Origin of the sequence: Paenibacillus sp. FSL R5-0908, assembly GCF_038006245.1 — a bacterium.
In the GTDB taxonomy this organism is placed as follows: domain Bacteria; phylum Bacillota; class Bacilli; order Paenibacillales; family Paenibacillaceae; genus Paenibacillus_AQ; species Paenibacillus_AQ odorifer.
Genome location: NZ_JBBOUV010000001.1, coordinates 5,881,305 through 6,111,990, shown reverse-complemented (window position 1 = coordinate 6,111,990; position 230,686 = coordinate 5,881,305). Strand labels below are relative to the sequence as shown.

The window sequence follows — 230,686 nt, the reverse complement described above, 5'->3', positions numbered from 1 at the left end:
GATGGTTTCTTCATAACTAGAAAAGTACACAGGTGTGCCCTTATAATAAATAGGAGCAAGTATCTGGCAGTAGACTGATGATGAGGGGAGAGAAGACATGTTTTTCTTTAAGAAAAATAAAGGCATCACAGAAGAGGCGCTGCAGGCCCTGGTTGAAGGCTTGGAGCAGGCTTATATGGATAAGGATGAAGAAGGTTTGAGCAAAAGATTTCATCCAGATAAGAGGGGAATGTCCTTTTTAAATCACTTTCAATTAATGATGACATTTCAAATCTATAATATAAAATCTGAAATCCTCGAATTTGAATTACTGTCGATGGATGCCACTAAAGCAGTCTTTACATACACTCGGAAGCACATTCATACCTGTGTTAACCCCGCCGATGAACGCGAGGAAAAAAGAAATCAAATTATCAGTTATTACGTTGAGGCTGTGAAGGAGAATGGTTCAATTTGGATTACGAGGTACAGCCCTTATAGCACGATTTTTGTAGATAAGAAGGGTGATTTCCTTAGTGGTGTGGATGCGGTCATTCCTCCTGGAGAAGAGATCAATTCAGGCATTGCGCGATTCATCCCGTATTTTCAGCTTGATAGCTATGTACCTGCAACCTTCCATGTCTACAGTAACAGTCAATTTATCGGATATTATCCGCTGGGAGAATATCATCGGTACGAACCTTCGCATACGTTCACGATTAATTATTTTGATAAGATAGAGGCAACTTCTGTAGAGAAGCATACAGCGGATTATATCTCCCAAGAGACCTTGTTGACCGCTCAAGTACTGCATCAGACTGATAATAGCTCTATAGTGGAGACGCAGTTGATGAACAATAATGTATTAGAGCATGAACTTGTTACCAGCCTGCTTACGAAGGATGGGTTCTATATGATTAGATTTCTGTATGACAAAGGAGAGCCGATCCCGCCAGAGGAGCGAGAAAAGTGGAAGCGTGAGATGGTCACTTTAATAGAAAAAGAGCACAGCAGTTAACACAGAAACTTGCCGTTACAGACAACACGCGAACCGTATCCTAAGTAACGATAAGTTTTTTTGGTAATAATGAGAGAAAAGGAGAGATGAAAATGTCCTATATCGTTGATTTTAAAAATGTGTCTACGGTTGGGTTAGAATCTTCACCTGTAGTAGATGCGCTTGCTGGTCTGCGTGCTAATGAGGCCCGTTACTTTATGAACAAATACAAACATGAATTTACGGTTGTACAAGCCAGCGAAAGTCAGGAGACCCTTGATTATGTGAACCGAATTTTAAAAGAAGAACGTGATATTGAGTTTGCGGCCAAGCCTTTAGAAACGTCGCGTTTTCAAGTGGAAAATATTAAATTTGCTTATGTCTTTTATGAGGATGGCCTTGCGGTCAACGTTATGTATACGGTGGATGACCCTAAGAAGCGGGCCGTTGGTTTTAAGCTTTCTGAGGGGATGGAGATCCCAAAGGAGCTAGAAGAGAAGTTTAAGTTTGCAAGGCAGAAGTCCAAGCTAGCCGGAACAATTCGGGGTTCGTTTTTTGTAATTAAAAAAGAATACTAAAGTAAGCAAAATTGCAACATAATCAATGAGAGGGCCATCCTGTAAAAGGATGGCCCTAAATCTTGCCAGTATAGATAATTTGCGTAGGTTATCTATGGGAATGGACTCTCATTTAAGAGGCCGATTTATTATATAGAGCAACGAAAACTGGAGTAGCGTGCGCTTCACCATTTTTTTGTATGAGTAGCTAAGAAGGTGGAATGTACGGTATAAATCCCGTAGAAAAGAGCTGAGGTAGCTGGAACGGTGAAATGTACGGGATAAATCCCGCAGATAAGAGCTGAAGTAGCTGAGACGGTGGAATGTACGGTATAAATCCCGTAGAAAAGAGCTGAGGTAGCTGGAACGGTGAAATGTACGGTATAAATCCCGCAGATAAGAGCTGAAGTGGCTGAGACGGTGAAATGTACGGTATAAATCCCGTAGAAAAGAGCTGAGGTGGCTGAGATGCTGGAATGTACGGTATAAATCCCGTAGAAAAGAGCCGAAGTGGCTGGAACGGTGAGATGTACGGTATAAATCCCGCAGAAAAGAGCTGAGGTAGCTATGGCTATATCGACTTTGTTGGAGACTCTCCGGGGGGTCAGATTTGATCCATTCAAATGTGTTCGACAAGTCACCTATCATTTGACAATGATAATGGTTATCGTTTACGATTTTGGTTTGTATAGGGATTTGCAGCTGCAAAGGATTAGCATGCTTTTGGACTTGGGAGGATTAACAGTGGATTGGGAAGAATACATCCAGATATGGGATGCTTCATGGATTCAACCGGTGGATATTCGCCAACATGTGATACGTAGACAGAGTAAACAGCAACATATACTCCCAGCTAGTTGTTTTATATTTGTCGTGCGGGGGCAAGGTGCGATCTGGTTGGATGGTAATCGGCATTCCTTAGAACGATTCTTTATCTTACATGCAGGAAAAGGAAGTAACATCAAATTCGAGGTTGGACATGAGGATGTCACATACTATTACATTTTATATAGAGGTAGTATTTCTACTAAAGCTAGTAAAACAATATTGAAATCCTATCATATAAATAACCCTTTTCATCTGCAATATGCATGTAAACCAAATTCTCCGGTTGTTTTATATCGTCATGCGGAATCGATGTATGAGGAATGGAATCGCAGACCGGCTATGGAACGGTTCCAAGCGAAAATCCATTTCTATCAGTTCGTATATACACTTGTACAGCAGTTACAGCTTCAAGGCGTTGCCCCCAAAGAAATAGATTTAGTGGAACAGATCATTCAATACATTCACAAACATTATTATGAACCTATCTCACTTGAATCTATGGCAGAAGTTTGGAATTATAGCATTCAATATTTATCGAGGCAGTTCAAACGCCGGACAGGGAGAAGTCCCATTGAATATGTAATTCAGACCAGGATGGCTAAAGCGAAGGAGTTACTGATTCAAACCGATGCCACCGTACAGGAGATTGCTGTAAACGTAGGTTATAGTGATGTCTTTTATTTTACCCGTCTGTTTAAGAAGCAGGTTGGGACGACGCCAGTTCAATACAAAAATAAGGTGAAGTCAGGTTTGATCGTTTCAGATAGTCCATGGCAAGAGTTCTTATCCTCCATGGGCAAATATTCTTCTGCTTGTTATATTGATGATGATAATCATTATCAATTAAAACTTGAAGGGGATAAACAGATGTTAAAGGGGATCGAAACGAAAAGAGGATTAATGCTAATGCTTGTGCTTACACTGTTACTTACAGCTTGCGGAAATGGGAACACTAGCCGTAATAGCAATGCGGGAGCAGAACCAACACAAAGTAAACCTTCCAATCAGGCCATTGAAAATACGGGTTTACGGAAAATAACAACGGTCATGGGGGATGTTAATGTTCCAGCCAATCCCCAACGTGTTGTAGTTGACTGGGATTTGGGACCAGTCTTAGCAGTTGGGGTAGTACCGGTTGGAGCATCAAATACCCAACTGGAGTATTCTCAGTTTCTCAAACCTTTCTTAGATGAGACGGTACAAGATATAGGGGCAGAAGGAAGTATTTCTTTTGAGAAAGTATTAGAGCTAGCGCCAGACGTCATCATAACCTGGAATAAAGATGCTTATAGTAACTACTCTAAGATCGCACCGACCGTATTATTTGATACAAGTAAATACGCAACGATTCAAGAAGAGATTACAGCTATGGGAGAAATCCTTGATCGAGAAGAAGAGGCTAAACAGTTTGTGGCAGATTTCGAAAAACGTAAAATAGCTGCCCGCGAAAAAATTAATAATGTAATTGCAAAAGATGCAACTATTTCTATCGTAGATTATATCACCGTAGAGAAATTTTTAATGGTCATTGGTAATCAGGGTGAGAGAGGCGGCAGAGCTACTTACGATATTTTGGGTCTGAATCCCGCTCCAAAAGTTCAAAGTGAAATTATTGATAAGGAAATGAGCCGGGTTGAAGTTTCTTGGGAAACGGTAAATGATTATGTAGGTGACTACGTTATTGTCCTTACCGTAAAGGACAAAGAACCGCCTAAGTTGCCAGCAACATGGAAGATGCTGGATGCGGTCAAAAACAATCGAATTATTGAGATTGATATGGAAAAATATTTTGCAGCAGATTCATACTCCTCCTTGTTACAAGCTGAAGATATTGCCGACAAATTATCGAAGCTGGCTTCATCGAAATAATCTTATTAGATTGAATCTGCCTGAAGTCATTTAAATAAAAAGACGAAGCCTATTATGGCTTCGTCTTTTGTAGTTTTGCATTCCCTTTTACAAATGAACTATTGGACCGAAAGTACATTCTCGAGCTCAGGTATATATTCCTTGACCATATTGTTGTCTTCCCACAGTCCTTTAGTCCCAGCTGGGGCTTGACCTTCGGAAACGACTAAATACGGTTTGATGGTTACGGTACTCGGTATAGTCTTGAAGGGTTCAAAACGAATATTATAAGATTCGCTTAAGGGGTGAGCACCAACGGGCTTCAGTTGAACGCCACGTTCATCCACAATATCAAACTGAAGAGCGATCCCCCCGTTAGCACCCTTATATTTCGAAGGGATAGAAGCGAGCATTTCTTCTACGCTCTGGCCAGGTTTGGTTTTGTACTCAACGGAGACCTGGGTTGTAATTGGGGTGATTTCCACCTTACTGATCTGCAAGTTAATGTTATCGTGATGCTTGGTCTCCTCTGAAGTTAGAGTTGTAAAAGGCGTTGATTTTGTAACGGGCAGAACGAATTCGAACGGGACATCGTAACCCTTTAACGACACATTTACAGTCAAGTCAAACTGATCAGGGAACTGGACCGTCTGTGTTGTTGTGCTCGGCTCATAATAAGTGTTCAAAACCTGAACCATTATGCTGGAAGCAGCCTCACCATCCATGTGTTCGTAACTCCAGAGCAGAGGTTGGCCTTTATAGAGCACCTCAAAATTATCCACCGCCCCTTTATTGGCATCTGAAGGCGGCGAATTGGGCTCCGAAGCCAGACGGTTTCCAGGAGTGGTTATATTCATAAGAATTCGGGTTCCGTCAAATAACAACGTTGGAATATTCATAGTCACATCGCCATGGGTCACGCTTTGGTTTACGTTTGTGATGAAATCCTCGGCTTGTTGAACACCGGGATCTAAGTTTTTTTCGCCCCATAATGAATAGATTTGTCCCAAAACCGGAATTTGCTTGAGTGCATCAGCCATTGCGGGCGATACAAAGCCGGAAGCAAGGACTGTAACTCCAAGGATTGCAGCGGCTGCAGTGGAAACCCACCATTTATTAAAAGTTTTGGATACATCTATCTTTCTCTGAACGGGGGAAATGGAATTATCGGTATCCCTGATGATTTGGTAAGTCTCATTCAGCTTGGAGCGGGCAATATCCGATAACTGAGCGGGAAGTAGGCTTTGGCAGTTCTTTAATTGTTCTTCTAACTTAGTGTTTACCATGTCGCAACTCCATTTCTTGATTGAATTGAGATGAATGCTTTAGCTTTTTGCGGGCGCGATGCAGCCGGGTCTTCACGGCAACCGTAGAAATTTCGAGAATGTCGGAAATTTGACGGATCGGCATGTCCTGTAGGTAATGAAGGTGAATGACAATCCGGAGGTTCTCCTCAAGATGTTGAACGGCATCCCATAATTCGATTTTCTCATAATCCTTGGAAGTGGAAGAGACTTCGGGAAGCTCTCCATAAGGGAGGGCTCTTGCGTTGTTTTTGAGCATTTTATTGCATTCATTAATCAGAATCCGGAAGATCCACGTTTTGAAAAAAGCGGGCTCTCTGAGTGTATGGATGTTCTTAAAGGCTTTAAGCATCGTCTCCTGCAGGGCATCTGCACAATCTTCTTCTTTGTTGACGATGGACCTTGCAGTTCTGTATAAAGGTAACTCTATCTCCTGCATCAACTGCACGAATGCTTCAGAGTCCCCAGCTTTGGCTTTGACGACAATAGGATCTATATGCAAAGATTTACCTGCTTTCTTGACTAGAAGTCTTAGGATGTTCGTAACGTTACTTAAATATTAGATCGGGTAGGTAGCTAGAAGGTTACCACAAACATGATTCTATTCTCCTCATCTCGCAAAGCTAGCAAGGTGAGAAATTGGTTTTTTTCACAAAAAAATCGCCGTTCGAATTCCCTGTCGGGAATCGGACGGCGATTTTCATAAGCTAATTAATCAATCAATCAATCAATCAATCCATCAATCAATGATATAAATGACCCATTTCCCTTGATCGTTGGCCGAATCGCGTATAGCATTTTTACATTTTCAACTGTCTCTTCTGCTATATCCAAGCGTTGTCCGATTACCGTTATATTCACCTGATGTTCGTTGGGTAACATGGAATCAATGCTTTCGATGTCTGTGAATTTGTACTGATATTGTTCGTCATAATAAGGCTCCATAGCCTCTGCTAGTTTTTTGTTTACGAACCCGGATTGATAAATTGTGTGGTCATGCTCAACTAAAGCAGTTAGGTTTTTTTCCAGCACTTCAAGTGCGGGGAGATCATTCTCTGTCAATTGATCTGCATATGATTTCAGATTTATCAACAATTCTGCCTTAAAGCTGGTTTCATTTGGCTGCTTGGGTTCTGTGATTTGCGGCTTCTGCGTATTAATCGCTGGACTTTGGGTTGGCGTATTTGCTCCTGTGCTCGGCTCCTGGTTTGGTTTAACGTCCCCTGCACATGCTGCCAGAAAGATTAAAGACATCAACATGAGCATTCTTGCAATAGTTTTTAACATCTAACCCCACCTTTTTGAGGATATGTTAGTTAGTCGCGAGAAAATATGGAGAAGTTACAAGGGCTGAATGAAGCCCCAAAAAAGCAGATTAAACCGTTAGTTTTTGTGTATCTACAGAGTCACGTCCGCTTACCGCAAGCATGATTGTAGAAATAATGACGAGTATGAAACAGAGCACAAATGAATACCGGTACCCAACAACACTAGCTAATAACCCGCCAACAAGACTGCCAATCAGTCTGCCGATCGTGGATGAATTAGAGTAGAGGGTGGATGCATACCCAGGCATGTTTGGAAGCAGATCCTGAATGTAGCTAATGCCAATGGCTGAAATAACAGCAACAAAAAAGGCAAGCAAAATTTGGGCTGCAAGCATCTGCCACATCGCACCTGAAGTAATAACAACGAGATAATAAGCTCCTCCGAAAATGGCTCCACACATCATCAGGATTCTGTTACTGTATTTCGCACTGAGCAGTCCCAGCATGATCATAAATGGAATTTCCAGCGCAGCACAAATACTGCTGACTAAACCGACATCGCTTGTTGTTCCCCCTAGATTGTTGGTAATAAAGAGGGCAGTATTGATGCTACTCGTCCAGTGGGCTACATACATGAGTATCATAATCAGAAAAGGAAGCAGGACATTACGGTTCTGACCCAACCGGAAACTTTTTACTTTTACTTCTGCAGTACTGCTTTTCACTTCTGTATTTGATTTCAGGAATAGTGAAATAAGTAAGGCAACAAGCAGGAATACCCCGATGGTGCCCGAGAAAATCCCCTTAAATCCAACAGCAGCGATTAGCAGAGTACCGATTAAAGGACCTGTAATAAAGCCGAGAGAGAAAGCAGAACGCAAGGTAGAATTTGCAAACGCAGTATCCGTAAAATCGCTCTTATTCACTGCTTCTCTAGCTATGGCGAACAATTGAGGCATCCCTGGTGCACCGAGTGCGGTGAACACAATCATGTAAATGAATAAGATCGTAAAATCCCCAATGAGCAAGTATCCGCTATAAGCAAGGGCATTACAGAGCGTGGAGACAAGGTAAATGTTTCTTCGATTTAAGCCAAGGTCAGAGCGTCTCCCGATTAGTGTACTGATCCATATTCCGGCAATTAACGTGGTGGCCAGAAAAACACCAAACAGCCCGACAGATACTCCAAGCTGTTCCGTAAAATAAATGGATAAAAAGGGTGCGCTGAGTGAAATCCCCATCCCTTGCAGTAACATGCATAAAAAGAGTAAGCCATAAGAGGGAATCGAAAATAGTGCAGTTAGTCGTTTGAACATGTTGTGAAAGTACTCCTCTATATTTGTTTAGATATTTCATAAAAAAAAGCCGTTGAAATTGATTCCAACGGCTTTTTGTATGCTTGTTTTTTTCAAGACCTTATTCAACATCATAATTGATCGGAAAGAATAAGTCTATACTTTCGGCTGGATTTTATTTACTATTGTGAAGCCGGCAAAACCTAATAAATGGAGTGTTGTTAATGGACGTTACTTGTCATCTCGATAAGGCTGACTTACAGGATTATATTAGTAGGGTTTTTGGCAGCAGTTATTTCGTTGCTCGTGTTTCGCGCATGCATGGCGGCGCACAAAAGGTGGTCTACAAGATTGAGTGCAGTAATGGATTTTCCTGCGTTTTGTATGTGTGGGATCTTTCGATGAATTATTTTAAAGAAGAAAAAGCAAATGAAGATATAAATGAACAATCCTATGGAAGTCATTTATTCGAATTAAATAACAGGTACTTAACACAACATGGAATTCAGACCCCTGCTCTTTATGATCTGAATAAGGCAAGAGATCGTTACTCTTTCGATTATGCTCTGGTTGAATATATAGATGGAAGAATGGCAGAAACCTATTTTCATCATCCCGATTCACGTGTTCAAGATAAAGTTTTTCAGCGTGTGGGGGAAATGCTTACTGCTATGCATACCAACGAGAGGCATGTTTTTGGGAAAGCAAATGCTAACGAGAGCAGCATGAGCGAATGTCATTTATTACAAATGGAAAATGCGAAAGTGCAGCTAGCCTATGCCTCCCAACATATTGAGAAGATCAGGTCTAATCAAAGCAAACTGCTCGATAAGTTGTACGAGCTTGAATCAAAAATTCAACCCAGACAGCAATATGGGTTTATTCACGGGGAACTGGGACCTGACCATGTTATGGTTAATGATAAACTGGAGCCCTTTCTGATAGATATTGAAGGGGCAATGTACTATGACATTGAGCATGAACATAGTTTTTTACAGATGAGATTTGGGGATTTCTATCGGTACTTAAAGAACGATGCTCTGGATCATGATAGGCTGTTATTTTATCAATTCCACCATCATGTCTCCTTAACTTCAGGTGGATTAAAGCTGCTGCATAGAGGATTTCCTGACCAACGATTCGCCCAAGGCCTAGCTGATTATCAATCGGAACGCGCGCTGAGGTTTATCGAAGGATGAACTAAACAAGGCGTTTGGATTGATAACCTACTGCCATGTCCTCGAAAGTAACCTATTAGCCTTCTTCACCCTTTAGGGTGGGGGAGGTTTTTTCGTTATACAACTACAAGGCATAATAAAAGACCGCATCCACTGGAATTGCTTCCGGATCTGGCGGTCTGATGTCTTCGTTATGAATCAATCTTTATCTGAAAGGGTTAGTTAATGAAATTTAACGGTCTTGATTCGAGCCTCTTCTTCATAGCTAAGTGGTTTCGGAGATTGCGGAGTGTGCAGATGACGCTCCACGGAGTACTCCATTTTCCGGTAGTCCTCATTACCTGTATTCAATGTTGGATTCCAGTTTTCTGTCACCCAATTTTTAAGTTCCTTAAGTCCTGCTAGCATTTCCTCCAGCCTCCTTTGGCGAAGAAACAAAATAGATTTTGTAGTTCTTTGTTTACGCTTTCATTATAATCCTAAACTCCATTTTTTAAAAGGTGTGTCCGTCTGAAAAACACAGATTATTCAGTGAACATTGTGTGTTATTTAGGTTTTGTGCTTCATCTGGAGAGAAGTGTCTCCCAGTAGGAGACATTTTTAGTGAAGCTGAAAGGATACTCATTAGTACCCCTTTTTTATATTATTTTACATCCGTATATCCAACAAATACTGCCCGGAAGAAATAAATTTAGGGTGGAATATTTGCAGGATTATTTTCTAATGAATATGGAAAAATAAATGATTATTAGCTGTGAGTTATACTGAAAACCATTATTTTGTTAATCATAAATGAGATTGGTGGAAATAAATTTTATTTTTCTAAAAATAGAGAAAATAATTTACAAAACCAAAATATAATGATATTTTGTTTATGTAGAAAAGAAACCGCTCACAACTTAAGGGGGATTAACAATGACACTCACAAAGTTCCACGGAATTATACCTGCCTTTTATGCCTGCTATGACGATCAAGGAAACATTTCGGAATCCCGGACGCATGCTTTATGTGATTACTTATTTGAAAAAGGAGTTCAAGGTGTATATGTGGGAGGCAGCTCAGGAGAATGTATTTACCAGAGTCTCGACGAACGCAAAGCGGTACTAAGCTACGTAGCTAGTAACCTGAAAGGTAAAATGACACTGATTGCCCACGTGGGTGCCCCTTCCACTAGAGATAGTATTGAGTTAGCGAAACATGCTGCAACCTTAGGGTATGATGCATTATCCGCAATCCCGCCTATATATTTCAAATTACCTGATAGTGCAGTCTATAAATATTGGAGCGAGATTATGGAGGCAACCCCTCTTAGCTTCATTATCTACAACATTCCTCAGACTACCGGATATACACTGACTCCTTCCCTATTTGAGAAACTGCTTGCGAACAAAAAGGTGATTGGTGTGAAGAACTCCTCCATGCCGACTATGGATATTGAAAGATTCAAAAGAGTGGGTGGAAAAGATGTAGTGGTATTTAATGGACCAGATGAACAATATGTTGCGGGAAGAATCATGGGAGCGGATGCGGGAATCGGTGGAACCTATGCGGTTATGCCTGAGCTGTTCCTCCAAGCAAATGAATTTGTTAAGGCTGGTAAGTTCGAAGAAGCTGGACAAATCCAAAGCGATATCAACGATATTATCATCGCCCTTTGTTCACTCAAAGGTGCCATGTATGCCGGAATAAAAGAGATTCTAAAATTAAGAGGCGTAAACATTGGCAGCGTAAGAGCACCGCTTGAGGCAGTAGCCGCTGAGGATGCTAGTCCGATCGCAGACATTATGAAATTGATTGATCAAGCTATTGAAAGATATTGCGGTTAGGATAATGAAGAAATCCATCGTATGCTTTGGCGATTCTAATACTTGGGGCTACGACGCAGAGACAGACCGCAGATTTAAGGATGATATTCGTTGGACGGGAATTCTTCATACAGAATTGGGTGACGCCTACCGAATGATCGAAGAAGGGCTTCCCGGCAGAACAAGTGTCAGTGAGGACCCTCTATTTGAAGGACTTTCTGGAATCTCCTATATTTATCCCTGCCTGATGTCACATTCGCCATTAGACTTGGTTGTGATCATGCTTGGGACCAATGATACAAAAGAAAGGTTTGGACTAACTTCTTATAACATCGCACAAGGTATTGTTAGGTTGGCTCTTAAAGCTAAAGGTAGCGGTGCTGGACCCGAGGGGAAGGCTCCAGAGGTTCTAGTAATCGCGCCCCCTCCGATTGGAGCAGAGTATATTCATACCCCTATTGGCAAACCAATGGGTAGCGGATGTAGTGAGAAGTCTACGGAGCTCGCTGAGCATCTTGTAGCTTTGCTAACGGGAACCGGCATCCACTTTGTAGATTCCAGAGAACATGTATCGATGAATGAAATTGATTATATGCATCTTGATCCGCGAGGACATCGCAACATGGCCGATTTAGTGCAATACCATGCCATACGGATTTTAAATTAAAGGTTCACAGAAGATAATGCTCACAAAACTTTTAGGGAGGTTTATAAATGAAGAAAAAACGTTTACTCTCGACAATGGTTGCGCTAATGGTGATTATTTCTTTAATTTCAGGTTGCTCAGGTAACAATGCTGCAAGCTCTAATACATCCGATAATTCTTCTGCATCTGGGAAGGAAAAAGTGGCGATCAGAGTATGGCTGACTCCACAGTGGAAGGGTGTTGTGGATGCCACGGAGGCAGGCGCGGACTATGATAGCTTCCTAAAGCACGCCGCTGAGAAATTCAAAGCACAATATGATAAATACGATGCGGATATTCAAATAGAGGTCATTGCTGGAGATCAGCGCGATCAATTGCTTAACGTTAACTTAAGCGGGGGAACACCACCAGATGTGTTCTTTGAGAGTGTATTCCCGATGGGGGATTACGTTCACCGTGGAGCATTGGTTCCTTTGACCGACATCATTGATGAAGACGCGAAAAGCGATATTGCTCAAAACTACTGGGACGCTGTTACGTTCGGAGAAGATATTTACTTCTATCCATTCCAGCACAACCCAGGCACCTTGGTTTACAACGCGGACATGTTTAAAGCAGCAGGCTTAGAGAAGTTTGTGGGTGAAGAATCCGAAATCAAAACTTGGAACTTGGATGAATATCAACAAATTCTTGAGGGTCTGAAAAACAATCTGCCGAAGGATAAGTATTCCAATGCATATCCAATGGCATTATTCGCTGTAAATAATCAGGGCGATACATGGAACCTTGCCTATATGAGAATGTTCGGCAATAAGTTCTTTGATGATCAAGGCAACATTGTACTGAACGATGAGAACGGAGTTAAAGCTGCAACTTGGCTGAAAAACCTATATGACGGCGGATATACAAATCCAGGCGCAGAATCCGTTTCTTCTAATGATGCCAATGCTATGTTCCAAAATCAGCAATTAGCGATCAGTTTCACTAACCCGATTCTGTTTAATGGTACGAAAGCTAATATGGCGGATGGTACGGCAGCGAAATTCGATATGAGACTTGCTAATATTCCGTCGGAAAGCGGCGATCCTCTATCCTTTACTTATGTAGTAGGCGCTAGTGTATTCAAGTCCAAAGATGCTAAGAAGACTGAAGTAGCTAAGGATTTCGTGAAGTTCTTCTCAAGCGATCCTGAGTTAGTTAAATCCTCTAAGAATGGTATTCCTGTAAGAAGTTCTGTAGCCGAAGCACTTAAAGCGGAGAATCCACTGTTTGCAGCTTACGATGCCAATTCTAAATATTTGTTCAACTTCACAGGCAACGTTCCAGGATACAGCCAATTAAGAGAGGTTTTATATCCAGAGCTACAAGCACTTTACATGGGAGCTAAGACACCGGAACAGTTTGTACAAGATTATCAGGCAAGTGGCAACAAGGTGATTGAGACCAATAAAGCTGGCTCTGTAATTTTCCAATAATCTAAGACCAGATAAACAATACACGATTGACAGCCTTTAGGGTCTGAAGAGACTCTGGGGCTGTTAATTAGAAAGGTAAACGATATGAAACTACGTAGTAATTACCTAAAAGAGAATATTACAGGTTATCTGTTTATTTTACCTCAGATGATAGTATTCTTAGCCTTTCTTGTCTATCCGATCTTAGAAGGGATGCGGCTGAGTCTATACCAGATTAATTATGACAGTGAGAAATTTGTGGGTTTTGCCAATTACACCACATTGTTTAATGATCCGGTATTTTTTAAGGCTACCATCAACACCGTTGTGTTCGTAATATTTATCGTTCTACTTACAGTGGGGTTTGCATTGTTCGTAGCCTCCGCGGTATTTGATAAAAATGCTAAGTACGTTTCCTTTATTAGAGGAAGTTATTATATCCCGGTAATGGTGTCCATGGTGGTTATGAGTATGGTCTGGAGCTTTTTGCTGAATCCGGCTAATGGACTTATCTCTTATCTATATAAAGACATGGGACTAGGGACGATTAATCTGCTGGGAAATCCAAAGACGGTTCTGCCAGTCGTGATATTTGTAACCTTCGCAACTAACGTGGGCCAGGCAATTATTCTGTATATAGCTGCGATGATTGGTGTCTCGAAAGAGCTTTTTGAAGCAGCCGAAATCGACGGTGCTAGCAGATGGCAAGTGATATCCAAGATCCTGATTCCTTCGGTAGGACCTACAACAACATATATTACGATTATCAATATTATTGCCGTATTAAAAATCTTTGTAGTCATTCAGTTACTGACCGGTGGCGGACCGAACAATTCCTCCGTAACACTGATGTACTACCTTTATAATAATGCCTTTAAATATAACCAACTCGGCGTTGCTTCTGCGGTAGGGGTTATCATGTTCGTGATTACATTGATATTGTCTGTGCCACAGCTACGAAGCATGATTAAGGTGAAGTGAGGGGGAATACAACATGTCGAAGATTAAAAACAAGAAAAAGAGAGAGAAGTTTGATGTGATATCGAATGTAATCATTATCCTCTTCGCGCTCCTTAATCTTTTTCCACTATATTGGTTATTCACAAGTTCACTCAAGAACAGCTCGGATGTTGTGAAAATGCCTCCAGACTGGTGGCCCAAATCGATTACATTCTCCAACTATGTGGATGTATTTCAGAACCAGCCAGCTTTAAGATGGACGTTTAATAGTATTTATGTATCTGGTATTTCTACTATTTTGGTTATCGTTGTAGGCTCTATGGCCGCCTATGCGTTCTCAAAGATTAATTTTAAAGGTAAAAATATAATCTTCATTATCTTTATTTCAAGCTTGATGATTCCTAAAGAAATTATGATTGTACCCTTATTCCGGATCACCCAACAATTTGGAATGGTAAATAGTTATAACGGTATGATTTGGCCGAACGTGGCGGGTGCATTTGGAGTGTTCCTATTAAAGGGATTCTTCGATTTAACCCCTAATGCCTTAAGAGAAGCCGGGAGAATAGATGGTGCAAATGAATGGAGAATCTTCACACGCATCATGTTGCCTATTGTCAAACCTGGTATTGGAGCCTTATTTATTCTGAATTTCGTGCAAGTCTGGAATGATTACTTGTGGCAGCTGGTTATAGGCCAAGAGAACAAAATGAAAACATTAATGGTTGGTACTGCGACCTTAATGCAGGATTTGAATCCTAATTTCGCTTATAAAATGGCCGGAGCTACCATCGCTGCAATTCCGATGTTGCTAGTGTTCATGTTATTCCAACGGTTCTTCACCAATGGGATTACAGCAGGAGCAGTTAAAGAATAAATAAAAATGTGGAGTGGGTTACTGATGAATACTGAAAATAATGTACTTAAAAAAATAAAACATAAATTAGTCGTCTCCAGTCAAGCCTTACCAGAAGAACCGCTGCATAGCCCGTTTATTATGGGGAGAATGGCTTATGCTGCTTACTTAGGCGGGGCTTCTGGAATTCGGGCAAACAGCGTAGCGGATATTCAAGAAATCAAAAAGCAAGTGAATCTGCCGATCATTGGGATAATCAAAAAGGTGTATGAAGGCTCTGAAGTCTTTATTACACCCACTCAGAAGGAAGTCGATGAGCTTTACCGCGAAGGAGTAGATATCATTGCTATGGATGCTACAGACCGTATTCGCCCGGACGGATCTACTATTTCTGAACTTTTTCCACTTTTAAAAGAGACCTATAAAGATCAACTGTTTATGGCGGATTGTTCTACATTTGCGGAAGCTGCGAAGGCTGTTGAGCTGGGATTTGATCTGATAGGAACTACCTTAAGCGGTTATACAGAGGCTACTAAAGGCCGCAACTTGCCAGATTTTGAATTGGTTCAACAAATCGTCAACAATTTCTCTGTTCCCGTTATAGCTGAAGGTGGGGTCTCCACTCCTGAAGAATTAAAGATCATGTTTGATTTAGGTGTGTATTCAGCAGTGGTTGGCTCTGCGATCACGAGACCGATGGAGATTACGAAACGGTTTGTGAACGCTATTCAGTAGAACGCCAGAGAGGGTAGATGGGAATGAGGATTGTAGCCGTAGATATTGGCGGTACCAATACCAAGATGTGTATATGCGATAAACAGGGGAATGTACATGACTTCAAGGAGTATGCAACAGAAAGCTACTTGGGGGGACCCCATGTAATCTCGAGAATGCTGGAAAAAATTGCAGAATATGAGCATTTTGATGCCATTGCCATAAGCACCGCGGGCCAAGTTAATGCAGAAGAAGGATTTATTGTCTATGCTAACGAAAATATACCTAGATATACTGGAATGAAAATTAAGGATATTGTCACCCATCATTTTCATAAACCTGTTATGGTAGAGAACGATGTGAATTCAGCAGCATTAGGCGAGGCTTATTTTGGGGCTGCTCAGAGCTTTAACAATTTCTTATGTCTAACCTTTGGCACAGGCATTGGCGGTGCGATCGTCATTAATCGCCAAATCTATAAAGGGGCTAATGGGGTAGCGGCTGAATTTGGCCATATCTTTACTCACCCATTGTCGGCCACATCCGGAGTAGAAGGACTGCCGTATTATGAGAAATACGCTTCAACTACAGCTTTAGTGAAGATGGCTCAGCTCGCAGATCCCGAATGCACGGACGGAAAAGCCTTATTTGATAAAATACAGAGTGGAAATGAGCAGCTTGAACGTATTTTAGATCTATGGATTACTGAAGTGGCTGTTGGTTTAGCTTCTATCACACATATCTTCAATCCATCCGCGATTATTATTGGTGGCGGCGTAATGGAACAAGAAGATTTGGTTCGAAGGGTAGAAGAGCGCACGAAGTCTTTGATTATGGAAAGCTTTGCGGGAGTGAGAATTGTTAAAGCCTCATTAGGGAATAAGGCAGGTCTGCTGGGAGCTTCCTCCTTATTCGTACATTAACTTATTGAAAAGGAGGGGCTTTTTTGCGGACAATCAGTATTTTTTCTTCAATTCATTCTAAATACAATAATTTGACGAATACGGAGAAGAAGGTAGCGGACTATGTACTGGAGAATACGAGAAGCGTTGTCTACATGTCGATTACTGATCTTGCAGATGCATGTGATGTTGGGGAATCAAGTATATTTCGATTTTGCAAATCTTTAAGTTATAAAGGGTATCAAGAGTTCAAGATCGCATTGGCGCATAGCATCACTGTGGAGAATGAGATCCCGCAGCTTACCGATCAAATTCTGATGGATGATACAATTGAAGCTGTTGCTTCTAAAGTACTGACCACGAATGTAAGTGCACTCAACGAGACCTATAATTTAATTGATATACAGAAGATCAGTGAGGCCATTGAGTATTTGATTAATGCAGAACGTGTATTGTTTTTCGGTGTGGGCTCTTCTCTAGTCACAGCTATGGAAGCCAAGATTAAATTTATGCGCATTACGAACAAAACGGAATGTTTAATGGATTCACATCTGCAGATGATGTCGGCAGCGCTGATGTCTAACCGGGATGTCGCTGTTGTGATTTCTTATTCCGGCTCGACCAAGGATAGCATTGAGGTTGCGAGAAAAGCAAAGGAAAGAGGAGCCAAAGTAATATCCATTACTAGGTTTGAAAAGTCACCGTTAACCTCGTACTCCGATCTGACCCTGCTATGTGGTGCTAATGAAGGACCGTTGCAAGGGGGTTCATTATCTGCAAAGATATCGCAGCTCTATCTGCTTGATATTTTATATGTAGAATATTTCAAGAAGACTAGTGAGCAATCCATAATCAATAAAGAAACTACAGCTTCAGCAGTCAGTGAGAAACTGGTTTAGTACATTAAGATGTGAGGGGAATGGGAAGTTATGATCTTAGGTTCTTTGTCATCTTGGGAAGAGCATATCAAGTATGAGAATCCAGTCATTGTTGAGGCTATTGAGGAATTGAAAGTGATCTTACAACATGATCCTGATCTTGGGCGAATCGAAATCCGCGGGAACGAAATGTATGCTTCCATTATGGCTCTTGAGGCAAAATCGCTGGAGGAACAAGTCGCAGAGAAGCATGAGGCTTATATTGATGTGCATTATCTGATCGAAGGTGAAGAAACGATTGGCTGGGCACCCCTGCAAGAAGGGATCGAACCCATTAAGCCTTACGATGCCGAAGGAGAATATGCGCTTTATCCCCCATCAGCAGATGAAATATTGTTATCTTTGAAGCCTGGAATGTTCGCGGTCTTTTTCCCTCATGATGTTCACAGACCGGGTATGGGTCAACCGGGGCAGCAGATTAAAAAAGCTGTCATTAAAATCCACACAAATCTACTAACTCGATAACATTGAGATTGAGGCTGGTAGCGGAACCATTCCGCTGTCAGCTTTTTTTTGCATCGCTTCTATTTACTTATATCTAAATTTATAAATATACAAAATATAAAGATTGGTGGTAAACTTAACATGCCTAAAGCTTTTTTTGTAGAGCTTAAGGATTTTTTTGCATGCACATTTATGAGTGAGCAAAGAATATTACAGAGAATTACACTATAGAAGGAATAATGGAGGCAGGAGAGTTAAATGAAAAATAAAGGTCTAAAGAAAATGTTGTTGTTATCTATGATGGTTGTTGTCATCGCTGCACTTGCAGTGGGTTGTGGTTCGAAAAATAATACAAATACAGAATCGTCAGAGGGAGCTGCTCCAGAGGCTGCAAAAGAAGTTACCTCCTTGTCGCTAGGTTTATTGCCCTCGATTGATGCTATTCCTTTTATCATCGCACATGAACAAGGTTTCGATAAAAACCACGGTGTGGATCTGGATATCCAGACGTTTAAAAGCGCCAAAGATCGGGATGTAGCTTTTCAAGCAGGCAAGCTGGATGGTCTAAGTGCTGACCTGGTTGCGATCTCCATTTACAATGAGGCTGGACTGGATGTGAAGATCACCAGTACAACTTTTGGGGAATTTGATTTGCTGACTGGAAATGAATCGATCCAGGATGTGAAGGATTTGAAGGGGAAAACCGTGATTTTGTCCAAAAATACCTCCACACAATATACAGTAGCAATGATGCTGAAACAAGCAGGTCTGACCGAAGATGATATTACAGTGACAGAGGTTCCACAGATTCCGACCCGTTTAGAATTGCTTAAGAATAATAAGGCGGATGCGGCTATTTTGCCAGAGCCTTTTGTAACGATGGGCAAAACCTCAGGCCTGCGTGTACTGAGCTCAACGATAACTGCGGGAGTAAATCCGTTCGTATTAGCTTTCCCGCAAACTGCAATTGATGCCAAAGCAGAAGCTATCCGCAGTATGTATGCTGCATATGATGAAGCAGTAGCTTATATGAAATCCCATGAACAATCTGAATATATCGATCTTGTAATCAAAGAAGTAGGATATCCAGAAACATTAAAAGATGAGATCAAGGTACCGGATTATGTACCAGCTTATCAAGTGGATGTGAAGGAAGTAGAGGCTGCATTTGCTTGGGCACGGGAAAAAGGTTTGCTCAGCAAAAATATCTCGGCTGAAGATGTGATTTCTGATGTCCAATTCAAGAAATAAAGGACTCGTTATAAAGGATCTGAAAGTAGAATATAAGAGCGGACAATTGGCCTTGGGTCAGGTAGATTTAACTTTGCCGGAGCACGGGATTTACACCATTATCGGACCCTCCGGCAGCGGGAAATCAACTTTATTACGGGCGATTGCGGGCTTGCTGCCTAGCTATCAGGGACAAATTCTTTTTAATGAGAAATCTGTGCATGAGAAAGAAACGTTAATCGGGCTGGTGCCGCAGAACTACGGGCTTCTTCCTTGGAAGACTGTACATGATAATATTCAGATAGCGATGAAGATTACGCATACGGCAAGTGCATCCAAGCAAGAACGGGAGACGCAGATTAAGCAGTGGCTTTCGTCGATGGGGATCTCTGATTTAGCAGAACGTTATCCTTTATCCCTCAGTGGAGGCCAGCAGCAAAGAGTAGCGATTGCCAGAGCTTTTGCCATTTTGCCTACTATTCTGTTGCTGGACGAGCCATTCTCTGCACTCGATGCAATAACAAGGGAAACACTACAGGTTCTCTTTTTAGATAATTGGCTGGCTAACCCTACGACTACGTTATTTGTCACTCATGATGTGGAAGAAGCGATTCTGCTGGGGCAAAAGATTATCGTCATGCCGTCCAACAAAGAAACTACACCTGGAATTATTGATAATCATTTGGTGTTTCATATGAAGCATGAGGATAAGCGGGACAGTGTGGATTTCTTTGAGCAGACTAAGCGGATTAGAAAGGTAATGCAGGAGATATGGTAAACAAACGTCGACTTCATCATCTAGTAAGGCTTCTATTTGTATTTGTCTGTATGAATGTAGTCTGGTATATCGCATTTTTACTTATGAACCATTCGATTTTGCCAAGTCCCTTTGCTGTATATAAGGCGATGTTTCAGTTAGGGGCGCAGGATATTGCTATAAATGTAGGGTATAGCTTGTTCAGAATTTTTGCAGGTGTGGTACTGGCTTTAATTATTGGACTGCTTATAGGTCTTCTAATGGGACGTTCGTTGACCTGGAACAAACTGCTGGACCCTGTGGTTTACTTGACCTATCCGGTTCCCAAAATTGCCCTGCTTCCAGTAGTGATGCTGTTCTTCGGGCTGGGGGAAACGTCCAAAATCCTAATGATCATGCTGATTCTATTGTTTCAGATCATCATTTCGGTAAGGGATGGGGTTAAGGCTATTCCGGACAATACCTATGATGTCTTAACTAGTATAGGTGCCAGCGCTGTGCAGAAATTCTGGCATGTGACACTGCCGGGGGCATTGTCAGTAATTCTGAGTACGATTCGTATTTCGCTAGGGACAGCGATATCCGTACTGTTTTTTACGGAGATTTATGGAACAGAGCACGGTATGGGCTTTTTCATCATGGATGCGTGGTTAAGATTAGATTATCCGGAGATGTATGCGGGAATTATGTTGTTCAGCTTGGTCGGTTTTATTCTCTTCTTGCTTGTTGATTTTCTTGATTACAAGTTTATGAAGTGGCGGAACTAAATTTAGTTGGAGATTAAACTATAGCTTTCCTTTGTCTGAGTTTAGGCAAGGGGGAGCTTTTTTTATATGATTTTTTGGGGGCAACAAAATTAATTTTAGTTTCATTATTATTTGAATGGAAAAATAAAACAGTAAAATAAATGGAGGAAAAAATGAAAATTAAACATACTTAGGGCTGTAAACCCCCGTTTATTTTAGAGAAACATAAAGATGGTGAGATGAAAAGAGGGAATTTGTTTTAAAAAAACTAATAAATCTCTTAATTTCTTGCAAATCTATTGGAAATTATATTCATAAAAGTATAAAAAGGTTTAGTTTAATTTATTTACAACCAGATTTTAGTATGGTATTTTATCAATGGAAACGGATTCATTTAGATTTTGTGGAATGATTTTAAGTTATTGCGAATGGAAGGGACTATTCACTTCATAAAAATGAAAACGCTAATAAAAGGTTGGGGGTAATTATTTTTGAATAAATATGGACGGAAGCTATGGCTTACGGTGCTGATTTTCGTGATTGTGATTGGCGGGCTGACGTATTATTGGGCTTCTAAGGACGAAAATCCAGCAACACTGTCTCAGGAGTCTGCCAAAGAAGCAACGGGTGAAGCGGGAAAGGAAATTCTTCCAACGGCGACAGCAGCTAACACAAGTAGTGGAACCGCATATACGTTGACTGTGGATACGGCCAATCCGGGAGCTAAGATCAGCCCGATGTTGTATGGAGCCTTTTTCGAAGAGATTAATCATGCGGGAGATGGAGGGCTATATGCAGAGCTGATTTCCAATCGTTCCTTTGAGGATAGTTCGGTCACACTGTTCAATTGGTGGATTGATGAAAAAGGAGGGAGTAAAGGGAAGCTTGCTCTGACCAGCACTAAGCTTTTGAACGAGGCTCAGACCCAGGCAATGGCTTTAACAGTATCATCAGCTGCCGAGGGTGGTTCGGTATCTGCTGTGAATAATGGTTACTGGGGGATTGCTTTGACGAAGGATGCCAGTTACAAGTTGTCTTTCTATGCGCGGCCAGAGCCAGGGGACAATATGCCACTGCGTATAACGTTAGAGAGCCCAGATGGCAAAGAGCTATATGCGGAACAGACCGTTGATAAGTTAAAAGAAGGATGGAATCCATATACATACACACTGACTTCTACAGGTACTGTAGCAAACGCACGAATTGTAATCTCTACTGCCAATGTAGGGACTGTTTATCTCGATATGGTGTCTTTGTTTCCTGAGACTTGGAACAACAGGGAGAATGGGCTTCGCATCGATTTGGCTGAAAAGGTAGCTGCGATGAAACCCGCATTTGTTCGTTTTCCGGGGGGATGTTTTGTGGAAGGGAAAACGCCAACGGATGCTTATCAATGGAAGAACACCATTGGTCCGATTGAAACGCGTCCCGGTCATAAGGGATATTGGGATTACCGCTCCTCAGATGGGCTGGGCTTCCACGAATATCTGCAATGGGCCGAAGATCTGAAAGCGGAACCATTATATGTAGCTTATATCGGAATTTCACATAACGGAGATCCTATAGCCAAGCAGAATACCGTTCCAGTCAGTGAAATTCAGCCATGGATACAAGATGCACTGGACGCCATTGAATATGCAAACGGACCGGTTACTAGCAAATGGGGGGCACAAAGAGCCGCCAATGGTCATCCGGAGCCTTTTAATATGAAATATGTAGAGATTGGTAACGAAAACAATTTCCAGATGAGTGAATATATTAAGCGTTATGGCTTGTTTTATAAGGCAATTAAAGAGAAGTATCCAGAGATTCATCTCATTGCCAATGCGGCAGTTGAAGGTGAGCCTATCGAAATGGTTGATGAGCATTACTATGAAACCTCTGAATGGTTCCTCAGCAACTCGAACAGATACGATACTTATGACCGGAGTGGTCCTGAGATTTATGTTGGTGAGTATGCGGTGACCAAGGGTGCCGGAGAAGGCAATCTGAACGCTGCAATCGGCGAGGCCGCTTTTATGATGGGCATGGAACGGAATTCTGATATCGTGAAAATGTCCTCCTATGCTCCATTGTTTGTGAATACGAAGGATCGTACTTGGAACCCGGATGCTATTGTGTTTGATTCATCGACTAGCTACGGAACACCTTCTTATCATGTGCAGCAGATGTTCGGAAGCAATAAGGGGGATGTAGTTCTTCCAACCTCACTTGTGGCTCTAGGTCAAGAAGAAACCTCCGGTAAGCAATCCATTCAAGGTGGAATTGGTTTGGGGACTTGGGCCACCCAGGTAGAGTACAGCGATGTACGAGTAGCGAAAGGTGATGACGTTCTTTTTGAAGATCATTTCAAGAAGGATTCCGGAGCCTGGACTCTAAACAATGGGGACTGGGAACAATCCAAGGGTACTTTTAAGCAGACTTCTAATGATATTGATATTCGTGCAGTTGCCGGTGAGGCTTCATGGAGTGATTATACACTTTCTCTTAAGGCGAAAAAGACTGGCGGAGCAGAAGGCATGCTCATTATGTTCGGCTCTAAAGATGAGGGCAACTTCTATTGGTGGAATCTTGGCGGCTGGGGAAATACGCAGAGCGCGATTGAAAAATCAGTAGGTGGAACAAGAGCAGTCATCGGAAGAACGGTTCCTGTAAGGATTGAGACTGGGAAATTGTACGATATCCGCATTGAATTATCAGGTGCTAATATCCGGCTCTATCTCGACGATGAGCTTATACAAGAGGTGAACGATGAAAGTCCGGCAGGGCCGCTGTTCCAAACTGCGAGTCGTGATCTTGCCACAGGTGAGCTGATCGTTAAAGTCGTTAATGCGGGTGACACTGCTCAGCGCACGGATGTTTCTTTTGCCGGACTTGCCACATCAAGCCTGGGAGGAACAGCTACCGTACTTCAGTCGGACGATTTAAATGCTGAGAATAGCTTTGCTGAACCTGACAAGGTGGCACCTGTAACTCAAAAGATAAGTGTAGACAAAGGTAGTCTGGAGTTTGAATTCCCGAAATATTCCGTGACCGTGTTAAGACTAAAGGAAGGGGGCAAATAGCTGGTCACGGAGGGAGTTCACTCCTTCACTATAAACAGGCATTTATTTGTTCAATTTAAGAGGGAGGTTAGGTTATGATTTCGCAAAGAAAAACGAGCAGTTTAGTCGTATGTATGTTAATGGTTTTTGTGCTTATTCTGTCAGCCTGTAGCAGCGCTGGAAGCTCAACGACGAATAAAAATGCAGCTAACAACGTAAAAACGAACACTGAAAAAACCAATAATGCTAGTGAGCCAACCAATGCAACAGCTACTGAGGGCACGGAAGCAACAGATCCTGCCAACGACCTGCCAAGCAAAGATATTCAAGGTGAGGTTACCGTTTGGGCCTTTAATGAAAAAGTGTTCGAGGAAGTCGGCGCTGCTTTTATGGCTGAATATCCTGGAATTAAGCTGAAGACGGTAGTTATGCCCTTTGGCGACCTGCATGACAAGCTGCAAACGACAATCGCCGCAGGTAGCGGGGCGCCCGACGTAGCAGAAGTAGAGATGTATCAGTTGAATCGCTATATGGCGGGCAATGTGCTGGAGAATCTTTTGGAAGAGCCTTATAACGCTGGAAAATATAAAGATCTGGTTGCTCCTTATAACTGGGAACGTTGGATGACACCAGACAGCTCACAGCTGCTTGGTATGCCTTGGGATATGACACCGGGGGTTTATTACTACCGTGCAGACATTTTTGAAGAGCTTGGATTGCCAAGTGATCCTGCTGAGCTTGGCGAATACATGCAAGATGAAGAGAATCTCTTGAACCTGGCTCAAATTTTGAAAGCTAACGGTAAATATTTCATGGAGTGGAGCGATGGCCCGATCGTATGGGCAGGAGATGAAGTCGGCTACTTCGATAAGGATATGAACTGGACACGTAATACGGACAAAATGGTGAAGGTTCTTGATATTACAAAACGTGGACAACAGCTGGGCTGGGCACCTCATATCGGTTATGGCTCAGACGAAGGTAAACAGCTAGTTCTAAAAGGTGATTTGGTTGGTGTCGTATCGGGTTCATTCGGAGCGCGCGGACTTCAGGAAACATTCCCTGAGCTTGCCGGAAAATGGAAGGTAACCCGTTTGCCAATAGGAATTAACGTGGGAATGGGCGGATCAAGCTTTGTTATCCCTTCGCAAAGCAAAAATAAAGAAGCGGCATGGGCTTACATTCAGTGGAGCATGAGAAGTGAAAATGCTTGGAAAATTTGGACAAAACATTCCATTCAGCCGGGTTACAAGGATATTTCCAGTCTTGATTGGTACGCAAACACTAAAAATGAATATCTGGGTGGGCAAGAGGAATTTAAACTATATGAGCAATTAAGTAACGATATTCCAGTCAAACACCTTACCCCAGTGGATAACAAGGGCTGGGAAATCTTTATAGCAGCGATCGGTGATGCACTGGCTAAGAACACAGATTCCAAGACGGCTATTCAAAAAATTGGTGATGATGTCTTGAAGCAAGCGTCTAAAGAAATTGCTGCCTTTAAAAAGGCAATGGGAATGCAGCCGTAAGGAAATCTAATAACAGGAGGGGCAGCCTGCAATTGCCAGAGCTGCCCTGCTTGTATTCACTTAAGTCCGAGAGGCCCGTAAAGATGGGAGGAGACCGATGCGTGTTACGCATACTGCGAAAATATAAGATTAGTTTGTTGTTACTGGTACTTTTAGGAGTCTCCCTAGTGTGGTGGAATCAATCACGAGGGTTTGATAATTCAGCGATGGATGGCATCCCCGTTTATGCGGATGTTGATGAAAGCTCTATTTTAGAAAGCGATAGTGTGAATTCAAAACTCGAAGCCTCTTACTTAAGCTATTACGAGGAAAAACAGCAGGATGGAGCAAAGGACTCATCGGATTTTACGCTTGCTATTCCTTCGGCGGATTATAAGGCCATTAGTTCTGAAGGTACAGAGGTAATGACGGATCTTGGTGGGAGACCCGGCAAGGTACTAGCGCTTAAAGCAGAGGATAGCTGGGTGGAATATAAATTTACGGTTCCGGCAGATGGGTTATATCAGATGGGGATGGAGTATTATGCCCTTCCTGGTAAACGATCCTCGATCATTCGAAGCGTAAAGATTGATGGGGAGTATTTATTCTCTCAAGTAAAAAAAATGGAATTCCAGCGGATGTGGAAGGAAAGTGCAGAGCCATGGCTGGACAATCAAGGGAATGAATTTAATCCCAAGCGGGAAGAGGTAACAGGCTGGCAATATCGGGAGTTTCGAGATGCCGAGGCCAGAACTGCGGATCCCTTTCGCTTTTATCTGAGCAAAGGGGAGCATACGGTGAAGCTGGAAGCCATCCGGGAACCGGCTGCACTTAGTGAACTGAGAATATTTTCTCCAGAACCGCTCCCGACTTATGCGGAAGTGAAGCAGGAGTATGAGAATAAGGGTTACAAGCCTGTTCAGAATCAAGTGATCAAAATTCAGGCAGAAGAATCCTCCCTTCGTTCAGATCCAACGCTGAAGCGGATCGAGGACCGGGAGCCACTCACCGAACCTTTTAACAAAGATGCTATTGTGCTTAATAGTTTTGGGGGTGTCGGGTGGCGTACGGGTGGACAATGGGCGGAATGGGATTTCGAGATTCCTGAGTCAGGGCTCTACAATATCGCAATTCGTTACGGCCAGTGGTTCCTAAACGGGATACCGGTGGAACGCCGGATTATGATTGATGGCGAGGTACCGTTCCAAGAGCTGAATGCCTTGAAATTCCCTTACAAAGCGGAATGGCAAGTAAACAAGCTAGGGAATGAGGATGGAGAGTACTTCTTTTATCTAGAACAAGGTAAGCATACGTTGCGGATGGAAGTTCAAGTATCGGGCGTTGGCGGAATGATTGAAGCTGTGCTGAACACTACACATAAAATGTCTCTTTTGGGACGTGAAATCACGCAGGTAACGGGAACGAATCCTGATCCAAACGGGGATTGGCAGCTGGAGCAGAACATTCCTAATCTTGTGCCACGGTTACATTTGATGGCGCGGACGTTGGATGATGCTGTGCAGGATATGTATGCTTTTGGCGTTGCTGATGGAAGCTCTGAGCTGAGTACGCTTTATGAAGCACGTGACCGGTTCCTGGAAATGGCGAAGGATACCTCAAGTATTCCAGGTCGTCTTCAGCAATTTACGGATCTGCAGTCATCGCTTGGCTTATGGGTCAACGGATTAATGAAGCAGAGTATTGTAATGGACTATATTGAAGTGAAGTCGGAAGATCAGCCATGGCCTAAAGACGCGGCTCCTTGGTATACCCGTGTAGGGACGATGACGTATGACTTCTTTAGTTCTTTTACAAAGGATTACAGCGGCATAGGGAATACGTACAAAAATGAAAAGGTGCTGGATGTCTGGATCTCTCGTGGACGTGATTGGGCGGAGATCATTAAGCAAATGGTGGATGAGGACTTTACACCAAACACGGGCATCAAGGTGAACGTCAATATTATTCCTACGCTTGCAGCGGATCAGAAGCAGATTCTGTTATTAGCCAATACTGCCGGACTTGCTCCCGATGTGGCACTGGGGGTTGAGGGTGAAGTGCCGATTGACTTTGCGGTGCGGAATTCACTCGTGAATCTGAATGAATTCTCAGATTATCAAGAGGTTGCTGAACGTTTCAGAGCCGGTGCACTGATTCCTTATAAGTATGATAACGGAGACTTCGCATTGCCGGAGAATCAGAACTTCACGATGCTCTTTTACCGGAAAGATATTATGGCACAGCTGGGCATTAGCGAGAAGGATATTCCGAATACGTGGCAAGAGGTTATGGAACTGATTCCTGTGCTGCAACAAAACGGGATGGACTTCTATTATCCACATGCCCCGAACAATCCAAGTCTAGCCATTAATGAGTTTGCGCCGTTCTTATTCCAGTATGGCGGGGATTTCTATAAGAATAATGGGATGTTGTCTGATCTGGATTCACCAGAAGCACTGACAGCTATGAAAATGTGGACGGGACTCTTTACGAACTACAAGCTGCAGAAACAAGCGGATTTCTATAACCGTTTCCGTTCTGGAGAGATGCCAATCGGCGTTGCTGATTATTCCACATACATTCTGTTATCTACTGCCGCACCTGAATTGACAGGCTGGTGGGGCATGAAACCAATGCCGGGTATTGAACAAGCAGATGGACAGATTAACCGTTCTACAGGCGGGCTTGCACAGACAGGAATTATTTTTAAGGATACGGATATGAAAGAAGAATCTTGGGAGTTCCTGAAATGGTGGACCAGTGCGGATGCACAGGAGAACTTCGGCTCAGAGCTTGAGTCTTTGCTGGGTGTTGAAGCTCGTTGGAATACAGCCAATGTTGAAGCACTCAAACGTCTGCCGTGGCAGCAAGATGATATCGACGCCATTATGGAACAGTGGGAGTGGTTTAAAGAGCGCGAAGTGGTGCTTGGAGGATATTACACGACCCGGCATATCGCCAACATCTGGAATGAAATTGTGCTCAACGGTAAATTCCCGCGGGAGGCGATGGAGCAAGGTGTGCGTGAAATCAATAAAGAGCTTAGTAAGAAACGCGAAGAGTTCGGAATTGAAACTTCCCAGACTTCAAACGCCAAAGAGAAAGGAGGTCAGAAATGAGTAGTGAAATAATTACACCGGTACAGAACGAAGCCGTACAGATGCAGCCGACGAAAACTCCCGGGAAATGGACTCAGCTTTGGTTAGATATCAAAAAAAATAAAGTTTCCTATTATTTCTTGGCCCCTTTCCTGATTCTGTTCACTGTTTTTACTATTGTTCCTATTATCATGTCCGTCGTTCTAAGCTTCAGCTATTACAACATTATTGAGACACCGAGATTCATTGGCTTCTCTAACTATAAGCTGTTGTTTGTAGACGATGATATCTTTCTTAAAGCTGTTGGGATTACGCTGAAATTTGCCATTATTACAGGTCCAATAGGTTATATTATGGCCTTCTTGCTGGCCTGGCTGATTAGCCAGATTCCGCAGAAGTTCCGCTTTTTCTATACCCTATGCTACTATGTGCCATCGATTACAAGTGCAGTAGCAATGTCCGTGGTTTGGTTGTATTTGTTCGCCGGCGACCGCAAGGGGTTGCTCAATCACTGGCTCATTCAGCTGGGGATTATCAATGAACCTTATTTATTTCTACAAAATGTAGATTCGATCGTACCGGTGATCATCATAGTTTCCTTATGGATGAGTATGGGGGTAGGTTTCCTTGCTTTTCTGGCCGGACTTCAAAATGTACCGACAGATTTATATGAAGCTGGCTCAATTGATGGGGTCAAGTACCGCTGGCAGGAGCTTTGGTACATTACGATTCCATGCGTCAAACCGCAGCTGTTATTCGGTGCGGTGATGCAGGTGGTCGGTTCGCTTACCGTATTTGACGTCAGTATGCGGCTTGTTGGATTTCCGAGTCCCCTTTATGCAGGCCATACGATTATGGCGCATCTGTTCGACTACGCATTTATCCGCTTTGAGATGGGATATGCGTCAGCGATTGCTGTATTACTGTTCGCTTTGATGCTTGGGCTCAACCGTCTCATCTTCAAAGTGCTGGGGAGGGATTAGGATGCACAAAATAAATTTACGGCGTATTGACTATGGCGGCATCTTTTTATATCTGTTCTTAACGGTGTTTGGCCTAATTATGCTGCTGCCACTTGTCTATATGGCAGTGACTGCTTTAAAACCAACAAGCGAACTATTCCTGTTCCCACCACGGTTTTTCGTAGTGAATCCGACGTTGGTGAACTTTCGTGATTTGCTGTTAATTACCGGAACTTCGGCGGTGCCGTTCTCACGGTTTATTTTCAATAGCGTGGTCGTTACATCGGGGATTGTGGTCGGGGGTGTCTTAATTTCAGCAATGGCGGCTTATCCGCTTGCCAAGCACAATATGCCATTTAAAAGCGCTATCTTTAGTATGATTGTGGCGGCGCTGATGTTTTCACCCTTAGTATTGCAAATACCGCAATATCTGCTGATTAGCCGCAGCGGATTAATGAATTCGTATTTTGCAATGATCTTACCTTATCTGGCTGCACCGATGGGAATGTTTCTTATGACCCAGTTCCTGCGGCAGCTTCCAGACGCTTTATTAGAGGCGGCCCGCATAGACGGGGCTTCCGAATGGAAGGTATTCTGGGTGGTTGTGATGCCAATGCTTAAGCCGGCGATTTCGACTTTTGCTTTATTCAGCTTCATTTCTGCTTGGAATGATCCGTATCCTTCAATGGTCTATACGACTGTTCAGGAAATGAAGACATTGCCGCTTGCCATCCAAACTATCAGTGGAGGAGCTGGAGTCGTTGCTAGGGTAGGTACTTTGGCAGCAGCAAGCTTCTTGATGATTCTCCCGACTATTCTTGTCTTTATATTAACGCAGCGGATGGTGCTTCAGACAATGGCCCATTCGGGGCTGAAGGAATAGGGGGAGTCATGATGATAGGACGTAATATGATAAAAATGCTGCTAACAGGGCTACTGGTGACGCTGACACTGCCAGTGCTGCTGCTTCCAGGGCAGGCGCTAGCTGGTGAAGCCCCATATGAGGGGTATACGTGGAATCAGTCCGGCAATGAGGTCCGCTCGATTAATGGTTATCTCTACGATTCTTCTATCGATCCAACAGGAACAGATATGGGGTCCTTCAAAAATCCGGAATCTCTTTTTATTAGTGATGACGATTCACTCTACGTAGTAGACACGGGCAACAGCCGTATTGTTCATATGGATAAGGACGGTCGTCTGCTAAATCTGATCGGTGATGCGGAGGGCAGCGGCAAGCTGCAGGAGCCGAAGGGTGTATTCGTGAAAGAGGATGGAACGGTATATGTAGCAGATACAAAAAACGCGCGTATTGCTATTTTTGATAAAAATGGCAAGTTCGTAAAAGAGTTTCTAAAACCGGATAGCCCATTACTGGGTGCTAATTTCTCTTATTCTCCTTCTAAATTAGTCGTAGATAAGCGTGATTATATGTATGTGGTGAGCGATGGTAACACACAGGGGTTGCTGCAAATTGACTCGGGCGGTAAGTTCAAGGGGTTTTATGGAGCGAACCATGTAGGCTTCTCCTGGACACGACTCTTAATTAAGCTGGTGGCCACCAAAGAGCAGCAGAACCAGCTGGCGACCGTTAAACCTTCTGAGTTCTCCAACGTGGATCTGGATGAAGAAGGATTTATCTACAGCACAACCCTGGGCGAAGAGTATAACCAGATCAAACGGTTATCTCCGGTAGGCGTAGATACGCTGAACATTGGTAAACGCTGGTACGGTGATTATTACTCTGAGGGTCCATTCAGTATGGCTTCCTTTATGGGGATCAGTATTGATAAGAACGGATTTATAACTGCGCTGGATTTGCAGTCCAGTAAAGTCTTCCAATATGACAAGCTGGGGAATTTGTTATTCAGCTTTGGCGGGATTGGGGATCAGAATGGACTCTTCGTGACTCCTTCCGCCGTAGATCAAACCGCTGATGGCCTGATCTATGTAGTGGATAAAGGACGGGGCAGAATCGATCGCTTCCGGACCACGCCGTTTGCGGATTTGGTTCATCAGGCATCTTTGCTATATGTAGATGGCAGCTATGACGAAGCGCAATCCTTATGGCAAGAGGTGCTGCGATTGAACGCCAATTATGATATGGCTTATCAGGCTATCGGCAAAGCGCTTTATAAAGCAGAGCAATATAAGGAATCTATGAGCTATTTCAAGCTTTCAAATTCCAAAGTTGACTATTCATCCGCTTTCCGCGAATATCGTAAATTGTTTATCCGGGAGCATTTTACTTATTTCTTTGCCGGCGGAATCGGGCTGTTCTTAGTACTGCTCTGGAGTGCGCCGAGATTATACCGGAAATTCCATGCCTGGCTGTATAGAGGAAACAAGGCAGTATTGGACCCGGCAAAGGGGGAGATTGGATGAACACTTTGCGAATGATTCATCAGGTTGTAGTTCATCCTTATCAGTTCTATAACGATATTCAAGGAAAGCAGCGTATCCGCTGGATACAGGGGATTGCGATCGTTCTACTGACCTTTGTGGCACGAATGATCTCGATTCTGATTACAGGGTATGCTTTTCAAACAAGAGAGCCGCATGAAATCTCCATGTTTCATGAGTTTATTTGGCTTATCGTTCCTTGGTTGACCTGGTGTGTCTCGAACTGGGGCGTCAGTACGATTATGGATGGTGAGGGGAAATTTAAAGAGATTTTTGTGGGCAGTGCCTTTGCGCTTGTTCCATACATGCTCTTTATCATCCCAGTCACACTGCTAACGTTGGTTCTTTCGCTGGATGAGGCTTCAACCTACAATCTGCTGCACAAGTTTGTGATTCTTTGGGTGGCTTGGTTGATTTTAATGAAGGTGAAGATCCTGCATGACTTTGAGATTCGCAAGGTTATTTTTATCACCATAATCAGTGTAATAGGCATCGCCATTATCTGGTTTGTAGGCATTTTGCTGTTTGGTATTTCCAATCAATTTGTTTCATTTATTGTCGATCTGCTCAAAGAATTGAGATTGCGCGCGTAAGGAGGGAAAGGTAACACGATGAGAAAAAAAGTTAAAGTGCGGGGCATTCTCTGTATTGTTGTGATGATGCTGTTCGCAGTGATAAATGTTCAACCCCTACACAGTTCCGCCGATCCGTCCACCGCTGCGCAGTCTGTTCAGACTGAAGAAAGCAAAGAGGTTGGGCAAGAGCAAACATCGGTGGTGACTGAACCAGCTGAAGGGCAGGCCACTTCTGTGCAAGAAAAGGAGACCACGGCTCCCGTAGAAGAGCAGGCTCCAGCCGCTGTAGCAGCACCTGTACAGAAGGTTGAGCTGCAGCCGGTCACGCCTGGAACAAAAGCATTGGAGAACGAACGCTATATTTTATATGTAGATGAGAAATCGGGAAATCTTCGCATCACAGACAAAATCACAAACAAGGAGTGGCTTGGATCTCCACAGCTGGAGCGAACAGCCATGCCAAATATTAAGAAATACACGACCGCACCGATTTATGCCAGATACACACAGGGGGCTGATATTACACAGGTCTACCCACTTAAAGATGAAGACTCCACGGTTACCGTAACGATTGAGCAAGATGTCGTCCGTGCGGAGTTTGCTTTTATTAGCCTGAAGCTTTCTTTTGCTCTGGAGTACAGACTGACTGCTAATGGATTTGAGGTTTCCATTCCACAGGAGTACTTGAAGGAAGAGGGGAATGCGAAATTCACGAGTCTGGAGGTTCTGCCATTTTTTCATGCGGCTAGAGAAGATGCAGAGGGGGCAATGATGCTTCCGGATGGTTCAGGGGCATTGCTGGAGTTTCGGAAAGATCATCCCGCTTATTTGAAAGGTTATTCTGAATACATTTACGGCGGGGACGAAACCTTCGTGAAACAAAATCATGAAATTACGGATAACTCTTGGCAAAAGGCGGCACCTCTTAAAAAAGCTATCGCTTTGCCAGTGTTTGGGATCTATCAGGGAGACACCGGATATTTAGCAATTGTTACTAAGGGAGATACCGACGCTAAAATCAACGGTGTTCCATCAGGCATTCGCGCTATTTCGCTTTATAGAGCATCAAGTGAATTCACCCTGCGCAAGGATGATGTTATTTTTGTCGGCAATTCCGGCCAAATTCCTTATTATCAGGGTGAGATGATCAAAACCGATCGTAGCGTACGTTATGTTCTGCTCCAAGGCGAGGAAGCCAACTACGTTGGGATGGCGAAGGAATACCGTAATTACTTAATGGAAGAGAAAAAGGTCAAGGAAGTAGTTCTTGAGAACACGCCATTGTATCTGCAAGTGCTCGGCGGGATTTCGCGTGATGAAGTCATCGGTTCAACTTTTATAGAAGCAGCTACGTTTAAACAAATCAAGGACATGATTGATCAATATCAGGCAGAGGGTGTTACTCAGCTAGAGATTACGATCGAGGGATGGTCCAAAAATGGTTTATACGGAAACCAGCCAGAACAATTCCCTGTTGAGAAGAAGCTGGGAGGCAATAAGGGACTTAAAGAGCTTCAGGAATATGCCGCAGGCAGGGGCGTAAATCTTTATTTGAAAGCTAACTACGTGAAACCTTACCAAGATAGCAACGGCGTGAAGGCAAGTAGAGATGCTGTGCGCGGCATTAATCGTGAAGTCTTGAAGCAGTACGTCTATTATCTCTCTACCCGGTGGAATACGGATGATTATTTCTATTTAATGAAACCTAGTGTTATCGCAAAACGCAGTAATGCTGAGCTGAGCAAGTTTCAGGATCTGGGTGTGAAGGGTGTGCAGTTTGAACACTTTGGAAGCTTGCTATACTCCGATGAGGATAATAAATCCAATACAGACCGCCAGCTTACAGAAGATACTTATGTTAATGCATTGGATAACTTCCGTAAGGGTGAGCTTAACACGGCAGTAGATTATGGTTTTGCCTATACATTAGGACATGTGAACCGGATTGATCAAGTGCCGCTCGACTCCAGTCAATTTGTCTATACAGATCGGGCGATTCCTTTTTATCAACTAGTGTTACACGGCTTAGTGCCTTATACAGCAAGCCCGGTTAATCTGTACGATGATTCCCGTAACCAAACCTTACGGGCGCTGGAATATGGAGCCCTTCCAAGTTATGAATTAACTTATGCTCCGACTAGCGATCTTCAGAGAACCATGGCAGACCGGCTGTTCAGCTCTAGTCTTGAGAACTGGCTGGTACCTTCTGTGCAGAATTATCTCGCATTGAAAGAGGTCTATGACAGCATTAGCAACCAGCAAATGACGAATCATGAGCAGCTGCAAAGTAAAGTCTTTCGGACGACTTATGCAAACGGTGTGAGCATTATAGTCAACTATAATGAGCGGTCTGTTGACGTGTCTGGTCAGACCGTCGAGGCATTCAGCTATGCGGTAACAGGAGGATGATGAAGTGAAAAAATCAAAGCTATCGATGCGAGCGCGTTATTTCGTTGAAGGATATTCCTTCATCGGCCTGTGGCTGGTCGGATTTCTGGTGTTTATGGCTGTTCCGCTGGGCCGTTCCTTGTATTATTCCTTTCAGGATCTCCAAGTGAGCAAAGGCGGCTTACTGGCCACTTTTGTTGGGCTGGAGCATTATCGTGCCGCGTTTACTACAGATGTTAATTTCTTGCCTCTGCTCAAATCGACGATGGTGTCGACGGTGACTCAGGTTCCGTTAATTCTTATCTTTTCGCTCTTTTGTGCGATTCTGCTAAATCGCGGACTCGTAGGAAAAACCTTTTTCCGTGGCGTGTTCTTTTTGCCGGTCATCATTGCTTCAGGGGCGATCCTGGGCAAATTGATGGATCAGGGTGCCGCAAATTTACCGATTTTTTATAATCAGGATTTATATGATAAGCTCCATAACTTTATCCCCGGCGACATTTTGAAGTCGTTGCTGAAATATGCAGAATCTTTAACACTGGTGATGTGGGATTCTGGCGTGCAAATTCTGATTTTTCTAGCGGGGTTACAGACGATTTCTGTTTCACTGTATGAAGCGGCCAAATGTGATGGAGCAACCGCGTGGGAAAGCTTTTGGAAAATCACCTTCCCGATGATTATGCCGATGATGCTCGTAAACACGTTGTTTAGTATCGTCAGCTCATTCACGAAGGCAGATAATCAAATCATGAGTCATATTTTGAATGTCGTCTTTAAGAATAATGATTTTGGATATGGCTCAGCGATGGGCTGGATTTATTTTGTGTTTATTTTCTTGGTTCTGGGTTTGGTCTTCCTGTTATTCAGCAAGTCGCTCGGTGCCACCGAAGGGAGGAAGTAGAAGATGTTGAAGGAATCCGTAAAGCAGGTTCGGACGACGAACATGGAACATCTGACAACTCGTCTAAAAGCAAGCGGCAAGCTGGACAGAGTCGTGAAACGTTCGCTTCAGGTGCTGAATATCGCTTTTTATTACTTGGTTATTCTCAGCTTAACGTTCGTATTCCTATATCCCTTGTTATACATGGTGTCCAAATCCATGATGCAAGTAACAGACGTAGCCGATGCCACAGTGCAATGGCTTCCGAAAAAGATAAGTTTTGGCAACTATTTTCTGGCATGGGATTCGCTAAAATTCTGGGCCGGGTTTGCGAATAGTGCGATTATTTCCTTCGGGAGTGCGGTTCTGCAAATCTTAAGCTGTTCCTTAATCGGGTATGGCTTTGCCAGATACCGTTTTCCAGGCTACGCAGTATGTTTCGTTCTGCTGCTGTTTACTTTTCTAGTTCCACCGCAGACGATTGTTGTGCCGCTTTATTTGTTCTTTAGTGACTTGGGGTGGATTAATACACATTTGCCGTTTGTGGTTCCTTCTATGTTTGGGCACGGGTTGAAGGGGGCATTATTCGTACTGATCTTTATTCAGTTCTACCGCGGAATGCCTAAAGTGTTGGAGGAAGCAGCACGTATCGACGGTGCAGGTGCATTCAGAACGTACTGGAAAATCATGTTTCCAATCGCCAAGCCGGCAATGCTGATCGTATTCTTGTTCTCTGTGGTATGGCACTGGAATGACAGCTTTGAACCGAATACGTATTTAACAACACCGGATTTCTATAATCTGTCGCAGCGATTAGCGATGTTTTATGGTTCCAATAATCAGGCAGCGGAGACGATGTCGCAAATGACTTCGGGTTCTATTGGGATGGCCCCAACTGGACTGAATCAGGTTATGGCGGCGTGTATTCTAACTATTCTGCCAATTCTGATTCTGTATTTGTTCGTACAGCGTCATTTCGTAGAAAGTGTGGAACGCTCCGGTATTGCCGGGGAATAACTTTATCTACTAAAAAACCAGCAAGCTCCCTGTGTGGAGGCTTGCTGGTTTTATTTTTAGGTAAAGGGTCTTCAAATTAGTATATCAATTCGGTTAAGATGGATAAGTATTCGATAAACTGTATTAGAAATACACATCCAAACCAAGGGAGTCAGACGATGAATAAACGCACATCGGGATTTGAGCACAGTACAGCATCCATTGCTGAGAAGAAAGTTACTTGGCTGGAGCTATTTTATGATCTGCTTTTTGTAGCAGCAGTTTCAAAAGCGAGCCATGTCCTACTGCATGTAGAGGCGGGTACAATCCCACTTGAATACTTATCCAAATTCATCTTAATATTTATTCCGATCTGGTGGGCTTGGGTAGGGCAATCGCTTTTTGTAAATCGGTTTGGTCAAGACATCTTTTCACATCGGATATTCTTGATTCTACAATTATTTTTTGTATTAATAATGACGGCGAGCTTGTCGGTTAACTTTGATCAATATTATATGCCATTCTTAATTGGTTATGTTGGTTTGAGAGCTATGACAGCCATTCAATATCTTACGATAAATAAGAATGAAGCGGCTGATAGAAAGGGCACTGCCCGGTATTTGGGAAGCAGATTTTGGATTGGATTAGTGATTTCTTCTTTATCACTTTTCTTTGACTCTTGGATGCGTTATGTAGTTTTGTATGCGGGAATTACTGTAGACATTCTGCTTCCATTAGTAGGCCGGAAATACTTGGTGAAAAGTCCGATCAATACTCATCATTTATTGGAACGCTTCTCGTTGTTTACGCTTATTCTGCTTGGCGAATCAGTGGTCAGTATCCTTGCGGTCTTACAGTCTAGCCACTGGACGTGGCAATCTATTGTATTTGCATTATTAACTTTTCTATTAATCATAGCTATGTGGTGGCAATATTTTGATAATGTTGAAAAGAAAGTGGACAAGACTATAGAGACTGCCGGACAAACCATAATTTACGGGCATTTATTTATTTATGTATCCTTGAGTATGATTGCAGCTTCGATCCAACTGTTATTTTTAGATCAATTAAATTATACATTTATGGTGTGTTTTGTTTTTGGATCGGTCCTGCTCTACTTCTTCTCTACCTCACTGGTCTTCCATAAATATAGACATATACAGCAACGGTTAGGGATATTTCATTTGACGTTATTATTAGGTTTACTTGGTGTTTTTTTCGCAGTAGATTTGTTGTTCCTTATACCTAATTACCTGGTCATTGGTGAAATGATGTTATTTTTTGTGGTATATGCAAAATTAACGACGTAAGCTTGTTGTGCCGAAGCTGAATAATGAAAACAAGAAGGAAGCCGATCCGTGTGATCGGCTTCCTTCTTGTTTTAGATCCCATGAAATATAATCTATCTAGTTACGTTCGAACGGGGAGGCTTATTTCATAACATGTATAAGATTGTATTTTTTGATGTGGACGGTACTCTAGTAAGTGAAATTGATAGAAGCATTCCGCTTAGCACGCTAGAAGCAATTGAGAAGTTGTTAGAGAGAGGAATTAAAGTCGTAGTTGCAACAGGGAGACCGCATAACTTATGTGAAGAGTTCAAGTCTATGGGCATTGATACCTTTATTTCTGCTAACGGTGCGCTTGTCAAATGTAAGGATAACGTTATCTATAAATCAACGCTTTCAACAGAAACCGTGCGGGAACTCTCGGTTTTTGCTGAGTTGAACGGACATGGCATGTCCTATTTCACCGAACTTATAACCATGAACGGAATGGGTTCCGGGGATGAGCGCGTTATGAAGGCATTAAAGGAGACTTTGAGTCTTACACAATATCCCGAAAAAATGAGCGTTCTGCCAGAGGAGGTTTACTGTATATGCCTGTATGCGGACGAAAATGAAGCGCAAAAATTCCAAGATAGATTTCCTGAATTACGGTTCGAACGTTTTCACGGATACGTTATGAATGTGCTTGAAGAAACAAAAGTTTCTAAATCAACGGCGATTAAACAAGTGCTGGATTATCTGAATATTTGCAAGTCAGAAGCTATCGCGTTTGGTGACGGTGGAAATGATATCGACATGTTGGAGTATGTGGGATTGGGCATTGCGATGGGAAACGGTGCGGAACAGTTAAAACAAAAAGCCGATTTTGTTACAAAAAAAGCAAGTGAAGGCGGGATAGCCTACGCATTAAAGAAATTTGGTGTCATTTAAGCTTGCAGCAAACGAGTTGAAGAAAAATTAAGAGCGATCATTTGTACAAATCTAACAGCGACAGCCAAGACTTTATCAGTCTATGGCTGCGGCTGCTTTATGGATTGTGTGGTACCCACACATAGAACTGCATGTGATTTCTGGTTCTTACTCCCCTAGAAGAGCTGGCACAATAAATCGGCCGAAAACATTTGCAGGAGAGCCTTTTTTGTACTTATCCGCGGTGATAACGGCAACCAGCTCGTAAGCAGGAACTACAATGATATGCTGCCCTTTAAAGCCGAGTGCAAAATAATAAGGGATCTCGTTCGGCTGTTGCTCTGAACCTGCATTGAATTGGGATACCCACCAATGCCAGCCATAGAATCCTTTTTGCGGATGATTGGCTTCAACGTAAGGGCGAGTAGATTGCTGAATTGTATCTGAAAAAAGGATCTGCTGATCCTTCCAGCGTCCCTCCTGCAAATAAAGTAAGCCGAATTTCAGCATATCCTCCGGCTTCAGATGAAGTCCGAACCCACCGGTATGTATGCCTTGCGGATCGCTCTCCCAGTGATAGCTTTGAATGCTAAGCGGTTGAAACAGCTGATCTTCGGCAAATTCCGCAACCGCCTGTCCAGAACAATCACGCAGGATTGCGGACAAGAGCTGAGAGGAGCCTGAGTTATAAGTCATCACGGTTCCTGGTGTATGAGCTAATGGCTGTGCAAGCACAAATTTTATCCAGTCTGCGGTTTTAGTCATGGCCGGAAAAGAATTCTGCCCGCCGAACTCTGTCCAGTTAAAGCCACCGGTCATCGTTAATAAGTGTTCGATAGTGATCTCTCTTTTACGTGGGTCATGATCTTCTTTTAATGAAGGGAAAAATAAAGAAATAGGTGTGTCTGGAGGTGGAATAATTTGTTTATCTATGGCTATGCAAACTAAGGCGGAGAGTACGCTTTTGGTGCATGAGTTGATTTTGCCAAGCTCTTCAGAGATTTGTGGATCACGGTAATGCTCCAGTATGGGTTCTCCATGTTGAACGATTAGACAACTGCGAATGTCTAGGTTAGTAATACCGTCAATAAGCGGCTGAAGGTTCCAGTCAGTAATGTCGGTGACCCCCTTTCTAGATGAATTATAGCTGCAACTGTTTACCATTATAGCTCACATCACAAAAATGTCGTAATTTCCTGTCGTTAAATAATTATGGAAAATACAAGAAAAAATCTGTATAATAATATGAATCACGTGTTAGAGGAGGATGAATTCTTTTGAAAAGCAATAGTACTCTTTTTGTTCATCAAACAGCTAAAACGGTATTAATCACTTCCGTTGCACTCGCGTTACTCTTACCCCCTGGCTTAGCCGCAGCCGATTCTATATCTGTTAGCAGCAACACTTCCGTAACGCAGGTTAGTACGCAATCAGCGGCTCCAGCTACGACTACGAACTCTGAGGCTGATCCTGCAAAAGTAAAATTCACGCAGGAGCAAGCCATTGCAAAGTTAAAAGAACTATTCCCATCCCTAAAAGATGCAACTGTAAACAATGTTCAACTGGGATCTAACCAAAGCTACCCAGCTCCAGCAAATCAAATGATCTGGCATATTCAGTGGCAGGTTCAAGAAGGGAATATAGGATATGGTTTTAGCAGTGAGGTAGACGCCATTAATGGTGATATCATCAACACCTATCTCTCTTTCTCCCAGGAGAAGAACGAATCGTATTATCCACCGAAAGTATCGCAGACTCAGGCATTGGAGATCGCCAAGACTTTTGTGGCTAAGGCAGCCTCATCGGTTAAGAGCAGTGAGCTGCAATTAAATGAGAATGTTGGTTATAGTTATTTTTCGGAATCATTATTCGGTCCTGTTCAATATGGATATAACTTCAGTATTCTGAAGAATGGTATTCCTTCTGGTTCGGACAGCATTAACATAGTTGTGGATGGTAACGGAAATGTAACGCAATTCTCTAAGTCTTCTCAAGGGCTTGAGTACCCGTCTGCACAGCCCAAGATTACCTTGGAGCAAGCACAGAAGCAATTTGCGGAACAGTTCGATGTGGGCCTATTTTACATTCCTATTTATAAGAACGGAAAACCTAACAACTGGATTCTAGGCTGGCGTCCAATAGATCAGTCTCTATATCCTATCGATGCATTAACAGGCAAGCGGATAGATTATGAAGGAAAAGAATCCGTATCCACCTCAGTCGTGTATTCAGAAGTAGCGAAGAGTAAGGATGTTTTTCAGGCAAGAAGTTCTAGTACAGAGCTTACTGCAAAAGAAGCAGCACAGCTTGTAGAGAAGGTTGCTTATATCCCAGCTGATCGTAAATTGATCTCGCAAACCTTGAGAAATGACTATCAGGATTCAGATCGAAAAATCTGGCAGCTATACTGGGGCAGTAATGGAAATGATCGTTACATTGGTGCTGGCTTTCCAGAACAATCCTCTGCCGAGATCGATGCAAAGACCGGTGAAGTATTGCAGTACCAGGTTCAAGCTTATGGTGCTATTCAGGATAAGAAAAAGGAAGAGCCGGCACCTGCTGGAGGTAAGAAGCTTAGTGAGGCTGAAGCGAAGGTGAAAGCGCTTAGTATAATTAATAGTCTATATCCTCAGGCGAGCCAGAAGCTAAAGCTGGTAGAATCCGGGGATAATTCGAGTTTGAATTCAGACGGATCAGGATATGGATACCAGTTTATTAGATATCATCAAGGAATTCCTGTGAGTGGCAGCACCATTACGGTAAGCTTGGATCTTTACGGCAGACTGACTTCTTACATGGGGAATCGGATAAGCGGTATCGATGGAATCACATTATCGCCTGATGCAACAATTTCCAAGAAAGAAGCGCTCGAAAGTTATAAACCTAAATATCAGACTAAACTGAAGTATACTCAGGTTGGCGGATACAATACTTATAGTAACTATGTCCCACCGAAGGTGAAGCTGGTATATGATACAACCTTTGATGAATCTAATGGATTGAATCAGGTTTTGGATGCAGCCACTGGAAAATGGGTTGCGGTGTATGATTACCTCGGTCAGCAGGATGCTCAACTATCTGCAACGGATATCAAAGGCCATGCAGCAGAGCGGGAATTATCAGAATTGGTAAACCACCATGTGATTACACCGGATGCCGATGGCAAAGTGAACCCGGATCAAGAAATAACTGTCGGTGATTGGTTAACCTATATTGCTAAAGCTTCTAGTCCGATGTTCAGCAATTATTATAATAATAATGAACGAAAAACTGTGGCAGGCGTGAAGCCAGAGAATTCATATTATGATGCAGTTATTTTTGCAGCTGATCGTAAATGGATCAATAAGGATGAAGGCCTGCAAGTAGAGAGTAAGTTAACCCGGGAACAGCTTGCTGTTCATCTGGCTAATTTCTTGAAATACAATAAACTCACAGCTTATCTTGATAAAGATGTGACTGTAAGTCAGTTTAGTGATAGCTCAGCTATAAACAACAAGGGGGCCGTGGCTCTTGTTGTGAAATTGGGACTCTTAAAGGATGACAACGGCAAGTTTAATCCGCAGCAGAATGTAACAAAAGCGCTGGCGGCTTCGGTGATCATGAAGCTAGTGGAGCTGCAAGGAAAGACCGATCAGATCATAGGTCAATAAGTGTTAAAAAGACAGCCAGGCAGCGATTCTCCGACGATTGGAGAATCGCTGCCTGGTTTTTTAGTTTGCAGCGCGGCGGATTGACTAAAGCATCTCTATTTGGCAGATGCAGTTTTCGGTCTCCACCCAGCATTTTTTTTGTGCGCCGATTCTTGCTGGAATCCGCGAAATAACTGCATTCTATACAGTTATTTCTTATGCAAAAGGTGAATGTGTATCTTTAATTGCATTCTCTGCAACTAAAAACTAGAGAATTCACCTATCGGCGAGAAAAGCAAGAATATAAGTGTACGAAATACACTTATATTCTTTGGCCGAGTGATTTGATGCATTATAAGTGTACTAAATACAATTAAACGCGTAATGCCGTGTAATGCCGCGTAATTCAATGCTGAATTCAACGCTGAATTCAACGCTGAATTTATCCTCAGGGCAATCCTCAACGCAATCCTCAGTCCATACCTCCTACACTATGTACCGCCGGCTCACTATATAGGTAATCTTGATGGCTAAGATTCTTAAGGGTTAGCATAAGGATCAGCCTCTTTTTTGTGTAATTAATTACCAATACATAGACACTTACAAACTCACAGTATTATGATAATCAGAGTGACCCTAAAGCGGAGCTTTGTTAGGCGAACATGAATAGGTAAAGAAAAGATACCGAATGTAAACGGTTCACACTCGCTGTGTTAACGCTTTCTTCTTACAATTAGGATATAGAAAATAAGGGAGGTTTAATAGATGAAAAGAAAGATTAAAGGCTTGCCTTTAATGGCATCGGCCATAGTTTTATCATTAGTTTTCAGTGGTTGCTCCAGCAATAATAGTGGAAACAGTAGTAGTTCCGCAGAGGGAAACACTAGTGCGCAAACGGAAATGGAAGGCGGCCCTTTAACCAAATATGATCCGCCGATCAAACTTCGCTCCACGATGAACGAAACAGGCAAAGAGACGCTGGCGCAGGGCGATACACATTCCAATAACATCTGGACCAGAGGATACGAGGAAGAACTTGGGATTAAAGTGTCCTATGACTGGATTGTGGCTGATGCCAACTATAACGATAAAATGAACGTTACCTTGGCGAGCGGGGATTTACCTGATTTGTTAAAGGTGTCCACGGTGCAATTCGAGCAGCTTTATGAAGCTGGCATGTTGGAGGATTTGACCGGGGTATTTGATAAATATGCTTCGGATCTTGTCAAAGAATATTACGCAGAAGAGGACGGAGCAGGGCTAAAGCCGGTTACGAAAGATGGAAAACTGATGGCGATGGTAAGCTTCCCGGGTTCGCTGGATTCCTCTGATATGATATGGATTCGAAAAGACTGGATGGACAAGCTGAATCTGGCAGAGCCAACATCCATGCAGGATATTATTAAGATTGCAGAAGACTTTACATTTAAAGATCCAGACGAAAATGGCAAACAGGATACTTACGGCATTTCGTTGAACAAGGACTTGCCAATCAATGCGTTTCTACTCGGGTATCATGCTTACCTGGAAACTTGGATCAAAAACGCCGATGGCGAGGTTGTGAATGGTACGATTCAACCGGAGGTAAAGGCTGGACTTGCGGAGCTGCAAAGATTGTATAAAGAAGGAGTCATTGATCCAGAGTTTGGGGTAAAAGACTTTGCCAAAGCGATGGAGGATGTGAATGCTGGTAAATCCGGTATGTTATTTTTGCCGCAATGGGCCCCTTTCCAAGTAAAGGACATGATTAAAAAGGATCAAAATGTTAACTGGGTGCCTTATCCAGTACAATCTATTGATGACCAACCTGCCAAAACCCAAAACCATCTAACAATTGGCGGCGTATTCGCGGTCCGTAAGGGCTACGAACATCCAGAGGCATTGATCAAGCTGCTTAACTTCCAAGCAGAGAAAATGTTTGGGGAGTCCGCTAAAACGGAACGGGCAAAATATTTGAACGGGGACACAGGTCTGGGCTTCCAAAATGCGGTTGTATCCAACCTGCCACCGAACAAAAATGTAAAGGCACAGGATGAAGTGGAAAAAGCCCTTGAATCGGGGGATACCTCAAACATGGGCCTTGAAGCTAAATTATTCTATGATGATATTCAAAGCTACCGCGGTGGAGATCTTGATAAATGGCATATGGAACGGATCTTTGGACCGCTTAGCTCACAATCGGTTATCAAACACTACCGCGACAATGACTTGGTGTTGATGAATGAGTTCATTTATGCCCCAACCAAAACGATGAACAGCAAAGCGGCTACCTTGGATAAACTGCGTGCAGAGACCTTTGTCAAAATCATTTACGGAAGTCTTCCTATCGATGAATTCGACAAATTCGTAGCCAACTGGAAAAAGCTCGGTGGAGATCAAATTACGAAAGAAGTAAATGATATCGTAAAAGCAAACTAGTAAAAACGACGCAGAAGAGGACTGCCCCTAGTCATGATAATGACAAACGGGCAGTTCTTTTTTTGGCTGAGCAGCTATTCGGTTCGATAACCAGGTCAACAAAAGATACTTAAAGTCAATACGCTACACTATTAAGGCAATTTGGGGCTGCTCTATAATTGAGATACAAGGAGGAGAAAGCATATGCACTTTAATACTAAGCAATTTCTACGTAATATTCCGCTCCATTTAATGATTTTACCTGCCTTAATAGTGATCATTATTTTTAGTTATATTCCGATGGCTGGCCTTGTAATTGCCTTCCAGAATTTTTCCCCGATTTCAGGGTTTAAGAATATGAACTGGACAGGGCTCGAAAACTTTCGTTATTTGTTTGAGCTTCCCGGTTTTGGTCAGGTCGTATGGAATACTGTATTTATCTCCGTCATGAAAATTATTGCTGGGCTGACCGTGCCAGTTATAGCGGCTTTATTGCTTAATGAGGTTCGTGTAAACGGCTTCAAACGTTCGATTCAGACGATTATTTATATGCCGCACTTTTTCTCATGGGTTATCTTGGGCGGGATTATCGTAGATGTACTGTCTCCGAGCAGCGGGATTGTCAACATGCTTTTAAAAGCATTAGGCATGCAGCCTATTCAATTTCTAGCCGACAATAGCTGGTTCCCATACGTACTAGTGATCACAGATCAATGGAAGGAGTTTGGATTCGGGACGATCATTTATTTGGCGGCTTTAACCAGCATTGACTCCTCCCTTTATGAAGCTGCTGTAATCGATGGTGCCGGAAGATGGAAGCAGACGTGGCATATTACGCTTCCGGGCATTCGCCCGATTATGATCCTGATGCTTACACTCAGTCTTGGCAACGTCCTGAACGGGGGATTTGACCAAGTGTTCAACCTGTACAATCCGCTAGTGTATGAATCAGGTGATATTTTGGACACGATGATTTACCGAATTGGTCTACAGGATGCTCAGTACTCTGTATCGACCGCATTAGGATTGATAAAATCTGTAGTTTCCTTCGTATTTATCGGGCTGGGTTATTATCTGGCGTATCGTTTTGCTAAATATCGGATTTTTTAGAGAGAAAGGAGTGGACTAAATGCACCATACTTCAACTGCTTATCGTTGGTTTCTCCGCTGCAATTATGTATTTCTGACTTTGCTCGCAGTGTTTTGTCTTTTTCCGATCGTGAACATTCTGGCGATCTCCTTTAGCTCCAGCGCAGCTGTTAACGCGGGTAGCGTAACCTTCTGGCCTGTGGATTTCACACTTTCTTCCTATAAATATATCCTTCAGAACAACCAGTTCATTCATTCCTTCGGAACTAGTCTGCTCCGGGTAGTGCTTGGCGTATCCGTTAACCTGTTGTTTACGATTCTAGTAGCTTATCCGCTGTCTAAAGAGGCAACGTCCTTCCGCTCACGGACCGTGTACGCCTGGATTTTTGTGTTCACGATGCTCTTCAGTGGGGGTCTGATTCCTGGCTATTTAATTGTAAAAGAAATGGGGCTGCTGGATAGCATCTGGGCGCTTGTTATACCGGGCGCGGTGCCGATCTTTAATGTTCTGCTTATGCTCAATTTCTTCAGAGGTTTGCCAAAAGAATTGGAGGAAGCCGCATGGATGGATGGCGCGGGACACTTACGCACGTTATGGAGTGTGTATCTGCCGGTATCTATGCCAAGTATTGCGACCATTACGTTGTTCGCTTTGGTGGGTCACTGGAATGCATGGTTCGATGGTATGATTTATATGAGAAGCCCGGAACATTATCCGCTGGCCACCTATTTACAATCCATACTTCAGCAGGTATCGATCCAGACTGAAAATATTACTTTTGAACAAGCTGCGTTATTAAATCAAATCTCAGACCGTACAACGCAAGCCTCCCAGATCTTCTTGTCTATCATTCCGATCCTGGCGATTTATCCGTTCCTGCAAAGATATTTTGTGCATGGACTAGTCGTGGGTAGTGTAAAGGGGTAAACTGGACTGGACCTAAATATAAGAAGGAGCCTGAACATGGCTCCTTCTTTATTATTATTCGATAGAAGAGGGGGAAAATTCCAATGAAATCATTCTCCATCGGGTGGAACCCCGATTCCATTGTGATCAAGCTGATCGGAGCTTTCCTATTGGTCATGCTTCCACTCTGTGCGCTGAGTATATCTATTACCTACTATAGCTCCAACCAAATGCAAGCTGAAGTGGAGAGGGCGAACGAATCGAAGGTTCATTTTTACTATAGCCATCTTGAATTTGAGCTGCAACGGATAACGGGCTTAGTCACGGAGTACTCTCAGGATGAAACGCTGGCTACCTTCAGTACCCGTATTCCAATTATGAGCCGGTACGAAGTGGATTCTAATCTGAACAATATATACACCAAGCTAAAACAAATCAAAGAAACCAGTCCTTATATTAGTGATGTTGTGTATTATGTACCGGAAATTAATAAGCGGGTTAGCGCTGCGGTGGGGGTTAGGGATGTCACCAACGAGGAATGGCAAAGTCTGCTGGCCACTATGGGCAATCTGAAGGGTGCTTTATCTAAATACGAAGACGAGTTATATTTACTGCGCAGTAATCCCTATAATCTGGATCGCAATCTTTCACCTAATTTTTTGCTGGGAGTGAAGCTTTCCTCACCTGAGCTTGAGTTGCGTTTGAAAGAATTTGCGGTATCAGGGGGGAGCGATATTACCTTAGCCTTCGGCAATAACGATTATGTGATATCAACTTCTGACCAAGAGCCCAGGTTGTTCCCCATAGAAAAACCGCTAAATAGTGAAGAGACTGTAAGTGTGCAGCGGTATCGTTTTGATAATTCTTTTTACTATTCGCTCTACGATCACAGCAATAACTTTAGGCTGACCGCAAATATTCCCAACACGGTGCTCATGAAGCCGATTCATGTCTACTCATTGCTGCTATGGTTGTTGTTCGTTGTCTCGATAGTGATCATTATCTTGTTCTCTTTATGGACGTACAGGATGATTCATCGCCCGATGTCTATTCTTATCAGAGGATTTAAGAAAGCGGAGCAAGGGCAGACGGGGATCTTTATTACTCACTCCCGCAGAGATGAGTTTGGGTATCTGTATTCTCGTTTCAATGAGATGCTTAAGCATCTGAATACGTTAATTGATGAGAACTACGTGCAGCGTATCCGGACAGGGGAAGCGGAGCTTAAACATTTACAATCGCAGATCACCCCTCATTTTCTCTATAACAGCCTATTTAGCATAAAACAGATGGCTGAGGTGGAAAATGTTGAGCTGATCAAGGAGTTCTCCGATTATTTAGGGCAATATTTTCGGTACATGACCCGGGATTCCGCCCAGGAGGTTACTTTGCAGCAAGAGCAGGAGCATGCTTTGGTCTATCTGGCTATACAGCGGATTCGTTTTGGCGCGAGAATTAGAGCTGAAGTGGATGAGATTGCAGCGGATTGCCGGGACATCAAAGTCCCGCGGGTTCTCCTGCAGCCCATCATTGAAAATGTATTCGAGCATGGGCTTAAGCAAAAAAGCAGCAATGGCCTATTAAAAATGAGTTATGAAAAAGTTGAGCATACGCTGACTATTATAATAGAAGATAACGGTGACTCACTTAGTGAGGACAAGTTAAATCTTTTGCAGCGCCAGTTCTCCGAGCAGAATGCCATTCAGGGGGAAATCACGGGTTTATTAAATGTGAATCAGAGATTGAGGATCAAATTTGGTTCCCCTTATGGCTTGCAGGCAGAGAGAAGTTGTTTGGGCGGACTTTGTGTAAGAGTCAATTTACCGCTTAAAGGGGACGTGCAGGATGCAACGAATGATGATAGTTGATGATGAGCCTAATATTTTGGATGGGCTGTACGAATTTTTTGTAAAGGCAGATTTTAAAGATTTGGAGATCATAAAGGTTCATTCAGCGGATCATGCCATAGACTGGCTTAATACCGTAAAAATAGATATTGTGCTTAGTGACATCTGTATGCCAGGTATGGATGGGATGGCGTTGATTCAGGAAATTGTCGACCGCTGGCCGCGTTGTAAAGTAATTCTGCTGACAGGACATAATGAATTCGATTTTGCCCATCAGGCGATCCGAAATCCTTGTGTAGTCGACTATTTATTGAAGACAGAGGGGATGGATAAAATTCGTGCCACTGTGGAGCTGACTTTGGAGAAAATATCTTCAGAAGAGGATTATTTCTATAAAAGCCAGTGGCTTCGCGATAAGCTCCCGCGTGCTCTGCCCCAGTTACAGCAGCAGTTATTACACGATATTCTAAGACGCACCGAACGGATAGACCGGCAGAGCTTACAGGTTGAATTTGACGCCATTCAGCTCCCGTTCAAAGCGGATGGACCCGTCCTGCCTATTATTCTGCGGATGGAGGCTTGGCGGAATTATGAAACGGCTTCAGACCGGAGTTTAATTCGTTATGCGGTAGCCAATATTGCGGAGGAGCTGCTCAGCGACAAGGTTGAAGTTAAGGCTGTGGATCTGGATCCGGGAACGATAGCTTGTTTTGTTCAGCCTAAAAGTGAAAGTGTGCCCTCAATCAGGGAAGAAGAGCTTTGGTTAAAAACGCTCCGCTTCGTCCACGGAACAATGGAATCCGTTCAGCAAGCCTGTGGCAAATGTCTGCAACTATCTGTGTCTATCATCGCCAGTGATCAGGAAGTGCATTGGCATGAGCTGAACTATGCCTTGAACCGTTTACGATTAGCCATTTTTGATAGCCCCGGACTTGGGATGGAAAAGCTGCTGAGGATAAATACCAAGGAAGTGAGCCCAAGTCCAGGTTCTATGCATAACCGAAATGCAACAGCGGAACTGCTGCTCGACTATTTAAAACAACGGCTGCTTGAGGGTGATCTCGATTGGGGCACATCTTTTCGCAAATGGGTGGAGATCTCGGGGGAAGGTGGGCCGGAGGATCCTTTTTTGAGATTAAGATTAATGTCGGGGATCAGTAATACCCTGCTGCAGACTTTACAAGAGTTAGGTTTAACGGAAAAAGCCCATAGCGGTATGAATTTATCACGTATGTTATATTTTAATATCAACACACACTGGTCGGATGTCATCTCTTTTTATCACACGTTTTTTGAATGGATTATCTCGAACAGAAGCGCAACCTATAAACATGATGAATCGAATATCCTGTCCATGATCCACCAATATATTAAATCCCATTTGGCCGATGATTTGTCCTTAACCCGGATTGCGCAGGAAGTCTCACTTAATCCGTCCTATCTGTCACGCTGGTATAAAAGAACGACAGGGAAGGGGATTTCTGATTATATTCTGGAGAAAAAAGTGGAGCTGAGTAAGGAGCTGCTGCTTGGAACTGCTCTAAAAATGCACGAGATCTCCGGCCAGCTCGGGTTTAGTGATCAGCACTATTTTTTTCGATTCTTCAAAAAAACCGTTGGCTGTACGCCGCAGGAATATCGAGAGCAAAAACGAGGATAAATAACAATACCCCGAAAGACGGACACCTGTTCAGAAGGTGCATCTTTCGGGGTATTGTTTGTGGCTGTATTTTAACGATTATTTACCGAGTTGTTTGTCTACTTCTCTAACCGGATTCTCGCCAACATTCTCTTCAACCTTGTGGCTACTCATAAACCAGCCGATTACAGCGATGAGTACGAGCACAACGTAGAAGGTGGCTTTCCACCAGGTACTATGGGCGAAATCTTCGGACAGAACACCAAGTGAAGGGTGCGCCAATGTAATGACTGAGAGCTTAACACCCACCCAACCTACGATAAAGAAGGCTGCAATTTCAAGCCCTGGACGGGAATGCAGCAGCTTAACGAAGAAGGAAGCTGCGAAACGCATAATGACCAGACCGATAAATCCACCGGCAAAGATGACGAGGAATTGTCCGCCATCGAGACCCCCGATTTTTGGAAGACCACTTGCAGGAAGAGCAACCGCGAGTGCAACTGCGGCTAGGATGGAATCGACCGCGAAGGCGATGTCAGCGACTTCTACCTTCAGAACAGTAAACCAAAAGCTGGATTTCTTTTTATTGACCGCACCGTCAGTGCCGCTTTCAGCAGCTTCATCTGTGACGGGCTTCTTAAACAACAGTTTTCGGAAAATATGATTACCCGCGATAAATAATAAATAAATCGCGCCGATGGCTTGTACTTGCCAGATATCGACCAGATAGGAGATGACAAATAGCGAACCGAATCGGAACACGAACGCCCCCGCTAATCCGTAAAACAACGCTTTTTTTCTTTCCTCATCAGGAAGGTGCTTAACCATAATTGCCAATACCAATGCGTTATCTGCGGCGAGTAGTCCCTCTAGTGCTACCAGAACAAGCAATACCCAACCGTACTCTAATAATAATCCCCAATCCATTACTGTTGTCCTCCCTTTTTGAATGCAAATATCTACCAAAAGATATCTACCCTACCATTTTAACCAAATTTATATAAAAAAGACCTTTACCAAACAGATTAGCCTTTGGAATAAAGGTCTAACCTGATTGGTAAAGGTCTCGCTAACAATGTGAATTGCCAATAAAGCCGGAGAATATCCTCATATTCTCGTATTGACGACTTTATTTAACAGCTACTCCCCTTTACGGGATATATTAAATTTTTAAGATTATTCAATGTGTTCTTGCCTAAAGAGATCATATACGAGATGAAAGTCATTGTCAATAAAAGTTGCAGAAATAAATGGATTCTATCTTTTAAGAATCATTAAAATGGCCAGAAACATGACATGATGACGGGAATCAACAGAGATTGAATAAAAATGGAAACGGAAACATGATACATATAGGTCATATAAACTAACATTTAATATGACGAAACTGCAAACATAAGGAAAAACAGGACTTAAAAAGGAAAAACTCAATTGACGAGGTTGGTTGATGAAAATATGATGAAACTAATCAAAGCAATCAAGCAAGATTTGTGTTAACTAAAGTTACATTATCTGTTCTATTAAAGTGAGTTTTACTGCGAAGAAGTACTAGAAGTTCATGCTGCATAAAACTTTTAGGAGGTGGGGAAATGCCGCAGACGTCATCGAGGTTATCCATTGAAGCAGAGGAGGAGCTCAGCCGCCATCCCTGCTACAGCGAGGAAGCTCATCGTTTTTTTGCTAGGATGCACATCCCGGTTGCTCCCGCCTGTAACATCCAATGTAATTACTGCAACCGAAAATTCGATTGTGTGAATGAAAGCAGGCCTGGTGTAGTTAGTGAAGTGCTAACTCCAGAGCAAGCTGAAAGAAAAGTGAAAGGTGTAGCCGCACAGCTGATGCAATTGTCGGTAGTTGGGATTGCAGGTCCGGGTGATCCGCTGGCGAATCCAGAACGAACCTTTGACACGTTCGAACGAGTCAAGCGGCAGGTCCCTGATGTTACTCTTTGCCTGAGTACTAATGGATTGACCCTTTACAGGCATGTAGATGCCATACTAGCGCTAGGTATCCGTCATGTCACGATCACCATCAATGCCATTGATCCCAATGTGGGCCGTGAAATTTATCCATGGGTTGTTGACGAAGGGATCCGGTACGAAGGACAAGAAGCAGCGGAGCTGCTGATCAGCCGCCAGCTTCAAGGTTTGGAGCTGCTGGCACAGCAAGGCGTTCTTGTTAAAGTTAATTCCGTTATGATTCCAGGGGTCAATGATCATCATCTCCCTGAAGTATCGCGAACAGTTAAAGCGCTTGGGGCAACTCTGCATAATGTGACGCCTTTAATTATCGCACCGGGAAGTCAGTATGAACGGGATGGGCGCAAGGCGCCGCGTCCTAAAGAACTGCACAACCTGCAGGAAGTGCTTGGGCGCGAAGGGATGAAGGTCATGCGCCATTGTCGGCAATGCCGTGCTGATGCCATTGGGCTGCTGGGTCAGGATCGTAATCAGGATTTTATATTAGAAAAGATGGATGCAAATCCAGTTATAAATGAGCAAGCTAGAGCGCTTTTTCAACGTGAACTTGATGCCAAAATCCGTCAGCGTGTCAAAGCCAAAGAGCTAAGGCAAAACTCTTTCCAGCAAGGGCAGCACACCACCAAAGTCGCTGTTGCTACGCGTGGTGGGGATAAGGTCAATCAACATTTTGGCCACGTGACAGAGTTCATGGTTTATGAAACAGATGGAGTAAGCGTGAAGCTGCTAGGTGTCCGAAAGATTCAGGCCTATTGCCACGGTAAAGCGGATTGTAATGGGGATAAGAATACCACGCTACAAGAAATTATTTCTATATTACAGGACTGTCAAATATTGCTCTGCTCTGGTATTGGCGATGTCCCTCGCGCCAGCTTAAATAAAGCCGGAGTATTGCCTCTGGTGCGTAAAGGTGAAATACAGGATGCGATTCTCGAAAGTGTGAAGATCAGCTCTTATTTTGAAAATATATCGATTTCGAAGGGATGATGAATGATGAGACAAATAGCTTTTTACGGTAAGGGCGGTATCGGTAAATCCACAACTTCGCAGAACACTTTGGCGCAGCTCGCCACTAAATTTGGTCAAAAAACAATGATCGTAGGCTGTGATCCTAAAGCGGACTCCACACGGCTGATTTTGAACACGAAAGCTCAGAATTCAGTGCTCCAATTGGCAGCAGAAAGAGGAACGGTTGAGGATTTGGAGCTCGAGGATGTAGTTCAGTTGGGATATGGCGACATTCTTAATGTGGAGTGTGGTGGACCTGAACCGGGTGTGGGTTGTGCCGGCCGCGGGATTATTACAGCTATTAATTTTTTGGAGCAGCAAGGGGCTTATGAAGGATTGGATTTTGTATCCTATGACGTACTTGGTGATGTGGTATGTGGTGGATTTGCAATGCCGATCCGTGAGAATAAAGCACAGGAAATTTATATCGTATGCTCCGGGGAAATGATGGCTATGTATGCGGCCAATAATATTGCGCGCGGAATTCTAAAGTATGCCAACAGCGGTGGCGTAAGATTGGGCGGTCTGATCTGCAACAGTCGTAATACGGACCGTGAGGATGAGCTCATTATGGAGCTGGCACGCCGTTTGAATACACAAATGATCCATTTTGTCCCGCGGAATAATGTGGTTCAGCATGCAGAGCTGCGAAGAATGACTGTAGCCCAATATAATCCTCATCATCAGCAAGCGAGAGAATATGAGATTTTGGCAGAAAAGATCCTGAATAACAATATGATGACAATCCCGACTCCGATTTCTATGGAAGAGCTGGAGGATTTACTCATGGAATTTGGTGTGATTGAGGATGAAGAGACGGCGCTGAAAAAGCTGAAGGCATCTGGCCAATAATTAGGTTCGTCCGGTGAACAGGAGTGGAGAGAAGGCTGTTCACCGGATCATTCTATGGGATGAGGAGGGTTCAGAATGGGGCTTAATATCGAAGATAACCAAAAGATGCTCGAAGAGATTCTTGAGGCTTATCCGGAAAAGGCACGAAAGGATCGTCAGAAGCATTTTGAAATCAATAATGAAGAGTTAATAAACTGTGGCAAATGCGCCATCAAATCGAATATGAAGTCCCGTCCGGGGGTTATGACCCAAAGAGGATGTGCTTATGCCGGTTCGAAGGGTGTGGTCTGGGGCCCGATCAAGGATATGGTGCATATCAGCCATGGTCCTGTAGGTTGTGGGCAATATAGCTGGGGAACAAGACGGAATTATGCCAACGGAACACTGGGGATTGATAATTTTACGGCTATGCAAGTGACGAGTGATTTTCAGGAGACAGATATTGTATTTGGCGGTGACAAGAAGCTTGAAGTCATTTGCCGTGAAATTAAAGAAATGTTCCCACTGGCTAAAGGAATTTCGATCCAATCAGAGTGTCCTGTGGGGCTAATCGGAGACGATATTGAAGCGGTGTCCAAAAAAATGTCTATCGAGCTAGGTCTCCCGATCATTCCCGTTCGTTGTGAAGGGTTCCGTGGGGTTAGCCAATCCTTGGGTCATCATATTGCTAACGATGCGATCCGTGATTTTCTGATGGGAAAGAAGGAGCTTGCGGAATGTGGTCCTTACGATATTAATATTATCGGAGATTATAACATCGGTGGAGACGCTTGGGCTTCACGCATTTTACTGGAGGAAATGGGTCTGCGTGTTATTGCGCAGTGGTCTGGGGATGGAACCATCAATGAATTGGCGATCGCGCATAAGGCGAAGCTCAATTTGATTCACTGTCATCGCTCCATGAACTATATGGTAACGACGATGGAGAAAGCATATGGGATTCCTTGGCTGGAATACAACTTTTTCGGGCCGACCAAAACCGCTGAAAGCCTTCGAGCCATCGCCGCAAGGTTTGATGAGTATATTCAGGAAAACTGCGAGAAGGTCATCGCTAAATACACGCCACAAATGGAGGCGATTATCTCTAAATTCAAACCCCGGCTGGAAGGTAAAAAGGTCATGCTGCTGGTAGGCGGATTACGTGCCCGCCATACACTGGGGGCTTACGAGGATCTGGGGATGGAGGTAGTGGGCACAGGTTATGAGTTCGCTCACAAGGATGATTACGAGAAGACATTTCCTGAACTTCCGGAAGGCACTATTATCTACGATGATCCAACCGCTTACGAGCTGGAAGAGCTTGCGCAAAGACTTGATATTGATCTGATGGGCTCGGGTGTGAAGGAGAAATATGTGTATCACAAGATGGGTATTCCTTTCCGGCAAATGCACTCCTGGGATTATAGTGGTCCTTACCATGGCTATGATGGGTTTAAGATTTTTGCTAAGGACATGGACATGACCATTAACAGCCCAGTGTGGAGCTTGATTAATTCAGGGAAAACAGGATCACTCCCTAAAAAGGAGGCGGGCGTATGAAGGATAAACTGGAGATTCCAGATTACAATACATTATTTCAAACTGAACCCTATGTGAAGCAACGCGAAGGAAAAAAAGCATTCGAGGCACCCTGCAGTGAGCAAGAGACAGCAGAAGCATTAGCCTACTCGAAGTCGTCTGAATATAAGGATAAGAATTTTGCCCGCACCTCACTGGTAGTTAATCCTCATAAAGCATGCCAGCCTCTAGGAGCCTTGATGGCTGCGCTGGGATTCGAGAAAACTCTGCCGTTTATACATGGCTCTCAAGGCTGCACTGCGTATTTTCGTAGTCATTTAAGCCGTCATTTCAAAGAGCCGACCCCCGCGGTTTCTTCCTCTATGACAGAAGATGGTGCGGTGTTCGGAGGGATGAACAATCTTATTGATGGTCTTGAAAATAGTGTGGCGCTCTATAAGCCAGAGATGATAGCTGTTTCTACTACATGTATGGCTGAGGTTATAGGGGATGATCTGCAGGCTTTTATATCCAATGCCCGCCAGAAGGGTGCAATTTCGAACGAAATTCCAGTGCCCTACGCCAACACGCCAAGTTTTTCGGGATCACATATTACAGGCTACGATTCCATGTTAAAGTCCATCCTTAGTACCTTGTTCATCCGCTCTGGGATTGAAGCTACCCCTGGCAGTGGAGAGGGAACTGGAGAGAAGCTGAATGTCATTTTAGGGTTTGAGCCTTATACGGGGAATTTTGCGGAAATTCGAAAAATCCTTGCCGCGTTTGATACAGGCTACACCTTCCTTGGTGACCACAGCGGCAATTTTGATTCCCCGGCTACAGGTGAATATTCCTATTATTATGGGGGAACGAAGCTGGCGGATGTGCCGAAGGCAGCTAATGCGTTGGGCACTCTTTCACTTCAGAAATATTCTGTCAAAAAAACATTGGATTACATCAGCAGCACATGGAAACAACAGACCGTTGCGATGTCGACTCCGCTGGGCATTCATGCGACAGATCGGTTAATAGAGTCTATTAGTGAATTAACGGGATTGCCCATTCCGCCTGAGCTTGTGGAAGAACGTGGCCGGGTAGTAGATGCTTTGCTCGATAGCCACCCTTATCTGCATGGCAAACGAGTGGCTTTAGTTGGTGATCCGGATTTGCTGATCGGCCTGATTGAATTCTGTCTGGAAGTCGGTATAGAGCCTATTCATATTGTGTGCTCCAATGGGGAAAACGGATTTAAAGAAGAAGCGAAAGCTCTGCTTGCTGCCAGCCCCTACGGGGCAGAAACGACAGTTCATATCGGAAATGATTTATGGCATATGCGCTCTCTGCTGGTTGATGATCCTGTAGATCTGGCCATTGGAAGCTCTCATCTTAAATTTGCTGCCAAAGATGCCAACGTTCCTTTGATCCGTGTAGGCTTCCCTGTCTTTGACCGCCATCATCTGCATCGATATCCAATTATCGGTTATCAAGGTGCCTTGAACTTGTTAACTACTATAGTAAATACAATCCTGCAGGGGTTGGATGAGGATTCATCTGGCTTCAACCACGATCTTGTTCGTTAGTCCAATATTTATCGTAGTGACACTGAATAATTGAGCATTTTAAGAGTAAGGAGTATTCAGTTACGGGAGGTGGTACGATGGAGTCCATCAGAAACGATGTATTCGACGCGCAAGCTTGCGGGAGCTTAACTCCGAAATCGAAGCCATGTCCACGCCCCAAGCCGGGCGAAGCGGCTGGGGGCTGCTCCTTCGACGGAGCCCAAATCACGCTGCTGCCGATCATGGATGCTGCGCATCTCGTCCATGGTCCGGCTGCTTGTGCCGGGAATAGCTGGGAAAGTAGAGGGGCTTTGTCAAGCGGGCCATCACTTTCACAATACGGATTTACTACAGATCTCAACGATAACGACATTATTTTTGGCGGAGAAAAGAAACTGAAAGATAGCATTGACTATATTGCCGGGCGCTTTATGCCTCCGGCAATATTTGTATATGCGACCTGTGTGACAGCATTGATTGGCGAGGATTTGGATGCGGTATGCAAGGAAGCGGCAGGCAGATTGGGGCTTCCTGTGATCCCCGTGAACAGTCCCGGATTCGTAGGCAGTAAGAATCTTGGAAATCGGCTGGCTGGTGAAGCGCTGCTACAATATGTCATTGGCACAGGTGAACCAGAGATTGAGATTCCTTTAGGTGTGAATTTGATTGGAGAGTACAATATCGCGGGTGAAATGTGGGATATCGAGAAATTAATGAAGAGTGTTGGAATTACGCTAATGTCCAGAATTACAGGGGATGCAAGATATAAGGAAATTACATGGGCACATCATGCAAAAGTGAATATGGTTGTGTGCAGCCGTGCATTGTTAGGTCTGGCAAAAGAAATGGAGGCAAGATACCACATTCCCTATTTCGAAGGCTCCTTCTATGGGGCCAAGGAGACAACTTATTCCTTACGTCAAATGGCTTATTTGCTGAATGACCGTGAGATGGAGCGGCGTGTGGATCGGTTGACGGAACGAGAGGAAAGCAGACTGATTCAGGAGCTGCGGCCCTACCGCAAGCTGCTTAAAGGAAAGAAAGCAGTTCTCTATACGGGTGGAGTAAAAAGCTGGTCGATTATTTCCGCACTGAAGGAGTTAGGCGTTCAGGTGGTAGGTGTAGGCACGAACAAAAGCACGGAAGATGATGTACGGCGTATAGCGGATCGTGTTGGTGATGACACCGAATATATCCCGGAGGGCGGGGCAAGCCGAATTATCAAAACCGTCCGGGATCGTAAGGCAGATATTATGATTGCTGGCGGACGGAATATGTATGTGGCAATGAAAGAGCAGATTCCGTTTATTGATATTAATCAAGAAAGACACAAGGCCTATGCTGGTTACGAAGGTTTACTAAGGCTGGCTAAGGAGCTGACGTATTCTCTTGCTAATCCAATCTGGAAGCTGGCTGCCAGTGCCGCTCCCTGGGATAAGGGGGAAACTTCCTATGACCGTTAACAAAAGGAGTAAACCGACTTCGGTTAATCCAATGAAAATAGGTCAATCCCTTGGTTCCGTACTGGCATTTCAGGGTTGCTACAAGGCATTGCCTATTGTGCATGGTGCGCAAGGTTGCTCCGCATTTCCGAAGGCGCTGCTTACCCGGCATTTTCGCGAGCCTATAGCCGTACAGACCTCTGCTTTGCAGGAGATGGATGTAATCTTTGATGCGAATCGTAATTTAGAGGAAGCTCTAAATACCATACTCAGTAAACACCGACCAGACATTATAGGCATTATTGGGACTGAGCTGACGGATGTGGCTGGAGTGGACTATCAATCCATGCTCAAGACCTATAAAAGGGAGCGGAACATGCGGGGTGGGCTTGCTTTTTCCGTCACCTTACCAGACTTTCGTGGTTCATTGGAATCGGGGTTCAGCTCTACCGTGGAGGCGCTGCTTGATGAGATGATTCAGCAGGTAGGCCATCGGGGTTCAAGGAGTGTGAATTCACGTCAGATTACCCTTTTGCCGGGATCGTTTCTGACGCCGGGTGATGTGATGGAGCTGAAAGAAATGATATCCTCCTTCGGTTTTGAGGTAATCGCTGTACCTGATATATCGACCTCTTTGTCTGGGCATCTGCTGACAGGATTTTCACCGCTAACAAGAGGTGGGGTGCCTCTAGATTCGATGCTGCAAAGCTTGCATTCGGGTCTAACCATTGCCATCGGCGGAAGTATGGAGCGTCCAGCTAGAAGACTGCATAATGCGCTGGGAACTCCCTACAAAGTATTCGAGAGTGCTATGGGGCTTAAAGCAACGGATGATATTTTGCAATTCCTGCATCAAATTAGCGGGGAGCCGGTACAGCTTCGTTATTGCTGGCAACGGGAGAATTTATTGGATAGCATGCTGGATGCTCATTTTCAATTTGCGGGGATGTCTGCACTTGTTGCGCTGGAGCCAGATCATTTGTATACCGTATCTTCTTGGCTTGAAGAGCTGGGGGTGGAGCAAAAGGCTCTGGTCACTTCCTATGAAACTCCTTTGGTGGTTGAGATGGAACGAGAGGTATGGGTCGGTGATCTGGATGATGTTGAGTTTTTGGGTAAAGGTGCAGATTTATGGATCGGTAACTCACATGGGATAAATGGAGCGGCGCGGTTAGATGCAGCATTTATGGCGGCTGGATTTCCCGTTTGGAATGAGCTTGGTGCTTATATGGCCACCTCTGTAGGGTATCGGGGAGCGATGGAGTGGACGAATAAAGCGGCGAATCTGTTAATGCGAAGGGAGGAGGAACATCGTGAAAGTAGCATTCGCTACAGAGGATGGAATTAGAGTGAATGCCCATTTTGGGCAGAGTCCGATGTTCGCCATTTATAAAGTTACCAAAAGTGGCGGGGAGCTTATAGGTCTTCGTAAACTGCCAACGATTCTCAATCAGGATGAAGCGGGCAAAATAGAGAGTCGTCTGGAGGTGGTAGAGGATTGCACGCTAATATTCATCATGCAGATTGGAGCCTCAGCAGCGGCAAGAGTCACACGTCGTAAAATTATGCCGGTAAAGGTTCCACCAGGCAGTCCTATCGATGAGCAAGTGAAGCGGCTTGTTGAAATGCTACAGGGCAAACCACCGATGTGGCTAGCCAAGGTATTACATGCTGAAAATGAAGCGGAAGGGGCGAGTGTAGATGGATCCCATAGCTAATGAGCGTGCTGCATTAATGGGCCGGGTTGCTCCGGAAGCGGCAGTATTAAAACGCCGTAGTCGAACCACGGAGAAAGAGCTGGATAAAGATATAGCAGAGATGTTCATACGCCGGTTGTGTCAATTGCTTGATACAGAAGACTTTTTTGGAAGGTATGCTTCTCTTCCACCACAGCAGAAGATTGAACGATTGTTTCTCGCTTCCCCTGAAGACAAGAACAAATCTGATTTTAACTGCGCGGTTACTCCAAAGGTCCGTTTGCAGGTTCCTCTCTTGTTTCAGGCGGTGGCGGGCGTGGTCGAGGAGAAAAGTGGGGTTCTGGTCCAGAGTTCTTCTGAAATAAACGGGGAAGGATTTGGGCGTGCTCTTTTATATAGTGATCGGATTATTCTTGTGTTAAAAAGCTTGAGAGCAGGTTTTCCGTTTCCTTTTACCTCTGAGGAGAAAGTAATTCGCTACGGCGTTGCTTGTGTAGAAGAAGGGTTGGCCTTTATGGATAAATTTAATGAAATGACAGCTCTCTATGGAACGGAGGGTCTGGAGGGTTAGATTCTAATGATGCAGCTCAGCTACAGGGAGGGAGCAAAATGGAGCAGCTTGTAGGCGGCAACGAACTGGAACGATACGCTCGCCAATTAAAGCTGCTTGGAGAAGGCGGGCAGAAAGCGCTAAAAGAAGCTACAGTGATGATTGCTGGAATTGGAGGGCTTGGAGGCACTGCCGCACTTTATTTAGCTGCTGCCGGAATCGGCAAGCTGATCTTGGCGCATGAAGGAAATATTGTGCCTCCAGATTTAAATCGACAGATTTTGATGGACAGTGATCATTTGGGTATGGAAAGGATGAGCACAGCAATCCAGCAGCTAAAACGTCTGAATCCAAATGTTGAAATGGAAGGATTTAATTCGAAGATTGAATACAATATGGCAAAACCTTGGGTAGAACAAGCCGATATAGTGATTGATGCACGGTATGATTTTCCGGAAAGATATATGTTGAACCGCCTATGTGTAGAAACCGGCACGCCAATGGTAGAGGCGGCGATGTATGGATTTGAGATTTCACTAACAACGGTTATACCTGGTGAAACCCCTTGCTTAGAGTGTCTTTATCCGGATGTGAATCCAGAATGGGAACCGTTTGGCTTTCCGGTATTGGGAGCAACCTCCGGAATTGCGGGTTGTCTGGCTGCGTTGGAAGCCGTAAAATGGGTTACAAGGGTAGGGACGACTTATGCGGGCGTAATGCATCGCTTCAATTCACTCGACTTCGCCTGTTACAGCGTCCATATTACCCGTAATCCGAATTGCACTTGCTGCGGAGAGGAAGGTAAACCGTGAAAAGTCTCAGGCTATGTGACACGACACTTAGGGATGGTGAACAGGCGGCTGGAGTTTCATTCACGAGGGAAGAAAAGCTGGAAATCGCAAGGTTGCTGTCGGAATGCGGAGTGGAGCAAGCAGAGGTAGGAATTCCTGCCATGGGCAAGCAAGAGCAAGAAGATATTGCGGCTATCGCTGATTTAGGTCTACCTATGAAGATGATGACTTGGAATCGGGCTTTGGAAAGTGATATCGACAAAGCTTGGGCGACGGGTGTGAACTGGAGTCATGTATCGATCCCTGTCTCGGAAATTCAATTACAAGGTAAGCTAGGTTTAACACCTGCCAAAGGTCTGACAAGATTGCTGCATGCGACGGAATATGGTCAACGGCTAGGAATGACTGTGTCGGTGGGGATGGAGGACTCTTCAAGGGCAAGTATGGAGTACTTGGTTGAACTGGTAAATACATTATATAAAGAGGGCATTCGTTGGTTCCGTTATGCAGATACGGTATCTGCTCATCATCCGGGTCAAATGGCAGAGCGGGTAAGCACATTACTTAGTGCTGTTCCTGCAGATGTAGAGCTTGAGGTACACTGCCACAATGATTTTGGTCTTGCAGCTGCAAACACACTTAGCGGTATTGCCGCGGGTGCGGTCTGGGCAAGCACTACGGTAGCAGGGATTGGTGAACGTACCGGGAATGCAGCAATGGAAGAAGTAGTGATGGCTTGGCGTTATCTTTATGGCGGGGAGAGCAGCGTGCGTCCAGAGTGTTTGAAAGGGCTGGCGGATAGGGTGATCGCAGCCTCGGGCCGAAGTGTCGGCGATGCCAAACCAATCGTCGGATCACTCGCCTTCACACATGAATCTGGGATACATGTTGACGGTTTGTTGAAAGAAACAGCCACCTACCAGACCTTTGATCCCACTGAGGTGGGGAGAGCACATCATTTTGTGTTAGGTAAACATTCCGGAAGTGGGGGAGTCATGCATGTTCTGAACGCACATGGTTTAGAGGTTAGTGCTGGAACCGCGGGACGTTTGCTTGAACGGGTGAGAGACTATGCCGAAGTTAATAAAGTGAATGTGCCAGAGCTCCTCTTGGTTGAATGGCTGAGGGAGGATTGGCAACGACCGTAAGAGATATTAGTAAGAATGAATAAAGGCTGACAAGACGGGTACGAGACCTGTCTTGTTAGCCTTTTTATGTTGTTAGGATTAAGCTTATTGTGTTACCCCTTAACCGCGCCAGCGGTAATTCCCTTGGTCATCTGTTCTGTGAAGAGCAGGTAGATCAGGATGGTTGGGATAGCGATGATCGTCATAACCGCGAACTGTGCACCATAGTTGGATGAATACTCACCAGTGAATTTCATAATGGAGAAGGGAATCGTCTTAAGATCTTCCGAGGTGAGGAAGGTGTTCGCCATAATGAATTCATTCCACGTGCTGATGAAGTTGAGCACACAGATGGTTGCCAGCGCCGGTTTGGTGATGGGCAGGATGATACGGAAGATTAACCCGTAAATGCCACTGCCATCAATAACGGCGGACTCTTCAATAGCCCGCGGGATGGTCTCCAGGAACCCGGTCATAATCAGGACACTCATGGGGATGACAATGGCTGAGTAAGGCAAAATCAATGTGTACATATTGTTCAGCATCCCAAGCTTGTTAAACAGAATGAAGTTTGGCAGCAATGTGGCGTGAATGGGAATGATCATGCCTAACATGATTAGAGAGAGGACGATGCCGCTTAGCTTCCATTTCATCCGGGTAAACGCATATCCCATCATCAGGGACACCAGCGCAGAGAGCATAACAGTTATCACTGTAATGATAAGACTGTTGGCAAAATATCGTGGCACACGCCCGTAGGTAAAAGCGTTTCGATAGTTCTCCCACTGGGGTGGAGAGGGCCATTTCAGAAATGAGCTTCCAAAGAACTCACCGCTCTTGAGCAGGGAATAATCGATCAACCAAATAAGCGGAAATAACTGAATCAACGCGATGATACATAGGAACACCATCATTAGGATTTTGCCCGTTGTAGGCTTTCTGCGTTCTTGTTTGTGAAGGTTTAGCTTAGGGGGTGAAGCGGCAGGCGATAAGGAATTATTCATAGGATTTCCTCCGGTTACAGGGTTTCTTTAAAATTCTCCGATATCTTTCTTTAAAATCTTGTTGAGGATAACGGTTAGGATCAGGCAGAACACAATAAACAGAATCGAAATGGCATTACCATAGCCGTATAGCGATGATGAGAAGGCGGTTTTGTACAGATAGTTCCCTAGGAACTGTGTGCTATTTGCAGGGCCACCGTTGGTCATTAAGAATACGGTTTCCATTTGCTTAAGACAGGTGGTGACAGCGATGATGATGGCAACCCGCATCATCGGCGAAAGCAGCGGAATGATGATACGCGTGTAGAGGGTAAAGTTGTTGGCGCCATCTATTCTTGCGGCTTCGCTTAAATCTTCCGGAATGCCTTGCAGACCTGAATAATACAGCAGCAGTGCATACCCAAAGCCTTGCCACATAACAACAATGATGATGCACCAGATGGCCGTCTTTGGATCACCGAGCCAATCATGCGTTAGTGCGTCCAATCCAACTCCGCTCAGCAGCTTATTGAGCAGTCCGTAGTTTGGATGGAAAATTCCGGTCCACAGCTTGGCTGTAACGACGACAGAAATTACAGCGGGGATAAAAAAGATCGTCCGGAATATTTTTTCGTATTTGCCGGAATTGGTTAGGAATATCCCCATGAGAATGGCAAAGGGATGTTGTAAAAATACAGTGGCGGCGGTCAGGAGCAGGGCATTGACTAGCGATCTCCAGAACACTTTGTCATGAAATAGAATTTCACGGTAGTTATCAAAGCCGATGAAATTGTATTTGCCGATTCCGCCCCAATCCGTAGAACCGTAATAAGCGCTCATGAAGATAGGGATGCAGATCATAAAAGCAAATAGGAACAGTCCAGGTGCGATGAGTAAGAATATCGCTTTTTTGTCGCTTAACACTCTGTGCATGGAAATCTCCGTCCTTTTAAAGAGTAATCTATCTATTACCATCGTAACGGGAAGCCAGGCACCGGAACATGCCGTAAATTTCAGATCGGTGTATACATTTTTTCGAAAACAAAACCCCGGCCTCTGGGGGAAGCCGGGGTTTGCGCACTGCCATCTATTAGGTTACTTCAGGAGCGCTAAGGTTCATGTTTTTTGTAGTTCTCTGGTTTATTTACCAGCGAATTTATCGGATGCAGCATCCAGTGCTTTGGCGAATTCTTCAGGGGTAATTGCATCAGAAAGCAGGCTTTGATGCGCCTCCATTACCTTTTGCTTGAACTCATCGTCACCCACATCCTGCAGTGGAGTACCGCTGGAAGAGGTCATGGAGCTGAATACTTCAATCAATTCTTTTTGCAGCTGGGTTTCGTTACCCGTTAGGAATTGATCGAATTGCTGCGCAGGTGTACCCGCGCCAGCTTGCCATAGCATTTTAGACCAATGCTCTGGAGCGAAGAAATATTTCAAGAAATCAACAGCGGCTTCAGCATGTTTGGAGTTTTTGCTGACTGCATATCCACCACCATACCAAGCGGCATCATCGGTTGCTTTACCTTTAGCTGAAGCTGGGAAAGCGAAAGCACCTACGTTATTGCGGAATTCTTCAGAGAAGTTCTCGTCTGTTGCCAGACCCGACTCCCAAGCGCCCATAAAGAACATGGCAGCTTGCCCTTGTCCGAACAAGTTGCGTGCAGCACCGTAATCGGCAGTCAGCCAGCCATCGGCAAAACCTTTAGCATCGGCGAATTGCTGCATTTCAGTTGCAGCTGCAACGAGACTAGGATCTGTAAAGGATATTTTACGTGCAACAGCTTCATCCATTGTATTGAAATCGCCAGTCTGACGTTGGGCTACAAATTCATACCAGATAGGCAGTGTCCAAGCGTCCATACCATTCATAGCGATCGGGTTAATTTTCTTGGCACGAAGTGTTTTGACGGCGGCAAGCAAATCATCTGTGGTTTTTGGAACCTCGATGCCGTTGTCAGCGAATATTTTTTTGTTATAGTACATGACCATGTAGTCGGCACCACGCGGCAAGCCGTAAAGTTTACCATCTTTACTGAAGCCGTCCATGGATCCGGACACAAACTGATTACCTTCGAAGTCAGCGCTGTTCAGTTCAAGCAGCAGATCGTTATCCAGCAGGGGACTCAGGAAGGAGGGCTGACCCCAGGCTTGAATGATATCAGGCAGCTGATTGCTGGAGGCATACACTTTGATTTTTGATTTGTAAGGCTCATCTTGAAGCGCTTCCACTTCAATCTTGACGTTAGGGTTCTCTTTCATGTAAGCATCGATAATGTCTTGCTCTACCTTACCTGAACCATTTGCCCGATCCGCGAGCGCGGTGAAGAACTTCAGTGTGATTTTTTCGGCGGGTGTGTTTTCCCCTGCACTAGCTGTTGCTTCGGCAGTAGCTTCGGCCTCGTCATTTGTAGGTGCATTGGTAGCTTTCGCATTGTTATTTCCGCCACCGCAGCCTGCCAGCAGAGCTGGTAGCATTAGACTCATAAGTGCTAGCTTTATTCCTTTACCTTTCATCAAAAACCCACCTTTTTTATGAGATATATTTCCACGAGAACGGCTGTCATCAAACGAGGACGACAATGTCGTTTCTTCTTGCATCCCCATCTTAAGAGTTTATGACCGATAGAAACATGGTCCATATTTAAGAACTATGTAGGCATTTTTCAGTGATTGTAAAAAGCTGGTTCAGGGTTTAATGATTTCAGTTATACTTGGTTTACACATTTATTGATTATACATGAAGGTGGTTCTCATGAATCGAAACATCCGCTTATTAAGCCGTTATCGCCATCTTCCGCTCCAGTTTAAGCTGTTATTATGGTTTGTGCCGCTGCTTCTCGTGACTATATTCGCTATGGGGTGGAACTCCTATCAGATCTCTTCGCAGCAGGTGGTGGAGAAAATGAAACAGTCACAGGATCACCTGACCCGAAAAACAGCAGAGCAGATTGATGAGATGGTGAGGGGAATGATTTCTTTTTCCAATACACTCTTTCTGGATGAAAGTGTGCAGCGGCTTTTAGTGTCGTCAGAAGCACAAAAAGAACGTAATTCCGTATTTAAAACGGTCACCAACCTGATGGTCGCTGGCAACTCGATTCAATCCCTGATTCTATACGCTTTGGAAGACCAGAATAATGGGGCGGAGCCTTTTGCTGCGAATCAAGCCGGATTGACGACTGGCATGAAGTTCTCTAACTTTGTCCGAACCTCGTACTATAAGGAAGCCGTTGAAGCCGCAGGCAGTCCAACCTTTGGATTGTCCAGACCCACGGATGGCATATTTGTTGGTGATCATTATCATAAGATTGTACTTTCCAGAATTATCAAGAATGTATATACTTTAAAACCGGCAGGGCTAGCGGTGATCGGGGTCGATGCTGGTAAGATTGGAAGCCAATATCTAGACAACTCTGAAGATGATGTAGATATGTTTGTGGTTGATCGAGACGGGCTCATCATTACGGCTTCTAACCGGAGCTGGATCGGTAAAAGGGATCTTGATCTTCCGTATTTTGCGGACAGCGATCCTAAGTTGAGCCTAGAGGAGAGATTGGAGTCTACAGCGGATCACAAACAATGGATTGTCTCGCATCTGCAGTCAGAAACGACGGGTTGGTATGTAGTGGTGGTGCATTCCAAACGGCAGCTTGTCAAAGAGCTGGGACAGATTTCACAGGTCACGGTGACGATCGCTTTTCTGTGCTTAGCAGTTAGCTTAATGGTTACCTGGCTCGCCGCCGCCTCAATAACGAAACCGCTGAAAAAGCTTTCCCGCTCCATGCGCAGATTCCAGACAGGGGATTTCACGCAGCGCGTATTTTTTGAAGGAAATGATGAGATTGGTCTTTTGGGCCATGGTTATAATCTAATGGTGCAGCGGATCAAATCGCTCATCAATGATGTATATGCCTCCAAACTGAAGCAGCAGGAAGCAGAATTGAAAACGCTTCAGGCACAGATTAGGCCGCACTTTTTATATAACACGCTGAATACGATTTGTTGGGAAGCTGAGAAAAAGGGCGACAAAGAAATAGCCGATATGGTCTATTCGCTTTCTCAAGTATTCCGGCTGAGCTTAAATGATGGGCGGGATACGTTTACATTGGAACAGGAAGTAGAGCTTGTGACGAATTATTTGTTCCTGCAAAAAAATCGGTTTAGAGAACGTTTTGAGTTCGAAATTGCCTTGGATGAGAGTATCAAGGATTTCACAGTTCCGAAGCTGCTGCTCCAGCCACTGGCGGAAAATGCAGTGATTCATGGGATCGAGCCACTGGCTGGAAGTGGACTCATCTCGATTCGCGCCTTCCGTAAAGATAGAACTATTGTGCTCGAAGTTCAAGATAACGGGGTGGGAATCACGCTGGAAAGACTTCAGGAGCTACATCAGCGTTTAGCGAGAGGAAGCTTTATTTCGGAGGAAGAGGAGAATGCTGGACGTTCGGGGTTTGCACTCTCGAATGTACAGGAACGTTTAGCTTTGTTTTTTGCCGGAGCCTCATTGCAAGTAGAGAGTGTAGAAGGAGCAGGCACACGTATTATCATTCAAATCACTGTGGAGGGTCCCTAAATGATGAAGCTGAAGCTGCTGATTGCTGAAGACGAAGACACCATCCGTGAGGGTATCGTCAATATGATTGACTGGAATTCGCATCAGATTGAGGTAATGGGCGAGGCGGGGAACGGAAGTGAAGCGCTGGCTCTGATGGAGTCTGAACAGCCGGATTTATTGTTAACGGATATCCGCATGCCGCAGATGAATGGTCTGGAGCTAATCGAAGCGGGACGGCGTCGCGGTTACGACTTTCGCTCGATTATTTTATCTGGATACAATGAGTTCTCTTATGCGAAACAAGCGATTGCGCTGGGGGTTGTCGATTATGTGCTGAAGCCGTGCCGGCCGGAGGAAATTCTGAAGACGGTACTCAAGGCTAAGGAGCTAATTGAAAGGCAGCGTTGTCAGGAGAATGAGCAGCTAAAAAGAGATCGTTCCTGGCATAAAAATGCACCGCTTGTCAAAAGCCAAGTGCTGTCCCAATGGATTCATCATCCTCCGGTTCCGCTGGAGCGGCGGCAGGAGCTGATCGGTGAGTTAGCTATGGCTATTAGCCACGAAGGTCCGCAGATTGGGCTGGTCAGCTTTGATTTTGATCCTCCCTCTGCTGGTGGGTCTGGACAGGATTTTGTACTTTTACGTTACGCAGCCCTAAATATTATTAGTGAGACCTTGTCTCCTATCTATAAAGGAAAAATCGAGACCTTCCATGATGGCAATCTCCTGCTCTGGATCGGCAGTGGTTTAGCTGGAACGGATTCCCGCAAGTCTTACCGAACCCCCATCTATTTAAAAGAGCAGATCGGGATGCTGCAAAGCAATCTGGAGAAATACCTCAAGCTGTCAATCAGTATTGCTGTAGGCTCGTGTCGTGCGGATATTTCGGAAGCTCACCTGTCTTATAAAGAAGCGCTTCAGGCCATGGAATCCCGCTTTCTGAACGGGAAAGGCGGCGTTTATTTTTATACAGAAGGCTCGGGAGTTATTGGGGGTGGCGCACAGGAGATCGGGATTTTAGATGATCCTGAATTAAATGTGCTGGAGGATGAGATGCTTGTGGCAGTCGGTGCAGGAAGTAATGAGCTTGCCCTCGATCTGCTGGAGCAATGGCTGGAACGTTTTCGCGGAAACCCCGGATGCCTCAAGCAGGAGGTGAATATTCGGGCAACAGCTTTTGTCGTTCGCCTTAAGAGGCTTGCGCAGGAAAAACAAGTAGCTGGATTCGAATGGAAGCAGCATTTGGTCAATTGGATGGAGCAGGCACCACAGATCGAGACGCTGGAAGAATTGTCTACGATCCTGAATAAGATCATGCAGAATGTGGTGGAAGCTTTTTCTAAACATCGCCCTCTGCATCGAACAGTAGTTACAGCGCTTGAGATCATCCGTAACAAATATAATACCAATCTGTCTCTGGAGTATGTTGCGAAGGAAGCTTATGTATCTAATACTTATTTAAGTTCACTGTTCCGCCAGGAGCTGGGTGTGAATTTTCTCGATTACTTGCATCAATACCGGGTAGAAGAGGCAAAAAAGCTGCTCCGCCAAAACTTAAAAATGTACGCTGTTGCAAAGTTAGTGGGCTACGGGGAAGAACGCCACTTTAGTGCTACTTTTAAGAAATGGACCGGACTTACGCCTTCTCAATATCAAAAGGGACTAGGGAAGTAGGAGCAAATTGTTATCTACTAGGCTTTGTGTGGTTAAACTCTACATATAGCTAAATAGGAGGTAACCGAGAAATGAACCCGAAATGGTGGAAAGAGAGTGTCGTGTACCAAATTTATCCGATTAGCTTCATGGATAGTAACGGAGATGGGATTGGAGACTTGCAAGGAATCATATCCAGACTGGATTATCTGCAGGATTTAGGTGTAGACGTGATTTGGGTCTGCCCTATTTATAAATCACCAAACCATGATAACGGTTATGATATCAGTGATTACTGTGACATTATGAAGGAATTTGGCACGATGGATGATTTTGACCATTTGCTGAGGGAGATGCACGCACGTGGGATGAAGCTGATGATGGACTTGGTTCTGAACCATACGTCACATGAGCACCCTTGGTTTGTTGAATCCAGATCGTCGAAGGATAATCCGAAACGGGATTACTATATTTGGCGAAAAGGAAAAAATGGAGGTCCCCCGAATAACTGGGAGTCTTATTTCAGTGGCTCGGTGTGGGAGCTTGATCCGCGGACCGATGAATATTACCTTCACCTCTATTCCAAATATCAGCCTGATCTGAACTGGGAGAATCCGGTAGTCATTGATAAGCTGCATGAGATGGTGGAATGGTGGCTGAAGAAGGGTGTGGACGGATTTCGCTTTGATGCCATTGCACATATTGTGAAGACAAAAGGTTATCCAGATGCGGATAATCCAGGTGGAACACCTACCGTAAGGGCTTATGGAATGTTCTCCAATCTGGCAGATGTGCATACCCTGCTACAGAATTTATATGATAAAGTGCTTTATTTCTACGATATTATGACGGTAGGAGAGACATCGGGACTTGGACCGGAGCAGGCGCTAGATTATGTAGGGGACGGGCGCAGAGAGCTGAATATGACTTTTCAGTTTGAGCATATGTTTCTGGATGCCGCTTCGGCAGGTAGTGGAAAATGGGATGTCGTCCCATGGAGTCTACTGGAGCTGAAAAAGATTATGAGTAATTGGCAGACAGTTCTGCATGACAAAGGCTGGAATGCGAATTATCTCTGCAACCATGACCAGCCGCGCGCAGTGTCCCGGTTTGGGAACGACCTTTTTTACCGGATTCCTTCGGCTAAAATGCTGGCGACCTTCATTCACATGCTGGAAGGCACACCTTATATTTATCAAGGGGAAGAAATTGGAATGACGAATGTCTGTTTCGAATCCATTGATGAGTACCGGGATGTAGAGACGCTTAATTATTATGAAGAAAAGCGAAAAAACGGCGTTCCAGAAGAGCAGATTATGTCTGCTATTCATCATAAAAGCCGGGATAATGCCCGCACCCCGATGCAGTGGGACGATGGTCACGCAGGTGGTTTTACGACGGGGACTCCTTGGATTGAAGTGAATTCCAACTATATGGAGATCAACGCTGGCAACGCGATTAAAGATCCCGATTCCATCTACAACTACTATAAACAGCTGATTGCCCTGAGAAAAAAACACAAAGTCATCGTTTATGGAGCCTACGAGCTGCTTCTTGCAGAGCATACAGAGATATATGCGTATACCCGGACATTAGAAGATCAGCGGCTGCTGGTTATTCTGAATTTTTATGCTGGAGAGCCTGTATTCGAATGGCCAGCGGAGTTCCAACCAGACAATATAGAGTTGTTAATTTCTAATTATTCCGTGGAAAAGGATGAGCAGATCCAACCGCTTAAACTTCGTCCTTATGAAGCGCGAGTATATTTGCAGCAGCTTGTGTAAAGGAAGCTACAGGAATGAGTTGTCATGAAGGGGCTGAGCGCTCACTGTGACAACTCTTCTTTGAGTTTGTGAGTAAAAGACTGTACAATGGCGATACATTAACATACATAGAGTGGAGTTACAGGAAGACGCCTGTGGGAGGAGAGACAACATGACTGAATGGTATGAAAAGAGCTTCGGAGAGGATTATCTGGTCGTATACAAACATCGAGACTTTGGTGGAGCTCGTAAAGAAGTTGAACGAATGATCTCGTGGCTGGGACTACCGCCAGGCTCCAAAGTGCTGGATTTATGTTGTGGGATGGGACGTCATTCACTGGCGCTTGCGGAAGCAGGGTACGAGGTAACTGGAGTGGATTTATCAGAGGTATTGCTGCGTGAGGCAAGATCTCAAACAGGAGCGGAGCAGGTAACTTGGCTGCGTTCTGACATGCGGGACCTACCGTTGACAGGAGGTTTCGATGCTGTGGTTAATCTATTCACTTCCTTTGGTTATTTTGAAGAGGATGAGGAGCAGGTAAAGGTTTTACGTGAAATCTATCGGATGTTGAAGCCGGGTGGCAAGTTTGTTATTGATTATCTGAATCCTGCGTATGTGATTCGTCATCTGGTGCCGCATTCTACCCGCGAGGATGGTAAAAATCTGATTGATGAGTCGCGACGGATCGAGGATGGGTATGTGAAGAAGGACATCATTTTAACCTCCAAAAATGATTCTACACCTCGCCAATATCATGAACGTGTGAAGCTGTATTCCTTGGAGAAATTCAGCGGGATGATCGAGGAAGCGGGTTTACAGCTCGAAGCTGTGCATGGCAGCTATGAAGATGAGGTTTATAATGCAGAAAGCTCCACGCGGATGATTTTTAGTGGAATTCGATCGTAATGGTATCAGGAAAAAGATTCAAAGGCGGTGATCGCACCATGTCTAAGGCGGATATCACTTCATGGGACGAGAACATTCTTCAGGTCTCGGTGCCCATGGACTCGCCGCTTCGTCAAGTGAACAGCTATATTCTGCCCGATGAGGATGGCAGAATTACTATTATCGATCCCGGTCCGCGTAGCCCGGAGACAGAAAAATGCTGGCAGGCGATCCTGCAGGAGCTGGGATTGTCGTGGAAGGACGTGCGGGATATCGTCGTAACGCATCATCATCCCGATCATTATGGATTGGCGGGATGGTTGCAGTTGCAGACCGGATGTAAGGTATGGATGACTGAACGTGCTCATGCCGAAGCGATGTTGATGTGGGGCAGTGACACGGATATCAATGAAGTTTTGCCGTTATATTTCATCAGACACGGAATGTCGGAAGAATGGTCGAGTGGAATTAAAGCGCATTTGGAGAGCTTTGACGCTCAAGTAGAGCCACAGCCGGTTGTAACTTATCTGAATGAGGTAGAGCCTTTCAGGATGGGTGGCCGTGAATGGCAATTGATTGTAACTGGCGGACATGCACCGGGACATGTGAGCTTGTATCATGCGGGCAGCGGGCAAATGATCTGCGGTGATGCTGTGCTGCCGCAGATTTCGCCTAATGTCAGCTTGCTTCCAGGCAGCGATCCACAGCCGCTGCAGACGTTTCTTCAGGGGCTGCGGGAGCTGGGGAGCTACCCGGTCAGCATGGCGTTCCCGGGTCATCGGGAACCCTTCATGGGCTTCGCGCACCGGGTCAGCAGCCTGCTCGCTCATCATGAGGAGCGGCTGGATGCCGCGGCAGCCTTGCTCGCAAACGGCCCGCTGAGCGGCTTCGCCGTCTGCGAAATTCTGTTTCGCAGCCGGGTAACCACCGTTCACCAGATGCGCTTTGCGATGAGTGAGACACTGGCGCATCTGGCGGAGCTGATGCGCCGGGAGCAAGCGGTAATGATAGAGGCGGACGGTGCTATATTGTTTGCAGCATCTGAAAGTGCTGGAGACCATGTTAGTTAGAGTTTCTAGCGGGCTCGAAGAGTAATGAGTGATGAATGATGAATGATGAATGATGAAATGAATGATGAGTGATGAGTGATGAATGATGAGTGATGAAATGAATTGAGATATGAATGTTATGATCGAGTAGAGGTACAGAGCAGTCCGGTGTTATTGGGACTGCTCTTTTTTGGACTTTGGTTTTAGTGACTAAGTAGAGAGTATAATTCGGTGTTATTTATATGAATATTGAGCTCCTTAGTCCGATCGCATACCCAACTAACCTTTGATTACATACTCATGCGTTAGGCTGATCATTTGGACTAACATTTGATTACTTTACTTATGCGTTACGCAGGTCATTCGGACTAACATTTGATTACTATACTCATGCGTCATGCTGATCATTTGGACTAACATTTGATTACTTTACTCGTGCGTCACACTGGTCATTCGGACTCAGATTTGATTACTTTGCTTATGCGTTACGCAGGTCATTCGGACTCAGAAGCCGCTATTCGTGGATTTTGGGACTTTTGCGGTGAGTATCGGACCGGAGAGGCGTTATTGCTAGGGCAGAGGGTAGTTATTGGTCATTTTTGAGTGAATAGCGACTCTGGAGTCCGAAATTGACTAAATCAAGGGTGTTTTATGGAAATAGGGTCACCTGAGTCCGATCGCATAAGCAAACTAACATTTGGTTACTTTACTCATGCGTCATGCTGATCATTCGAACTCAGATTTGATTACTATACTCAAGCGTCATGCTGATCATTTGGACTAACATTTGATTACTATGCTTATGCGTCATGCTGATCATTTGGACTAACATTTGATTACTATGCTTATGCGTTACGCAGGTCATTCGGACTCAGAAGCCGCTATTCGTGGATTTTGAGACTTTTGAGGTGAGTATCGGACCGTAGAGGCGTTATTGCTAGTGCAGAGGGTTGTTATTGGTCATTTTTGAGTCAATAGCGACTCTGGAGTCCGAAAGTGACTAAATCAAGGGGGATATGTGAGTATAGTGTCACCTGAGTCCGATCGCATTACCAAACTACCATTTGATTACTTTACTCATGCGTCACACTGGTCATTCGGACACAGATTTGATTACTTTACTCGTGCGTTACACAGGTCATTCGGACTCAGATGCCGCTATTCGTGGGTAGAAACACATCTTGCCGAGTAACTAAGTGTTGGTATTGACTAATTGGGGAATTTCTCCCTGTTTTTTGAGGTTTGTTAGAGTGTAGAGCGGATATTAGGGAATTTCTCCCTAATATTCTACGAATGTAGCTATAAATTAAGATTTTCGTAGAGTTATTAGGGAAGAATTCCCTAATAACTTAGGTTTTAAACGATTTTTGGTATTTTTTAGGGAGTTTTTCCCTAAAACGGTCCCAACCCAACCCAACCCAACCCAACCCAACCCAACCCAACCCAACCCAACCCAACCCAACCCAACCCAACCCAACCCAACCCAACCCAACCCAACCCAACCCAACCCAACCCAACCTCAAAAAAGCGATTGTCTCATAACCCGCAAGGGTTACGAAACAATCGCTTTTTAATTCTCAGAGTGTACCCAAAACACCGGTTACTCCGGTCGTTTTTCATGTTCTGCAAGTTTCCTTGCGGCTTCTTCTCGATCCTCAGGTGAATGCGGAAGTTCGAGGTCTATCTCACGCTCCGCTTGCTTACGGTGTGCGATTCGGCTACTAGCTGCAGCGGCTACCGCGCCGACGATATCGTCGAGGAAGGTGTGGATCTGTCCGGTGTTTTTGTCGTTCAACCGTTCAAGAACACCTGGCTTAAGCTTGTCCACATAACCATAGTTGGTGAAGCCAATGCTGCCGTATACATTTACGATGGAGAAAGCCAGAATCTCATCCACTCCGTACAATCCCTCATCATTTTCGATCATATCCTGAAGCGGCGGAAACAACTTCCCTTCCTCCGCGAGCATGTCCAATTGAATGCCCGTAAGTACTGCATTTTGCACTTCCCGTTTGCTGAGTACCATCTCAACGTTATGGACACACTCTTCCATTGTTAAATTTGGATAATATTTTTTTTGCAGAAACATAACGAGCTCTGCGATTTCCTGCAGGTTCACTCCACGCTTATTCAACCACACTTTGGTCGCATCTGCGACTGCCTTGCTGTTCAGACTGTAAGGTATTTTTGCGATTGGTTCATCAGCCATGATTAGTCACCTCGTAAGTTAAGTCTTTGCATTACAACGTTCGTTAGCATGATGTTAAGCGCTGGGTGTTATCTCAGATTGTACGTTTAGAAGAAGTATTTGTCCAGAAAGCGGAGTCTATGTGAATTAAAATCTAGCTCCAACCTAACCTGAAAATAAAGCGCACAGGCTTTTCCAACAATTTAGGATAAGCAGTTGTTATTTTTTGGACAAAGGTCTCGTATACATAGCAGTACAAATGCTATCTAACCTTGAAAGGGGTAATAAATGATGAAAACAATGCAACAAATCCGCGGGATTTCCGCAGTCTGCCTACTCGCAGTTCCACTGGCACTGTCCGGTTGCGGCTTGTTCGGTTCGGAATCAGCATCGATTGATGCTCCGCCACCTGAGGTTGAAGCGCAGATGCTACAGACAGAGGGAAATAACACTTTGGATTCAGGTGTATTTGGTCCAGTGGCTCAGGATGATGCACAAACAGCTGTTAAGGACAGCACCAAAACCGCTAAAGCAACTGATAAAGCACCGGCTTCCGGTGACCGGACGACCGTATATTTGGAAGATGGAAACGGCTTACTCGCTCCAGTGTCGCTAAATCTGCCAAAAAGCAAAGATTCCAGCACGCTCAAGAACTCTTTAATGGCATTAGTGGATAAGGGGGAATATGCGTCCTCATTGCCAGAAGGCTTCCAAGGTATTTTACCAGCTGGAACTGAAGTTCAAAATATTACGGTAGACAAGTCGAATCTGGCAGTTGTTGAGTTCAATTCGGAATTTAACAACTACGATGCTGCGGATGAACGCAAAATCCTTGAAGCGATCACTTGGACACTGACCGGTCAAGATGACATTAAAGGTGTACAGTTCTGGGTAGATGGTAAAAAGCTTACGGAAATGCCGCTTCAAGGCACTCCGCTGGATCGCCCGCTGTCCCGTACAATGGGCATTAACCTGCCAAAACAAGGTCCATCTTTAATGAACTCTAGTGCAGTTACTGTTTATTTTTCCACAACATCTCCTGACGGTATCCAATATTATGTTCCGGTTACGCGCTTTGTACCCGCAGGGCAAGAACAGCTGACTGCTGCTATCAATGAACTGATTGCGGGACCTGAATCCGGAGACGGTCTGGAAATGGTTATGACACAGGGCACATCACTTGATTCGGTTGAAGCCGGACAAAACGGTGTTGTTACTGTATCCTTGACTGACGATATGTTCGCAGATGGGAAGGAAGTTCCTGCCGAATTGCTGGAATCGGTTGTTCTGACTGTTGCGCAAAATACGGAAGATGCTCTGGTTCAAATTCGTTTGAACGGCAAACAATCGATTACGGACACTGACAATGTAGACTATAGCAAACCTGTATCTGCACCTGAATTTTTGAACGAGCTCCCGTTATAGAATGACCTTCTAAGGTTTAAAAGATGCTTTTGTGCCTCCTCTTTGGTAGAATAAAAGTTGCTCAAAAAGACGTAACGTCCCGAACGGTGAACTGCCGCAATGAACAACAGGGAAACGGGACTCACACTAAACTATTAGCTATACGATGTAGGAGGCAGAAAAGATGAGATCAAACGGGCGAACTGACGACCAATTACGGCCGCTGACAATAACGACCCAAACGAATAAATATGCTGAGGGCTCCGTGATCATTGAAATGGGAGACACCAAAGTCATTTGTACGGCTACTGTAGAGGAAAAAGTGCCTCCGTTTCTTAAAGGACAAGGAAAAGGCTGGGTAACTGCCGAATATTCGATGCTTCCTCGGGCCACTCAGTCCCGTAATCAACGTGAAGCTGCACGCGGTAAACTTACTGGACGTACAATGGAAATCCAACGGCTGATCGGCCGTGCGCTTCGCTCCGTGGTGAATTTACAAGCGTTAGGTGAACGCAGTATTACGCTGGATTGTGATGTGATTCAGGCGGATGGGGGAACTCGGACGGCTTCGATAACAGGCGCTTTTGTTGCCATGGCATTTGCTATTAATAAAATTGCACTACAGCACAAGCTGGCTGTTTTTCCTATAACAGACTTTTTGGGAGCAATTAGTGTAGGTGTTGTAGGGGATAAAACATTGCTCGATCTGAATTATGAAGAGGATTCCAAAGCCAAAGTGGATATGAATGTAGTCATGACCGGCGGCGGTGCTTTTGTTGAGGTACAAGGGACTGGCGAAGAAAGACCATTCTCGCGACAAGAGCTGGATCTTTTGTTGGGTCTAGGTGAGAAAGGGATTTATGAACTGATTGCCGCACAAAAAGAAGCGCTCGGAGCGATTGCTCTGAAAATCCCTTCCGGCCAGCCGGGCCAAGAGGTGTAACATGAATTCCACGGGCAATATTCTCATTGTCGCTACGAAGAATAAGGGGAAGGTGCGTGAATTCGAGCACGCTTTTGCCCCGCTGGGCCTGACAGTTAAGAGTATGTATGACTATCCGCATCTGCCCGATGTGGTAGAAGACGGAGCTACTTTTGCAGAGAATGCATTTAAAAAATCCAAAGCCGTAGGTGACGCACTTGGAATTCCGGTACTCGCTGATGATTCGGGTCTTTGTGTAGATGCTTTGGATGGCAGACCTGGTGTGTACTCTGCACGTTTTGCAGGTGAAGATGCTACGGATGGGGAAAATAACCTAAAGCTGCTTAGCGAGCTAGAGAGATTGAAACAGGGGGAAGACACAGATCAGCCTTTGCTGAGCACGGCTAGGTTCGTCTGTACTTTATCGCTGTACGATCCAGTTTCTAAGCAGGAGTTAACCGCAGAAGGTGCGGTCGAAGGTTGGATTACTTCAGAACCATCAGGTGCTGGCGGTTTCGGTTACGACCCGCTATTTTATCTGTCGGAACATGAAAAAACTATGGCCGAGCTTACGCTGGAAGAGAAGCAGCAGATTAGCCATCGAGGAACTGCACTGCGACTGCTGACGGCGAAGCTGGAGAAGAAACTGGCAGTTGATGGCGGCCTGTCGCAGGAATAGAGTTTTATATAAAAGTGGGGGTGTCCAAAAGCCGCGAAATGGCTGCTGGGCACCCCCGTTTTTTATTCCTTTCCCTTAAACAAAGCATCAAACTTCGTTCGATTCTAGCACATTTACCCGTATGAAGCGGCTACCCGGACACAGCTGACCTTAAACGCAGCTATATCCGATAATTGAGATTCTAATGGACCCCAACGTCGCTATGGGCACGAAAAACACCCCAAAAGAAGCATTTCATAAGGAATAGCAGCACTGGAGTCCGAAACACAGCTCCAAAGGCTTGAAATTTGTAAATAACGTCAACTGGGTCCGTAACGTAAGCCTCAGAGGCAGAAAATTACTCTGCACTGCTAATAGGAAGTCCTCTTTGTAATGGGACAATCTCCTTGTTGGAATCAAGGAGAGCACCGGATTATATCAACTTCCAAAGAGCAGGTGTGGAAGCTGGCTCCCACCCCAGAAGTGAAGTGTGAGGCTGCAAGCAGGTATACGTTTTTCCACTATAGGCAACGACATCACCTACTTTATAAGCAACTCCTGTTACCCAGCTAGACCCTCCCGAAGTAGGTGTAGCAGTCGGTAATGGAGTTTGCGTGGGTGTTACGGTTGCGGTGGGCGTTGGTGCCACCGTAGGCGCTGGAGTAACTGTTGCAGTAGGTGTCGGTGCCACCGTAGGTGTCAAAGTCGGTGTTACTGTTGGAGCTACAGTTGCCGTTGGTGTAGACGTTGCTGTTCCACACACGCTGATGTATTTCCAGACACCGTCCGGCCCGCTAAGATCGGGACGGTCTCCCTGTGTCCACCACTTGGCTTCATAGAGTGAGCCGCTGTAGGAAACGCGTTGTCCGCCAGTATATGCGGTTGCCGCATTCCAGGTCGCGGTCGAACATTGTCCCGGCGTAGGAGTAGGTGTTGGCGCTACAGTTGGCGTTGGCGTCACGGTTGCCGTCGGAGTCGGTGTAGCCGTTGGTGTTGGTGTAGTCGTCGGAGTCGGTGATGCAGACGGTGTTGGCGTTGGCGTAATGCCTCCATACAGTTTATCGTATTCCTGTTGGGACGAGTTTCCGTTCAGGGTGATTCGCTGTGGACCGCCTGAAAAATTCAGCTTCATCATACCCGGAATTTCAAGTGAAGCTCCATTCGCAATAGTTTGAGTAGCTGTACCTGTAATACGGTAGCGGTTGAAATCCCAGGCCGTGGAGATTTGCTCAACGCTACCTGCTCCCCATGCCGAGGTTAGGGTTGTAGTTGTTGGCAGGTCGAACTCCAGCTTCCAGCCACCGGGAATATCGGTACCGGTATTATTCGTTATTTTTAATGAATAGGTATAGTTCGGATGATCATAGGCGCCGCTGAAGCTGAGGTTGAAGTTTTTAGGTTCAGGCAACTGCGGCTTAGGAGCTCCGCCTGGCGGCGAGGCTGTCTTCAGCTGATCATAGGCAAAATCGGTCAGAGAATTGCCATACGTATAAGTGCCATCGCTTTGCTCAGAGTAATCGCCCGTTAGTTCCCAGAACATCATACCTCCCAAGCCTTTTTGCTTGATGTAATCCAGCTTGTAGCCAAGAGATTCCTTATCTTCATACGTAAGAAAAACCTTCTTGTCTGCGTTGAATAAATACGGTGTTTTGGTAACAGGATCGAAGTAGCGCTTATTTGCTGGATCTTTGAGCAGATTTAGTACATGCCAGATCGGATTTGCACCAGCAGGCTGCTCTGGTGCGGGATCATTCCAGATGCCGTATTGGCCATCTGCTCCCCCACCGGTTGTCGGAGCTGTGCCGTAAAGGCCGGTATTGTTGATGCCTCCATTTACATTTTTCCAGCCTCGTGAATAATAAGGAACTCCGATCACGATTTTTTCCGGAGGAAGCGTACCGAGATAGTATCGGACCGCCCAGTCGGTATTCAGAACCGGAGTGCCCAGCGCAGCAGTTTCAGTATCGCGGGAATCCGGGTACAATGCGGAATGCGGTCCTACATATCCATTCCACGCACCATGGAAATCATAGGTCATAAGGTTCGCCCAGTCTAAATACTGATTGGCTTCCCCAAGCTTCATGCCCCCAAGAATCCAGGAAGAGGCGGTGGCCGCAATAGTCAGGTCATATTTCTGATTGTCTTGTGAACCTGCCAGATCGAGCTTTTCGCGGAGTTTTTTCATAAGAAGAACGTAGTTGTTGTAATTAACTGTACGCAGCGGTTCTGCCACGGCAAAATCGTTAGGATTACCGGACTGCCCAGTGCCAGAAGGGTACTCCCAATCGATGTCTACTCCGTTGAACTGATAGGTACGCAGAAAATCCACAACACTATTGGCAAAAGCTTCTCGCCCGGCTTCCGAATTCGCCATGTTGAAGAACCCTCCGGAACCCGACCAGCCGCCAACAGAAATTAGGGTGCGGACATCAGGATAGAGCTGTTTGTACTTGACCAGCTGGTTAAAATGTCCCTTAAAAGGCAAGGTGGTCAGCTGACCGGGATAGTCTTTTTCGATTGCAGCTGTACGGTCCATGAGATCAATCTTGTTCGTTTGAGGATTTACCTTGGCGAAGGCGTAGTTAATATGGGTAATTTTATCCCACGGAATCTTGTCTGCGGTGTAAAATCCTTTGTTCTCCTGATCGCCCCACTCTGGGAAGTAAGCCACGATTTTGCGAGGATGATCAGCTGCTGGAGCGGGAGCGGAAGGTGTTGTTTCCGCGGCATGGGCCACTTGTAAAGATGCACCTGTCCCGGTGTAAAGTGGAACCAGAACGATTAGACTCATTAGCGCAGCAAGGTAACTTATGGATATTTTGCGCTTAGCACGTGCTTTTGCAATCATATTTAATATACCTCCAAAGGGGGATAATGTTATTTCGGGAACGAGGCTTCCTGCAAGTCTTTAATTGAGCTTCCATAGCGCAGGTGTGGTGGCTGGCTCCCAGCCTTGAAGTGAAGTGTGTGGCTGCAAGCAGGTATATGTTTTTCCGTTGTAAGCGACGACATCACCTGTTTTGTACGCAACGCCTGTTCCCCAGCTAGACCCTTCCGAAGTAGGTGTAGTGGTAGGCAAAGGAGTTTGTGTAGGTGCAATGGTTGCAGTTGGCGTTGGCACGACAGTAGGCGTAGGTGCAACGGTTGCGGTAGGCGTTGGTGCTACCGTAGGTGTTAAAGTTGGGGCCACAGTTGAAGTTGGTGTTGGTGTCGCTGTTCCGCATACGCTGATGAATTTCCAGACCCCATCAGTTCCGCTAAGATCAGGACGATCTCCTTGCGTCCACCACTTGGCTTCATAGACTGCGCCATTGTAGGAGACGCGCTGTCCGCCAGTATATACGGTTGTTGCACCCCAGCTCGCTGCCGAACATTCTCCCGGTGTAGGCGTTGGTGTTGGCGTCACGGTTGCAGTTGGTGTTGGTGTTGGTGTTGCAGTTGCAGTTGGTTTTGGAGTTGCAGTAGGTGTAGGTGATGTGGATGGTGTCGGTGTCGGCTGCACCACTCCGCCACCAAGATCGGCGTTTAGTTTATTGGTTAGTGTTTTGTTCCGGTCACCACTTGTTTCCCAGAACATAGCACCTGCAAGACCCTTGGACTTCAGGTAGCTGATCTTGTGGCCAAAGGATTCTACATCGTCATAGCTGATAAAGGTTTGATTTGTTGGATTATAGAGATAAGGCACTTTGGATGTATCATTCCAATAGCGGGTATAACCGTTTTTGTTGATATAGTTGGCTTCGAGATCATAGAAATCATAGCTGCCTTTTTCCCATGTACCCGTTGGTGAGATGCCAGCGGATACCTGATATTGGCCGTTTCCTGAAGCCGGAGCTCCGCCCCAACCACGACCGTAAAAAGCCATGCCAAGAACAAGCTTGTTCGCAGGTACACCATTCGCAAGATAGGAGGTTACCGCTTTATCGATGTTAAAATTTTGCGGTTCGGTTAAGCCCGAAGCGGAAGCTGCGGGATCATAGTACAACGGAGCATTATGTCCGGTGGTGGTGTTCCAGCTCCCATTAAAGTCATAGGTCATAATATTGATCCAGTCGACAACGGAAGCAATGCCGGCCAGATTATTATTGTTGATATACGTTGGGCCTGCCCCGGAAGCAATGGTCAGCAGATAGGTTTTTCCATCCGCCGCGCCGGCTGCATTTAGCTTTTCGCGAACTTTTTGCAGCAGCAGTACATAGTTTTCTTTATCTTCAGGACGGTAGCTATTGCCTGCAAGTCCGCCGCTGACTGGATATTCCCAGTCGAGATCCACGCCGTCCATCTTGTATTTTCGAATAAAATCAACCGCGGAATTGGCAAAAACCTCACGGGTCGCAGCTGTCGCAGCTACATCCGAGAAACGGTTCGACCAGGTCCAGCCCCCAACGGAGATTAGGGTCTTCAGGTTCGGGTTCTTTTCCTTCAGCTTCCATAGCTGCTTCAGGTTACCTTTGATGGGATCATCCCATTTGTCATCCCCGAAGCTTTTTCCAGTGTCAATCCACGGGTCACCAAGAACAATCGTACCGTTCGGAACGCTGATGGCTTGGCCTTGCTCATTCTGGCAAGACCAGGTCACCGGATTAGGGCCGGTGGGGTCGGGATTGCCATGGATGCCATTCCAACAAATATCCGCAAAAGCGTAGTTAATGACATTCATTTTGGTAGGATCGATATCAGTTACATTGTAAGCACGCCCGTAAGCGGCCCATGAGGCGTAATAACCAACCAGTTTGTAATCCTGTGCGGCGTTTGCTGTTTTGGGACTTCCGCCCAGGGTGGAAAAGAGTGTCAGAACAAGCGCGGCGATCATCGCAATTGCAAAGGTTTTGCGTGAAGCTTTTTTCGTGAAGATCATTGAATTTCTACCTCCTAGATTCAAAGTGTAGTTCGAAATTCTTTTCGGCAAGATGTCCTGACCTTCACCTCCCGTCGGTTGTAGTACACCATCACCCATGGCGTCCCTACTATTCTATTGAAGTTCAATTCATAGATTCAGCAGCAAAAAAGCAGCGGTCCAAATCAAGCCTCACCCAATCAGTAAGCGCTTTCTTTTGTGCTTTTTGTGTGCTGCTGTTTCATGGATTTTAAATGATGTAACATGCTGTGTATGGTTTGAATGAATAGAGGAGGATGTTTGGAAGTTGGATAATTAGGATGAATTAGATATAAATGGGTGATGGTAACTCTTATTCTCAAGCATAGCTTGCAATTGCGCTAGGGATAAAATCAGGTGATCTAGGGGGAGAATTTTCTAATTTATAGTGACTCGTCAAAAAGTGAACCCTTTTGGATTTGTATACTCGCCTTTTATCAAGAAACTCATGAAGAAACACATAACCACCGATGTAATGAATATAAATCATATACATGCCTGAAATATTTATTTGTGGAACTATGCAACGCATCGATGTTTCTTTTCGTTATAGTAGTATCATACGGAAGGTGGTGGGCTCACCGATGGTTGTGTGGGTGTTTTGGCTGATCGCAGCCGGTGTCCTGTTTGTTGTAGAGATGATGACGCTTACTTTTTATTTATTGTGGCTTAGTATTGGTGCTTTGGCCGCAGGTTTGGTGTCGCTGATTGTTCCCGAAGCCATTTTGTTTCAGGTGGTCCTTGGATCACTGGTCGCACTTGGTCTGACTATATTCTCGAAACCACTGGTTTCTAGATTTCGCCATTCACGTGGGTTCAAGGATACAGGTACAGAAATCATCGGTAGGCAAGGAGTAGTTGTTGAGCCGATAGAGCAGGGACGTTACGGGCAAGTGAAGGTAGGCGGAGATACGTGGAGCGCGAGCTCTGATCAGTCTCTGGGCAAGGATGAGGTTGTAAGAGTAGTGAAAAGAGGCACGACGATTATCGAAGTAGAACGATGGGGGGAAATGAACTAATGCAATGGGCAATTATCGCAATTATTATTGTAGTGGTCGTAGTTTTTGTGGCATTAACAGTCAAAATCGTACCACAGCAACGGGTAGGTGTAGTGGAAAGGCTCGGTAAATTTAATCGTCTGCTGACACCGGGGTTGAACATTCTGATTCCTGTAATTGATCAGGTGCGCACGTACCATGATTTACGGATTCAACAAGCGAATGTACCTCCGCAAACGGTAATTACAAAGGATAACGTGCAGGTGCAGATTGATACGATTATTTTCTACCAAGTGGTTGGACCAGAGGAAGCTACTTATGGTATTTCTGATTATGTGTATGGGGTAAGAAACATTTCCACGGCAACAATGCGGCAAATCATCGGTAAGCTGGAATTGGATGAGACCTTGTCTGGACGGGAAAAGATTTCGACGGATATCCGTCTCGCTCTCGATGAAGCTACTGAGAAGTGGGGCGTGCGGATCGAGCGTGTGGAAGTTATCGATATCAAACCGCCGTTGGATATTCAGGAAGCGATGGATAAGCAGATGAAAGCAGAGCGGAGCAAACGTGCCATTGTTTTGGAGGCGGAAGCTGCCAAGCAGGATATGATCCTACGCGCTGAAGGGGATAAACAGAGTAAGATTCTAAAAGCAGAAGGCGATAAAGAAGCGCGTATCCGTCAAGCAGAGGGTTCACGCCAGGCGCAGGAGCTGGAAGCACACGGTGAGGCTAAAGCGATTCAAGCCGTGGCAGAAGCAGAAAAATCACGCATTGAGCTGATTCGTTCGGCAGGTCTGGATGAGCATGTACTGGCTTATCGTTCCTTCGAGGCTCTGGCTGAGATTGCCAAAGGTCCTGCTAATAAAGTGTTCTTGCCAACTAGCGCTGTTGAAACACTGGGAAGTCTTGGAGCGATTGCGGAAGTCTTCAAAGCGAGCAAGGACAGTAAATAGATTTTACAATTCGGGCTTATTCCGTTAAAGTAAAAAGCAAAAACAACCTTATGCATATGAAGCTATTGTTGTTCATGCTAACTTTGAAGGAGAGAAGCTACTGTGACGCAAAAAGAAATTTCACCGCTAGTTGAACTGCTTGGATTACAGCCTCACGTTGAGGGTGGTTGGTACAAAAGACTTTGGAATTCGGAATTTGAAATTTCGCAGGAAGTGTTAGGCGATAGCTATTCTGGATCACGTCATTCGGCATCTTCAATTTATTTTCTGCTTCACGAAGGCGAACAATCTGATTGGCATACTGTATTGTCCGATGAAGTTTGGTTGTGGCATTCCGGTAGTCCAATTGTACTTAGTCTCGGAGGCAATGGAGATAAGCCTGAGGATGTACAGGAAGTTATTCTCGGTCTCGATATTGCTGCAGGCCAGCAGCCACAAGTGGTTGTTCCAGCGGGAGTATGGCAGGCCGCGCGTTCATTAGGCAAAGAGCCGACGCTGGTATCCTGTATTGTTTCTCCTGAATTCCATTTTGATGATTTCAAACTAATTGAGAAATAAAGAAGAGCGGGGGCGCTTACGCCTCCGTTTTTTTATAAGGATTTGGGGAATGATGAAGCCATCTGCTATACTTTTTATGGTAGCGTTTGCTTCTTAAGTGGGTAAATAGGTTAAGTATGTTTAACGAAATAACAATAAGCTTGGAGGGTTAAGCGATGAGTGAATTGAATGCACCGTTCTCGGGTGGTCCTACTTTAAATGACGGGGTGACCATGCCGTGGCTGGGTCTTGGCGTGTATAAGACTAAAGATGGCGAAGAGGTTATTCATGCGGTCAAAACCGCAGTGGAATTAGGATATCGCAGTATTGATACGGCAGCCGGATACAATAACGAAGAAGGCGTAGGACAAGCTATTCGTGATTGTGGAGTGGCCCGTGATGAGCTGTTTATTACGACTAAAGTACGAAATCCTGATCAAGGTTATGAGTCTACGCTAAAAGCGTTCGAGGATAGCCGGCGCAAGCTGGGACTGGACTATCTGGATCTGTATCTCATACACTGGCCGGTGGCAGGAAAATATCGTGAGACATGGAAGGCCTTAATTCATCTGCAAAAAGAGGGCCTCATCAAATCTATCGGCGTGAGCAATTTTCAGGTTCATCATCTGAAAGAGATCATCGAGGATACCGGAGTGGTGCCAGTGGTGAATCAGGTGGAATTCCATCCGCTATTGACTCAGCGCGAGCTGCTGAAATATGCCAATGAACAGAGCATTCAGCTTGAAGCATGGAGTCCATTAATGCAAGGGAATCTTGATCTACCGCTCTTAAACGAGCTGGCTGAGAAGTATGGCAAGACCCCTGCTCAAATTGTACTTCGCTGGGATTTGCAGCAAGGTGTCATTACTATTCCTAAATCCGTACATGCGGATCGAATCAAGGAGAATGCGGGATTCTTTGACTTTACGCTTAGTGATGAGGATGTCAAAGCTATCGAGGGCTTGAACAAAGACCATCGATTTGGCCCGGACCCGGACAACTTTAACTTTTAAAGATCATTTAGATAAGATTGTAGAGTAATTATTGCAAATACAAGCCAAACAGCAAGCCACCGGATATGGGGACTTGCTGTTTGGCTTGTCGATTACCTCAGTTCTCTACGCGCTTATTGGATGGAGACGTTATATTTACGCAGCCAGAGATCCACTTGGGCGAGGTAAGCAAACAGCTGAGGACCGGACATGAGCTGGCCGAACCAAGGCAGATTGGTTGAGGATTCCGGGGAAGCGGCGATCTCACGGATTTTGGCAGCATCAATTAACGGAAGTAGGGGGGAAGTGGAGTCATCCAGAATGTTTAATACCTGAGTTCGTACCGCATTTAAATAGGCAGGGTTATGAGTTTTGGGGTAAGGGCTTTTTTTGCGGTAGAGCACATCGTCTGGAAGAATGCCTTCAAGAGATTTACGCAAAATCCCTTTTTCACGGCCCCCCAGATTCTTGATTTCCCACGGAATATTAAATACATATTGAACGAGTCGGTGATCACAATATGGAACACGTACCTCTAGCCCCGCGCCCATGCTCATCCGGTCTTTACGGTCTAGCAGAGTAGGCATGAAGCGGGTGATATTCAGATAGGACATGACGCGCATTTGTGCTTGTTTTCCCGTTTCTCCATCCAACTTCGGAACTTCAGCCACCGCATCGCTATATCTGTCACCCAAATATTCCAGTGGACGAATCCACTCGTTAATTTCTGGGGAAAGTAGACTTGCACGCATTTTCGGAGCAACTGACCAAGGAAAAGTGCCTGAGGAGAGCATTTCCTCACGGTGGAACCAAGGGTATCCGCCAAAAATCTCATCCGCAGCTTCACCGGAAATAGCTACTGTCGCGTTCTTTTTAATCTCCCGGCAAAATAAGTACAACGAAGAGTCCACATCGGTCATCCCTGGTAAATCCCTAGTGTACAAAGCATTATCCAGCGCTTCTACAAGCTCCGGGGTATCGAACGAGATGTAGTGGTGGTTTGTATTCAATTCATCGACCATTCGTTTAATCCACGGCCCATCTGCTCCCGGCTGGAAAGTATGACTTTTGAAATGTTTGTCGTTATCTACATAGTCTACGGAATAAGTATCCACTTGTCCCTGACCATTCCGGTTGTAGTAATCCACTGCAAGTGCCGTCAGCGCACTGGAATCCAGCCCTCCCGACAAAAGAGAGCAAACAGGGACGTCTGAGACCAGTTGGCGTTCGAGTGTATCTTGGAGCAGTTCACGCACCTTAGCGGCTGTCTCTGCTTCATTGTCAGTATGCTTTGTGCTCTCCAGCTTCCAATAGGCATAACTGCGCAGACCTTCACGGCTATAGATCATAGCATGACCTGGACGAAGCTCTTGCATATCCTTATAAATACCATGACCCGGTGTACGCGCTGGACCGATGATGAAGATTTCTGCGAGACCTTCCGGACCCACGACTGGTTGAACCTTAGGATGCTGCAGTAACGCTTTAGGCTCTGAGCCAAAAACCAGGACATCATCAACCTTGCTGTAGAACAGAGGTTTCACACCTAAACGGTCACGTGCAAAAAAGACTTGGTCCCGAAGACCGTCCCATACTGCAAAAGCAAAGATTCCATTGAGTTTTTCTGCGCAATCCGGCCCCCATTCGATATAGGAATGCAGCAGCACTTCTGTATCGCACTGGGTGCGGAATTGATGCCCTCGCTGCTTAAGTTCCTGTTTGAGTTCGAGGGCGTTATATAATTCGCCGTTGTAAACAATCGCGTATACCTGTTCCTCATGGCGGGTGATCATGGGCTGGGCACCGTTCTCCGGATCGATAACGCTAAGTCTGCGGTGACCGAAAGCACAGGGGCCTGAGATCCAGGTTCCGGCTGCATCGGGGCCGCGGTTTGCTAAAGTTTCAGTCATTTTGACCAGCAGCTGCGAGTGCTGAGTGAGATCTCCGCGCCACTGGATAAATCCGGTTATTCCGCACATGATGGTTCATCCTCTCTTTTGTGCGATTGTTGTCCTTACTTTTTTGCCAAGTAATACAGATATATGCCGAAGGAAGGCATAAAATGTATGTCCTTATCCGAACACTAGGGGAGAGGGGAATTTGCCAGGAGGGAAGGATGACAGGTGTATTATATTAAAGACGCCAAAATTCGCAGAATGATGGAGTACGATGGTGCGCCTTGTGCAGAAGTGGGTGTTTTGCCGGGTGCTGTTAGTGATTCTGCGCTTTTGGTGTATATCGTTGAGGATCGGCGTGAAGAAGGATATGAGATTGTCCGTATTCTGACTAATGATGCTGATACCTCTACCGATTGGTTTGATAACAATATGCATGACGCTTTTCAAGATGTGACCTCGAGTGCATTTACAGGCAGTAACTTCATGTCGCCAGAAGATGAGCATTCCAAGTTTCAACGAGAATTACTCACTTTTGGGGATTTAAAAAAGCAGCTGGAGAAGCGTTTTCGAAAGCTGGAGTAAATATCGAAGGTTGTAAAATGCACACTGGAATCGCTGAAAAGGACGGCAGAAATGCCGTTTTTTTCATTTCCTGTGGTTACGCTGATGTGTGAAAAAGCTGCACCGGAAACACTATTATTATTTTTCTAAGTTGTTTTGACTTGAAAAATCCGCTGAATAAGGTATAATAAATATCGTTGCGTCAATACATAATATTTATTTCTTATATGTCCCGGTAGCTCAGCTGGATAGAGCATGCGCCTTCTAAGCGCACGGTCAGGGGTTCGAATCCCTTCCGGGACGTCAATTAACAGCCTTCCTTCGGGAAGGCTGTTTTTGCGTGCGCGAGTTTTAGTTCGAGTCACACACGGGGTACCTTTGTCTTCCTTCTTGATCTAAACCTCGAAATTCGAGTCATCGTTGAACATTAAACTTCGAACGACTAGATTATATTTGCACATACGTAGCAGCTATCGGACCCAGATGACCTTAAATGCTGAAAAGTGCCACATTTGCAATGTTATCGGACTCCATCGTCGCTATTGGTACCAAACGTGCCCCAAAAGAGCCGCTTTCTCAGGAATAGCTGCACTGGAGTCCGAAACGTTGCTCAAAAGGCGATAAATGAGCAAATAGCGTCACCTGAGTCCGCGAGCCTCCTCAGTCTGAGTAATACTGGTTACTTGGTGTGTTGAGTTATTTGTAGGCGGTGGGGACTTACGGTTTGAGCATTTATTGGTGTGAACGCTTTGGCGTGTTTAGTTACTTATCATCGTTGAACATTAAACTTCGAACGACTAGATCACATTTGTACATACGCAGCAGCTATCGGACCCAGATGACCTTAAATGCTGAAAAGCGCCACATTTGCGATGTTATCGGACTCCATCGTCGTTATTGATGCCAAACGTGCCCCAAAAGAGCTACTTTCTCAGCAATAGCTGCACTAGAGTCCGAAACGTTGCTCAAAGGGCGATAAATGAGCTAATAACGTCACCTGAGTCCGCAAGCCTTCTCGGTCTGAGTAATGCTGGTTACTTGGCGTTGTTGGGTTGCTCATAGGCGGTGGGACTTACGGTTTGCGCATCTATTGGTGTGAACTTTTGGGCGTGTTTAGCTACTAATCATCGTTGAACATTAAACTTCGAGCCTCTAGACCACATTTTCACCTACGCAGCAGCTATCGGATCCAGAGGACCTTAAATGCTGAAAATTGCGGGATTTTCGATGTTATCGGACTCCATCGTCGCTATTGATGCCAAACGTGCCCCAAAAGAGCCGCTTTCACAGGAATAGCTGCACTGGAGTCCGAAACGTTGCTCAAAAGGCGATAAATGAGCAAATAGCGTCATCTGAGTCCGCAAGCCTCCTCAGCCTCAGACAGTAATGGTTACTTGGTGTGAGGAGTTACTTATTTTGCACCTACGCAGCAGCTATCGGACCCAGAGGACCTTAAAAGCTGAAAATTGCGGAAATTTCGATGTCATCGGACTCCATCGACGCTATTGATGCCAAACGTGCCCCAAAAGAGCCGTTTTCTCAGGAATAGCTGCGCTGGAGTCCGAAACGTTGCTCAAAAGGCGATAAATGAGCAAATAAGGTCATCTGAGTCCGCGAGCCTCCTCAGCAACAGAAAGTGCTGGTTACTTGGTGTGAGGAGTTACTTATTTTGCACCTACGCAGCAGTTATCGGACCCAGAGGACCTTAAATGCTGAAAAGTGCCACATTTGCGATGTGATCGGACTCCATCGTCGCTATTGGTGCCAAACGTGCCCCAAATGAGCCGATTTCTCAGGAATAGCTGCACTGGAGTCCGAAAGGTTGCTCGTAAGGCGATAAAAGAGTAAATAACGTCACCTGAGTCCGCAAGCCTCCTCAGCCTCAGACAGTGCTGGTTACTTGGCGGTGTTAAGTACTAATCGCGGAAGAATGTTAATTACCCATTATGCGCACGCTAACCTCAAGCCATAAAAAAGACCGCTCCTAAAGAAGCGGCCAGATTTCCTCCCAGACGGTGTCCAGGATTCCCTGCATGTTATCTTCCATGCTGTTTATTGCAATGACTGCTTGAGCATCCGGCACCACAAGACAGAATTGTCCATGAGCGCCATCGGCACGGTAAGCGTCGTGGGAGCAGAGCCAGAATTGGCAGCCGTATCCTTCTCCCCAGTCGCCGTTTCCATCATTGTCGATCTGTTTTTGTGTAACAAAATCGATCCATGCTGCGGGGATCAGTTGCTGGCCCTGCCACTTTCCTTGCTGTAAAAGCAGCTGTCCAAACCGGCTTAACTCTTCCGTGTTAATCTGAAGTCCGGCACAGCCAAGGGTTACCCCTTGAGGTGTTGTTTCCCAATCGACATTGTTTATGCCCAGAGGTGCAAACAAACGAGGTACCAGATAATCCTTTACGGTTTGCCCGACGCGGGCTTGCACCATTGCAGAGATCATAATGGTATCTCCGCTGCTGTATGTAAATTTCTCTCCGGGAGCTCTGTTTAAAGTCAGAGACAAATAATGCTGCACCCAATTTTTATCCTTCAAGGCTAATCTCTCTTCAGCCCAAAATGGAGGGGAGTCGTGCCCTGTACTCATTCGCAGCAAATCGAACAAAGTTATATCTCCGGGCTGCATGGAAGGAAGTGTTGGTTTAAGAGGAGAGGCATACTCCGGAAAAACATCTCTAAGCGTTGTTTCCAGTGCCAGCTTCCCTTCATCAATGGCAAGACCTACTGCCATACAAGTAAAAGACTTGCTGACGGAATGCTGCAAGCGCCGAATATCCTCCGTGAGATCCAGTTTTCCCACAAGGTGTCCGTTTTGAAGCACACGAACATTGAAGATATTCAGGTTTCGTTCACGAGCCTTAGCTGCGAATGGAGCCATGTTCAACATAAAAAGAGTCCTTCTTTCTCTTGATATTCCTAGCTAGGATAGCGAAGTGACAAAAAGAAAAACTAGAAAAATGAGTGGAAACGTTTTCTGTTATTGCGATGAAAATCGCTAAATTGATGGTATTCCATTCTTATTTCAAAGTCAATAAAGCAAGAAAAACTATTGTTTGATATATAAATACCTTTTATTTCTAATTTATTGATTAAGTAACTATAGACTTATTGTAATTTTAACCAAATAAAAAGTGATGAATCACAATTTTTTTTGTGTTTTTAGTTGACTTATAAAAATTACCTGTTCATAATGGACGAAGTAAACGAAAAAAACGCGCTAAGGACTCAAAATGATGTCGTGGGAAACGTTTCCCATCATTTCATGCGTTTCCACAACCTGATTTTCATCGGGTGAAGGGGGGACTCATCATAGGAGTGGAGCAAGGTAAATATGAATATCAAAGATATTGCAAGGCTATCAGGCGTGGGTATCGCCACAGTCTCCAGAGTAATCAATAATAGCGGTGTTGTAAGCGATACAACTAGAGCTAAAGTAATGGCGGTTGTTAGAGAACATAACTATATTCCAAACGGTAATGCGAGCAACTTGAAAAAAACGCGATCCAATACCATAGCGCTAATGGTAAAAGGGATCTCAAACCCGTTTTTTGCCGACATGATCAAGGAAGTTGAACGCCAGGTGAACCTGCGGGGATGTCCGCTAATGATCCAGCATGTAGAAGATGGAGTAGACGAGATCGATATCGCTCTACAGCTTGTAAAAGAAAAAAATCTATATGGCATAATTTTTATGGGCGGAACGTATGATCACTCCGAAGATAAATTCAAACAATTAAAAATTCCATTTGTTCTGACTACCATCACGACTACAAAAGAAGTCGATCCTGCTGTTTTTTCAAGCGTGATCATTGATGATCTTCAGGAATCTTATAAGGCTGTCAGCTATTTAATCTCATTAGGACATCGCAATATCTGTTTTTTGGCCAGATTTCCTCTGGTGCAAAATACAACAGGCAATCGGCGGCTTATGGGATATATCAAAGCGCTTGAGGAGCATGGAATTGAGTACGACCCTTCAATGGTAGAGGATTGTGAATATAGTCCCAGCTCTGGCTTTACAGCTACCAAACGTCTGCTCAATAAGAAAAAAGATATCACTGCTGTTTTTGCTGCATCAGATACGATTGCCATTGGGGCGGCTAAGGCGTTATTGTCCTTGGGCTTATCAATTCCAAATGATGTTTCGATTATCGGATTCGACGGGATTGAAATGGCAGAATATTATCATCCATCTCTGGATACGATCAGCCAACCCGGAGTGGATATGGCGAAGGCCAGTGTTGAAATTTTGTTTGACCTGATCACAGGTGATTCGCAAAACAAACATATGGTATTCGAATCCGTACTGGTTAAGCGGGGATCTTGCAAGAAAATAAACAAATGAATAAGAACGAAAAGGAGATAACTCATGGCATTATTAACAGTTGAGACAGGCTCTCCTACCTTGAGAATGACAACGACCATCAGTATTATCTCCCCCGTCGATTCAGGCAACATGTCTGGAGGAACGCTCTACCTGCTGCATGGTGCTGGTGATAACGCCAGTACTTGGCACAGGATGACTACTATTGAGCAGTATGCAAGTCAATATGGTTGCACAGTCATAATGCCCCAAGTAAACAGGAGCTATTATACAGACATGGAGTACGGACTGGATTACTTCCACTATGTGACCCATGAGCTTCCCGAGCTTTGTGGCCGAATGATGAGGTTGGATGATAATCCGCAGAAGACGTATATCGCTGGTTTATCGATGGGCGGGTATGGCGCTCTGAAATGTGGACTTACCTATCCCGAGCGTTACAGCAAAGTGGTTTCGTTATCAGGAGTTACCGATCTCCAGAAACGATTAAACGATCCGCAAATGTCCAAGGACATGGCGAGGGAGATGGCGGGTACTTTTGGAAAACGCTTACAAATTAAGCCGGATCAGGATCTGTTCGCTTTAGCCGCTAAATTGGTCGACGATCGACGTAACCTGCCTTCGATTCTGACTTGCTGTGGTTCGGAAGATCCGTTTGTGGAGATGAATCGGGAATTCGCAGCTTACCTGGAGACGACCCCTTATGAATTTCAGTATGTTGAGACCCCTGGAACTCATGAATGGCGATTCTGGGAGGAACATCTGAAGACAACCTTTGATTTCTTGTACAACTAAAAGACATAAGCAGAGTGAGGAGATGCAAATTGAAATCCGAAGTTGCAATACCGGCTAAAAAAATGAACGACAGCAGATTCCAACTGTTCCTAAGAGAAGTCTGGAAGAACAGAATGGTCTATACTCTGGTGCTTCCTGGACTAGTGTGGCTTTTCCTATTCGCTTATCTGCCGATGGGTGGCCTATCTCTGGCTTTTAAAGATTTTAAAGCGAATTTAGGAATTTGGGGCAGCCCATGGAGCGGATTCGAGAATTTCACCTATGTGTTCCGTGACCCGGCTTTTATTGATGCCGTATGGAGAACGTTAACCATTAACATCGGCAAGCTGATTATTCAGTTCCCTTTTCCAATCATATTGGCCTTGCTGCTGAATGAACTGCGCATGAATCGTTACAAAAAAGCTTTACAGACGGTGTTCACATTTCCGAACTTTCTGTCATGGATCGTAGTATCCGGGGTTGTTATCAATGTGCTTTCCTATGATGGACTGGTCAACAGCCTCATTCAAATGTTTGGCGGGACAGGCATTAACTTCCTGGGTTCTGAAAAAATGTTCGTTCCAATGTTGTATCTTACGGATATCTGGAAATCAGCAGGTTGGGGAGCCATTATTTTTATGGCCGCTATTTCTGGTATTGATACAGACCAATATGAATCCGCACAGATTGATGGTGCTACACGCTTGCAGCAAATGTTCCGCATTACTCTGCCTAACATTCTTCCGACGATTACGATTATGTTTATCCTTTCCGTCGGTGGCCTGATGTCATCTGGATTTGACCAAATCTTTAACTTGAGCAACGCTGCAACGAAAAACGTCTCGGAAGTACTAGATGTGTATATCTACCGAATCACGTTCCAGTCCTCAACAGACTTTTCATTCTCCACTGCAGTCAGTTTGTTCCGTTCACTTGTTAATATGATTCTGCTGATTCTGGCAGATAGAGCTGCCAAACTTATGGGCGGAGACGGTTTATTCCGGTAAGAAAGGAGTGCAAATGTATGAGTAAAAAAAAGCTGACCATTATGCAAGACCATAAAAAAATGACCTTTATGGATTATGTGATTTTCATAATTCTGAGTGTGGGCGCTTTGGCCATTCTTATTCCATTCTGGAATGTCATTATGATTTCTTTTTCTACGCAAAAAGAATACGCTGATAACCCTATGATGTTATTTCCGAAGAACCCAACACTGGAATCCTATCGGGCACTCTTTGCTGATGGGCGGATCGGGACAGGGTATTGGAATACCTTTAAGATCTTAATCTTAGGACTCCCGCTTAGCTTGTTCTTAACGACAAGTATGGCTTACGGCCTTAGCCGCAATAAATTCCCGGGTAAAAAGCTGATTTTTATGCTTGTCCTCTTCACAATGATTTTTAATGGCGGGATTGTACCTTTGTACCTGGTGATGAAGGATCTGCATCTGACAGGCAACCTTTGGTCAGTTATTCTGGCTGGAAGCTTCAGTGCGTTTAACCTGATTCTGATGTCGAACTATTTTAGCAGTCTGCCTGAGTCCCTGATGGAATCTGCGCGACTTGATGGTGCTGGGGAATGGAGAATCCTGTTCTCTGTAGTCCTGCCATTATCTGCTCCAATCGTAGCTACCATCACATTGTTCTACGGAGTAGCCTTCTGGAATGGATGGTATGACGCCATGATCTTCCTGCGGAAAGCGGATCAGATGCCACTGCAGAACGTGTTGCGATCTATCATTATGGAAGCCCAAGTGAATGCATCGAATGCCACAAGTGTTGACGCAGTGGGTAAGCAATCATTCTCTATGGGTATGAAAATGGCGGCAGTATTCGTTACCATGGTTCCTATTATGTGTTTCTTCCCAATGCTCCAAAAGCACTTTGCCAAAGGGGTACTTACAGGGGCTATCAAGACCTAGTGGTTTATGATTTATCCATATAAAAGAGGGTCAGTCACACAATTTAAGGAGGACAAAATGAATATTTTAAAAAGAAAATCTGTAAAGTCAATCCTTGCCGGTGTTTTATGTCTTACTCCAATCATGTTGGCAGCATGCTCAAGCTCAGACAACAATGCTAATAGCGGAAATTCAGGCAATCCAACAGATGGATATAAAGATGAGTTGAAGATTTCGTTAGCCAGTACCATTAAGACAACAGAATCTGATTTTGATAACGTGTATCATAAATATTTTACGGATAAGTTCAATATTAAATGGGATTACAACTATATTGAATGGGATTCATGGGCTGAGAAGCTGCGCCTGTGGATTAACTCTGGTGATCTTCCTGACGTAGCAAGCTGGAACTATGTTCACGGTGATGCGCTTAATTACATTGATCAAGGGCTGCTGTACAAGCTGCCAGATGACTGGAAAGAACGCTGGCCGAATGTGGCAGCCGCTTATAAGCTGACAGGACTTGGCGATGAATTGGAGAAAGCGGTAGGTGGCACTTATGTTCTGCCAAGACCGGTATACTTTGAGAACAAGCCGGCAGATCCGCTCATTAACCAAATCGGAGTAATTGCTCTCCGTTCTGACTGGGCTAAAGCCGTTGGTTTTGAATTGAAGGATGCCTACACTACTACAGAACTGATGGAATTTGCTAGATTGCTTAAAGAGAAGGACCCTGGCAAGGTAGGAGATAAACTCATTCCTATTTCTTATGACATCAACGATGCTTTGACTAATATTGTAATGGCTAATAGCGTGCACTCCAGAGTAGAGTCAGCATTCTATAAAGATGCAGATGGCAAATACCAATGGGGTCCAGCCAACGATGAAACGTTAGCGGCACTGAAAGAACTTCAAACTACTTATAAAGAAGGATTACTGCACCCTGAGTTTTATACTTGGAAAAATGGCGAATCTGGCCAAAAGTTCACAGTTAACGGTGTTTCCGGTATTACGAGTCTAGGTGGTTTGGCTTCTTACAGAAAAGACATGGATGTTAAAATGAAAGATAACCTAGGTGTAAATAGTGATGACCTAGTGCACACAGCTATTGTACTTGGCGATGACGGTAAATATCGTAACCTTGATCAAGTTAACTTCTGGTCTGCTGTAATCTTCTCGCCAGATATTAGCAAAGAGAAATTTGAACGGATTATGGACTTCATGGAATATACAACAAGTAAAGAAGGTCAATTGACCGTTAACTTGGGCTTTGAAGGAACAGATTGGAAAAAAGGCGAAAATGGCGAATTAATCAGCCTGCTCCCTGAAGGAACAACATTGGATAAGAAATATCCGAACCGTTTTGAAGGACTGTATGTCTTGGCGGATGACTTTAGTGTCGTGAACCCTGCGATCAAAAAAGAATATCGCGATCGTTCTGTAGAACTGTTCAAGGAAAAAGCTGAGCTTGCGTTAAAAGACAAAGCAACGGCTGAATATGACTGGGATTACCAGTTGTATGATTCCAAGGCTAAAAATCAGGCTTCCTTTGACTATGCTACAGAATACACTAACCTGATTTTGAAACCAGGCGATCTAGAGACGAACTGGAAAGAATGGGTTAAGAGCAAACAATCCCTCGTTCAGCCGGTTCTAGATGAACTAAACAATCTAAAAAAATAGCTTTCGCCCTATGCATGTAGGAATGAACCTACAGGACCCGCGTGCAATTCTTGCACACGGGTTTTTCCATTCATAGGCATCGGCAGAATTGAACAATGGAGGATTTGAAATGAATGAGCAGCAACTGACTACCTTGTTGAACCAGATGACGCTTGAAGAAAAGATTGCACAATTGCAGCAGCTAGCCGCTAATTTCTATGAAGGGGCAGAGGATGGAGGACAAATCACTGGCCCTATGGCATCCATGGGAATTACGGACCACATGATCGAGAGCAGCGGCTCTGTACTTGGTCTATCAGGTGCAGCGCAAGTCATTGCGGTTCAGGAAGCCCATTTACGCAAAAATAGATTGGGCATTCCCTTGCTGATGATGGCGGATATTGTGCATGGCTTCAAGACGATTTTTCCGGTCCCGCTGGCAATTGGCTGCTCTTGGGATATGGATCGCGCAGAGCTGAGCGCCGAGATTGCGGCTAAAGAAGCGGCAGTCTCCGGTGTGCACGTTACTTATGCGCCAATGGCGGATCTTGTACGGGACCCGCGTTGGGGAAGAGTAATGGAATCTACAGGAGAAGATCCATATTTGAATGGTAGGTTTGCCCGTGCGTTTGTGCGCGGATTTCAAGGAAGCGACTTGACTGGTGATGTAGATCGTCTGGCGGCTTGTATTAAGCACTTTGCTGCCTATGGTCTATCCGAAGGCGGTCGTGATTATAATACGGTGGATTTATCGGAACGGCAGCTGCGTGAATATTATCTGCCGGCCTATCGTGCAGCACTGGATGAAGGTGCAGAAATGGTCATGACTTCATTTAATACGATTGATGGGATTCCGATAAGCGGCAACGTCAAGCTGCTTCGCCAGCTGCTTCGTGAAGAATGGGGATTTGATGGCGTATTGATTTCGGATTGGGGTGCAGTGAAGGAACTGATCCCACATGGTGTCGCTGAGGATGAGGCTGAGGCAGCACTTAAAGCCATCAAAGCTGGTGTAGACATCGAGATGATGACGGCTTGTTACGTTCATCAGCTTCCGGCGCTTGTTGCAGATGGACAAGTAGATGAAAAGATTATTGATGAAGCTGTGCTTCGTATTTTGAAATTGAAGCAAAGATTGGGCTTGTTCGAGCATCCGTTCCGCGGAGCTGACGTCGAGAAAGAGCGTGAGGTAATTTTCTGTGAAGATCATCGAAATGCGGCGCGTGAGTTGGCGGTTAAATCCTGCGTACTGCTCAAGAATGATCAGGTTCTGCCGCTTGCTGCAGAGCAACGGATTGCGCTAATTGGACCGTTTGCTACTAGCGGAGATATTCTTGGACCGTGGTCGTGGTTGGGTTCAACGGAAGAGGCAAGCCGTCTTGCACCGGCACTTCAAGCTCGGGCAGGTGCGGGTAAGATTACTGTTGCAGAAGGTTCTGGAGTCGATAGCTTTACAGAGGAACAGTGGCTGGAGGCGGAAGCGGCTGCTAAGCAAGCTGATGTGATTGTACTGGCGCTTGGTGAACATTCAGAGATGAGTGGAGAAGCGGGCAGCCGTTCAGATATCCGTTTGCCGGAAGCGCAGCTTGAGCTTTTACAACGTCTGAAACAGCTGAATAAGCCTATCGTGGTGGTGTTGTTTAATGGACGTCCACTAGACTTGGCCGGTGTGTACGAGCATGCAGATGCCATTCTGGAAGCCTGGTTCCCGGGCAGTGAAGGCGGAGCAGCGATTGCTAGTCTACTTTATGGAGATGAGAATCCTTCAGGAAGATTAACGATGTCTTTCCCGGTATCCGTTGGGCAGATTCCAGTCTATTACAATCATTTCAACACTGGACGCCCATTACATGCTCCGGGTGCCGACAAACGTTATGTCTCGCAATATCTGGATATTCCTAATGAGCCGCTTTTGCCATTTGGTTTTGGATTGAGCTATACGACATTTAGCTATAGTGAACCAATTCTGTCCGGTGAAATCATGACTGAAAATCAGCCTATTGAAATTAAAGTTACGGTGACCAATACTGGAGAAGTAGATGGGGAAGAGGTAGTGCAGCTGTATATCCGAGACATTTCCGGAGAGGTCGTCAGACCGATGAAGGAACTGAAGGATTTTGCCAAGATCAACCTCTCACCAGGGGAAAGTCGTGAAGTGACCTTTACCCTTACCGAACAGCAGCTTCGTTACTATCATAGCGATCTAAGCTTTAGCAGCGATCCGGGACGATTTAAATTATTCGTCGGTTCGAACAGCAATGAGGTTAAAGAACGGGATTTTTGCTTAACATTAGCATAAGTAGAATATATACGGCAGTAACGCCGTAATGGAGGAAGTGTATAATATGACTACTAATTTGAATACTAACATCCGTTTAAACGCCGGGGATCTATCCTTCACTTTTACAAACAGCGGGGACTTGTTCCAAGTCCTCTACGAACGGACAATGATCAATCAATTGCTGCCAAGCATTGTGGATGGTTCATTATCCAATCTATATTTGCGAGTGCACAATGATGGAAACATTCAAGCCATTCCTTTGCTTGGCATTCATTCTTCAAGCACTGTACGTAAGGCTGGAAACCGTTTGGTTTGGGAAGGTACTGCGGAAAATATAGAATATCAAGTTATTTTCACTCCTACTGCAGGAGGAGCTTGGTTCTGGGATGTGAAGCTTACTGGACAAAATGCAGAGGTAGATCTTGTGTACGGACAGGATGTAGGGATTGCTGATATCGCCGCTGTCCGCAGTAATGAAGCTTACCTGTCACAGTATATCGATCATGCAGTATTTGAGGATCAATCCAACGGGTACGTTGTTTGCTCTAGACAGAATCAGCCGCAGGGCGGGAAATTCCCATATCTGCAACAGGGTTCACTTACCAAGGCAACAAGCTTCTCAACAGACGGTTTTCAATTCTTTGGACTGTCCTATAAAGAAACCAACCAACCAGAGAGCCTGGGTCGTGAGCAATTAAGTAATGAGATCTATCAATATGAATTCGCATATACTGCGCTGCAATCGGAACGGGTGAAGCTGAGTGGTGAAACACGGTTTGTGTTCTACGGATTGTTTAAGCAAGATCATCCAGAAGCGATCACTGCGTTAGAATTTGCTAATGATATTGCTGCGGCTTGGGATGCTGTTAAAGATTTACCTTTAGAAGCTGAAGCAGCACTTGAACGTTCTTTCTTCTCGAAGGAGCTGGGAGCACCGCTGGCTGCAGATTCGCTGACAGAGAAAGAGATCGAGGTCTTGTTTCCGGTTCGTTATCAGGAGGAGAGAGAAGGAGACACACTACTTTCCTTTTTCACGGAGAATTATGAGCACGTAGTATTAAAAGAGAAAGAAATGCGCGTAGAACGGCCACACGGCCATATCCTGATGAGTGGGGATAACGCTCGACTTAATGATAAGGTCATCACAACAACTTCTTATATGTACGGGATCTTTAACTCCCAAGTGGTAATTGGAAATACCAATTTCAACAAGCTAATGTCCAATCCAAGAAATGCGCTTAACATTCCAAAAGCTTCAGGACAACGCATTTATGTAGAGTGGAACGGTGAATATCGTTTGCTGACCATGCCTTCTCTATTTGAGGTTGGTTTCAACTATGCTCGTTGGTATTACAGAACAGATGGTGAATGCTTCATTATTACGAACTACACCACCGAAGATTCGCCAGAGATATTCCTGAATGTGCGTTCGGAAAGCGGACGAGCTTATCGTTATTTAGTCACTAATCAAATCACCATGAACGTTAATGAATACGAGCTTCCATATCAATCCAAGCAAGAAGGTGGAGCCGTAATCTTCTCGGCTGACAGAAGTGCACTAAGTGCTGGTGAATATCCTGACTTACAGTATAAATTACAGGTGCAGGGTGCGGAGTTAACTCTGCAGGATGAAGGTAGACTTGTCTCTCCTGTTCAACCAACTGAAGCACCGTTAGCAGTACTGGAGCTGTCTGCCAGCAGTGAATGGACCTTGAATATTCAAGGCCTTCTGGATGGTAAGTCACTTGCTCCAAGAAATCGTTCAGCTGAGGAAGAGATTTCTGCTTATCGCGCATTTTATGCTGGTGTGATGAATGGCTTCCGCCTGACGCTTGGGGACGGAACAGAGGGTGAACTGTTTAAAGTTAACGCTCTGACTTGGTGGTACACACATAACATGCTGGTTCACTATTCGGTTCCACATGGTTTAGAGCAATATGGTGGCGCTGCTTGGGGAACACGGGATGTATGTCAGGGGCCTGTGGAATATTTCATGGCTACGCAAAAATACGAACAGGTTCGTGAAATTTTGCTGACGCTGTACAGTCATCAATATGAAGATGATGGCAACTGGCCACAGTGGTTCATGTTTGATAAATACACGAAGATACAACAAGAAGAAAGCCATGGAGATATTATTGTATGGCCGCTTAAGGTGCTTGGAGACTACTTGGCAGTAACTCAGGATTACAGCATCTTGGGAGCAACAGTACCTTATACCCGTAAGCACAGCTTTGACTTTACAGAAGAAAAAGCGACGTTGCTGGATCACGCACGGAAGGAAATTGCTTATATTAAGGATCATTTCCTGCATGACACACATCTGTCTTCTTACGGTGATGGAGACTGGGATGATACGCTCCAGCCTGCAAATCCACAGCTGAAGCAGTATATGGTTAGCAGCTGGACAGTGGCGCTTACCTATCAGACACTTAATCAGTTCTCAGAGGTACTTCGTTCAGTTGATCAAGCTGAGGCAGAGGAGCTGAAGGCGATGGTGGAAGGAATCCGTAAGGATTTCCATACTCATATGCTTCAATCCGAAGTGATTCCTGGCTTCCTGTATATGGAGGACCCTGAGCAAATTAAGCTTATGGTGCACCCAAGTGACACAGAAACAGGTATTCAGTACCGTCTGCTGCCAATGACGCGCAGTATGATCAGTGAGCTGCTTACTCCGGAACAGGCCGAAGCACACTATGATGTCATTCAGGATAAACTATTCTGTCCTGACGGTGTACGTCTGATGAATCGTCCAGCTCAATATGTTGGCGGGGTCAGCACTCATTTCAAACGTGCGGAGCAAGCGGCTAACTTTGGCCGGGAAATTGGACTTCAATATGTGCATGCACATATCCGTTATGTAGAGGCTATGGCCAAGCTCGGTAAAACTGATCAGGTCTGGAAGGGTCTGGCAGCGATTAATCCGATCGGAATCCGCGATGTGGTGCCAAACGCTGAACTACGTCAAGCTAACTCCTATTTCAGTAGCTCGGATGGTAAATTTAACACCCGTTATGAGGCACAGGAGAATTTCGATAAACTGCGCAATGGTGACGTAGCTGTTAAAGGTGGCTGGAGAATCTATTCCAGCGGTCCTGGGATCTATATGAACCAGTTAATCTCGAATGCACTGGGGATCCGTACGGAAGGTGGAGACTTAATTGTTGACCCTATTCTGCCAGAATCGCTGGATGGAATGCATTTTAGCTTTGAATATGCAGGCACTAAGGTAGATTTTATCTATCACCTTACAGGTCGTGAGATCAGTCGAATTACTATCAACGGTACAGAAGTGCAAACAGAAGGTACACCTAACCGCTATCGTAACGGTGGTGTTCGCATCAAACGTGCGGACTTTGATCGCCTCAGCACGGAAGCTGGAAATGTGATAGAGATTTATAAGTAACATTATATATAGAAGGGCAATCTCCGCGTTAAGCGCGGAAATTGCCCTTTTTTTTGTATCTTCTACATTCGATTCGGTGTCGGTAACCCAAGCACTTCGAGCACATCTCCCAGGGTATCCTTGAATCTTGAAGTAAGCCAGAGGCGGAATTCGATCGTAGCTGGATCACCTTTTAGAATCGGACATACAGAATAGAAGTTGTTGAACAGTGTAGCTAAGGTATGTGCGTAAGTGCAGAGCGTATTTGGCGTTAACTCTATACTTGCTGAATGTAATATCTCTGGCCAGAGACTTAGCTGTCTTAGCAGCGCAAGCTCTGCTTTTTCCAATTCGGAAGGGAACTGAAGCTGTGCGGCAGCTTTAAGGACTGGGATCGTAGCTTTACTCAAAACACTTGTCGCACGTGCAAAAGTATACATCAGATAAACTCCGGTATTGCCGGATATTTCTGTAGCCTGTTTGAAATCAAACACGATTTCCGTTCCCAAATTAAACCGTAGCAGATAGTAGCGAATCGCAGCAGTGGCAATCATTCGGCTGGAGAGGCCGTCTTTATCGGAACGTGTGTGTTCGATGTTCTGTTCCATCAGTTCCACCAGATCGCTCACCTTAATCCCGATTCCCTGGCGTCCGGACATAGCATAAGAAGATTTGCCTTCTGAAATATCTATACCCAGCTCGGCCGCCGAGGCGGGACTAAGAGATACAACACCATAACTCACATGATGGAGTTTGTCTGCTTGCTCGTTATAACCTAGTGCCCCTAAGGCTTGCTTAACCATCTGTTGTGGATATTCCTGTCTGTAATCGATCACATTGATGAGTCTGTCCGCCTGCCCATAAGATTCTTGGGTTCCAGTTAATCCTGTTGTCCATAAACCGGACGAGAATTCGCTATAGGAGAAATCTCTGGTCAAAAGACCAAATTTCCAGAGATGATAGGCAATATCTTTGGCTGTATACGTTAAAATCCCATTCGAACGCACCAGCACCTTATCAAGATGATGCTCCTCTGAATCCGCTCCAATGTTAGCCTCTGTTCCTTGCTTCAGCACCCAGCAGCCTGCGAGTTTTCCTTCAGTCTCTTGTACAAAAACAGCTGTCTGCTTCAGTAGCTCAGCTGCGGCTGCCCAAAATCCCTCTTTTAAAATACTGCTCTCCCATACCAGCAAATCATAATAAATCCCAAAATGTTTCATTTCCTCTACATGCTCTCTAACGATGCGTTCAGCTACAAGGTTGCCCAGCCAGGCTTCGTTACCGCCCCCTAGTTCAAGGGAGTGCAGTATATCTGTGCGCTTGTGTGTCATCTCAGGGTTCAGCGCATATTCTTTGTTCACTTTGGCATAAAGATCCCAGCAAAAATCACCGAAACGTTGGTGTTCCCCTTCTAGAGGTATATTTAATAATCCAACAACTGTATCTGCCAGCTGATTGCCGAGATCATCAATGTAGTTATGAACCTCTACGTTATACCCAGTTCTTTTCATAATTCTGACTAGAGTATCGCCGATACAGGCGTTTCTTAGATGACCTACGTGAGCGGCTTTGTTGGGGTTGATAGAAGTGTGCTCGATGATGACTTTTTCTCCAGTGCTGGCAGGCAGTTCAAAGGAATGTTCAGCCCAGCTTTGCCAATTCATATACAAATTGATAAATCCGGGAGCAGCGACTTCAACTTTTTGTAAAAGACCGGCGAAGCGTCCTTGGAATTGAAGCTCTGCTTTCACTAATTCTGCTATGACCATTGGGGATTTTCGTAAAGTTTTGGCTAGCTGCATAGCGATATTGCATGAATAATCACCATGTTCTAGATTTGCTGGCTGTTCGATCAGAACGGCAATGTCCTCTGGATATTCAGCTCCTAAGGTATTGAATACACGTTGTACACTGTGCTCGATTCCGTCTTTGATGATTTGATTTAACATGGTATACCCTCCTTTGAAAATACAAAAAAGCCCTCGTCTCAAAAGAGACGAGGGCTTTAGCGCTCGCGGTACCACTCTCGTTGCTGAACAAGTTGTTCAGCCACCTTACGGGATAACGGCCTTCAGCCGGGACTTCCTACTAAGGTTCAGAAGTCCATCTCACGGGTGCGCTTCATTAAAAGGATCTGTACCGGCTTACACTCTCCCGGCTCGCTGAGGACTAGATCTCGTTAACTACTCTCCCGCTCATCGATGCTTAATTAATTTTTACCAGTATACCTAATATTTCATAAAAAGCAATAGTGGTTAGCTTCTTAACAATCTTGGTTGCTCTTTGTTGTTAGATTATCAGTTTAGTAGATTATAAATTTGGAAAAAGAAGGCTGTCTTGTTATAGGACCAGCTGTTCCTTTGCACAACAGTCCACACGCTAACTCAAGCCAAGGAATATTACTATACGGAGCCACTAATCTTTCAAATTGTAGTGGAAGGGAGGAGTGAATAAAACATGGCTATTTTTTCTACTGGACCTATAGATAACAGCCCGATCCTAGGGGTCAGACCGTCGCAACTGGTAACCGTAAAAGTAGTTAATCGGGATTCTCTTAATCCTTATAATCTAGTTATTCAAGGTTTCCTTCTTAACGGATCAAGAACGATGTATGTGAATGAAACAGTAAATCTAGCACCTAATGAAGTCTTAACTAAGAACTATTTTGCCGACTTGGACGCATTTGAATTTGTGTTTACAACAGTAGAAGCAGTTGAAGCAGAGGTTGGGATTTCAGTCTGGGGAAAACAGAACTCGGGGGCATTGGTAGATCCTCATCGCATAGTTGCATGGGAGAAGCAGGCAGTATTACTTTAATAATGATTTGAGTAAAACAGTTAACGTTAAAGGAGTGATGAGAAATTGAGTTATTTATCTACCGGACCGATAGACAATAGTATGGTAGGGGGTGTAAGACCTACTCAGCATGTTACTGTCAAAATTGATAACCGAAGTGACATTGATTCATCAATGGCTCTTGTTCAAGGATACTATATGGATGGGACAAGAACTTTATATGTAAGCGAGCTGATAAATGTAGCACCTAATGAAGTTATAACACGTGATTATTATGCCGATTTTGATGCGTTCGAATTTATTTTTACAACTACAAGTCTGGTAGATGATCCGATTCAAATTTCAGTATGGGGAAAAAATAGCGTTGGCCAGATTGTGACTGCCCATCGACTTGTACATGCAGAATTGCTTGGTGTAACGCAAGGGATAACTGGTGCGACCGGGGCGACTGGTGCAACCGGAGCGGATGGAGCAACGGGAGCAACGGGAGCAACAGGAGCGACCGGAGCAGGAGAGACAGGAGCAACGGGAGCAGACGGAGCAACTGGCGCGACTGGTGCAACTGGAGCGGATGGAGCAACAGGAGCAACCGGAGCAGGAGAGACTGGAGCGACTGGTGCAGATGGAGCAACTGGCGCGACTGGTGCAACCGGAGCGGATGGAGCAACGGGAGCGACTGGAGCAGGAGAGACAGGGGCAACAGGAGCAGACGGAGCAACTGGAGCGACTGGAGCAACTGGAGCGGATGGAGCAACAGGAGCAACCGGAGCAGGAGAGACTGGAGCGACTGGTGCAGATGGAGCAACTGGCGCGACTGGTGCAACCGGAGCGGATGGAGCAACGGGAGCGACTGGAGCAGGAGAGACAGGGGCAACAGGAGCAGACGGAGCAACTGGAACAACTGGAGCGACTGGTGCAACCGGAGCGGATGGAGCAACAGGAGCAGACGGAGCAACTGGTGCGACTGGAGCAACTGGAGCGGATGGAGCGGATGGAGCAACAGGAGCAACTGGAGCGACTGGTGCAACTGGAGCGGATGGAGCAACGGGAGCGACCGGAGCAGGAGAGAATGGAGCTACAGGGGCAGACGGAGCAACTGGAGCGACTGGTGCAGATGGAGCAACTGGGGCGACTGGGGCGACTGGGGCGACTGGTGCAGACGGAGTAACTGGAGCAACTGGAGCGACTGGTGCAACCGGAGCGGATGGAACAACGGGAGCGACCGGAGCAGGAGAGACAGGGGCAACCGGAGCAGACGGAGCAACTGGAGCAACAGGAGCGACTGGTGCAACCGGAGCGGATGGAGCAACGGGAGCGACTGGAGCAACTGGAGCGGATGGAGCAACAGGGGCGACCGGAGCAGGAGCAACTGGAGCAACGGGTGCAACCGGAGCGGATGGAGTAACGGGAGCAACAGGAGCAGGAGAGACAGGAGCTACAGGGGCAGATGGAGCAACGGGTGCGACTGGTGCAACTGGAGCGGATGGAGCAACGGGAGCGACTGGTGCAACAGGAGCAACCGGAGCAGGAGAGACAGGAGCGACTGGTGCAACTGGGGCGACTGGTGCAACTGGGGCGACTGGTGCAGACGGAGTAACTGGTGCAACGGGAGCGACTGGTGCAACCGGAGCGGATGGAGTAACGGGAGCGACTGGTGCAGATGGAGCAACTGGAGCGACTGGTGCAGACGGAGTAACTGGTGCAACTGGGGCGACTGGTGCAACCGGAGCGGATGGAGCAACAGGGGCGACCGGAGCAGGAGTGACTGGTGCAACGGGTGCAACCGGAGCAACAGGAGTAGCAGGAGCCACCGGAGCGACAGGAGTAGCTGGTGTAACCGGAGCAACCGGTGAAGTTGGAGTGACCGGAGCAACGGGAGTAGCTGGGGCGACAGGAGCGACAGGAGTAGCAGGAGCCACCGGAGCAACGGGAGTAGCAGGAGCCACCGGAGCAACGGGTGAAACAGGAGCGACTGGTGCAACAGGAGCAACAGGAGCCACCGGAGCAACGGGTGAAACAGGAGCCACCGGAGCGACAGGAGTAGCTGGGGTAACAGGAGCAACGGGTGAAGCTGGAGTGACCGGAGCAACAGGAGTAGCTGGGGCAACAGGAGCAACGGGAGCAACGGGAGCAGCTGGGGCAACCGGAGCGACAGGAATATCTGGTGTAACCGGAGCAACTGGGCTTACTGGTGCAACAGGTGTAACCGGAGTAACTGGAGCTACAGGTCCGAACATTCAACAAGAAGGTTTTTCTGCTTTTAAGCCCTCATTGGCAATTTCCACATCTACCCAATTAACTGGCTGGACTGTGACAACACCTTTTTATGATAGCCCGTCCTTCGACGAAGTTGGGGGAAATTATACTATTCCGACAACTGGTAGATATTCGATTGAAGCGACTATCAATTACTCCACAACTGCCTCACTCACTGTCAGTCTTGGTACTGGAATTAATCCGGCTTTCGTAGTTCAGAGAACTTCTCCTACTGCAACAAATCTGGTAAGTGGCTTGTTCCCAGTACTTGATGTGAATGTTGCACTTATATTAGATTTGAGAGCAATTTTGGGAAGTGGTACTGTGACGCTGGCTGGAGAATTTGCATTAACCGCAGGTGATGTGATTGGCTTGTTCTATGTGGCAAATGGTTTGACGGTTCCTTTGAATTTAGGTGGCGCGAACTCAGCAGGTATCGTCTGGTCTGTTCATGAATTAACTTAAGTTTATCTTCGAGTTCAGTATTTACAACAGGGGTAATTCGGTAGCCGTAAGTATGGCTTTCGGGTTATCCCCTGTTTTGTTGGCGATATGTTATAAGTTGACTAGAGCGATGCTTATTAGGTTCTTCTTCTATTAATCCATTACGGATTTTCAGATTGCTATAATGTATCAAATATGTGTAACAGTAGTTTTTAAATGGATGTCCACACCTTAATTCGAAATAAGAATAATACTATAAAGAGCCAAAAAATATGAACTGATTTTATAGGCTCATAGATTATCAACCTAGAGTAGGTGGGAGGAATGATTATAGATAGAACCATATTTTATACAGAACTATTGAGAAGGATTTTGTTCGGTTGGTTTGATTTTCCAATTCAAATAATAAGCGTATTTTAAAATTCATAAAAAATGAGGTGTTGAAAATTGAGTCAACTATCTACTGGTCCTATAGAAAATAATCTGGTAGGCGGTGTAAGACCTACTCAGCTTGTTACTCTTAAAATTGTCAATCAGAGTGATGATACTCCGTCAACGGTTCAAGTCGAAGGCTATTATATGAATGGGACAAGAACTTTATATGTAAGTGAACAGGTTAATTTAGCTCCTAATCAAGTGGTTAATAGGGATTATTATGCAAACTTTGATTCATTTGAATTTCTATTCACAACACCTATTACGATTGATGATCCCATTCAAATTTCAGTTTGGGGGAAGAGCAGCACAGGCCAATTAGTGACTGCTCATCGCCTTGTCTACTCTGAATTATATGGAGAATATATAGGAATTACAGGTGCTACTGGAGCTACTGGAGCTACAGGAAGCGTTGGTGCAACGGGAGCGACAGGAGGTACTGGCGTAACCGGAGCCACAGGTGCTGGAGCCACAGGAGCTGCTGGAGCAACGGGAGCCACAGGAGCAACAGGAACTGCTGGAGCCACAGGAGCAACAGGAACTGCTGGCGTAACTGGAGCAACAGGAACTGCTGGAGCCACAGGAGCAACAGGAACTGCTGGAGCCACGGGAGCGACAGGAGCTGCTGGAGCAACGGGAGCAACAGGAACTGCTGGTGTAACGGGAGCCACAGGTGCTACTGGTTCAGGTGCAATTATTCCATATTCTTCTGGTCTTCCAGTAGCAATGACCACTGTATTAGGGGGGCTTTTGAATACTTCAAGTACAGTTGGTTTTGGTAGTAGTGCAACTAATATCAGTATTACAGGCGGTACTATAGATCTCACCGGAGCGGCTGGAACCTTGCTGAACTTTGCGTTCTCGGTCCCTAGAACTGGAACGATTACGTCTATGGCAGCCTATTTCAGTGCGACAGCTTCCGTTAGTTTGGTGGGGTCTACGGTAACAATCACGGCTCAATTATACAGATCTACTACACCTAACAATACCTTCACAGCAGTACCTGGGGCTTTAGTTACGTTAAGTCCTGCGCTTACAGGATTAATTGCTCTTGGAGCTATTAGCAGTGGTAATACCACAGGCTTAAGCGTTCCTGTAACAGTGGGAGAACGCTTGTTATTGGTCTTCACTTCAACGGTAACGGCTGGAATTGACGTTGCAACAACTGTTGCTGGCTATGCTAGTGCAGGAGTTACAATCGCATAATCTGAAGAAAAAGGGATATCCCGATAGCCCTATGGGCTACAGGATATCCTGATTTTTTCTCCAATATTGTTATTTAGATCATCAGAATCTCCCGGATATCTTGCTCAGTAAGGGTAGACAAGCTTTCCTGACCTGGCTGGATGACTTCATCGATCAAGTTCTTTTTCTTCTGCTGCAGCTCATACATCTTGTCCTCTACGGTGCCTTGGGTGACGAGACGAATTACTTGCACTACATTTTTCTGCCCGATCCGGTGAGCCCGATCCGCAGCTTGCTGCTCGACGGCAGGGTTCCACCAAAGATCGTAAAGGATTACAGTGTCTGCCCCAGTTAGGTTGAGCCCGGTCCCCCCGGCCTTTAAGGAGATTAAGAAAATATCCCGCTCCCCTTCATTAAATTTATTACATAAATCTACTCGTTGAGAAACAGGCGTTTGACCATCTAAATAAAAGTATGGAATGCCCTGATATCCTAGTTCACGTCCAATCAGGCCGAGCATCTCTGTGAATTGTGAGAATACTAACATACGTTTACCCGAACTGCGACATTCTTCTATGATTTCGAGCAGCTGCTCGAATTTAGCAGAGCTTCCTTCATATCCATCGACAAAAAGAGCAGGATGACAGCACAACTGGCGCAGACGAGTTAGTCCAGCCAGAACTTTGATCCGATTATTATTGCCGAAGCTATCTTGGGTCAAATGCTTAAGCGCCTCTTTTTTCAAACGGGCGAGATAAGCTACATATAACTTTTTTTGCTCCGGCAGCAGTTCACATGCTTGTACGGATTCGATTTTGTCCGGAAGTTCCTTTAACACATCACTCTTTAAGCGCCGCAGCAAAAAGGGACGCGCCCGCTTCGCAACCGTTTCTCTTGGTAAATCATGAAAAGCTTTTTTGCCTGGAAACAACCCAGGGAACACGGTGCCGAAAATGGACCATAAATCTTCCAACGCATTCTCCACGGGAGTACCCGTAAGTGCAAAACGGTGCCGGGCTTGAAGCGCCATTACAGCTTGGGCTGTCTGTGTAGTATGGTTTTTTATAGTTTGTGCTTCATCGAGAATCAGGGTATGAAAAGACTTTTTAGCATACAGCTGAACATCTCTGCGGAGCAACGGATAAGAGCTGATGATTACATCAACTTTCGTTGTATTTTTTAAAATCCGCCCGCGCTCAATTAGACTACCGTCTGCAATGACAGCTTTGATCTCTGGCGTGAATTTTTTAAGCTCATTAAGCCAGTTATAAGTGAGAGACGCAGGAGCGACAATTAGGGCAGGCAGTCCATTCTGGCGGATCTCGGGAAGTTCTGACAGGAGAAAAGCGATACTTTGCAGCGTTTTGCCTAACCCCATATCATCCGCCAAAATACCACCAAAGCGGTAATGGGCCAACGTCTTCAGCCACTGAAACCCATACTGTTGATAATCCCTTAGCACAGGAACCAGACTGTCAGGTATAGGGAAATCAAGATTCTCAGGATTCCGCATGTTCGCAAGTAACCTTTTAAAGGATCTGCCCAGCTTAATGGAGTCACTCTTAGCATCCGTGGAGGTCAAATGTAACCCGCGAACAACGGGCAGAGAAAATTCCACCCCTTTGATCTCACCTTCCCGGATGCCTATATCATTCATAAAGGTAATGATTTCTTGAAGCTCCTCGCTCTCCAGCGGTAGCAGGGCTCCATCAGGCAAGCGGTAGTATCTGCGTTTTTCCTGCAGGGATTTCAGAACCATAACAATCTCAGCTTCTGGAATCCCGCCCATATCGAATTTAAAATCAAGCCAGTCCGTCTTTTCATTCCAACTAATGCTCACCTTTGGGGGTGTAGTGCTCGTGAACAGTCTTGCTTTGACTGCGGAGGTCGCATAAACCGAAAGCAGCGGTTCCAGCAGCGGAATGGTATGGTACAAAAAATCGTATTCGCCCTCTTCGTCTGTCATAATAAATCCGCCTTCGGTTTTAGCGAAAGATTCGTGCTCCATCAGCTCCAGAATGCGAGCTTCTCCCTCCCCGTCTCGTAAAAGAATCAAATTCGTCCCGCGAACATGGGCTTTTTCATCTAAAGGGTTGATCACAATGTCACCGTATTGGAACTCTAGTCCGGCGAGCAGCCGATCTCTCACACGATCCAGATAAAGTCTCGCGATAAGCCTATGCTGAACAATCCGATCCGCAATGGAGTCGGCGATATGGACGTTGCCCAGCTTTTTCAGACCAGGAATAACCTTATCCATAAAAGACTCCATTTGCTCATGGGCAATATCGATGCCATTTCGGCGGGAGGAATCCAGCATTTTTTTCATTTCAGCAAGGCGTATGCATTCTTGGGGGGATAGCTTCAGCAACTTACCTTCCGATAGTACCATCCCGTAATCTTCTAAGACCGAAATCTGCTCAAGTCCTTGAATATCTAGATGATATCCATCCTCTTCTGCCTGTTCAAATTCAAAGCTGAGTGGAGGTGCCTCATTAGACACATGGATGCCTTCGTACAGCATCTCTTCTTGTTGCAAAAATACCGAAGAGACCTCTGAAAGCGCAGGCTGAAGCGACTCCCAGAAAAAAGGAGGGACGGCCAGCAACCGATCTCCCCCAATACTCCCCCCATAAGGTGAGTAAGGAGTGACGTTATCGCGGTACATTTTTTCATTTAATACAATATCAATCAGCTTCTGTAGAACAACATTATCTTCCTTCCGAAAGCTGTAAATGGCAGGATCATAGATAAAATGTTTCGAGAACTCAAAGGATTCTCCGCGGTGTACGCTTTCTAGAAATCCCCTTATTTTCGGAACAATATATAGACGTTTTGGACCGACTTTCATTTCTATACCAAGCATGGTGTGACTGTAACTATAAGTGAACGGCTTGCATGTAAACTCTATATTTAGAGGAAGTCTGTTATCTACAAAAGCCCCCGTACCGCTAGGACGCGGTGTATGGTTGCTGAACATCCCCAGCAGGCTGCTTACGAGCTGTTGATCTCTGGACTTTCCCCCGTTGTCTTGCGCAGTATCAGTAAAAATACGTGGGGTTAGAATCTCAGTATCTTCTATAGAAGATAGGTGCGAAGCTCCGGTAAGCTCTGAACGATCTCGGCCAGTTTTAAGGGCGTCAACGTTGATCAGCACAGCCGCGATATGTTTACAGAATGGCCCCCCATGGGAGTAGGCTGGACAATTACACTCTGCCTGGACATCCCCATCAATATCAATGACCACCATAACTTCATAGTCGATCGCCCCCTGAACAATGGCTTCATATCGAGAGCGGGGCAAATCTGGAATGGAGACATTGTATTCTTCAACTTCAATTATATCGACACTTTCAGTTTGGTAATAAGCTAATCCTTTTTCAAAAATAGACTTGCCGCACAGCAGTTTGATTACCCGTTCTGATACACTAAAGCCCATAACATAATTCCTTCCTCATAACTTGATCTTGAAAAGTCCGAATTCAATATAGTACTTATGATAACAGAACGGGCGTGCGCATCAAATAGGGGGTGTTGCTTTACTTATTCCATGCATGATAAAAGCGATCGTCAGATTGATTTCTTCCTCGTCGTTCCAGTCCTTATCTGGCTGCAGCAGCAAGCGATTCATCAAATAACCTACGACAGACGAGAGTGTGAAGCGTATAAGTGTGGGTGTAGGGACCTCGATGATTTCACCCTTTTCCTTAAAATGTTCAACAATATCAATCACGCGCTCAAGTATTTTGCTAAGAATATTCTCTACAAACTGCGCTCTAACTGTTGGCTGAAAAGGAATCTCCTGAATAAGAATCTTAAGAATTTTAAAATTCTTGCGGGCGAAATCCAGTCGATTGATCATAAATGCCCGCAGGAACTCCTCAAAGCTGTCGTAGGGCATATCAAGCACGCCGTTGAAATTCCGCAGCACAAAAGGCGCAAGCATGCGACTCATGGTAGGACCTACTATGGCAAGCAGCAGATCATTTTTAGTCTTGTAATAGCGAAAAATCGTTCCCTCCGCCACGCCTGCCTTCTGAGAAATTTCACTCGTTGAAGTCGCAGAGTATCCTTTTTCGGAAAATACCTCAATCGCCGCTTGTAGAATAGAAATCTGCTTCGGTGTCAGTTTCTCGTCTTTGCCAAGGGTCAGCAGTTCTTCTATCCACTGCTCTTCTATATTTTGTTCCCTAGAAACTTCCTCTTTCATTACAATAGCCCTCCATGCTTGATTCATTTTGTTTATATGATAATAGCTTTTGTGAAGTTACATTTTGCGATGCTTGCGCAGTGCCAATACATTCAGCAGCATAAATAGCAGCGAAAATCCTATTAGTACATAGACATCCAGTGCAATTGCGCTCCATCCTTTGCCACGGACCATAATGTTCATCAGCGCTTCTGATCCGTAATAGATCGGTGTAGCGAGGCCAACGCGCTGGAGCCACAGTGGAAGGGTATCGAGCGGGAATAATCCACTGAGGAAGATTTGTGGCACTATAATGAGCGGAATGAACTGAATCATCTGCAACTCATTGGCTGCAAAAGCCGACAGCAGTGTGCCCAACGTCAGCGCTGTCATCGATAGGAGTAATGTGATCAGCAACACGTAACCAAAGCTGCCAGTCATCATAATGCCAAGAATCTGTATGGAATACCATGAGATCAATAGCGCCTGAAAAACGGTAAATATGCCGAAACCACATACATACCCGAGCACAATCTCCCATCTTTTTAATGGAGTCGAAAGTAGCCGTTCAAGCGTGCCTGTGGTTCGTTCCCTTAAGAAGGATACACCTGCAATCAAGAATACGAAAAAGAAAACAAAGACGCCAATCATAATGGGACCGAAACGGTCGATCGTCTTCATATTCTCAGAACCGTAAAGATAGCTGATCTGCGGCTGTAATTGTTCCTTTGTGCTTGGAAGAAACTTCTGGGAGATTTGTTGAAGCGTCATGATTACTGCCTTGTTGGCTGTAGGGTTGCTACCTTCTAGCAGCACTTGAGGCGTAACTTGCGAATCTCCGGCGGTTCCGTTCAAAGTGATCAAAGCGTCAATGTTTCCTTCTACTAAAGCGCCTTTTCCCAGCTCTGCGCTGGCATATTCTTTGATGGTGGCATTTTGTTCTTTTAACGCAGCTGACATATTTAGAGGGACACCGGACACACCGATTTTTGGTTCATAGGCGTCACCGTTGAAGACCAAGCTCATTAAGCTTAGAACGAGGAGTGGTGCAATGAACATTAATGCCATCGTTCTTTTGTCATGAATAAATTGCCGCAAAATCCTTAAGGTGATCGCTCGGATTCTCATGAACGTACACCTCCATAATATAAAAAGGCTTCTTCAATAGAAGCTGAACCGGTGGCTTGCAGCAGTCCTGCAGGCGTGTCGGCGGCAAGTAGCTTGCCATCACGGATCATTCCGAGCCGGTCACATTTTTCGGCCTCATCCATGACATGCATATCATAAAAAAATGATGCACAAGATGGTTGGTTTGTTATACAAATACATACGGAGTATAGGCGTAACTGATTCAAGATTATTGCACACAATGAAAATCTGCACAAACGAAAAGGCTGCACATAGTAAAATTGCACAACATTCGAAAGGAGTCCCTTAAACGATAAGGGGTTTTTTATGCTATGTAAAGTATGTTGGTGAATCCCAAAAAAATATTTATCTTTTTATTATGATTGGCTTAAATACTGTACTCTGTTAAGTACGGAGAAAGTGGGTCTAACGTTCGGCAAAACGAATGTATTAGAATAAAATTGCAGAGGTTTTGCGGAGTTTATGATGGGGCCAAAAGTGTTATTTATGGACACTTATAGAAAAGTGTGAGTATGATGCGTAAAACAACTCATAACTCATATACATCGCAATGTGAAAATCGCACTTGATGACTTCACGATTGGACAAGGATTGGAATTGTTTTTGATGTTCTCTAAACAAAACAAAAGCTATTGCGAAATATTTCCTGATGAATTGGAAATAGAGATCATCTTCTACAAGGAGATTAATAATTTTTTTGTCGCACCGCTTCAAACAATTCTGCAAGGTTCATTTTTAACCCTCCTGTTTTTCAGTCAACTGATTCTATCATACTGATGGTATATTCTTACAATGATTATTTTGTAACACTAATTCGATATATTCCCAAAATGTTCGTATGTTGGATTTGTCGATTATGGTAAAATATTCTGTAGAAAAATAAAAGATTTTATCATATTGAAAACTCGGGGTGGTCCTTTTTGTCCAAGTATAGTTTCACGTTGGATTCATTTAAGAATATTCAAGATTTAATTCGCTTTATGGATCAGAAATCGTCGGCAATTCTCGTTATTTTCGGGTTCATTTTAACCGCATTTGTGAATAACGCAAGCAAACTGCACTTTGTAAATCCCTTTCTGATGTCTCCTTTGAATGGATTCTTATCTTCACTTACGCTACTGGTCGGAGTCGCAACCCTTGCATTATTATTGTATAAAATCCGAATTATAATTAATCAAATTTTAAAACCACGTGTAGCCAAGCACTATCTTCCTGAGCATCACTCCTTATTTTATTATGGACACATCAAGCTCATGGAAAAAGAACGGTACTTAGAAGAAGTAGAAAATATGCCAGATCAACAAGCCGAACAAGAAATTGCAGCGCAGGTATATGAAGTTTCACAAATTTTATTTTCAAAAACCGAGTCGTTAAATAAAGTAATGAGTCGCATGTTCTATCTTATTGGACTTCTTCTTATTTTTATTTTCTTAACCCAACTTGTATAAAAGGATGTGTAGTTATGGGTCTGAAAGAGGATATCGTTAGCAAAGTAAAAGAGATCATGGATACCAATTTTGAAGTTACTGATGTTACTTATGTACCTGATATCAATGATACTAAGCTGACCTTTGGTAATACAGGTCTTCGTTTTGAAGCAACGACGTTGTTCATAGATATGCGAGGGTCTACAAAGATCCTAAATCAACACAACCGTAGAACGGTTGCTAAAATTCATATGGCTTATTTTCATACTGTCACTAAGATAGCAAAAAGCCTGGGTGGTGAAGTTCGCTCCTTTAACGGGGACAGCATGCTTGTTTTTTTTCAAGGAACAAGCAAGCTTACTTTAAGCAATGCAGTTAAAGCTGCGATGAAAATGAAATACATGATCTCAGATTCAGAAAGTGGAATCAATAACTACCTTTCTAAATATTCTGCAATTGATTTTGGAATAGGTATTGATGACGGAAAAATATTGGCAACTAAAATTGGAATTGCAGGGGAAAATAATAGAGACATTTTTTGGGTAGGTAATGCAGTAAACAAGTCAACTCGGCTGGGAGATGAGGCAAAAGATCCTAATCATATCAGTATTTCGAGTTACGTTTATAATAATTTAACAGATGAAGTAAAAATCCATACCTATACTAATGATTGGGGTGTTAAACAAACTGTGAATATGTGGACATCACATTCGTTTCAATATAACAATGAGTGGCAAACATACTACACTACCAATTATTACTGGACTGTTTAAGCACAATTAATTAGAGTTTTCAAAAAACTCAAAATAGATATCTCCCCCGTAGATCGTTTCGGCGAAATTGGATAGTGATTCTTGTGTTTGTTCCTTCCACCAACTGTTCACTAATGCTTTATCTTCAGGAGATTCCATTTTTAAACCCTCAAATACATCCGCTGTAAACAATATCGGCGGAGTAGAGAACGAGGAAGTCGAAGTACCTTGATAATGTATAAATGAACTGAAATTCGGATCTTTATGTTTAAGAACCGAGCTGTATGTATTTTCTAAATTGTTCAAGAAAGAAGTAATGCTCCTTTTGTACCAGTCTGTTTGTTTTAAGTATTTGTACTCATGACGTTCTTCAATTATCGTTTCTTTTTGGGATATGGTGGTTATTTTATTCGCCGCATCTGTAAGTTTAGAAGCAACATTCGCGGGTTTTCCAAGCCAAACGAGTGATTTATTGGAAATATTTTCTGCGCCTTGTTTGATGATTCCATTTTTAGAGACGAGCATTTTTCCGTAATCAATGCCGATCCCACATTGAATGTCATTTTTGTTAAAGTGTTTGTTTAGTAAATACTCGCTGATGGAATGCATGAGTATTGCGGTGTTCAATGCATTGGTACAGCATTGATAAGAGTCAAATACGACCATCACGCGGTCACCCACAATCCCTCTGACCTTACCTCCATATTGTTCCGCCGCTTTAACCATGGATCGGATAAACGCAGAATAAAGCTTCGTGACCGTTTCCTTACGGTGAGTGAGGTTGAGTTCGGTAGAGCGGCGAATATCGATGTATAGTACACACGTTTCAATCAGTTTGACCTTTTGCTGCATCGTTTCCAAATTTGGATATGTAATAAGGGAATCATCAATAGTAGGGACAAACATCGTCTCCGTTACAACAATTTCGTAGTCCGTCGATAAGATGAGTTCGATCTCTTCATCCAATAAATTTTTCAGATCAATGATACTCCCCATAGGTAGTACTCCTTAGAAATTATAGATTTTAAAAAGCACTCGGCAATGAAGTGCTCCCTGTCAAGTGGACAGTGTAAAAAACAAAAACTTCTACTGCTACAATGATGGGAGCATATCAGTTTACGCTAATAAGTGCTTCTTTAGATAGTGTAGATAACGCAGCTCTTTTTTATCTATTGATATTTCAATGATAACACGCGATGCGAAGTGGAAAAAACGTGCTAAAAACCATACTCGTCTTCCAATTCCTCAATCTTTTTCTGTGATGAGGTTTCCTCTGGTTCTGGAAAGTTCTTTTCTAAAGAATTAAGTTTTTCATAGAACTTTTTATTTTCGTTGAAATCGATGATATCGGCAGTAATGCCGTGCTCTTTGCGTAAATGAGGTTCTAAACTAGAGACTACAAGTTGGTTATATTTTGTTTCGTAATATTGTTTCTGGCTTTTTAAGGCTTGAATTTTTTTGTTTTGCTCTTCAAAAGAATCTTTTATTTTCTCGTACTTCTTCGATTGCTCTTTGTGTTGTTGTTTTTCTTTATAAAGATCTTGGACTAACAACTCTAGTTCATGAAGAGCATTAACCAACTTGACATGGCTATCCACGTTATATCCGTGCCTAGTGAAAATGGTCTCAATACTGGGGAATAAAATCATATCATCTGAATTTGTTCCCATATCTCGAACCAGGGGGTTGTTCAATTCGTTAAGGTAATCGTCAATACGTCTCTTCCAGGTCATGCGACCGATCCCTGTTTCTCGTTCTAATAAAGAAGGGGTTAATTCTTTGCCTTTGTATTTTGCTTTGATTTCGTCAGCTAGATCCATAAGTTGATCATCTGTAAAATTAGATTTCCCCGCCATTGTATTCACCTTCGCTAATCTTAAAATCTACTAATAATTTGTGGTCCATGTATTGCTGTAGTTGCCTTGAAGCGTTTGAGAAAGAGGCTTCGGTAAGTGGATTGGATAGCTTACTTAGACTCTTGCTCGTGCTAATCATCAAATCGAGTGTTGAGTCGATTTTTTGTTCTAATTCCTTGGAGTAACTCTCCAACCACTTTCCAGCTTGGCGTTCTTCATCTAGTCTAGGTTTGAAGATGAAATGGGGGAGACAGACACGGCAATCTTCGGCGCAATCGTAAGGGAAATTTCCACTCTTGCAGTATCCGTGCGTTACTTTTCGGTAATTATCGTTGAGTTCATCGTGAGAGTACCTAATGAATCGTGCCGACTTTTCTCGAAGTTTCTGTCTCCATCCGAATATCCCATTGGGGATGCTTTGTCCCATTTTCTCTCCCATGCTGGTACGCAATAAATTATATACATGCGATTGTGCAAATGTTTTTGCATGGCTGTAATAATTATCTTGTGTTTTTAAATCTAAATGGCCAGCCATTCTTGCAATGGAAAGTATGTTATAGCCTTGAAGGAACATGTTGATAATCGCAAAATGTCTAGTGTGAGCAGGTATTATTTTCATGGATGTATGCTCATTGTACATACCTTCAACGACTTGTTTATAGAATCGTTTGAGTAACCCATGAAGTTGGGTAGATGTGACTCTATCTTGGAATGATTCCGAGCCATCGGTAGCTTTGCGCGGCCAACTGGATTCATATGAACGCTCATGAAATTCCAAGGAACAAAGATAGTGTGATTCAATGCCCATTTGCTTTTGGCGTAGAATAAACTCTTTAATAAAGAAATAGATATCATCGGTGATCTGAATGCTTTGGTAATGAATACCTTCACCTTCGCCGTTCTTAATTCTTGGAACCTCAATATAATAGTTTCCGTTCTTGTTCTCTAAACAATTCGTTTTTATTAAGGTGAATTCAGAAGGACGTAGAGGAACGATATTTGTGATGATCCAAAAAATTTGGATGGGTTTAAACGTTAAATGATCTTCTACGGGCGTTCTTCGAAAATAATCATTCACGATCCTGTCGAATTCGATAATATCATCTAATTCAGGTAGATCTCTGTTTTTTGTGTTTATTCGAGAAATAGTGTAGCAGCGTTCCAGGAATTTGTCTCGATTTTTTATAGGGTGAAAATTCAAAAAGTTTATCAAGTGGCGACTATATCGGTATGCTTGGCCAGGTGATGTAACCTCCAATTGAGATAAAAAAGAGTTAAAATTATCGAATTTAATGCCGTTTGTTTCAAAAATGATTGTTTTTAAATTTTCTAGAGTCTGCTTTGCAGTGCTCGCTGCTTTTGACATGGCCAGTTGGCTTGCAATGAAACATTTGAGTGATATTTGTAATTCAGCGTAGACATCTAATTCAAAGCGCAAGGGGACAATCACGTTTTTTATCTCGTCAAAGGTGTACCAATGTCGATCACTAAATTCACCCTGTTCAATGATTCCTAGTGTTTTTAAACTATCAAAAATATCTTTATACTTAGAGATTTCATCGGAATGGAACACCACATCCTCGATCAAAATGGTTTTTAATGTTCCGCTAGAATTGATCACTTGCTTTAACTCCATATATTACACCTTCTTTGGTATTTCGAGATATTGTTTCGCTTCTTGCCATTCGTTCGATATTGTTTCTAAGGAGATGTATGCATTGACCTTCTCGCTGCCGAATTCCTTTACAGCTTCTCCGATAACGATATACAGTCGATACAAAAACATAGAGTCCCTAAGGCGAAGAGATTCAGAAATGTTGTTTCTAATACTATCCGTTAGGCGTAAAAATTCAGATTGTGCTTCCTTTAGTAATTGATATTGAGGGATGAACTCAGGGCAACCAATACATGAGGATCTTTCGGGAAAATGGCAATCAGGAAACACGAAACATTGACCTAGACCATCGCGACTTGGTTTTTCGCATCTGTAGATTTTTACGACCTCTTGTATTAATTCTTCTCGGGACATCTTCATGAGTCGACGTACTACAAATTCTTTGTTTTTTTTATTTTGAAGTAAGCCTTCCGCCCAATCTTCTAATTCTCGCAAAGAGAATTCATCTCTTAATCCTTCGATCGACTCGGTTCTTTTTTCCATGCTTTGCTGAATGGATAAACTACTTTCAACGTGCGAGACCATTGTGTTATACAACCATCCAAAATGACCACGTCTGAATAAGTTGATAGATACGTTATCCATGGACCCGTCTTTATTTGAAAAGGCTACATAAGGAATCACGGAATTTTCTTGTTGATGAGATCGTCCTTTTGTTAAAATCTTATCTGCTTGATTACGGGTATCAATATCTCCAGCTTCACCTTGTTCACTTACGTAAAAATAAACATATGTCATGGTGCTCTTACATAGTTTATGTGAGCTAAATTTGGTTCTCTTTAATAATTCATCTGTAGCGAAGTATTTCATGTGAACTGCTCTTCCTGAAGAACTGGTTTTTAATTTCTCGGGCGTGATTCCCTCAAAAAATGTGCCTAGCAGAAATCCTTTTTGAACCACGTTGCTAGTTGGGAGGTCCCTGCTGTGTAATTCGCATATGACGGCAGCAGTTGCGATAGCTTCTTCTAATTCAGGTATCATTAAAAAAAGCAATTCAGCACCTGTTTTTCCTACATTCGCAAAATTCAAAGATAAGCGTAATTGTTCTATTACTAGATGGACCTGGTTCTCATTCATTTTTTTTGTTTGGAACCATGCACAATCAGAAATATTTAGTATGTCTATGTCGATGCGTGGAAATTCGTAAAATAGATCCGTTGCTCTCCACATATCTGTTAATAGTAAAGTCGAGAACAGCCACATATTAGCATACGTTCTCTTTTGAATGGCTTGTGGAATATGGAGATCTACCTTTTTTGCATGAATATAAAATTGGCCATAAATCGCAGGAGGATATATCTCGTCTTCATTGGATTCGCTTATTGTGCTTTTTGTTCGGTTTCTTGTTATGTAGACCTTGTGTGGGGATGTGCGCTGTGTTCTACACGCATACTTATAGAATCTCATGAAATCTTGTTTTACGTAATAAGGAATCTGTTCATTGTCAATCAAAGCAACAAGGAACTCTTTGCTCAGTGTATGAATTAAACTTGGTAGGTGGGTAATGGCTTTATCAAATGTATTACTTAACTCCCATTTTCTGTTCTGTAGACTCGTTTCTCGATCGTTTAAATCGTTTAGAATTTGGATGATGAATTTAGAGAATAATTCCTTGTTCAAACGAAGTTTGGCTGTAAGCGATTTATGTGATATTTCATCGCAAAATTGTTTGATGAAATAGGCTTTGTTAAAAGGTTTTTGAATTTCATTCTTTTTGTTTAAATAATCCGCTTGCAATTGATGGATTTCTTTCTTATCTAAAAAATATTTTTTTGTTTGTTTTACTTTGTCGAGTTTAAAATTCTTGAGAGTGCCGTCTTGAATTATTTTATATACGTGGGTACGAGAAGTACCCAATAGTAATGCTGCATCAGGCACTGAATAATAATTCGCTTCTCTATCCGATACTTCTTGCAGTTGTTGTAGATTAACAAAAGTTCTCTGTCTTCCGTATTTCGGGATAAATGTATTGATTATTTTGTCTTTTATTAGTGCTTGAATTAAGTTTTTATTTAGTCCTGTGTGTTTACAAGCTTCATCTACAGTTAGGTAACCAACAGGTGGTATTATCCCATTGATAATGTCTTTTGCCTCGTCCTTGTGTAGTAAGTTTTGTTTGTTATTCTCGCTTTTTATCGCATTAGGATGAGTGTTCATCACTTTTCTAATATACTCAGCGCCAATCGTAATTCCGAGAGCTTGAATGTGTTCGTGTAGTTGCTGGTAAGTGATAAAGTCTTTTTGTAGTTCGTCCAATTTGGTTGAATCTATATAAACTCTCCAAAAACCATTAAGAAAACGAAAACATTTGTTTAGTGTACCTGCTTCCGTTAATGAATCTATCTTATTCTGTGCAATATTATATTGTTTAAGTGCCTCAGTAGCGAGTATATAGCCCTCGGGGACTAAAAGGTATTGTTCTACAAGTTCTTGTGCATGTTCTTTTGGGATCATGATTTTGGGATCTTTGATGACATGGGGGTGATTATTCAACATGCCATATGCCGCTTTTTCTCCCACGATATATCCTTTTTCTTTGAAAAAGGTACATAATTGACTTACCGTATAATGCATTATTTTCTCCTTTGGAGAGCATGTTTATTAATTAAGTTAGGTACAAAATCCTCGTGGGTTTCTGAAATACGTTTTTCAATTCGATCTCTAGCTCTTGTTGTTTTAGCTAAGTAGGGTAAACAAGACATCAGATTAGAATCACCTCTTAAAAATGCAACTTCTGCAATGTTGTCAGTTTGTTCAGTGATCATGTTTGTAAATGTTCCCCTTCCAATATGAGTACTCCAATCTATTATTCGAAGATGATTAGCTACTATTTTATCTTCAGAATCTCCATATTGAATTAGGAAATCACAAAATTCCTGTTTTAATTTCTTGAAATAATAACGGTAGCTAGGCTCTGATAATGCTCTTCCGTGAGAATTTACAAACAGGGCACCCTTCGGGGAGTAATTTGACAGGTTATTTGACTCTTTATATAGCTCTAAATGCTGTCTATATAGGATGTCTCCCCAGTCTTTGATTTGAATTACAAGTTGTCTTCTTTGTTTCTTAACATATCCTCCTCCAGTACTTCCTTTTATATCTGTTCTCATATTCCTGGATTCGATGTTTAATAAGAAATCCCCCTTGTTAACAGTTCGGGAAAATTGAGTGCGTTTAATATTGACCACTTCGGAAACGCGTAATCCTCCAAACATCTGAAGGTACAATCCTAAAGTGATAGGATTTGTTTTTAATATAGAGATCTCCAAAAGCAATGGTAGGTATTTGATAGGGAAGAAGTGTTCTAACTTTTTAATTTTTTTAGAAGGCAAAATCGGAACAAAGATCGATTCATAGTAATGTTCACCGTTATGGTGGTTTTTACGTTTAAACTCCCGTAATAGCTCTTCATCAACGTAAGGAAGCATGTCATTATTCTTCAACCAGATATAGAAATAAGTAAGTGTTTTGCTGATGCTTAATACCGTCGCTCTATCAATGGTTATGTTTTTCTCAATGCTGCCATCCTCTGCGGCTACGTCATGATTTCTAAAACTTAGATGGGTTAGAAAGTCAGTGCCTATTTGAATGGTGAGGTCAGACAGTTTACTGATCTTTAATTTCCTTTTGTTCTTTATTAGGTAATTTAAAAACTGAATGATATTGTGTACATGCTTTCGTTGAGTGTTATATTTTTTTGTTCTCCACCTGCTGCCTTCCCCTAATATAAAAGAGGTTAGCCCGTGGATAATATGTACATCTTTCAAGGTATCTTTTAAACCAATTGCAGCAACTTGCTTTTCCATAATACTACCATCACGCTTACGCCCCCAGTCTAACCACACAGGAACTAGCGTAAATCGTATATTATCATTGTTAAATTCTATGATTTCCGCTTTGTGAGATTCTTTCAACTAAATCCCCCCTCCATAACACTATCAATATGTGCAAAAATATGGTCTGAAATATATTAAGATATAGCTGGAATTAAATGTTAACACAAAGTTTTGTGGTGTGCAGTGAAAAAACTAAACACAACAAAAAAACCTTTGAGTACAAAGGCTTGTGATTACTTTTTTTATGTAATGGTGTGCAATATTATTATGTGCTATTTATTTCAGATAAACATGCGTGGTCAGCACAATGGTGGTGCCTTTCTGGTTCAGCGCTTTTAGTTCCTTCCAGATGGATAGCCGTAATACCGGATCTATGCCAACTGTAGGCTCATCAAGAATAAGCAACGGCGGTTCATGCAGCAGCGCGATCGCCAATGATAAGCGGCGTTTCATCCCGCCGGAGTATTGGTCTACTCTTTTTCGCAAATGATCTTGTAAATTAACGATCTCCATTACGGCTGTGATGCGTTTGGAGCGTTGCTCCCCCTTTAGTCCATATAGCGCTGCAAAAAACTCCAGATTCTCCTTCGCACTAAGCTCCGTGTACAAGGCATCAGACTGAGCCATATACCCGATCTGTTGCAGCATAGTCAGCTTCGGCATCGTCACGCCAAGTATTTTCACCTCGCCGGAGGTTACCTCATCGATACCAGTAAGCAGCTTCACAAATGTTGTTTTTCCTGACCCGGATGGCCCTAGTATGCCAAAGGTTTCCGCACGTTCCACTTGAAGCGAAATATCCTCGAGCACCTGTTTTTCTCCAAACGCTTTCCCGACATGGCTCACTGAAATAACTGGAACCTCTGAACCCATGTATATCTCCTCGATTCTGAATGTTCTGGGATACTTGAGTTGAAGATGGTGTTGATGTTGATGTTGATGTTGATGTTGATGTTGATGTTGATGTTGAACTGCATTGCGTTAAACACTCTAACCATAAAATGAGTGAGTACTCACTCATTATTCTGCATCAAAAGTTAGGAATTGTAAACCATATATTTATACAAATGTTTCCCACAGTATTAGCTTAAACCCGATTGACGTTTGTTAATTCAACATGTTCTTTTACTATGTATATAGAGATGATTTGAATGAAAGGCAAAAGTGCCACTAAATAGCGCCAGTCCGCCTAAACTAGGTAATAGAAAGGCATAAATGCCTCAAAATAGCACGGGTTTACCTAAACCAGACAAAAGAAGGGCATAAATGCCACTTAATAGGTATGATCTAGATAAATCAAGCAAAAGAACGGTATAAATCCCGCACAACGAGCTCAATCCCACTAAAGTCAGTAAAAGAACGGTATAAATCCCGCACAATGAGCTCAATCCCGCTAAAGTTAGCAAAAGAACGGTATAAATCCCGCACAATGAGCTCAATCCTACTGAAGTTAGCAAAAGAACGGTATAAATCCCGTAGAAAGAGCTCAGTCCCACTAAAGTCAGTAAAAGAACGGTATAAATCCCGCACAATGAGCTCAATCCCGCTAAAGTCAGTAAAAGAACGGTATAAATCCCGTAGAAAGAGCTCAGTCCCGCTAAATTCAGCAAAAGAACGGTATAAATCCCGCACAATGAGCTCAATCCCACTAAAGTCAGTAAAAGAATGGTATAAATCCCGTACAATGAGCTCAATCCCACTAAAGTCAGTAAAAGAACGGTATAAATCCCGCACAATGAGCTCAATCCCGCTAAAGTTAGCAAAAGAACGGTATAAATCCCGCACAATGAGCTCAATCCCGCTAAAGTTAGCAAAAGAACGGTATAAATCCCGTAGAAAGAGCTCAATCCCGCTAAAGTTAGCAAAAGAACGGTATAAATCCCGCACAATGAGCTCAATCCCACTAAAGTCAGTAAAAGAACGGTATAAATCCCTTACAATCAGCCGAATGTCCTACGATGATCCTTATGCAGCATGCGCCCAACAGACCAGTTAGTTTTTAAATCGTAAGCAGCAGCCACATCATTGATAGCAGACTCTCGCCAGCAACAAGCTTCCCCACGCGCCAAGCGAACTCTGCAATATACTACGAGTGCCAAGCGACCTCCTCAACAAGCTTCCCCACGCGCCCAAGCGAACTCTGCAATATACTCCAAGTGCCAAGCGACCTCCGCATATACTCACCGTGCCCAGCCACCTCTGCAATATACTCCACCCGCCCACCTCGGCAACAAGCTTCACCCACCCGCCTGCAATCTCAAACTAGTCTCTACGTCACACCAAATCCCAAACAATTCTCCAACTAAATAAGGTAACTGCACCTAGCACCTTTTTACGAAAAAAGGCTGTTTTTGCTCTTTAGTTCATTTGGTTTAGATCAAGAAAATTGTTAAATGAGCTAATATACCTGATATTTTTAAAAAAAGAATACTAGTTAATATTTCCATTACATTCCTCTGCAACAGAATTGACAATTGTAGACGAAAATGACATTAGCAGTTACCTATACGAAAAGGGTGAATCTAATTGAAAAACAGTAAATGGATTAGCGCAACGTTGGCTTCAGCACTTCTTGCAACAGTAGGCGTTGGAAGTGTGTCTGCAGCTAGCAACGGCAGTAATGTAAAATCTGTAGCTACCAATCAAGTCGCTGCTGTAACAGCAGTTAAAGAGGGTACAACTACTTGGAATGTAAACGGAACGCCGATTGTGTTTAACACCATTAACAGCAGTGGTTACAAGCTTTACTCGCTGACTCAGGTAGCTGGTGAAATTGGGGCTAAGGTAGTACTGGGAACAAGCGGGTTTGAACTTAACGACAGCAAAGGACTACATAATGTGCAACTCAAAACAGGCTCAAAGAGCTATCAAGTAGATGGTAATTCCGAATCGTTCACAGTGGCTCCAGTGTTTTATAACGGTAAAACCTATGTAGAGCTGACTAAGTTAGTTATTGCATTAGGTGGAGAGCTGGACGCGGATGCTAGCACGATTTTGAGCTTTGCACGTCCGGAAGGATTGTTCGATACTTTGCACTGGACAGCAGCCGGTAACCTGATCGCGAACAAAAGTGATGCTGAAACTACTCAGCTTATCAAATTCAGTACAGAACCAGGTAACTATGAAGTGTTTTCGTCAAATGACAGTGCTGTGGACTTTGCAGTATCGCCGGATCAACAGTGGGGAGCTTTTAATGATGAGAAAGGTTTGCTGAATCTGATTAACTTGTCTAGCGGAGCTGTTAAAACACTAGGCACCGACAATAGTGTGAAGACAGATCTGATTTGGTCCAAAGATGGGAAAAGCATTTATTTCATCCAAGGAGACAAGCAAGAAAAAATCGCTAAAATCTCAGTAGAGTCTGGTGATGTTAAATCTGTATTGGCTGATAAGGTTGAGAATAAATCTGAACTGCGCATTTCTGCTGACGAAAAAAGCGCTGTTTATATCGTTAATTTAACGGGTGTTGCTAAAAATGATGCAGACAGCACAGAAGATTCTCTTACGGTAGACTTCAGCTCGGCAGGAGAGCAGCTTTACAAGCTTGATCTGGCTACAAAAGATGCTAAACCAGCTGCACTAACAACTACAGCGGATAACAAGCTTTACCCAGAGATTTTGGCCGATGGAAATGTGGCATACCTGAGCGCAGATGCAGACGGCAATGCGAAGAATACCCTGAAGCTTGTAAAAGCGGACGCAACCAGCACTAATATAGCACTTGATATCGAAGTGAATTGGTCCACTGGCGTTAGCAATGGTTTGGTAGTGGCAGGTACTACGGCAGACGGAAGCACAGTGATCTATTCTATCGATGGTAGTGGTGCAAAGACCGAACTGTTCCGTACGGCTGAAGATGTATCTGAAGTATCTGTATCTAAAGACGGAAGCAAGCTTGCGATTGTGAGCGGCGACAGCGTATGGGTTATCCAAGGCGGTAAAGGGCTGCAACTGACTAAATAATGATTATCCCAAACATATTTTAACGGCCTAGAGCCGAGAGGAGAAAATAGTACAATGAAAATCTTCAAGAAATTAACAGTAACGGCTTTAACAGCCGTAATCGCGGTAACCGCATCTTTTGCAGGGATTGCAGCAGCAGCAGATTCACTTAGTGGCAAAATCACCGTTAACGGTTCAACCGCACTTCTTCCATTGACCTTGCAAGCGGTAAAAGAATTCCAAAAGCTGCACCCTAAAGTGAAAATCGCAGCATCTGGTAAAGGTTCTGTAACTGGACCACAAGCTGTGAAAAAAGGCATCGCTGATATCGGCGCTTGCGACTGGGATGCTAGCATCGACGTACCAGGCTTCAAAGCTTTTGACGGACAGGTAGCGAACAAAGTGGCTGTCATTCCTTTTGCAACGATTGTAAACAAAAATGTGGGTGTAGATAACCTCACAACAGAACAACTTAAAGGCATTTTCGCTGGCAAAATCACCAACTGGAAGGAAGTAGGCGGTGCAGATGCAGATATCGTTGTCATCACTCGCTCTTTCGGTTCTGGTACGCGCGTTAACTATCAAGCTAAAGCTTTGGATGGCGGAGATATTGTTAAAAAAGCTAAGAACTACAAAGAAACAGGTTCATCCGGCGACATGAAAACAGCAGTAGGAACTACTCCTAACTCCATCGGTTATATCGACCTTGTTTATGTAAGTGGCGACGTAAAAGCAGTGAAACACAACGGTATCGCAGCTACTACAGACAACGTAATTAACGGTTCTTATAAGATTTGGGCTTATGGTTACTACATGACTAAAGGCCAACCTACTGGCGCAACTAAAGAATTTATCGAATACGTACAAAGCAAAAAGTTCCAACAAGGTTCTCTGAAAAAGCTTAAATTCATTCCGATCGCAGCAATGAAGGGTTAATAACATCTGAAGAACATATTGAACGGTAACAGCGGCCAGCCCCGATTTTGATACGGGGGTGGCCGCTTACAGGAGGGAAAGTATGGGGGCACCAGTCCACAACTTGGCAACTAAGGTTAAGGAGGGCGTTACAGAAGTTAGCGCCAACTCCAAACGTCACAGTAGACATATGTTTAGCAACCGATTATTCCGCTTTTATTTCTTATTCAGCATTCTTGCACTTTGTTTCGTGCTTGGACTTGTAATCCTATTTATCGGCAAAACGGCGCTGCTTCTTTTTGGTCATCTCTCGCCTGCGGACTTTTTCTTTTCTTTTAACTGGACGCCTGAAGAGGACTCCTTTGGGGCTGCTGCCTTCATTGTAAATACACTTTCGCTGACGGCTTTGACCCTGCTGATCGCAGTACCTATTTCGGTGGGTATGGCCGTGCTCTGTGCGGAGATTGCTCCGAAGTGGATGAAGACCTTCATTCGCCCGGTGCTCGATTTGCTCGTTGGTATTCCTTCTATAGTATATGGTTATTTAGGCTTAACGGTATTACTTCCTTTCCTGCGTAGAGTTAGTGGGGAGAGCTTGGGTGATGGTTTGCTGGCTGCGGCCCTCGTGCTCGCATTAATGGTCTTGCCAACGATTTGCCGAATCAGTGATGATGCTATTGTCGCTGTTCCACGCAAATATCGGGATGCTGCGTACGCTCTTGGATCTACCCGTCTGCAAGTCATTATGCGTGTTGTTTTGCCTGCGGCTAGCAGAGGGATTATCTCCGCAGTCATCCTCGGGATGACTCGTGCTGTGGGGGAGACAATGGCTGTAGTAATGGTTATCGGAAACACACCACAGTTGGCGAAAACCTTATTTACACCTGCTTCGGTCTTGACTAGTAACATCGTTATGCAAATCTCGAATGTAGAGTTTGAATCAACCTGGAATTATGCCCTACATATGATGGCCTTTCTTCTGTTGGTGATTTCATTTGTACTGATTCTGATCATCCGCGTGCTGGGTAGAAAAAGGAGGGATGCAGCGTGAACGGATTCGCAAGTACAAAGTATACAGCGCGTGCTCAGAGACGCAATAAGCTCGCGACTATTGGGTTTTATACGCTTGGGGCTTTAGTCATGCTGCTAATCTTCTGGCTGCTCTTCACGATTCTTAGTAAAGGTCTGCCAGCGCTGCGGCCTGACTTCCTGATTAAACAGCCTGAAGAGATTGACGTAGGTGGCGGGATCGGTCCTGTACTTTTCAACTCTTTTTATATTTTGTTCATCTCGCTGCTTATTTCCGTCCCTATCGGTTTAGGTGCGGGGATTTATATGGCGGAGTATGCTCCGGATAATGCTTTTACAGGCGGCCTGCGTATATGTGTAGAAGCTCTCTCTTCGGTTCCTTCGATTGTATTTGGTATGCTTGGTCTTGCGATATTTGCTGAATATTTTGGGATCGGCCTGACGATTCTTGGCGGTGGAGTAAGCTTGGCGCTTTTGAATCTGCCTATGCTTGCACGTGTGACGGAGGAAGCGATTCGTGCTGTTCCTGGCGAGATGCGTGAAGCTGGATATGCACTGGGCATGACTAAATTCCATGTGATCCGCACAGTAGTTCTACCCGTTGCAATGTCAGCCATTGTTACTGGGATTTGTCTCGTTGCTGGACGCGCCTTCGGGGAGTCTGCGGTTATTATCCTTACCGCTGGCCTCAGTACCTCGGGCGAAATGTGGGACTTTAATCTGTTCTCGCCGGGTGAAACCCTGGCAGTGCATCTATGGTATGTACAATCCGAGGCAATTGTAGAAGATGCGCGGCAAATCGCTGACAAATCAGCGGCAGTACTCGTATTTGTAGTTTTGTTTATTAACTTTGCCTTCCGTTTTCCGCTTTGGCTCGGAAATCGCCGCAAAGGGCGCTGATCCGCTCATATAGGAAGATTATGCATAAAAAACTGTCTCTCGGCGACAAATCGCCGTGAACAGTTTTTTTATTCCCGATTAAATAAACAGAGTGCTCCATCCATTAATAAAATTGCTAATGTGCGTGTCTTTTGAGTAATTAGATTGGGCACGCTTAGCTTAGAAAACTGGAAAATTTCCCATATTTAAAAAATTAGAAATGGGAATGTGAAGAGTAATAGTCGATGAGTGGTGGGTGGTGAGTAGAGAGTAATGAGGCAATTTCTTTTAAGAGGAGCGTTTTTCCTGCTTTTGGAGGTGCTACAATCAAACCCCGCTGTCCCAAACCTACAGGTGATGAGTAGTCAGTGGTGAGTAATGAGTAATGGTGATAAGAGTGGTTTTTAATTGCACTTTATGCACTTATTTTTAATGGGGATAGGTTTGTTTGGGTTTAATTGCACTTTGTGCAGTTAAAAATGGTGAAAAGGTCATTCTAGGCGTAAATCTGAGAATATAAGTGTATGAAATGCAATTAAAGCGAGTTTTGGAGGAAAAAGGGTACTTTTAGTTGCAAAAAATGCAATTAGATAGCATGTAGCGGCGTTTCTCCGGAAAAGCAGCCGTAATGTTCTAATGCGGCGGGGTATGATGTGGTACTGACTCATGGAAACTGAGCTTCGATTGCTAAGCTCCATCGGACCCAGAACTCCGCCCAACCCCTCCCCTGAACACAGAAACAGCCTTCCCGAAGGAAGGCTGTTTCTATATGACGTCCCGGAAGGGATTCGAACCCCCGACCGTGCGCTTAGAAGGCGCATGCTCTATCCAGCTGAGCTACCGGGACATGGTTGCTGGCAGAAAAGCAAGCAGGAATTATCATATCATATGGGGTGTTTTTTTTCAAGCTGTTTTTTAAAAAGAGTACGGGGTATGCTATAATCTACAATTATTAAGTTTCGGAAGAAGCTTAAGGTATTAATAACTTTTATAATGGTTAGGATTCCATTCACATAAGTAGACATAAGGAGGTGCCCTCATTAAACATTCGGATTCCCCCGCCACCAAAGAGAATATCGTCCTTTTCCCCAAGACACTGGACTATTATCAAATCCAGCTGACGGTGATGCTGGAAAGTGAACGCTACGGGGAAGCGATGGAGCTGCTTCGTTTTTTGCTGCAGTGTCAAGGACAGGAAGAGCGAAATTACGAGGAATGGCGGTCCCTGCTGGAATGGCTCGAAACGGCATTTCCTTACGCGTCCCAGAATGGAGATGCGGAGGGAGCTGTTCACCCCGAAGACGAAGACTTAAGGGAAGAGGATATGGCCCGCTTTTTGGCCAAATCTAAAATGAACGAGGATACGGGGTATCCCAAAAAGCTGCTGCAGCGGGTGATGAATGAGCCTCTGTCTGAGGCGACAATACTTGCATTAGAGCAGCTATCCTATCTGGAAGGTGGCGGCGTTGACGAGGAGCTGACCACTTGGCTACAGGGGGATAATGTTCATCCACTGCTGCAATTTCGGACCTTGCAGACGCTTAAGCGGCGTGGGATGCAGGGAACAGTGAAGCTGATTCGCGGACATGAAAAGGTACTTGTAGAGATCGAGAGCGTGCCACTGCAGACGGAGGATTTTCCTCCGCAGGTGAGTCATGTGCTGGAGCGGGTAGCCGGGCAGGCTGAGGTGCATGAGCCTACGCTGTATTATTTTGCACAAGAGCTCTGGGGTCAGTTCATCATGTCTATTTATGGGTCGGATGAATATCGGAAATTGCTGGAAGGCGAAGACGTTTTGCTGGATATTTGGGCAGGAGCGTTGCACCAATTTGTTTCTGAGAGTTTAAACGGCTCCCGACAAGAGGAAGAGACACGTGGAATGTATGGCATCACAGACGGCATGCGCTTTCAATTTGAGGGAGCTTATCGTGCTCTCAAGGGTTTTGTAAAGACTTCTCTACTTGATAAATAAAGTAATGTTGTATATAATATAATGGTTATTCTGTGCGTGGATTGTATCATTATTTGAAGTAAACTTGTGAACCTATATTTTGGAGGGAAAAGTATAATATGAAAGCAACATGGGAAAAAATAGAGAAGAACCTTGGAGTTCTTGAAGTAGAAGTAGACGCAGAACGCGTAACAGCAGCACTTGATAAAGCTTTTAACAAAGTCGTTAAAAAAGCTAACGTACCAGGCTTCCGTAAAGGTAAAGTACCTCGGCCGATCTTTGAATCCCGTTTTGGTGTAGAAAGCTTGTACCAAGATGCAATCGACATTCTTCTTCCAGAAGCTTACGGTGAAGCAGTTGAACAAACTGACATCTTCCCTGTAGACCGTCCTGAAGTTGATATTGAGCAATTCGCTAAAGGCCAATCCTTTATCTTCAAAGCGAAGATCACGGTTAAACCTGAAGTGAAGCTCGGCGATTACAAAGGTTTGGAAGTTCCAGTACAAAAAGCTGAAGTGACTGAAGAAGAGTTGAGTGCTGAACTTGCTCGTCTGCAAGAACGTCATGCTGAGCTTGTAGTAGTTGAAGAAGAAGCAGCAGCTAACGGCGACATCGCTGTAATCGATTTTGACGGATATGTTGATGATGTACCGTTTGAAGGCGGAAAAGCTGAACGTCACTCTCTTGAGCTTGGCAGCAACTCCTTCATTCCAGGATTCGAAGAGCAAGTGGTAGGAATGGCTACTGGAGATTTCAAAGATGTGGAAGTTACTTTCCCTGATGAATACCATGCAGAGAACCTTGCGGGTAAAAAAGCAGTATTCAAAGTGAAGCTGCACGAAATCAAACGCAAACAACTTCCTGCACTCGATGATGAGTTCGCTAAAGATGTAAGTGAATTCGAAACTTTGGATGAGTACAAAGCAGATCTGAAAGCTCAGCTCGAATCCCGTAAAGAGGAAGAACTGAAAGGCCTTCGTGAGAATGCAGTTGTTGATAAAGCAGCAGCTAACGCTGAAGTTGAAATCCCTGAAGCTATGATCAACAGTGAAGTTGAGAATATGGTTCGTGACTTCGACACTCGTCTTCGTCAACAAGGCATGAACATGGATATGTTCCTTAGCTTCTCCGGCCAAACTCGTGAAGACTTGCAGAACCAAATGAAAGGCGATGCTGAAAAACGCGTTCGCAACAACCTGGTATTGGAAGTTATCGCAAAACAAGAGAACATTGAAGTTTCCGAAGAAGAAGTTAACGAAGAGTTGGCTACTATGGCTGAAGCTTACAAACGTACTCCAGAAGAAATCCGCAGCATCTTGGCAGCTAACGGTTCACTGGGCAGCTTGAGCGAAGAGCTTTCGCTTCGTAAAACCATTGATTTCCTTGTTAGCAATAGTGTAGAAGTTGAAGCAGTAGAAGAAGCACCAGCTGCTGAAGACACTAAAGCTGAGTAGGATATTTTAAAATTATAAGAAGGTATAAGTTTCACTTTGTACTTTATTCTTATAATTCTCGCATAAACGCTTACCGTCCTTAAAAGGACGCCGAAGGCGTTTTAGCTTGACACTACCTAGAACGGCCAAGTTACACGGCCTCCATACAGATATGATAAGGCACGTAAGTTTCGTTACGTGCCTTATTTTTATCCTCGGCCGCAAATATATGTGACTACATAGGTATCCGTATGAACGTATGGCAATAAGGTAATAGGGGCGGTAACGTCACAATTCACAAGCAGCGGACTGTCCACTGTAGTGAAAAAATGACATCGCGCCGTGAACGTGTTAAAATATTTCTGAAACGATAAGACTAATCTGTACAGAGAAAAGAGGTTGGTGGCATGAGTCTGGTACCAATGGTTGTGGAATCAACAAGTCGTGGAGAACGTTCATACGATATCTATTCCAGATTGCTCAAGGATCGCATCATTTTCTTAAGCAGTGCGATTGACGATGATGTCGCCAATCTGGTTATTGCTCAATTGCTGTTTTTGGCAGCAGATGATCCCGAGAAGGACATTCACTTGTACCTCAACTCACCCGGTGGTTCAGTAACAGCCGGCATGGGTATATACGATACGATGCAATATATCAAACCGGATGTTTCAACCATTTGTGTAGGGATGGCAGCAAGCATGGGATCGCTCCTTCTAACAGCTGGGGCTCCGGGCAAAAGATATGCGCTGACCAACAGCGAAGTTATGATTCATCAACCGCTCGGCGGTGTTCAAGGTCAAGCGTCTGATATTTGGATTCACACTGACTGGATCCTCAAGACGAGACAGAAGCTGAATCAAATTTATGTAGATCGCACAGGTCAGCCCCTTGAAAAAATCGAACGGGACACAGACCGCGATAACTTCATGAGCGCGGAAGAAGCCAAGGAATATGGGCTTATTGACCAGGTTCTTTCTTCACCGATGAAATCTTAAAGGGGTGGTTAGATGTTTAAATTTAATGATGAAAAAGGGCAATTGAAATGTTCTTTTTGCGGTAAATCACAAGAGCAGGTTCGTAAGCTTGTAGCAGGACCGGGCGTTTATATATGTGACGAATGTATCGAGCTTTGCACGGAAATTGTGGAAGAAGAGCTCGGTCATGAGGAAGAGCTTGATCTGAAGGATATTCCAAAACCAAAGGAAATTCGCGATATTTTGGATCAATATGTAATCGGTCAAGAGCAAGCGAAGAAATCTCTTTCTGTAGCGGTTTATAACCACTACAAGCGTGTGAACAGCCAAAGTAAGATCGAAGATGTTGAGCTGACGAAGAGTAATATCCTTTTGCTCGGTCCAACAGGTTCTGGTAAAACCTTGTTAGCACAAACGATGGCGAAGATTATCAACGTTCCTTTTGCTATTGCAGACGCTACTTCTCTAACAGAAGCTGGTTATGTCGGCGAGGATGTTGAGAACATTCTGCTCAAACTCATTCAAGCTGCAGATTACGATGTGGAGAAAGCCGAACGCGGCATTATCTATATTGATGAAATTGATAAAGTGGCACGTAAGTCCGAGAATCCGTCCATTACTCGTGACGTTTCCGGCGAAGGTGTACAGCAGGCGCTTCTGAAGATTCTGGAAGGAACTGTTGCTTCTGTGCCTCCGCAGGGCGGACGTAAGCACCCTCACCAGGAGTTTATTCAGATCGACACGACGAACATCCTATTCATCGTTGGCGGTGCCTTTGACGGTCTGGAGCAAATGATTAAACGCCGTATCGGTAAAAAAATCATTGGCTTCAACGCAGCAGTTGAAGGACAAAAGGATCTTAAGCCTGGCGAATATTTGTCGATGGTATTGCCTGAAGATTTGCTCAAATTCGGTCTTATTCCTGAATTTGTAGGCCGTCTGCCAGTCATCTCGACTTTGGAGCCGCTTGATGAGAATACGCTTGTACGTATCCTTTCCGAGCCTAAAAATGCACTCACTAAACAATATATCAAGCTGCTGGAAATGGACAACGTAGCGTTGAAGTTCGAACCATTGGCACTCGAAGCAATTGCCAAGGAAGCGATCAAACGTAATACGGGAGCCCGTGGACTGCGCGCGATTATTGAGAGCATCATGCTCGATGTGATGTATGAAGTTCCTTCACGCGATGATATTAAGGATTGTGTGATCACGGAACAGGTCGTTCAGGAGAAAGCTTTGCCTGAGCTCAACCTTAAGAAAGACAAGAAAAAAGAGGAAAGCGCGTAAGCCGCTTTTCCTTAACAATACATGTCACAGTCTCCACCTTTCTTCCGCTTATCCCGCTTCACATTAGCGGGAGCGAAGGGGTGGAGCTTTGGCGTTATGGGGGAGAAAAATCATGTTCTTGAGACACCAAACCCGTCCTGTCAATGTTGGCGGGCTCATTATTGGGGGAAACAACGAGGTTGCGATTCAAAGCATGTGTACAACCAAAACCGCTGATGTGGAGGCTACTGTAGCTGAAATATTGCGGCTTGAGGAAGCAGGCTGCCAGCTAGTACGCGTAACTGTCAACAATGAAGAGGCGGCTGCCGCAATCAAGGAGATCAAGAAACAGATTCATATCCCACTCGTAGCGGATATTCATTTCAACTATAAGCTAGCGTTGATGGCTATCGAGAACGGCATCGATAAGGTACGGATTAATCCGGGGAACATTGGTCGTCGCGAAAAGGTAGAAGCGGTAGTTAAAGCATGTAAAGAAAAAGGTATTCCGATTCGAATTGGTGTAAACGCCGGTTCTTTGGAAAATCATCTTTTGGAAAAATACGGATATCCAACCCCGGAAGCCATGGTAGAAAGTGCGTTATACCATATTGGTATTCTGGAGGAACTGGATTTCCACGACATTATCGTTTCTCTAAAAGCATCCGATGTGCCAATGGCCATCGAAGCTTACCGTCAGGCTGCGGAAGTTATTCCTTATCCACTGCACTTGGGGATTACAGAATCTGGAACATTGTTTGCTGGTACTGTGAAGAGCTCCGCAGGTATCGGTGCACTGCTCTCAATGGGCATCGGCAGCACACTGCGTATCTCGCTTAGTGCCGATCCGGTTGAAGAGGTTAAGGTGGCGCGTGAACTGCTGAAGACTTTTGGTCTGATCTCTAACGCGGCGACGCTGATCTCTTGTCCGACTTGCGGAAGACTGGATATCGATCTTTTCTCCATCGCTAATGAGGTGGAAGAATACATTTCGAAGCTTAAGGTGCCTATTAAAGTTTCTGTCCTTGGCTGTGCTGTTAACGGTCCTGGTGAGGCACGTGAAGCAGATATCGGTATTGCCGGCGCTCGTGGGGAAGGTTTGCTTTTCCGTTACGGCCAAATGATCCGTAAAGTGCCTGAAGCAGAACTCGTGAACGAGCTGAAGAAGGAAATTGATGCGATCGTGGTGGCTTACGAGGCAACGGGCGAAATCCCAGGCCGCGCCCACGCTAACCTTGCACCTCCGGTGCAGTCGAAGTAACTTGGTTTGAATGGTATTTATAAGAATTTTCAATCTCATAATATTATAAACACTTCTTAGCATCATATAGTAATTTTGGGCGACGTTAGGTAAGTGGTGATCTAAGTGGCGAAGAACGCCCTGTGCAGCTCCGGTAAACCCGGGGCCCATGGGGCGTTTTTTTGTGTTTATTTCCTATTTTGGAGGAAGGAATGAGTAAACATGAACTATGAACAAGCCCATGAAAAATTTATTGCGCATCATCTTGCAAACAGAACGGGCGAACGGCGGGGGAGGCTGGAGAGAGGTCATGGCCACGCCGAAAAATTATTTTTGCAGAATGTCTGGTGGCCGCTTCGTGGTGAATTCAATGATCTTCATCCGGAGTATGAGGTACTGGATTTTCAAAGACGAGCATATTTTGCTGATTTTGCTTTTTTGCCGGGACCAATCAAGCTTTTGTTTGAGATCAAAGGGTATGCAGCTCATGTAAGAGACATGGATAGGCTGAAGTATTGTAATGAGCTAAATCGTGAAACTTTTCTGTACGGAATGGGTTATCAAGTACTTTCATTTGCCTATGATGATGTTGAACAGCGCCCTGAGTTATGTGTTACACTGCTGCGTTTGGCGCTAAGCCGCTACCAAATTGTAGATGCACCGCGTGGCAGACTGCTAATCGCTGAGAAGGAAATCATGCGTTTAGTGGTGCGTCAAGCTGGGGTGATACGCCCTAAAGAAGTCGCTGATTATTTCACGCTAGATCCCAAAACAGTACGCATGATGCTAAAGAATCTCTGTGAAAAAGGCTGGCTTACCCCTGTGAAGAGGGGAATCGGCGTCAAAAATGTTGAGTATAAGCTGGCTCGTGATGTTCTTTTTTACTGGGATTGATAATTGTAAAAGCTGATGGCTGATGGAGCAGGTGTAGCAGAAGTGGTTTGATGGAGCTGATCATATAGGCGTAACAATGTTGGCCATGACTTTTGCTGAAGGTGGGAATTTGAAAAGAAGGTATGTGAAGGAGCTTGATGTGAAGTCCGTTATGAAGTAAAACGCAACAATTAGGGAAATTCTCCCTGAAATAAGCCGATTATGGCTCAAAATCAAGCTTATTAGGGAAAAACTCCCTAATAAAAGGAGGATTTCTCCCATTTATGTGTGATTCGACCGATAATCAGGGAGGATTTCCCTAATTGGCAGCTTTGAGGTCGTGAATCACTGATAAATAGGGAGGAATTCCCTAATTATTTAGCTGGGTACCAATGATACTTAGATTTTTGTACTAAATAGGATGTTTCTACGAACATAGGAGATACAAACGGATATGTTCAGCAAACTAAGTTAACTCTGCATCTAGAAGTAACCCACTGCGTCCAGCTGACTCAGCTTCTAATAGTACCTCCTCGAACTCAACAAACTAAGCTACAGGAAACTCCCGACGCTCTTACCCTTAGCGGTACAGTCGCAGAACTAGGTTCCTCGTCCCCACATAGTCTTGATCTCAATCCTCAGTTACTAAGTATGACGATTCCCCCTAACACTACAGTTACTCAAATTCTCTTTCCACTAATCTCTCCCGTATTTCTCAACGATTCTCCGCATTTCTCTTCATCCCTCTTCATCCCTCCTTTACTTCCGCACTCCTCCTCATTCCTTCTCCTCCAATCTCCCTCCAACCACCTCTCTAATCTCAGTTCTAACCACCTCAACAATCTTCTCCTTTTTAAAATTATCTAAGCCACATTCACACTCCCACACTCATTAATGCTCTTAAAGTTAATTATCAGAGTCTATCCTACGGCAACAATTCAACAAATCCGCAAATTCGCGTTTACTAATTACCGAAACGGCTATACTACCTAATAGTAGCCAAGGGTGGAAAGGTAGACTGAACGAAACAGGAGGATGACCTATGGAATTAAGTATAGTTGTGATGATCGTGCAGCTCTTTTTCGCGCTGGTTATCGGCGTATACTTTTGGAATCTGCTGCGGGGTCAGAAGACAAATAAGACAGCGGTGGAACGAGAGTCGCGCAAGGAACTGGACAAGTTACGGAAAATGCGAATGATTACATTAACTAAACCATTGTCGGAGAAAACACGTCCGGCTTCTATTGGAGATATTGTCGGGCAGAAGGATGGGCTGCGCGCCTTGAAAGCCGCACTTTGCAGCGCTAATCCGCAGCATGTGATTATTTATGGTCCGCCGGGAGTAGGCAAGACTGCGGCAGCGCGTGTTGTCATGGAAGAGGCGAAAAAGAATGTGCTTTCTCCTTTTAAAAGTGACGCCAAATTCACAGAGATTGACGCCACTACCGCTCGTTTTGATGAGCGTGGTATTGCTGACCCGTTGATCGGCTCTGTGCATGATCCTATTTATCAAGGTGCAGGAGCCATGGGTGTGGCAGGTGTGCCACAGCCGAAGCCGGGTGCGGTGACTAAGGCGCATGGCGGGATTCTTTTTCTGGATGAAATAGGAGAGCTTCACCCTATTCAGATGAATAAGCTACTTAAAGTGCTTGAGGACCGGAAGGTCCTGCTAGAGAGCGCTTATTATAATTCGGAGGATAATAATACTCCGGCTTATATTCATGATATTTTTCAAAATGGCTTGCCTGCTGATTTCCGGCTAGTTGGCGCTACTACGCGATCTCCGGATGAGATTTCACCTGCGCTGCGTTCGCGCTGCATGGAGATTTATTTCCGTCCGCTGCTGCCGGATGAGATTGCCGTCATCGCGCGTGACGCGATACAGAAAATCGGGCTTAAACCAAGTCCGGAAGCAGTCACTGTGGTGCAACAGTATGCAACCAACGGCCGGGAGGCAGTTAATATGATTCAGTTGGCTGCCGGATTAGCTTTAACTGAGCAGAGAGATACACTAAATGCTGCTGATGTGGAATGGGTGGCAGGCAGCAGCCAGCTTCCTCTACGTACGGAACGCAAGATTCCTTCCGCGCCACAGATTGGATTAGTAAACGGTCTTGCTGTATATGGGCCAGGGATGGGTACTCTGCTCGAAATCGAAGTTTCCGCAGCACCTGCTGTGAACGGCCAAGGCAGATTGAACGTGACCGGTGTGGTGGATGAAGAAGAGATCGGTGGAGGCTCCCGCACGATTCGGCGAAAAAGTATGGCAAAGGGCTCGGTTGAGAATGTATTGACTGTACTACGTACGATGAATCTGGAGCCCGATCGTTATGATCTACATGTAAATTTCCCAGGTGGTACACCAATTGACGGACCTTCGGCAGGGGTGGCGATGGCAGTAGCAATCGTCTCTGCTATTCGTGGACTTCCCGTGGATAACACGGTAGCGATCACAGGCGAGATAGGCATCCACGGTCGAGTTAAGCCAGTGGGTGGTGTAATCGCCAAAGTAGAAGCTGCTTTTCAAGCTGGAGCCACTACAGTGCTTATTCCAAAAGAAAACTGGCAGTCTCTCTTCGCTGACCTCGCGCCATTACGCGTTATTCCAATGGAAACAGTAGAAGAGGTGTTCCGTCATCTGTTCGGTGCCGATACAGCTGATGTAAGGTTGCCTGCGGTTGCTGGAGAGTTGTTCTCCGCTGCACCTTCACTCCTAAAGGCCGATGCCGCTGGTGAATCTGCAAAGGGTTAAACTAAATTGATCCCTAATTCGAAGAATAAGGTGAGATTTGTCGCTGTAAAATAAAGGAGGCTGCAGGCAATTCTGCTGCTTCCTTTTTAAATGCTATAAGAGATGTTGTCTCTATTTAAGGAAAAGCAAGTCGGTTCTTCTTGAAATCTAAGGACTCTGTTGGTGTTTTGGGGCTGCTTTTGTTAGAATGAATGCATATGAGATTAATTGAGAGCCATGGGAGGTGCGAAAGCGATGATGACAAATAAAACAAAAGGTCGTCGTTTTCCTTTATTGCCGCTAAGAGGGCTTCTTGTGTACCCAAGCATGGTTCTTCACTTGGATGTGGGCCGTGAGAAGTCAGTTCGGGCGCTAGAGAAAGCTATGGTTGAAGATAATTTGATTCTTCTTTGTTCCCAGTCGGAAGTGAATATTGAAGAGCCAGGTCAGGACGATATTTTTCGGGTCGGTACTGTCGCCAATGTGCGGCAAATGCTGAAGCTTCCAAATGGTACGATACGTGTACTGGTTGAAGGTGTAGAACGGGCCGAAATTATTAATTATATCGATAATGATGAGTACTATGAGGTTATGGCGCGTGAGCTGCCGGAAGATGAAGATAGCAATCAAGAATGTGACGCGCTGATGCGTACAGTACTCAATCAGTTCGAACACTATATTACGTTATCCAAAAAAGTGACCCCAGAGACCCTCGCTGCTGTATCCGATATAGAAGAGCCTGGTCGACTTGCGGATGTCATTACGAGCCATTTATCGCTAAAAATTAAGGATAAGCAAGAAATTCTCGAGACGATTGATGTTAGTAAACGGCTGGAGAAGCTTCTTGATATTCTTAATAATGAGCGTGAAGTGCTGGAGCTTGAACGTAAGATCAATCAACGTGTCAAAAAGCAGATGGAAAAGACGCAGAAGGAATATTATTTGCGTGAGCAAATGAAAGCGATCCAGAAAGAACTCGGCGAGAAGGAAGGCCGGGTAGGAGAAGCGGAAGAGCTGCGGGCACTAATGGAAGAGAAAAATGTTCCGGAACGCGTGAAAGAAAAGATGGATAAAGAAATCGACCGGCTGGAAAAAATGCCCGTCAGCTCTGCGGAAGGCGGCGTCATTCGCAACTATGTAGATTGGCTGCTCAGTCTCCCTTGGAGTGAACAGACAGAGGATGATCTTGACATCAAAAAGGCCGAGCAGGTACTTGATGAGGATCACTACGGTTTGGAAAAACCGAAGGAACGGGTATTGGAATATTTGGCCGTTCAGCAGCTGGTTAAGAAGCTTAAGGGTCCGATATTATGTCTTGTAGGTCCTCCAGGGGTGGGGAAAACCTCACTGGCTCGTTCCATCGCCCGCTCGCTGAACCGCAAGTTCGTCCGTATCTCGTTAGGCGGTGTACGTGATGAGGCGGAGATTCGAGGTCATCGCCGGACTTATGTAGGTGCGATGCCGGGGCGGATTATCCAAGGCATGAAGACGGCGGGTACGATTAATCCGGTTATCCTATTGGATGAAATCGATAAGATGGCTGCGGATTTCCGTGGAGATCCATCTTCAGCGCTGCTTGAGGTGCTGGATCCAGAACAAAACAACACGTTTAGTGATCATTTTGTAGAGCTGCCGTTCGACTTGTCGAACGTAATGTTTGTAACAACAGCGAACGTAGTGCATAATATTCCGCGTCCTTTGCTGGATCGGATGGAAATGCTGTTCATTCCAGGTTATACGGAACTGGAGAAACTGCAAATCGGCAGCCGTTATCTATTGCCTAAGCAGAAGAAAAACCACGGTCTTGCAGAAGATCAACTGATTATCGAAGACGATAGCTTATTACGCATTGTCCGCGAATATACCCGTGAATCCGGTGTGCGTAATTTGGAGCAGCAGATTGCAGCATTATGCCGCAAAGCTGCGAAACAAATCGTGTCTGAGGAAAAAGAGAAAGTGATTATTCTTCCTGACGACATCAAGGATTATCTTGGGGCTTCCAAATATCGTTACGGTATGGCCGAGCTTGAAGATCAGATCGGTACGGTCACTGGGCTGGCTTGGACTGAGGTCGGTGGAGATACACTGCTGATCGAAGTTACGGTTGTGCAGGGAACAGGTAAACTAACCCTTACCGGACAGCTGGGCGATGTAATGAAGGAGTCGGCACAGGCCGCATTCAGCTATACTCGTTCGAAGGCGGAGGAGCTGGGGCTCCAGCCCGATTTTTATGAGAAGATTGATATTCACATCCATATTCCGGAAGGTGCAATTCCGAAGGATGGTCCGTCTGCAGGGATTACGATCGCAACCGCATTGATCTCCGCACTCACGAAACGTTATGTTTCCAAGGATGTGGCGATGACAGGTGAAATTACCTTGCGGGGACGTGTTTTGCCAATTGGTGGATTGAAAGAGAAATCTCTTGCCGCTCACCGAGCTGGATATAAAAAGATCCTTCTTCCCAAAGACAATGAACGGGATTTGAAAGATATTCCTGAGAGCGTACGTAATGATGTTGAGTTCGTACCGGTATCTAATATGGATCAGGTCTTGCATCATGCGTTAGTTGAGCATCATAATGAAATTAGCAGTGAGCCACCGAGTAGTGTGCATTAGAAAGGAAGTCCTATGAAAGTTAATATTGCCGAATTTATTATCAGTGCCGTTGGCCCTGATCAGTACCCTGATGATTCCTTGCCAGAGGTTGCTCTGGCAGGGCGTTCCAATGTGGGGAAGTCTTCCCTCATTAACCGAATGATTAACCGTAAGAATCTGGCTCGGACAAGCTCCACGCCTGGTAAGACACAACACATGAACTATTACCGTATCAATGAAGACAGCATGTATTTTGTTGACTTTCCAGGTTACGGGTATGCCAAGGTTTCCAAGACGCAACGCGCCGTATGGGGTAAAATGGTTGAGAAATACCTCTCTGAGCGCGATACGTTAAAGCTTGTTCTGCTTATTGTGGACCTGCGGCATTCGCCTACCAGCAATGATAAGATGATGTTCGACTGGTTGAAGCATTATGATCTTCCTATGTGTGTTGTAGCGACCAAAGCGGATAAAATTCCGAAGACACGCTGGCAAAAGCATATCAAGACCATGAAGCAGGAGCTGGGCGTGCTGCCAGGGGATAATTTTATTCCATTCTCCTCGGAAATTGGTCTCGGCAAAGACGAGCTTTGGGGCTTAATTGATGGGTATATTCGCCCTTCTGAGTATGAATCTCCGGATTCAGAGGATGCTGAAATGATAGCAAATGAATCTCAGCAAGAGGAGTCAACCGAAGCGTAAGATATGAACTCATTTACAATCAAGCAACCATTCCTGGTGGGAATGGTTGTATTTTTTTGTTGATAAAACTAAAATTTCTATGGAAAAGGACCGATAGATAACATATGATAGATATTCACTGCCACATCTTACCCTTTTTGGATGACGGAGCCTCTGATTGGGAAGCTGCTCTTGCCATGGCGCAAGACGCCCACAGAGAAGGGATTACTTCAGTCATCGCCACGCCACATCATGCCAACGGTCAATATATGAATAACGCCCCCAAGATTAAAGAAGCTGTGGAGTTGATGAATGAGAGACTTCGTCAGGCTGGTAATCCACTGCTTGTTCTTCCAGGTCAAGAGATCCGTATCTACGGGGAGCTTCTGAATGATCTGGAGCGGGGGGAACTGCTGAGTCTTGCAGATTCGCGGTATATTTTACTGGAAATGCCTTCTTCACGAGTACCACGTAACATGGAAGAAATCTGCCACGAGCTGATCATTCAAGGGTTCGTTCCGGTCATCGCCCATCCGGAGCGCAATGCTGAAATAGCCGCTGATCCTTCTAAACTAGAGAGACTGATAGAGCTAGGATCACTTGGGCAGGTAACCGCACAGAGTCTTGCAGGCGTTTTCGGGAATAAGCTACAGAAATTGTCGCTGGAGCTATGCCGTAGAAATGCAGTACATGTGTTGGCCTCTGATGCACATGACAGTGTTCATCGTCCTTTTGGATTAAACGCTGCTTATGTGGTTATGGAGAAAGAATTAGGCCCTGAGATGCGTGACTATGTTCGCGGCAATGCTCAGCAAATTATGACCAATGGCGAGGTTATTCATGGAAAACACGTACAAACAAGGGGAAACCGACAAAAATTGTTTGGATTTTTTTTCCGAAAGGGCTGACTAATCTACCTAATAGTGGTAGAATGGGTTTTATTGGGTGATTTAGTGCTATACGTAATAGCGTAGCATTTGGGCGAATTGTTCTAGGTCTATGGTAGTACAGTATTTTAATACATAAGAAGAGGTGGATATTTAGTGACTTTGAAAAAGAAACTAGTAGTATCAACATTAGCAGCAAGTATGGTAGCAGCATCCGTAGCGGGTCTTCCGTTGGGAAGCCTTGGAGCAGTAGGCACAGCATCTGCGGCTACAGTTAGTAGTAGTGCAGCAGTTAAGGATAAGGTTCTTGCTGTTTACAAACAATTGACCGCAACTGATGCAGTTTATCTCTACAATTTGAAGACTGAGGTTGCAGCACTGAGTGAGAAAGAATTTACAGAAATTTTTGCTCCAGTACTGAACAAGCTTTCACTGGATGGAGAAGAAACAAAAACATCACTTAAATTGTTCCAAAGCGTTACTAGTGTAGTCTACGATGTCTATGAAAATGACTACTCAGGAATCCAAGTGATCCGTAACGATGACAAAAACATTGCTTTGGTAAGCAAAATTGCAGCTAAAGCGGGTGTGTCTGGACTTACTGTTGATAGTGTTGCTGAATTCTTGAGCAGTATTGAAACAGAACTTCGTGATCTGGTAGGTAACAAGTCATCAGCAGATTTGTTGGCAATTCTTACATCTGAATCTGGTTACGAGACTTTGTTGGATGAAGCTATTGCGAAAGTATTGAGCCATACAACAGGAACAGGAGCACTCACAGTAAGTCAAGCGTTGGACAAGCTTGGAGTTACTGCTAGTGATGTGAAAGAAACACTGAAAAACTTGAACAATAATATTAAATCCGCGAAACCTGCGGCGAAATCACTTGCATTTGCTTATATTAAAGCCTACGGATTAGGCGATAATGGCAACGGTAATGGCAACGGCAATGGTAATGGTAGTAGTGGAAGTGGGAATGGAAGTGTTACAACGCCTGTAGCTCCTGTTCAAACTCCAGGAATCTATGACGTATCTAAGCTTGTAAGCATTGTTGACGGTAAAGCAACCTTGAAATTGGTTGATGCTGATGTAATTAAAGAATTTGATAAGCTGGTTGCAGCGAACCCTGGTAAAACTGGTCTTACTTTGACCCTGAATCTGGGAACAGTAAACGCTACTACAGTTGAAGTTCCACTTTCCCAAGCCATTATTGAAGCTGCAAAAGCTAAAGGTATTGCGAATATCGCCGTTACTTTCAACGGTGTAACTGTAACGATTCCTGTAAGCCAATTCAGCACAGCGATTTCATTGACAGTAACTACTGCTAAACCAGAAGTTGTAACTTCCGTTACCAAGCTGAAATTGGCTTCGGATGTGTATGAATTCACACTTAGTGTGAACGGTGTAGCACAAAGCACATTTAAACAACCAATTACTATCAAATTGCCACTTAAGAATACTGATGGTCTTGATAAAGAATTGCTTTCCGTTGGTAAGCTTGTATACGGCGACCTGCAATTCCAAGGTGGAGTTCTTGATGGAGATTTCATCGTAGAACCACGTGATACATTCTCTTCTTATGCAGTACTTGAGAATAAAGTCTCCTTTAATGATATTGCTGCTGTACAAGCATGGGCTGGTAGACAAATTCAAGTCGTAGCTGCTAAAGGTGCGATTGAAGGAGTCGGAGCAGGTAAATTTGCACCGAAGAACAACGTAACTCGTGCTGAGTTCTCCAAAATGTTGATTCGTGCGCTTAACCTGGAAAACAACTCTGCTGTACAAAGCTTTAGCGATGTAAGTTCAACTGCTTGGTATGCACCATATGTAGCAGTTGCAGCAGAAAAAGGGATTATCACTGGACGCAGTGCGGCCAAATTTGATCCTAATGCAACTATTACACGTGCAGAAATGGCAACAATGATCTCCCGTGCGTTGAAATCTATCAATCCTGATGCGAAAACCGATTCTACTGCAATCAGCAAATTCTCTGATGCTGCTAAGATCAGCGCATCCCTAAGAGATGGCGTAGCGTTTGCAGCAAGCCACAACCTGGTTATCGGAAATGCTGGCAAGTTCAACCCGAACGATACAGCTACCCGTGCTGAAGCAGCAGTAATTATCTACCGTACTATTAACTTCAAGTAAATAAAACTTATAGTATACAGCCTCCTCTCATGTAGGTGAGAGGAGGCGATTTTTTTGCAAATAGGGAAGATTTGAACAGGCATCGAAATATTTCAGAAATAGCTTGGGGGTAATTTCACTTGTCATCACAAGAATTGGATCTTCGCGATTATTTTCAGATCGTCAGGAAGAGACTATGGCTCATTTTCAGCATAGTTGTATTGGTGTGCGGTATTGCTGGTGTATATAGTCTGTATATTAAAAACCCGGTATATGAGGCATCCACGAAGATTATCGTTAACCAAACACCAACGCAGTCAGCGGTGGGGCAGCTTGATTTAAACCAGATTAATACCAATATTCAATTAATTAATACGTATAAGGAAATTATTAAGACTCCGGCCATCCTTGATATTGTTACAAAGGATTATCCGCAATTTAATATTACTGCGGAAGAGCTATTAAAAAAGGTTAATGTGAGTTCCGTAAATAATACGCAGGTGATGACACTTGTCGTTCGAGATAATTCTTATCAGCGGGCTGCTGAAATCGTGAATGCCATTTCACTTGTGTTCAAGGAAGAAATTCCAAGTCTATTTAATGTGGAAAATGTATCGATTCTGAATGAAGCTAAAGTGAATCCAACTGTTGAGCCACGGCCGGTAGAACCAAATGTTTTACTGAACATGGCTATTGCTTTTATCGTCTCTTTGATGATTGGATTAGGGATTGCCTTCCTGCTGGAATATATGGATGACACCCTGAAGACAGAAGCTGATATTGAGAAGTATCTTGGTTTGCCTACCATAGCTATGATTACAAGATTGGGTCAAGATGAAAGCAAGCAAGGTGCCGCACAAACTCAGAAACAATCATCCAGAAAGGCGGGGGACCTCGAACATGTCACAGCTTCCAAATAAACAACGCCATCTGATCACCGTTACGAACCCACGCTCTCCTGTCTCTGAAGCGTTTCGCGCATTGCGCACGAATATTGATTTTTCTTCTGTAGATCAGACTATTCAAGTGATTATGGTCACTTCATCCGGACCGGAAGAAGGAAAATCTACGGTATCTGCTAACCTGGCGGCAGCTTACGCACAAGCAGATAAAAGAGTATTGTTGATTGACGCCGATTTGCGGAAGCCGACGGCACATAAGACATTTACACTAAGCAACCGTTTTGGTTTATCCTCCCTACTGTCTCAACAGGCAGTTCTTGAGGACACTGTCCAAGACTCTGGAGTTAATAATCTTTCAATCATGACCTCTGGACCAATCCCGCCCAACCCGGCGGAAATGATGGCATCTAATCGGATGAGCACTCTTTTACAGGACTTGCGTCAGCGGTATGATGTCATTCTTATTGATACTCCACCATTATTAGCGGTTACGGATGCACAAATTGTGGCCTCGAAGAGTGATGGCGTTATTATGGTTGTCAGTTATGGTAAGGTAAAACGCGATATCGCAGTAAAAGCTAAAGCTAATCTGGATCGCGTGGGTGCAAAAATGCTTGGCGTTGTTCTCAATAATGTAAAACGTAAAGCTAGTGAAGGGTACTATTACTACTACTATGGAAATTGATTTATTCATAATTAAAAATGTTATTTTTGGAGGCACTGAAAATGACAGCGAAATCTAGAGTGATTCTTTTATTCTTCATTGATCTTGCGATCATTTGGTTCAGTATTGTGACATCTTATTTGTTTCGGTACCCTAACCATGCTCTTCAGGAATACGTTGTACAAATGCTGCAATTTGGTTTGATTGCAACATTTGCATTTGGTGGAAGCCTGATATACTTCGGTCTTTACCGAAGAATGTGGCAATATGCCAGTATCGGTGAAATTATATCGGTTTCTAAAGCTATTGTAGTAGGGTCTTTATTTTCATTTGCACTGGCATATCTAATTTTGCCGGATAGAGTACCTCTTGCCATAGAAGTTCGGTCGATGGAGACTATTCTTTTATTAGTAGGTGGAGTCCGATTTTTGTGGAGAGTACTTCATAATGATCGAATCAATTACAAAGACACTAAGACCCATACACTAATTGTAGGTGCTGGTGATTGTGGGATATTAATTGCTCGGGAAATGATGGGACCCTCTTTTGCGCATACCAAATTAGTCGGTTTCATTGATGATAATGCGAATAAATACCATATGTACATTATGGGTGTTCCTGTAATTGGAAATCGTTATGCAATCCCAGCGATTGTGAAAGAAAGAGAAATTCATGAGATTATCATCGCCATGCCCTCTGTTTCACGTACTGAGATTTCTGAAATTATTAATCTTGCCAAAAAGACTGGAGCAAAGCTGAAGATTATACCGGCTCTTAATGATCTGATCGCTGGAAAAATATCAGTTAAGAAACTTCGGGATGTTAGCGTAGAAGATTTATTAGGTCGTGAGCCGATCGTAGCTGATTTGAACAGTATTTTAGGTTATGTACATCATAAGACGGTGTTAGTTACGGGGGCTGGCGGCTCTATAGGTTCAGAGTTATGCCGGCAGATTGCTCCTTTTGGTCCGGACAAGCTAATGTTACTTGGACACGGTGAGAACAGTATTTACACGATTGAAATGGAGCTTCGTAAGAGTTTTCCAGAGTTAAACATTGTGACTGTGATAGCAGATGTACAGGATCGTAGTCGAATGATGGACATATTCAGTGGCCATAGACCGCATGTAGTCTTTCACGCAGCAGCACATAAACACGTTCCTTTAATGGAGCGTAATCCTTCGGAAGCTATTAAAAATAATGTTTTCGGCACCAAAAATGTTGCGGATTGTGCAGATAAATATGGTGCCGAGAGATTCGTAATGATCTCTTCTGATAAGGCGGTTAACCCAACCAGTGTGATGGGTGCCACTAAGCGGATTGCGGAAATGTATGTGCAGAGCCTGCACACTACAAGTCAAACGAAGTTTTCTGCTGTGCGTTTTGGGAATGTTCTTGGTAGTCGCGGCAGTGTAATTCCAGCCTTTAAGCAGCAGATCGCTGCCGGAGGTCCAGTCACTGTCACTCATCCAGAAATGGTGCGTTATTTCATGACGATTCCAGAAGCTGTTCAGCTTGTCATCCAATCTGGTTCTTTCGCCAAAGGCGGAGAAGTGTTCATTCTGGATATGGGAGAGCCGGTTAAAATTCTAACGTTGGCGGAAGACTTAATTACGCTCTCTGGATATGAACCTTATAAGGACATTGATATTCATTTCTCCGGTATTCGTGAGGGTGAGAAGTTATATGAAGAGTTGCTTACAGATGAAGAAAATCTAGGTTCTACAGATCATGGAAGAATTTTCATTGGTAGACCTAATGTAATAAGTCTAAATCAGTTAGAGTTGGAGTTTAAACGTTTGGAACGTGTTCTCGCTGAGGAACCAGAAGTTATACGCGAAATAATCAATCAGATTGTACCGATGCAGCCCGTTGCCCAAGTTGCTATTAGCTAACTATTTCATAAAGGGGGATATAAAGTGTTCAACAAACGATGGAAAAAGATCCTTTTATGGACGCTGTCAGTTATTGTAGTGCTGGGTGTTGGTGGCTTGTTCGCCGCGAATTATGCTGTCGATAAGCTGATGAATTCAATGGCAGATGGTTTTGATCTGGAGTCTGAGGATAATGTTGGTGGTCAAGATCAAGGAACAGCACCAACTGATACAGTTGATGATAGTAATGTCGATCCTGTAGAGTCCACGGTGCCTACTACTCCACCAGCAAATGATGAGGGAAGTAGTAATCCAAGTAGTGAAGATAACGATAAACCTAGTGGAGAAACAACAGCTTCTACTACTAGTGAACCGACCAAAGCTCCATCATCAGATTCAAAAAATGCGAATTCAGATGGTTATACAGCACAGGTCTCCACAGATAAAGCTAAGCAAATTCAAGAAAACGTAACGATTAAAGATAAAGCAGATGTCGCTTCAATAGTACTTGGTCAACTTAGTGTATCAGATATTAATCGTCTTAAAGATTTGGCAAAGGGTGGCTTAACGACTGAGGAGAAGCGTGAAGCGCGCAGTATCATACTAGGTAAAGTATCCACAGAGCAGTACAATGAGCTTTCTCAGATTGCTAAGAAGTACGGAGTCAGTCAAGGGAAAACACATGACCAAATCATTGCTGAAGAAGAACAATTAAAAGCGAAAGAAAAGGGAAGTGAATAAGCATGTCTAAAGCAACATTATCAGTCGTGGCTTTATCGTTAATTGCTTCAATTGGTTTAGCACCCTTAACAGCATCCGCACCTATATCAGTATCAGCAGCGGCAGTACCAAGTGCAACGCCTAAGGCTGCAAATAATACGATTAAAGTGCAAAGTATGAACGTGAATTTGATTTTTGACGGCGTGAGTATTCAGCCACCCGCAGGTCAGTATGTATTCATGTACAACAATACAACTTATGTTCCATTACGGTTTATGTCATATGCTTTACAAAAGAGTGTAGCTTGGGATGCTAAAAACGTTAAAGTTACCGTAGCAGAGCCTAGCAGTTCAGAGCTAGTTGTGATTAAAGAATACCTAATGAATGCAAAGAACGGGAATGGTTCTTCAGCAGCAGCGAAGAATATTGTCCTCAATCAAGTTAACGCAAGTTATGTATTTAACGGTGCAACCAAGGCTTTGCCTACAGGCCAATCTAGCTTCATCCTGAATGGTTCCTTATATGTACCCCTACGTTTTTTATCGGAATCTGTAGGTCATAACATTAGCTGGGATCAGAAGACGAAGACCATTACTGCAGCTTCCAAGGCTTATCAGGAACAAGCCACTAATGGATCGACAAACAATGGTAAGGATCCATCTCCAGTAGCGACACCAACGCCAACGTCAACGGATACAACGGGTGCAACAGGTGGTGGTTCTGCAGGAACTGGAAAAGTTTCATACGAAACTATCACTAGTGACACAGAAGCTAAACTTACGGCGCTTAAAAATCAAAGCCAATCTACATTAATGAGTATTGCGTTTGAATATGTTGGAGCAACAGATGAGGCGAGTAAGAAAAGTATTAAAGCTAAAGGGGTACAACAACTAGCCTCATTCACTGCTAGCTTCAATAGTATAGTTGCTGATGCTGAACAAAAACTGAACAGCAATGGGTACAGTACAGAAATTATTAGTCAATATAAAAGTGAATTTGAATCACAGCTTCAGTTAGGGAAAGATCTGGCTGCGGGAATGGCGGATTAAATATCCGCTGTTTCTTTATCAATATATATGCAGAGGTTGAGTGATGGATGAAGCCTTACTTAGTTGTAAAAAAAACACTTGATTGGATCACTGCTTGTTTTTTAATCATTTTATCTTCACCTATCATGTTAGCAGCAACTATAGCTATCAAGATTGGTTCGAAAGGTCCTGTTTTATTTCGTCAGAAGCGACCTGGTAAGATGGGAAAGATATTTACAGTGTATAAGTTCAGAACAATGTCATTAGAGACTGACCAAGATGGAAATCTATTACCTGACATACTAAGAATGACTAGAGTAGGTTCCTTTTTGAGAAAATGTAGTATAGATGAATTGCCACAATTATTCAATATTCTCAAAGGCGACATGAGCTTTATTGGTCCCCGTCCTTTACTAGTGCAATATCTTAAACATTATACTCCTGAACAAAATCGTAGACATGAAGTGGTCCCTGGCATTTCTGGGTGGGCCCAGGTGAACGGTAGGAATACCATCAGTTGGGAAGAGAAATTTCAATATGACGTTTGGTATGTAGATCATATTAGTCTCAGTTTGGATACTAAAATTGTCTTTAAAACCGTAAAAAACGTTCTAGTAAGAGAAGGAATAAATAATTCTCAGAATGATACGATGCCGATGTTCTCTGGAAGTACACTAGATATCTAAGTAGAAAGAGCGAAAGCTGGGTGAGTATGGATGTCTAAGTTATTGATTTTGGGAGCAGGTGGGCATGGCAAGGTTGTTGCTGATGCGGCGTTGAGTACTGGCACTTGGGATGAAATAGCCTTCCTAGATAATAATAAAGAGCTTAATGATGTATTGGGGAAAGCTGTATTGGGTGGATTTGAAAGTTATATGGATCATAGAGAAGATTATTCAGCAGCGTTTGTAGCCATAGGAAATAATGTGACAAGAATGATATGGCTGGAAAGACTTGAACGTGCAGGCTATGAAATTCCGAGTATCATTCATCCATCTAGTACAATAAGCAGATTCAGCCAGATAGAAAGAGGCAGTGTCATTATGGCTGGAGTAGTAGTAAATGCTAGTACTAAAGTTGGTAAAGGTTGTATTCTAAATACTTCTTCTTCTATAGACCATGATTGCATATTAGAAAATGGGGTGCACATCTCTCCAGGTGTTAATGTTTGTGGAACTGTTCATGTGAAAAGCTGTAGTTGGTTGGGTGTAGGTTCTAAAGTGCTAAATAATGTAACTATCGGATTTAATGTAATCGTAGCTGCTGGAACCATAGTAATAAAGGATATACCGGACAATGTAATGGTGGCAGGAGTACCTGCAAAAATAAAGAAAAACTTGGAGATGAAAAGCGATGTCGGAAAGGATTTTTTTATCCCCGCCTCATATGAGTGGGAACGAAATGAAGTACATACAAGAAGCGTTCGATACTAACTGGATAGCTCCCCTGGGGACAAATGTTGATAAATTTGAAGAAGAATTATGCGAGTACGTAGGCGTAGATCATGGATTGGCTTTATCTTCTGGCACAGCAGGTATTCATTTAGCACTGAAATATTTTGGTGTCGGTCCAGGAGATTATGTGTTTTGCTCAGACCTAACCTTTGCAGGAAGCTGTAACCCTATTCTATATCAATATGCTAATCCAGTTTTTATTGACTCTGAACCAGAAACTTGGAATATGTCTCCTATTGCTTTAGAGAAAGCGTTTGAGTGGGCTAAAAAAGAAAATAAAATGCCTAAGGCAGTTATTATAGTTGATTTATATGGTCAGAGTGCTGATTATGATTTGCTACTTCCGATATGTGAAAAGTATGATGTTCCAGTTATAGAGGACGCAGCAGAAGCGCTAGGTGCAACGTACAAAGGGAAAAAATGTGGTTCATTTGGTCATATTGGTATTTTTTCATTTAATGGTAACAAGATTATTACTACCTCAGGTGGTGGCATGGTTGTTTCCAATGACGAAGAGGCTATAAAGAAAATGCGTTTTTGGGCTACTCAATCAAGAGAGCCAGCAAAACATTATGAACATAAAGAAGTTGGGTATAATTACCGAATGTCTAATATTTGTGCTGGGATTGGTCGTGGGCAGTTGGAAGCTTTGGATGGTTTTATTGATAAGCGAAAAGCTATTAATGAACGATATAAATCATTATTGAATTTTCTTCCAATTAAGTTCATTCCCACCTCTAAAATCGCTAAACCCAATTACTGGTTGTCTGTTTTTTCCATCCATGAAGGTGGTCATAAGATTCGAGCGCGTATTCTTGATAAACTAGAAGAACAAAACATAGAAGCTCGACCTGTGTGGAAACCAATGCACTTACAGCCACTTTTTCAGGATAATATTTATTTCAGTCACTCAGATAAAGTTTCAGAAGTGCTATTTGATATAGGAATATGTCTCCCATCTGGTACAGGAATGTCTGAATTTGATATTGTGAGAGTTGTTACAATCATTAATGAGTCTTTCGAAGTTGTAAAAAGATAAGAATCATACGTATTGTTCTAATATTACAATGTACTTAAAAATGTGGTTATTTAGCTAGAATATAGTACATGCAAAATGTTTGAAGGCAACGATTGTTTAATATGAGCAATATGTAAAATATATGAAAGTGGTAAAATAATATGAAACGTATTTTAATTTGTACAACTATATTGTCAACAGTTAAAGCTTTTCTTATCCCGCACATACAATTGTTACAGGACATGGGATATATAGTTGATGTTGCGGGTAATAAAGATGTAAGTGATTTAGACGGATTTGTTAATAACGTTTATGATATCCCCTTTCAACGAAATCCTCTATCAAAATTAAATGTTATTGCAGCTCGTAATTTGAAGAAGATAGTTGACACTAATAACTATGATAAAATACATTTTCATACTCCTATCGCTAGTGCACTAGGGCGTTGGGTGGTTAAAGGAACAAGGAAATCCGGAACAAAAGTAATGTATACAGCTCATGGATTCCACTTTTATAAAGGATCTCCTTTGATAAATTGGTTAACGTATTATCTAGTGGAAAAATTTCTTTCGAGATACACTGATGTTCTGATAACAATAAATAAAGAAGATTATGGTAGAGCCCAAACATTTAAGGCTAGGAATGTAGAATATGTTCCAGGAGTTGGACTTAACATTGATTCTTTTAGGAATGTTTCATCAAATAGATATGAGAAGCGATTGGAACTGAATGTTCCCCAAGACGCTATTCTATTACTTTCTGTAGGTGAGCTTAATAAGAATAAAAACCATGGAACGATTATTAAAGCACTAGCAAGAATAAATAATCCTAATATCTATTATGTAATATGTGGAGAGGGAACAACTGCAACCGATCTTAGAAATTTAGCAATAGATCTTGGAATAGAAGCTCAGGTTAAGTTACTGGGATTCCGCACTGATATCGCTGGGGTATGTAAGTGTTCGGACATATTTGTTTTTCCATCTCGAAGAGAAGGCTTGGGATTGGCAGCCTTAGAGGCTATGGCATTGGGATTGCCTATAGTTACATCAAATGTACATGGAATAGTTGATTATTCGATTAATGGAGTTACAGGATTTAATTGTGATGCCGATGATGTAGAGGGATTTACATGGGCAATAAATGAACTTATTTTTAATGAAGATCTTATTACAAAAATGGGAAATTATAATAAAAACTCACTTAAAGCATTTGAATTGGATTCGGTTTTAAATAAAATGAGAGATATATATATAACTTATTGACTTTTTTAAAAAATATTATTGATTATTAAGTGGTTAACTAGGAGGATACAAAACTATAATAGACATGAAATGGAGAGAATGATGAACATAAGTAAGTTGTCATTTAGTATTATTATTCCTGTATTTAATGTAGAAGATTATTTGAGAGAATGTTTGGATAGTATTATTGAGCAGACCTATAAAGGATTTGAAGTTATTTTGGTAAATGATGGATCTACAGATAGATCCGGAATTATTTGTGATGAATATGCGGAAAAATACAGTAGCTTTTTAGTTATACATAATTTTAACCAAGGTGTTTCTGCAGCTAGAAATCTAGGGATAGATAAGGCTACCGGGGATTATATAATGTTTGTTGATAGCGACGATTGGTTGGAAAAAGAAGCCTTAGAAAAGATACATAAAATACTAATTGAATATCGATATGATATTTTAATGTATGGATTAATTAAGGACTCCCCTTTTGGAAGCAGAATAATTCTGGAACAGAGAACATCTGAAAAATATTTATCAAATGGGGAAGTTACGAATAAAATTCCCGCGTTAATAAAAAATGAATCAATAAATAGTGCTATTAAGGTTTATAAAGGATCTACTTTGAAGGACAATCATATCAGATTCAATACAACTATTGAAATTGCTGAAGATCATTTGTTTAATATACAGTGTTTTTTAAAGGCCAAGTCATTATATATTCTGAATGAAGTTTTATATCATTATATGATCCGTAGAAATACATCATTATCTAGGAAATTCACAGATAACAAATATAAAAAAATAATAATGGTGAATAATAAATTACTAGATTTAATAAAAAACGAGAATAATTATTATCAATTAAAGGAAGCATTAATACATATTCGATTAAAGAATATTTATTCCTGCTTCATGGACATGTTCAATCCGAACTGTAAATATTCATTATCTAAAAAGCTAAACTTTATTGACGATATACTTTTACAAGAAGAGAAGACTGATTTTAGTATTATCACAGATAGAATGTTCGTATTTTTAGCTATTGTTATGAAAACTAACTCTAAAGTATTTATTTTATTTATTAGTAAATTAATATTTATTATTAGAAAGAAATAGAGGTATTTGAATGGAATGTCTAATAAGTGTTGTTGTTCCAATATACAATGTTGAATTATACCTATATAAATGCATTGAAAGTATCATGCAACAATCTTATGAAAATATTGAAATTATTTTAGTGGATGACGGTTCGCTAGACAAAAGTGGAGATATTTGTGATGAATATGCAAAGAAAGATAATAGAATTAAGGTAATTCATAAAGAAAATGCAGGACTTAGTTCAGCGAGAAATGCTGGAATACATATATCAAAAGGATCTTATATCTGCTTTATTGATAGTGATGATTGGATAAATAAAGAATTTATTAATATGTTGTTTTTGAAAATAATTGAATATGATGCTGATGTTGTAGTATGTGGATTTATCTACGAATATGGGGAGAAAAATATAGAAAATAATTTTAAGAGTAGCCATGAGTTCTTGGATAGTCATGAAGCATTAAAGAATTTATATAATGAAAATTATCTAAATATGACAGTTGCATGGAACAAACTATACAAAAAGCAATTATTTGATACTATTCAGTACGAAGTTGGAATTATAAACGAGGATGAAAATGTTATTCATGAAATTCTTTATAAGAGCTCAAAGATTATATGTATAAATAAATGTTTATACCATTATAGAATGAGAGAAAATAGCATAACACAAAAGACATTTTCAGTTAAAAATTTAGACAGTGTATATGTATATGAAAATAGATTAGCCTTTTTTGAGGAGAAGAAAGAAAAAGAGTTTGTTGATCTAACATTATATAAGTACTTCAGGGTATTGTTGAATAATATTTGCAATGTATATTATAGCAATATTGATAAAAAATCTATGCATTTTGAGGAACTGAAATCAAAACTAAATTCTAATTTACATAGATTCATTAAATTAAATAATATGAACTTGTCTACCAGATCCTTATTATTATGTTATAGAATTAGCCCGATATTGGGGATATATTCAAATAAAATATTGCAAATAATTAACAAATCTTTATGAAAATAAGAATGAGTTTTTTTAAAAAAATTTTCCTCGAAATACAGAGGATCATAGTAGTTATAGGTCTAGTGAAGTGAAAGAGGTTGATTATGGAGATGGAAATGTTTTTTATTTTACTTTATATAATGTTGATTTTTTTTAGTCTATTAGTCTCGAAATTAAAATATCAAAAGTTCTTTCTTCCTAATACAGTTTTTACCATATTATGGGCAACAGTTGGTTTCTTATCTATTATAGGTGATATTGGAGCACTAAGACCAAGTGTAACAATTCATGGTTATGCCATCATCACTATAACGACTTTTAATATTACATATTTTATTTTTACGAAAAAAGCTCATCTTACCCCTAGTATTAATAATAAGAGCAATATTATATATGAAATAAATAATAAAGTTGTGTATTCAATAGAAATAATAGCTCTCTTATTGATAAGCCCTAATCTTCTTGCTTCACTAAAAGCAATTTTGGTAAATGGATTGGATTTGACTTATGTAAGAAATCAAACATATATATTACAAAGATTTGATAGTCAGATACTAATGTTTTTATATAGGGCAGTTCCTATGACGTTATTTTCAGTCGTTATGTTATTAGCAATATATAATTTAGTAAATGGAAAAAAGAAATTTCTTAATTTAGTTGTAGTGAATTTGTTTATAGAAATCCTCACTTTTGGAGGAAGAGGGAAACTGTGGAATTTTATAGCTTTTTTTATAGGGGCATTAATAATAACTGATAAATTAAAAAGTGTGAAGTTTAAAGGGAATAAGTATTTGATTTATGCTGTTATGGCCATGGTAATTGTTACTATTTTGCGTGGTGAGGATATACTAAATGTAATTAAAGCTGCTTACTTATATTTTGTAGGCCCCTTTTCTTATTTAGAACTAATAATAAGTGAACCTTTAAGGTTTGGTTTAGAAGAACCTGCTATGTATGGCTACTTAACACTAGGTTTTTTATTTGAACCAATTGTTCTTATACTTAAAGCATTATTTGGTTGGGGAATAGATGTTCCGAGCTACCATTTTAATATATATGCTCAAAAATTTGTTAATATAGGAGATACAAGTGTCGTCTTATATAACAACAATACAACTATGTTATACACTTTTTTAAGAGACTTTGGACCAAGTGGGATTATTATAGGAACTTCATTTTTAGCTTGGTTAATTTGTAATATTCAAAAAAAAGCAATCCAGAAAGATAATCTTAGATATAAAATTATATTGATATTTATGTATTCAATAATCCTTGATAGCGTCAGACTTTATATGCTTACTAATACTACTATTTTTATAATATTTATTACTTTATTATTTGTTATTAACAAACAAAAAAATACAAATTATATTGATGGAATTCGTAAAAATTGATTTTTTTTAAAAAATATTTTTTATTAAGGAAAGATTAAGATATTATCTTGAATAATACTAAGGGAGAACTGTGCATGAGAATCTTAAAGGGTGCTAAACGTACGATAAATAAGGTTGATTTGTTAATTAAGATCAACAAACTTAAAAAAGTTAAGAATAATGAAAAAATAATTTATTTATTATCACCTGAACATGGAAATATGGGAGATCAGGCAATTGCCATTGCAATAAAAAAATATCTTCAAGAAAATTTTAATGATAAAGTTATCTTAGAATTTTCGTATCTAGAATATACCTTAATAAAAGATAATTTAATAACTATTATAAATGATAAAGATATTATTTTTTTGCATGGAGGGGGAAACCTGGGGAATTTATATATAAATGAGGAGAACTTAAGAAGAGATGTTATAAATAGATTTCAAAAAAATAAAATAATAATTATGCCTCAAAGTATCTCTTTTACGAAGGATAATAACGGTGCTCATGAACTGGAAAAAACAAAGAAAATTTATAGCGAACATGATAATTTGAATATTATTTGTAGGGAAAATAAAAGTTTTAAAACTGCACAAGAAATATTTCCAAAGAATCAATTATTATTAGCACCTGATAGTGTAATGTATTTAGAAGATTACTATATGCAAACATTAAAAAACAGAAGTGGTATATTACTAGCATTAAGAAGTGATAAAGAGAAGGTGATAGATGATAATCTAATCAAAAAAATTAAAGATGCTATAAATGATACAGATGAAAAGATTATATATAGAGATACAATAATAAGTAAAAAAGTTAATGAGAAGAATAGAGTTTCTGAATTCAATAAGATGTTAGATTCATTTGCAAGTAGCAAGTTAGTAATAACAGATAGATTTCATGGAGTTATTTTCTCTGTTATAACTAAAACACCTTGTATCGTTTTCAAATCATTAGATCATAAAATATCTGAAGGTATTAAATGGTTTGATAATATGGAATATGTACATTATTCCGAAGATGAAAATGAAAATCTGAATGATATTATTAAAAAATTTTTAAATTTAGAGATCGCTTCTACTAATAATGAATTAAAAAGTAAACTTGTTAATGAAATGAGTCGAATTATTGTTTAAGAAATTTAGTCAATGAAAATAAAATAATAGGTATTTAATTTTTTGATTTATTTTAAACTCGGTGCAGCAAAATAGCGGGAGGTTGCTCATTTTCTTTATACTTTTTGAATAGCAATAAGAAATAGAAGATTGAATAATTTTAAATTATCAACGATTTTAATACTATTTCTACTAATAATTTAAAAAAATAGGTGCATTTTAAAATTATGAATAAATATAAAAAATTAATAAGTAATTCAGTTGTTTTTGCAATAGGGGATCTTGGAAGTAAATTGATTTTGATTTTTTTGGTTCCATTATATACATACTATTTATCTACAAATGAATACGGTACGATAGATATCATTACTACAACGACTAGTATGTTATTACCAATTATCTCATTAAGTATCTATGATGCGGTATTAAGATTTGTTATGGATAAAGATTACGATAACGATGTAGTATTTACTAATTCATTAATGGTTACAATATTAGGTTCTTTAGTTGTTTTATTGTTTTATCCTCTCTTATCGTACTTTCATATATTAGACGGATTATTAGGTTATATGTATATCATTTTTATTTTGCAAGCATTTCAATCAATATTCACACAATTTGTAAGAGCAATTGGGAAAATAAAAATTTACTCCTTTAATGGTATTTTAATGACGATCGTTACAGCTGGAATGAGCATTTTATTAATAGTAAATTTAGGTTGGGGTATAGATGGATATTTTATATCTATAATTATCGGAAATTTTATATCAATAATGTTCTTGTTTTTTTATACAAAAATATACACTTACGTTAAATTCGATAAATTAAGCAAATCCACTACTAAAAAAATGCTGATTTATTCTATACCGCTTATACCAAATGCACTTATGTGGTGGGTTATGAATGCATCTAATCGTTATTTTATTTTATTTTTTGTAGGGGCCAGTGCGAATGGATTATTCGCCGTTGCAAATAAGATACCTAGTTTCCTCTCGATACTAAATACGATATTTTTTAAAGCATGGCAATTATCTGCTATTGAAGAGTATGGTGATGAAAGTAAGGCGAAATTTTATTCTCAAACTTTTTATTATTTTTCAGTTGTTATGTTTGTAGGTACCTCAATTATTTTGATGATCTTAAAGTATATGATGGGAATTTTAGTGTCAGAAGAGTTCTTCTCTTCTTGGCAATTCATTCCTTTCCTGTTGATAGGTATAGTTTTTTCAAGCTTTTCGGCTTTTTTAGGTACAAATTATATAGCCGCAAAGCAAACAAAAGGTATATTTAGAACATCACTAATTGGTGGAACCATAAATATTATATTAAATCTCATATTTATACCTTTGGTTGGAACAAATGGAGCAGCTATCTCAACAATGATAAGTTTTTTGGTTATATGGATATTGCGCACTTATGACACTAAGAAATTTATCAATATGAGAATAGATATAATACACATAGTAATAAACTTAGTATTAATTTTTACACAAGTATTAATATTGTATATTGAACTTAGTTTACCTGCAGAATTTACTATAGAACTCGTGTTATTTTTTTTGGTACTTATAGTTAATAAGAATATATTAGAATTGATAAAACAATTTCGATTAAATTCAAAGTTGTAGAGCTTATAATAGAAATTTTGGTATTTGAAATGTACTCACGTAATAAAATGTTTCTAGAAGTATTTTTCATAGCTTTATCTACTTATTCTAACAAGTATTAGTTTTTACGATGTATTATGTATAACTAACAATACATAGTGGGGGTACTTGGGCGTTTTTATTATGCTACTCTGTCAAATACCCGTAAATTTCTTAACATAAACGATTTTAAGATTGCTTGAACTCATCAATTTGTTATTATCCCTCTCATAAAAGTCACTATCTTAATAATCTATTACGAGAACTAGAGGGTGAACTTCATACCATGAAAGTTGTAGAATTACATAAAATAATTATTTAGAAGGTCAACAATTTTCATTAATGACTATTTGAAATTTGTAGCAGTTTAGTGAAGACCTTATAAATTAGCTAAAAATAACTCATCCTAACCGTAGCGAACCTACGGTTTTTTATTTATAATAATTATTATCTGGATTTCATAAAGCGTTCAAAAAATCTGTAAAAAGTCTTATTTTCGTGTGATATACTTAACACAGTGTTTTGAGATGTTGTGAAAGTGAACGGTATGTAAGATATTAATTTATATAATTGGATTTCAGCAACTTATAGAGACTAGGATGGTGAACTATCGATGCACATCGTCGTCGTTGGCCTGAATTATCGTACGGCTCCCGTGGAGGTTCGGGAACAGTTTGCTTTTGCGGAAAGTGATCTTCCGGCAGCGCTCCATCAACTGATGAAGACGAAGGGTGTGCTAGAAGGGGTCTTAGTAGCTACCTGCAACCGTACGGAAATTTATGTGGTGATGGACCGCCTTCATATGGCTGGTTATTTCATCCGCGGCTTTATGGAGCAATGGTTTGGTGTGAAAAGCGAGCAATTTGCTCAGCATATGTATATTTATGAAGACGAACAGGCGATTGCGCATTTGTTCCGCGTGACCTGCGGTCTGGATTCCATGGTGATTGGGGAGACGCAGATCCTGGGACAGGTGCGGAGTTCTTTTCTCACAGCTCAGGCTGAGGGTGTAACTGGAACTTGGTTCAATCGGTTGTTCAAGCAAGCGGTGACGCTGGGCAAAAGAGCACATAGTGAAACGTCAATCGGCGAGAGTGCAGTATCTGTCAGTTATGCGGCTGTGGAGCTGGGCAAGCGGATTTTTGGCATGTTCACTGGGAAAAAAGTGCTGATTCTTGGCGCCGGCAAAATGAGCGAGCTTACCGTGAAGCATCTATACAGTAGTGGTGCGGCAGAAGTGATTGTCGCTAACCGTACGCTGTCGCGTGCGATTGAATTGGCGGAGAAGTTCTCGGGTAAGCCGAGCACGATTGAAGATGCGTTAACAACTCTAAATGAAGTAGATATCGTGATCAGCTCGACAGGAGCAGATGGGTATGTGCTTACGGCTGATAAGGTAGCGCATGCTATGAAACGCCGCCCTTCGCGGCCGCTTTTTATGATTGATATTGCTGTACCACGTGATATTGATCCTGCGGCGGCAAATGTGCCGGATGTTTTTTTGTATGATATTGATGATCTGGAGGGCATTGTGGAGAACAATCTGGAAATGCGCCGAAGTGAAGCTGCGAAGATTGAAGTGATGATCAGCGAGGAAATGGATGAGTTCCAGCTGTGGCTCAAGACGCTTGGTGTAAGACCGGTGATCCGGGCGCTCCAGGATAAATCGAATACGATTCATGAAGAAACGATGGAGAGTCTGTTCAATAAGCTGCCCGAGCTGGACGAGCATCAGCGGAAAGTAATCCGCCGCCTGACTAAAAGTATCGTGAACCAAATGATGCATGATCCGATCAATGTAATTAAAGAGCTGTCCGGCGGTAAGCAGGGGAATGAAGCTCTTGATTATTTTTCTAAAATCTTTGCGTTGCAGGAACAGCTCAAATCCGATTCAGATGATGGAGACATTGCCCCGGTTAAGCAGTCTAGTTCTGGAGAACGTACGGCTGGCAGCGCTGATTTTTCTGTGCCTAAAACGGCGCTTGCTCCGGCAGGCTTGCTGGGTGGGTGAATAATATGCAACTGCTGAACGGAATATATGACGCCGCTCTGCTGGTCTATGCCCTGAGCCTGCTGTTTGTTTTCTCGGATTGCCTTAAAAGGAGTCCGGGTGGGAAGCGGTTAGGCACGGGGCTTCTTGTTGTTGTGGGTCTTTTGCAAGTTGCAGGACTTGGAATTCGTTTCTCTCAGGAGAAAGGCCTGCCTATTTTTACACCTTATGATTTCTTGTTTTGGTTTGCGTTTAGTATTGTGCTGACTTCGCTTGCGGTGGCTTTTACACGTGGTGGCGAGTTTACGATTCTGCTGCTCAGTATGGCTGGGTTTAGTGTTTTTCTGCTTAATCGGGTGTGGCTGACGGCGGGTGGACATACGCTTGAGACTTGGAGTGCGGTGTATGGCTGGCTGACGATGCATGTGATTTTGGCAAATTTGAGTTTTGCAGCACTGACGTTAGGGACGGTTTTTGCAATATTGTACTTGTTCCTGCACACCAGACTCAAAAGCAAGAAATGGAGCGACCGGATCCGTCGTTTGCCGAACCTAGAGACTACAGATAAATACTCTTACACCGCTATTTTGGTGGGCACGCCTTTGCTGGGAATATCACTGGTGGTGGCTGGTTTATCTATAGTATCTGAGGGACGGACGCTTTTATTGAAGGATCTAAAAGTATTAACGACTCTTATCGGTCTTGGGATTTACATATTTTATATTATCTTTAAGAAGTCCGGGCGGAAAAGTGGAGTAAGTATGGCTCGCTGGGCGATTTTAGGATATGCTTTTATTATCTTGAATTTTCTGTTGAATTCTTGGTCTGATTTTCACGGTTGGAGCGGGGAGTGAAGGGCATGACGCGTTATTTACCCATAATGCTGGATTGTGAAGGGCAGCCCTGTGTGGTTATTGGCGGTGGTGTCGTGGCTGAACGTAAGGTGAGCGGGCTGTTGGAAGCTGGAGCGGCGGTTAAGGTGATTAGTCCTTCTTTGACAGATTCGCTTGATTCTCTAGCTGAAAAAGGTCTCCTGATCTGGATGGACCGTACTTATGCTCCCGGAGATCTCCGTGGGGCCTTTCTCGTATATGCAGCCACTAACGATAGGGCGGTTAATGAAGAGGTTGCTCAGGAGTCTAGGCGGCTTGGAATTCATGTAAATGTGGCCAGCCATGCCGAAGCGGGAAACTTTATCACGCCTGGAGTGGTTCGGAGGGGACGTTTGACGGTAGCTGTATCTACTTCGGGTGCTGGCCCGCTTGCGGCAACGAAGATCAAAAATGTGCTTGAAAAAGCGCTGGATGTGGCGTATGAGCCATATTTGGATTTTGTGCATGCCATGCGTACCCGGATTAAGGAAAAAGAACCTTCTGCTGAAGTTCGTGGAAGGCTTTTGCGGAAGCTGGGCGCGCTGGATGTGTTGAACGAGATGAGCAAGGGTACCTTCATAGCGTGGAGCCCGGAGGATATGGACGCTTGGATTGCTGAGCAGCGGGTGGAGTAAAAGTGCGCGTGGACACTGTAAAGATTACAAAATTGGGTTAGATTAAGATATGAAGTGATGAGCGGTTTTGAGTAACATGATATATGGCTAACTTGGCTCATAGTGGCTGGAATGGTGGAATGTACGGTATAAATACTGTTGAATTGGGATGGAGTAGCTGAGATGGCGGGATGTACGGTATAAATGCTGTTGAATTGGCTCGAAGTGGCAGGAATGGCGGAATGTGCGGTATAAATCCCGTTGAATTGGGTTGAAGTAACTGGAATGGTGAAATGTACGGTATAAATCCCGTTGAATTGAGCTTAAGGAGCTGAGATGGCGGGATGTACGGTATAAATCCCGTTGAATTGGGATGGAGTAGCTTAGAGGGTGGAATGTACGGTATAAATCCCGTTGAATTGGGCTTAAGTAGCTGAGATGGTGGAATGTACGGTATAAATACTGTTGAATTGGGCTTAAGTAGCTGAGATGGTGGAATGTACGGTATAAATACTGTTGAATTGGGCTTAAGTAGCTGAGATGGTGGAATGTACGGTATAAATACTGTTGAATTGGGCTTAAGTAGCTTAGATGGTGGAATGTACGGCAACAAAGCCCTCTAAACGAGCAACAGTCGCCGAAGGAGCTAAAAGAAGGGCAAAAATGCCTTTAAATTGAGCAACAACAGCCAATTTAGCAAAAAGAGAGGCACAAATGCCCTCTAATCGAGCAACAGTCGCCGAAGGAGCCAAATGAAAGGCAAGAATGCCTCAGGCTTGGTGGGAGTCATCCGAAGTAGCGAATTCAAAGGCAATAATGCCTTTTTTAGAGTGAGAGTAGTTAATTGATTAGTTTGGGTTTGGCTTTGGATTTCTAGTGCAAGGTTCTGCGGTGAAGAGTAAGAGGCGAACGTTACCAGGAGGAATGGACAAATGCGTAAGGTTATAGTGGGGAGTAGACAGAGCGCGCTTGCGTTGACGCAAACGGGACATGTGATTGCTGATCTGGAGCGACTTAGCGAGGAGCATGGTTTTGGATTTACTTTTGAAGTGAAAAAGATCGTCACCAAAGGTGACCGCATTCTTGACGTTACTTTATCCAAGGTAGGCGGCAAAGGGTTGTTCGTGAAAGAAATCGAGCAAGCGATGCTGGAAAAAGAAATCGACATGGCGGTGCACAGCATGAAGGATATGCCATCCGAGCTACCGGATGGGTTGATCAATGGTGCTGTGCCGAAGCGTGTCGATCCGCGTGATGTTTTGATCTCTAACGGAGGCATCTCGCTAGACGAGCTGCCTCCGGGTGCACGCGTAGGCACAAGCAGCCTACGCCGATCCAGCCAGCTTGCTGCGCTGCGGCCTGATCTGGTCATTGAGCCCGTGCGCGGCAACATTGACTCGCGGCTGCGCAAGCTGGAGAGCGGCGAATACGACGCAATCCTGCTGGCAGCGGCGGGGCTGTCGCGCATGGGCTGGCAGGATCGCGTGAGCGCCTACCTGCCGCCGGAGGTTTGCCTGCCCGCTGTAGGGCAGGGCGCACTCGGCATCGAGTGCCGTGCAGATGACGCTGACCTGCGGAAGCTGCTGGCATTATACAACGATGCCGATACGGCATTGACGGTAGCGGCGGAGCGCACGTTCCTTGGCGTGCTAAACGGCGGCTGCCAAGTGCCGATTGGTGCTCATGCGGTGCTTGACGCAGCCGCCAAAGCTGCTACCGCTGAGCACAAAGTAATCTCGTTAACGGGGATGGTGGGAACACCGGACGGTTCAACGATTTTGAAAGAAACTTGCACGGGGGTTGACCCGGTACAGCTCGGCGAAGAAGTCGCTAAAAAGCTGATTGCAAGAGGAGCGGAGAAGATTCTGTCAGACGTTAGGGGATGAGTGGATTGACGGGGAAGGTTTATTTGGTAGGTGCAGGTCCTGGGGACGCAAAGCTGATTACTGTGAAAGGCCTCGAGTGTATCCAAAAAAGCGACGTACTGGTGTATGATCGCTTGGCAAGTCCTAGATTGCTGAAATGCATGAAACCCGGCGGGGAGAAGATTTATGTAGGCAAGCTGCCGGATCGCCACACGATGAAGCAAGAAGAGATTAATCAATTGTTAGTTGATTTGGCTTTACAGGGGAAAACAGTGGTGCGGCTTAAGGGTGGGGACCCTACGATTTTTGGCCGGGTGGGTGAAGAAGCGGAGCTGCTGCGCAAAAATGGGATCTATTACGAAATCGTACCGGGCATCACGTCAGCGATCAGTGTACCTGCCTATGCCGGTATACCTGTTACGCACCGCGATCATGCCTCTTCCCTGTCGATTATCACCGGGCATGAGAGTCCGGATAAACTGGATCATTCCATTCATTGGGATAAAGTAACGAACGCCACGGGAACGTTAGTGTTTCTGATGGGCGTAGCTAAAATAGGTTATATCAGCGCTCAGCTGATCAAGCACGGACGGCCGCCAGAAACACCAGTGGCACTTGTGCGCTGGGGCACCCGCGCGGATCAGGAGACGCTGACGGGAACCCTCGCCGATATTGAGGCGAAGGTGAAGGCGGCGGATTTTCAGCCGCCGGCAGTCATCGTCGTTGGCGACGTGGTGCTGCAGCGTGAGCAGCTGAAGTGGGTCGAGGCGATGCCGTTGTTCGGCAAACGCATCGTGGTGACACGGGCTCGCAGTCAAGCAAGCGAGCTGGTGGATAGAATTGAAGAACTCGGCGGGGAACCCTACGAGTTCCCGGTGATCGAGACGATCATGCCGGAAGGGGCAGAGAAGAAGGCGAAGATTGCAGCGGCGTTTGGCGCGCTGGAATCGTACGACTGGGTATTCTTCACTAGCCCGAACGGCGTGGAGTTTTTTTGGCGCCACTTGGCGGAGCTGGGGGCGGACATTCGCGGGCTACACCGCGCGCGTATTGCAGCGGTGGGGCCAGGCACAGCCGCCGCGCTGGCGCAGCGCGGGGTGATTGCTGAAGAACTTCCGGCGAAGTTTCAGGCGGAAGGTCTGATTGAGACGTTCGGTCCCCAGCTGCTGCCGGGACAGAACGTGCTATTGCCGCGCGGCGATCTGGCGCGGGAATGGCTGCCGGACAAGCTGAGAGAGCTTGGCCTTCAGGTGACAGATGTGGATACTTATGAAACGGTTGTCACTGGTGAGGATGACGACGAGCTGCTGAAGCTGCTAGAGGAAGGTCGCGTACACGCGGTAACCTTCACCAGCTCGTCAACCGTGCGTAATTTCTTACACGTCCTGAAACGGATGGGGCTTGAAGATCCGCTCCCGCTGCTTACACACGTGAAAATCGCCTGCATCGGCCCGTTAACGGAGCAGACTGCGGTAGACGCGGGACTGACACCGGGACTCTTGCCTGAAGAGGCAACCATAGATGGTTTGGTGCAGGAGCTCTGCCGCTGGAATGCGGAGACTCAGCTGCAGTAGCGCTCGGAGCGAGGATAGAACGAAGCAATAGTTTACTGGTGAGCTCAGCTTAAGTAGCTTACTTTCTGGTGGAAAGGTAGAAGCTGATTACTATGCGGGGTGAGTAAGAGCTGTTCAACGGAGAAAGGCAGTGCCTGCTTAGAAATATAGCATTCAGCTTATAATTTGTTACATTACAGGCTAGAGTTTTGTTCGTAGTTACTAAATAGTTCGTAGTTACTAAATAGTTCGTGGTTACATGTGAGTTCGTGGTTACTAAATAGTTCGTAGTTACATGTGAGTTCGTAGTTATTAAATAGTTCGTAGTTACATGTGAGTTCGTAGTTACTAAATAGTTCGTGGCTACATGTGAGTTCGTAGTTATTAAATAGTTCGTGGTTACATGTGAATTGGTAGTTATTAATGAGTTCGCGGTTACTTTTACTAACTAACATTTGTTGGTTTGCTCGCCGTTATATCTACGCTCAAAAGTGCCACATCGCTACCTTCAAGTAACATATAAATTGAACTCCGAACGTAGTGACTTATGGAGTTCGGAGTATAATATTTGGTTGTAAACTAACTGGTATGTAGAGAATATGCAGTAGATTAATGTCAGCAGATCTGCTTAAAGTTTAGGTTTAGTTGTACTTTATACAATTAAATTTCCTATATATCAGTTAAAGTCGAGTTTAGTTGCAGTATGTGCAATTAAATATCCGCTAAATGAGGAATCTTCGCTCTTTTGTAATAAATAACTGTAGAGAATGCAACTAAAGCTTACAATTAGGACAAAACATCGAGATAGTTGCACAAACTACAACTATACGCAGTTAGCCAGTGGTCGGCAGTTTGAATGCGGCTAATTTGGACTTGGTTGCGGTTAGTTGTAGTTTGTCGGCAGTTTGAATGCGGCTAATTTGGACTTGGTTGCGGTTAGTTGTAGTTTGTTGGCAGACACATAGCTTGGTTTTATATTTTATTTTTCAGGAGGATGAATAAATGAGCTTTCCAATTACACGTCACCGCCGTTTGCGCGGTTCTGCTGGAATTCGTGGCATGGTGCGGGAGACGATACTGAATGTGCTGGATATGGTACAGCCTATTTTTGTGACTTATGGAACAGGTGTGAAGAATGAGATTAGCTCGATGCCGGGCGTGTATCATTTTTCGCTGGATACGTTAAAAGCAGAAGTGGACGAGATTGCCGCACTAGGCATCCCGGCTGTATTGTTGTTCGGGATTCCTGAGACGAAGGATGCTATCGGTTCTTCCGGTTTTGCAGAGGATGGAATTGTGCAAGAGGCTACTCGCTTGATCAAGCAGTGGTACCCAGAGCTGTTGGTCGTTGCAGATACCTGCCTTTGTGAATTTACGGATCACGGACATTGTGGAATGGTGCATACGCATACGGTGAATGGTGTGGTCCATGGCGATGTTATCAACGATGCCTCGCTGGAGCTTTTGACTCGTACGGCGGTATCCCAAGCAAAAGCTGGAGCAGATATTATCGCCCCTTCCAACATGATGGATGGATTCGTTCACGCAATTCGTGCGGGACTTGATGAGAATGGCTTTGAGCATGTGCCGATTATGTCGTATTCGGTCAAATATGCTTCGGCATTTTATGGCCCTTTCCGCGAAGCAGCGGATTCAGCGCCACAGTTCGGGAATCGCAAAACGTATCAAATGGACCCTGCCAATCTGCGCGAAGCACTCCGTGAAGCAGAATCCGATGTGCTGGAAGGCGCGGATATGTTAATGGTGAAGCCGGCACTGGCTTACCTAGATGTGATTCGTACGATTCGTGATCAGTTTGATCTTCCTTTGGTGGCTTATAATGTGAGTGGAGAATATTCCATGGTAAAAGCAGCGGCACTGCAAGGCTGGATCGACGAGCAAGCCATTGTGCTGGAAATGCTGACGGGCATGAAACGTGCTGGTGCGGACATTATTATTACTTATTTTGCAAAAGATGCAGCCCGCTGGCTGCGCGGCTAATCTTCATCATACCGACATCGCGGCAGTTAATATATATTTGTACAAGCTTGTGTAACCAAGAAGAGAATAGGAGTGAAGATACATGAGTAATGTGCCAATGGCGCGTAAAGAGGAAGCGTCCCGGAAGGCTTTTGATGAAGCAAAACAATATATTCCCGGTGGGGTGAACAGCCCTGTACGGGCGTTTAAATCCGTAGGTCTGACTCCGATTTATGTAGATCATGGGATGGGTTCGCGTATTTTTGATATCGACGGCAACAGCTTTATCGACTATGTGCTCTCATGGGGTCCGCTGATTATGGGTCATGCGCATCCTGAGGTTGTGAAGGCATTGCAGGAGACGGCGGTAAAAGGGACAAGCTTTGGCGCCCCAACGCTGCTCGAAACGGAAATGGCAAAAACCGTGGTTGAACGAGTGGCATCTGTAGATATCGTACGCATGGTTAACTCTGGAACGGAAGCTACGATGAGCGCGATTCGTTTGGCACGTGGTTACACGGGGCGCAGCAAAATCTTGAAGTTCGAAGGCTCCTACCACGGTCACGCCGATAGTCTGCTTATTAAGGCTGGCTCTGGTGTAGCTACATTGGGCTTGCCGGATAGCCCGGGTGTCCCAGAAGGCGTTGCAATGAATACCATTACGGTTCCTTACAATGATTTGGAGTCCACTCAGATTGCTTTCGAACGTTTTGGCAATGAGATTGCCGCAGTGATCGTAGAACCGATTGCCGGCAACATGGGCGTTGTTCCACCGCTTCCAGGCTTCCTGGAAGGGCTGCGTAAATTAACTTCTGACAATGGTTCGCTGCTTATTTTTGATGAGGTAATGACAGGCTTCCGTGTTAATCGTGGCTGTGCTCAAGGCTTGTTCGGGATTACTCCGGATATTACTTGTTTTGGCAAAGTTATCGGCGGCGGACTTCCAGTGGGTGCTTATGGCGGCAAAAGAGAGATCATGGAGCAAATCGCTCCTACTGGACCGATTTATCAGGCGGGCACACTTAGTGGTAATCCATTGGCGATGGCAGCCGGATATACTACACTCAAGCTGTTGACACCGGAAGTATATGATCGTCTGGAACAATTGGGTGCACGTCTGGAAGCGGGTTTGAAAAAGAATTCAATTGAGACTGGCATTCCGCTCACGATTAACCGGGTGGGATCGATGGTTTGTCCGTTCTTCACTGAAGGACCTGTAATCAATTTTGAAACGGCTAAGTCCAGTGACACGGATCTTTTCCGTCGTTATTTTGGTCATATGGTAAACCAAGGCATCAGTGTGCCACCTTCACAGTTTGAGGGGATGTTCATATCGGCTGCACATAGTGAGCGAGATATTGATGATACCATTGAGGGCCATTATAATGCCCTGAAGGCCCTTTGAGCATCGGAGCCGGAGAAAGAACCGGTGGTGGCGCTTGGACCCGGCGTGGAGAGTGGCTGGAGGTAACACCCGGCAAAATCATTACTGGAGCCGAGGATCCGCAGGCGATGATTGATAAGTGGCTGCTAGAAACTGTAGGCATGCCCGAGAAACTTCATCTGCGGTTACGCCGCGAGGGAGGCATTCAGTGGAAGGGTGACCGGCTTCGGCTGGCGCTTTTTCCCGATCGTGAAGCGGGGCTTGAACCGATATGGGAAGAGCTTGAGGTGCTGTACGAGGATGATTTTTGCCTGGTAGCTCATAAACCAGCTGGGCTGGCGGTACATCCAGATGGCAGTGGAACAGGTGTAACTCTGGATCACCTCGTAGCTGCGCATTACATCACTTCCGGGGAAAATGTGGCTGTGCGCCATATTCACCGCTTGGACAAAGATACAACGGGTCCGGTGATGTATGCGAAAAATGAGTTTGCACAGTTAGTTCTGGACGAGAATATGCGTGAAAAAAGCATCTCGCGGCACTATGCCGCGATCGTTGAAGGCATTGTGCCGCCTGCGCTTAAGGTGATCGATGCCCCGATTGGGCGCGATCGGCATCACGCTGCTCGCAGACGTGTCTCGCCCGGCGGACAATCTGCCGTGACGCGAATTATCGAGCGCGAGGCACTGCATGGCGGAAGCCTGGTGCATGTGCAGCTGGAGACTGGACGGACGCATCAGATTCGCGTTCATCTCAGCCATATGGGTTATCCCTTGTATGGGGATGACCTATATGGCGGTCCGGTTTGGGCTTCCAGCGCTGCCGGCCGCCATGCCCTGCATGGCGAGGCGCTGTCCTTCCGCCATCCTTGGAGCGGAGAACAGCTGGAAGTCAGCGATCCGTGGCCGGAGGATATGCTGCAGCTGCGAGATTTGCTGTCTGAAGCACCCTGACAGATACGTAAGTAGCTAAAGAACAGTAGAATCAGCAAAAGCTGGTTCTGCTGTTCTTTTTCTATTTTTTTCAGAAAAAAAACATCTATCCATGTCTTATTAATAAAAGCAGCATATAATACTTTGTTCTTACGAAGTAGTGCATCTATCAGCAGGCTGAAGGTTCGGTGAGCTCTTAAATTCATGAAATTTATTAGCATCCTGTCCGGTTAGTACTACCAAAGTTGTCATGCCTCTCTGTTTGAAGCATATACATGTGGGGAGTAACATTTTGGGCTTATGCTCTGGGCCTGTCTCAGGGTTAGATTATGCCAAGAAGGAGGACATATCCCGTGTTTGATCAGTCCCACGGCTTGCGGTTTGATATTTACGAACGCATTCACCTTTCGGAAGAGCTTCCGGGAATAGCTGAGCTGGAGGAGGTTGAACTACTTCCGGAAATACAGGTGATTCAGCGGGAGGATCGGGCCGAGTTATATGGTCAGCTGTTGCTTACCGGGCTTTACCGGAGTGAAGATGACCGAACACAACGTCTGGAGCATGCCATTCCCGTGGAAATCACTGTTCCGCTTACACGCGTCAGCTCAATTGAAGATATTGGGGTAGAGATTGAGAATTTTGATATCGATCTGCTCACGATGCGCACTGTGAATATAACAGGTGTGTTATCGCTGCGGGGGATCGGTGGTGCAAACCCTCAACCTCAACCAGCCTGGCAGCAAGAGGAGTATACAGTCGCCTATTCTCCTGTGAATGATGACAGGGTAGAAGCTACTGCGGAGCTACAAGAACAGGAAAATGATGCACTTTATGAAAATTCTCAGTGGACCTTCGGTGAGGATGCCTCACAGGTTGCTGTAGAAGAACATGAGCATGCCGAAGCGAATGAACAGGAAGCAGAAGAATCACTAGTCTCAAGTGGAGCCGCCCATACGTCCCCTGTAGTCAATTTCTCATCCGGTCAGGAGAAGGACAAGGGAGCTAAAGCACGGACACATAGTCTGGAATCCCAAGTTGATGATGCTAAAGCGGGTTTATCCGATTACTGGTTTAAAGCCGAGGCCCAGAACAAAGAGGTTGAGGTGTCTCAGCTGAATCAAGCAAGCTATGTGAGCGAAGAGAACCAACAGTCGGCAGAGGAATATTTTACTCCTAGAGAGACTGCTGTCCTAGCCGTTAGTGCAGATGCAATTCAGGATATCCCTGTATTCGCTTCTGAAAATGAGGCTAATAACGAGCTTCCTAAGCAAGAAGAGAATACTGCGCCGATTAATGAGAATGCGAACGAAGTTTTTGTTTCACAAGAGAGTGTGGCTTCTCATGAGGAGAAACAAGATCTTAAGATCGCCTTGGGCAGTAAAAAGGAAGCGGAAATTCCGGAAAAAGAACATCTCACCTTCTCCTCTTTACTAAGCTCCAGTCGTGTCCGTAAAGAGCAGGAAGCTCTGCAGTCGGAAGGAAATACATCTGCAGCAGTGGACGTTCCAGAGGTTGGCAATAATACGGAATGGAAGAGCAGATTCATTGCCAGCGCGGATGGAGCTAACATGTTCCGCAAAGTTCGGCTGTGTATTGTGCAGCGTGAAGAAACACTGGATACCATAGCAGAGAAGTATCAGCTAAGTGCGCGGGAGCTGGTAATGTATAATCGCTTATCCGGGCAGAGTGTAGAGGAAGGCCAAGTGTTGTACATCCCGTAATCGAATCGTGATGCGTACACACATGAATAGGTGAATCCCGATCAGGTATTAGGATCGGGATTTTTGCTGTTTCTTTGTTGGAAGGGATGCTTCAGAAGAAATAAGTCGAAATTCAGCCTAAAGTCCCGCTGCAAAGGCGTATCCAGGTTGACTAGGGGGGGCTCAAAATGTATTATGGAGTAAGCAATATCTAAGTAAAGACTGGGAACGGGAAGAGTAGGCGGTCAGCCCTTCAGAGAGCGGAATTGCAAGTGCTGTGACATTCCGTAGGAAACAGCCCCCGAAGTCGCCCCGGAGTCGCCCTTCTGAGCTTATCTTCATACCTGTGAAGGATAAGTTAGGTTGTGGCCGGTAGCAGCCGTTATCTGTACGAGTGTCGCGCTAAGCTTCTGAATCCGTAGGATAAGAAGTGTAGTTTTATTTTTCATTGGCGCGAAACAAAGGTGGTACCGCGAAAGAATGACCTTTCGTCCTTTGAGACGAGGGGTCTTTTTGTTTTTTTCAGAGACCTGTGTGCTCTATACAGCAACTTTATTAACAACTATAAGCAACTACAAGTAAACTAGTGGAGGTATCAGAGAATGGCTGACCAAAACCATCTAACAGCGGCAGATGCTGCTGCTACGAATGAATCTAAAAACGAGATGCCAACAACGTATGATCCGAAGGCAGCAGAACAGAAATGGTATTCCTACTGGACAGAGGGCGGATATTTCCGTGCAGGCCAGCGTCCGGATGCTAAAGCCTATAGTATTGTGATCCCGCCGCCAAACGTAACAGGAATGCTGCACATCGGGCATGCGCTCGATTTCACATTACAGGATATCCTGATTCGTACTAAACGGATGCAGGGCTTCGATACGCTTTGGTTGCCAGGTACGGACCACGCAGGTATTGCAACACAAACGAAGGTAGAGCAGAAGCTGCGCGAGCAGGGGATTTCCAGACATGACCTCGGACGTGAGAAGTTCCTGGAGCAGGTGTGGGATTGGAAAGACAAATACGCGAACACCATTCATGAGCAGTGGGCAAAAATGGGACTTTCCCTTGACTACTCCCGCGAGCGTTTTACCCTCGATGAGGGTTTGTCGAAGGGAGTTCGCGAGGTATTTGTTAAGCTTTATAATAAAGGCTTGATCTATCGCGGTAAACGTATCATCAACTGGGACCCGGCGGCTCGTACGGCGTTGTCGGATATCGAGGTTGAGTATAAGGAAGTTAACGGTCATCTGTACCACCTGCGTTACCCCCTTAAAGATGGCAGCGGACATATCACTGTAGCGACCACACGTCCGGAGACGATGTTGGGTGATACAGCAGTTGCTGTTCATCCTGAGGATGATCGTTATAAAGATCTGATTGGAAAAACGCTGATCCTGCCGATTATCGGCCGGGAGATTCCAATTATTGCTGACGAGTATGTAGATAAAGAGTTTGGCAGCGGTGCGGTTAAGATCACGCCAGCTCATGATCCAAATGACTTCGAGGTAGGTCAACGGCACAATCTGCCGCAGATCAACGTAATGGATGAGAGCGGTACGATGAACGAAGAAGCAGGACCTTACCAAGGTCAAGACCGGAGTGAATGCCGCAAGGCCATCACGGCGGATCTGAAGGAGCAAGGCGTTCTGATCTCTATTGAAGATCATGTGCATCAAGTTGGACATAGTGAACGCTCAGGAGCGGTTGTTGAGCCGTACCTGTCCACACAATGGTTCGTGAAGATGCAGCCGCTCGCCGAAGCTGCCATCAATGCACAGAAGGATGGTAATGGGGTTAACTTTGTACCTGAACGGTTCGAGAGAACCTACCTGAACTGGATTGAAAACGTACGCGACTGGTGTATTTCCCGTCAGCTTTGGTGGGGACATCGTATTCCGGCTTGGTATTCTGAATCTACCGGTGAGCTGGTTGTGGCGAATGACGAGGAAGAAGCGCGCCGGATCAGCGGCTTAACCGACCTGAAACAGGACGAGGATGTTCTGGATACTTGGTTTAGCTCCAACCTCTGGCCGTTTGCAACCCTAGGCTGGCCGAATGAAGACAGTGCAGATTTCAAACGTTACTATCCCAACGATGTGCTCGTAACGGGCTACGATATTATTTATTTCTGGGTAGCACGGATGATCTTCTCAGCGCTGGAATTCACCGGAGAGAAACCATTCTCCGACGTATTGATGCATGGTTTGGTACGGGATGCTGAGGGACAAAAAATGTCCAAATCACTCGGCAACGGTGTAGATCCGCTTGAGGTTATCGAGAAGTACGGCGCAGATGCTATGCGTTATATGATTTCTACCGGCAGCACAGCGGGTCAGGATTTACGCTTCCGCTGGGAAAAGGTAGAGCAGGCGCGTAATTTCGCTAATAAGATCTGGAATGCGTCACGCTTCGCCCTCATGAATCTTGAAGGGGTTAGCTTCGAGAATATTGACATTACTGGTGAGCTAACTACGGCTGACCGTTGGATTTTACACCGCCTGAACGAAACTTCTCGTGAAATTACGCGTCTAATTGACTCGTACGAGTTCGGCGAGACTGGCCGCCAGCTGTACAACTTCATTTGGGACGATTTGTGTGACTGGTATATTGAGTTCGCGAAGCTGTCGCTTTACGGAACGGATGCCGCAGCCAAAGCGAAGACACAGTCCGTACTTGCTTATGTACTCGACCGCACGATGCGCTTGATCCATCCGTTTATGCCGTTTATTTCGGAGGAAATCTGGCAGCATCTGCCGCATGAAGGAGAGACAATTACTTTGGCTGCTTGGCCTGAGTATGATGCTGCTCTGGAGAATCCGCAAGCGGTAGCGGAAATGAACCTGCTGATGGATGTAATCCGGGCCGTTCGTAATATCCGTGCTGAAGTAAATGTACCGATGAGCAAAAAGGTTGATTTGATTATTAAAGCGAGCAATGAGGAAACGCTGAGCATCATTACTCGTAACGACAACTACATCGGACGTTTCTGCAATACCTCTTCTTTCGAAGCTGGCCTGAATCCGGAAACGCCAGACAAGGTAATGTCCGCTGTAGTAACGGGAGCGGAACTGCTTCTGCCTTTGTCGGGGCTGATTGATATTGAACAAGAAATCGCTCGTCTGGAAAAAGAAGTGCAGACGCTGAACAGCGAAGTAGAACGCGTAGAGAAAAAATTGAGCAATCAGGGCTTCGTGGCCAAAGCTCCCGCAAAAGTTATCGAAGAGGAGCAGGCGAAGCAGGCAGATTATTCTGCCAAACGTGAGAAAGTACTTGCCCGCATAGCAGAGCTGAGAGGATAAGAGACATGGATGACCTAAATCGGGGCGGGAGCACCGCCCCTCTTGCGACATATACCGAAGCGGTTAACTGGATCAAGGGCTTGATTCCTTTTGGAATCCGGCCAGGTTTAGACAGAATTGAGATGTTGATGGACAAGCTGGGAAACCCGCACCGTCGGCTGAAATTTATTCATGTGGCGGGTACCAACGGCAAAGGCTCCACCTGTGCTTTTTTGACAAGCGCACTTTTGCAAAGCGGCTATTCTGTCGGCACCTTCACGTCTCCGTATATTACGAAGTTCACGAACAGGTTCCAATATAATAATACGGACATTCCTGAAGAAACTCTTCTTGAGCTAGTGAATACCCTTCGTCCTTTGGTAGATGAGATTGCAGAAACGGAATTTGGCTCACCAACGATGTTTGAGGTAACTACAGCTGTGGCCATTCTATTTTTTGCGGGTGTTTCTTGTCCGGATGTTGTCGTATGGGAGACTGGGCTTGGGGGAAGGCTGGATGTAACGAACATCGTTACTCCGATCGTGTCGGTGATTACAAATGTAGGCCATGACCATATGGATATATTGGGAGATACGCTTGAGAAGGTTGCAATGGAGAAAGCCGGAATTATCAAACCCGGTGTACCTGTTGTTAGCTGCGTAAATCAACCGGAAGTCGTGGCTGTACTCAAGGAGAAAGCGGCGGCTTGCCACTCTACTCTTTATCTTGCCGGAGAAGATTTTAGCTATGAAGCTACTGGAATCCATGCGGATGTGCAGACTTTTAACTTTAAGGGTCCCTTCCGTTCGCTTGAACTTGGGATTGTGATGAAAGGCGAACACCAGATTAGCAATGCGGCAGGAGCCATGATGGTTCTTGAAGTTTTGCGCCAGTATATGGCGTTCATGCTAGAGGATGAAGATGTTCTGGAAGGATTGCGTCATGCATTTTGGGCTGGTAGGCTGGAAGAGGTAAGTAAATCTCCGAGGATCGTACTGGATGGAGCACATAATCCGGAAGGCGCGGAGAGCCTTGCCAAAAGCCTGCCACAGCTCTATAAATACGGTAAATTAAATTTACTTATGGGAATGATGGCAAATAAGCATCATGAATCCTACTTTAAGCATATACTGCCTATAGTGGATACGCTCATCCTGACCGAACCGGATTTCCAGAACAAAATGGACGCGGAGCATCTGCAGGTTATCGCAGAAAGTCTGCGGGATAAATATGCCAAGGAAAACTTGGTAATCATAGTAGAACATAATTGGGGAAAAGCGCTGCAACAACTGAAGTCGATTACAGCGGAGGATGACCTTGCCGTCGTATCTGGTACGCTGTATTTGATTTCTGACGTGCGCGGTACACTTTTGCAGCAACCCGATACTGAAAAAGGCTGGTGACGACTGTTGGATACTACTGAACGTGTGCATTTTATAGGGATCGGCGGCTACGGTATGAGCGCGATTGCCCGAGTAATGCTAGAAATGGGATATACGGTTACGGGCTCCGATGTGGCTGCCCAAGAATTGACGGATAAATTGATTGCTAAAGGTGCCAAGATTTATATTGGGCATACAGCAGAACAAGTAAAAGGTGCGGATCTGGTCGTGTACTCTACGGCTTTGTCCAGCGATAATGTGGAATGGGTGGAAGCAGAGCGTCTTAAGATTCCAATTCTGCACCGCTCACAAATGTTAGCCCGTTTATTGAACGAACGTAAAGGGGTAGCCGTTGCCGGAGCGCATGGTAAAACAACTACATCCTCTATGATCGCACTTGTAATGGAAGAGTGTGAAGTTGATCCTACGTATATTATTGGCGGAGAGATTATGAACGTCGGTACGAATGCAAAGGCAGGACAAGGCGATTATGTAGTGGCGGAAGCGGATGAGAGCGATGGCTCTTTCTTGCACTATCACCCTTGGCTTGGAATTGTCACGAATGTGGAAGCAGATCACTTGGAGAACTACGGCGGAGATTTTAACCGTCTCAAGGCTGCTTACGTACAGTTTATGAACCAGACCCGTGAAGACGGCACTGCGATTGTGTGTGCAGATGACGAGAACGTGATTTCTTTATTGCCTGAAGTGTCAGGTAAGGTGATTACTTACGGCATCAAGTCGAAGACTGCAGATTATATTGCAACAGACATCGTTCTTGGCGACCGTCAGGTTTCATATACGATGAACCATAATGGCGTAGTATTGGGACAAATTGAACTATCCGTGCCAGGCCAGTACAATCTGTATAATTCAATGGCTGCGGTTATCGCTTGTTTGAAATCAGGAATCTCTTTTGAAAAAATCGCTGAGGCGATTGTGAAATTCCATGGTGCGAAGCGCCGTTTTCAAGTGCTCGGAGAAGTCGATGACATTCTGGTCATCGATGATTATGCGCATCACCCAACTGAAATTCAGGCGACAATCAGTGCTGCTAAGGCAACGGGGAAACGGATTATTGCCGTATTCCAGCCTCAGCGGTATACACGTACGTTCTTCCTGCTAGATGCCTTCAGCCGTGCCTTTAGCGAAGCAGATGAGGTGATCATCACCGACATCTACTCTCCGGCAGGTGAGAAGCAGATTGAAGGGGTTACATCTGCGAAGCTGGTTGAGCTTATTGTGCAGAACAGTAACGCCGGTGCAAGACATCTGCCAACCAAAGAAGATGTGCTTGCTGATCTGAAACCTCGTATTGCCCCAGGTGATCTGGTGATTACGATGGGCGCAGGCGATATCTGGAAGGTTGGATACGCATTGGCGGACGGCTTGAAGAAGCGTTAATACAAACACAGGCCTACACGAGAATATTCATATTCTCTTGACCATAGCACTTCCCCCCGAGCTCCGTGCAGGGGGAAGTGCTTTTTTGTATACTTAAGCAGTGTATGTACAATCTAAAAAATGAAATAAATAGGGTATTTGCTGAACCAGCCATTGAGTGCTATAGTGCTGTCAGTAGAGGATCAATTTTTCCGTGTAGGTGGTGACTCATGGACTCCCAGCTTGATATCAAAACGTTAGTGTATTTATTTATTTTTGGAAATCTATTTATATTGCTGCTGATAACCAATTACCGGAGGGGCGCTCCTAAAGACAGGGCATCCACCTTATTCATACGCTCCAAGGCGGTGCAGCTGCTCTTCTGGTGTTCATTATTATTATGGGGTCATATCCCCCGCGCTTTATCCATTCCACTTAGCAACGCTTTGATTCTTTTAGGCTGCTGTCTGGAGATTATTGCTTTACTACTGATGATGGGAATCCTTGGGCAGCGGATAAAGTTGTATTACATAACGCTTTCCATACTTAGTTCGATTACTTTTAGTATTGTTGCGATCTTCTTTCATCATTCCAGCTGGCGCATAGCCTGTACCTCACTATGGTCGATACTGTTTATTGTCTATCCGGCTTACCACCTCACGGTGAACCCCAAAGGCACGCCTCTTCAGAAGATACTCGGAATATTGTTTTACGCTTTTGCAGGGATTATGCTGCTCCGCGCGATTGTTGCATTGATTTGGGAGCCAGAGATGAACGTGTTCACAACTAATCTTTCGCAGTATTTATATTATCTGGGGATGTATTTATTGTTGATTGTGGGAGCCGCAGGCTTTATTCTACTTTCTAACGAGCATTCCTTTGTAAAACTGAAACGAATCGCTAGCTACGATGATTTGACTGGAATCCTTAACCGTGGAGCATTTCTTGAGGAAGCTGAAGTACGGCTTGAGAAGGCAGTTGCTGAGCAAGAGTACTTTTCGTTTATGCTGCTGGATTTGGATCATTTCAAAGAAATCAATGATACATACGGCCATGATACCGGCGATGTTGTTCTGGAAGAATTCGCATTGACGATTAAGGACAACCTCGAAAACAGCGATTTATTTGGCAGGCTTGGCGGCGAGGAATTTGCAGTTATACTTTGCGGGCTGGATGAAGCTGGCTGTGACCGGAAAGCTGAAGTGTTACGAAAGGCAGTAATGAAGACGCCTACACAAAAACTCTTACAAGGCTATACAGTTAGTATAGGTGTAATTACAATCATGCCGGATCAGGAGATCTGGATAAATAAGCTGTACAAGCTGAGCGATAAAGCGTTATACCAAGCCAAACAAGAAGGAAGAAACCGAGTGATCAGATACAATTATATTTATTGAGCTTGGAGAATACAGGGGGTGAAATTCACTAACATGCATCTGGATCTCAAGACACTGCTGGTCTGCCTCTTTATGTGGCAATCCTTTACGGTATTGCTTATTGTTGTCTATCGTTTGCGTTACGCGCAGGAACGGACTTCTACCCTGTTTGTCACGGCAAAATATTTGCAGCTGGCAGCTTTAATTCTCCTTTTGCTGAATGATTTCACAGACTCACGACTTCCCATTCCTATCAGTATGCTGCTTGCTTTAGCTGGAGGTACGCTGGAAAGCTTAGCGCTTCTGATGCTTCTCAGAGTTTTTGGGAGTAGGGGTGAACGATATTATACGATCCTGTTCGGAGTATCCATTGTCATCGTAGTGCTGCTGCATTTAATTATGCCAGATGAGCGGTTCGTTATGGCTGCAACTTGTCTATTTGGGATTATGATCCTAGCTTTGCCTGCTTACATATTAGCTGTGAAGATTAGAGAGACCTCTCTCCAGCGAACCATAGGACTGTTGTACTTTGTTGTAATTTTAGCGCTGGTCAGCAAGGGACTTGAACCGTTTTATTCGATGTTAGGATGGAATGCACAGACCTCTCACTGGCTGCAGATATTTTTTTATCTGGGGATTTATTTGCTTATGTTCTTAGGAACTGCAGGCATCATGCTGCTATATAGGGAGGATTCCTTCACGGAATTGGAGCGGGTGGCCACTTATGATGTGTTGACAGGTATTTTGAATCGCAGATCCTTTGTACAGCGCGCCCGGCCTTTAATAGCTGCCTTAGCAATGAAGAAGTTGCCATATTCTTTTTTACTGCTGGATGTGGATCACTTTAAACGCATAAACGATACCTACGGCCACAATACCGGCGACCACGTTCTGAAGGATCTGGCTCATAAAATAAAACAGCAGCTTGGCAATGGCGATCTGTTCGGAAGATTCGGTGGTGAGGAGTTCACTGTTCTGCTGCATAGAGCCGATGAACAAAACAGTGATATGATTGCAGAGCGGATGCGCACAGCGGTTACAGGGGCGGTCATTCATGGTGTACCCTTGCATTACACGATAAGTATTGGCGTCATCACAGTGGATTCAGGTGAACGATACTCATTGAACACTCTTTACAAACTTAGTGACACTGCATTGTATCAGGCTAAGAAGAAGGGCCGGAACTGTGTAGTTAGAAGTTATGACAACTAAAGTGTCTTCCTTTCGACAATAAGCGAGGGAGACGCTTTTTTTGTATGCAAAGAGGCGTAGTACATATTACCTAACGATTACAATTTCTATCCATAGAGCAATTCATGATTATGTATGGCGTGAAAAAGGGGGTTTTAATCTATTTTTTAGAAAATGTGGCGTTTTATAAGGGGAAATCGTGATAGAATTTTGGAAACTCAGAAAAAAACTTAAAAAATTTTAGACTTCTCCTATAAATCGACAAAACTTTTATGTGAAATGAGTTACTATTGAACTGCATCTAAAGTTTCAGTTAGTAGATGGGGGTTTTTATTACAAAATACAAGGAGCCAGAGTCATGCGAGAAAGAATGCTGTTCCTATCAGCCCAGAATCAAAGCGCAGAGGATCTAGAAGGAGAAATGAGAACAGGGAGTATTCTCGAGATTTTGCTTGGGAAATTTGATATAGATTTGCTGACGTACGGCAGTGCCAACCAAACCGTGTCTATAAATGAGCGGACGGCACTTACGGTTCATAACATTAACGAAGATTATACGACCTGGAGGCCAATGCTGCGCCCCTTACATAAACTGCGGAATTTCTCGAATTTAAGTCATATAGATAAAGATATGAAAAACACTATTTTGGAGCTTTGCCGTTCCAATAATTATAAGCATGTATTTATATCGCATGTCCTACTGGGAAAATGTATTGATATGGTGCGGAGCTTGCTTCCAGAAGCCAGTGTGATCACAGATACCTATAGTTTTGCAAACGGAAGCGGAGGATCTGCCGGAGAGACAGGGAAGTTAAGCAGGAAGAATCCCTATAATAAACTCAATGCCGCATGGGATCGTAGGAATAAACGGCGAATAATGAATAAAACGGGTCTACTTTTAGCAACCTCGGAATGGGATGCACTAGCGTTCAAATCTCTATCATTTGCCGATGCCCGTAAGGTTCATGTTGTCCCTCATTTCATCAAGATGAATGAGTACGAGACTTTTGCAGAGCCTGTGACTAAAGAAAATTCAATTGTGCTGCACTGGAATATGAATATGAGACTGGGAATAGATGCAGCCCGAGTATTCTTTAAAAAAACCTATCCCATGATTAAGGAGCAAGTGCCCGATATCAAAAGTTATATTATCGGCTCAGAGGTTCACCCGGAGGTCATGACTTTGATTAAGGAAGATGAATCGGTCATAGTCACTGGACCTGTAAATTCCTCTACTGAATACATACGACGGTCTAAAGCTGTTCTGGTGCCTATCCTTGAAGGCTGCGAAGTTTCTAGAAATATACTGGAATCCTGGGCGCTTAAAACGCCGGTGGTTACTAGCTCTATCATGTGTGAGAAGCTGAATTGTGAGCATAACCGAAATATTTTGCTGGCTAATACCTCGGTTGAGGTGGTTGGAAGTGTACTGAATTTACTGAAAAATCCTGAGCTTGGCGCCATTATTGCGGATCGTGCGCATGAGACTTTGTTGAAAAATTACGAAATGAATCATGTTAAGAGTAAGATTCTTAGTCTTGTATAGAGGGTTGTCAGACATGCTGCTTGCCGCTCTTGACAACAAATAACCCGCGAGGACCATTCAAAGTCCTACGCGGGTTATTTGTTGACAGGATTTTAGAGCAAGTTGCGGCGCAGTTCTTCTGGTGATTTTGGAGACAACATCCCAAGTGGAATATCGAAAACAGTACGCGCTCCTTTTTGACCTTCTTGACTCATACGCTGAGCAGCTCTGGCATAAGCCACAAGCACACTAGCTGTAAATTCAGGATTGCTTTCCAGCTTCAGACCGAATTCAACAATTTGTTTCGTGCCTTCTCCTGTTACACCACTGCGAATAACGAACCCGCCGTGCGGAATACCGCTGTGCTGAGCTGCCAGTTCTTCTTCAGTGATGAAAGTAACCGTAGTATCATAATCTGCAAAATAGTTCGGCATATTCACGATTTCTTCGCGAATACGCTCTTGATCCGCACCTGCCTCAGCTACTACAAAACACTCTCTAAGATGTTTTTCACGAGTAGTAAGTTCTGGTGTTTCACCCGCACGGATGGCCTCGATAACCTCTTGTACTGGAACCGTATATTGTACGCCACCTTTAACGCCTTCTACTCTGCGAATGGCATCGGAGTGACCTTGGCTGACGCCTTTACCCCAGAAAGTATATTCTTTACCTTGTGGCAGAATAGCTTCAGCTAGCAGACGGTTCATGGAGAACAGGCCTGGATCCCAGCCCGTAGAAATTACGCTGAGTGTTCCGCCTTGTTTAGCTGCGGCATCAACGGTCGCAAAGAACTCAGGGATTTTGGCATGAGTGTCAAAGCTGTCCACGGTATTAAACATCCGGGCAATAGCTGGTGTCTGTTCTGGCAGGTCGGTAGCCGATCCTCCGCACAGAATCATAACATCCACTTTTCCCTTATATTGTTCGACGGCAGAGATATGCTCGAATTTCACACCGGTTTCACCGGCTTCCAGTTGTCCAGGCTCTCTGCGCGTAAAGATCGCAACCAGCTCGATATCTTCACTTTGGTTAATAGCCTTACGTACACCTTTTCCTAAATTACCGTAGCCCACAATTGCTGCTTGAATTTTTTGTTTCAGAAAAAGCCCTCCTAAACTGTAATGAACTAAAATCCTATTTCTAGCTTAACTAGTATAGTGTACACTTTTAGCTCTTTTTATATAGTATATAAAAGTTACATGTAATGTAAACTGAATCCGTATAACTTTCATTATTCATTTGGCTATAAAAATAGCATATCTCTCTATTGTCTATCATATATTTCCATATAGATTAGATGAGGTGAGGTGTTACTGTTGAATAACGGAAGAATGACATTCCGATTTGACGTGAATAAGGACGAGCCTAAGCCAAAACCGCAGGTAGTGGAGCGCTGGTCCAGTGGCGGACTGGGCACAGCTGAAGAATATGCAGAGGAGTTGCGCAAGGAGGTCGGTCCAGCACAGCAGCATACTTGGGTGCATGAACCTAATTTACGCTCTACGCGTGAGGCACCACCGGAGGATGCTTACGACTACTACTCAGGAACTGTAGATCCACGCCAGCAAGAATGGGACGAACAGGATAGAGATTTCAGAAATACGCAGCAATCGTATCTGCTTTCAGATTTGGTACTGGATGACAGAGATAAATCAGCAGAGGTTTACACGGGAAGTTATGGAGGCTCATACCATACTCGTCGCCCATCGTATTGGTGGAAATTATCCCTGTCTGTGGTGGGGGCGATCGGCACAGGTCTACTGCTTGGGTATGCGGCGCTTTCCTTTTTTTATGGAGGAAACATGGACAGTAGTTCAGGAACCGGGATAACAGATACATTGGCTACTTCAGGGCAGACTTCCGGAGCTAATGATCCAGCAGGTGTAGGAACCTCGGGATTGCCGGTTACGGGCACAGATGATGCCGGCAAAAACAGTATTCCTGTTCAAGTGGCTGCGCAAAGCTACTACCTGCTGCAGTATGGCGTATTCAGTACGCCGGCAGGCGCGGAACAAGCTAGACAAGAGCTGTTGGACGCTGGCTTGGCTGCGGGCTTAGACCCTGCTGACGGAAATCGTGTATATGCCGGAATGTCCTCTGACCGTGAACAAGCTAAGCTGCTCAGCAGTGGTCTGAAGAATCAAGGGATTGAGCTTTATGTGAGAGAGGTGGAGCTTCCCGGAGTGGAACGATTAGGATTTGCCGGAAATGCGGAGGCTGTGAATAGTTATTTTGCGGTGAGTGGACAGTTGCTCAGTGAACTAAGCAGTCAATCTGCTTCGTTACTCAGTGACGGGCAAACGGATGCGGCAGCTAATACCTCAGCTGTGAGTGATCTTCATCTCCAATGGAGTGAAGCTGTTAAAGCTCTGGAGCAAGGCATAACGCCTGAAGCCAAAAGCATTTGCGCAGCGCTAGAGAAATCTATGAGCCAAGGAATTTCAGCACTGAGTGAATATAACAAGAACAAGGCGCAAGCCCTGCTTTGGGAAGTGCAGGAGTCCATGCTGAGCTTCTTGACCAGCCAAAAACAGCTGCTGTCTGCTATGAATTGAATGCTTGGATTGCGGGTTCAAAATAACAGCAAGTCTCCGGGGAATTGGGGGCTTGTTGTTTTTTTCGGAGAAGGGTATCGTTCCGCAACTTTTAGGGCAAAAGGTGGTAAACATTACCGTAGGGGATTTTACGTTTGTATTGATCACCGTTTCACCGTATAATAATTAGGGTGTCAAAAAATGGCGAGGGAAGACTGAGATGAAGAAGAAAAATGTAGGAACACTGCTGTTATTTCTAATTCTAGGCTGGCTGGCTGGAGCCTGGATCGCCAAGCTGCTGCAGCCCGTAAAGGCTCTGTCTTTTCTAACAACATCGACTGTGCTCAAATGGTCTCCGCGAGCCGATTTAGACATCATAACCTATGACATCACTATTCATTTGAAATTGTGCATGCTTAGTCTCGCCGGTATTATTACAGCTGTATGGCTGTACCGCAGACTGTAACTCTCGTTACTGAGCAAGAAGGGACGTTTACAACGTGGACAACTCACCACTCATTATTCTAGCCTCAGGTTCACCGCGTCGACGTGAGCTGTTATCCTTACTGGGTTTGCCCTTTGAGGTCATTACCAGCGAAGCTGATGAGAGCACACCGCCGGATTGGACGCCGGAGAGAATCGTGCGCAGTCTAGCTTTGCGAAAAGCAGAAGCCGTAGTAGCTGCAGCCGGAGAGCGTAACGCAGTCATTATAGGAAGCGACACAATTGTTGTATTAGATAATACTGTGCTAGGCAAACCGGTGGACAAGCTGGACAGCAAAGCGATGCTTACCAGACTTCAGGGCCGAACTCATAAGGTATACACGGGTGTAGCCTGCCTCGGACTCCCGAATGGGAAGACTATAGTGGAGCACCGTGTTACTTCCGTAACGATGAGGGCAATGACTGAAGAGGAAATTGCTGCTTATATTGCTACGGGAGAGCCTGCTGATAAGGCTGGCTCATATGCGATACAAGGACTTGGGTCCATTTTGGTGGAACGAATTGAAGGCTGTTATTTCAATGTAGTCGGATTGCCTTTGTCGCTTCTTGGCGAAATGCTATCCGAGTTCGGTATAACTGTATTGAGCCGGTAGGAAGCCTGGGGAAAGAGGGATAGGGATGGAGTCGCAACCAATTATGCTGCGGGACCTCCCCCATGAAGAACGACCTAGAGAGCGCATGATGCATTATGGGGCGGAATCATTAAGTCAAGCGGAGTTGTTAGCCATTCTGCTGCGTACGGGAACACGCCGCGAGTCGGCTATTCATATTGCACAGCAGATGCTGGGGAAGATCGGTGGCCTGCGTGGGCTAGTTGACCTTAGCATCGAAGAACTGACCAAAATCAACGGTATCGGTCCTGCCAAGGCCGTACAACTAAAAGCAGGCATCGAACTGGGAAGGCGCCTTGCGAATTCCAGGTTCAATATGCCGGTCATTATCCGCTGTCCTGGGGACGCTGCAGAGATTCTGACTGAGCAATTGCGTTATTTGCAAAAGGAGCATTTTGTCTGTCTGTTTCTGAACACGAAGAATCATGTGATTGGACAAGAAACATTGTCCATGGGCAGCCTGAATGCTTCGATCGTTCATCCTCGTGAGGTATTCAGAGCAGCTATAAAATGCAGTAGCGCCTCTATTATATGCGCGCACAATCATCCTAGTGGTGATCCAACACCTAGTCCAGAAGATATTTCACTAACCGCTAGATTGCTTCAGGCAGGTGAGATTATCGGAATAGATGTGCTGGACCATCTAATTATCGGAGATAGCAGTTTCGTAAGCTTGAAAGAAAAAGGACATATGTAATATAAATGTAGATTTACTTAGGAAAAGGAGAAATTAGCATGTTGGGTGGTTTCACAAAAGATTTAGGAATTGACTTGGGGACAGCGAATACGCTTGTCTACGTACGCGGTAAGGGCGTTGTTGTAAGAGAGCCTTCCGTTGTAGCCATTAACACTGATACTAAGACGATTGAAGCCGTGGGTGAATCCGCCAAAAAAATGATCGGTCGTACACCTGGAAATATCCGTGCGATCCGTCCGATGAAAGATGGCGTTATCGCTGATTTTGATACAACGGCTACGATGATTAAATATTTTATTCGTCAAGCACAGAAACAGCGTTCTATGTTCCAGCGTCACCCTAATGTAATGGTCTGCGTACCATCTGGCATTACTGCTGTAGAGCAACGTGCGGTAGAAGATGCTACCAAACAAGCTGGCGCTCGCGAAGCTTACATTATCGAAGAACCTTTTGCTGCTGCTATCGGTGCGGATCTGCCAGTATGGGAGCCTACAGGTAGTATGGTTGTAGATATCGGTGGAGGTACAACTGAAGTTGCTGTAATCTCGCTCGGCGGTATTGTTACTAGCCGATCAGTGCGTGTTGCAGGTGATGAAGCGGATGAGTCCATCATTCAATACATCAAACGTCAATACAATCTGATGATCGGTGAACGTACTTCGGAGCAGCTCAAAATGGATGTTGGCTCGGCCCTTCCTCTTGAAAAGGCTGAAACCATGGAAATTCGCGGCCGTGATCTCGTAACAGGTCTGCCAAAAACACTTACAATTACTTCTGATGAAATCTGTGAAGCTTTGTCTGACACAGTGAATGCTATTATTGAAGCGGTTAAAGTAACATTGGAAAAATGTCCGCCAGAGCTTGCAGCAGATATTATGGATCGTGGAATTGTTTTGACAGGTGGGGGAGCCTTGCTTCGCAACTTGGATAAGCTGCTTGCACGTGAGACGGGAATGCCGGTTATTGTTGCTGAGAATCCACTGGACTGTGTAGCTATTGGAACCGGTAAGGCACTTGAGAACATTCATTTGTTCAAGAGCCGCAGCGGATCCAGTCTTCGTTCGAAGAGATAAGATGATGTTCTACCACTTGTGTAAGTCAACCCCTGTTATGGGAGAAATACTGTTGTTAGAGGGTGTTGAAACTGTTTAAACTCTTAAGCAATAAACGTCTGTTTATTCTGTTGATTACACTGGTGCTGTTCATTGTGGTAATGGGCTTCAGCTTGGCAACAAGGAAAAACTTGTCCTGGCCGGAGAACTTTCTCAGAGATTCGACTGGTTTCGTGCAAAAAATGTTCTACAAGCCCGCTGGATATGTAGCGGGCTTGTTTGAAGATATTGGAAATCTGAGTGATCTTGCTAAAGAAAATGAACAGCTTAAAATTATGGCTGCCCAGTATGCACGTGATAAAGCCCAGTATAATTTCGTCAAGGCGCGGAATGACGAGTTGGAGAAAAATTGGAATTTCACTGAAGAACAGAAGAAATTGTATAAATATGAATATCGTATTGCACAGGTAATTAGCCAGACAACAGAGCCAAGCAATAGTACGATTGTTATCGATTTGGGCTCCAAAGATGGGGTTAGACCTAATATGTCCGTAATTTCAGTGGATGGTCTAGTTGGTGTTATCAGTAAGGTGAGCAATTTCACCTCCACGGTGAAGCTAATGACAATGATGGACACCAATGATCCTAATTCCCAGCCGCCTATTGCGGCAACTGCCTTAAATAAAGAGGGTAAATCCTTTGGGATGATTGAGAGTTATAATCCAGAGACGAACAGACTGCTGATGACTAAGATTCCACCGGGTGATCCTATTGCAGCGAAGGATACTATTCTGTCTTCCGGCATTGGAGGGTTATATCCAAGGGGATTGACAATAGGCACAGTTGAAAGCGTCGATGTTGGTGAATTTGGATTAACCTCCACAGCAGTGATTAAGCCTTCAGCAGAATTTCAGGACTGGAAGCAGTTGATTGTTGTGTTTACGGAGGAGCGTGCTGAATAGTGAATATGCGCAGATCAGTTCTTGTTCTGTTACTGTTCCTCTTATTTATTGTAGAGGGAACCATCTTACCTTGGCTGATTCCAGATGTGTGGCAGATGCGAATCATTCCGAATCTGGTTTTTGTAGTGTTATTGTTCGTGACTATTTATCATCATCGGCATACAGCACTTATATTGGGATTATGTTTTGGAATGCTGCATGATGTCGTTTTTTACGGCAGAATTCTTGGAGCACACTCTTTTGCGATGGGATTGTCGGCTTATTTAATCGGCCTTTTATTTCAGATTCCGCGTGCTCCGCTGCCCCTTATGATGACTGTGGTTCTGCTTGGAAGTCTACTTGAGGATAGTATACTATTTGGTATCTATAGTGTATTTAATCTTAATCAAGAACCTTATAGCTGGGCGATTTTGAATCACATGCTGCCGACGATGCTTTTCCATTTTGCCATCGGGCTACTCTTTTACATACCGGTTCGGCGCCAGCTTGAGCTAATCAAGAAAGAAACGAATAAGGAAGAAGCGGCTTAAAGAGCTTCTATTTTCTTTCTATACAAAGCAGGAATTTAAGGGGCCCGGCACGAATGAATGAGGATAGGGGGCCAGGCATATGACAGTAAAATCCAAGCATGTAAGGATTAAGGGCATCAAGGATGGCCTGATATTCCTGCTAGACGACAAATGTCCCTTTGAAGATCTTCTGAGCGAGCTTCGCTATAAGCTGGAGCACAGCCATCAAAATATTTTAACTGGACCGATTGTACATGTGGACATAAAGCTGGGCAATCGTACCGTAACTGAGGAAGACAAGGAAGCTGTGCTGGAGATTCTTAAGGGACAGGGAAATCTGTTGATTCGATCTATAGAGGCGCTTCCAGCGCCCGGCAGTGAGGATAATGACGCATTGTTTTTGATGAGCGGAATTCTACGTTCCGGCCAGGTGCTGCACCATAACGGAAATCTTCTATATCTGGGGGATGTGAACCCTGGGGGGACCATAACCTGTTCAGGCGATATTTATATACTAGGTTCGCTAAGAGGGATGGCGCATGCTGGAGTAGACGGGAATGAGGAAGCGATTATAGCTGCTTCTTTAATGTCTCCAACGCAGCTGCGAATTGCCGATATTATTAGTCGTCCGCCCGATGAATGGGAAACCCGTGAAAGCAGTATGGAATTTGCATATTTAACAAACGGAGCTATGCAGATCGATAAGATTCATAATTTGGTCAAATTACGTCAGGATTTAAATGTGTTTAAAGGGGTGTAGCCTCCATGGGAGAAGCGATAGTCGTAACCTCGGGCAAAGGCGGAGTTGGCAAAACAACCACAACAGCCAACATTGGAACCGCACTTGCACTGCAGGGCAAAAAAGTATGTCTCGTCGATACCGACATTGGACTGCGTAATCTGGATGTAGTTATGGGGCTTGAGAATCGTATTATTTATGATCTTGTGGATGTAGCAGAAGGACGTTGCCGCCTTAATCAAGCGCTCGTTAAAGACAAGCGCTTTGATGAATTGTATATGCTGCCTGCAGCTCAAACAAAGGATAAAACGGCTGTCTCTCCTGAACAAGTAAGAGATATCATTCTTGAACTAAAGAAGGAATATGAGTATGTTCTGATCGATTGTCCGGCAGGAATCGAGCACGGCTTCCGCAATGCGATTGCCGGTGCGGATAAAGCGATTGTGGTTACCACACCAGAGCATGCCGCTGTGCGGGATGCCGATCGTATAATCGGACTATTAGAACAGTCGAGTGTGGAATCGCCGAAATTGGTGGTAAACCGTATTCGCCCAGGTCTTGTGAAGTCTGGCGATATGCTTGATATTGAGGATATATTACAGGTGCTGAACATTGATCTTATCGGAATTGTTCCGGATGATGAACTAGTCATTAAAGCCGCAAATAACGGAGAACCTACAGTTATGAATCCCGATTCTTCAGCTGCTATTGCCTATCGCAATATTGCACGCCGAATTTTAGGTGATGCTGTACCCCTGATGCAGCTTGACCGCAAACCGGGAGCATTTAAGAAGCTTAAGAAATTTTTCGGCATGGCTTAATTTTTACTAAGCAATCCTATTATAAGAAGCATACACGGGTCCCACCAGTAGAGAAATCTATGGTGGGGCTTATTTTTTTGAATAAATATGAATGGATGGCATTTCCGGGATTTAAATGGTCTGTCTTGCAGGGGCTTGTTCTAAAGAGACTTCCGTGCTTCATAAAATGGAAGTAAAACAAGCCCGTCCGGAGGGATAAATATGGATCAGAAATCAGATATCAAGAATCGCCGCAAGGAGCGCATTCGTAGTTTATTGGAGGAACTCCCGGAAGTCTCAGCAGTCTCAGGAGTTTCGGAAGTCCCGGAACTAGAAATAGCGGAGGCTCCCCCTTTATTTATTATGCCGGATAAGAGTACGAGCTTTAAGGAATGGGGAACAGGATTTAAGAATGCGGATCAATCCTCTGTAGAGCCCGATCCAGAGGTGATGTGGAAAAAGAGTCGTGGAGGCTGGGAGGATGACGGCGGTGGAGGCTCAAATTTTACTGCTGGTTTTATTCGGCGCTTTGTTGCTAGTGTTCTTGTGTTTGGAGCAGTGTGGGGGATTTTTGCGGTACATCAGCCATGGTCGTATAAGATGCAAGCTTTTATTAGTGATGCGTTAAGCAATGACATGGATTTCACGGCTGTGAGAGTCTGGTATGAGGAGAACTTTAACGGAGCTCCAGCGTTCATTCCGATATTTGGGGATAAAGATGAGCCTGCTCAAAAAGTGGCCGCTCATCATCAACTCACTGCCCCGATAGCTGGGAGCATTGTCCAGCCCTTTGCTTCTACGCTAAAAGGGGTGGAAATTATGCCTCAAATCGATTCAACCTTAAATGTGACGGTGAAAAGTATAGACATGGGACGTATTCTCTCCATCTCTAAAGAGCTGGAAGGGGGCATTCGAATTGCTGTTCAGCATTCAGGCGGTGTCACTGCAGAATACGGACATTTGAGCGGCACCAAGCTGGAGGTTGATGACTGGGTGCAGAGCGGGGATTCACTCGGTTGGATGATGGAGAAGGACGTATCCTCAGCTTCAACACTATTTTTCGCAGTGATGAAAGACAAGACTTATATTGATCCTACAGAAGTGGTATCGTTTGATTAGGATCTTTGGTATCGAACTGTCACTACATCCACTGTTCGTGATCATTATGTTATTCTCCGTGGTCACGGGACAATTTCTAGAGCTGCTCACCTTATTTACGATTGTCTTCATTCATGAAATGGGACATGTCGTTGCGGCTCTTTTGGCTGGTGTTACAGTTAAGTCGGTTCAGCTTCTTCCGTTTGGCGGAGTGGCTGTTATTGAAGATCATGGGCGGCTTACAGCCAGTCGTGAGATCGGAATTGCCCTTGCCGGTCCACTGCAAAATGGAATTATGATCGTAATTGCTTTGGGACTTCAACAAGCCGGTTATGGCAATCAGGAATTTCTGACCTATTTTATTCATGCCAATGCCATGATTGGACTTTTTAATCTAGTGCCAGTGCTGCCGCTTGACGGAGGTAAAGTGCTTCAGGCTACTATTAGTTTAGTGCTTCCTTATTACTACACTTTGTTATGGACTGGACGGGTGAGTGTAGCCGCAAGTGTCCTTGTGATTATATATGCGCTGCTGCCTCTTGGAGCGGGTGGAGGCCTTAGGCTGAATATGGTCATGATCGGAGCTTTTCTGCTGTATTCGAATTTCACCGACCATCGTAATTTACCGTACCGGTTTGTTGCTTTTTTGATGAATCGGGAGGCTGTTTATGAGTATCATTTGCGAACAGGAAGCGTAGCTCGTCCAATAGTTGCATTATCTGCGAAACCTTTAGATGATATATTGCGTCTATTTAAACGTAATCAATATCATTTTATCTATGTGTTAAACGGTAAAGGAAATGTTGTTGCTGTTGTGCCGGAACAGCGCTTAATATCAACCTACTTCGGAATATAGTGTATTTATGCAGAGAATGTGAAGGAATGAACGAACGAAACCAGAGGTGAAGCCATGAAACAGATGATCGTTCACTGCACGCAGCACATTACCCGAATGGCTCTTCTGGAAAACGGAAGGCTGGTGGAGTACGCGGCTGAACGCGATCAGCAGCAAGGGTTGGTCGGCAGTTATTACAAGGGCCGTGTGATTAACGTACTTCCAGGTATGCAGGCTGCTTTTGTTGATATCGGACAGAAGAAGAATGCTTTTTTATATGTTGATGATGTATTGCATCCTAATTTGGATAAACAGCCTGATGTGAAGCCCTCTATCGAGACGCTTTTGCAGCCGGGACAGGATATTGTTGTTCAAGTGCGGAAAGAGCCGAGCGGCGGAAAAGGCGCACGTGTAACGACTCATTATACGTTGCCCGGGCGCTGGATGGTGTACATGCCCTTTGCAGAATACGTCGGTGTCTCCAAAAAAATAAGCCGGGAAGCAGAGCGCAGCCGTCTCAAAGGAATCGGAGAACGCCTGCGAATGAAAGAAGAAGGGCTTATCATGCGGACAGTTTCTCAGGACGAGCCACATGAAGCTGTGGAGGGCGATCTTTCCTTTCTGCGTGCCCAATGGGAGAATATTACACGTAAAGCACAGACGGTAGAGGCCCCCGCTTTACTACATCGTGATCTTAGTATTGTTCAACGCTTTATAAGAGATGCCTTTAATCCGCAACGGGATCAGTTGATTATTGATTCATCTGCCGCAGCTAGAGAAGCAACAGCCTTTCTGGACGACATGGCTCCTGAAGGGTACAAGCCAGTCTGTCTTTATAATGGAGCGGAGTCTATTTTCGCTGCTTATGGTATTCAGGATCAATTGCTCAAGAGCTTCAGCCGCAAAATCACGCTGGAGGGCGGAGCAACAATGATCTGGGATGAGACAGAGGCGTTAACCGTAATTGATGTCAACACCGCTCAATACATTGGCGGAGCATCGCTTGAAGAAACGGTTACCAATACGAATTTGCTCGCAGCTGAGGAGATCGGTCGTTTGATCCGGTTACGCGATACTGGTGGAATCATTATTGTCGATTTTATTGATATGGAACAAGAGCTTCACCGCAAGATGGTCACAGAGCGATTAGAGAAAGTGATCTGCAAGGATCGCACCAAAACACATATTTTGGGGTGGACAAGACTCGGGCTGCTCGAGATGACCAGAAAGAAGGCAAGGCATGATTCAGCCAGCTTTGCGCCTGTGATTTGCCAGTGCTGCGGGGGAACCGGAAAAGTTGGAGAATGGCTGGAATGAGTTGACGATAAGTCATAAGTATGATACTATCTTCAAGTATGTGTTTGATGCAGTTGATCCTGCACATGCTGTAACCGCTCCGATCGGGTACATAAGCGCAGTTCCTACGGGAATTCTGCCACCTAGACTAGGCGAGTCTGAGACATGAGGAGGTGCAAGTAAAATGTATGCAATTATCGAAACTGGTGGTAAACAATACAAAGTCCAAGAGGGCGACGTTTTGTTCATTGAAAAGTTGGAAGCTGAAGACGGTGCAAGTGTAACTTTTGACCGTGTATTGGCTGTTTCTAACGATGGTGGTCTGACTGCAGGAACTCCGCTAGTAAGCGGCGCGTCTGTAACAGCTAAAGTCGAGAAACATGGTAAAGGCGCTAAGGTTGTAGTTTACAAATACAAACCTAAGAAGAACTACCACAAGAAACAAGGTCATCGTCAACCGTACACGAAAGTAACTATCGAGAAGATTCAAGCGTAAGAAGGTGCGTTAATGATTAGCGTGCGGATTACACGATTATCGGATCTAGGAACTATCGTTGGCTTTGAGGTTAAGGGGCATGCGGGTTATGCGAAGCGTGGCGAAGATATCGTATGTGCCGGGGTATCCGCTGTAACAGTTGGAACCGTCAATTCGATTGAGACCTTGACCGGAATCTCCATGGACACGTCCATGAAGAACGGATTCTTAAGTGGAACATTAAGTTCTGTTGAAGATTTCGATACTTCCGCGAAGGTACAATTGCTGCTTGAATCCATGGTCGTGATGCTGAATGATATCGCAGAATCATACGGGAAGTATATTCAAATACAGCAAGTAAATATTTAAAGAAGGAGGTTGACAACATGTTGAAATTGAATCTTCAATTGTTCGCATCGAAAAAAGGTGTAGGTTCCACAAAAAACGGACGGGATTCCCATTCCAAACGTCTTGGCGTGAAACGTGCTGACGGTCAAGCAGTAACCGGCGGTAACATCTTGGTTCGTCAACGCGGAACAAAAATTCACCCAGGAACTAACGTAGGCATCGGTAAAGATGATACTTTGTTCGCAATGGTGGATGGCGTAGTGAAGTTCGAACGTTGGGGCCGCGATCGCAAAAAAGTGAGCGTGTACCCAGTTGATGTCGCTCCGGTAGCAGCGGCACTGGAAGCGTAAGCTTACGGACCATATGAGCAAGTAGAAGCCTCCGGCATGAGTGCCGGAGGCTTTTTTGTAGAATATTCATAATTATTTGTGTTGCAAAGTTGGAAGGATTAGATAGATGTGAAAATCTCGTTATTATCTCTGGTGAACTACAGTGAACGCGTGTGTTATACTAGGAAATGGTAAATGATACTAACAAAACAAATTATCTAAACGAAGTCATGAATTTTGCGAACTGAGGGACGGGGAGAAAGAATGAAATCCTGGAAAAGTGCAATCTGGGCAGTCATGTTATCCGTAATGCTTCCTTTAGGTCTTTTGTATTGGCATACTTCTCTTCTGACGTGTCTATTACTCGGAGTCTGGGTAGTGGCAATCGTTGCTTTCAGTTTTATCTGGAGCCAGCGTCATTATGAACGGGAGCTGCGTATACAAGAGAACACTCTGCAACAGGCGGCGATTCGGACACTGAATCATCATCGACATGATTGGATGAACGATTTGCAGATTCTATACGGATATATTCAGCTTGGAAAGCCTAATAAATCCGTGGAGTGTGTGGAAAGAATAAAGGAACGCATAGCACTTGATAGTCGTATCGCTAAGTTGGGCATTCCTTCATTGGTTTTCTATATCCAATCCTTCCGAACTAACAGGTCTAGTCTGGAATTGGAAGTTCAGGTGGAGGAAGGGTTGCAGCTAGAGGACAAGCTAAATCCAGAAGCAGGAGATGAGCTGACTTCAGTGATTATGCAGACCATACGGGCTTATCAGTACAACGGGCTGGCTCCTCAGGGGGAGACGCGCAAGCTGCGCCTTGGCTTTTTTCAGGATGGAGGAGACATTCTTATCTCCTTCGAAGGCGAGGGGGAGCATGGCAATCCCGAGCTGCTCAAAGGGCAAATTTATAATATAGTACAAGGAAAAATCATGAAAGCAGAGCAGTTTAAGCCTAGCAGGGCTTATGTAGAGCTGCGATTACCGCTTGAAATGTGAGGAAGGTGAACATTTATGTTCGTAGATAAAGCTAAGATTTATGTTAAAGGCGGTGACGGCGGGGATGGTCTCGTTGCGTTTCGCCGGGAGAAATATGTACCGGAGGGTGGTCCTGCCGGTGGTGACGGAGGCCGTGGAGGCGACGTTATTTTCCGTGTAGATGAGGGACTGCGCACGTTGATGGATTTCCGTTATCAGCGCCACTTCAAAGCTGACAAAGGGATTAAAGGACGGAACAAAAGCCAACATGGAGCGAATGCGGATCATATGATCGTTCGTATTCCGCCAGGAACCATTCTGATTGACGATGATACGCAAGAGATCATTGCCGACATGACGCGTCATGGACAACAGGTTGTAGTTGCACGTGGAGGCCGTGGAGGCCGGGGTAACACCCGTTTTGCCACAGCTAATAATACTGCACCAGAGCTTGCGGAGAACGGTGAAGAAGGCCAAGAGCGTTATGTGGTTATGGAACTTAAGGTAATGGCTGATGTAGGGCTTGTAGGCTTCCCGAGTGTGGGTAAATCTACGTTGCTGTCGGTTGTGTCCGCAGCTCAGCCCAAAATCGGAGCATACCATTTCACAACGATTACACCGAATTTAGGGGTAGTGGATGTTGGGGATGGCCGAAGCTTTGTAATGGCGGATCTGCCTGGATTAATCGAGGGCGCTAGTGAAGGCATAGGTCTGGGTCACGAATTCCTGCGTCACGTTGAACGCACGCGTATCATCATTCATGTAGTTGATATGTCTGGCTCTGAGGGCCGTGATCCCTTCGAGGATTGGGTTTTAATTAATGATGAGCTGAAGCAGTACAATGCTAGTCTAATCGATCGTCCGCAGATTGTGGCGGCGAATAAGATGGATATGCCTGAATCAGAAGAGAATCTTATTTCTTTCCGCGAACGCGTAGCTGAGGTGCGGCCGGATTTAGAAATCATGCCAATTTCATCCCTTACCCGTCAGGGTGTTCAGGAGCTCCTATATCGTGCAACGGATATTCTCGACAGCATTCCGGTTGCGCCGGTGGTTGAGGAAGTTGCTGAAACTACTGAACGTAAGGTGTATAAGCTGGAAGCAGAAGAGGATAATTCGTTTACTATTACACGTGATAACGAGGCGTTTGTGGTCACAAGCCCACGTATCGAACGTATGCTGAAGCGCATGCAGCTTAGCACACATGATGCGATTCTCAAGCTGGCACGGACTTTGCGTCATATGGGTGTAGATGCAGAGCTGCGTAAACGCGGTGCTGTAGAAGGAACGATTGTCCGTATCGCTGATTTCGAATTCGAATTCGTTGAGAACAGCAGCTACTATTAATATTTAGCTGACTATGAAGCGCCAACTATGGTTTTCCTGTAAAGGGATAGCATAGTTGGCGCTTTTTTTGTGAGGAGATCAGTAATTTTTTTCAATAAAAGAACCCAAAACACGATATATATCGTATACAATAAATATCGAAATACACTAATTCCCATTTGGGAGCGTGCACGTTATTTATATATAAGATAATGAAAGAAGGAATAGCAGATGGCAATTATAGAAGTGGTGAAGTATGACGGTCCTCCAGGTATATTTGCATGGAAATATCCTAACCAGGAGCTGGGGACATGGACACAACTAATCGTTAATGAATCCCAGGAAGCGATTCTATTCAAGGGCGGACAAGCGCTTGATTCTTTTACAGCTGGGCGCCACACCCTAAGTACCGCTAATATACCTATTTTATCCAATATCGTTAATCTTCCTTTTGGTGGAAAATCACCATTTACGGCTGAAGTATGGTATGTGAATAAGACGAATTCGATGAATGTCAAATGGGGAACAAGCTCACCTTTACAGCTTCAGGATCCCAAATACAAAATTATGATTTCTGTTCGCTCTTTTGGGCAGTTTGGTGTAAAAATCGATGATCCGCGAAAATTCTTGCTGAAGCTCGTAGGGACACTCCCACAGTTTGATCATGAAACGCTTATCAGTTATTTCCGCGGACTGCTGATGTCGAATATAAATGAACTTATTTCTTCTTACCTTGTGCACAAGCAAATCAGCATACTGGAGATTAATGCTTATGTTGCAGAGATCTCCAAACATATTCAGGGCCGACTAGCCTCGGCTTTCTTGGATAATGGCATTGAGCTGAATAATTTCTATATTGATTCGATCAATATTCCAGAGGATGATCCGGCAACGATTCGTTTGAAGGAAGCTTTGGCTAAAAAAGCAGAAATGGATATCATCGGCTTCACCTATCAGCAGGAGCGTGGTTTTGACACGATGGAAGAAGCGGCAGGTAATCCCGGCAATCTTGGAGTGGGCATGATGAACACCGGGATGGGGCTTGGACTTGGAATGGGATTTGCTGGACCGGCTATGGATATGGTGAACCGTATGACTAGAGGGATGAATTTGGATTCAGGGACTACAGTTATACGTCAAGAGCAGCGTTCCTGCTCTAAGTGTGGTGTTATGAATCCAGTAGAGGGACGGTTCTGCAGCGGTTGTGGGCAGGCACTTGGAGGCAACCCGCAAGGTTCTCCCTCTGCGAACAAGATTAAATGTTTTGAATGCGGGCATGAACTAAATGCGGGAGCTAAGTTCTGTCCAGGTTGTGGAAATCCTTATCGTGCTTGCCCCTCCTGTAAAGCAGATAATCCAGAGGGAGCGGCTTCTTGTGTCTCCTGTGGAAAAGAAATGCCTAAAGCTTGCGGTAAATGTGGGACTATGGTAGCGCCAGGGGTGAAATTCTGTCCTCATTGTGGAGACAGCATGGTGATTAAATGCAGCGGCTGTGGACATGAGCTGAAAGCTGGACAAAAATTCTGTGCAGAGTGCGGAACAAAAGCAGGCTAAGGAGGACCTAATGAACAAAAGCAGGAGATATATATACATTATTACCATCATTTATGCGGTAGCTATAGTACTGACAGTGTTCTCGTTTATTGGATTAGGTTTCTCCGACTCACTGTTTCGGTTCATAATTTCTTTATCCGCGGTTCTGCTAGCAGAAAGTGTAATCTATGGCTATTGTATTTTTTGGCTCCGGACTGCAAGTAGCATTCAGCAGACTCCACCTGTTCTTATCAGCGGTGCAATCATTACAGGGATCTATGCAGCCATCGTATTTGTATCGGCCTTATTATTCGATTGGCTGCTGGAGTTACCCGCCTTGTGGTACGCAGCCGAACAACTGCTGATTCTTGTGTTAGGAGCGATCACTTTGGCCGCGATAGGGCTTTACGGGTGGAATGCTGGGGCAGGGGAACAGCAAGCCAAAAGGTCTTTACAAAAGTTTCGGCGGTATCAGAACGAATTAACTGAAATGAGTGAGCTGGCTAGTAGCTGGGAGAATTCCGAATCCGAGCAGCTAATGAACGTGTTAGATATGTTGGAGGAAAAATTTAAGTACAGTGATCCCATATCAGAACCGTCTTTATATGCTACAGAGGATATTCTGCAGCAGCAAATTTCCCTGTTACATGATCACGTGAAGCTACTGCTGGCGACCCAAGAGCCACATGAGGGTTGGCAGGTAGAAATAAATGAGATGTCAGAGAGCATAAAGTCTACACTTCAGCGGCGTAACCGTGAATTAGCGGCACTTAAATAGGAGGAGTTTACTACATGAACAGTTTGAACCTACAAGAGCCGTCACCGCTCCCGGGAGGAAATGCAGCCGTTCCCCGGCTTAAATACGAACGTACCGGGTTTGATTATGTTATTCTCGCGGCGGCTTATCTGCTGATGCCCGTTGGACTTGTGCTTGCCTTGTTACGTTTGATGACAACGCATTACAAAAATTACCGCAGACCGACTAACCTCAACCTGCTGATGCATGTATTTATTGGTGGGTTTGTTGAACTTTCTATTGCCATGTTTTCTAGTGCGCTCAATGGGGAATTTGGAACTTCTGATTTAGTATCAACGCTTATTTTAATTGCAATCATGTTTTTGACTCCAGCTTTTATACTGGCCAGTGTGACAGCGAAAGCTAAATATACCCTTTCTAAGCTTAACACTTCTTATATAGAGCTGATTCAAAATAAGAATATCCGGCATATTGGCAGTATATCTGAACGAATAGGCCAAAGTGAAAGTGATGTACGGAGAGATGTCCAGTATCTGAAGGATAAAGGGCTGCTTGATATTGATATCGCATTATCCGAAGGGCGCCAGGCGCCAGAACCATCAGCAGCTAATCGAGGTTACCCTGAAAGTACTTCGGGCTTTGGAGGAACGGGGAGAACCCAAGCATCGGGGCAGCAGATACCTGCGCAGCCTCAGTCTCCGCCGCAACTGCCTAAGTCTATCCGTTGTCCGGGGTGCGGAGCCCAGAATACTGTGCTCCCAAGCCAATCTAAAAGCTGTGATTACTGTGGAACGAAGATCCCGTACATTTAATGCCGTCTACCAACAGATTAGCTGCATCGCATATAGGATTACATAAATAAGGGGATTAAAGACAAAATGAGTGGATTGGATATACGCAGACAGCCGCCGACATCGGGAAAACCCGTGTACAAGCATGAATATGAGCGGACGGCGTTTGATTATACGACTATTGTGTTTGCGTATGTATTTGCTCCGGTTGGCTTTATATTGGCTGCCATCCGGTTATTATCTACACATTCCAAGAGACAGCGCAAAGCAAGCAATATTAACCTGTTTTATCATGCGTGTATGGGTGCCTTTGTAGAATTGGCGATCTATTTCATTATTAGCAAGCTACTCGGTCAAATCGATTATGTCGCACTCTTGATCAGGCTGGTGATTATCTACGCATTGTTTAGGATTCCCGCCATCAAATTATCCGTTAGGGCCGTAGGATGGAGAGAGGGATTTACCTATCTTTGCAATGACTATATCGCATTGGTTCTTGTGGACGGCATAAGGCATATCGGCAGCCTATCCGATATTCGCGGATTCAGTGAAGAGAATGTCCGCGAGGTTTTGGAATATTTAAAAGATCAGGGAGTGCTTTCTCCAGATATTGTTTATTATGAAGGACGTGTAGACAATCCATTTGTAAAATTGCCGCCGAAGCTTATTTATTCCAAACGGGCACAAGCACTGGTGCGTGCGCCTGAGAATAACCTTCGCTACCGTAACAAGCGAGACCGGACAGTGTTTGATCGAATCATCATGGCGATTGCCTATTTGTTTGCTCCGCTTGGGTTTGTACTTGCGATGCTTCGTTTTGTAAGCACTCACTATAAGAATGAGCGGAAATCATTTAACTACAAATTGCTCTATCATGTATGTATGGGAGCTTTTATGGAACTTGCTGTCCTCTTCGCCGTGGGGACCTACAAAGGGGATTTTAAGTGGTACACTTTATTGATCATTCTGGTGGTCCTCTACGTGATCTTTATAATTCCGGCGGACAGCTTTGCAGGGAGGGCTACCTTCGCAACAGAAAACTTTGATTTTCTGTGCAAGAAGTATCTCATGCTGATCGTAGTGGATGAAGTTAGGCATATTGGTAATTTAGCTGATATCACGAAACAAAGTGAAGATGATGTACGTAGAGACCTACGGTATTTGGTGAGATGGGGGTTACTTGCTTCTGATCTTGTCTATTATGAAGGACGTGTTAAGCTCTTAGATAAACAACCGCCCAATCTTGTACATCCTGACCGGGCACAGCCCTCCGCGGCATCAGAGAACCAGCCATCATCTGGGCGGCAGTCATTGCCGGAGAATAGGCCTAAGCCACCTGTCCAACTGCCGAAATCCATCGTTTGTCCGAGTTGCGGTGCTAAGAGTAGAGTACTTCCAGGGCAGGATAAAATCTGTGACTATTGCGGGACGACGATTCCATACAGTTAGTGTACATACGATTGCCTTCTGCCCCCGGGAATCCGGGGGTTTTACTACACCTAACTACCTGGCCTTGGAGCATCCAGATAAAGTTATTGCATTTTACAAGCCTTTTCCGATATAATGTCCACTAAGAAAACACAAAAGTCTTTGAGGTGAGGACGTTCGTGAGAGAACGCTATTATTTGGTCCGGGAGGACATATTGCCTGATGCTGTACTTAAGACTATGCAGGTTAAACAATTGCTTGAGGCCGGGGATGCGAAGACCGTAAATGAAGGTGTAGAGCAGGTGGGATTAAGCCGAAGCGCTTTTTATAAATACAAGGATGGAATTCACTTGATCCATCAGCTCGAACGAGAGCGGATCGTTACGATTTCCATGGATTTGGAGCACGAATCTGGAATGCTTTCCAAGGTACTAGGCTCTGTAGCGGGACATGGGGCTAATGTGTTGACGATTCACCAGAGTATTCCGCTGCAAGGGCGGGCAAATGTGGTGATCTCCGTAGAAATTTCACACTTAAATGAGGAACTCGGAGAGATGCTGGATAGTCTGAAAGAGATTCCGGGAGTGAAGCGTGCTTTAATCGTTGGACAGGGATAGGAATTATATTCGTAAACTTTTAGGAGGAGACAGATGAAGCCGGTTAAAGTGGGGTTGCTGGGCCTGGGAACAGTAGGCACAGGTGTAGTTCGTATCGTGGAAGGGAATCAAGAGGATTTAAGCAGCCAGGTAGGCTCTTCAATTGTCATTGAACGTATAGCTGTGAATAATTCTAATAAACCACGCGAAATCGAGGTTGATCCTGCTAAAATAACGACAGATCCATGGGATGTGATTCGTGATCCTGAAATTGATGTCATCGTTGAAGTTATGGGGGGAATCGCGGGAACCAAAGAATATATTCTTGAAGCTTTGGAACGCGGTAAACATGTCGTAACTGCGAACAAGGATTTGATGGCGCTGCACGGCTCGGAGATTCTTGCTAAGGCGCAGGAGAAGCAATGTGATGTCTTTTATGAGGCTAGCGTTGCAGGAGGCATTCCGATTATCCGCACACTTATCGAGGGCTTTTCCTCAGATAAGATTATGAAGATTATAGGTATCGTGAATGGAACGACTAATTACATACTAACCAAAATGAGCCAAGAAGGCGCATCCTATAATGATGTGTTAAAAGAAGCGCAGGATCTGGGATACGCAGAGTCTGATCCAACCTCGGATGTGGAAGGCTTGGACGCTGCCCGCAAAATGGCGATTCTCGGAACCTTAGGTTTCCGTACTAACGTGGAGCTGCACGATGTAAGTGTGAGTGGGATTTCTCAGGTGAGTAAGGCGGATATCGCCTTTGCGAAACGTCTCGGATATGAAATTAAGCTGTTAGGCATCGCTGAACGTCAGGATGAAGAATTCAGCATCAGTGTTCAGCCAACCTTGATTCGGGCTAGTCATCCCTTGGCTTCCGTCAATGGCGTGTTCAACGCAGTTTACGTATACGGGGAAGCAGTGGGAGAGACCATGTTCTACGGTGCGGGTGCGGGCGCAATGCCAACTGCAACCTCAGTGGTAGCTGATTTGGTAGCTGTCATTAAGAACCTTAAACTAGGTGTTAATGGATTGAAGCAAAAAGTACCTTACAAGCAGAAAAAGCTTAAGAGTGATGAAGCTATTTTTTATAAAAACTTTTTACTTCTGCATGTTGATGATAAAGCAGGGGTATTGGCTAAGATTACTCAAGTGTTTGCTGAATATGATGTAAGTTTGGATTCAGTAGTTCAGCAAGCCAATCCCAATAATCCTGATGCGGAGATCATTATTGTCACTCATAACGCTAGTAAAGCAAGCATGAACAAAGTGCTGCGCCATTTCGAGGAGCTGAAAGTAATCCGCCGGATTAAGAGCCATTATCGTGTGGAAGGTTAACCAAGCCACTGAACTAATACTTTCATATTTCAAAACATAGTAAGGAGATTGTACCTGTTATGAGTATTTACGGAAGAGCTAGGGTTAAAGTGCCTGCTAGTACTGCCAATCTTGGTCCGGGCTTCGATACTCTGGGTATGGCTTTGCCGCTATATGCCTGGATTGAGATGGAGGAAGCAGAGGAGACTGTTTTTCATCTGTATGGTGACGAGATGAATGGAGTGGCTCAGGATAAGAGCAATTTACTCTATAAGGTCGCTCAAATGGTATTTGCAGAGGCAGGCGTTACGGTGCCTGAATTATCGATATCCATGTACTCGGAGATTCCGCTTACGCGCGGACTCGGCAGCAGTGCCTCAGCTATTATTGGCGGAATGGCCGCAGCGAACACAATGATTGGCTCTCCGCTGGATAATGCTAAGCTGTTTGATATGGCTACCCAGCTTGAGAAACATCCCGATAATGTGGGTGCCTCCTTGTTTGGCGGCATTATTACTGCCGTGTGGGATGGTGAACATGCGGATTATGTTCGGCTAGAACCACCACAAAATCTTGAGGTGCTGGTGGTTATTCCTGAATTCGAACTGGAAACCACAAAAGCGCGGGGGTTGCTCCCAACAGAAATCTCAGTTAGTGATGCTGTGTACAACATCAGCAGAACCTCTCTATTGACGGCTTCGCTGGCATCAGGCCGGCTTGACCTGCTTAGCAGAGCGATGCAGGATCGCCTGCATCAGCCGTATCGTGCACCGCTTATACCGGGCATGGAGAAGCTGCTCGCAGAAGCTCCTGAACACGGTGCTTTAGGAATCGCACTTAGCGGTGCGGGACCGACTCTGCTATGTTTAGTGGATCGCCAAGAGACCCGTAAGCGTGAGCTTGAGGCCTTCTTGAAGAATACGATGCAGGAACATGGCATTTCCGCTCGGACCTGCTGGTTAACACCTTGTGCTTCTGGAGTGACTACAGAGCTGCTCGAAATAAACGAGATGCAAAACGTATCATTTTTGGATATGATAAAAGGAGTACGGTCATGAAATCAATAGCGGTATTGCCGCAGGGCTCGGTATCCCACGAAGCGCTGCTGCATTTGTTTAACGGTGAACCTGTAAAGCTTGTGCATCACAAGTTAATTTCCGATGTATTTCTCTCTACGGCGAATGGTACCACCGATTACAGCGTGATTCCGATTGAAAATACCATTGAAGGCTCAGTTAGTCTTCACATCGATTGGCTCATCAATGAAGTGGATCTGCCAATGCAGACGGAATGGATTTTTCCATCGATACAGAATCTTATCGGTAACCCAAGGGAATTCACAGATACAGACGGCAACAAGGATTTCACCAAGATGGTAAAAATCCTTTCGCACCCCGTAGCCATGGCGCAATGTATGCAATTTGTTCGTAAGCATGCCCCTTGGGCTGAACTGGAGTCGGTTGGAAGTACCTCTGAAGCTGTGGAAATCGTCAAAAACAATCCCGGCAAGGGCTGGGCTGCTATCGGTACCGCTCTTGGCGCCGCTACGCATGGGCTGGAGATTGTAGATCGGCAAATTACAGATCACAACAACAACTACACACGGTTTGTCCTGGTTGGTCCACAGAAGATAGATCTTCCACGGAGCAGCACAGGAGTAAAGACGAGTGTTCTAGTAACGCTGCCAGAGGATTTTCCAGGTGCCTTGCATCAGGTGCTTGCTGCTTTTTCCTGGCGGAAACTGAATTTATCGCGGATTGAATCACGACCAACGAAGAAGAAGCTGGGTACTTATTATTTTTATATTGATGTGCTGGAACCGATAGAATCTGTTCTGCTGCCAGGGGCTATTGAAGAAATTAGTGCTTTAGGCTGTCAGGTAAGGATTCTGGGCTCGTATCCCACATACACCTATGAGGAAGAGAAAGCGGAGGTGCAGTAAATTCATGGCTGAGCAATGGATCTATTTGGATGGACAACACGTAACGAAGGAAAATGCAAAGGTATCCGTTTTTGATCACGGTTTTTTGTATGGAGACGGTATTTTTGAAGGTATCCGTATCTATAACGGCAATATTTTTAAATGTAAAGAGCATTTGGACAGACTGTATGATTCGGCAAAATCGATCATGCTGGACATTCCGCTAACGTATGATGAGATGCTGGAGGCTATGGCTGAAACGATTCGTCTTAACGACATGCGGAATGGCTATATTCGACTGATCGTGTCCCGGGGACCAGGGAACTTAGGTCTTGATCCACGCCGTTGTCCAAAAGCTAGTGTAATTATTATCGTTGAACAACTGGCTATTTACCCAGAGCAAGCGTATTTGAACGGACTTCGTGCAGTTTCTGTGTCCCAACGCCGTAATATTCCGGATGCACTCAATCCAAAGATCAAATCGCTTAATTACCTAAACAATATCCTAGTAAAAATCCAATCCAACTTGGCAGAAGCCGACGAAGCCATCATGATGAACGCTCAAGGTTATGTTACTGAGGGATCGGGCGATAACATTTTCATTATCAAAAATGGTGTGGTTTTCACTCCTCCATGTTACTTGGGAGCCCTTGAAGGAATTACCCGTCTGGCGATCATTGAGCTCTGCGAGAAATTAGGTATTAAACTGAAAGAAGAACCGTTCACAATGCATGATGTTTATATAGCGGACGAGGTGTTCTTCACTGGCACAGCTGCTGAAGTTATTGCTGCACGTGAAATTGACGGCCGGATCATTGGTGAAGGACAAGCGGGTCCAATCACTTTGAAGCTGCTCGAAGAGTTCCGTAATGTGGTTGATAAAGATGGCTATAAGGTTTGGGAATAAAGACTAATCATACAACGTAAATAGCATTGAATACGCATCAGAAGTCCTTTTATGCATACATGCAGAAGAAAACGGGAGTCTCCGGTTAATCTTTTCATGGATCATGAAAGGATTTTTTTTATTTCGGGGATGTCATTCGCCCATGGGCTGCATAAGATGTAGTAACGAAGGAGGCGGCTGTACCGCATATAACTTTGTAAGAGAGCAATGTTCCATGAAAAGGGTGTTTGCTTTCGAAGTCAGTTTTGCTGTGTAGCTGTAAAGAAAGCAATACTCCACAAAACTTTTAGGAGGTTAATGCTACGTGAAAATACACATTGTCAAACAAGGCGATAGTTTGTATGCATTATCGCAAAAGTACGGAGTGCCGTTACAAAAACTTATTGAAGCAAACCCGCAGATCAGTAATCCGAATGTGTTAGCGGTTGGAGACAAAGTAAAAATACCTACGGCTCCTGTATCCGTACCGGAGAACAGTGAAGTTTACTACAAGCACACCGTTAAACAAGGAGATACCTTGTGGAAATTATCTAAAGCCTGGGGAATTCCTTTGAAGGATATGGTTGAGGCCAATCCCCAACTAAAGAATCCAAATGTACTTATGCTAGGGGAAGTAGTTAATATTCCTAAAAAAGTATCCAATACCTCACCGACACAGCCTGGGTATACACCTTCTAACGCCTCAGAGAAAACGCAGGTGGGTGGCAAGGAATATACAGGCCCCAAAGAACAGCCTGCTGCTGAAGTAGTGCCTGCACCTAAACCGGAAACTAAACCAGAAGTAAAACCGGAGACCAAGCCAGAAGCTAAACCTGCACCTAAACCAGTGACAAATATCTCACCTGAATCCAATTCTGCACCACACCCATCGCTAAACATCGCCCCTATTAATACACAAAATATTGCACCCAATCCTGCGCCTAATATGCAAATGGAAGTTGCTCCAGTGCAAGAAATTGAAATGCAGAGTTTATTTGTTCAGATTACGGTTCCAAATCAAGAACCGGTTGCTCAACAAGAAGCACCTAAAGCTGAGAAGAAAGCAGACAATGATTGCTCATGGGATAATTCCAACGGATACCCGGGCCTGGGAGGAAATCCTTATCTCTATGATTCATATCAAAATAGCCCTAATATGAACATGAACTGGGCACCAAGTTATGTTCAGCCAATGGCTTATGCACCAGAATGTATTTCACCATGTTATTTTTCGGGCAATATGTATTCTAATATGAGCCCAGAACAGTGGAATCCCAATGCCGCGCCAAACATAAGCCCGGAACAGTGGAATCCAAATGCTGCGCCAAACATAAGCCCGGAACAGTGGAATCCCAATGCCGCGCCAAACATAAGCCCGGAACAGTGGAATCCCAATGCTGCCCCTAACATGAGTCCAGGACAGTGGAATCCGATGGAGGCTAATGTTGCTGGCATGAACGTAGGCGGGGATTTCTCCCCGTATGCTGTTCCTCAATATGGAGGACAGACGCCGAATCTTCCTTGGCCAACTTGTGGGTGCGGAGGCGTGCATATTCAACCCGTGCAAACTTATTCATATGACATGCCTGTATACAACACCTATCCTGAATATGGGAATCCAAACGCTTTTTCCGCATATGGAGCAGGAATGCCTAATCAGGGAATGGTACCTACTTCTACACTTGGAGCATTTGGCGGACCGGATAACTCTAATATTCCATCCAATCCGCAGTATCCAGGGATAGGTAATTATTCGCAGCATAATCGGGTGCCGGAAATTCAAGAACCTGAAGCGTTCGTGCAGGAATCTCCTGAGGCGGCTAGAACAGAGACTGATGAGTCAACTTCTAACGGTTCTCTCAAGAATAAGGGGAATGTAGCAAAGGAAACAGCAACAGGCAAAAAAGCAAAGACCTCAGGTCAACCTAGCAGCAAGAAAAGCAAAGCTGCTACGAAATCTCAAGGTTCAGCAGCGAGTACTAAAAAACGTAGAAATCCTTGGATTTCAAACTAATAAATTTATATATTAAGCCGTTGTTTGACTTACGTGTAGATTCTGTATCCTTAGAATCTACACGTTTTTCTATAGGTAAATAGGGATAAAAAATGTTAAATAAAGTGGGGCAAAAGCACTTATTTATAAAATATAAATTTTTAAGTATTGTTTTTATATAGGGTTATATGTTACATTATAAATCCAGTCGCAAAGAGGAACTATAAAGCTTTCGGTTGGTGAATGTTAATCTGAATTAGATTGCAAATAACTTTTTAAAAAAAAGTTGCAATAAATCAGAAAGCATGATATATTATAAGAGTTGCTGCTGAGACATTAAACGGCGCCAACGAGAACTTGATCTTTGAAAACTGAACAACGAGTGAGTAGGAAATCACGCAAGTGAAATCCAAAATTAGAGAATTAATTTTCTCGTCAGATGTTTCAAAATGAGCATATCGCTCTTTTCAATACTAATTGGAGAGTTTGATCCTGGCTCAGGACGAACGCTGGCGGCGTGCCTAATACATGCAAGTCGAGCGGAGTTACTTTGAAAGCTTGCTTTCAAAGTAACTTAGCGGCGGACGGGTGAGTAACACGTAGGCAACCTGCCCTTCAGACTGGGATAACTACCGGAAACGGTAGCTAATACCGGATAATTTCTTTTTTCTCCTGAGAGAAGAATGAAAGACGGAGCAATCTGTCACTGAGGGATGGGCCTGCGGCGCATTAGCTAGTTGGTGGGGTAACGGCCCACCAAGGCGACGATGCGTAGCCGACCTGAGAGGGTGAACGGCCACACTGGGACTGAGACACGGCCCAGACTCCTACGGGAGGCAGCAGTAGGGAATCTTCCGCAATGGGCGAAAGCCTGACGGAGCAACGCCGCGTGAGTGATGAAGGTTTTCGGATCGTAAAGCTCTGTTGCCAGGGAAGAACGTCCGGTAGAGTAACTGCTACCGGAGTGACGGTACCTGAGAAGAAAGCCCCGGCTAACTACGTGCCAGCAGCCGCGGTAATACGTAGGGGGCAAGCGTTGTCCGGAATTATTGGGCGTAAAGCGCGCGCAGGCGGCTATTTAAGTCTGGTGTTTAAACCTTGGGCTCAACCTGAGGTCGCACTGGAAACTGGGTGGCTTGAGTACAGAAGAGGAAAGTGGAATTCCACGTGTAGCGGTGAAATGCGTAGATATGTGGAGGAACACCAGTGGCGAAGGCGACTTTCTGGGCTGTAACTGACGCTGAGGCGCGAAAGCGTGGGGAGCAAACAGGATTAGATACCCTGGTAGTCCACGCCGTAAACGATGAGTGCTAGGTGTTAGGGGTTTCGATACCCTTGGTGCCGAAGTTAACACAGTAAGCACTCCGCCTGGGGAGTACGGTCGCAAGACTGAAACTCAAAGGAATTGACGGGGACCCGCACAAGCAGTGGAGTATGTGGTTTAATTCGAAGCAACGCGAAGAACCTTACCAGGTCTTGACATCCCTCTGAATCCGCTAGAGATAGCGGCGGCCTTCGGGACAGAGGAGACAGGTGGTGCATGGTTGTCGTCAGCTCGTGTCGTGAGATGTTGGGTTAAGTCCCGCAACGAGCGCAACCCTTAACTTTAGTTGCCAGCAGGTAAGGCTGGGCACTCTAGAGTGACTGCCGGTGACAAACCGGAGGAAGGTGGGGATGACGTCAAATCATCATGCCCCTTATGACCTGGGCTACACACGTACTACAATGGCCGGTACAACGGGAAGCGAAGCCGCGAGGTGGAGCCAATCCCATCAAAGCCGGTCTCAGTTCGGATTGCAGGCTGCAACTCGCCTGCATGAAGTCGGAATTGCTAGTAATCGCGGATCAGCATGCCGCGGTGAATACGTTCCCGGGTCTTGTACACACCGCCCGTCACACCACGAGAGTTTACAACACCCGAAGTCGGTGGGGTAACCCGCAAGGGAGCCAGCCGCCGAAGGTGGGGTAGATGATTGGGGTGAAGTCGTAACAAGGTAGCCGTATCGGAAGGTGCGGCTGGATCACCTCCTTTCTATGGAGAATCGTTCTCTGCAATGAGAACATTCAAATCGGAAGTTTAACTTCCAAAACTCAGGTTTAGGCCTGTTACTCACTCGTTGCTCAGTTTTGAGAGTTTAAGCTCTCAAGTAAGACTTGATCCTTGAAAACTGGATACCGAAACGAATTTGCGTTTTAGAACATCTTTTAGCAACTTGTGCAAACAAGTAAATGTTATTAGTGAGATTTTTCTTCGGAAGAATCAAGGTTAAGCTAATAAGAGCACACGGAGGATGCCTAGGCGCCAGGAGCCGACGAAGGACGTGGCGAACAACGAAACTGCCTCGGGGAGCTGTAAGCAAGCTTTGATCCGGGGGTGTCCGAATGGGGAAACCCAGCTGTGGTAATTCGCAGTTACTCATTTCTGAATACATAGGAAATGTAGAGGCAGACCAGGGGAACTGAAACATCTAAGTACCCTGAGGAAGAGAAAACAATAGTGATTCCGTCAGTAGCGGCGAGCGAACGCGGATCAGCCTAAACCTAAGAGCTTGCTCTTAGGGGTTGTGGGACGTCTCACATGGAGTTACAAAGGAATATGGTAGGTGAAGAGGTCTGGAAAGGCCCGCGATAGAGGTAAAAGCCCTGTAACCTAAACTGTATTCTCTCCGAGACGGATCCCGAGTAGTGCGGGGCACGTGAAACCCCGTATGAATCCAGCAGGACCATCTGCTAAGGCTAAATACTACCTGGCGACCGATAGTGAAACAGTACCGTGAGGGAAAGGTGAAAAGCACCCCGGAAGGGGAGTGAAATAGAACCTGAAACCGTGTGCTTACAAAAAGTCAGAGCCCTATTAATGGGTGATGGCGTGCCTTTTGTAGAATGAACCGGCGAGTTACGTTTAACATGCAAGGTTAAGCCGAGAAGGTGGAGCCGCAGCGAAAGCGAGTCTGAATAGGGCGACTTAGTATGTGGACGTAGACCCGAAACCGTGTGATCTACCCCTGTCCAGGGTGAAGGTGCGGTAACACGCACTGGAGGCCCGAACCCACGTACGTTGAAAAGTGCGGGGATGAGGTGGGGGTAGCGGAGAAATTCCAATCGAACTCGGAGATAGCTGGTTCTCCCCGAAATAGCTTTAGGGCTAGCCTCGGTATAAGAGTAGTGGAGGTAGAGCACTGATTGGGTGCGGGGTCCGCAAGGATTACCAAGCTCAGTCAAACTCCGAATGCCATATACTTATTGCCGGGAGTCAGACAGTGAGTGCTAAGATCCATTGTCAAAAGGGAAACAGCCCAGACCATCAGCTAAGGTCCCCAAGTGTGTGTTAAGTGGGAAAGGATGTGGAGTTGCACAGACAACCAGGATGTTGGCTTAGAAGCAGCCACCATTGAAAGAGTGCGTAATAGCTCACTGGTCGAGTGACTCTGCGCCGAAAATGTAACGGGGCTAAACACACCACCGAAGCTATGGCTAGATGCTTTGCATCTGGGGTAGGGGAGCGTTGTGTAGGGGTTGAAGGTGTACTGAAAAGAGCGCTGGACACTACACAAGTGAGAATGCCGGTATGAGTAACGAAAAGATCAGTGAGAATCTGATCCGCCGAAAGCCCAAGGTTTCCTGAGGAAGGCTCGTCCGCTCAGGGTAAGTCGGGACCTAAGGCGAGGCCGAAAGGCGTAGTCGAAGGACAACAGTTTGAAATTACTGTACCACCGTAATCCGCTATGAGCGATGGGGTGACGCAGGAGGGTAGTGACGCGGACTGATGGATGTCCGTCTAAGCAGTGAGGCTGGTGTGTAGGCAAATCCGCACATCGTTAAGGCTGGGCTGTGATGGGGAGCGAAAATTATAGTAGCGAAGGTCATGATCTCACACTGCCAAGAAAAGCCTCTAGCCAGGAGAAGGTGCCCGTACCGCAAACCGACACAGGTAGGCGAGAAGAGAATTCTAAGGCGCGCGGAAGAACTCTCGTTAAGGAACTCGGCAAAATGACCCCGTAACTTCGGGAGAAGGGGTGCCCCGGTAGTGTGAATAGCACGAGGGGGCCGCAGTGAAAAGGCCCAAGCGACTGTTTAGCAAAAACACAGGTCTGTGCGAAGCCGCAAGGCGAAGTATACGGGCTGACGCCTGCCCGGTGCTGGAAGGTTAAGGGGAGTGGTTAGGGGTAACCCGAAGCTATGAACCGAAGCCCCAGTAAACGGCGGCCGTAACTATAACGGTCCTAAGGTAGCGAAATTCCTTGTCAGGTAAATTCTGACCCGCACGAATGGCGTAACGACTTGGGCGCTGTCTCAACGAGAGATCCGGTGAAATTTTAATACCTGTGAAGATGCAGGTTACCCGCGACAAGACGGAAAGACCCCATGGAGCTTTACTGCAGCTTGATATTGAATTTGGGTACGATCTGTACAGGATAGGTGGGAGCCGTAGAAATCGGAGCGCAAGCTTCGGTGGAGGCGCCGTTGGGATACCACCCTGATCGTATCTAGGTTCTAACCTAGTGCCCTTATCGGGTACGGGGACCGTGTCAGGCGGGCAGTTTGACTGGGGCGGTCGCCTCCTAAAGAGTAACGGAGGCGTTCCAAGGTTCCCTCAGAATGGTTGGAAATCATTCGCAGAGTGCAAAGGCATAAGGGAGCTTGACTGCGAGACCTACAAGTCGAGCAGGGACGAAAGTCGGACTTAGTGATCCGGTGGTACCGCATGGAAGGGCCATCGCTCAACGGATAAAAGCTACCCTGGGGATAACAGGCTTATCTCCCCCAAGAGTCCACATCGACGGGGAGGTTTGGCACCTCGATGTCGGCTCATCGCATCCTGGGGCTGAAGTAGGTCCCAAGGGTTGGGCTGTTCGCCCATTAAAGCGGTACGCGAGCTGGGTTCAGAACGTCGTGAGACAGTTCGGTCCCTATCTGTCGTGGGCGCAGGAAATTTGAGAGGAGCTGTCCTTAGTACGAGAGGACCGGGATGGACGTACCGCTGGTGCACCAGTTGTTCCGCCAGGAGCATGGCTGGGTAGCTACGTACGGACGGGATAAGCGCTGAAAGCATCTAAGCGTGAAGCCCCCCTCAAGATGAGATTTCCCAATTAGTAAGACCCCTTGAAGACGACGAGGTAGATAGGTTGGAGGTGGAAGTGCAGTAATGCATGGAGCTGACCAATACTAATCGGTCGAGGGCTTATCCTATACGTAGAATGCAGATTTGTTTCGGATTCAGTTTTCAGGCGATTAAGCCTGTAACACGCTTAGAAATTCATTGTCACTTCTGGTGATGAACCGAATTTCACGCGGCAGCGTCTGTTTCACAGACGCATGTTTGGTGGCGATAGCGGAGGGGTTCCACGCGTACCCATCCCGAACACGACCGTTAAGCCCTCCAGCGCCGATGGTACTTGGACCGAAGGGTCCTGGGAGAGTAGGACGTTGCCAAGCACGCAAGACCACTGTTGAGTAATCGACAGTGGTCTTTTTGTTGTACGATATTTAGCAGTTTATTATAAGGATAGGCAATCACTGTGAAGTGGTTTTTGAATGAAATTTGGTTTAGGGAAGACACAAACCGCATATGAAATATATCGAAGAAAAACATAGCTAGCGAATATGATGGAATAATTATCGTGCCTATGAACCTAATGAATCCGGATTATTGCAGGGAAATCATCGGCAAGTTAATGGATGGAGGTATAGAGCTTTATCATTTTAGTTTGTGTGCCTCCCGAGAGACCCTGCTTAAGAGATTAAGCGTTAGGGGTGAAGGAAAAGACTCTTGGGCTGCTCAGCAGATCGACAGGTGCATCACAGGGCGTGATCACGAGGTGTTTAAGCAGCATCTAGACACGAATGATAGAACTACGGGTGAAATCGTTGAGATAATAGCTCAAAAGCTTCATATCAATCTATTACCTAGGGAAGAGTAAAAAGAAAAATAATTAGTTTAGGTATTGCTATACTTAATAATACATGATATAATCTTTTTTGTTGTCAAAACAATTTGTTTTTAAAACGGCCCGTTGGTCAAGGGGTTAAGACACCTCCCTTTCACGGAGGTAACATGGGTTCGAATCCCATACGGGTCACCATTTCTTCTTGAAACAGCATTAGACTTCTAGAAAAAATGGTTGCATTACAGATTTGATTATGTTATGATAATTAAGTTGCTTCTTTACATGGAGGCTTAGCTCAGCTGGGAGAGCATCTGCCTTACAAGCAGAGGGTCGGGGGTTCGATCCCCTCAGCCTCCACCATAACACATCCCCAAAAGTGAAGTTAATGCTTCACTGAGGATTCCGGATACTTTCCGGGGAATCCAAGGGAATTAATACTTTTTTACTGACGCGGGGTGGAGCAGCCCGGTAGCTCGTCGGGCTCATAACCCGAAGGTCGCAGGTTCAAATCCTGCCCCCGCAACCAATTTTCATTAAGCAATTATTCTTCTGGAACCGTGGTGTAGTTGGCCTAACATGCCTGCCTGTCACGCAGGAGACCGCGGGTTCGAATCCCGTCGGTTCCGCCATTTTCTTGCTTTATGAGCCATTAGCTCAGTTGGTAGAGCACCTGACTTTTAATCAGGGTGTCGAAGGTTCGAGTCCTTCATGGCTCACTTCTTTAGTGAGTCGGACATCAATACATACCGTGTGCGGACGTGGCTCAGCGGTAGAGCATCGCCTTGCCAAGGCGAGGGTCGCGGGTTCGATTCCCGTCGTCCGCTCCATATAAATTTTGCGCCCTTAGCTCAGCTGGATAGAGCGTTTGACTACGAATCAAAAGGCCGGGAGTTCGAATCTCTCAGGGCGCGCCATATTTTAACTTAATACTTTGCCGGTGTGGCGGAATGGCAGACGCGCTCGACTCAAAATCGAGAGGGAAACCGTGGAGGTTCGAGTCCTCTCACCGGTACCAACTAAATCAACTCAAAGTTCATTAGATACTATATCTGATGAACTTTTTTGTTTGTTTTTTTACAATTCCGTTCATGCCTGTGCCGGAAAACTTTTGATACATCCTTCAGTTGTGAATAAGAAATTGTACTTAGTTGTACCGAGAATGATTAATGTAAGAGGATATGTGAATGAGATAGAGGCATTCCTGAGGAAGCTCCACTTCGAAGCTATAAGCAAGCATGATACTAAACAGCGATTGACAAAATAGAGGAACTACCTAATACTAATTGATAATCATTATCATTGTTGTGGAATATAATTAATTCAAATAGATTGTGGAGCAGATCGGAGTGTATGGCAAAGATGAAGCTGGAAGATCATATTTTCGCATGGAATTATGCTGCTGTTAAAGTACTTGATATTCGACATGCTGTGATGGAGCCTGGGGACAATCTGCAAGGCTATATATTACCAGCATGCGGATTTATCTACTGTGTGCGGGGGACGGCCAGCTTGAATCTCAACGGCATAGATTACGACGCAGACCGTCACTTTATTGTGCATGGTGGCAAGGGCATGAGACTAAGTATAGAGACAGGGAAGCTGTTTGAATACTATTTATTATTCTATAGAGCCTCCTTGCCAGGAAGAAAGGATTTAGCAAGACTTTTAGAACGCAGCAATCCATTTCGGATGCAGTATAGCTTCGAGTCTTTGGAGCCATTACCACTGCACTATCAACTAATGGCAATGGAACAACTTTGGGCACAAGGAAGCCAATTGGAAAGAATTCAAGTTAAAGGCTTGTTCTATCAGTTTATACATGAATTATTAAAGCAGTTTACAAAGGATGGAATTAACCTCAGGCAACCGGATGTCATTGGGCAGGTTGTCCGTTATATTGAGGAGCATTATCGTCATAATTTATCACTAGAATCTATAGCGGAGCAATTTAATTATAGCCCTCGTCATTTATCAACCCGCTTTAAAGGGGAGACAGGGTTTAGCTTGATTGAATATTTGATACGATTCCGGCTTAAACATGCAGAAGAGCTATTACGATGTACCGATGCTCCACTTCGCGATATTGCAGAAGAAGTTGGATATAACGATGTATATTACTTCAGTCGCATGTTCAGTAAATACAATGGTCAATCTCCCATCCGGTTCCGCAAGGAAAGCAGGCAGGTGAGCTCATCGGACAATCGTCCATTTACCACCGCCAAATTCTCCATTGGCGAGCACATATCCTCCCGATATAATGTTATTGAGTATGATAATCATTATCATTACTATTACCATAATGAAATAACCGGAGGGTCTTCACCTATGAGATTAACAAAGACGTCAAGTTTTATTGTAGCGATGCTGCTTAGCTTTACCTTGCTATTAAGTGCATGTGGATCTGCAAGTGTTGGTTCTAATGTCACAAATTCTAATGGATCCAAAGCTTCTGAAGTTACATCATCACCAGCAAATAATTCAACTGCAGCTGACAATGCCAATAAGGAGGCTCAGACAAGAACTATCTCTACAATAAAGGGAGATATTGTTGTTCCAGCTAATCCAAAGAGGGTTGTCGTGTTATACCTTCAAGGGGATCTTGTGGCCCTCGGCATTAAGCCAGTAGGGACTTCGAGTGTCTTTGAAGGAGCGGCCTTTGCAGAAGAGCTTGGGGGGATTGAAGATCTAGGTTCATGGTATGAGCCTAATCCAGAGGCTATTATGGCAGTAAAGCCGGACTTGATCATAGCTGCTTCAGAAGAAACTTACGAAATCCTTAAGGATATTGCACCAACCGTTCCAATTCCTTATGAAAAAATGGCGACGGATGAACGTGTAATGAAGATTGGCGAGGTATTTGGCAAGGAGCAGGAGGCACAAGCTCTACTAGATAATTTCCACGAGAAGTTGGAGAAGAGCAAGCAGCAGCTTGATGAACTTGGAATTTTGGATAAGACAGTAACCATTATCGAAGGCGGCAAAAAAGAGATGGCGGTGATCGATAGCAAGCTTTATGGAAGGGGCTCTCAGATCATTTATGAATATTTAGGGCTAAAAGCACCAGAGATTCTTCAGAAAAAGATTGATGGCAGAGAGAAGGCTACTGGAGGGTTTGTTTCCTTAGAGGTGTTACCTGAGTATATAGGTGACTTCGTGTTCCGTTCTGTATGGGATGGGGCTGATGATTTGTCGGACAATCCAATATGGAACAGCATTCCAGCAATCAAAGAAGGTAGATTGATCGAAATTGGGTTTGATTTTTCATATTATTCCGATATCTACTCTCTTGATAAGCAGCTAGATTTTGTAGTTGAGAAGCTAGTGTCAGCGTATGAAAAAAAATAGAAAGCTAGATGGTAGAACAACCGTTATCCCTGATTTAAGAGGGAAATCGTATTTTGGTCTATTTCTACTCCTAGGGATACTGCTGCTGCTGCTTTCAGTAGCAGCTTCTATCTCATTTGGCTCTGCTTCCATGAGCCTGAAGATGGCATGGACAGCGATTTTTAATTTTAATCCTGAACTGACCGAGCATCAGATTATTCATGCCCTTCGAATTCCGCGTACAGCAGCTGATATTATTGCGGGTATGTGTCTCGCGGTAGCAGGAGCGGTTATGCAGGGCTATACGCGAAATCCCTTAGCAGATTCCGGATTAATGGGAGTAAATGCAGGAGCAGCACTTGCAATGGCCGTTACACTAGTTTTTCTTCCAGGGCAACTGCAGACAACAACCTTGCTGGTTAGCTTTATTGGCGCAGGACTTGGTGCAGGATTAACGTATCTTGCCGCTTCATTGAATCGTTCAGGAATGACACCTCAACGACTGGTGCTAGCTGGAATATCAATTACAATGCTATTTGGAGCTGTGGGATCATTTATCTCATTAAACTATGGAATTGGTCGTGCCCTTGCTTATTGGACTTCGGGTAGTGTGGCTGGAGCAACATGGGTGGAAATTAAGCTAGTTATACCTTGGTTCTTAGGTGGACTAGCTTTGTCACTATTCATTGCACGCTCTATCACTGTTTTAAACTTGGGGGAAGAGATCGCGAAAGGATTCGGGCAACGGATCGTTCTCGTTAAGATGATAGCTACGCTTGCGGTCCTTTTACTAGCGGGTGTAGCTGTTGCACTTGTAGGGCCAATCGGCTTTGTAGGGTTGATTATTCCGCATATTATGCGTTTTTTTGTAGGTGTAGATTATCGTTATATTATTCCGGCATCAGCCATTTACGGCGGCGCACTCATGGTTGTAGCGGATATCGCAGGAAGGCTGATTAATCGTCCGGCAGAGACAGCACTTGGTATTATTTTTGCAATGATTGGTGTTCCTTTCTTCTTGCTAATTGCGAGCAAAGAGAGGAGAGCCTTCAAATGAATGTTGTTAAATCGCATAAGGCTACAATATGGATTCTATCTCTCATAATCTTGCTTATTGCAGGAGCTATTCTTAGTCTTAATATGGGAAAGGTGTCCCTCAATCCACTTGAAGTATTTCAAGTATTGCTTGGAAAAGGTCCAGAGGAGCATAATCTCGTCGTTTATAAGTTTCGTCTTCCTCGGATCGTATTAGCGATACTTGTTGGATTTGGGATGGCACTGGCAGGTGCAGTTATGCAGGCATTGCTGCGCAATGATCTGGCTGATCCCGGCATGCTTGGTATTAGCTCAGGTTCAGGTCTTATGGTGTTGCTGATTATCTCAACGGTAAGCATTCAAGGCGCCGCTATAACATTATTACTGCCGTCTATGGCATTCTTAGGTGGTCTGCTGGCAGCAGCTCTGATCTATGTTCTAGCCTATAGAAAACGTCGTATGATTTCTTCTACACGACTTGTCTTGACTGGTGTTGCAATCAATATGGGGTTTAGTGCGCTGTCGCTATTCCTGACTTTAAAGCTTGATGACCAGAAGTATGAGTTTGCGCAGCGTTGGCAAGCAGGATATTTATGGGGGGACAAGTGGTCTTATATCAGCTTGTTGGCACCTTGGGTATTGCTGCTATTCGCATATATTCTTTCTAATTTCAGGACATTGAACGTCTTGGTGCTAGGCAACGAAATTTCGATAGGATTAGGAGTCGCTGTAAAGAAGAAATTTTTGCGCCTGGCGATTGCGGCTGTAGGCATAGCTTCTGGCTGTGTAGCGCTCGGGGGCTCGATCTTCTTTATTGGATTGATTAGTCCGCATGTGGCTCGTAAGCTGGTAGGTCACGACTACAAAGTGCTTCTACCTACTTCAGCGCTTATTGGTGCGCTATTGCTGCTTGTAGCGGATACAATTGCTCGAACGGTCAGCTTTAAGTCAGATATTCCCGCAGGAATTATTGTAACAATGCTGAGTGTGCCTTACTTCCTATATCTATTGATGCGTTCAAAATAAATATCGATAGGTTCGAGCCTCTCAACGTATACTAAAAAGGTCTATAAAATTGCTTAATAAGCGACTTTATAGACCTTTTTCATTTTCAGAGCTTATTAAATTCCAGAAAAGTTTGATAAATTTAAAAAATCCCTTTCTCCTATCTTTAATAGAAAGGAAGGACCAGTAAAGATGAAGGAATCACTTGGGTTTATGATGAGGCTTATGATAAGCTTCTAAATCCTTTTTTTACAGGCGACCATAAAAAGAACAATTTCGACTTGAAATAGATTATTGTTATATGAAATATCTACTAAGCCATTACTATCCTCTACGACCTTCTGGATACTTTTTAAGCCTATACCATGACCGGATTTATTAGTTTTTGTGGAGCAGATGTCGCCAAAACGATTCGTATGAATTTCATTCACATAAGGATTCTGAATCCGGATGAACAAGCTTTCATTAAGATAATGCATATGTATGGTTATATAGCGCTCTTCATTTCTTTTATCGGAACAAGCTTCAACGGCATTGTCCAGTGCATTTCCTAAAATCACACTGATAACTGTGGTGTCGAGCGTCAGCTGTGCAGGGATGTTCAAGTCTAACTTGAAGGGGATTTGATGCTTCTCAGCGACCTGCTGCTTGTAGTTGATAATGGAATCAATAATCGTATTCCCGCTATTGCTAACGCCTATTGGGTTGTCTATTTGCCCCAGTAAGTTGTCCAACTCATTTAGATTGGCATCTTCACCAGATTGCACTTTTGCGCGTAAACCTATGAGAATATTTTTAATATCATGCTGGAACTTAAAAGATTCTTCCTGTATTTCTTTTGTCAAAAGATATTGATTTACATAGTAAGCATTTTGTTGCTCAAGTAAGTAACTTTGGTTCTGCGCAGATTGGATAACTAACATACGGTCGCATAAGATAAATATCAATAAATTTATAATGAGTAGTCCTGTGGACAGGATTGGAACAAGGGTAGGGAAGGACTGCATATAAAGGCTGGATGCGAAGCTGTAGATCCCTAGTGTGCTTATAGAAGGGCAAATAAATAATAGAACCCAATACCATTTAGATAACCCGCCATTTCCAAAGGCTTTAGCTACGCGCACGGATACAAAAGCTAATATAAACATCAGCAGCTTGGAAAGAAACTGGTTCAGAATATATCCCTTTGTCGAGTAAAATAGGGGCAGTGATAACTCACTAAGCGTAATAAGCGCAACCAGAAAAAGAGCGGCAACGATCCGCCATTTGATATTTCCATTGTAAAAAAAAGATAAGAGAGCAATCAGGCCAATATTGAGTGTGAGTAGGATTGAGCCTGGCAGTGAGCTATAGTGCAGAAAGACAATACAGAGGAAATATAGGGAGTACACGATAACAAGATTGGCTTTGGTGGTAAGTCGGCTAACGAAACAATGGCAGTAGAAGTAATGAATGATGATAGGTAAAAGTGGAAGCGTTACTAGATAAAATAACTCCTCCAGAAAGATATTATCCAACAAGACTCCCCCTGAATTTCAGATATTTTTTCTTAAAATCGGCACTGTATTTTGCACTGATAGGTAAGGCTTCGCCATTTAGGAGAATTACTCCCTGGTTACTGATTTCTTTAATAAAGTAAAAGTTAACGATGTAGGATTGATGGATTCGGACAAAATCGCTCACAGGAAGCCTCTGCTCTTCCTCGTTTAGTGTACTGTAGTAGCCGAGTTGATCGTTGCAGGAATAAAGAATAATTCTCCGCCGGTTGCTTTCCAGATAGATGATATTTCGATAGGGGATTAGAATTTCTTTTCCTTTTTGCTGTAGTGATAAGAAGTTTTTTTTGCCTTGCTGTAATTTGCGAATTACTTTTTCAATCGTAGAAATCAGTTTTTGCTTAAATATCTCTGAATCGATAGGTTTCTTGATAAATCCCGAGGGCTGAACATCGAAGAGTTGCAGATGATATTCATCATGACTAGAGACATAGATAAGCTGCACTAGATCATTTTCATCATTTCCCCGCAGTACATACCCAGCTTTTATTCCATCCATACCCGCCATTTCAATGTCCATAAAAATAATATCAAATGTGCAGGCCTCTTGAATGGCCTTAGTGAAGCTTTCTCCGGAATAAAAGATTGACACCTCTATTTTCCTTGTGAAATTCCTTTGAGTCTCCAGAATAAGTCTCTCTATTAATTCAGTAGTGGGAAAGTCATCATCACAGACAGCAATACGTATCACTTTATCATTCCTTTCGACAAGAATTGTCCAAAATATCCGGGAATTTGTCGACCATATAAGTCACATTATACAAATCCTTCTTAATAATTACATTAACTAACTTGATTGTTACAGTTTGAATGTAGAGTTCATGGCAACATGTTAGGATGTGGAAAAGTGAAAAGAGGAGTGTTTGATTTGACGCAAACGATCTTTGAGGCCAAAGGTTTAAGCAAACAATACGGAGAGTCTTTTGCACTTCAGGATGTCTATATGACGATAGGGGTAGGAGATATTTATGGGTTTGTTGGCGAAAATGGGGCAGGTAAAACTACATTAATGAAAATAATAGGCGGATTGGTACATCCGACACACGGTGAAATCTCTCTTTTTGAAAAAAAGGACACAAAAGCTGTTCACGAGGCAAGGCGAAAGGTTGGATTTCTAATTGAAAGGCCAGCGCTTTATCCTAATCTAAATGCGAAGCAAAATCTTACGTTTTATTGCCATGCGTTTGGGATTAAGGATAAGAGCAGAATGGCAGAAGTATTGCAGGTAGTTTCTCTGGCAGATGCCGGTTCTAAGCTAACCTCAGAATACTCCCTTGGGATGAAACAACGTTTAGGTCTGGCTATTGCTCTACTTAACGATCCAAAATTTCTGGTATTGGACGAGCCTATTAATGGTCTTGATCCGTCAGGCATTGTAGAAGTGCGAAAGATCCTGGAGAAGCTATCTAAAGAACAAGGAGTGACTATACTAATCTCCAGTCATATTTTAAGTGAGTTACAGCTACTAGCGACCCAATACGGTTTTATTCATAAAGGAAGGTTAATCAAAGAAGCTTCTGCGGAAGAACTCTTGCATACGGCGGAAACTAAGATCTGTATTCGAACGGCTGATCCCGCAGCTACACTTCAGATTTTAAAAAGTGAACTCCAACTAGAAACCATTACGATCACCGAAGCTGGAGAAATTCAAATTCCTAAAGAGAGTACAAATCTGGAAGAGCTGATGTCTTTTTTTCTAAAGCGGGGCATCCATATTGAAGGGATTAACCTGTCGGCTCCAAATCTTGAGAACTATTATATGGATCTAATTGCTGGAGGTAACGAATGAGGAATTTTCTTAAGGCTGAAGCTTATTATGTAACCAAGGATCCCATGTTCAAGGGGATAAGTCTTCTTTTGCTGTTTGGAAGTGCTTTATTACTGGTTTGGATGGGGGTACAAGTAGGATTTGATATAGATGGTCCTTTAGAGCCTTTAATCACTAGCATTCAGTTATCTTTTTTTCTGTATTTCATCATTCCGATTTACGTTTGTTTTTTTACTACAGAGGGATTTGAGTATGGGTCGGTTCAAAGCATTATCGCTTCGGGTCAGAGCAGGTCATTATATTTACTGGGAAAATATCTGACCGAATTAATAGTTGTTGTATGGTGGGTAATTGAATTTTTCGGTCTTTTTTATGTATTGTATATGCTGGCAGCGCTTGTTACGGGTTCCCATATCGGAGATGAAAGCTTACAGGGGAAGTTTATCGTTGCGATGGGGGCTATTGGATTCAATATTTTGTATCTCGCAGCTTATTCCGCTGTCGTGCTGTTGTTAGGAGTATTGATGAAAAAATCGGCTACTGCTGTCATTGCCACGTTTGTTTTTGTATTTGGCGATTTTCTGCTCAGTGGTTATCTTAAAGACTCTTCGTATGTATATCTGCGAGTGATTTCTGAAAATACGCTAACGACGCAAATTTTTAAATTCTCTGCTGTAAATTCACATGAAATATATACCCTAAACGAGAGTGTTCGTATGATCCTAATCCCTGTTGTAATCATAGGAGTTTGCTTGAGCGTTGCTTTAATTTCTTTTGAAAAGAGAGATGTGCATCTATAGAAAGGAAGGATGGATTATGAAAAAGGATAACAAAAGAATCACTATGATCTTAAGTATTTCGGTAGTAGTTATTATTTTTTGTGTTCTTTTTGTGAGTATACGAATATCTTGACGCTGTCTATCTAGTTTAATTAGAATGTGAGGATTGAATCGCTCTCTGGTAAAAAAGCCACGGCGTACGTTAATAACGTACCTCGTGGCTTTAGGTGTTTATGGAAGGACATTGCCGGCAGCACGGTAGATTTCATACCATTCTTGCCGAGTGAGAGTTATATCGGAAGCTTTGGCAATATCACGCAAGCGCTGTGTATTAGTTGTGCCAACGACAGGCTGCATATTTGCCGGATGTCTGAGAATCCATGCGATGGCAATAGCTGTATTGGTTACGTCTTTTTCTGCTGCTAAGCGGTTAATGACCTCGTTCAATTCAGGGAACTTATCGTTGTCTAAGAATACGCCTTCAAAGAAGCCATATTGGAAAGGCGACCAAGGCTGAATGGTCATGTCATGCAGGCGACTGTACTCCAAAATCCCGCCATCATGAACAACTGAACCGGAGTTAGTCATATTCACATTGAAACCTGTATCAATCATGCCAGTGACCATAATACTCAATTGCAGCTGGTTGAACAGCAACGGTTGCTTTACATTTTTCTTCAGCAGCTCGATTTGCAACGGGTTCTGGTTACTGACACCAAAGTGTTTGACCATACCTTTGCTTTCCAGAATATCAAAAGCCTCAGCGACTTCTTCTGGCTCGAACAGCGTATCGGGACGGTGAAGCAGGAGGACGTCGATATAGTCTGTTTTCAAGCGCTTAAGGCTGCCTTCCACGGATTGCAGGATATGTTCCTTGGAGAAATCAAAAAAACCGTTGCGGATTCCGCATTTGGTTTGGATCATCATTTTATCACGCATACCCGGATTGTTCTCCAGTACACCTGCGAATACTTCCTCGGCTTTGCCAGCTGCGTAGATGTCGGCGTGGTCAAAAAAGTCTATTCCGAGCTCGAGGGCACTATGTACATGTGTATCTGCTTCTTTTGCAGATAAATCAGCAATCCGCATACAGCCAAGCGAAATTTGTGACACCTCAAGTGCGCCGTTTGCTACACTAATTTTTTTAACCAAAAGTGACTCACTCCTTCGAATGTTAGTAGAACATGCAGTATTCAATCAAACCATATCATAAAGAGGGGAGGTAAGCCAATGTCTATCTAAAAGAGAAAGAGGTTATCTCATCAGTAGAATTCACTACTTCAGAGACAACCTCATTTATCTATAGATCAGTTATTAATACATAT

General features: G+C 44.2%; 181 protein-coding genes, 10 tRNA genes, 3 rRNA genes, 3 pseudogenes and 2 other annotated features (1 of these 199 running past the window's edge). Of the genes and pseudogenes, 159 read left to right on the top strand and 38 right to left on the bottom strand.

Translation table 11 applies throughout. The features are described from left to right. The first annotated feature begins 97 nt into the window (after nucleotides 1-97). Both MKZ09_RS27730 and MKZ09_RS27725 read left to right on the top strand, forming a co-directional pair. Nucleotides 98-997: a hypothetical protein gene (locus tag MKZ09_RS27730; RefSeq protein WP_076207026.1), complete on the top strand. Its 900-nt coding sequence runs from the start codon at nucleotides 98-100 to the stop codon at nucleotides 995-997. A gap of 92 nt (nucleotides 998-1,089) precedes the next feature. Next, nucleotides 1,090-1,554, top strand: coding sequence for a phage tail protein (locus tag MKZ09_RS27725; RefSeq protein ID WP_076138073.1), 465 nt, complete (start codon nucleotides 1,090-1,092; stop codon nucleotides 1,552-1,554). A gap of 164 nt (nucleotides 1,555-1,718) precedes the next feature. Here the strand turns inward: MKZ09_RS27725 and MKZ09_RS27720 are convergent, their stop codons facing one another. After that, a complete protein-coding gene (locus tag MKZ09_RS27720; RefSeq protein ID WP_179089610.1) occupies nucleotides 1,719-2,156 on the bottom strand; it encodes a hypothetical protein in 438 nt (145 codons plus the stop codon). A 121-nt stretch (nucleotides 2,157-2,277) separates the two neighbouring features. Between MKZ09_RS27720 and MKZ09_RS27715 the strand changes: the two genes are divergently transcribed. Continuing rightward, entirely contained in the window at nucleotides 2,278-4,230 is a 1,953-nt protein-coding gene (locus tag MKZ09_RS27715; RefSeq protein ID WP_076207028.1) for an AraC family transcriptional regulator, read from the top strand. Nucleotides 4,231-4,328: 98 nt separating this feature from the next. Here MKZ09_RS27715 and MKZ09_RS27710 read toward each other — a convergent pair whose 3' ends face one another. The 4 genes from MKZ09_RS27710 to MKZ09_RS27695 all read right to left on the bottom strand — a co-directional run bounded on the left by MKZ09_RS27710 (nucleotide 4,329) and on the right by MKZ09_RS27695 (nucleotide 8,097). Then, nucleotides 4,329-5,495, bottom strand: a complete 1,167-nt coding sequence (locus MKZ09_RS27710; protein WP_076207030.1) for a DUF4179 domain-containing protein — start codon at nucleotides 5,493-5,495, stop codon at nucleotides 4,329-4,331. Beyond that, the gene (locus MKZ09_RS27705; protein WP_076207032.1) at nucleotides 5,482-6,015 is read right to left on the bottom strand and encodes an RNA polymerase sigma factor; all 534 of its coding nucleotides are present in this window, start codon (nucleotides 6,013-6,015) and stop codon (nucleotides 5,482-5,484) included. Before MKZ09_RS27705 ends, MKZ09_RS27710 begins: the two co-directional genes overlap by 14 nt. A 221-nt stretch (nucleotides 6,016-6,236) precedes the next feature. Then, on the bottom strand, nucleotides 6,237-6,800 hold the full coding sequence (locus MKZ09_RS27700) for a hypothetical protein (protein ID WP_076207034.1): 564 nt from the start codon (nucleotides 6,798-6,800) through the stop codon (nucleotides 6,237-6,239). A gap of 88 nt (nucleotides 6,801-6,888) precedes the next feature. Further along, nucleotides 6,889-8,097, bottom strand: coding sequence for a sugar efflux transporter (locus MKZ09_RS27695; RefSeq protein ID WP_076207036.1), 1,209 nt, complete (start codon nucleotides 8,095-8,097; stop codon nucleotides 6,889-6,891). Nucleotides 8,098-8,345: 248 nt separating this feature from the next. Between MKZ09_RS27695 and MKZ09_RS27690 the strand changes: the two genes are divergently transcribed. Further along, a complete protein-coding gene (locus MKZ09_RS27690; RefSeq protein WP_076207074.1) occupies nucleotides 8,346-9,275 on the top strand; it encodes an aminoglycoside phosphotransferase family protein in 930 nt (309 codons plus the stop codon). 201 nt (nucleotides 9,276-9,476) lie between these two features. Here MKZ09_RS27690 and MKZ09_RS27685 read toward each other — a convergent pair whose 3' ends face one another. Beyond that, on the bottom strand, nucleotides 9,477-9,662 hold the full coding sequence (locus tag MKZ09_RS27685; protein WP_036679656.1) for a hypothetical protein: 186 nt from the start codon (nucleotides 9,660-9,662) through the stop codon (nucleotides 9,477-9,479). Nucleotides 9,663-10,169: 507 nt separating this feature from the next. Between MKZ09_RS27685 and MKZ09_RS27680 the strand changes: the two genes are divergently transcribed. From MKZ09_RS27680 to MKZ09_RS27565, 24 genes are all read left to right on the top strand, one after another. Next, entirely contained in the window at nucleotides 10,170-11,081 is a 912-nt protein-coding gene (locus MKZ09_RS27680; RefSeq protein WP_076138083.1) for a dihydrodipicolinate synthase family protein, read from the top strand. A 4-nt stretch (nucleotides 11,082-11,085) separates the two neighbouring features. Then, nucleotides 11,086-11,727 carry a GDSL-type esterase/lipase family protein gene (locus MKZ09_RS27675; RefSeq protein WP_218643131.1) on the top strand — a complete coding sequence of 214 codons (642 nt, stop codon included), beginning with the start codon at nucleotides 11,086-11,088 and terminating at the stop codon, nucleotides 11,725-11,727. A gap of 47 nt (nucleotides 11,728-11,774) precedes the next feature. After that, a complete protein-coding gene (locus MKZ09_RS27670) occupies nucleotides 11,775-13,181 on the top strand; it encodes an ABC transporter substrate-binding protein (RefSeq protein WP_076138085.1) in 1,407 nt (468 codons plus the stop codon). Nucleotides 13,182-13,265: 84 nt separating this feature from the next. Then, the gene (locus MKZ09_RS27665) at nucleotides 13,266-14,141 is read left to right on the top strand and encodes a carbohydrate ABC transporter permease (RefSeq protein WP_036679648.1); all 876 of its coding nucleotides are present in this window, start codon (nucleotides 13,266-13,268) and stop codon (nucleotides 14,139-14,141) included. Nucleotides 14,142-14,154: 13 nt separating this feature from the next. Next, nucleotides 14,155-14,997 (top strand): carbohydrate ABC transporter permease, encoded by an 843-nt coding sequence (locus MKZ09_RS27660; RefSeq protein WP_081382492.1) that lies wholly within the window; start codon nucleotides 14,155-14,157, stop codon nucleotides 14,995-14,997. 24 nt (nucleotides 14,998-15,021) lie between these two features. Further along, nucleotides 15,022-15,711 (top strand): N-acetylmannosamine-6-phosphate 2-epimerase, encoded by a 690-nt coding sequence (locus MKZ09_RS27655; RefSeq protein WP_076138087.1) that lies wholly within the window; start codon nucleotides 15,022-15,024, stop codon nucleotides 15,709-15,711. A 23-nt stretch (nucleotides 15,712-15,734) separates the two neighbouring features. Continuing rightward, nucleotides 15,735-16,613, top strand: a complete 879-nt coding sequence (locus MKZ09_RS27650; RefSeq protein ID WP_076138089.1) for an ROK family protein — start codon at nucleotides 15,735-15,737, stop codon at nucleotides 16,611-16,613. Between the two features lie 23 nt (nucleotides 16,614-16,636). Then, nucleotides 16,637-17,491, top strand: a complete 855-nt coding sequence (locus MKZ09_RS27645) for a MurR/RpiR family transcriptional regulator (protein WP_051491079.1) — start codon at nucleotides 16,637-16,639, stop codon at nucleotides 17,489-17,491. Nucleotides 17,492-17,521: 30 nt separating this feature from the next. Further along, a complete protein-coding gene (locus tag MKZ09_RS27640) occupies nucleotides 17,522-17,995 on the top strand; it encodes a YhcH/YjgK/YiaL family protein (RefSeq protein ID WP_076207038.1) in 474 nt (157 codons plus the stop codon). A gap of 237 nt (nucleotides 17,996-18,232) precedes the next feature. Beyond that, nucleotides 18,233-19,225, top strand: coding sequence for an ABC transporter substrate-binding protein (locus MKZ09_RS27635; protein ID WP_076138093.1), 993 nt, complete (start codon nucleotides 18,233-18,235; stop codon nucleotides 19,223-19,225). Next, on the top strand, nucleotides 19,206-19,982 hold the full coding sequence (locus tag MKZ09_RS27630) for an ABC transporter ATP-binding protein (protein ID WP_076207040.1): 777 nt from the start codon (nucleotides 19,206-19,208) through the stop codon (nucleotides 19,980-19,982). The genes MKZ09_RS27635 and MKZ09_RS27630 overlap by 20 nt, the downstream gene beginning before the upstream one ends. After that, nucleotides 19,976-20,728: an ABC transporter permease gene (locus tag MKZ09_RS27625; protein ID WP_081383954.1), complete on the top strand. Its 753-nt coding sequence runs from the start codon at nucleotides 19,976-19,978 to the stop codon at nucleotides 20,726-20,728. Before MKZ09_RS27630 ends, MKZ09_RS27625 begins: the two co-directional genes overlap by 7 nt. 470 nt (nucleotides 20,729-21,198) lie before the next feature. Beyond that, nucleotides 21,199-23,772 (top strand): alpha-L-arabinofuranosidase C-terminal domain-containing protein, encoded by a 2,574-nt coding sequence (locus tag MKZ09_RS27620; RefSeq protein ID WP_081394351.1) that lies wholly within the window; start codon nucleotides 21,199-21,201, stop codon nucleotides 23,770-23,772. A 74-nt stretch (nucleotides 23,773-23,846) separates the two neighbouring features. After that, on the top strand, nucleotides 23,847-25,283 hold the full coding sequence (locus MKZ09_RS27615; RefSeq protein WP_038573104.1) for an ABC transporter substrate-binding protein: 1,437 nt from the start codon (nucleotides 23,847-23,849) through the stop codon (nucleotides 25,281-25,283). A 167-nt stretch (nucleotides 25,284-25,450) separates the two neighbouring features. Beyond that, complete coding sequence (locus MKZ09_RS27610) at nucleotides 25,451-28,381, top strand: extracellular solute-binding protein (protein ID WP_076207042.1); 2,931 nt, start codon at nucleotides 25,451-25,453, stop codon at nucleotides 28,379-28,381. Next, on the top strand, nucleotides 28,378-29,343 hold the full coding sequence (locus MKZ09_RS27605; protein WP_051491076.1) for a carbohydrate ABC transporter permease: 966 nt from the start codon (nucleotides 28,378-28,380) through the stop codon (nucleotides 29,341-29,343). Before MKZ09_RS27610 ends, MKZ09_RS27605 begins: the two co-directional genes overlap by 4 nt. Nucleotide 29,344: 1 nt before the next feature. Further along, nucleotides 29,345-30,205 (top strand): carbohydrate ABC transporter permease, encoded by an 861-nt coding sequence (locus MKZ09_RS27600; RefSeq protein ID WP_036679629.1) that lies wholly within the window; start codon nucleotides 29,345-29,347, stop codon nucleotides 30,203-30,205. 8 nt (nucleotides 30,206-30,213) lie between these two features. Further along, on the top strand, nucleotides 30,214-31,707 hold the full coding sequence (locus MKZ09_RS27595) for an NHL repeat-containing protein (protein ID WP_143767359.1): 1,494 nt from the start codon (nucleotides 30,214-30,216) through the stop codon (nucleotides 31,705-31,707). Beyond that, the gene (locus MKZ09_RS27590) at nucleotides 31,704-32,318 is read left to right on the top strand and encodes a YIP1 family protein (protein WP_076207046.1); all 615 of its coding nucleotides are present in this window, start codon (nucleotides 31,704-31,706) and stop codon (nucleotides 32,316-32,318) included. Before MKZ09_RS27595 ends, MKZ09_RS27590 begins: the two co-directional genes overlap by 4 nt. 18 nt (nucleotides 32,319-32,336) lie before the next feature. Beyond that, nucleotides 32,337-34,709, top strand: coding sequence for a DUF5696 domain-containing protein (locus tag MKZ09_RS27585; RefSeq protein ID WP_076207048.1), 2,373 nt, complete (start codon nucleotides 32,337-32,339; stop codon nucleotides 34,707-34,709). A gap of 4 nt (nucleotides 34,710-34,713) precedes the next feature. Continuing rightward, nucleotides 34,714-35,589 carry a carbohydrate ABC transporter permease gene (locus MKZ09_RS27580; RefSeq protein ID WP_081389150.1) on the top strand — a complete coding sequence of 292 codons (876 nt, stop codon included), beginning with the start codon at nucleotides 34,714-34,716 and terminating at the stop codon, nucleotides 35,587-35,589. Nucleotides 35,590-35,592: 3 nt separating this feature from the next. Next, the gene (locus MKZ09_RS27575; protein WP_051491074.1) at nucleotides 35,593-36,585 is read left to right on the top strand and encodes a carbohydrate ABC transporter permease; all 993 of its coding nucleotides are present in this window, start codon (nucleotides 35,593-35,595) and stop codon (nucleotides 36,583-36,585) included. Between the two features lie 200 nt (nucleotides 36,586-36,785). After that, nucleotides 36,786-37,874 carry a low temperature requirement protein A gene (locus MKZ09_RS27570; protein ID WP_076207081.1) on the top strand — a complete coding sequence of 363 codons (1,089 nt, stop codon included), beginning with the start codon at nucleotides 36,786-36,788 and terminating at the stop codon, nucleotides 37,872-37,874. Nucleotides 37,875-38,006: 132 nt separating this feature from the next. Continuing rightward, the gene (locus MKZ09_RS27565) at nucleotides 38,007-38,783 is read left to right on the top strand and encodes a Cof-type HAD-IIB family hydrolase (protein ID WP_076207050.1); all 777 of its coding nucleotides are present in this window, start codon (nucleotides 38,007-38,009) and stop codon (nucleotides 38,781-38,783) included. A gap of 147 nt (nucleotides 38,784-38,930) precedes the next feature. Here the strand turns inward: MKZ09_RS27565 and MKZ09_RS27560 are convergent, their stop codons facing one another. Beyond that, entirely contained in the window at nucleotides 38,931-39,926 is a 996-nt protein-coding gene (locus MKZ09_RS27560) for a serine hydrolase domain-containing protein (protein ID WP_081394353.1), read from the bottom strand. Between the two features lie 113 nt (nucleotides 39,927-40,039). Here MKZ09_RS27560 and MKZ09_RS27555 point away from each other — a divergent pair, with 113 nt between their 5' ends. From MKZ09_RS27555 to MKZ09_RS27530, 6 genes are all read left to right on the top strand, one after another. Continuing rightward, nucleotides 40,040-42,412 (top strand): YcdB/YcdC domain-containing protein, encoded by a 2,373-nt coding sequence (locus tag MKZ09_RS27555; RefSeq protein WP_076207052.1) that lies wholly within the window; start codon nucleotides 40,040-40,042, stop codon nucleotides 42,410-42,412. A 744-nt stretch (nucleotides 42,413-43,156) separates the two neighbouring features. Then, a complete protein-coding gene (locus MKZ09_RS27550; protein WP_076207054.1) occupies nucleotides 43,157-44,809 on the top strand; it encodes an extracellular solute-binding protein in 1,653 nt (550 codons plus the stop codon). Nucleotides 44,810-44,992: 183 nt separating this feature from the next. Further along, on the top strand, nucleotides 44,993-45,898 hold the full coding sequence (locus MKZ09_RS27545; protein ID WP_036679607.1) for an ABC transporter permease: 906 nt from the start codon (nucleotides 44,993-44,995) through the stop codon (nucleotides 45,896-45,898). Nucleotides 45,899-45,917: 19 nt separating this feature from the next. Beyond that, the gene (locus MKZ09_RS27540) at nucleotides 45,918-46,805 is read left to right on the top strand and encodes a carbohydrate ABC transporter permease (RefSeq protein ID WP_076207056.1); all 888 of its coding nucleotides are present in this window, start codon (nucleotides 45,918-45,920) and stop codon (nucleotides 46,803-46,805) included. Nucleotides 46,806-46,888: 83 nt separating this feature from the next. Continuing rightward, entirely contained in the window at nucleotides 46,889-48,652 is a 1,764-nt protein-coding gene (locus tag MKZ09_RS27535; RefSeq protein WP_076207058.1) for a sensor histidine kinase, read from the top strand. Beyond that, nucleotides 48,639-50,291, top strand: a complete 1,653-nt coding sequence (locus MKZ09_RS27530; protein WP_256719260.1) for a response regulator transcription factor — start codon at nucleotides 48,639-48,641, stop codon at nucleotides 50,289-50,291. The genes MKZ09_RS27535 and MKZ09_RS27530 overlap by 14 nt, the downstream gene beginning before the upstream one ends. A gap of 78 nt (nucleotides 50,292-50,369) precedes the next feature. On the opposite strand, the gene MKZ09_RS27525 is transcribed toward MKZ09_RS27530, so the two are convergent. Continuing rightward, nucleotides 50,370-51,197: a TerC family protein gene (locus MKZ09_RS27525; protein ID WP_036679597.1), complete on the bottom strand. Its 828-nt coding sequence runs from the start codon at nucleotides 51,195-51,197 to the stop codon at nucleotides 50,370-50,372. Between the two features lie 662 nt (nucleotides 51,198-51,859). Between MKZ09_RS27525 and nifB the strand changes: the two genes are divergently transcribed. The 10 genes from nifB (at nucleotide 51,860) to MKZ09_RS27475 (ending at nucleotide 62,793) form a co-directional block, all read left to right on the top strand. Then, a complete protein-coding gene (nifB, locus tag MKZ09_RS27520) occupies nucleotides 51,860-53,236 on the top strand; it encodes a nitrogenase cofactor biosynthesis protein NifB (RefSeq protein ID WP_076138135.1) in 1,377 nt (458 codons plus the stop codon). Between the two features lie 3 nt (nucleotides 53,237-53,239). After that, complete coding sequence (gene nifH, locus MKZ09_RS27515; protein WP_235219430.1) at nucleotides 53,240-54,109, top strand: nitrogenase iron protein; 870 nt, start codon at nucleotides 53,240-53,242, stop codon at nucleotides 54,107-54,109. A 75-nt stretch (nucleotides 54,110-54,184) separates the two neighbouring features. Continuing rightward, complete coding sequence (gene nifD, locus MKZ09_RS27510) at nucleotides 54,185-55,648, top strand: nitrogenase molybdenum-iron protein alpha chain (RefSeq protein WP_076138138.1); 1,464 nt, start codon at nucleotides 54,185-54,187, stop codon at nucleotides 55,646-55,648. Then, a complete protein-coding gene (nifK, locus tag MKZ09_RS27505; protein ID WP_076138139.1) occupies nucleotides 55,645-57,186 on the top strand; it encodes a nitrogenase molybdenum-iron protein subunit beta in 1,542 nt (513 codons plus the stop codon). Before nifD ends, nifK begins: the two co-directional genes overlap by 4 nt. A gap of 77 nt (nucleotides 57,187-57,263) precedes the next feature. Further along, on the top strand, nucleotides 57,264-58,628 hold the full coding sequence (nifE, locus tag MKZ09_RS27500; protein WP_076138141.1) for a nitrogenase iron-molybdenum cofactor biosynthesis protein NifE: 1,365 nt from the start codon (nucleotides 57,264-57,266) through the stop codon (nucleotides 58,626-58,628). Next, the gene (gene nifN / locus MKZ09_RS27495; protein WP_076138143.1) at nucleotides 58,618-59,955 is read left to right on the top strand and encodes a nitrogenase iron-molybdenum cofactor biosynthesis protein NifN; all 1,338 of its coding nucleotides are present in this window, start codon (nucleotides 58,618-58,620) and stop codon (nucleotides 59,953-59,955) included. Before nifE ends, nifN begins: the two co-directional genes overlap by 11 nt. Then, nucleotides 59,921-60,325 (top strand): NifB/NifX family molybdenum-iron cluster-binding protein, encoded by a 405-nt coding sequence (locus tag MKZ09_RS27490; RefSeq protein WP_076138145.1) that lies wholly within the window; start codon nucleotides 59,921-59,923, stop codon nucleotides 60,323-60,325. The genes nifN and MKZ09_RS27490 overlap by 35 nt, the downstream gene beginning before the upstream one ends. Next, entirely contained in the window at nucleotides 60,309-60,875 is a 567-nt protein-coding gene (locus tag MKZ09_RS27485) for a DUF269 domain-containing protein (RefSeq protein ID WP_076207060.1), read from the top strand. Before MKZ09_RS27490 ends, MKZ09_RS27485 begins: the two co-directional genes overlap by 17 nt. Nucleotides 60,876-60,913: 38 nt before the next feature. Beyond that, nucleotides 60,914-61,666 carry a HesA/MoeB/ThiF family protein gene (locus MKZ09_RS27480; protein ID WP_076207062.1) on the top strand — a complete coding sequence of 251 codons (753 nt, stop codon included), beginning with the start codon at nucleotides 60,914-60,916 and terminating at the stop codon, nucleotides 61,664-61,666. After that, a complete protein-coding gene (locus MKZ09_RS27475) occupies nucleotides 61,663-62,793 on the top strand; it encodes a homocitrate synthase/isopropylmalate synthase family protein (protein WP_076207064.1) in 1,131 nt (376 codons plus the stop codon). Before MKZ09_RS27480 ends, MKZ09_RS27475 begins: the two co-directional genes overlap by 4 nt. Nucleotides 62,794-62,885: 92 nt before the next feature. Here MKZ09_RS27475 and MKZ09_RS27470 read toward each other — a convergent pair whose 3' ends face one another. The 3 genes from MKZ09_RS27470 to MKZ09_RS27460 form a co-directional block, all read right to left on the bottom strand. Then, entirely contained in the window at nucleotides 62,886-63,776 is an 891-nt protein-coding gene (locus tag MKZ09_RS27470) for a carbohydrate ABC transporter permease (RefSeq protein WP_036679567.1), read from the bottom strand. 27 nt (nucleotides 63,777-63,803) lie between these two features. Next, nucleotides 63,804-64,688 (bottom strand): carbohydrate ABC transporter permease, encoded by an 885-nt coding sequence (locus MKZ09_RS27465; RefSeq protein WP_036679565.1) that lies wholly within the window; start codon nucleotides 64,686-64,688, stop codon nucleotides 63,804-63,806. A 207-nt stretch (nucleotides 64,689-64,895) separates the two neighbouring features. Next, a complete protein-coding gene (locus tag MKZ09_RS27460) occupies nucleotides 64,896-66,272 on the bottom strand; it encodes an ABC transporter substrate-binding protein (protein ID WP_076207066.1) in 1,377 nt (458 codons plus the stop codon). Between the two features lie 238 nt (nucleotides 66,273-66,510). On the opposite strand from MKZ09_RS27460, the gene MKZ09_RS27455 reads away from it, so the two are divergent. From MKZ09_RS27455 to MKZ09_RS27435, 5 genes are all read left to right on the top strand, one after another. Next, entirely contained in the window at nucleotides 66,511-68,331 is a 1,821-nt protein-coding gene (locus MKZ09_RS27455; RefSeq protein ID WP_076138154.1) for a sensor histidine kinase, read from the top strand. Beyond that, nucleotides 68,332-69,987, top strand: coding sequence for a response regulator (locus MKZ09_RS27450; RefSeq protein ID WP_038573084.1), 1,656 nt, complete (start codon nucleotides 68,332-68,334; stop codon nucleotides 69,985-69,987). It abuts the gene before it with no gap. A gap of 71 nt (nucleotides 69,988-70,058) precedes the next feature. After that, nucleotides 70,059-71,750 carry a glycoside hydrolase family 13 protein gene (locus MKZ09_RS27445; RefSeq protein ID WP_076207068.1) on the top strand — a complete coding sequence of 564 codons (1,692 nt, stop codon included), beginning with the start codon at nucleotides 70,059-70,061 and terminating at the stop codon, nucleotides 71,748-71,750. Between the two features lie 151 nt (nucleotides 71,751-71,901). Next, nucleotides 71,902-72,636: a class I SAM-dependent methyltransferase gene (locus tag MKZ09_RS27440; RefSeq protein WP_076099469.1), complete on the top strand. Its 735-nt coding sequence runs from the start codon at nucleotides 71,902-71,904 to the stop codon at nucleotides 72,634-72,636. Nucleotides 72,637-72,674: 38 nt separating this feature from the next. Then, nucleotides 72,675-73,685, top strand: a complete 1,011-nt coding sequence (locus tag MKZ09_RS27435) for an MBL fold metallo-hydrolase (protein ID WP_076207087.1) — start codon at nucleotides 72,675-72,677, stop codon at nucleotides 73,683-73,685. 1,579 nt (nucleotides 73,686-75,264) lie between these two features. On the opposite strand, the gene MKZ09_RS27430 is transcribed toward MKZ09_RS27435, so the two are convergent. Further along, nucleotides 75,265-75,873 carry a phosphatidylglycerophosphatase A family protein gene (locus MKZ09_RS27430; RefSeq protein WP_076138157.1) on the bottom strand — a complete coding sequence of 203 codons (609 nt, stop codon included), beginning with the start codon at nucleotides 75,871-75,873 and terminating at the stop codon, nucleotides 75,265-75,267. A gap of 270 nt (nucleotides 75,874-76,143) precedes the next feature. Between MKZ09_RS27430 and MKZ09_RS27425 the strand changes: the two genes are divergently transcribed. The 3 genes from MKZ09_RS27425 (at nucleotide 76,144) to MKZ09_RS27415 (ending at nucleotide 78,857) form a co-directional block, all read left to right on the top strand. Beyond that, a complete protein-coding gene (locus MKZ09_RS27425; RefSeq protein ID WP_179089643.1) occupies nucleotides 76,144-77,277 on the top strand; it encodes a GerMN domain-containing protein in 1,134 nt (377 codons plus the stop codon). 163 nt (nucleotides 77,278-77,440) lie between these two features. After that, a complete protein-coding gene (gene rph / locus MKZ09_RS27420; protein ID WP_036686952.1) occupies nucleotides 77,441-78,199 on the top strand; it encodes a ribonuclease PH in 759 nt (252 codons plus the stop codon). Between the two features lies 1 nt (nucleotide 78,200). Further along, the gene (locus MKZ09_RS27415) at nucleotides 78,201-78,857 is read left to right on the top strand and encodes an XTP/dITP diphosphatase (protein WP_076208319.1); all 657 of its coding nucleotides are present in this window, start codon (nucleotides 78,201-78,203) and stop codon (nucleotides 78,855-78,857) included. A 412-nt stretch (nucleotides 78,858-79,269) separates the two neighbouring features. Here MKZ09_RS27415 and MKZ09_RS27410 read toward each other — a convergent pair whose 3' ends face one another. Further along, nucleotides 79,270-81,684: a glycosyl hydrolase family 18 protein gene (locus MKZ09_RS27410; RefSeq protein ID WP_076208317.1), complete on the bottom strand. Its 2,415-nt coding sequence runs from the start codon at nucleotides 81,682-81,684 to the stop codon at nucleotides 79,270-79,272. Between the two features lie 60 nt (nucleotides 81,685-81,744). Next, on the bottom strand, nucleotides 81,745-83,694 hold the full coding sequence (locus tag MKZ09_RS27405) for a glycosyl hydrolase family 18 protein (protein WP_076208314.1): 1,950 nt from the start codon (nucleotides 83,692-83,694) through the stop codon (nucleotides 81,745-81,747). A gap of 602 nt (nucleotides 83,695-84,296) precedes the next feature. On the opposite strand from MKZ09_RS27405, the gene MKZ09_RS27400 reads away from it, so the two are divergent. From MKZ09_RS27400 to MKZ09_RS27385, 4 genes are all read left to right on the top strand, one after another. After that, a complete protein-coding gene (locus MKZ09_RS27400; RefSeq protein ID WP_076138165.1) occupies nucleotides 84,297-84,731 on the top strand; it encodes an NfeD family protein in 435 nt (144 codons plus the stop codon). Beyond that, nucleotides 84,731-85,666 carry an SPFH domain-containing protein gene (locus tag MKZ09_RS27395; protein WP_076129203.1) on the top strand — a complete coding sequence of 312 codons (936 nt, stop codon included), beginning with the start codon at nucleotides 84,731-84,733 and terminating at the stop codon, nucleotides 85,664-85,666. Before MKZ09_RS27400 ends, MKZ09_RS27395 begins: the two co-directional genes overlap by 1 nt. A 102-nt stretch (nucleotides 85,667-85,768) precedes the next feature. After that, nucleotides 85,769-86,224, top strand: a complete 456-nt coding sequence (locus MKZ09_RS27390) for a cupin domain-containing protein (RefSeq protein ID WP_036686965.1) — start codon at nucleotides 85,769-85,771, stop codon at nucleotides 86,222-86,224. A gap of 155 nt (nucleotides 86,225-86,379) precedes the next feature. Next, nucleotides 86,380-87,216, top strand: coding sequence for an aldo/keto reductase (locus tag MKZ09_RS27385; protein WP_076208312.1), 837 nt, complete (start codon nucleotides 86,380-86,382; stop codon nucleotides 87,214-87,216). A 113-nt stretch (nucleotides 87,217-87,329) separates the two neighbouring features. On the opposite strand, the gene asnB is transcribed toward MKZ09_RS27385, so the two are convergent. Further along, complete coding sequence (asnB, locus tag MKZ09_RS27380) at nucleotides 87,330-89,174, bottom strand: asparagine synthase (glutamine-hydrolyzing) (RefSeq protein WP_076208310.1); 1,845 nt, start codon at nucleotides 89,172-89,174, stop codon at nucleotides 87,330-87,332. 144 nt (nucleotides 89,175-89,318) lie between these two features. Here asnB and MKZ09_RS27375 point away from each other — a divergent pair, with 144 nt between their 5' ends. Then, nucleotides 89,319-89,675, top strand: coding sequence for a hypothetical protein (locus MKZ09_RS27375; RefSeq protein ID WP_076208307.1), 357 nt, complete (start codon nucleotides 89,319-89,321; stop codon nucleotides 89,673-89,675). A gap of 208 nt (nucleotides 89,676-89,883) precedes the next feature. Next, nucleotides 89,884-89,957 (top strand) — tRNA-Arg (locus MKZ09_RS27370). A gap of 1,681 nt (nucleotides 89,958-91,638) precedes the next feature. Here MKZ09_RS27370 and MKZ09_RS27365 read toward each other — a convergent pair. Then, a complete protein-coding gene (locus tag MKZ09_RS27365) occupies nucleotides 91,639-92,547 on the bottom strand; it encodes a serine hydrolase domain-containing protein (RefSeq protein WP_076208303.1) in 909 nt (302 codons plus the stop codon). A gap of 444 nt (nucleotides 92,548-92,991) precedes the next feature. Here MKZ09_RS27365 and MKZ09_RS27360 point away from each other — a divergent pair, with 444 nt between their 5' ends. The 7 genes from MKZ09_RS27360 to MKZ09_RS27330 all read left to right on the top strand — a co-directional run bounded on the left by MKZ09_RS27360 (nucleotide 92,992) and on the right by MKZ09_RS27330 (nucleotide 104,013). After that, on the top strand, nucleotides 92,992-94,005 hold the full coding sequence (locus tag MKZ09_RS27360) for a LacI family DNA-binding transcriptional regulator (protein ID WP_036686978.1): 1,014 nt from the start codon (nucleotides 92,992-92,994) through the stop codon (nucleotides 94,003-94,005). A gap of 24 nt (nucleotides 94,006-94,029) precedes the next feature. Continuing rightward, a complete protein-coding gene (locus MKZ09_RS27355; protein WP_076139003.1) occupies nucleotides 94,030-94,779 on the top strand; it encodes an alpha/beta hydrolase in 750 nt (249 codons plus the stop codon). Nucleotides 94,780-94,841: 62 nt separating this feature from the next. Next, on the top strand, nucleotides 94,842-95,765 hold the full coding sequence (locus tag MKZ09_RS27350) for an ABC transporter permease (protein WP_036687012.1): 924 nt from the start codon (nucleotides 94,842-94,844) through the stop codon (nucleotides 95,763-95,765). Nucleotides 95,766-95,782: 17 nt separating this feature from the next. Continuing rightward, nucleotides 95,783-96,682, top strand: a complete 900-nt coding sequence (locus MKZ09_RS27345) for a carbohydrate ABC transporter permease (RefSeq protein WP_076208300.1) — start codon at nucleotides 95,783-95,785, stop codon at nucleotides 96,680-96,682. Nucleotides 96,683-96,739: 57 nt separating this feature from the next. Beyond that, nucleotides 96,740-98,344 (top strand): extracellular solute-binding protein, encoded by a 1,605-nt coding sequence (locus MKZ09_RS27340; RefSeq protein WP_076101011.1) that lies wholly within the window; start codon nucleotides 96,740-96,742, stop codon nucleotides 98,342-98,344. A 109-nt stretch (nucleotides 98,345-98,453) separates the two neighbouring features. Then, complete coding sequence (gene bglX, locus MKZ09_RS27335; protein WP_076139005.1) at nucleotides 98,454-100,622, top strand: beta-glucosidase BglX; 2,169 nt, start codon at nucleotides 98,454-98,456, stop codon at nucleotides 100,620-100,622. A 46-nt stretch (nucleotides 100,623-100,668) separates the two neighbouring features. Next, nucleotides 100,669-104,013 carry a GH36-type glycosyl hydrolase domain-containing protein gene (locus tag MKZ09_RS27330; protein WP_076208297.1) on the top strand — a complete coding sequence of 1,115 codons (3,345 nt, stop codon included), beginning with the start codon at nucleotides 100,669-100,671 and terminating at the stop codon, nucleotides 104,011-104,013. Nucleotides 104,014-104,075: 62 nt separating this feature from the next. Here the strand turns inward: MKZ09_RS27330 and MKZ09_RS27325 are convergent, their stop codons facing one another. Next, the gene (locus MKZ09_RS27325) at nucleotides 104,076-105,941 is read right to left on the bottom strand and encodes an arginine--tRNA ligase (RefSeq protein ID WP_076208295.1); all 1,866 of its coding nucleotides are present in this window, start codon (nucleotides 105,939-105,941) and stop codon (nucleotides 104,076-104,078) included. A 40-nt stretch (nucleotides 105,942-105,981) separates the two neighbouring features. Next, nucleotides 105,982-106,200 (bottom strand) — a binding site (T-box leader). Nucleotides 106,201-106,449: 249 nt separating this feature from the next. Between MKZ09_RS27325 and MKZ09_RS27320 the strand changes: the two genes are divergently transcribed. The 3 genes from MKZ09_RS27320 (at nucleotide 106,450) to MKZ09_RS27310 (ending at nucleotide 111,129) form a co-directional block, all read left to right on the top strand. Beyond that, nucleotides 106,450-106,809 (top strand): hypothetical protein, encoded by a 360-nt coding sequence (locus tag MKZ09_RS27320; RefSeq protein ID WP_076208292.1) that lies wholly within the window; start codon nucleotides 106,450-106,452, stop codon nucleotides 106,807-106,809. A 45-nt stretch (nucleotides 106,810-106,854) separates the two neighbouring features. Further along, nucleotides 106,855-109,509 carry a collagen-like protein gene (locus MKZ09_RS27315; RefSeq protein ID WP_341041549.1) on the top strand — a complete coding sequence of 885 codons (2,655 nt, stop codon included), beginning with the start codon at nucleotides 106,855-106,857 and terminating at the stop codon, nucleotides 109,507-109,509. A gap of 426 nt (nucleotides 109,510-109,935) precedes the next feature. Further along, entirely contained in the window at nucleotides 109,936-111,129 is a 1,194-nt protein-coding gene (locus tag MKZ09_RS27310) for an exosporium glycoprotein BclB-related protein (protein WP_341041547.1), read from the top strand. A gap of 73 nt (nucleotides 111,130-111,202) precedes the next feature. Here the strand turns inward: MKZ09_RS27310 and MKZ09_RS27305 are convergent, their stop codons facing one another. The 4 genes and pseudogenes from MKZ09_RS27305 to MKZ09_RS27290 all read right to left on the bottom strand — a co-directional run. After that, nucleotides 111,203-114,547, bottom strand: a complete 3,345-nt coding sequence (locus tag MKZ09_RS27305; RefSeq protein ID WP_076208287.1) for a DEAD/DEAH box helicase — start codon at nucleotides 114,545-114,547, stop codon at nucleotides 111,203-111,205. An 81-nt stretch (nucleotides 114,548-114,628) separates the two neighbouring features. Next, nucleotides 114,629-115,318, bottom strand: coding sequence for a TetR/AcrR family transcriptional regulator (locus MKZ09_RS27300; RefSeq protein WP_076099430.1), 690 nt, complete (start codon nucleotides 115,316-115,318; stop codon nucleotides 114,629-114,631). 57 nt (nucleotides 115,319-115,375) lie between these two features. Further along, on the bottom strand, nucleotides 115,376-116,425 hold the full coding sequence (locus tag MKZ09_RS27295; protein WP_076137840.1) for an ABC transporter permease: 1,050 nt from the start codon (nucleotides 116,423-116,425) through the stop codon (nucleotides 115,376-115,378). Then, nucleotides 116,422-116,574: pseudogene (locus MKZ09_RS27290) on the bottom strand (ABC transporter ATP-binding protein); the annotation flags it as partial. The pseudogene MKZ09_RS27290 and the gene MKZ09_RS27295, both read right to left, overlap by 4 nt. Before the next feature lie 792 nt (nucleotides 116,575-117,366). Here MKZ09_RS27290 and MKZ09_RS27285 point away from each other — a divergent pair. Together MKZ09_RS27285 and MKZ09_RS27280 are read left to right on the top strand one after the other, a co-directional pair. Continuing rightward, nucleotides 117,367-117,894: a Pycsar system effector family protein gene (locus MKZ09_RS27285; protein ID WP_076137837.1), complete on the top strand. Its 528-nt coding sequence runs from the start codon at nucleotides 117,367-117,369 to the stop codon at nucleotides 117,892-117,894. A 14-nt stretch (nucleotides 117,895-117,908) separates the two neighbouring features. Then, on the top strand, nucleotides 117,909-118,646 hold the full coding sequence (locus MKZ09_RS27280; protein WP_076137836.1) for an adenylate/guanylate cyclase domain-containing protein: 738 nt from the start codon (nucleotides 117,909-117,911) through the stop codon (nucleotides 118,644-118,646). A 6-nt stretch (nucleotides 118,647-118,652) separates the two neighbouring features. Here MKZ09_RS27280 and MKZ09_RS27275 read toward each other — a convergent pair whose 3' ends face one another. The 8 genes and pseudogenes from MKZ09_RS27275 to MKZ09_RS27240 all read right to left on the bottom strand — a co-directional run bounded on the left by MKZ09_RS27275 (nucleotide 118,653) and on the right by MKZ09_RS27240 (nucleotide 128,091). Continuing rightward, the gene (locus tag MKZ09_RS27275; RefSeq protein WP_076137834.1) at nucleotides 118,653-119,621 is read right to left on the bottom strand and encodes an adenylate/guanylate cyclase domain-containing protein; all 969 of its coding nucleotides are present in this window, start codon (nucleotides 119,619-119,621) and stop codon (nucleotides 118,653-118,655) included. 221 nt (nucleotides 119,622-119,842) lie between these two features. After that, complete coding sequence (locus tag MKZ09_RS27270; protein WP_076137832.1) at nucleotides 119,843-120,481, bottom strand: hypothetical protein; 639 nt, start codon at nucleotides 120,479-120,481, stop codon at nucleotides 119,843-119,845. Next, nucleotides 120,465-122,117, bottom strand: coding sequence for a site-specific integrase (locus MKZ09_RS27265; protein WP_076208285.1), 1,653 nt, complete (start codon nucleotides 122,115-122,117; stop codon nucleotides 120,465-120,467). The genes MKZ09_RS27270 and MKZ09_RS27265 overlap by 17 nt, the downstream gene beginning before the upstream one ends. A 3-nt stretch (nucleotides 122,118-122,120) precedes the next feature. Next, on the bottom strand, nucleotides 122,121-124,730 hold the full coding sequence (locus tag MKZ09_RS27260; RefSeq protein WP_076208282.1) for a helix-turn-helix domain-containing protein: 2,610 nt from the start codon (nucleotides 124,728-124,730) through the stop codon (nucleotides 122,121-122,123). After that, nucleotides 124,730-126,070: a hypothetical protein gene (locus MKZ09_RS27255; protein WP_256715208.1), complete on the bottom strand. Its 1,341-nt coding sequence runs from the start codon at nucleotides 126,068-126,070 to the stop codon at nucleotides 124,730-124,732. Before MKZ09_RS27255 ends, MKZ09_RS27260 begins: the two co-directional genes overlap by 1 nt. 210 nt (nucleotides 126,071-126,280) lie before the next feature. Further along, nucleotides 126,281-126,865 (bottom strand): annotated as a pseudogene (locus MKZ09_RS27250) (ABC transporter ATP-binding protein); the annotation flags it as partial. Nucleotides 126,866-127,288: 423 nt separating this feature from the next. Further along, on the bottom strand, nucleotides 127,289-127,879 hold the full coding sequence (locus MKZ09_RS27245) for a hypothetical protein (protein WP_341041541.1): 591 nt from the start codon (nucleotides 127,877-127,879) through the stop codon (nucleotides 127,289-127,291). Between the two features lie 53 nt (nucleotides 127,880-127,932). Further along, nucleotides 127,933-128,091, bottom strand: a complete 159-nt coding sequence (locus MKZ09_RS27240; protein ID WP_179089654.1) for a hypothetical protein — start codon at nucleotides 128,089-128,091, stop codon at nucleotides 127,933-127,935. A gap of 427 nt (nucleotides 128,092-128,518) precedes the next feature. Here MKZ09_RS27240 and MKZ09_RS27235 point away from each other — a divergent pair, with 427 nt between their 5' ends. From MKZ09_RS27235 to pstA, 4 genes are all read left to right on the top strand, one after another. Continuing rightward, a complete protein-coding gene (locus MKZ09_RS27235) occupies nucleotides 128,519-129,955 on the top strand; it encodes a stalk domain-containing protein (protein ID WP_076137826.1) in 1,437 nt (478 codons plus the stop codon). Between the two features lie 54 nt (nucleotides 129,956-130,009). Continuing rightward, nucleotides 130,010-130,870 carry a phosphate ABC transporter substrate-binding protein gene (locus MKZ09_RS27230; protein ID WP_076208545.1) on the top strand — a complete coding sequence of 287 codons (861 nt, stop codon included), beginning with the start codon at nucleotides 130,010-130,012 and terminating at the stop codon, nucleotides 130,868-130,870. Nucleotides 130,871-130,952: 82 nt separating this feature from the next. Next, the gene (gene pstC, locus MKZ09_RS27225; RefSeq protein ID WP_036685038.1) at nucleotides 130,953-131,900 is read left to right on the top strand and encodes a phosphate ABC transporter permease subunit PstC; all 948 of its coding nucleotides are present in this window, start codon (nucleotides 130,953-130,955) and stop codon (nucleotides 131,898-131,900) included. Further along, nucleotides 131,897-132,778, top strand: coding sequence for a phosphate ABC transporter permease PstA (gene pstA, locus MKZ09_RS27220; RefSeq protein ID WP_076137825.1), 882 nt, complete (start codon nucleotides 131,897-131,899; stop codon nucleotides 132,776-132,778). Before pstC ends, pstA begins: the two co-directional genes overlap by 4 nt. A 226-nt stretch (nucleotides 132,779-133,004) precedes the next feature. Here the strand turns inward: pstA and MKZ09_RS34550 are convergent. Together MKZ09_RS34550 and MKZ09_RS27215 are read right to left on the bottom strand one after the other, a co-directional pair. Beyond that, nucleotides 133,005-133,154, bottom strand: a pseudogene (locus MKZ09_RS34550) (transcription termination factor Rho); the annotation flags it as partial. Between the two features lie 376 nt (nucleotides 133,155-133,530). Continuing rightward, nucleotides 133,531-133,604: transfer RNA gene (locus tag MKZ09_RS27215), tRNA-Arg, on the bottom strand. A 279-nt stretch (nucleotides 133,605-133,883) separates the two neighbouring features. Here MKZ09_RS27215 and MKZ09_RS27210 point away from each other — a divergent pair. The 6 genes from MKZ09_RS27210 to MKZ09_RS27185 all read left to right on the top strand — a co-directional run bounded on the left by MKZ09_RS27210 (nucleotide 133,884) and on the right by MKZ09_RS27185 (nucleotide 140,521). After that, complete coding sequence (locus tag MKZ09_RS27210; protein WP_036685042.1) at nucleotides 133,884-134,729, top strand: hypothetical protein; 846 nt, start codon at nucleotides 133,884-133,886, stop codon at nucleotides 134,727-134,729. Between the two features lie 98 nt (nucleotides 134,730-134,827). Continuing rightward, complete coding sequence (tig, locus tag MKZ09_RS27205) at nucleotides 134,828-136,162, top strand: trigger factor (RefSeq protein ID WP_036685045.1); 1,335 nt, start codon at nucleotides 134,828-134,830, stop codon at nucleotides 136,160-136,162. Between the two features lie 386 nt (nucleotides 136,163-136,548). After that, entirely contained in the window at nucleotides 136,549-137,139 is a 591-nt protein-coding gene (gene clpP, locus MKZ09_RS27200; RefSeq protein ID WP_076129430.1) for an ATP-dependent Clp endopeptidase proteolytic subunit ClpP, read from the top strand. 12 nt (nucleotides 137,140-137,151) lie between these two features. Beyond that, nucleotides 137,152-138,408, top strand: coding sequence for an ATP-dependent protease ATP-binding subunit ClpX (gene clpX / locus MKZ09_RS27195; protein WP_036685052.1), 1,257 nt, complete (start codon nucleotides 137,152-137,154; stop codon nucleotides 138,406-138,408). A gap of 112 nt (nucleotides 138,409-138,520) precedes the next feature. Beyond that, the gene (ispG, locus tag MKZ09_RS27190; RefSeq protein ID WP_036685055.1) at nucleotides 138,521-139,648 is read left to right on the top strand and encodes a flavodoxin-dependent (E)-4-hydroxy-3-methylbut-2-enyl-diphosphate synthase; all 1,128 of its coding nucleotides are present in this window, start codon (nucleotides 138,521-138,523) and stop codon (nucleotides 139,646-139,648) included. A 201-nt stretch (nucleotides 139,649-139,849) separates the two neighbouring features. Continuing rightward, nucleotides 139,850-140,521: a BlaI/MecI/CopY family transcriptional regulator gene (locus tag MKZ09_RS27185; RefSeq protein ID WP_076208546.1), complete on the top strand. Its 672-nt coding sequence runs from the start codon at nucleotides 139,850-139,852 to the stop codon at nucleotides 140,519-140,521. 659 nt (nucleotides 140,522-141,180) lie between these two features. Here the strand turns inward: MKZ09_RS27185 and MKZ09_RS27180 are convergent. Next, the gene (locus MKZ09_RS27180; RefSeq protein WP_179088940.1) at nucleotides 141,181-141,339 is read right to left on the bottom strand and encodes a hypothetical protein; all 159 of its coding nucleotides are present in this window, start codon (nucleotides 141,337-141,339) and stop codon (nucleotides 141,181-141,183) included. Between the two features lie 203 nt (nucleotides 141,340-141,542). Between MKZ09_RS27180 and lonB the strand changes: the two genes are divergently transcribed. The 22 genes from lonB (at nucleotide 141,543) to MKZ09_RS27070 (ending at nucleotide 168,151) form a co-directional block, all read left to right on the top strand. Beyond that, entirely contained in the window at nucleotides 141,543-143,252 is a 1,710-nt protein-coding gene (gene lonB / locus MKZ09_RS27175; RefSeq protein WP_038573063.1) for an ATP-dependent protease LonB, read from the top strand. Nucleotides 143,253-143,486: 234 nt separating this feature from the next. Continuing rightward, nucleotides 143,487-145,850, top strand: coding sequence for an endopeptidase La (lon, locus tag MKZ09_RS27170; RefSeq protein WP_076208547.1), 2,364 nt, complete (start codon nucleotides 143,487-143,489; stop codon nucleotides 145,848-145,850). 12 nt (nucleotides 145,851-145,862) lie between these two features. Further along, nucleotides 145,863-146,531 carry a ribosome biogenesis GTP-binding protein YihA/YsxC gene (yihA, locus tag MKZ09_RS27165; RefSeq protein WP_076208548.1) on the top strand — a complete coding sequence of 223 codons (669 nt, stop codon included), beginning with the start codon at nucleotides 145,863-145,865 and terminating at the stop codon, nucleotides 146,529-146,531. 104 nt (nucleotides 146,532-146,635) lie between these two features. Further along, a complete protein-coding gene (locus MKZ09_RS27160; RefSeq protein WP_076099439.1) occupies nucleotides 146,636-147,418 on the top strand; it encodes a tyrosine-protein phosphatase in 783 nt (260 codons plus the stop codon). 135 nt (nucleotides 147,419-147,553) lie between these two features. Beyond that, nucleotides 147,554-149,545: an S-layer homology domain-containing protein gene (locus tag MKZ09_RS27155; RefSeq protein ID WP_076208549.1), complete on the top strand. Its 1,992-nt coding sequence runs from the start codon at nucleotides 147,554-147,556 to the stop codon at nucleotides 149,543-149,545. A 119-nt stretch (nucleotides 149,546-149,664) separates the two neighbouring features. Next, entirely contained in the window at nucleotides 149,665-150,444 is a 780-nt protein-coding gene (locus MKZ09_RS27150; RefSeq protein WP_036685072.1) for a YveK family protein, read from the top strand. Beyond that, nucleotides 150,425-151,111, top strand: a complete 687-nt coding sequence (locus MKZ09_RS27145; protein WP_036685074.1) for a CpsD/CapB family tyrosine-protein kinase — start codon at nucleotides 150,425-150,427, stop codon at nucleotides 151,109-151,111. The genes MKZ09_RS27150 and MKZ09_RS27145 overlap by 20 nt, the downstream gene beginning before the upstream one ends. Before the next feature lie 41 nt (nucleotides 151,112-151,152). After that, nucleotides 151,153-152,985: a polysaccharide biosynthesis protein gene (locus tag MKZ09_RS27140; RefSeq protein ID WP_076099441.1), complete on the top strand. Its 1,833-nt coding sequence runs from the start codon at nucleotides 151,153-151,155 to the stop codon at nucleotides 152,983-152,985. Between the two features lie 24 nt (nucleotides 152,986-153,009). Then, nucleotides 153,010-153,705, top strand: a complete 696-nt coding sequence (locus tag MKZ09_RS27135) for a hypothetical protein (protein WP_076208550.1) — start codon at nucleotides 153,010-153,012, stop codon at nucleotides 153,703-153,705. Nucleotides 153,706-153,707: 2 nt separating this feature from the next. Further along, complete coding sequence (locus MKZ09_RS27130) at nucleotides 153,708-154,733, top strand: copper amine oxidase N-terminal domain-containing protein (protein ID WP_076208551.1); 1,026 nt, start codon at nucleotides 153,708-153,710, stop codon at nucleotides 154,731-154,733. Between the two features lie 47 nt (nucleotides 154,734-154,780). Next, a complete protein-coding gene (locus tag MKZ09_RS27125; protein ID WP_076208552.1) occupies nucleotides 154,781-155,398 on the top strand; it encodes a sugar transferase in 618 nt (205 codons plus the stop codon). A 30-nt stretch (nucleotides 155,399-155,428) separates the two neighbouring features. After that, entirely contained in the window at nucleotides 155,429-156,145 is a 717-nt protein-coding gene (locus MKZ09_RS27120; protein ID WP_076129420.1) for an acetyltransferase, read from the top strand. Continuing rightward, nucleotides 156,114-157,205, top strand: a complete 1,092-nt coding sequence (locus MKZ09_RS27115) for a DegT/DnrJ/EryC1/StrS family aminotransferase (RefSeq protein WP_445323458.1) — start codon at nucleotides 156,114-156,116, stop codon at nucleotides 157,203-157,205. The genes MKZ09_RS27120 and MKZ09_RS27115 overlap by 32 nt, the downstream gene beginning before the upstream one ends. A 140-nt stretch (nucleotides 157,206-157,345) precedes the next feature. Further along, complete coding sequence (locus MKZ09_RS27110) at nucleotides 157,346-158,449, top strand: glycosyltransferase (RefSeq protein ID WP_076208554.1); 1,104 nt, start codon at nucleotides 157,346-157,348, stop codon at nucleotides 158,447-158,449. 78 nt (nucleotides 158,450-158,527) lie between these two features. Further along, nucleotides 158,528-159,541 (top strand): glycosyltransferase family 2 protein, encoded by a 1,014-nt coding sequence (locus MKZ09_RS27105; RefSeq protein WP_341041534.1) that lies wholly within the window; start codon nucleotides 158,528-158,530, stop codon nucleotides 159,539-159,541. 10 nt (nucleotides 159,542-159,551) lie between these two features. Continuing rightward, nucleotides 159,552-160,535 (top strand): glycosyltransferase family 2 protein, encoded by a 984-nt coding sequence (locus MKZ09_RS27100; protein ID WP_341041532.1) that lies wholly within the window; start codon nucleotides 159,552-159,554, stop codon nucleotides 160,533-160,535. Between the two features lie 89 nt (nucleotides 160,536-160,624). Next, the gene (locus tag MKZ09_RS27095; protein WP_341041530.1) at nucleotides 160,625-161,914 is read left to right on the top strand and encodes an O-antigen polymerase; all 1,290 of its coding nucleotides are present in this window, start codon (nucleotides 160,625-160,627) and stop codon (nucleotides 161,912-161,914) included. A 74-nt stretch (nucleotides 161,915-161,988) separates the two neighbouring features. Next, the gene (locus MKZ09_RS27090) at nucleotides 161,989-163,029 is read left to right on the top strand and encodes a polysaccharide pyruvyl transferase family protein (protein ID WP_341041529.1); all 1,041 of its coding nucleotides are present in this window, start codon (nucleotides 161,989-161,991) and stop codon (nucleotides 163,027-163,029) included. A gap of 206 nt (nucleotides 163,030-163,235) precedes the next feature. Beyond that, nucleotides 163,236-164,636, top strand: coding sequence for a lipopolysaccharide biosynthesis protein (locus MKZ09_RS27085; RefSeq protein ID WP_341041527.1), 1,401 nt, complete (start codon nucleotides 163,236-163,238; stop codon nucleotides 164,634-164,636). A 631-nt stretch (nucleotides 164,637-165,267) separates the two neighbouring features. After that, entirely contained in the window at nucleotides 165,268-166,665 is a 1,398-nt protein-coding gene (gene hemA, locus MKZ09_RS27080) for a glutamyl-tRNA reductase (RefSeq protein ID WP_076129406.1), read from the top strand. A gap of 5 nt (nucleotides 166,666-166,670) precedes the next feature. Next, nucleotides 166,671-167,498 (top strand): cytochrome c biogenesis protein CcsA, encoded by an 828-nt coding sequence (gene ccsA, locus MKZ09_RS27075; RefSeq protein ID WP_076129405.1) that lies wholly within the window; start codon nucleotides 166,671-166,673, stop codon nucleotides 167,496-167,498. A gap of 5 nt (nucleotides 167,499-167,503) precedes the next feature. Further along, a complete protein-coding gene (locus MKZ09_RS27070) occupies nucleotides 167,504-168,151 on the top strand; it encodes a precorrin-2 dehydrogenase/sirohydrochlorin ferrochelatase family protein (RefSeq protein ID WP_076208326.1) in 648 nt (215 codons plus the stop codon). A 97-nt stretch (nucleotides 168,152-168,248) separates the two neighbouring features. On the opposite strand, the gene MKZ09_RS34545 is transcribed toward MKZ09_RS27070, so the two are convergent. Next, the gene (locus MKZ09_RS34545) at nucleotides 168,249-168,740 is read right to left on the bottom strand and encodes a DUF1720 domain-containing protein (protein ID WP_445323457.1); all 492 of its coding nucleotides are present in this window, start codon (nucleotides 168,738-168,740) and stop codon (nucleotides 168,249-168,251) included. A 322-nt stretch (nucleotides 168,741-169,062) separates the two neighbouring features. Between MKZ09_RS34545 and hemC the strand changes: the two genes are divergently transcribed. The 12 genes from hemC to MKZ09_RS27010 all read left to right on the top strand — a co-directional run bounded on the left by hemC (nucleotide 169,063) and on the right by MKZ09_RS27010 (nucleotide 187,703). Then, nucleotides 169,063-170,016, top strand: coding sequence for a hydroxymethylbilane synthase (hemC, locus tag MKZ09_RS27065; RefSeq protein WP_076208331.1), 954 nt, complete (start codon nucleotides 169,063-169,065; stop codon nucleotides 170,014-170,016). Between the two features lie 5 nt (nucleotides 170,017-170,021). After that, nucleotides 170,022-171,569 (top strand): uroporphyrinogen-III C-methyltransferase, encoded by a 1,548-nt coding sequence (gene cobA / locus MKZ09_RS27060; protein ID WP_076208361.1) that lies wholly within the window; start codon nucleotides 170,022-170,024, stop codon nucleotides 171,567-171,569. 981 nt (nucleotides 171,570-172,550) lie between these two features. Beyond that, nucleotides 172,551-173,549 (top strand): porphobilinogen synthase, encoded by a 999-nt coding sequence (gene hemB / locus MKZ09_RS27055; protein ID WP_076137785.1) that lies wholly within the window; start codon nucleotides 172,551-172,553, stop codon nucleotides 173,547-173,549. An 82-nt stretch (nucleotides 173,550-173,631) separates the two neighbouring features. Continuing rightward, nucleotides 173,632-174,933, top strand: coding sequence for a glutamate-1-semialdehyde 2,1-aminomutase (gene hemL / locus MKZ09_RS27050; protein WP_370511192.1), 1,302 nt, complete (start codon nucleotides 173,632-173,634; stop codon nucleotides 174,931-174,933). Beyond that, nucleotides 174,930-175,865, top strand: a complete 936-nt coding sequence (locus MKZ09_RS27045; RefSeq protein ID WP_256715206.1) for an RluA family pseudouridine synthase — start codon at nucleotides 174,930-174,932, stop codon at nucleotides 175,863-175,865. Before hemL ends, MKZ09_RS27045 begins: the two co-directional genes overlap by 4 nt. Nucleotides 175,866-176,197: 332 nt before the next feature. Then, nucleotides 176,198-177,565, top strand: coding sequence for a LysM peptidoglycan-binding domain-containing protein (locus MKZ09_RS27040; RefSeq protein ID WP_076208333.1), 1,368 nt, complete (start codon nucleotides 176,198-176,200; stop codon nucleotides 177,563-177,565). A 581-nt stretch (nucleotides 177,566-178,146) separates the two neighbouring features. After that, complete coding sequence (locus tag MKZ09_RS27035; protein ID WP_076129400.1) at nucleotides 178,147-180,846, top strand: valine--tRNA ligase; 2,700 nt, start codon at nucleotides 178,147-178,149, stop codon at nucleotides 180,844-180,846. 5 nt (nucleotides 180,847-180,851) lie between these two features. After that, nucleotides 180,852-182,228, top strand: a complete 1,377-nt coding sequence (locus MKZ09_RS27030) for a bifunctional folylpolyglutamate synthase/dihydrofolate synthase (RefSeq protein ID WP_076208336.1) — start codon at nucleotides 180,852-180,854, stop codon at nucleotides 182,226-182,228. Nucleotides 182,229-182,234: 6 nt separating this feature from the next. Continuing rightward, on the top strand, nucleotides 182,235-183,611 hold the full coding sequence (gene murC, locus MKZ09_RS27025; protein WP_036685137.1) for a UDP-N-acetylmuramate--L-alanine ligase: 1,377 nt from the start codon (nucleotides 182,235-182,237) through the stop codon (nucleotides 183,609-183,611). Between the two features lie 209 nt (nucleotides 183,612-183,820). Further along, nucleotides 183,821-184,987 carry a GGDEF domain-containing protein gene (locus tag MKZ09_RS27020; RefSeq protein WP_076208338.1) on the top strand — a complete coding sequence of 389 codons (1,167 nt, stop codon included), beginning with the start codon at nucleotides 183,821-183,823 and terminating at the stop codon, nucleotides 184,985-184,987. Nucleotides 184,988-185,005: 18 nt separating this feature from the next. Beyond that, the gene (locus MKZ09_RS27015; RefSeq protein WP_143767395.1) at nucleotides 185,006-186,178 is read left to right on the top strand and encodes a GGDEF domain-containing protein; all 1,173 of its coding nucleotides are present in this window, start codon (nucleotides 185,006-185,008) and stop codon (nucleotides 186,176-186,178) included. A 337-nt stretch (nucleotides 186,179-186,515) separates the two neighbouring features. Continuing rightward, nucleotides 186,516-187,703, top strand: coding sequence for a glycosyltransferase (locus MKZ09_RS27010; protein ID WP_076208344.1), 1,188 nt, complete (start codon nucleotides 186,516-186,518; stop codon nucleotides 187,701-187,703). A gap of 92 nt (nucleotides 187,704-187,795) precedes the next feature. Here the strand turns inward: MKZ09_RS27010 and MKZ09_RS27005 are convergent, their stop codons facing one another. Further along, on the bottom strand, nucleotides 187,796-188,782 hold the full coding sequence (locus MKZ09_RS27005; RefSeq protein ID WP_076208346.1) for a diaminopimelate dehydrogenase: 987 nt from the start codon (nucleotides 188,780-188,782) through the stop codon (nucleotides 187,796-187,798). Between the two features lie 216 nt (nucleotides 188,783-188,998). On the opposite strand from MKZ09_RS27005, the gene MKZ09_RS27000 reads away from it, so the two are divergent. The 43 genes from MKZ09_RS27000 to MKZ09_RS26790 all read left to right on the top strand — a co-directional run bounded on the left by MKZ09_RS27000 (nucleotide 188,999) and on the right by MKZ09_RS26790 (nucleotide 225,279). Beyond that, entirely contained in the window at nucleotides 188,999-190,237 is a 1,239-nt protein-coding gene (locus MKZ09_RS27000; RefSeq protein ID WP_076208348.1) for an SPOR domain-containing protein, read from the top strand. 199 nt (nucleotides 190,238-190,436) lie between these two features. Continuing rightward, nucleotides 190,437-190,682, top strand: coding sequence for a DUF4321 domain-containing protein (locus MKZ09_RS26995; protein WP_036685144.1), 246 nt, complete (start codon nucleotides 190,437-190,439; stop codon nucleotides 190,680-190,682). Between the two features lie 34 nt (nucleotides 190,683-190,716). After that, nucleotides 190,717-191,313 carry a Maf family protein gene (locus MKZ09_RS26990; protein WP_036685146.1) on the top strand — a complete coding sequence of 199 codons (597 nt, stop codon included), beginning with the start codon at nucleotides 190,717-190,719 and terminating at the stop codon, nucleotides 191,311-191,313. 25 nt (nucleotides 191,314-191,338) lie between these two features. Continuing rightward, a complete protein-coding gene (gene radC, locus MKZ09_RS26985) occupies nucleotides 191,339-192,028 on the top strand; it encodes a RadC family protein (RefSeq protein ID WP_036685147.1) in 690 nt (229 codons plus the stop codon). A 38-nt stretch (nucleotides 192,029-192,066) separates the two neighbouring features. Next, complete coding sequence (locus MKZ09_RS26980; protein WP_036685150.1) at nucleotides 192,067-193,101, top strand: rod shape-determining protein; 1,035 nt, start codon at nucleotides 192,067-192,069, stop codon at nucleotides 193,099-193,101. A gap of 62 nt (nucleotides 193,102-193,163) precedes the next feature. After that, nucleotides 193,164-194,042, top strand: a complete 879-nt coding sequence (gene mreC, locus MKZ09_RS26975; RefSeq protein WP_076137772.1) for a rod shape-determining protein MreC — start codon at nucleotides 193,164-193,166, stop codon at nucleotides 194,040-194,042. Further along, nucleotides 194,042-194,572, top strand: coding sequence for a rod shape-determining protein MreD (gene mreD / locus MKZ09_RS26970; protein ID WP_080742577.1), 531 nt, complete (start codon nucleotides 194,042-194,044; stop codon nucleotides 194,570-194,572). Before mreC ends, mreD begins: the two co-directional genes overlap by 1 nt. A gap of 79 nt (nucleotides 194,573-194,651) precedes the next feature. Continuing rightward, the gene (gene minC, locus MKZ09_RS26965; protein WP_036685154.1) at nucleotides 194,652-195,311 is read left to right on the top strand and encodes a septum site-determining protein MinC; all 660 of its coding nucleotides are present in this window, start codon (nucleotides 194,652-194,654) and stop codon (nucleotides 195,309-195,311) included. A 5-nt stretch (nucleotides 195,312-195,316) separates the two neighbouring features. After that, on the top strand, nucleotides 195,317-196,111 hold the full coding sequence (gene minD, locus MKZ09_RS26960; RefSeq protein ID WP_036685156.1) for a septum site-determining protein MinD: 795 nt from the start codon (nucleotides 195,317-195,319) through the stop codon (nucleotides 196,109-196,111). Between the two features lie 201 nt (nucleotides 196,112-196,312). After that, nucleotides 196,313-197,209, top strand: a complete 897-nt coding sequence (locus MKZ09_RS26955) for a M23 family metallopeptidase (protein ID WP_076137770.1) — start codon at nucleotides 196,313-196,315, stop codon at nucleotides 197,207-197,209. Beyond that, complete coding sequence (locus MKZ09_RS26950) at nucleotides 197,202-198,044, top strand: M50 family metallopeptidase (RefSeq protein WP_076186075.1); 843 nt, start codon at nucleotides 197,202-197,204, stop codon at nucleotides 198,042-198,044. The genes MKZ09_RS26955 and MKZ09_RS26950 overlap by 8 nt, the downstream gene beginning before the upstream one ends. Nucleotides 198,045-198,098: 54 nt before the next feature. Further along, nucleotides 198,099-199,340: an Rne/Rng family ribonuclease gene (locus MKZ09_RS26945; protein ID WP_038573035.1), complete on the top strand. Its 1,242-nt coding sequence runs from the start codon at nucleotides 198,099-198,101 to the stop codon at nucleotides 199,338-199,340. After that, on the top strand, nucleotides 199,321-199,488 hold the full coding sequence (locus tag MKZ09_RS26940) for a hypothetical protein (protein ID WP_155288184.1): 168 nt from the start codon (nucleotides 199,321-199,323) through the stop codon (nucleotides 199,486-199,488). Before MKZ09_RS26945 ends, MKZ09_RS26940 begins: the two co-directional genes overlap by 20 nt. Continuing rightward, nucleotides 199,403-199,489, top strand: a sequence feature (ribosomal protein L21 leader region). (Overlaps the previous gene by 86 nt.) Before the next feature lie 14 nt (nucleotides 199,490-199,503). Beyond that, nucleotides 199,504-199,815 (top strand): 50S ribosomal protein L21, encoded by a 312-nt coding sequence (gene rplU / locus MKZ09_RS26935; RefSeq protein ID WP_036685166.1) that lies wholly within the window; start codon nucleotides 199,504-199,506, stop codon nucleotides 199,813-199,815. A gap of 12 nt (nucleotides 199,816-199,827) precedes the next feature. Continuing rightward, complete coding sequence (locus MKZ09_RS26930; RefSeq protein WP_036685168.1) at nucleotides 199,828-200,163, top strand: ribosomal-processing cysteine protease Prp; 336 nt, start codon at nucleotides 199,828-199,830, stop codon at nucleotides 200,161-200,163. A 17-nt stretch (nucleotides 200,164-200,180) separates the two neighbouring features. Then, a complete protein-coding gene (gene rpmA / locus MKZ09_RS26925; RefSeq protein WP_036685171.1) occupies nucleotides 200,181-200,492 on the top strand; it encodes a 50S ribosomal protein L27 in 312 nt (103 codons plus the stop codon). A 243-nt stretch (nucleotides 200,493-200,735) separates the two neighbouring features. After that, nucleotides 200,736-201,476 (top strand): Spo0B domain-containing protein, encoded by a 741-nt coding sequence (locus MKZ09_RS26920; protein ID WP_076105522.1) that lies wholly within the window; start codon nucleotides 200,736-200,738, stop codon nucleotides 201,474-201,476. Between the two features lie 15 nt (nucleotides 201,477-201,491). Continuing rightward, a complete protein-coding gene (gene obgE, locus MKZ09_RS26915) occupies nucleotides 201,492-202,802 on the top strand; it encodes a GTPase ObgE (protein ID WP_036685174.1) in 1,311 nt (436 codons plus the stop codon). 210 nt (nucleotides 202,803-203,012) lie between these two features. Continuing rightward, the gene (locus MKZ09_RS26910; RefSeq protein ID WP_036685175.1) at nucleotides 203,013-204,335 is read left to right on the top strand and encodes an SPFH domain-containing protein; all 1,323 of its coding nucleotides are present in this window, start codon (nucleotides 203,013-203,015) and stop codon (nucleotides 204,333-204,335) included. A 10-nt stretch (nucleotides 204,336-204,345) separates the two neighbouring features. Then, nucleotides 204,346-205,092: a hypothetical protein gene (locus tag MKZ09_RS26905; RefSeq protein ID WP_076208351.1), complete on the top strand. Its 747-nt coding sequence runs from the start codon at nucleotides 204,346-204,348 to the stop codon at nucleotides 205,090-205,092. A gap of 14 nt (nucleotides 205,093-205,106) precedes the next feature. Then, nucleotides 205,107-205,883, top strand: a complete 777-nt coding sequence (locus MKZ09_RS26900; RefSeq protein WP_076208354.1) for a hypothetical protein — start codon at nucleotides 205,107-205,109, stop codon at nucleotides 205,881-205,883. Between the two features lie 66 nt (nucleotides 205,884-205,949). Beyond that, nucleotides 205,950-207,311: a hypothetical protein gene (locus MKZ09_RS26895; RefSeq protein WP_076208356.1), complete on the top strand. Its 1,362-nt coding sequence runs from the start codon at nucleotides 205,950-205,952 to the stop codon at nucleotides 207,309-207,311. Between the two features lie 158 nt (nucleotides 207,312-207,469). Then, nucleotides 207,470-207,907 carry an ACT domain-containing protein gene (locus MKZ09_RS26890; RefSeq protein ID WP_038573029.1) on the top strand — a complete coding sequence of 146 codons (438 nt, stop codon included), beginning with the start codon at nucleotides 207,470-207,472 and terminating at the stop codon, nucleotides 207,905-207,907. A 33-nt stretch (nucleotides 207,908-207,940) separates the two neighbouring features. Continuing rightward, the gene (locus MKZ09_RS26885) at nucleotides 207,941-209,227 is read left to right on the top strand and encodes a homoserine dehydrogenase (RefSeq protein WP_036685184.1); all 1,287 of its coding nucleotides are present in this window, start codon (nucleotides 207,941-207,943) and stop codon (nucleotides 209,225-209,227) included. A gap of 59 nt (nucleotides 209,228-209,286) precedes the next feature. Continuing rightward, entirely contained in the window at nucleotides 209,287-210,264 is a 978-nt protein-coding gene (gene thrB, locus MKZ09_RS26880) for a homoserine kinase (RefSeq protein ID WP_076137759.1), read from the top strand. Then, nucleotides 210,261-211,148 carry a prephenate dehydratase gene (gene pheA / locus MKZ09_RS26875; RefSeq protein ID WP_036685188.1) on the top strand — a complete coding sequence of 296 codons (888 nt, stop codon included), beginning with the start codon at nucleotides 210,261-210,263 and terminating at the stop codon, nucleotides 211,146-211,148. Before thrB ends, pheA begins: the two co-directional genes overlap by 4 nt. Nucleotides 211,149-211,152: 4 nt before the next feature. Beyond that, nucleotides 211,153-212,034, top strand: coding sequence for a branched-chain-amino-acid transaminase (gene ilvE / locus MKZ09_RS26870; RefSeq protein ID WP_036685189.1), 882 nt, complete (start codon nucleotides 211,153-211,155; stop codon nucleotides 212,032-212,034). Nucleotides 212,035-212,338: 304 nt separating this feature from the next. After that, complete coding sequence (locus MKZ09_RS26865) at nucleotides 212,339-214,027, top strand: LysM peptidoglycan-binding domain-containing protein (RefSeq protein ID WP_341041518.1); 1,689 nt, start codon at nucleotides 212,339-212,341, stop codon at nucleotides 214,025-214,027. A 453-nt stretch (nucleotides 214,028-214,480) separates the two neighbouring features. After that, nucleotides 214,481-216,038 (top strand): 16S ribosomal RNA (locus MKZ09_RS26860). Between the two features lie 232 nt (nucleotides 216,039-216,270). After that, a 23S ribosomal RNA gene (locus MKZ09_RS26855) occupies nucleotides 216,271-219,196 on the top strand. Between the two features lie 129 nt (nucleotides 219,197-219,325). Continuing rightward, nucleotides 219,326-219,442: ribosomal RNA gene (rrf, locus tag MKZ09_RS26850) — 5S ribosomal RNA — on the top strand. Together the 16S, 23S and 5S rRNA genes form the textbook arrangement of a ribosomal RNA operon. 185 nt (nucleotides 219,443-219,627) lie before the next feature. Then, nucleotides 219,628-219,927, top strand: a complete 300-nt coding sequence (locus MKZ09_RS26845) for a hypothetical protein (protein WP_076208802.1) — start codon at nucleotides 219,628-219,630, stop codon at nucleotides 219,925-219,927. A gap of 87 nt (nucleotides 219,928-220,014) precedes the next feature. Further along, a tRNA-Glu gene (locus MKZ09_RS26840) sits at nucleotides 220,015-220,089 on the top strand. An 89-nt stretch (nucleotides 220,090-220,178) separates the two neighbouring features. Beyond that, a tRNA-Val gene (locus MKZ09_RS26835) sits at nucleotides 220,179-220,254 on the top strand. 89 nt (nucleotides 220,255-220,343) lie between these two features. Beyond that, a tRNA-Met gene (locus MKZ09_RS26830) sits at nucleotides 220,344-220,420 on the top strand. Nucleotides 220,421-220,445: 25 nt separating this feature from the next. Next, nucleotides 220,446-220,523: transfer RNA gene (locus tag MKZ09_RS26825), tRNA-Asp, on the top strand. A 14-nt stretch (nucleotides 220,524-220,537) separates the two neighbouring features. Continuing rightward, nucleotides 220,538-220,610, top strand: a tRNA-Lys gene (locus MKZ09_RS26820). A gap of 36 nt (nucleotides 220,611-220,646) precedes the next feature. Then, nucleotides 220,647-220,721 (top strand) — tRNA-Gly (locus MKZ09_RS26815). A 10-nt stretch (nucleotides 220,722-220,731) separates the two neighbouring features. Beyond that, nucleotides 220,732-220,808 (top strand) — tRNA-Arg (locus MKZ09_RS26810). A gap of 19 nt (nucleotides 220,809-220,827) precedes the next feature. Continuing rightward, nucleotides 220,828-220,909 (top strand) — tRNA-Leu (locus MKZ09_RS26805). Between the two features lie 335 nt (nucleotides 220,910-221,244). Continuing rightward, nucleotides 221,245-223,239, top strand: coding sequence for an AraC family transcriptional regulator (locus MKZ09_RS26800; protein WP_256719244.1), 1,995 nt, complete (start codon nucleotides 221,245-221,247; stop codon nucleotides 223,237-223,239). Next, entirely contained in the window at nucleotides 223,226-224,275 is a 1,050-nt protein-coding gene (locus tag MKZ09_RS26795; RefSeq protein ID WP_081389104.1) for a FecCD family ABC transporter permease, read from the top strand. Before MKZ09_RS26800 ends, MKZ09_RS26795 begins: the two co-directional genes overlap by 14 nt. Further along, nucleotides 224,272-225,279 (top strand): FecCD family ABC transporter permease, encoded by a 1,008-nt coding sequence (locus MKZ09_RS26790; protein ID WP_076206476.1) that lies wholly within the window; start codon nucleotides 224,272-224,274, stop codon nucleotides 225,277-225,279. Before MKZ09_RS26795 ends, MKZ09_RS26790 begins: the two co-directional genes overlap by 4 nt. A gap of 215 nt (nucleotides 225,280-225,494) precedes the next feature. Here the strand turns inward: MKZ09_RS26790 and MKZ09_RS26785 are convergent, their stop codons facing one another. Both MKZ09_RS26785 and MKZ09_RS26780 read right to left on the bottom strand, forming a co-directional pair. Continuing rightward, the gene (locus MKZ09_RS26785) at nucleotides 225,495-226,775 is read right to left on the bottom strand and encodes a sensor histidine kinase (protein WP_076206474.1); all 1,281 of its coding nucleotides are present in this window, start codon (nucleotides 226,773-226,775) and stop codon (nucleotides 225,495-225,497) included. Beyond that, nucleotides 226,768-227,505 (bottom strand): LytR/AlgR family response regulator transcription factor, encoded by a 738-nt coding sequence (locus MKZ09_RS26780; RefSeq protein WP_076206472.1) that lies wholly within the window; start codon nucleotides 227,503-227,505, stop codon nucleotides 226,768-226,770. Before MKZ09_RS26780 ends, MKZ09_RS26785 begins: the two co-directional genes overlap by 8 nt. Before the next feature lie 156 nt (nucleotides 227,506-227,661). Here MKZ09_RS26780 and MKZ09_RS26775 point away from each other — a divergent pair, with 156 nt between their 5' ends. After that, a complete protein-coding gene (locus MKZ09_RS26775) occupies nucleotides 227,662-228,603 on the top strand; it encodes an ABC transporter ATP-binding protein (protein WP_179089596.1) in 942 nt (313 codons plus the stop codon). Next, entirely contained in the window at nucleotides 228,600-229,382 is a 783-nt protein-coding gene (locus MKZ09_RS26770) for a hypothetical protein (protein WP_076206468.1), read from the top strand. Before MKZ09_RS26775 ends, MKZ09_RS26770 begins: the two co-directional genes overlap by 4 nt. 210 nt (nucleotides 229,383-229,592) lie before the next feature. Here the strand turns inward: MKZ09_RS26770 and MKZ09_RS26765 are convergent, their stop codons facing one another. Further along, complete coding sequence (locus MKZ09_RS26765; RefSeq protein ID WP_038573011.1) at nucleotides 229,593-230,513, bottom strand: aldo/keto reductase; 921 nt, start codon at nucleotides 230,511-230,513, stop codon at nucleotides 229,593-229,595. A gap of 162 nt (nucleotides 230,514-230,675) precedes the next feature. Next, on the bottom strand, nucleotides 230,676-230,686 hold the final stretch of the coding sequence (gene fabV / locus MKZ09_RS26760; RefSeq protein ID WP_036687496.1) for an enoyl-ACP reductase FabV. It continues 1,180 nt past the right edge of the window; only the last 11 of its 1,191 coding nucleotides appear in the window; the start codon falls outside the window, past its right edge; its stop codon occupies nucleotides 230,676-230,678.

What these genes read in the sequence shown, in the direction of transcription:
- MKZ09_RS27730 (WP_076207026.1), top strand. Translation starts at nt 98, where the DNA reads ATGTTTTTCTTTAAGAAAAATAAAGGCATCACAGAAGAGGCGCTGCAG.
- MKZ09_RS27725 (WP_076138073.1), top strand. Translation starts at nt 1,090, where the DNA reads ATGTCCTATATCGTTGATTTTAAAAATGTGTCTACGGTTGGGTTAGAA.
- MKZ09_RS27710 (WP_076207030.1), bottom strand. Translation starts at nt 5,495, where the DNA reads ATGGTAAACACTAAGTTAGAAGAACAATTAAAGAACTGCCAAAGCCTA.
- MKZ09_RS27700 (WP_076207034.1), bottom strand. Translation starts at nt 6,800, where the DNA reads ATGTTAAAAACTATTGCAAGAATGCTCATGTTGATGTCTTTAATCTTT.
- MKZ09_RS27695 (WP_076207036.1), bottom strand. Translation starts at nt 8,097, where the DNA reads ATGTTCAAACGACTAACTGCACTATTTTCGATTCCCTCTTATGGCTTA.
- MKZ09_RS27685 (WP_036679656.1), bottom strand. Translation starts at nt 9,662, where the DNA reads ATGCTAGCAGGACTTAAGGAACTTAAAAATTGGGTGACAGAAAACTGG.
- MKZ09_RS27680 (WP_076138083.1), top strand. Translation starts at nt 10,170, where the DNA reads ATGACACTCACAAAGTTCCACGGAATTATACCTGCCTTTTATGCCTGC.
- MKZ09_RS27675 (WP_218643131.1), top strand. Translation starts at nt 11,086, where the DNA reads ATGAAGAAATCCATCGTATGCTTTGGCGATTCTAATACTTGGGGCTAC.
- MKZ09_RS27670 (WP_076138085.1), top strand. Translation starts at nt 11,775, where the DNA reads ATGAAGAAAAAACGTTTACTCTCGACAATGGTTGCGCTAATGGTGATT.
- MKZ09_RS27665 (WP_036679648.1), top strand. Translation starts at nt 13,266, where the DNA reads ATGAAACTACGTAGTAATTACCTAAAAGAGAATATTACAGGTTATCTG.
- MKZ09_RS27660 (WP_081382492.1), top strand. Translation starts at nt 14,155, where the DNA reads ATGTCGAAGATTAAAAACAAGAAAAAGAGAGAGAAGTTTGATGTGATA.
- MKZ09_RS27655 (WP_076138087.1), top strand. Translation starts at nt 15,022, where the DNA reads ATGAATACTGAAAATAATGTACTTAAAAAAATAAAACATAAATTAGTC.
- MKZ09_RS27650 (WP_076138089.1), top strand. Translation starts at nt 15,735, where the DNA reads ATGAGGATTGTAGCCGTAGATATTGGCGGTACCAATACCAAGATGTGT.
- MKZ09_RS27640 (WP_076207038.1), top strand. Translation starts at nt 17,522, where the DNA reads ATGATCTTAGGTTCTTTGTCATCTTGGGAAGAGCATATCAAGTATGAG.
- MKZ09_RS27635 (WP_076138093.1), top strand. Translation starts at nt 18,233, where the DNA reads ATGAAAAATAAAGGTCTAAAGAAAATGTTGTTGTTATCTATGATGGTT.
- MKZ09_RS27630 (WP_076207040.1), top strand. Translation starts at nt 19,206, where the DNA reads ATGTCCAATTCAAGAAATAAAGGACTCGTTATAAAGGATCTGAAAGTA.
- MKZ09_RS27625 (WP_081383954.1), top strand. Translation starts at nt 19,976, where the DNA reads ATGGTAAACAAACGTCGACTTCATCATCTAGTAAGGCTTCTATTTGTA.
- MKZ09_RS27615 (WP_038573104.1), top strand. Translation starts at nt 23,847, where the DNA reads ATGATTTCGCAAAGAAAAACGAGCAGTTTAGTCGTATGTATGTTAATG.
- MKZ09_RS27605 (WP_051491076.1), top strand. Translation starts at nt 28,378, where the DNA reads ATGAGTAGTGAAATAATTACACCGGTACAGAACGAAGCCGTACAGATG.
- MKZ09_RS27600 (WP_036679629.1), top strand. Translation starts at nt 29,345, where the DNA reads ATGCACAAAATAAATTTACGGCGTATTGACTATGGCGGCATCTTTTTA.
- MKZ09_RS27595 (WP_143767359.1), top strand. Translation starts at nt 30,214, where the DNA reads ATGATGATAGGACGTAATATGATAAAAATGCTGCTAACAGGGCTACTG.
- MKZ09_RS27590 (WP_076207046.1), top strand. Translation starts at nt 31,704, where the DNA reads ATGAACACTTTGCGAATGATTCATCAGGTTGTAGTTCATCCTTATCAG.
- MKZ09_RS27585 (WP_076207048.1), top strand. Translation starts at nt 32,337, where the DNA reads ATGAGAAAAAAAGTTAAAGTGCGGGGCATTCTCTGTATTGTTGTGATG.
- MKZ09_RS27575 (WP_051491074.1), top strand. Translation starts at nt 35,593, where the DNA reads ATGTTGAAGGAATCCGTAAAGCAGGTTCGGACGACGAACATGGAACAT.
- MKZ09_RS27565 (WP_076207050.1), top strand. Translation starts at nt 38,007, where the DNA reads ATGTATAAGATTGTATTTTTTGATGTGGACGGTACTCTAGTAAGTGAA.
- MKZ09_RS27560 (WP_081394353.1), bottom strand. Translation starts at nt 39,926, where the DNA reads ATGGTAAACAGTTGCAGCTATAATTCATCTAGAAAGGGGGTCACCGAC.
- MKZ09_RS27550 (WP_076207054.1), top strand. Translation starts at nt 43,157, where the DNA reads ATGAAAAGAAAGATTAAAGGCTTGCCTTTAATGGCATCGGCCATAGTT.
- MKZ09_RS27545 (WP_036679607.1), top strand. Translation starts at nt 44,993, where the DNA reads ATGCACTTTAATACTAAGCAATTTCTACGTAATATTCCGCTCCATTTA.
- MKZ09_RS27540 (WP_076207056.1), top strand. Translation starts at nt 45,918, where the DNA reads ATGCACCATACTTCAACTGCTTATCGTTGGTTTCTCCGCTGCAATTAT.
- MKZ09_RS27535 (WP_076207058.1), top strand. Translation starts at nt 46,889, where the DNA reads ATGAAATCATTCTCCATCGGGTGGAACCCCGATTCCATTGTGATCAAG.
- MKZ09_RS27530 (WP_256719260.1), top strand. Translation starts at nt 48,639, where the DNA reads ATGATGATAGTTGATGATGAGCCTAATATTTTGGATGGGCTGTACGAA.
- MKZ09_RS27525 (WP_036679597.1), bottom strand. Translation starts at nt 51,197, where the DNA reads ATGGATTGGGGATTATTATTAGAGTACGGTTGGGTATTGCTTGTTCTG.
- nifB (WP_076138135.1), top strand. Translation starts at nt 51,860, where the DNA reads ATGCCGCAGACGTCATCGAGGTTATCCATTGAAGCAGAGGAGGAGCTC.
- nifH (WP_235219430.1), top strand. Translation starts at nt 53,240, where the DNA reads ATGATGAGACAAATAGCTTTTTACGGTAAGGGCGGTATCGGTAAATCC.
- nifD (WP_076138138.1), top strand. Translation starts at nt 54,185, where the DNA reads ATGGGGCTTAATATCGAAGATAACCAAAAGATGCTCGAAGAGATTCTT.
- nifK (WP_076138139.1), top strand. Translation starts at nt 55,645, where the DNA reads ATGAAGGATAAACTGGAGATTCCAGATTACAATACATTATTTCAAACT.
- nifE (WP_076138141.1), top strand. Translation starts at nt 57,264, where the DNA reads ATGGAGTCCATCAGAAACGATGTATTCGACGCGCAAGCTTGCGGGAGC.
- nifN (WP_076138143.1), top strand. Translation starts at nt 58,618, where the DNA reads ATGACCGTTAACAAAAGGAGTAAACCGACTTCGGTTAATCCAATGAAA.
- MKZ09_RS27485 (WP_076207060.1), top strand. Translation starts at nt 60,309, where the DNA reads ATGGATCCCATAGCTAATGAGCGTGCTGCATTAATGGGCCGGGTTGCT.
- MKZ09_RS27480 (WP_076207062.1), top strand. Translation starts at nt 60,914, where the DNA reads ATGGAGCAGCTTGTAGGCGGCAACGAACTGGAACGATACGCTCGCCAA.
- MKZ09_RS27470 (WP_036679567.1), bottom strand. Translation starts at nt 63,776, where the DNA reads ATGAATAATTCCTTATCGCCTGCCGCTTCACCCCCTAAGCTAAACCTT.
- MKZ09_RS27465 (WP_036679565.1), bottom strand. Translation starts at nt 64,688, where the DNA reads ATGCACAGAGTGTTAAGCGACAAAAAAGCGATATTCTTACTCATCGCA.
- MKZ09_RS27460 (WP_076207066.1), bottom strand. Translation starts at nt 66,272, where the DNA reads ATGAAAGGTAAAGGAATAAAGCTAGCACTTATGAGTCTAATGCTACCA.
- MKZ09_RS27455 (WP_076138154.1), top strand. Translation starts at nt 66,511, where the DNA reads ATGAATCGAAACATCCGCTTATTAAGCCGTTATCGCCATCTTCCGCTC.
- MKZ09_RS27450 (WP_038573084.1), top strand. Translation starts at nt 68,332, where the DNA reads ATGATGAAGCTGAAGCTGCTGATTGCTGAAGACGAAGACACCATCCGT.
- MKZ09_RS27445 (WP_076207068.1), top strand. Translation starts at nt 70,059, where the DNA reads ATGAACCCGAAATGGTGGAAAGAGAGTGTCGTGTACCAAATTTATCCG.
- MKZ09_RS27440 (WP_076099469.1), top strand. Translation starts at nt 71,902, where the DNA reads ATGACTGAATGGTATGAAAAGAGCTTCGGAGAGGATTATCTGGTCGTA.
- MKZ09_RS27435 (WP_076207087.1), top strand. Translation starts at nt 72,675, where the DNA reads ATGTCTAAGGCGGATATCACTTCATGGGACGAGAACATTCTTCAGGTC.
- MKZ09_RS27430 (WP_076138157.1), bottom strand. Translation starts at nt 75,873, where the DNA reads ATGGCTGATGAACCAATCGCAAAAATACCTTACAGTCTGAACAGCAAG.
- MKZ09_RS27425 (WP_179089643.1), top strand. Translation starts at nt 76,144, where the DNA reads ATGAAAACAATGCAACAAATCCGCGGGATTTCCGCAGTCTGCCTACTC.
- rph (WP_036686952.1), top strand. Translation starts at nt 77,441, where the DNA reads ATGAGATCAAACGGGCGAACTGACGACCAATTACGGCCGCTGACAATA.
- MKZ09_RS27415 (WP_076208319.1), top strand. Translation starts at nt 78,201, where the DNA reads ATGAATTCCACGGGCAATATTCTCATTGTCGCTACGAAGAATAAGGGG.
- MKZ09_RS27410 (WP_076208317.1), bottom strand. Translation starts at nt 81,684, where the DNA reads ATGATTGCAAAAGCACGTGCTAAGCGCAAAATATCCATAAGTTACCTT.
- MKZ09_RS27405 (WP_076208314.1), bottom strand. Translation starts at nt 83,694, where the DNA reads ATGATCTTCACGAAAAAAGCTTCACGCAAAACCTTTGCAATTGCGATG.
- MKZ09_RS27400 (WP_076138165.1), top strand. Translation starts at nt 84,297, where the DNA reads ATGGTTGTGTGGGTGTTTTGGCTGATCGCAGCCGGTGTCCTGTTTGTT.
- MKZ09_RS27395 (WP_076129203.1), top strand. Translation starts at nt 84,731, where the DNA reads ATGCAATGGGCAATTATCGCAATTATTATTGTAGTGGTCGTAGTTTTT.
- MKZ09_RS27385 (WP_076208312.1), top strand. Translation starts at nt 86,380, where the DNA reads ATGAGTGAATTGAATGCACCGTTCTCGGGTGGTCCTACTTTAAATGAC.
- asnB (WP_076208310.1), bottom strand. Translation starts at nt 89,174, where the DNA reads ATGTGCGGAATAACCGGATTTATCCAGTGGCGCGGAGATCTCACTCAG.
- MKZ09_RS27365 (WP_076208303.1), bottom strand. Translation starts at nt 92,547, where the DNA reads ATGTTGAACATGGCTCCATTCGCAGCTAAGGCTCGTGAACGAAACCTG.
- MKZ09_RS27360 (WP_036686978.1), top strand. Translation starts at nt 92,992, where the DNA reads ATGAATATCAAAGATATTGCAAGGCTATCAGGCGTGGGTATCGCCACA.
- MKZ09_RS27355 (WP_076139003.1), top strand. Translation starts at nt 94,030, where the DNA reads ATGGCATTATTAACAGTTGAGACAGGCTCTCCTACCTTGAGAATGACA.
- MKZ09_RS27350 (WP_036687012.1), top strand. Translation starts at nt 94,842, where the DNA reads ATGAACGACAGCAGATTCCAACTGTTCCTAAGAGAAGTCTGGAAGAAC.
- MKZ09_RS27345 (WP_076208300.1), top strand. Translation starts at nt 95,783, where the DNA reads ATGAGTAAAAAAAAGCTGACCATTATGCAAGACCATAAAAAAATGACC.
- MKZ09_RS27340 (WP_076101011.1), top strand. Translation starts at nt 96,740, where the DNA reads ATGAATATTTTAAAAAGAAAATCTGTAAAGTCAATCCTTGCCGGTGTT.
- bglX (WP_076139005.1), top strand. Translation starts at nt 98,454, where the DNA reads ATGAATGAGCAGCAACTGACTACCTTGTTGAACCAGATGACGCTTGAA.
- MKZ09_RS27330 (WP_076208297.1), top strand. Translation starts at nt 100,669, where the DNA reads ATGACTACTAATTTGAATACTAACATCCGTTTAAACGCCGGGGATCTA.
- MKZ09_RS27325 (WP_076208295.1), bottom strand. Translation starts at nt 105,941, where the DNA reads ATGTTAAATCAAATCATCAAAGACGGAATCGAGCACAGTGTACAACGT.
- MKZ09_RS27320 (WP_076208292.1), top strand. Translation starts at nt 106,450, where the DNA reads ATGGCTATTTTTTCTACTGGACCTATAGATAACAGCCCGATCCTAGGG.
- MKZ09_RS27305 (WP_076208287.1), bottom strand. Translation starts at nt 114,547, where the DNA reads ATGGGCTTTAGTGTATCAGAACGGGTAATCAAACTGCTGTGCGGCAAG.
- MKZ09_RS27300 (WP_076099430.1), bottom strand. Translation starts at nt 115,318, where the DNA reads ATGAAAGAGGAAGTTTCTAGGGAACAAAATATAGAAGAGCAGTGGATA.
- MKZ09_RS27295 (WP_076137840.1), bottom strand. Translation starts at nt 116,425, where the DNA reads ATGAGAATCCGAGCGATCACCTTAAGGATTTTGCGGCAATTTATTCAT.
- MKZ09_RS27280 (WP_076137836.1), top strand. Translation starts at nt 117,909, where the DNA reads ATGGGTCTGAAAGAGGATATCGTTAGCAAAGTAAAAGAGATCATGGAT.
- MKZ09_RS27275 (WP_076137834.1), bottom strand. Translation starts at nt 119,621, where the DNA reads ATGGGGAGTATCATTGATCTGAAAAATTTATTGGATGAAGAGATCGAA.
- MKZ09_RS27270 (WP_076137832.1), bottom strand. Translation starts at nt 120,481, where the DNA reads ATGGCGGGGAAATCTAATTTTACAGATGATCAACTTATGGATCTAGCT.
- MKZ09_RS27265 (WP_076208285.1), bottom strand. Translation starts at nt 122,117, where the DNA reads ATGGAGTTAAAGCAAGTGATCAATTCTAGCGGAACATTAAAAACCATT.
- MKZ09_RS27260 (WP_076208282.1), bottom strand. Translation starts at nt 124,730, where the DNA reads ATGCATTATACGGTAAGTCAATTATGTACCTTTTTCAAAGAAAAAGGA.
- MKZ09_RS27230 (WP_076208545.1), top strand. Translation starts at nt 130,010, where the DNA reads ATGAAAATCTTCAAGAAATTAACAGTAACGGCTTTAACAGCCGTAATC.
- pstC (WP_036685038.1), top strand. Translation starts at nt 130,953, where the DNA reads ATGGGGGCACCAGTCCACAACTTGGCAACTAAGGTTAAGGAGGGCGTT.
- MKZ09_RS27210 (WP_036685042.1), top strand. Translation starts at nt 133,884, where the DNA reads ATGCTGGAAAGTGAACGCTACGGGGAAGCGATGGAGCTGCTTCGTTTT.
- tig (WP_036685045.1), top strand. Translation starts at nt 134,828, where the DNA reads ATGAAAGCAACATGGGAAAAAATAGAGAAGAACCTTGGAGTTCTTGAA.
- clpP (WP_076129430.1), top strand. Translation starts at nt 136,549, where the DNA reads ATGAGTCTGGTACCAATGGTTGTGGAATCAACAAGTCGTGGAGAACGT.
- clpX (WP_036685052.1), top strand. Translation starts at nt 137,152, where the DNA reads ATGTTTAAATTTAATGATGAAAAAGGGCAATTGAAATGTTCTTTTTGC.
- ispG (WP_036685055.1), top strand. Translation starts at nt 138,521, where the DNA reads ATGTTCTTGAGACACCAAACCCGTCCTGTCAATGTTGGCGGGCTCATT.
- MKZ09_RS27185 (WP_076208546.1), top strand. Translation starts at nt 139,850, where the DNA reads ATGAACTATGAACAAGCCCATGAAAAATTTATTGCGCATCATCTTGCA.
- lonB (WP_038573063.1), top strand. Translation starts at nt 141,543, where the DNA reads ATGGAATTAAGTATAGTTGTGATGATCGTGCAGCTCTTTTTCGCGCTG.
- lon (WP_076208547.1), top strand. Translation starts at nt 143,487, where the DNA reads ATGATGACAAATAAAACAAAAGGTCGTCGTTTTCCTTTATTGCCGCTA.
- yihA (WP_076208548.1), top strand. Translation starts at nt 145,863, where the DNA reads ATGAAAGTTAATATTGCCGAATTTATTATCAGTGCCGTTGGCCCTGAT.
- MKZ09_RS27160 (WP_076099439.1), top strand. Translation starts at nt 146,636, where the DNA reads ATGATAGATATTCACTGCCACATCTTACCCTTTTTGGATGACGGAGCC.
- MKZ09_RS27145 (WP_036685074.1), top strand. Translation starts at nt 150,425, where the DNA reads ATGTCACAGCTTCCAAATAAACAACGCCATCTGATCACCGTTACGAAC.
- MKZ09_RS27140 (WP_076099441.1), top strand. Translation starts at nt 151,153, where the DNA reads ATGACAGCGAAATCTAGAGTGATTCTTTTATTCTTCATTGATCTTGCG.
- MKZ09_RS27130 (WP_076208551.1), top strand. Translation starts at nt 153,708, where the DNA reads ATGTCTAAAGCAACATTATCAGTCGTGGCTTTATCGTTAATTGCTTCA.
- MKZ09_RS27125 (WP_076208552.1), top strand. Translation starts at nt 154,781, where the DNA reads ATGAAGCCTTACTTAGTTGTAAAAAAAACACTTGATTGGATCACTGCT.
- MKZ09_RS27120 (WP_076129420.1), top strand. Translation starts at nt 155,429, where the DNA reads ATGTCTAAGTTATTGATTTTGGGAGCAGGTGGGCATGGCAAGGTTGTT.
- MKZ09_RS27115 (WP_445323458.1), top strand. Translation starts at nt 156,114, where the DNA reads ATGAAGTACATACAAGAAGCGTTCGATACTAACTGGATAGCTCCCCTG.
- MKZ09_RS27110 (WP_076208554.1), top strand. Translation starts at nt 157,346, where the DNA reads ATGAAACGTATTTTAATTTGTACAACTATATTGTCAACAGTTAAAGCT.
- MKZ09_RS27105 (WP_341041534.1), top strand. Translation starts at nt 158,528, where the DNA reads ATGATGAACATAAGTAAGTTGTCATTTAGTATTATTATTCCTGTATTT.
- MKZ09_RS27100 (WP_341041532.1), top strand. Translation starts at nt 159,552, where the DNA reads ATGGAATGTCTAATAAGTGTTGTTGTTCCAATATACAATGTTGAATTA.
- MKZ09_RS27095 (WP_341041530.1), top strand. Translation starts at nt 160,625, where the DNA reads ATGGAGATGGAAATGTTTTTTATTTTACTTTATATAATGTTGATTTTT.
- MKZ09_RS27090 (WP_341041529.1), top strand. Translation starts at nt 161,989, where the DNA reads ATGAGAATCTTAAAGGGTGCTAAACGTACGATAAATAAGGTTGATTTG.
- MKZ09_RS27085 (WP_341041527.1), top strand. Translation starts at nt 163,236, where the DNA reads ATGAATAAATATAAAAAATTAATAAGTAATTCAGTTGTTTTTGCAATA.
- hemA (WP_076129406.1), top strand. Translation starts at nt 165,268, where the DNA reads ATGCACATCGTCGTCGTTGGCCTGAATTATCGTACGGCTCCCGTGGAG.
- ccsA (WP_076129405.1), top strand. Translation starts at nt 166,671, where the DNA reads ATGCAACTGCTGAACGGAATATATGACGCCGCTCTGCTGGTCTATGCC.
- MKZ09_RS27070 (WP_076208326.1), top strand. Translation starts at nt 167,504, where the DNA reads ATGACGCGTTATTTACCCATAATGCTGGATTGTGAAGGGCAGCCCTGT.
- hemC (WP_076208331.1), top strand. Translation starts at nt 169,063, where the DNA reads ATGCGTAAGGTTATAGTGGGGAGTAGACAGAGCGCGCTTGCGTTGACG.
- hemB (WP_076137785.1), top strand. Translation starts at nt 172,551, where the DNA reads ATGAGCTTTCCAATTACACGTCACCGCCGTTTGCGCGGTTCTGCTGGA.
- hemL (WP_370511192.1), top strand. Translation starts at nt 173,632, where the DNA reads ATGAGTAATGTGCCAATGGCGCGTAAAGAGGAAGCGTCCCGGAAGGCT.
- MKZ09_RS27035 (WP_076129400.1), top strand. Translation starts at nt 178,147, where the DNA reads ATGGCTGACCAAAACCATCTAACAGCGGCAGATGCTGCTGCTACGAAT.
- MKZ09_RS27030 (WP_076208336.1), top strand. Translation starts at nt 180,852, where the DNA reads ATGGATGACCTAAATCGGGGCGGGAGCACCGCCCCTCTTGCGACATAT.
- MKZ09_RS27020 (WP_076208338.1), top strand. Translation starts at nt 183,821, where the DNA reads ATGGACTCCCAGCTTGATATCAAAACGTTAGTGTATTTATTTATTTTT.
- MKZ09_RS27010 (WP_076208344.1), top strand. Translation starts at nt 186,516, where the DNA reads ATGCGAGAAAGAATGCTGTTCCTATCAGCCCAGAATCAAAGCGCAGAG.
- MKZ09_RS26995 (WP_036685144.1), top strand. Translation starts at nt 190,437, where the DNA reads ATGAAGAAGAAAAATGTAGGAACACTGCTGTTATTTCTAATTCTAGGC.
- radC (WP_036685147.1), top strand. Translation starts at nt 191,339, where the DNA reads ATGGAGTCGCAACCAATTATGCTGCGGGACCTCCCCCATGAAGAACGA.
- MKZ09_RS26980 (WP_036685150.1), top strand. Translation starts at nt 192,067, where the DNA reads ATGTTGGGTGGTTTCACAAAAGATTTAGGAATTGACTTGGGGACAGCG.
- minC (WP_036685154.1), top strand. Translation starts at nt 194,652, where the DNA reads ATGACAGTAAAATCCAAGCATGTAAGGATTAAGGGCATCAAGGATGGC.
- minD (WP_036685156.1), top strand. Translation starts at nt 195,317, where the DNA reads ATGGGAGAAGCGATAGTCGTAACCTCGGGCAAAGGCGGAGTTGGCAAA.
- MKZ09_RS26955 (WP_076137770.1), top strand. Translation starts at nt 196,313, where the DNA reads ATGGATCAGAAATCAGATATCAAGAATCGCCGCAAGGAGCGCATTCGT.
- MKZ09_RS26945 (WP_038573035.1), top strand. Translation starts at nt 198,099, where the DNA reads ATGAAACAGATGATCGTTCACTGCACGCAGCACATTACCCGAATGGCT.
- rplU (WP_036685166.1), top strand. Translation starts at nt 199,504, where the DNA reads ATGTATGCAATTATCGAAACTGGTGGTAAACAATACAAAGTCCAAGAG.
- MKZ09_RS26930 (WP_036685168.1), top strand. Translation starts at nt 199,828, where the DNA reads ATGATTAGCGTGCGGATTACACGATTATCGGATCTAGGAACTATCGTT.
- rpmA (WP_036685171.1), top strand. Translation starts at nt 200,181, where the DNA reads ATGTTGAAATTGAATCTTCAATTGTTCGCATCGAAAAAAGGTGTAGGT.
- MKZ09_RS26920 (WP_076105522.1), top strand. Translation starts at nt 200,736, where the DNA reads ATGAAATCCTGGAAAAGTGCAATCTGGGCAGTCATGTTATCCGTAATG.
- obgE (WP_036685174.1), top strand. Translation starts at nt 201,492, where the DNA reads ATGTTCGTAGATAAAGCTAAGATTTATGTTAAAGGCGGTGACGGCGGG.
- MKZ09_RS26910 (WP_036685175.1), top strand. Translation starts at nt 203,013, where the DNA reads ATGGCAATTATAGAAGTGGTGAAGTATGACGGTCCTCCAGGTATATTT.
- MKZ09_RS26905 (WP_076208351.1), top strand. Translation starts at nt 204,346, where the DNA reads ATGAACAAAAGCAGGAGATATATATACATTATTACCATCATTTATGCG.
- MKZ09_RS26900 (WP_076208354.1), top strand. Translation starts at nt 205,107, where the DNA reads ATGAACAGTTTGAACCTACAAGAGCCGTCACCGCTCCCGGGAGGAAAT.
- MKZ09_RS26895 (WP_076208356.1), top strand. Translation starts at nt 205,950, where the DNA reads ATGAGTGGATTGGATATACGCAGACAGCCGCCGACATCGGGAAAACCC.
- MKZ09_RS26885 (WP_036685184.1), top strand. Translation starts at nt 207,941, where the DNA reads ATGAAGCCGGTTAAAGTGGGGTTGCTGGGCCTGGGAACAGTAGGCACA.
- thrB (WP_076137759.1), top strand. Translation starts at nt 209,287, where the DNA reads ATGAGTATTTACGGAAGAGCTAGGGTTAAAGTGCCTGCTAGTACTGCC.
- pheA (WP_036685188.1), top strand. Translation starts at nt 210,261, where the DNA reads ATGAAATCAATAGCGGTATTGCCGCAGGGCTCGGTATCCCACGAAGCG.
- ilvE (WP_036685189.1), top strand. Translation starts at nt 211,153, where the DNA reads ATGGCTGAGCAATGGATCTATTTGGATGGACAACACGTAACGAAGGAA.
- MKZ09_RS26800 (WP_256719244.1), top strand. Translation starts at nt 221,245, where the DNA reads ATGGCAAAGATGAAGCTGGAAGATCATATTTTCGCATGGAATTATGCT.
- MKZ09_RS26795 (WP_081389104.1), top strand. Translation starts at nt 223,226, where the DNA reads ATGAAAAAAAATAGAAAGCTAGATGGTAGAACAACCGTTATCCCTGAT.
- MKZ09_RS26790 (WP_076206476.1), top strand. Translation starts at nt 224,272, where the DNA reads ATGAATGTTGTTAAATCGCATAAGGCTACAATATGGATTCTATCTCTC.
- MKZ09_RS26770 (WP_076206468.1), top strand. Translation starts at nt 228,600, where the DNA reads ATGAGGAATTTTCTTAAGGCTGAAGCTTATTATGTAACCAAGGATCCC.